217 protein-coding genes, 4 tRNA genes, 1 other RNA gene and 2 pseudogenes (2 of these 224 cut by a window edge) are annotated in these 226663 nt (G+C 70.2%); 113 read left to right on the forward strand and 111 right to left on the reverse strand.

The window, feature by feature from the left end:
• Window positions 1–691, forward strand: the end of a protein-coding gene (locus C8E87_RS10260; RefSeq protein ID WP_133872870.1) for a hybrid sensor histidine kinase/response regulator. The gene continues 1148 nt to the left of window position 1, outside the view; only the last 691 of its 1839 coding nucleotides appear in the window; its start codon lies beyond the left edge, outside the window; the stop codon is at window positions 689–691.
• Window positions 692–775: 84 nt separating this feature from the next.
• Here C8E87_RS10260 and C8E87_RS43595 read toward each other — a convergent pair.
• A tRNA-OTHER gene (locus C8E87_RS43595) sits at window positions 776–850 on the reverse strand.
• A 621-nt stretch (window positions 851–1471) separates the two neighbouring features.
• Between C8E87_RS43595 and C8E87_RS10265 the strand changes: the two genes are divergently transcribed.
• Together C8E87_RS10265 and C8E87_RS10270 are read left to right on the forward strand one after the other, a co-directional pair.
• Window positions 1472–2449, forward strand: a complete 978-nt coding sequence (locus tag C8E87_RS10265; protein ID WP_133872871.1) for a hypothetical protein — start codon at window positions 1472–1474, stop codon at window positions 2447–2449.
• Between the two features lie 90 nt (window positions 2450–2539).
• Window positions 2540–3052, forward strand: a complete 513-nt coding sequence (locus C8E87_RS10270) for a hypothetical protein (protein WP_133872872.1) — start codon at window positions 2540–2542, stop codon at window positions 3050–3052.
• Between the two features lie 473 nt (window positions 3053–3525).
• Here C8E87_RS10270 and C8E87_RS10275 read toward each other — a convergent pair whose 3' ends face one another.
• Window positions 3526–4344: a protein phosphatase 2C domain-containing protein gene (locus tag C8E87_RS10275; RefSeq protein ID WP_133872873.1), complete on the reverse strand. Its 819-nt coding sequence runs from the start codon at window positions 4342–4344 to the stop codon at window positions 3526–3528.
• Between the two features lie 6 nt (window positions 4345–4350).
• Complete coding sequence (locus C8E87_RS10280; RefSeq protein WP_133872874.1) at window positions 4351–5187, reverse strand: sigma factor-like helix-turn-helix DNA-binding protein; 837 nt, start codon at window positions 5185–5187, stop codon at window positions 4351–4353.
• A 399-nt stretch (window positions 5188–5586) separates the two neighbouring features.
• On the opposite strand from C8E87_RS10280, the gene C8E87_RS10285 reads away from it, so the two are divergent.
• The 18 genes from C8E87_RS10285 (at window position 5587) to C8E87_RS10340 (ending at window position 15010) form a co-directional block, all read left to right on the forward strand.
• Window positions 5587–5841, forward strand: coding sequence for a DUF6284 family protein (locus C8E87_RS10285; RefSeq protein WP_133872875.1), 255 nt, complete (start codon window positions 5587–5589; stop codon window positions 5839–5841).
• 134 nt (window positions 5842–5975) lie between these two features.
• A complete protein-coding gene (locus C8E87_RS43600; RefSeq protein ID WP_166661137.1) occupies window positions 5976–6143 on the forward strand; it encodes a hypothetical protein in 168 nt (55 codons plus the stop codon).
• On the forward strand, window positions 6140–6889 hold the full coding sequence (locus C8E87_RS10295) for an ABC transporter permease (protein ID WP_133872877.1): 750 nt from the start codon (window positions 6140–6142) through the stop codon (window positions 6887–6889). The genes C8E87_RS43600 and C8E87_RS10295 overlap by 4 nt, the downstream gene beginning before the upstream one ends.
• Before the next feature lie 90 nt (window positions 6890–6979).
• Window positions 6980–7105 (forward strand): hypothetical protein, encoded by a 126-nt coding sequence (locus C8E87_RS46310; protein WP_275408982.1) that lies wholly within the window; start codon window positions 6980–6982, stop codon window positions 7103–7105.
• A complete protein-coding gene (locus tag C8E87_RS43605) occupies window positions 7105–7254 on the forward strand; it encodes a hypothetical protein (RefSeq protein ID WP_166661138.1) in 150 nt (49 codons plus the stop codon). The genes C8E87_RS46310 and C8E87_RS43605 overlap by 1 nt, the downstream gene beginning before the upstream one ends.
• A gap of 187 nt (window positions 7255–7441) precedes the next feature.
• Window positions 7442–7588, forward strand: a complete 147-nt coding sequence (locus C8E87_RS43610) for a hypothetical protein (protein ID WP_166661139.1) — start codon at window positions 7442–7444, stop codon at window positions 7586–7588.
• Window positions 7588–7755: a hypothetical protein gene (locus tag C8E87_RS43615; protein WP_166661140.1), complete on the forward strand. Its 168-nt coding sequence runs from the start codon at window positions 7588–7590 to the stop codon at window positions 7753–7755. Before C8E87_RS43610 ends, C8E87_RS43615 begins: the two co-directional genes overlap by 1 nt.
• 147 nt (window positions 7756–7902) lie before the next feature.
• On the forward strand, window positions 7903–8067 hold the full coding sequence (locus C8E87_RS43620) for a hypothetical protein (RefSeq protein WP_166661141.1): 165 nt from the start codon (window positions 7903–7905) through the stop codon (window positions 8065–8067).
• Entirely contained in the window at window positions 8064–8507 is a 444-nt protein-coding gene (locus C8E87_RS10300) for a DUF3307 domain-containing protein (protein WP_133872878.1), read from the forward strand. Before C8E87_RS43620 ends, C8E87_RS10300 begins: the two co-directional genes overlap by 4 nt.
• 83 nt (window positions 8508–8590) lie before the next feature.
• The gene (locus C8E87_RS10305) at window positions 8591–8773 is read left to right on the forward strand and encodes a hypothetical protein (RefSeq protein WP_133872879.1); all 183 of its coding nucleotides are present in this window, start codon (window positions 8591–8593) and stop codon (window positions 8771–8773) included.
• Entirely contained in the window at window positions 8770–8925 is a 156-nt protein-coding gene (locus C8E87_RS43625; protein WP_166660994.1) for a hypothetical protein, read from the forward strand. Before C8E87_RS10305 ends, C8E87_RS43625 begins: the two co-directional genes overlap by 4 nt.
• Before the next feature lie 90 nt (window positions 8926–9015).
• Window positions 9016–9699 (forward strand): NUDIX domain-containing protein, encoded by a 684-nt coding sequence (locus tag C8E87_RS10310; RefSeq protein WP_133872880.1) that lies wholly within the window; start codon window positions 9016–9018, stop codon window positions 9697–9699.
• A 2-nt stretch (window positions 9700–9701) separates the two neighbouring features.
• Window positions 9702–10124, forward strand: coding sequence for a hypothetical protein (locus C8E87_RS10315; RefSeq protein WP_133872881.1), 423 nt, complete (start codon window positions 9702–9704; stop codon window positions 10122–10124).
• Window positions 10121–12319 carry a P-loop NTPase family protein gene (locus C8E87_RS10320; protein WP_133872882.1) on the forward strand — a complete coding sequence of 733 codons (2199 nt, stop codon included), beginning with the start codon at window positions 10121–10123 and terminating at the stop codon, window positions 12317–12319. Before C8E87_RS10315 ends, C8E87_RS10320 begins: the two co-directional genes overlap by 4 nt.
• Window positions 12320–12460: 141 nt before the next feature.
• The gene (locus C8E87_RS10325; protein WP_133872883.1) at window positions 12461–12709 is read left to right on the forward strand and encodes a hypothetical protein; all 249 of its coding nucleotides are present in this window, start codon (window positions 12461–12463) and stop codon (window positions 12707–12709) included.
• Window positions 12706–13050, forward strand: coding sequence for a hypothetical protein (locus tag C8E87_RS10330; RefSeq protein ID WP_239079968.1), 345 nt, complete (start codon window positions 12706–12708; stop codon window positions 13048–13050). Before C8E87_RS10325 ends, C8E87_RS10330 begins: the two co-directional genes overlap by 4 nt.
• Complete coding sequence (locus C8E87_RS10335; RefSeq protein WP_133872884.1) at window positions 13047–13421, forward strand: hypothetical protein; 375 nt, start codon at window positions 13047–13049, stop codon at window positions 13419–13421. The genes C8E87_RS10330 and C8E87_RS10335 overlap by 4 nt, the downstream gene beginning before the upstream one ends.
• The gene (locus tag C8E87_RS10340; RefSeq protein WP_133872885.1) at window positions 13415–15010 is read left to right on the forward strand and encodes a DNA cytosine methyltransferase; all 1596 of its coding nucleotides are present in this window, start codon (window positions 13415–13417) and stop codon (window positions 15008–15010) included. Before C8E87_RS10335 ends, C8E87_RS10340 begins: the two co-directional genes overlap by 7 nt.
• Window positions 15011–15164: 154 nt before the next feature.
• Here the strand turns inward: C8E87_RS10340 and C8E87_RS10345 are convergent, their stop codons facing one another.
• Window positions 15165–15458 (reverse strand): hypothetical protein, encoded by a 294-nt coding sequence (locus C8E87_RS10345; protein ID WP_133872886.1) that lies wholly within the window; start codon window positions 15456–15458, stop codon window positions 15165–15167.
• 78 nt (window positions 15459–15536) lie between these two features.
• Between C8E87_RS10345 and C8E87_RS10350 the strand changes: the two genes are divergently transcribed.
• The 4 genes from C8E87_RS10350 (at window position 15537) to C8E87_RS10365 (ending at window position 20390) form a co-directional block, all read left to right on the forward strand.
• Window positions 15537–16493 carry a bifunctional DNA primase/polymerase gene (locus C8E87_RS10350; protein WP_133872887.1) on the forward strand — a complete coding sequence of 319 codons (957 nt, stop codon included), beginning with the start codon at window positions 15537–15539 and terminating at the stop codon, window positions 16491–16493.
• Entirely contained in the window at window positions 16490–18070 is a 1581-nt protein-coding gene (locus C8E87_RS10355) for a hypothetical protein (protein WP_133872888.1), read from the forward strand. Before C8E87_RS10350 ends, C8E87_RS10355 begins: the two co-directional genes overlap by 4 nt.
• A 479-nt stretch (window positions 18071–18549) precedes the next feature.
• On the forward strand, window positions 18550–18897 hold the full coding sequence (locus C8E87_RS10360) for a helix-turn-helix domain-containing protein (RefSeq protein WP_133872889.1): 348 nt from the start codon (window positions 18550–18552) through the stop codon (window positions 18895–18897).
• Window positions 18898–18926: 29 nt separating this feature from the next.
• The gene (locus C8E87_RS10365) at window positions 18927–20390 is read left to right on the forward strand and encodes a tyrosine-type recombinase/integrase (RefSeq protein ID WP_133872890.1); all 1464 of its coding nucleotides are present in this window, start codon (window positions 18927–18929) and stop codon (window positions 20388–20390) included.
• 54 nt (window positions 20391–20444) lie between these two features.
• Here the strand turns inward: C8E87_RS10365 and C8E87_RS10370 are convergent.
• From C8E87_RS10370 to C8E87_RS10385, 4 genes are all read right to left on the reverse strand, one after another.
• A tRNA-His gene (locus C8E87_RS10370) sits at window positions 20445–20520 on the reverse strand.
• 99 nt (window positions 20521–20619) lie between these two features.
• Entirely contained in the window at window positions 20620–21237 is a 618-nt protein-coding gene (orn, locus tag C8E87_RS10375; RefSeq protein ID WP_133876749.1) for an oligoribonuclease, read from the reverse strand.
• 288 nt (window positions 21238–21525) lie between these two features.
• Window positions 21526–26568, reverse strand: coding sequence for a hypothetical protein (locus C8E87_RS10380; RefSeq protein ID WP_133872891.1), 5043 nt, complete (start codon window positions 26566–26568; stop codon window positions 21526–21528).
• A gap of 150 nt (window positions 26569–26718) precedes the next feature.
• A complete protein-coding gene (locus tag C8E87_RS10385; protein ID WP_133872892.1) occupies window positions 26719–28389 on the reverse strand; it encodes a copper resistance CopC/CopD family protein in 1671 nt (556 codons plus the stop codon).
• Window positions 28390–28482: 93 nt separating this feature from the next.
• On the opposite strand from C8E87_RS10385, the gene C8E87_RS10390 reads away from it, so the two are divergent.
• The 7 genes from C8E87_RS10390 to C8E87_RS10420 all read left to right on the forward strand — a co-directional run bounded on the left by C8E87_RS10390 (window position 28483) and on the right by C8E87_RS10420 (window position 32605).
• On the forward strand, window positions 28483–29019 hold the full coding sequence (locus C8E87_RS10390) for a sigma-70 family RNA polymerase sigma factor (RefSeq protein WP_133872893.1): 537 nt from the start codon (window positions 28483–28485) through the stop codon (window positions 29017–29019).
• A 77-nt stretch (window positions 29020–29096) separates the two neighbouring features.
• Window positions 29097–29591, forward strand: a complete 495-nt coding sequence (locus tag C8E87_RS10395; RefSeq protein ID WP_133876750.1) for a MauE/DoxX family redox-associated membrane protein — start codon at window positions 29097–29099, stop codon at window positions 29589–29591.
• A complete protein-coding gene (locus tag C8E87_RS10400; RefSeq protein WP_133872894.1) occupies window positions 29588–30340 on the forward strand; it encodes a DsbA family protein in 753 nt (250 codons plus the stop codon). Before C8E87_RS10395 ends, C8E87_RS10400 begins: the two co-directional genes overlap by 4 nt.
• On the forward strand, window positions 30337–31326 hold the full coding sequence (locus C8E87_RS10405) for a hypothetical protein (protein ID WP_133872895.1): 990 nt from the start codon (window positions 30337–30339) through the stop codon (window positions 31324–31326). The genes C8E87_RS10400 and C8E87_RS10405 overlap by 4 nt, the downstream gene beginning before the upstream one ends.
• Window positions 31323–31802, forward strand: a complete 480-nt coding sequence (bcp, locus tag C8E87_RS10410; protein WP_133872896.1) for a thioredoxin-dependent thiol peroxidase — start codon at window positions 31323–31325, stop codon at window positions 31800–31802. Before C8E87_RS10405 ends, bcp begins: the two co-directional genes overlap by 4 nt.
• Window positions 31803–31982: 180 nt before the next feature.
• A tRNA-Leu gene (locus C8E87_RS10415) sits at window positions 31983–32066 on the forward strand.
• A gap of 20 nt (window positions 32067–32086) precedes the next feature.
• Window positions 32087–32605, forward strand: coding sequence for a GNAT family N-acetyltransferase (locus tag C8E87_RS10420; RefSeq protein WP_133872897.1), 519 nt, complete (start codon window positions 32087–32089; stop codon window positions 32603–32605).
• A 64-nt stretch (window positions 32606–32669) separates the two neighbouring features.
• Here C8E87_RS10420 and C8E87_RS10425 read toward each other — a convergent pair whose 3' ends face one another.
• Together C8E87_RS10425 and C8E87_RS10430 are read right to left on the reverse strand one after the other, a co-directional pair.
• A complete protein-coding gene (locus C8E87_RS10425) occupies window positions 32670–33614 on the reverse strand; it encodes an expansin EXLX1 family cellulose-binding protein (RefSeq protein WP_133872898.1) in 945 nt (314 codons plus the stop codon).
• A gap of 103 nt (window positions 33615–33717) precedes the next feature.
• Window positions 33718–34515, reverse strand: coding sequence for an MOSC domain-containing protein (locus C8E87_RS10430; RefSeq protein ID WP_133872899.1), 798 nt, complete (start codon window positions 34513–34515; stop codon window positions 33718–33720).
• A gap of 320 nt (window positions 34516–34835) precedes the next feature.
• Between C8E87_RS10430 and C8E87_RS10435 the strand changes: the two genes are divergently transcribed.
• Genes C8E87_RS10435 through C8E87_RS10445 form a run of 3 tightly spaced genes read left to right on the forward strand, consistent with a single transcriptional unit; the run spans window position 34836 to window position 38133 of the window.
• Window positions 34836–35657, forward strand: a complete 822-nt coding sequence (locus tag C8E87_RS10435) for a MerR family transcriptional regulator (RefSeq protein WP_133872900.1) — start codon at window positions 34836–34838, stop codon at window positions 35655–35657.
• Complete coding sequence (locus C8E87_RS10440) at window positions 35654–36556, forward strand: ABC transporter ATP-binding protein (protein ID WP_239079967.1); 903 nt, start codon at window positions 35654–35656, stop codon at window positions 36554–36556. The genes C8E87_RS10435 and C8E87_RS10440 overlap by 4 nt, the downstream gene beginning before the upstream one ends.
• Window positions 36553–38133, forward strand: a complete 1581-nt coding sequence (locus tag C8E87_RS10445; RefSeq protein WP_133872901.1) for an efflux permease Rv1217c-related protein — start codon at window positions 36553–36555, stop codon at window positions 38131–38133. The genes C8E87_RS10440 and C8E87_RS10445 overlap by 4 nt, the downstream gene beginning before the upstream one ends.
• 79 nt (window positions 38134–38212) lie before the next feature.
• Here the strand turns inward: C8E87_RS10445 and C8E87_RS10450 are convergent, their stop codons facing one another.
• From C8E87_RS10450 to C8E87_RS10460, 3 genes are all read right to left on the reverse strand, one after another.
• A complete protein-coding gene (locus C8E87_RS10450) occupies window positions 38213–38683 on the reverse strand; it encodes an aromatic ring-opening dioxygenase LigA (protein ID WP_133872902.1) in 471 nt (156 codons plus the stop codon).
• A gap of 225 nt (window positions 38684–38908) precedes the next feature.
• The gene (locus C8E87_RS10455; protein WP_133872903.1) at window positions 38909–39877 is read right to left on the reverse strand and encodes an Acg family FMN-binding oxidoreductase; all 969 of its coding nucleotides are present in this window, start codon (window positions 39875–39877) and stop codon (window positions 38909–38911) included.
• 111 nt (window positions 39878–39988) lie between these two features.
• Window positions 39989–41425: an MFS transporter gene (locus tag C8E87_RS10460; RefSeq protein WP_133872904.1), complete on the reverse strand. Its 1437-nt coding sequence runs from the start codon at window positions 41423–41425 to the stop codon at window positions 39989–39991.
• A 50-nt stretch (window positions 41426–41475) separates the two neighbouring features.
• On the opposite strand from C8E87_RS10460, the gene C8E87_RS10465 reads away from it, so the two are divergent.
• The 9 genes from C8E87_RS10465 to C8E87_RS10510 all read left to right on the forward strand — a co-directional run bounded on the left by C8E87_RS10465 (window position 41476) and on the right by C8E87_RS10510 (window position 53586).
• Entirely contained in the window at window positions 41476–42051 is a 576-nt protein-coding gene (locus tag C8E87_RS10465) for a TetR/AcrR family transcriptional regulator (protein WP_166661142.1), read from the forward strand.
• Window positions 42052–42532: 481 nt separating this feature from the next.
• A complete protein-coding gene (locus C8E87_RS10475) occupies window positions 42533–43381 on the forward strand; it encodes a MurR/RpiR family transcriptional regulator (protein WP_133872906.1) in 849 nt (282 codons plus the stop codon).
• Between the two features lie 12 nt (window positions 43382–43393).
• Complete coding sequence (hutU, locus tag C8E87_RS10480) at window positions 43394–45034, forward strand: urocanate hydratase (RefSeq protein ID WP_133872907.1); 1641 nt, start codon at window positions 43394–43396, stop codon at window positions 45032–45034.
• Complete coding sequence (locus C8E87_RS10485; RefSeq protein ID WP_133872908.1) at window positions 45031–46206, forward strand: allantoate amidohydrolase; 1176 nt, start codon at window positions 45031–45033, stop codon at window positions 46204–46206. The genes hutU and C8E87_RS10485 overlap by 4 nt, the downstream gene beginning before the upstream one ends.
• Window positions 46203–47696, forward strand: coding sequence for a formimidoylglutamate deiminase (locus C8E87_RS10490; RefSeq protein WP_133872909.1), 1494 nt, complete (start codon window positions 46203–46205; stop codon window positions 47694–47696). Before C8E87_RS10485 ends, C8E87_RS10490 begins: the two co-directional genes overlap by 4 nt.
• Complete coding sequence (gene hutI / locus C8E87_RS10495; protein WP_133872910.1) at window positions 47693–48844, forward strand: imidazolonepropionase; 1152 nt, start codon at window positions 47693–47695, stop codon at window positions 48842–48844. The genes C8E87_RS10490 and hutI overlap by 4 nt, the downstream gene beginning before the upstream one ends.
• On the forward strand, window positions 48841–50376 hold the full coding sequence (gene hutH, locus C8E87_RS10500) for a histidine ammonia-lyase (RefSeq protein WP_133872911.1): 1536 nt from the start codon (window positions 48841–48843) through the stop codon (window positions 50374–50376). Before hutI ends, hutH begins: the two co-directional genes overlap by 4 nt.
• Window positions 50377–50389: 13 nt before the next feature.
• The gene (locus tag C8E87_RS10505; RefSeq protein WP_239079966.1) at window positions 50390–51715 is read left to right on the forward strand and encodes an FAD-dependent oxidoreductase; all 1326 of its coding nucleotides are present in this window, start codon (window positions 50390–50392) and stop codon (window positions 51713–51715) included.
• Between the two features lie 11 nt (window positions 51716–51726).
• Complete coding sequence (locus C8E87_RS10510; RefSeq protein WP_133872912.1) at window positions 51727–53586, forward strand: leucine--tRNA ligase; 1860 nt, start codon at window positions 51727–51729, stop codon at window positions 53584–53586.
• A gap of 114 nt (window positions 53587–53700) precedes the next feature.
• Here the strand turns inward: C8E87_RS10510 and C8E87_RS10515 are convergent, their stop codons facing one another.
• The gene (locus C8E87_RS10515; RefSeq protein ID WP_133872913.1) at window positions 53701–53880 is read right to left on the reverse strand and encodes a hypothetical protein; all 180 of its coding nucleotides are present in this window, start codon (window positions 53878–53880) and stop codon (window positions 53701–53703) included.
• A 144-nt stretch (window positions 53881–54024) separates the two neighbouring features.
• On the opposite strand from C8E87_RS10515, the gene C8E87_RS10520 reads away from it, so the two are divergent.
• Entirely contained in the window at window positions 54025–54873 is an 849-nt protein-coding gene (locus tag C8E87_RS10520) for an SDR family oxidoreductase (RefSeq protein ID WP_133872914.1), read from the forward strand.
• 10 nt (window positions 54874–54883) lie between these two features.
• Window positions 54884–55528, forward strand: a complete 645-nt coding sequence (locus C8E87_RS10525; protein ID WP_239079965.1) for a helix-turn-helix domain-containing protein — start codon at window positions 54884–54886, stop codon at window positions 55526–55528.
• On the opposite strand, the gene C8E87_RS10530 is transcribed toward C8E87_RS10525, so the two are convergent.
• The 5 genes from C8E87_RS10530 to C8E87_RS10550 all read right to left on the reverse strand — a co-directional run bounded on the left by C8E87_RS10530 (window position 55525) and on the right by C8E87_RS10550 (window position 60588).
• The gene (locus tag C8E87_RS10530; RefSeq protein ID WP_133872915.1) at window positions 55525–56970 is read right to left on the reverse strand and encodes an RNA-guided endonuclease InsQ/TnpB family protein; all 1446 of its coding nucleotides are present in this window, start codon (window positions 56968–56970) and stop codon (window positions 55525–55527) included. The genes C8E87_RS10525 and C8E87_RS10530 overlap by 4 nt on opposite strands.
• Before the next feature lie 138 nt (window positions 56971–57108).
• The gene (gene rdgB, locus C8E87_RS10535; RefSeq protein ID WP_133872916.1) at window positions 57109–57723 is read right to left on the reverse strand and encodes an RdgB/HAM1 family non-canonical purine NTP pyrophosphatase; all 615 of its coding nucleotides are present in this window, start codon (window positions 57721–57723) and stop codon (window positions 57109–57111) included.
• Window positions 57720–58448: a ribonuclease PH gene (gene rph / locus C8E87_RS10540; protein ID WP_133872917.1), complete on the reverse strand. Its 729-nt coding sequence runs from the start codon at window positions 58446–58448 to the stop codon at window positions 57720–57722. The genes rdgB and rph overlap by 4 nt, the downstream gene beginning before the upstream one ends.
• Before the next feature lie 138 nt (window positions 58449–58586).
• A complete protein-coding gene (locus C8E87_RS10545) occupies window positions 58587–59771 on the reverse strand; it encodes a glycosyltransferase (RefSeq protein WP_133872918.1) in 1185 nt (394 codons plus the stop codon).
• Between the two features lie 70 nt (window positions 59772–59841).
• Entirely contained in the window at window positions 59842–60588 is a 747-nt protein-coding gene (locus C8E87_RS10550) for an MBL fold metallo-hydrolase (protein ID WP_133872919.1), read from the reverse strand.
• A gap of 261 nt (window positions 60589–60849) precedes the next feature.
• Here C8E87_RS10550 and C8E87_RS10555 point away from each other — a divergent pair, with 261 nt between their 5' ends.
• Complete coding sequence (locus tag C8E87_RS10555) at window positions 60850–61260, forward strand: hypothetical protein (protein WP_133872920.1); 411 nt, start codon at window positions 60850–60852, stop codon at window positions 61258–61260.
• An 8-nt stretch (window positions 61261–61268) separates the two neighbouring features.
• Here C8E87_RS10555 and C8E87_RS10560 read toward each other — a convergent pair whose 3' ends face one another.
• The 5 genes and pseudogenes from C8E87_RS10560 to clpS all read right to left on the reverse strand — a co-directional run bounded on the left by C8E87_RS10560 (window position 61269) and on the right by clpS (window position 64008).
• Window positions 61269–62234: a PLP-dependent cysteine synthase family protein gene (locus C8E87_RS10560; RefSeq protein WP_133872921.1), complete on the reverse strand. Its 966-nt coding sequence runs from the start codon at window positions 62232–62234 to the stop codon at window positions 61269–61271.
• A gap of 4 nt (window positions 62235–62238) precedes the next feature.
• Window positions 62239–62595 carry a MoaD/ThiS family protein gene (locus tag C8E87_RS10565; protein ID WP_133872922.1) on the reverse strand — a complete coding sequence of 119 codons (357 nt, stop codon included), beginning with the start codon at window positions 62593–62595 and terminating at the stop codon, window positions 62239–62241.
• A gap of 65 nt (window positions 62596–62660) precedes the next feature.
• Window positions 62661–63151 (reverse strand): annotated as a pseudogene (locus tag C8E87_RS10570) (M67 family metallopeptidase).
• Between the two features lie 47 nt (window positions 63152–63198).
• Window positions 63199–63699: a DUF2017 domain-containing protein gene (locus tag C8E87_RS10575; protein WP_133872923.1), complete on the reverse strand. Its 501-nt coding sequence runs from the start codon at window positions 63697–63699 to the stop codon at window positions 63199–63201.
• A gap of 18 nt (window positions 63700–63717) precedes the next feature.
• A complete protein-coding gene (gene clpS / locus C8E87_RS10580) occupies window positions 63718–64008 on the reverse strand; it encodes an ATP-dependent Clp protease adapter ClpS (RefSeq protein ID WP_133872924.1) in 291 nt (96 codons plus the stop codon).
• Between the two features lie 105 nt (window positions 64009–64113).
• On the opposite strand from clpS, the gene C8E87_RS10585 reads away from it, so the two are divergent.
• The 5 genes from C8E87_RS10585 (at window position 64114) to C8E87_RS10605 (ending at window position 69641) form a co-directional block, all read left to right on the forward strand.
• Window positions 64114–65400, forward strand: a complete 1287-nt coding sequence (locus C8E87_RS10585) for a nicotinate phosphoribosyltransferase (RefSeq protein ID WP_133872925.1) — start codon at window positions 64114–64116, stop codon at window positions 65398–65400.
• A gap of 10 nt (window positions 65401–65410) precedes the next feature.
• On the forward strand, window positions 65411–65989 hold the full coding sequence (locus C8E87_RS10590; RefSeq protein WP_133872926.1) for an isochorismatase family protein: 579 nt from the start codon (window positions 65411–65413) through the stop codon (window positions 65987–65989).
• A 50-nt stretch (window positions 65990–66039) separates the two neighbouring features.
• Entirely contained in the window at window positions 66040–67425 is a 1386-nt protein-coding gene (locus tag C8E87_RS10595; protein ID WP_239079964.1) for an MFS transporter, read from the forward strand.
• Between the two features lie 951 nt (window positions 67426–68376).
• Window positions 68377–68697 (forward strand): DMT family transporter, encoded by a 321-nt coding sequence (locus C8E87_RS10600; RefSeq protein WP_133872928.1) that lies wholly within the window; start codon window positions 68377–68379, stop codon window positions 68695–68697.
• A gap of 464 nt (window positions 68698–69161) precedes the next feature.
• Window positions 69162–69641 carry a TetR/AcrR family transcriptional regulator gene (locus C8E87_RS10605; RefSeq protein ID WP_239079961.1) on the forward strand — a complete coding sequence of 160 codons (480 nt, stop codon included), beginning with the start codon at window positions 69162–69164 and terminating at the stop codon, window positions 69639–69641.
• A 100-nt stretch (window positions 69642–69741) separates the two neighbouring features.
• On the opposite strand, the gene ctaD is transcribed toward C8E87_RS10605, so the two are convergent.
• Both ctaD and C8E87_RS10615 read right to left on the reverse strand, forming a co-directional pair.
• On the reverse strand, window positions 69742–71496 hold the full coding sequence (gene ctaD, locus C8E87_RS10610; RefSeq protein ID WP_133872929.1) for an aa3-type cytochrome oxidase subunit I: 1755 nt from the start codon (window positions 71494–71496) through the stop codon (window positions 69742–69744).
• Between the two features lie 137 nt (window positions 71497–71633).
• Window positions 71634–72740 carry an FAD-dependent monooxygenase gene (locus C8E87_RS10615; RefSeq protein ID WP_133872930.1) on the reverse strand — a complete coding sequence of 369 codons (1107 nt, stop codon included), beginning with the start codon at window positions 72738–72740 and terminating at the stop codon, window positions 71634–71636.
• Window positions 72741–72931: 191 nt separating this feature from the next.
• Here C8E87_RS10615 and C8E87_RS10620 point away from each other — a divergent pair, with 191 nt between their 5' ends.
• A complete protein-coding gene (locus C8E87_RS10620) occupies window positions 72932–74071 on the forward strand; it encodes a DNA polymerase ligase N-terminal domain-containing protein (RefSeq protein WP_133872931.1) in 1140 nt (379 codons plus the stop codon).
• A gap of 61 nt (window positions 74072–74132) precedes the next feature.
• Here C8E87_RS10620 and C8E87_RS10625 read toward each other — a convergent pair whose 3' ends face one another.
• Window positions 74133–75674 (reverse strand): hypothetical protein, encoded by a 1542-nt coding sequence (locus tag C8E87_RS10625; protein ID WP_133872932.1) that lies wholly within the window; start codon window positions 75672–75674, stop codon window positions 74133–74135.
• A 281-nt stretch (window positions 75675–75955) separates the two neighbouring features.
• On the opposite strand from C8E87_RS10625, the gene C8E87_RS10630 reads away from it, so the two are divergent.
• Entirely contained in the window at window positions 75956–77308 is a 1353-nt protein-coding gene (locus tag C8E87_RS10630; protein ID WP_133872933.1) for an MGH1-like glycoside hydrolase domain-containing protein, read from the forward strand.
• 3 nt (window positions 77309–77311) lie between these two features.
• Here C8E87_RS10630 and C8E87_RS10635 read toward each other — a convergent pair whose 3' ends face one another.
• The 4 genes from C8E87_RS10635 to C8E87_RS10650 all read right to left on the reverse strand — a co-directional run bounded on the left by C8E87_RS10635 (window position 77312) and on the right by C8E87_RS10650 (window position 81245).
• Window positions 77312–78397, reverse strand: a complete 1086-nt coding sequence (locus tag C8E87_RS10635) for an S-(hydroxymethyl)mycothiol dehydrogenase (RefSeq protein ID WP_133872934.1) — start codon at window positions 78395–78397, stop codon at window positions 77312–77314.
• A 19-nt stretch (window positions 78398–78416) separates the two neighbouring features.
• Window positions 78417–78923, reverse strand: a complete 507-nt coding sequence (locus C8E87_RS10640) for a MarR family winged helix-turn-helix transcriptional regulator (protein ID WP_133872935.1) — start codon at window positions 78921–78923, stop codon at window positions 78417–78419.
• A 210-nt stretch (window positions 78924–79133) separates the two neighbouring features.
• On the reverse strand, window positions 79134–79523 hold the full coding sequence (locus tag C8E87_RS10645) for a cupin domain-containing protein (protein WP_133872936.1): 390 nt from the start codon (window positions 79521–79523) through the stop codon (window positions 79134–79136).
• An 18-nt stretch (window positions 79524–79541) separates the two neighbouring features.
• Window positions 79542–81245, reverse strand: coding sequence for an EAL domain-containing protein (locus tag C8E87_RS10650; RefSeq protein ID WP_133872937.1), 1704 nt, complete (start codon window positions 81243–81245; stop codon window positions 79542–79544).
• A gap of 381 nt (window positions 81246–81626) precedes the next feature.
• On the opposite strand from C8E87_RS10650, the gene C8E87_RS10655 reads away from it, so the two are divergent.
• Window positions 81627–83222, forward strand: coding sequence for a restriction endonuclease (locus C8E87_RS10655; RefSeq protein ID WP_133872938.1), 1596 nt, complete (start codon window positions 81627–81629; stop codon window positions 83220–83222).
• A gap of 126 nt (window positions 83223–83348) precedes the next feature.
• Here the strand turns inward: C8E87_RS10655 and C8E87_RS10660 are convergent, their stop codons facing one another.
• Window positions 83349–87536: a PDDEXK-like endonuclease domain-containing protein gene (locus C8E87_RS10660; RefSeq protein ID WP_133872939.1), complete on the reverse strand. Its 4188-nt coding sequence runs from the start codon at window positions 87534–87536 to the stop codon at window positions 83349–83351.
• Between the two features lie 96 nt (window positions 87537–87632).
• Here C8E87_RS10660 and C8E87_RS10665 point away from each other — a divergent pair, with 96 nt between their 5' ends.
• Window positions 87633–88742, forward strand: a complete 1110-nt coding sequence (locus C8E87_RS10665) for a hypothetical protein (RefSeq protein WP_133872940.1) — start codon at window positions 87633–87635, stop codon at window positions 88740–88742.
• Here the strand turns inward: C8E87_RS10665 and C8E87_RS10670 are convergent.
• The 3 genes from C8E87_RS10670 to C8E87_RS10680 all read right to left on the reverse strand — a co-directional run bounded on the left by C8E87_RS10670 (window position 88739) and on the right by C8E87_RS10680 (window position 91000).
• Window positions 88739–89650, reverse strand: a complete 912-nt coding sequence (locus C8E87_RS10670; RefSeq protein WP_307870565.1) for an SDR family NAD(P)-dependent oxidoreductase — start codon at window positions 89648–89650, stop codon at window positions 88739–88741. The genes C8E87_RS10665 and C8E87_RS10670 overlap by 4 nt on opposite strands.
• Window positions 89651–89704: 54 nt before the next feature.
• On the reverse strand, window positions 89705–90061 hold the full coding sequence (locus C8E87_RS10675; RefSeq protein WP_133872941.1) for a DUF2795 domain-containing protein: 357 nt from the start codon (window positions 90059–90061) through the stop codon (window positions 89705–89707).
• Window positions 90062–90331: 270 nt separating this feature from the next.
• On the reverse strand, window positions 90332–91000 hold the full coding sequence (locus C8E87_RS10680; protein ID WP_133872942.1) for a hypothetical protein: 669 nt from the start codon (window positions 90998–91000) through the stop codon (window positions 90332–90334).
• A gap of 996 nt (window positions 91001–91996) precedes the next feature.
• Between C8E87_RS10680 and C8E87_RS10685 the strand changes: the two genes are divergently transcribed.
• The 5 genes from C8E87_RS10685 to C8E87_RS10705 all read left to right on the forward strand — a co-directional run bounded on the left by C8E87_RS10685 (window position 91997) and on the right by C8E87_RS10705 (window position 97998).
• Complete coding sequence (locus C8E87_RS10685; protein ID WP_133872943.1) at window positions 91997–93331, forward strand: AAA family ATPase; 1335 nt, start codon at window positions 91997–91999, stop codon at window positions 93329–93331.
• A 4-nt stretch (window positions 93332–93335) separates the two neighbouring features.
• Window positions 93336–94373, forward strand: coding sequence for a beta family protein (locus C8E87_RS10690; RefSeq protein ID WP_133872944.1), 1038 nt, complete (start codon window positions 93336–93338; stop codon window positions 94371–94373).
• A 21-nt stretch (window positions 94374–94394) separates the two neighbouring features.
• Window positions 94395–95252 (forward strand): bifunctional DNA primase/polymerase, encoded by an 858-nt coding sequence (locus tag C8E87_RS10695; protein ID WP_133872945.1) that lies wholly within the window; start codon window positions 94395–94397, stop codon window positions 95250–95252.
• 77 nt (window positions 95253–95329) lie between these two features.
• On the forward strand, window positions 95330–96004 hold the full coding sequence (locus C8E87_RS10700) for an SRPBCC family protein (RefSeq protein ID WP_133872946.1): 675 nt from the start codon (window positions 95330–95332) through the stop codon (window positions 96002–96004).
• 227 nt (window positions 96005–96231) lie between these two features.
• Window positions 96232–97998 (forward strand): SpoIIE family protein phosphatase, encoded by a 1767-nt coding sequence (locus C8E87_RS10705; protein ID WP_239079959.1) that lies wholly within the window; start codon window positions 96232–96234, stop codon window positions 97996–97998.
• A gap of 14 nt (window positions 97999–98012) precedes the next feature.
• On the opposite strand, the gene C8E87_RS10710 is transcribed toward C8E87_RS10705, so the two are convergent.
• The 3 genes from C8E87_RS10710 to C8E87_RS10720 form a co-directional block, all read right to left on the reverse strand.
• On the reverse strand, window positions 98013–99455 hold the full coding sequence (locus tag C8E87_RS10710) for a hypothetical protein (protein WP_133872947.1): 1443 nt from the start codon (window positions 99453–99455) through the stop codon (window positions 98013–98015).
• Complete coding sequence (locus tag C8E87_RS10715; RefSeq protein ID WP_133872948.1) at window positions 99452–100495, reverse strand: hypothetical protein; 1044 nt, start codon at window positions 100493–100495, stop codon at window positions 99452–99454. The genes C8E87_RS10710 and C8E87_RS10715 overlap by 4 nt, the downstream gene beginning before the upstream one ends.
• Before the next feature lie 142 nt (window positions 100496–100637).
• The gene (locus C8E87_RS10720; RefSeq protein ID WP_133872949.1) at window positions 100638–101204 is read right to left on the reverse strand and encodes a hypothetical protein; all 567 of its coding nucleotides are present in this window, start codon (window positions 101202–101204) and stop codon (window positions 100638–100640) included.
• Between the two features lie 154 nt (window positions 101205–101358).
• On the opposite strand from C8E87_RS10720, the gene C8E87_RS10725 reads away from it, so the two are divergent.
• A complete protein-coding gene (locus tag C8E87_RS10725) occupies window positions 101359–101643 on the forward strand; it encodes a DUF427 domain-containing protein (protein WP_133872950.1) in 285 nt (94 codons plus the stop codon).
• A gap of 15 nt (window positions 101644–101658) precedes the next feature.
• Here C8E87_RS10725 and C8E87_RS10730 read toward each other — a convergent pair whose 3' ends face one another.
• Window positions 101659–102057 carry a hypothetical protein gene (locus tag C8E87_RS10730; protein ID WP_239079958.1) on the reverse strand — a complete coding sequence of 133 codons (399 nt, stop codon included), beginning with the start codon at window positions 102055–102057 and terminating at the stop codon, window positions 101659–101661.
• On the reverse strand, window positions 102038–102385 hold the full coding sequence (locus C8E87_RS10735; RefSeq protein ID WP_133872951.1) for a YbaB/EbfC family nucleoid-associated protein: 348 nt from the start codon (window positions 102383–102385) through the stop codon (window positions 102038–102040). The genes C8E87_RS10730 and C8E87_RS10735 overlap by 20 nt, the downstream gene beginning before the upstream one ends.
• A gap of 200 nt (window positions 102386–102585) precedes the next feature.
• Here C8E87_RS10735 and C8E87_RS10740 point away from each other — a divergent pair, with 200 nt between their 5' ends.
• The gene (locus tag C8E87_RS10740) at window positions 102586–104256 is read left to right on the forward strand and encodes a putative bifunctional diguanylate cyclase/phosphodiesterase (RefSeq protein ID WP_133872952.1); all 1671 of its coding nucleotides are present in this window, start codon (window positions 102586–102588) and stop codon (window positions 104254–104256) included.
• Here the strand turns inward: C8E87_RS10740 and fxsT are convergent.
• Window positions 104242–106662, reverse strand: a complete 2421-nt coding sequence (gene fxsT / locus C8E87_RS10745) for an FxSxx-COOH system tetratricopeptide repeat protein (protein ID WP_133872953.1) — start codon at window positions 106660–106662, stop codon at window positions 104242–104244. The genes C8E87_RS10740 and fxsT overlap by 15 nt on opposite strands.
• Before the next feature lie 74 nt (window positions 106663–106736).
• Between fxsT and C8E87_RS10750 the strand changes: the two genes are divergently transcribed.
• On the forward strand, window positions 106737–107051 hold the full coding sequence (locus tag C8E87_RS10750) for an STAS domain-containing protein (RefSeq protein WP_133872954.1): 315 nt from the start codon (window positions 106737–106739) through the stop codon (window positions 107049–107051).
• 13 nt (window positions 107052–107064) lie between these two features.
• On the opposite strand, the gene C8E87_RS10755 is transcribed toward C8E87_RS10750, so the two are convergent.
• Window positions 107065–108354 carry an MFS transporter gene (locus tag C8E87_RS10755; protein WP_133872955.1) on the reverse strand — a complete coding sequence of 430 codons (1290 nt, stop codon included), beginning with the start codon at window positions 108352–108354 and terminating at the stop codon, window positions 107065–107067.
• Window positions 108355–108407: 53 nt separating this feature from the next.
• Between C8E87_RS10755 and C8E87_RS10760 the strand changes: the two genes are divergently transcribed.
• The 11 genes from C8E87_RS10760 to C8E87_RS10810 all read left to right on the forward strand — a co-directional run bounded on the left by C8E87_RS10760 (window position 108408) and on the right by C8E87_RS10810 (window position 118906).
• Window positions 108408–109403: a GlxA family transcriptional regulator gene (locus C8E87_RS10760; protein ID WP_133872956.1), complete on the forward strand. Its 996-nt coding sequence runs from the start codon at window positions 108408–108410 to the stop codon at window positions 109401–109403.
• Between the two features lie 75 nt (window positions 109404–109478).
• Window positions 109479–111143 (forward strand): GspE/PulE family protein, encoded by a 1665-nt coding sequence (locus C8E87_RS10765; RefSeq protein ID WP_133872957.1) that lies wholly within the window; start codon window positions 109479–109481, stop codon window positions 111141–111143.
• A 118-nt stretch (window positions 111144–111261) separates the two neighbouring features.
• Window positions 111262–112398 carry a type IV pilus twitching motility protein PilT gene (locus C8E87_RS10770; protein ID WP_239079963.1) on the forward strand — a complete coding sequence of 379 codons (1137 nt, stop codon included), beginning with the start codon at window positions 111262–111264 and terminating at the stop codon, window positions 112396–112398.
• 4 nt (window positions 112399–112402) lie between these two features.
• Window positions 112403–113635: a type II secretion system F family protein gene (locus tag C8E87_RS10775; RefSeq protein ID WP_133872958.1), complete on the forward strand. Its 1233-nt coding sequence runs from the start codon at window positions 112403–112405 to the stop codon at window positions 113633–113635.
• An 80-nt stretch (window positions 113636–113715) separates the two neighbouring features.
• A complete protein-coding gene (locus C8E87_RS10780) occupies window positions 113716–114246 on the forward strand; it encodes a type II secretion system protein (protein ID WP_275408976.1) in 531 nt (176 codons plus the stop codon).
• Window positions 114247–114292: 46 nt separating this feature from the next.
• Window positions 114293–115081: a prepilin peptidase gene (locus C8E87_RS10785; protein ID WP_133872959.1), complete on the forward strand. Its 789-nt coding sequence runs from the start codon at window positions 114293–114295 to the stop codon at window positions 115079–115081.
• A 20-nt stretch (window positions 115082–115101) separates the two neighbouring features.
• Window positions 115102–116127, forward strand: coding sequence for a type IV pilus assembly protein PilM (gene pilM, locus C8E87_RS10790; RefSeq protein ID WP_133872960.1), 1026 nt, complete (start codon window positions 115102–115104; stop codon window positions 116125–116127).
• Window positions 116128–116132: 5 nt separating this feature from the next.
• Complete coding sequence (locus C8E87_RS10795; protein ID WP_133872961.1) at window positions 116133–116900, forward strand: PilN family protein; 768 nt, start codon at window positions 116133–116135, stop codon at window positions 116898–116900.
• Window positions 116900–117505, forward strand: coding sequence for a type 4a pilus biogenesis protein PilO (locus tag C8E87_RS10800; RefSeq protein WP_133872962.1), 606 nt, complete (start codon window positions 116900–116902; stop codon window positions 117503–117505). The genes C8E87_RS10795 and C8E87_RS10800 overlap by 1 nt, the downstream gene beginning before the upstream one ends.
• A gap of 77 nt (window positions 117506–117582) precedes the next feature.
• Entirely contained in the window at window positions 117583–118236 is a 654-nt protein-coding gene (locus tag C8E87_RS10805) for a GntR family transcriptional regulator (protein ID WP_133872963.1), read from the forward strand.
• 235 nt (window positions 118237–118471) lie between these two features.
• Window positions 118472–118906, forward strand: coding sequence for a response regulator (locus tag C8E87_RS10810; protein ID WP_133872964.1), 435 nt, complete (start codon window positions 118472–118474; stop codon window positions 118904–118906).
• 150 nt (window positions 118907–119056) lie between these two features.
• Here C8E87_RS10810 and C8E87_RS10815 read toward each other — a convergent pair whose 3' ends face one another.
• The 3 genes from C8E87_RS10815 to C8E87_RS10825 all read right to left on the reverse strand — a co-directional run bounded on the left by C8E87_RS10815 (window position 119057) and on the right by C8E87_RS10825 (window position 121475).
• Window positions 119057–119503 (reverse strand): SRPBCC family protein, encoded by a 447-nt coding sequence (locus tag C8E87_RS10815; protein WP_133872965.1) that lies wholly within the window; start codon window positions 119501–119503, stop codon window positions 119057–119059.
• Between the two features lie 344 nt (window positions 119504–119847).
• On the reverse strand, window positions 119848–120084 hold the full coding sequence (locus tag C8E87_RS10820; RefSeq protein ID WP_133872966.1) for a hypothetical protein: 237 nt from the start codon (window positions 120082–120084) through the stop codon (window positions 119848–119850).
• A 740-nt stretch (window positions 120085–120824) separates the two neighbouring features.
• Window positions 120825–121475 (reverse strand): aggregation-promoting factor C-terminal-like domain-containing protein, encoded by a 651-nt coding sequence (locus tag C8E87_RS10825; RefSeq protein ID WP_438866039.1) that lies wholly within the window; start codon window positions 121473–121475, stop codon window positions 120825–120827.
• A gap of 148 nt (window positions 121476–121623) precedes the next feature.
• On the opposite strand from C8E87_RS10825, the gene C8E87_RS10830 reads away from it, so the two are divergent.
• Window positions 121624–122103: a VOC family protein gene (locus tag C8E87_RS10830; protein WP_133872968.1), complete on the forward strand. Its 480-nt coding sequence runs from the start codon at window positions 121624–121626 to the stop codon at window positions 122101–122103.
• On the opposite strand, the gene C8E87_RS10835 is transcribed toward C8E87_RS10830, so the two are convergent.
• Complete coding sequence (locus C8E87_RS10835) at window positions 122058–122603, reverse strand: hypothetical protein (RefSeq protein WP_133872969.1); 546 nt, start codon at window positions 122601–122603, stop codon at window positions 122058–122060. The genes C8E87_RS10830 and C8E87_RS10835 overlap by 46 nt on opposite strands.
• Before the next feature lie 77 nt (window positions 122604–122680).
• Between C8E87_RS10835 and C8E87_RS10840 the strand changes: the two genes are divergently transcribed.
• Window positions 122681–123247, forward strand: coding sequence for a TetR/AcrR family transcriptional regulator (locus C8E87_RS10840; protein WP_133872970.1), 567 nt, complete (start codon window positions 122681–122683; stop codon window positions 123245–123247).
• Here the strand turns inward: C8E87_RS10840 and C8E87_RS10845 are convergent.
• On the reverse strand, window positions 123237–123968 hold the full coding sequence (locus tag C8E87_RS10845; RefSeq protein ID WP_133872971.1) for a class I SAM-dependent DNA methyltransferase: 732 nt from the start codon (window positions 123966–123968) through the stop codon (window positions 123237–123239). The two genes, C8E87_RS10840 and C8E87_RS10845, sit on opposite strands and share 11 nt — an antisense overlap.
• A 13-nt stretch (window positions 123969–123981) precedes the next feature.
• Complete coding sequence (locus tag C8E87_RS10850) at window positions 123982–124779, reverse strand: S-methyl-5'-thioadenosine phosphorylase (protein ID WP_133872972.1); 798 nt, start codon at window positions 124777–124779, stop codon at window positions 123982–123984.
• Window positions 124780–124846: 67 nt separating this feature from the next.
• Here C8E87_RS10850 and C8E87_RS10855 point away from each other — a divergent pair, with 67 nt between their 5' ends.
• Together C8E87_RS10855 and C8E87_RS10860 are read left to right on the forward strand one after the other, a co-directional pair.
• The gene (locus tag C8E87_RS10855) at window positions 124847–125440 is read left to right on the forward strand and encodes a YqgE/AlgH family protein (RefSeq protein WP_166661144.1); all 594 of its coding nucleotides are present in this window, start codon (window positions 124847–124849) and stop codon (window positions 125438–125440) included.
• 70 nt (window positions 125441–125510) lie between these two features.
• Window positions 125511–125583, forward strand: a tRNA-Ala gene (locus tag C8E87_RS10860).
• A 108-nt stretch (window positions 125584–125691) separates the two neighbouring features.
• On the opposite strand, the gene C8E87_RS10865 is transcribed toward C8E87_RS10860, so the two are convergent.
• The 3 genes from C8E87_RS10865 to C8E87_RS10870 form a co-directional block, all read right to left on the reverse strand.
• Complete coding sequence (locus C8E87_RS10865; RefSeq protein ID WP_133872974.1) at window positions 125692–125895, reverse strand: STAS domain-containing protein; 204 nt, start codon at window positions 125893–125895, stop codon at window positions 125692–125694.
• Window positions 125896–125916: 21 nt separating this feature from the next.
• Complete coding sequence (locus tag C8E87_RS46315; RefSeq protein ID WP_275408974.1) at window positions 125917–126048, reverse strand: hypothetical protein; 132 nt, start codon at window positions 126046–126048, stop codon at window positions 125917–125919.
• A 169-nt stretch (window positions 126049–126217) separates the two neighbouring features.
• Window positions 126218–126625 carry a winged helix-turn-helix transcriptional regulator gene (locus C8E87_RS10870; protein ID WP_133872975.1) on the reverse strand — a complete coding sequence of 136 codons (408 nt, stop codon included), beginning with the start codon at window positions 126623–126625 and terminating at the stop codon, window positions 126218–126220.
• A gap of 105 nt (window positions 126626–126730) precedes the next feature.
• Between C8E87_RS10870 and C8E87_RS10875 the strand changes: the two genes are divergently transcribed.
• The 6 genes from C8E87_RS10875 (at window position 126731) to C8E87_RS10895 (ending at window position 130254) form a co-directional block, all read left to right on the forward strand.
• A complete protein-coding gene (locus C8E87_RS10875) occupies window positions 126731–127438 on the forward strand; it encodes a DsbA family oxidoreductase (RefSeq protein ID WP_133872976.1) in 708 nt (235 codons plus the stop codon).
• A gap of 36 nt (window positions 127439–127474) precedes the next feature.
• Window positions 127475–128140, forward strand: coding sequence for an NAD(P)-dependent oxidoreductase (locus C8E87_RS10880; protein WP_133872977.1), 666 nt, complete (start codon window positions 127475–127477; stop codon window positions 128138–128140).
• 133 nt (window positions 128141–128273) lie between these two features.
• A complete protein-coding gene (locus tag C8E87_RS10885) occupies window positions 128274–128606 on the forward strand; it encodes an SDR family NAD(P)-dependent oxidoreductase (protein WP_203720494.1) in 333 nt (110 codons plus the stop codon).
• An 11-nt stretch (window positions 128607–128617) separates the two neighbouring features.
• Window positions 128618–128773 carry a hypothetical protein gene (locus C8E87_RS44570; protein ID WP_203720493.1) on the forward strand — a complete coding sequence of 52 codons (156 nt, stop codon included), beginning with the start codon at window positions 128618–128620 and terminating at the stop codon, window positions 128771–128773.
• Between the two features lie 124 nt (window positions 128774–128897).
• Complete coding sequence (locus tag C8E87_RS10890) at window positions 128898–129839, forward strand: oxidoreductase (RefSeq protein ID WP_133872978.1); 942 nt, start codon at window positions 128898–128900, stop codon at window positions 129837–129839.
• A gap of 145 nt (window positions 129840–129984) precedes the next feature.
• Window positions 129985–130254, forward strand: a complete 270-nt coding sequence (locus C8E87_RS10895; protein WP_133872979.1) for a type II toxin-antitoxin system Phd/YefM family antitoxin — start codon at window positions 129985–129987, stop codon at window positions 130252–130254.
• A 99-nt stretch (window positions 130255–130353) separates the two neighbouring features.
• Here the strand turns inward: C8E87_RS10895 and C8E87_RS10900 are convergent, their stop codons facing one another.
• Both C8E87_RS10900 and C8E87_RS10905 read right to left on the reverse strand, forming a co-directional pair.
• A complete protein-coding gene (locus C8E87_RS10900) occupies window positions 130354–132876 on the reverse strand; it encodes a hypothetical protein (RefSeq protein ID WP_133872980.1) in 2523 nt (840 codons plus the stop codon).
• Between the two features lie 94 nt (window positions 132877–132970).
• Entirely contained in the window at window positions 132971–134137 is a 1167-nt protein-coding gene (locus tag C8E87_RS10905) for an FAD-dependent monooxygenase (RefSeq protein ID WP_133872981.1), read from the reverse strand.
• 75 nt (window positions 134138–134212) lie between these two features.
• On the opposite strand from C8E87_RS10905, the gene C8E87_RS10910 reads away from it, so the two are divergent.
• Window positions 134213–134701 (forward strand): MarR family winged helix-turn-helix transcriptional regulator, encoded by a 489-nt coding sequence (locus tag C8E87_RS10910; RefSeq protein ID WP_239079957.1) that lies wholly within the window; start codon window positions 134213–134215, stop codon window positions 134699–134701.
• A gap of 8 nt (window positions 134702–134709) precedes the next feature.
• On the opposite strand, the gene C8E87_RS43630 is transcribed toward C8E87_RS10910, so the two are convergent.
• Together C8E87_RS43630 and C8E87_RS10915 are read right to left on the reverse strand one after the other, a co-directional pair.
• Window positions 134710–134883: a hypothetical protein gene (locus C8E87_RS43630; RefSeq protein WP_166661145.1), complete on the reverse strand. Its 174-nt coding sequence runs from the start codon at window positions 134881–134883 to the stop codon at window positions 134710–134712.
• 99 nt (window positions 134884–134982) lie between these two features.
• A complete protein-coding gene (locus tag C8E87_RS10915; RefSeq protein WP_133872982.1) occupies window positions 134983–135948 on the reverse strand; it encodes a zinc-binding dehydrogenase in 966 nt (321 codons plus the stop codon).
• A 109-nt stretch (window positions 135949–136057) separates the two neighbouring features.
• Here C8E87_RS10915 and C8E87_RS10920 point away from each other — a divergent pair, with 109 nt between their 5' ends.
• From C8E87_RS10920 to C8E87_RS10930, 3 genes are all read left to right on the forward strand, one after another.
• Window positions 136058–136483 (forward strand): MarR family winged helix-turn-helix transcriptional regulator, encoded by a 426-nt coding sequence (locus C8E87_RS10920; RefSeq protein WP_133872983.1) that lies wholly within the window; start codon window positions 136058–136060, stop codon window positions 136481–136483.
• A 334-nt stretch (window positions 136484–136817) separates the two neighbouring features.
• Window positions 136818–137069 (forward strand): type II toxin-antitoxin system Phd/YefM family antitoxin, encoded by a 252-nt coding sequence (locus tag C8E87_RS10925; RefSeq protein ID WP_133872984.1) that lies wholly within the window; start codon window positions 136818–136820, stop codon window positions 137067–137069.
• Window positions 137069–137440 carry a type II toxin-antitoxin system VapC family toxin gene (locus C8E87_RS10930; protein ID WP_133872985.1) on the forward strand — a complete coding sequence of 124 codons (372 nt, stop codon included), beginning with the start codon at window positions 137069–137071 and terminating at the stop codon, window positions 137438–137440. Before C8E87_RS10925 ends, C8E87_RS10930 begins: the two co-directional genes overlap by 1 nt.
• A 277-nt stretch (window positions 137441–137717) precedes the next feature.
• Here C8E87_RS10930 and C8E87_RS43635 read toward each other — a convergent pair whose 3' ends face one another.
• Together C8E87_RS43635 and C8E87_RS43640 are read right to left on the reverse strand one after the other, a co-directional pair.
• Window positions 137718–137870 carry a hypothetical protein gene (locus tag C8E87_RS43635; RefSeq protein WP_166661146.1) on the reverse strand — a complete coding sequence of 51 codons (153 nt, stop codon included), beginning with the start codon at window positions 137868–137870 and terminating at the stop codon, window positions 137718–137720.
• 27 nt (window positions 137871–137897) lie between these two features.
• On the reverse strand, window positions 137898–138044 hold the full coding sequence (locus C8E87_RS43640) for a hypothetical protein (RefSeq protein ID WP_166661147.1): 147 nt from the start codon (window positions 138042–138044) through the stop codon (window positions 137898–137900).
• Window positions 138045–138401: 357 nt separating this feature from the next.
• Here C8E87_RS43640 and C8E87_RS10935 point away from each other — a divergent pair, with 357 nt between their 5' ends.
• Together C8E87_RS10935 and C8E87_RS10940 are read left to right on the forward strand one after the other, a co-directional pair.
• Window positions 138402–138695 (forward strand): type II toxin-antitoxin system Phd/YefM family antitoxin, encoded by a 294-nt coding sequence (locus C8E87_RS10935; protein ID WP_133872986.1) that lies wholly within the window; start codon window positions 138402–138404, stop codon window positions 138693–138695.
• Window positions 138692–138964, forward strand: coding sequence for a Txe/YoeB family addiction module toxin (locus C8E87_RS10940; protein WP_133872987.1), 273 nt, complete (start codon window positions 138692–138694; stop codon window positions 138962–138964). Before C8E87_RS10935 ends, C8E87_RS10940 begins: the two co-directional genes overlap by 4 nt.
• 135 nt (window positions 138965–139099) lie before the next feature.
• Here the strand turns inward: C8E87_RS10940 and ssrA are convergent.
• The 8 genes from ssrA to C8E87_RS10980 form a co-directional block, all read right to left on the reverse strand.
• Window positions 139100–139475: a transfer-messenger RNA gene (gene ssrA / locus C8E87_RS10945) on the reverse strand.
• A 24-nt stretch (window positions 139476–139499) separates the two neighbouring features.
• Entirely contained in the window at window positions 139500–140150 is a 651-nt protein-coding gene (locus C8E87_RS10950; protein WP_166661148.1) for a cellulose binding domain-containing protein, read from the reverse strand.
• Between the two features lie 65 nt (window positions 140151–140215).
• Window positions 140216–140692: an SsrA-binding protein SmpB gene (gene smpB / locus C8E87_RS10955; RefSeq protein ID WP_133872989.1), complete on the reverse strand. Its 477-nt coding sequence runs from the start codon at window positions 140690–140692 to the stop codon at window positions 140216–140218.
• A gap of 53 nt (window positions 140693–140745) precedes the next feature.
• The gene (locus C8E87_RS10960; RefSeq protein WP_239079956.1) at window positions 140746–141948 is read right to left on the reverse strand and encodes a peptidoglycan DD-metalloendopeptidase family protein; all 1203 of its coding nucleotides are present in this window, start codon (window positions 141946–141948) and stop codon (window positions 140746–140748) included.
• 144 nt (window positions 141949–142092) lie between these two features.
• Entirely contained in the window at window positions 142093–142968 is an 876-nt protein-coding gene (ftsX, locus tag C8E87_RS10965) for a permease-like cell division protein FtsX (RefSeq protein ID WP_133872990.1), read from the reverse strand.
• Between the two features lie 59 nt (window positions 142969–143027).
• Window positions 143028–143708, reverse strand: coding sequence for a cell division ATP-binding protein FtsE (gene ftsE / locus C8E87_RS10970; protein WP_133872991.1), 681 nt, complete (start codon window positions 143706–143708; stop codon window positions 143028–143030).
• A 148-nt stretch (window positions 143709–143856) separates the two neighbouring features.
• Window positions 143857–144975, reverse strand: coding sequence for a peptide chain release factor 2 (gene prfB, locus C8E87_RS10975; RefSeq protein ID WP_133872992.1), 1119 nt, complete (start codon window positions 144973–144975; stop codon window positions 143857–143859).
• 61 nt (window positions 144976–145036) lie between these two features.
• Window positions 145037–145552 carry a PadR family transcriptional regulator gene (locus tag C8E87_RS10980; RefSeq protein WP_133872993.1) on the reverse strand — a complete coding sequence of 172 codons (516 nt, stop codon included), beginning with the start codon at window positions 145550–145552 and terminating at the stop codon, window positions 145037–145039.
• Window positions 145553–145884: 332 nt separating this feature from the next.
• Here C8E87_RS10980 and C8E87_RS10985 point away from each other — a divergent pair, with 332 nt between their 5' ends.
• Window positions 145885–146826: a hypothetical protein gene (locus tag C8E87_RS10985; protein WP_133872994.1), complete on the forward strand. Its 942-nt coding sequence runs from the start codon at window positions 145885–145887 to the stop codon at window positions 146824–146826.
• Here C8E87_RS10985 and C8E87_RS10990 read toward each other — a convergent pair.
• Both C8E87_RS10990 and C8E87_RS10995 read right to left on the reverse strand, forming a co-directional pair.
• On the reverse strand, window positions 146823–147284 hold the full coding sequence (locus tag C8E87_RS10990; RefSeq protein WP_133876762.1) for a DUF6912 family protein: 462 nt from the start codon (window positions 147282–147284) through the stop codon (window positions 146823–146825). The two genes, C8E87_RS10985 and C8E87_RS10990, sit on opposite strands and share 4 nt — an antisense overlap.
• 146 nt (window positions 147285–147430) lie before the next feature.
• Window positions 147431–147883 carry a rhodanese-like domain-containing protein gene (locus C8E87_RS10995; RefSeq protein WP_133872995.1) on the reverse strand — a complete coding sequence of 151 codons (453 nt, stop codon included), beginning with the start codon at window positions 147881–147883 and terminating at the stop codon, window positions 147431–147433.
• A gap of 94 nt (window positions 147884–147977) precedes the next feature.
• On the opposite strand from C8E87_RS10995, the gene C8E87_RS11000 reads away from it, so the two are divergent.
• From C8E87_RS11000 to C8E87_RS11010, 3 genes are all read left to right on the forward strand, one after another.
• Window positions 147978–148433 (forward strand): Lrp/AsnC family transcriptional regulator, encoded by a 456-nt coding sequence (locus tag C8E87_RS11000; RefSeq protein ID WP_133872996.1) that lies wholly within the window; start codon window positions 147978–147980, stop codon window positions 148431–148433.
• 46 nt (window positions 148434–148479) lie between these two features.
• Complete coding sequence (locus C8E87_RS11005; protein WP_133872997.1) at window positions 148480–148710, forward strand: helix-turn-helix transcriptional regulator; 231 nt, start codon at window positions 148480–148482, stop codon at window positions 148708–148710.
• A gap of 167 nt (window positions 148711–148877) precedes the next feature.
• Complete coding sequence (locus C8E87_RS11010; protein WP_133872998.1) at window positions 148878–149435, forward strand: Rv3235 family protein; 558 nt, start codon at window positions 148878–148880, stop codon at window positions 149433–149435.
• A 68-nt stretch (window positions 149436–149503) separates the two neighbouring features.
• Here the strand turns inward: C8E87_RS11010 and C8E87_RS47085 are convergent, their stop codons facing one another.
• Window positions 149504–149845 (reverse strand): SEC-C metal-binding domain-containing protein, encoded by a 342-nt coding sequence (locus C8E87_RS47085; protein ID WP_498368239.1) that lies wholly within the window; start codon window positions 149843–149845, stop codon window positions 149504–149506.
• Between the two features lie 56 nt (window positions 149846–149901).
• Window positions 149902–152416, reverse strand: a pseudogene (gene secA / locus C8E87_RS11015) (preprotein translocase subunit SecA); the annotation flags it as partial.
• A gap of 162 nt (window positions 152417–152578) precedes the next feature.
• Between secA and C8E87_RS11020 the strand changes: the two are divergent.
• Window positions 152579–153712 (forward strand): GNAT family N-acetyltransferase, encoded by a 1134-nt coding sequence (locus C8E87_RS11020; RefSeq protein WP_133873000.1) that lies wholly within the window; start codon window positions 152579–152581, stop codon window positions 153710–153712.
• Here the strand turns inward: C8E87_RS11020 and hpf are convergent, their stop codons facing one another.
• The 12 genes from hpf to C8E87_RS11080 form a co-directional block, all read right to left on the reverse strand.
• Window positions 153713–154336, reverse strand: a complete 624-nt coding sequence (hpf, locus tag C8E87_RS11025) for a ribosome hibernation-promoting factor, HPF/YfiA family (RefSeq protein WP_133873001.1) — start codon at window positions 154334–154336, stop codon at window positions 153713–153715.
• 246 nt (window positions 154337–154582) lie between these two features.
• Window positions 154583–155206 (reverse strand): ComF family protein, encoded by a 624-nt coding sequence (locus tag C8E87_RS45450; RefSeq protein ID WP_341771755.1) that lies wholly within the window; start codon window positions 155204–155206, stop codon window positions 154583–154585.
• 176 nt (window positions 155207–155382) lie between these two features.
• Window positions 155383–157185 (reverse strand): LpqB family beta-propeller domain-containing protein, encoded by a 1803-nt coding sequence (locus C8E87_RS11035; RefSeq protein WP_133873003.1) that lies wholly within the window; start codon window positions 157183–157185, stop codon window positions 155383–155385.
• Window positions 157185–158885, reverse strand: a complete 1701-nt coding sequence (gene mtrB / locus C8E87_RS11040) for an MtrAB system histidine kinase MtrB (RefSeq protein ID WP_133873004.1) — start codon at window positions 158883–158885, stop codon at window positions 157185–157187. Before mtrB ends, C8E87_RS11035 begins: the two co-directional genes overlap by 1 nt.
• A 28-nt stretch (window positions 158886–158913) precedes the next feature.
• Window positions 158914–159603, reverse strand: a complete 690-nt coding sequence (mtrA, locus tag C8E87_RS11045; protein ID WP_089293161.1) for an MtrAB system response regulator MtrA — start codon at window positions 159601–159603, stop codon at window positions 158914–158916.
• A 134-nt stretch (window positions 159604–159737) separates the two neighbouring features.
• Window positions 159738–159941, reverse strand: coding sequence for a DUF397 domain-containing protein (locus C8E87_RS11050; protein WP_133873005.1), 204 nt, complete (start codon window positions 159939–159941; stop codon window positions 159738–159740).
• Window positions 159942–159983: 42 nt separating this feature from the next.
• Window positions 159984–160844 carry a helix-turn-helix domain-containing protein gene (locus C8E87_RS11055; protein WP_133873006.1) on the reverse strand — a complete coding sequence of 287 codons (861 nt, stop codon included), beginning with the start codon at window positions 160842–160844 and terminating at the stop codon, window positions 159984–159986.
• A 677-nt stretch (window positions 160845–161521) separates the two neighbouring features.
• On the reverse strand, window positions 161522–162676 hold the full coding sequence (gene manA / locus C8E87_RS11060) for a mannose-6-phosphate isomerase, class I (RefSeq protein WP_133873007.1): 1155 nt from the start codon (window positions 162674–162676) through the stop codon (window positions 161522–161524).
• A 33-nt stretch (window positions 162677–162709) separates the two neighbouring features.
• The gene (locus C8E87_RS11065) at window positions 162710–163783 is read right to left on the reverse strand and encodes a cation diffusion facilitator family transporter (protein WP_133873008.1); all 1074 of its coding nucleotides are present in this window, start codon (window positions 163781–163783) and stop codon (window positions 162710–162712) included.
• Between the two features lie 34 nt (window positions 163784–163817).
• Window positions 163818–165047, reverse strand: coding sequence for an SIS domain-containing protein (locus tag C8E87_RS11070; RefSeq protein ID WP_133873009.1), 1230 nt, complete (start codon window positions 165045–165047; stop codon window positions 163818–163820).
• Complete coding sequence (locus C8E87_RS11075; protein WP_133873010.1) at window positions 165047–165235, reverse strand: Trm112 family protein; 189 nt, start codon at window positions 165233–165235, stop codon at window positions 165047–165049. The genes C8E87_RS11070 and C8E87_RS11075 overlap by 1 nt, the downstream gene beginning before the upstream one ends.
• A 62-nt stretch (window positions 165236–165297) precedes the next feature.
• The gene (locus C8E87_RS11080; protein WP_133873011.1) at window positions 165298–166677 is read right to left on the reverse strand and encodes a phosphomannomutase/phosphoglucomutase; all 1380 of its coding nucleotides are present in this window, start codon (window positions 166675–166677) and stop codon (window positions 165298–165300) included.
• Between the two features lie 181 nt (window positions 166678–166858).
• Here C8E87_RS11080 and C8E87_RS11085 point away from each other — a divergent pair, with 181 nt between their 5' ends.
• The 4 genes from C8E87_RS11085 (at window position 166859) to C8E87_RS11100 (ending at window position 171372) form a co-directional block, all read left to right on the forward strand.
• Window positions 166859–168157: a GAF domain-containing protein gene (locus tag C8E87_RS11085; protein WP_133873012.1), complete on the forward strand. Its 1299-nt coding sequence runs from the start codon at window positions 166859–166861 to the stop codon at window positions 168155–168157.
• A gap of 145 nt (window positions 168158–168302) precedes the next feature.
• A complete protein-coding gene (gene adh / locus C8E87_RS11090) occupies window positions 168303–169826 on the forward strand; it encodes an aldehyde dehydrogenase (protein ID WP_133873013.1) in 1524 nt (507 codons plus the stop codon).
• A gap of 3 nt (window positions 169827–169829) precedes the next feature.
• Window positions 169830–170201 carry a DUF779 domain-containing protein gene (locus C8E87_RS11095; RefSeq protein WP_133873014.1) on the forward strand — a complete coding sequence of 124 codons (372 nt, stop codon included), beginning with the start codon at window positions 169830–169832 and terminating at the stop codon, window positions 170199–170201.
• A 343-nt stretch (window positions 170202–170544) separates the two neighbouring features.
• Window positions 170545–171372 (forward strand): polysaccharide deacetylase family protein, encoded by an 828-nt coding sequence (locus C8E87_RS11100; protein WP_133873015.1) that lies wholly within the window; start codon window positions 170545–170547, stop codon window positions 171370–171372.
• On the opposite strand, the gene C8E87_RS11105 is transcribed toward C8E87_RS11100, so the two are convergent.
• Window positions 171373–171741, reverse strand: a complete 369-nt coding sequence (locus C8E87_RS11105) for a DUF3499 domain-containing protein (RefSeq protein ID WP_133873016.1) — start codon at window positions 171739–171741, stop codon at window positions 171373–171375.
• A 305-nt stretch (window positions 171742–172046) separates the two neighbouring features.
• On the opposite strand from C8E87_RS11105, the gene C8E87_RS11110 reads away from it, so the two are divergent.
• Complete coding sequence (locus C8E87_RS11110; RefSeq protein ID WP_203720497.1) at window positions 172047–172427, forward strand: metallopeptidase family protein; 381 nt, start codon at window positions 172047–172049, stop codon at window positions 172425–172427.
• Here the strand turns inward: C8E87_RS11110 and C8E87_RS11115 are convergent.
• From C8E87_RS11115 to C8E87_RS11125, 3 genes are all read right to left on the reverse strand, one after another.
• Window positions 172424–172681 (reverse strand): WhiB family transcriptional regulator, encoded by a 258-nt coding sequence (locus C8E87_RS11115; protein ID WP_014688021.1) that lies wholly within the window; start codon window positions 172679–172681, stop codon window positions 172424–172426. The genes C8E87_RS11110 and C8E87_RS11115 overlap by 4 nt on opposite strands.
• A 285-nt stretch (window positions 172682–172966) precedes the next feature.
• Entirely contained in the window at window positions 172967–175477 is a 2511-nt protein-coding gene (locus C8E87_RS11120; RefSeq protein ID WP_133873018.1) for a bifunctional FO biosynthesis protein CofGH, read from the reverse strand.
• A 90-nt stretch (window positions 175478–175567) separates the two neighbouring features.
• Window positions 175568–176566, reverse strand: a complete 999-nt coding sequence (locus tag C8E87_RS11125) for a hypothetical protein (RefSeq protein WP_133873019.1) — start codon at window positions 176564–176566, stop codon at window positions 175568–175570.
• Between the two features lie 111 nt (window positions 176567–176677).
• Here C8E87_RS11125 and cofD point away from each other — a divergent pair, with 111 nt between their 5' ends.
• The 3 genes from cofD (at window position 176678) to C8E87_RS11140 (ending at window position 179577) form a co-directional block, all read left to right on the forward strand.
• A complete protein-coding gene (gene cofD / locus C8E87_RS11130; protein WP_133873020.1) occupies window positions 176678–177634 on the forward strand; it encodes a 2-phospho-L-lactate transferase in 957 nt (318 codons plus the stop codon).
• A 332-nt stretch (window positions 177635–177966) separates the two neighbouring features.
• Window positions 177967–179016: a coenzyme F420-0:L-glutamate ligase gene (locus tag C8E87_RS11135; protein ID WP_239079955.1), complete on the forward strand. Its 1050-nt coding sequence runs from the start codon at window positions 177967–177969 to the stop codon at window positions 179014–179016.
• Between the two features lie 6 nt (window positions 179017–179022).
• The gene (locus C8E87_RS11140; protein ID WP_133873022.1) at window positions 179023–179577 is read left to right on the forward strand and encodes an NUDIX domain-containing protein; all 555 of its coding nucleotides are present in this window, start codon (window positions 179023–179025) and stop codon (window positions 179575–179577) included.
• A gap of 146 nt (window positions 179578–179723) precedes the next feature.
• On the opposite strand, the gene C8E87_RS11145 is transcribed toward C8E87_RS11140, so the two are convergent.
• The gene (locus C8E87_RS11145; RefSeq protein ID WP_133873023.1) at window positions 179724–180839 is read right to left on the reverse strand and encodes a mannose-1-phosphate guanylyltransferase; all 1116 of its coding nucleotides are present in this window, start codon (window positions 180837–180839) and stop codon (window positions 179724–179726) included.
• Between the two features lie 18 nt (window positions 180840–180857).
• On the reverse strand, window positions 180858–182009 hold the full coding sequence (locus tag C8E87_RS11150) for a glycosyltransferase family 4 protein (RefSeq protein ID WP_133873024.1): 1152 nt from the start codon (window positions 182007–182009) through the stop codon (window positions 180858–180860).
• A gap of 161 nt (window positions 182010–182170) precedes the next feature.
• Here C8E87_RS11150 and C8E87_RS11155 point away from each other — a divergent pair, with 161 nt between their 5' ends.
• Window positions 182171–182875: a TIGR03089 family protein gene (locus C8E87_RS11155; protein ID WP_133873025.1), complete on the forward strand. Its 705-nt coding sequence runs from the start codon at window positions 182171–182173 to the stop codon at window positions 182873–182875.
• Window positions 182876–183017: 142 nt separating this feature from the next.
• Here C8E87_RS11155 and C8E87_RS11160 read toward each other — a convergent pair whose 3' ends face one another.
• Entirely contained in the window at window positions 183018–184961 is a 1944-nt protein-coding gene (locus tag C8E87_RS11160; RefSeq protein ID WP_133873026.1) for an acetoacetate--CoA ligase, read from the reverse strand.
• 63 nt (window positions 184962–185024) lie between these two features.
• Window positions 185025–185522 (reverse strand): acyl-CoA thioesterase, encoded by a 498-nt coding sequence (locus C8E87_RS11165; protein WP_133873027.1) that lies wholly within the window; start codon window positions 185520–185522, stop codon window positions 185025–185027.
• A gap of 84 nt (window positions 185523–185606) precedes the next feature.
• Here C8E87_RS11165 and C8E87_RS11170 point away from each other — a divergent pair, with 84 nt between their 5' ends.
• Complete coding sequence (locus C8E87_RS11170) at window positions 185607–189413, forward strand: hypothetical protein (protein ID WP_133873028.1); 3807 nt, start codon at window positions 185607–185609, stop codon at window positions 189411–189413.
• An 81-nt stretch (window positions 189414–189494) separates the two neighbouring features.
• Complete coding sequence (gene lexA / locus C8E87_RS11175) at window positions 189495–190103, forward strand: transcriptional repressor LexA (RefSeq protein ID WP_133873029.1); 609 nt, start codon at window positions 189495–189497, stop codon at window positions 190101–190103.
• A gap of 361 nt (window positions 190104–190464) precedes the next feature.
• Here the strand turns inward: lexA and C8E87_RS11180 are convergent, their stop codons facing one another.
• The 7 genes from C8E87_RS11180 to C8E87_RS11210 all read right to left on the reverse strand — a co-directional run bounded on the left by C8E87_RS11180 (window position 190465) and on the right by C8E87_RS11210 (window position 197401).
• A complete protein-coding gene (locus tag C8E87_RS11180) occupies window positions 190465–190839 on the reverse strand; it encodes a hypothetical protein (RefSeq protein ID WP_133873030.1) in 375 nt (124 codons plus the stop codon).
• A 281-nt stretch (window positions 190840–191120) separates the two neighbouring features.
• Window positions 191121–192017 (reverse strand): arginase family protein, encoded by an 897-nt coding sequence (locus tag C8E87_RS11185; protein WP_239079954.1) that lies wholly within the window; start codon window positions 192015–192017, stop codon window positions 191121–191123.
• A 171-nt stretch (window positions 192018–192188) separates the two neighbouring features.
• A complete protein-coding gene (locus C8E87_RS11190) occupies window positions 192189–192863 on the reverse strand; it encodes a hypothetical protein (protein ID WP_133873032.1) in 675 nt (224 codons plus the stop codon).
• Window positions 192860–193675, reverse strand: coding sequence for an ATP-binding cassette domain-containing protein (locus C8E87_RS11195; RefSeq protein WP_133873033.1), 816 nt, complete (start codon window positions 193673–193675; stop codon window positions 192860–192862). Before C8E87_RS11195 ends, C8E87_RS11190 begins: the two co-directional genes overlap by 4 nt.
• On the reverse strand, window positions 193668–193997 hold the full coding sequence (locus C8E87_RS11200; RefSeq protein WP_133873034.1) for a PadR family transcriptional regulator: 330 nt from the start codon (window positions 193995–193997) through the stop codon (window positions 193668–193670). The genes C8E87_RS11195 and C8E87_RS11200 overlap by 8 nt, the downstream gene beginning before the upstream one ends.
• A 48-nt stretch (window positions 193998–194045) precedes the next feature.
• Entirely contained in the window at window positions 194046–195764 is a 1719-nt protein-coding gene (locus C8E87_RS11205) for an ABC transporter ATP-binding protein (protein ID WP_133873035.1), read from the reverse strand.
• Complete coding sequence (locus C8E87_RS11210) at window positions 195761–197401, reverse strand: ABC transporter ATP-binding protein (RefSeq protein ID WP_133873036.1); 1641 nt, start codon at window positions 197399–197401, stop codon at window positions 195761–195763. Before C8E87_RS11210 ends, C8E87_RS11205 begins: the two co-directional genes overlap by 4 nt.
• 121 nt (window positions 197402–197522) lie before the next feature.
• Between C8E87_RS11210 and C8E87_RS11215 the strand changes: the two genes are divergently transcribed.
• Complete coding sequence (locus tag C8E87_RS11215) at window positions 197523–198947, forward strand: ATP-binding protein (RefSeq protein ID WP_133873037.1); 1425 nt, start codon at window positions 197523–197525, stop codon at window positions 198945–198947.
• A gap of 43 nt (window positions 198948–198990) precedes the next feature.
• Here the strand turns inward: C8E87_RS11215 and C8E87_RS11220 are convergent, their stop codons facing one another.
• Genes C8E87_RS11220 through C8E87_RS11235 form a run of 4 tightly spaced genes read right to left on the reverse strand, consistent with a single transcriptional unit; the run spans window position 198991 to window position 207142 of the window.
• Window positions 198991–202194 (reverse strand): type I restriction endonuclease subunit R, encoded by a 3204-nt coding sequence (locus C8E87_RS11220; protein WP_133873038.1) that lies wholly within the window; start codon window positions 202192–202194, stop codon window positions 198991–198993.
• 22 nt (window positions 202195–202216) lie between these two features.
• Window positions 202217–203338: a restriction endonuclease subunit S gene (locus tag C8E87_RS11225; protein WP_133873039.1), complete on the reverse strand. Its 1122-nt coding sequence runs from the start codon at window positions 203336–203338 to the stop codon at window positions 202217–202219.
• Window positions 203331–204947, reverse strand: a complete 1617-nt coding sequence (locus tag C8E87_RS11230) for a type I restriction-modification system subunit M (RefSeq protein WP_133873040.1) — start codon at window positions 204945–204947, stop codon at window positions 203331–203333. Before C8E87_RS11230 ends, C8E87_RS11225 begins: the two co-directional genes overlap by 8 nt.
• A 23-nt stretch (window positions 204948–204970) precedes the next feature.
• Window positions 204971–207142 (reverse strand): N-6 DNA methylase, encoded by a 2172-nt coding sequence (locus C8E87_RS11235; protein WP_239079953.1) that lies wholly within the window; start codon window positions 207140–207142, stop codon window positions 204971–204973.
• Between the two features lies 1 nt (window position 207143).
• Between C8E87_RS11235 and C8E87_RS11240 the strand changes: the two genes are divergently transcribed.
• The 3 genes from C8E87_RS11240 (at window position 207144) to C8E87_RS11250 (ending at window position 210831) form a co-directional block, all read left to right on the forward strand.
• A complete protein-coding gene (locus C8E87_RS11240; RefSeq protein WP_133873041.1) occupies window positions 207144–207950 on the forward strand; it encodes a hypothetical protein in 807 nt (268 codons plus the stop codon).
• A gap of 80 nt (window positions 207951–208030) precedes the next feature.
• Window positions 208031–210448, forward strand: coding sequence for an AAA family ATPase (locus tag C8E87_RS11245; RefSeq protein ID WP_133873042.1), 2418 nt, complete (start codon window positions 208031–208033; stop codon window positions 210446–210448).
• Entirely contained in the window at window positions 210445–210831 is a 387-nt protein-coding gene (locus C8E87_RS11250) for a hypothetical protein (protein WP_133873043.1), read from the forward strand. The genes C8E87_RS11245 and C8E87_RS11250 overlap by 4 nt, the downstream gene beginning before the upstream one ends.
• Here C8E87_RS11250 and C8E87_RS11255 read toward each other — a convergent pair.
• Window positions 210821–211975, reverse strand: a complete 1155-nt coding sequence (locus C8E87_RS11255; RefSeq protein WP_133873044.1) for an acyl-CoA dehydrogenase family protein — start codon at window positions 211973–211975, stop codon at window positions 210821–210823. The genes C8E87_RS11250 and C8E87_RS11255 overlap by 11 nt on opposite strands.
• A gap of 91 nt (window positions 211976–212066) precedes the next feature.
• On the opposite strand from C8E87_RS11255, the gene C8E87_RS11260 reads away from it, so the two are divergent.
• The gene (locus C8E87_RS11260) at window positions 212067–213425 is read left to right on the forward strand and encodes a UDP-glucose dehydrogenase family protein (RefSeq protein WP_239079952.1); all 1359 of its coding nucleotides are present in this window, start codon (window positions 212067–212069) and stop codon (window positions 213423–213425) included.
• Between the two features lie 123 nt (window positions 213426–213548).
• Complete coding sequence (locus tag C8E87_RS11265) at window positions 213549–218657, forward strand: SCO7613 C-terminal domain-containing membrane protein (protein ID WP_133873046.1); 5109 nt, start codon at window positions 213549–213551, stop codon at window positions 218655–218657.
• Between the two features lie 184 nt (window positions 218658–218841).
• Here the strand turns inward: C8E87_RS11265 and C8E87_RS11270 are convergent, their stop codons facing one another.
• The 10 genes from C8E87_RS11270 to C8E87_RS11310 form a co-directional block, all read right to left on the reverse strand.
• Window positions 218842–219153 carry an NIPSNAP family protein gene (locus tag C8E87_RS11270; protein WP_133873047.1) on the reverse strand — a complete coding sequence of 104 codons (312 nt, stop codon included), beginning with the start codon at window positions 219151–219153 and terminating at the stop codon, window positions 218842–218844.
• A gap of 170 nt (window positions 219154–219323) precedes the next feature.
• Window positions 219324–219803: a GNAT family N-acetyltransferase gene (locus C8E87_RS11275; RefSeq protein WP_133873048.1), complete on the reverse strand. Its 480-nt coding sequence runs from the start codon at window positions 219801–219803 to the stop codon at window positions 219324–219326.
• 16 nt (window positions 219804–219819) lie between these two features.
• On the reverse strand, window positions 219820–220566 hold the full coding sequence (locus C8E87_RS11280; RefSeq protein WP_133873049.1) for an SAM-dependent methyltransferase: 747 nt from the start codon (window positions 220564–220566) through the stop codon (window positions 219820–219822).
• 132 nt (window positions 220567–220698) lie between these two features.
• Entirely contained in the window at window positions 220699–220866 is a 168-nt protein-coding gene (locus tag C8E87_RS43645) for a SitI3 family protein (protein ID WP_166661149.1), read from the reverse strand.
• Window positions 220867–220871: 5 nt separating this feature from the next.
• Window positions 220872–221330 carry a CdiA C-terminal domain-containing protein gene (locus tag C8E87_RS11285; RefSeq protein ID WP_239079951.1) on the reverse strand — a complete coding sequence of 153 codons (459 nt, stop codon included), beginning with the start codon at window positions 221328–221330 and terminating at the stop codon, window positions 220872–220874.
• A gap of 236 nt (window positions 221331–221566) precedes the next feature.
• Window positions 221567–221989 carry a glutaredoxin domain-containing protein gene (locus C8E87_RS11290; RefSeq protein ID WP_133873050.1) on the reverse strand — a complete coding sequence of 141 codons (423 nt, stop codon included), beginning with the start codon at window positions 221987–221989 and terminating at the stop codon, window positions 221567–221569.
• Between the two features lie 10 nt (window positions 221990–221999).
• Complete coding sequence (gene purE / locus C8E87_RS11295) at window positions 222000–222497, reverse strand: 5-(carboxyamino)imidazole ribonucleotide mutase (protein ID WP_133873051.1); 498 nt, start codon at window positions 222495–222497, stop codon at window positions 222000–222002.
• On the reverse strand, window positions 222498–223640 hold the full coding sequence (locus C8E87_RS11300; RefSeq protein ID WP_133873052.1) for a 5-(carboxyamino)imidazole ribonucleotide synthase: 1143 nt from the start codon (window positions 223638–223640) through the stop codon (window positions 222498–222500).
• 85 nt (window positions 223641–223725) lie between these two features.
• On the reverse strand, window positions 223726–225711 hold the full coding sequence (locus tag C8E87_RS11305) for a thioredoxin domain-containing protein (protein ID WP_133873053.1): 1986 nt from the start codon (window positions 225709–225711) through the stop codon (window positions 223726–223728).
• A gap of 55 nt (window positions 225712–225766) precedes the next feature.
• Window positions 225767–226663, reverse strand: the end of a protein-coding gene (locus C8E87_RS11310) for a putative bifunctional diguanylate cyclase/phosphodiesterase (RefSeq protein ID WP_133873054.1). Its footprint extends 1647 nt past the window's final position; 897 of the gene's 2544 nt are visible here — the last part of the coding sequence; its start codon lies off the right edge, out of view; the stop codon is at window positions 225767–225769.

Genomic DNA, 226663 nt, shown 5'->3' on the forward strand with positions numbered 1-226663 from the left:
CGCCCGGGCCGCGATGCCGTCGGGCGGCCGCCTGACCCTGAGCACCTCGGTCGACCGGGGCTCCGGGCAGGTGTGCCTGTCCATCGCGGACACCGGCTGCGGCATGGAGCCGGAGGTCGCTGCGCGCGCGTTCGAGCCGTTCTTCACCACGAAGGGCCGGGGCAAAGGGACCGGGCTGGGGCTGGCCACCGCGTACGGGGTGGTCACCGACGCCGGGGGGACGATCTCGCTGGACTCGGCCCCCGGTGAGGGCACCACCCTGACGCTCTGCCTGCCCCCGGCCGAACGGGCGGCCGGTCCGTCCACTCTGGTCCGCCGACCCGCTTCCGGCGGCACCGTGCTGGTGGTCGAGGACGAGGACGGCGTACGCGACATCGTGTGCCGCATCCTGCGCCGCGCCGGCTACGAAGTGCGAGCGGCCCCCGACCCGGCGACGGCGCTGGAGATGTGCCGGGACGGCGGCCTGGAGATGGATGCCCTGGTCACCGACATCATCATGCCGGGCATGTCGGGCACCCAACTGGCCGCCGAGCTGCGCCGGACCCGCCCCGACCTGCCGGTGCTGTTCATGTCGGGCTACACCAGCGGCCCGGCCCCCGGCGGTCAGGAGTTGCCCGCCGACGCGCCGCTGCTGCACAAGCCGTTCCAGACCGACCACCTGCTCAGCGCCCTGCAGCGCGTGCTGCACTGACGGCCCGGCCGGCCGGGGCTCCCAGCCCCGGCGAACAACAAAGGCCCGGTCACGAGGACCGAGCCCTTGGGCAACTCGATGGGGTGATCGACGGGACTTGAACCCGCGACCCCCTGGACCACAACCAGGGTCAGGCCCCGCTCCGCCTCTTCTGTTACGCCTCTTGCGCAGGTCAGCGAGGCCGCCTGACGGCGCCTGCCCGACCACAACCACGCCTGACCAACGCCTTTTCGCTCCCAGTTCGCTCCCCGGCTTTGAAGGCCCGGCCGGCAGGCCTATATCTACCTGCGGAGATTTGCTCCGGCTGGGACCATGGCCGCGCATTCGCCGTGGTACGGGGCCAACCGGCCAATTCTCGTGCGCGGGCTGTGTCCGCCCGCCGGCTCGCGCACTCAATCCGGCGTACAGGCCCACTCGTCCGTCGCCTCCAAGGTCGCCAGCGATGAGGGTGCCCTGGCCTGCCCTTATACGTCGTTGTCGATAGTCATTGATGGTCAATATTGGTCGTCGTCTGACGCCCTGGAGACGCCCTGACGCCCTGGAGACGCCCTGGGGGCTGCTCACCGTCCCCATCTGCCGGTATCGTCTGCGCGCCTTCTGTGGCGCTTCGCCGGTGCCCTTGGCGGCGCGTCTTTGAGGTTCGAAGTTCCCCTCGGCTTATCTTTCGCAACGGATCTTGTCTAAATCGCAGGTCAGGCGGTTTCAAGATCGGCAATTTTACGCGACATAGACGAGCATGTAATCTAACCTTCCTGCGTAATCTGCCGAGGGGGTCGGTCGATGGGTAGCTTCGGTTACCGCCTGTTTGTGGTTCATCTGCGTGCGGGCCTGGGGCGTAGGAATCTCGACTTCGGGCACGTGGAACACGGTCATTTCATCGATCTGCTTGAAGAGGACCTGGCCAAAGGCCTGAACTCAGTCGTGAAGTTTGAGGATGCTGCTCGACTTGAAGAGGACGGGACCACTGCTCCCGAAACCGGCACCGTCGTTCGGTTGATGGAAGTTTCTCGGGCAGGCTTCGACCTTCGCTTGGAATTCGACCATGGCCCGTACGGGGAAGACGGCAAGCTTATCGATCCCGAAGGTGTCGAGTCTGACCAGGACATCGAAAGCTTCGCACTCGGCCGGAACTTTAGGGCTTTGATCACGTTCCCGTCCGAGGGCGGAGCAGCGATCCTCGCAGTGGAGACGCACGGCCGTGCATGTCCGTATCGTCGACTTGAAGCTGCATTTAAGCGGTTCTACTCGACCGACCTTCGTTTGTTCTTAGCCGCAGGCGTGGCCGACCGGGCCGCTGTCGCTCATTTCATCCGCAACGGGGTGGTTAGGGAACTCGAGGTCACACGTCACGAGACTGCCCGTGACGGCGAACCTCTGACGAGTCAGGTGCGGCTCAGCGTCAAGATTCCCGGAGCGTCCAAGCTGCAAGACTCGATGCGTGAACATGCTCTTCGCTGGGTCAACGAAAGTTGGGAAAAACTTTCGAATCACGACGCGCGAGTGTCGCTCGCAAACGACCTCGCTCGGACGGCTACGGGCGTGACTATCCCTCTCGATTTCGAGGACAGCTTGCTGCGGGTTGATGGGCCGAACGACCGGAAGAGATCCCTGAAGCCCTCTGCTGACATTGGGGAGTGGATCTACGACACGGGTGACTACCGCTACAGCAACGAAAAGTGGTATTCGACCGTTTCAGATTCAGTACGGGAGCTGTTCCCGACGATAGCCGCCACGGAGGGTGTCGTACCCCCCAACTAGGATGACAGGTAACCGGGGAGGTGCATGATGCGCAGTGGTCTATTTGATCGTTTCGACGTCCGACCCCTCTTCCTAGATCATCTTCGTTCGATGCGTCGAGTTCAACTCGACGTAGACGAAGAGAGGCTTCCTCCCGACCTGGCCTCTCGCCTGGTCTTGTACGGCATCCCTGCGGCGGTCGGTGTTGTGGCGGTGTGGCAGCAGTGGCGTCTGACCGACCCTGGTGCGATCGGCGCAGGATGCGCTCTCATGGCCGGCATCCTCTTCACCGCTTTCACCCAATTGGCGTCTTTACGCGACAGGCTGGAAGACCGACATGAGTCGATTGGCGAGTCGTCTCGTCGCCTTTTTCGCGAAACTGCGGCCCATCTGTTAGTGGGTGCTCTGGCTTCCGCTACTGAATCGATTGTTCTCATAGTTGCGTCAGGCGTCCGCGCTCACCCCGACGACAAGATGAACGTTGCGTCGACAGCTATCGTTTTGCCGATAGCGGTATACGTGTTTCTGCTGTTCATTATGGCCATTAGGAAAATGTACGCGGCGTATCTGCGGGTTTTCGAGGGCGGTCGTTATCTTCGCGCAACCAGGAAGACTGGGCGCTGAGCGGGACCCTGGCACGTCGACTCCGCAGTCACGCCTAAGCGTCATGCCATCCCAGAGGTCAGAGTCCCCGCCGGAGGCATTATGCCCTCCACGAATCTGAAAGCCCCGGAACTGCCGGGCTACTTCGGAGGCCCGGGGCTTCTTCGTGTGTCGCGCCTGCTGCCGGGCTGGAACCGCCGGGGTGCGCCCAGCGAAGCGGCCGGGCGGCAGGGTCCCCGAGCGGCGGGCCTCCGGCCCGGCCCTGCTGGCGGCGCGAGCGGCCTGCGAAGCGGGCCGCCGTTGAACCCGGATAGTAACTTCTCACAGATCCCCGCCGCACCCCGCCGTGCCTCTTGTCCGGTCTCGTACTAGATACTCCGCTGTAGGCACGTGGTCGTGGATTTTAGGGCTGCGGCTTGCGACGTCGTGAGTGAAATGTTCATGGCTAGGCCCACGCTGGCTGCAGCCCCAACTACATAGGGAGCACCGACTCGCTAGTCTCCGACGCCCACGCCGAGAAGCATCGTGGCGTCATCACTGGCCTTGTTCCGCGGCCACCTGCTGCCCAGAGGGTCGCTGGCTTCCGCCTCGCGTACCTGGCGAAGAACCTGCTCTGGACTGACGGCCTCGGCGAGATCGAGTAGTTCAGGCCAGGACAACAATCCGAAGGGTTTCACGATTCTTGCAGCCCCGTCAGTTAGCACGGCCAAGCGGCGAACCTCGCCTACTTTTAAATGGCCAGCCAGTGATTGCTGAGCTGCCGTGGGGTCCGCTGCAGCGATCCAATATCCGTTCTCACGATTACGTTGAGCCAACTCTGCGTGTTTCATGCGCACCATTGCCGCATCTTTCTCAGCGGTCCCAATGGAATATGAATCGGCTGCGCGACGTTCATTCATTGCGGTTTGGCTGACCCGTTCATCGGACAACGCGAGGATCCGGCCGCCCATGTCGAGGACCACCGTAACGTCGCCGAGGACCAAATAGTCTAGACGTGCACCGGCAATTCTTACGATAGCCACGGCAGCAGACGGGGTGCCCGGATGCGAGAGGTTGCAGGACGACCTGTGCAAATTTGAGACTCGCTGGATCCCGGCCGCTAGCACATCCCTCAGCGGAATGGAGGGGTCGTGCGCAATTTCGGAAAGAGCCGCTCCAAGATGCGCTGAGTACCAAGAGATCCCATGGATACATCCTGTGCCCGTTCGCGCGGTTGCGCCATCGAGCACTACGAGCAGGTGGGCCGATGCAGAGAACCAGTCTTCATTCTCGTTGCCTGATTCTGCCGCGAGTGACGCGACCGACGTACGCATGGGATCCTATCCCTCGTGCCGGAAAAGAGGCGTTACGCGCTCGGTCGAGAGAATGTTCCGCCGATCCTTCTTGTCGTATCGACAAAGGATAACGGTGGAGAACCTGCGCGTTTTGAGCTCTCTGTGAAGCTCCGCTAGGTTGTCAGCGACGTAGCGCGCGGTCCCTAGTGTCCCTTGCGCATGCGTTCCAGCGATGTACAAGAAGGTGCCTTTCCCGTCCGGGCGAGGCAATCGGCCGAGATAGCCGTAGTCTGCGTATTCGCCGTCGTCTCGGGGAGACCTGTATTCCTTCCCCGTGTCAGGCTCCTTGATGAACCAGCCCTTCTCGTCTTCGACGTAACGAAGGTGAGGATCAGCCTCCATGACCTGGCTGAGGAACGGCAAGAGGCGAGGATTGGTCAGGACGATCAGGTTCGCACGATTTAGGTGCACGTGGCCCGGCGGAGGTACGACCTCATAGCCGGCGTCAAGGCCGACTGACCGAGCTAGCTCGGCCAGGATCTCGTACGCCGAGAAGGCTTCCGCTGACAGGACGGCACCGGGGTCGCTTCGGCCGACCTCGAACTTGCCACCGATAGCCAGCGTCAGTCGGCCCGCACCCAGGAAAGCTCGCTCCGGCCGCGTCCCGGCTGACAGTAGCTGGGACACGCGCGAGCGGGACACATCGAGCATCTCGGCTAGCTGAGCTTGAGTCATCTTCTCGGCTAGCAGTTCCTCCATCGCAGCGCGACGGACGCGTGAGAGATCACCGATAAGCGCCTGCAACTCTTCAATCGTCCCGTGGGCCGTAAGCGCTCGCTCGCGCGCGTCAGTGAGCCCTTCGATCGTCTCCAGATCTTTCACCGCATGCCTCTCGCGTGGCTGTGAAGGGGGCTAATCCTACCTCCTACCAGTTCAGGGGGTATATCGCCGCCTTGGCAGATGAAGGGCCACCAACTTGTCGGTTAAGGGGGCTTGACAGTCGCCCGGCACCCATGGTCTTCTCTGTTTACCCCGCTCGACCAGTAGGTCAAGGGGGGTTAACGACGAGCCATATGCGGCCCTGGTTCGCCTGCTTCTCGGGCAGGAAGGCCAGAGCGTGCCTCGTTCGATGAAAACTCCATCAGGGCTCGCAGTCTCCCTCCGAGTAAGGCTGCCGCGCGCCGCTTAGGTCGGCGCAATCTTCTCTTTTCGCTGGTCGGTGCGGCGTCTGCCGCAGTGCCGTGCTGATGCCGCACCGACTCGATTTCCGGAGGACATCCCGTGAGGGATCACTACGACGAAACTTCGGAGCCGTCCGCTGCGGACCTTGCTGCGATTGAGCTCGAACGACCTTTGATCACTGCCGAGATGGCCTGGTTGGACGCCGAGATCACCATGCTGAGCGCCGACGATCGGGGCGGGCCGAACTCGCTCGACTGGCGTCGGCTGCGCCGTGCCGAAGCCCGTGTCATTCGGGAGACCTTCGCCCACGTCGCTCGCCACGTGCACCGTCCCGGCCCGCGCCGCGCGGCCTGATGGCCCGGACCTGGCCACACTCGCGAAGTCGATGCGCGCCCGGCGGACCTGGTCTACCTGCCGCGTTGTGCGGCCCTTTGTCATCCCGCGCTCGCTCCGTGAGCGCCTTTCCATGCGCCCTTGGAGGCTGCCACATGACGTACCAGAAGAAGCTGGCTGACCCGCACGTCAGCGCGATCCGGGCCGCGCTCGCGGCCGGGCCGAGCACAACGCTTAACCGGCCTTGCTACGACGCCCGCAAGTGGCGTCTCGCCGCTGTCGCCGCCAGCCCTCGGACCGGCCGCAAGGAGGCCGCGCGATGACCGCCCCGGCCACCACCCGCAGTGCCTACCCCCGCAACGTCGAAGATCTCATCCCGCACGCCCGTGACCTGGCCGAGCAACTCGGCACTGTCCCGAGCCGCAACAAGCTGATGAAGACGTTCCGCGTCGGCGCCGATAAGGCGAACGCGCTGATCGATGCGCTGACTGCCGCCCCGGTCTCCGCCGTGCCGGTGTCGCCGGCCGTCCCGCCGATTCAGCCCGCCCCGCTGCCACTGCCGGAGCCGATCGAGGCAGCCGAGCCGCCGGAAGCGAACGAGGCGTCGGAGCCGACCGCCGAGGCCGTCACACAGGCCGTTGCCCCGGCTCGTAAGCCGATCGTTTGGCCGGTGCTCATCCTGTGTCTGCCCGCGTTCATCGCGATTTGGGGCGGCTGGGTGGAGATGGGCCGCCTGACCGGGTTCGGCATGGTCAAGCTGCTGCCCGGCATCGTCGACAACTTCGAGATCAACACTGCGATCACCTTGCCGATCGGTGTCGAGACCTACGCCGCGTACGCGTTGTACGCCTGGCTGTCGGGCCGTGCGACCGGTGAGGCACGGACCTTCGCGAAGTGGTCGGCGCTGGCCTCGCTCGCTCTCGGAGCGTTCGGTCAGGTCGCCTATCACCTGATGTCCGCTGCGGGCTGGACCACGGCTCCATGGCCGATCACCGCTGCTGTGGCGTGCATTCCGGTCGCCGTGCTCGGCATGGGCGCCGCGCTCGCGCACCTGATGCACCGCAACTAGATCCGCCCGACGGCCCGGCCCCTACCGCCAAGCAGATGCCGGGCCGTCGGTCACCCCATCCAGTCACCAGACCTGTGGGAGGTCACCAGTATGTCCGACAAATGGCTCAGGGTGCAGGCTGACGAGGTCCGGGAGCGCAACCGGCGTCGGCGCGAAGAGCAGATGGCCGAGGCTCAGCGCCTGGCCGACGAGCGGCGCCGGAAGGCCGGCCGCTGATGCGCCGCCGGCCCGTTGACGAGACGGCCCGTCGCATCGCCGACACCGTGGCCAGCGAGTCGCGTCCCTACACCGACCGGGCTGCGAAGTACCCGCGTGCCCGTGACTACCAGCGCACCCGTGATGAGGGCATCGCCCGCCGTCGCTGACCGCTTCCGCCGCGGAACCTGTTGTGCCGCAACAGGTTCCGTGTGCGGTGGCCGCCAGAGCGGCGACCGGGAAGGGGACTGAATCAGTGACCAGCAAGGACACCGAGGGCCTGGCCCTCATCCCTATCGGTGGGCGGTGCAACGCCTGCGGCAACCGGCCGTGCACCTGCAAGCCGAAGAAGTGCTGATGGCCACGGATGCCGAGCGCACGAACAAGGTCATCACGGATGTTCTGGCCACGGTGCTGAGCCGGCCGATGGACGTCCGGAAGCTGGCCGCGCAACCGCTGCGGCCGTCGATGGATCGCAACGAGCAGAAGGGTCGGCAGCGCTGATGGCGAAAACCCAGGTCGGTTTCGAGATCGACGACAACGGCCGGATGCATCAGTTCTCCGGCAAGGTGACCCGCGGCCAGCGCAAGAGCGGCCGGGCCGGCGAGTTCGCCTGGACCCGGGGGCCGGACACCCGCGGCCGCAAGATTGCCCGAGCTTTGTGGGGCTGAGCCATTCGCCCCGGAGCGCGCCTGACGGTTCGCAGCCCTGGATCGCGCTCGTTTCGCCCGGCGGCACGGCCCTTGGCCTGAGAACCGTGCCGTGCCGCCGGTCCCCCTACCAGCCCTTGAGACCTGCGGGAGGTCACCAGTATGGCCATGAGAAAGACGATCAAAGGTGCGGGTCATCCTGCCGCCGCGTTCAACGTGGCGTTCAAGCGCGAGACCACCACCGTCAAGCACCGCCCGATCGGCTACCTGGCCAAGGGCGGCGGCTACGACGGCGAGCAGGTCTATCCGGCCGAGAAGGGCCGCCGCCGGTGACGGCCGGGGTGTTCGCGGCCGTGTTCGCCGCGCTGTTCGTCGCTCATCAGGTCGCCGATCACTGGGTGCAGACCCAGCATCAGGCAGACGGCAAAGGCCTGCCCGGCTGGCCGGGCCGGATCGCCTGTGCCGGGCACGTCGCGAGCTACACCGCGACCGCGATGCTCGCCCTTGCCGCGCTGCATCTCGGCATCGGCGTGCCGCTGAACCCGTGGCAGGTACTCGCCGGTATGACGGTCTCGGCGGTCACGCACTACGTCGCCGACCGCCGGACCCCGCTCAAGCGGCTTGCCGAGCTGGCCGGCTCGGCCCACTTCTACGCCCTGGGTTCGTGCCGTACCGGCCGTGACGACAACCCGAGTCTCGGCACCGGCGCGTACGCGCTGGATCAGTCCTTCCACTACGCGTGGCTGTTCGTCGCCGCGCTGATCATCGCCTGACCGCTTCCGTCACGGAACCTGTTGCAGCGCAACGGGTTCCGTGTGCGGTGGCCGCCAGAGCGGCGCGCCTGGGAAGGAGAACCATGTCCGGCAAGCGCTGGTTCGTCGACAAGCACAACTACGACGGGCCGCAGAGGGAGACGACGCAGGTCGGTGGCGGTAGCAAGACGCCTGACAAGGCCGCCGCGCTGAAGGCCCGGATGCGGCGTATCGACGCCGACCGGTACGGCTCGCACTCCTACTCGATCCGCGAGGGCCGCAAGTGAGCGCCCAGCGGGTCCCGAACACGATCACCGACCGGCAGATGGCCGAGCTCCGCCGTCGTGCCGAGAAGGTCGCGCCGCCGCTGTTCAGCACCGAGGCCACCCGGCGACGCCTGGCCGCCTCAGCGCAGCAGCGCAAGGCCGACCTGTCCTGAACCCGCCCGGCGGCACGGCCCTATGGCCTCAGAAACCGTGCCGTGCCGCCGGTCCTCACCCCGCATCACACGACACGAGAGAGGACTCCCATGGTCCCGCAGCAACAACACCGCACCTTCACCCACCCCGACGTGCTCGCCGCCATCGCGGCCGGCGCGTCGTGGGCCGACCCCGAGACCGACCCCGCCCGCATCGACTGGACGCTTCGTCAGCGGGCCGCCGCGATCCCGTTCCAGACGATTGCCGGGCGGCCGGTCAACCCGTGCGAGAGCACGGGCATCCGCTACGGCCGCAACGAGCTGGGGCACTGGGGTGAACAGTTGTGCGCCGACGCGCTGGTCACCCTGACCGACCGGTCCGGCCGTCGATGGGCGCTCATGGTCGAGCGCTCGGACGGGCACGGGTGGGCACTGCCCGGCGGCTACGTCGAGCCGGGCGAGGACCCGAGCGACGCCGCGATACGAGAGCTGTCCGAGGAAACCGGGATCCTGCTGCCCGACGACGTCGCCGAGTACGACGCGGATGAGCCCCGGTACGTGCCGGACCCGCGGGCCAGCGACGAGGCGTGGATGGTCACCGTCCTGACCCGCATCGACCTCGGCACCCTGCCCTACTTCCCGCGGGTGACCGGCGCGGACGACGCCAAGCGCGCCACATGGGTCTACGCCGACGACATCGAGACCCTGACCGCCTACCTGCGGGCACGACTCGACGGCGACATCTTCCCCGCCCACCGTGCGCTGCTCACTGACGCGCTCGGCCCGAAGAAGTGACCATGGCCAGCGACCGGTCCGCCCTCGCCGCCAGCGTCATCAAGCCTCGTACCGCGCCGGTCGACGTGACCGACCCGGCCCGGATCGCCCGTCTCGCCCTGAACGCGCTCGGCCGGTCCGTTCAGCAGGTGGCCGACGCGCTCACCGCTGCCGGGCACACCGGCCAGGTGGAGTCGTCGGGTTCGTGTCCGATCGCCCGGTACCTGCTCGCCGCCGACCCGGCCCTGACCGCTGTCCGCGTGGACGGCAGAGCGGCTCGCCTCGACCGGGCCGACGAAACCGCGTGGGTGCGTCTGCCCTGGCCGGTCGAGCTGTTCGTGACCCGATTCGACACCGGCGGCTACCCGCACTTGATCGACACGTCTTGCCTGCCCACACCCCTCGCAGACCCAGGCACGACCGACGGAACGGAGGACCGTTCATGAGCATCGCCGCCCAGCCCGACCCGGACGACTTCGACCTGACCCCCGGCGAGACCGAGACGCCGGCCGGACCCGACGCTGAGGTGGTCGACCTGACCGAGGTCCGGTCCCGCCGGGTCACTCCGCCGGTCGAGCCGGACACCGACCCGGACAAGGTCGAGGACGCCGAGAGCATCGATGACACCCCGCCTGAGGATGGCGGCCCGGTCGACATGGCCGATGACATCCCCGCCGAGATCCTGGACCGCCGCAAGGACCGGCGGCCAATCCTGGCCGACTGGGCACGCTCGTGGCGTGGCGTGAAGGCGATGGCCAAGCATCAGACCAAGGACGCCGGGTACGTGCTGGCCTATCACGCGGTCCGGTCGCCGAAGTACGCCGGGAAGGTCGCCCTCTGGGCTCCGGTCGGCGCTGTCCGGGGCATCGGTCGGGCGCTGCACTGGGCGATGGCCGAAGAGGGCAACTGGGCCTTGCGTCAGGCCGCCGCTCAGCGCGGCGAGGCTGACGTGTGGCTCAAGCTCGACGCCCGCCGGCAGCGTCAGAGCGTGTGGCGCTGGTGGGTGCTCGCGTTCGCCGCCCTGGCCGCCGTCGTGGGCACGGTCGTGCTCGCGTTTGGTCCGGCGTGGTGGTCATACCTGGCCGCCGTGATTGTGGTGCCGCTGCTGGCCACGGTCGGGCGCCCGGCGGACCGGCCGATCACCGACCGGGTGTCGGAGGGCAACCGCTACCGCAAGCTCACCGCCGAGCTGGTGCGCCGCGCGCTGACCTCGTTGCAGCTCGCCGCCATCAACTCCGCGGTTGCCAAGGACCCGAAGGCCATCGCGTTCCCGCACGACATCCACCGCGACGGACCCGGGCACATCGCGATCGTGGACCTGCCGTACGGGGTGGAGGCGTCCGAGGTGATCGCCCGGCGGGGCAAGCTCGCCTCCGCGCTGCGGTTGCCGCTGGATCAGGTGTGGCCCGAACCCGCGCCGGGGCACACCGGCCGCCTCGCTTTGTGGGTCGGCTACGAGCCGGCGTCGCAGATGAAGCAGCCGGCGTGGCCGCTGCTGTCCGACTCGGCCAAGGTCGACGTGTTCCAGGCGTTCGCGTTCGCCACCACGCCCCGGCTCGACACCGTGTCGGTGGACCTGATGTTCCGCAACTTCCTGTTCGGCGGTCAGCCCGGTAGCGGCAAGACGTTCGCGCTGCGGGACCTGATCCTGGCCGCCGCCCTCGACCCACGAACCGAGATCCGCGGTTACGAGCTGAAGGGCGTCGGGGACTTCGCCGTGCTGGAGCCGGTCATGGCCGAGTACGGCAACGGCTTCGACGACGAAACCCTGGCCCGCTGCTTCGCGTTCATCGAGTGGCTGTATGAGGAGGCCCGCCGCCGGTCCAAGCGCATCGAGCACTACGCCCGGATGGGCAAGGCCCCGGAGAACAAGGTCACCCCGGAGCTGGCGAGGCTCAAGGGTTCCGGGCTGCACCCGCTGGTGGCGTGGTTCGACGAGTTGCAGGAGCTGATGACCAGCAAGTACGGCAAGGACGCCGGGGAGCTGCTGGAGAAGGTCATCAAGCTCGGCCGGGCGCTCGGGATCATCATCCTGATCGGCACCCAGATCCCGGACAAGGACAGCCTGCCCACCGGCATCACCCGCAACGTCAACAGCCGGTTCTGCCTCTCCGTCGCTGACCAGACGGCCAACGACATGATCCTCGGGACCTCGGCGTACAAGCTGGGCTACCGGGCAACGGTGTTCCAGCCGGTCACCGAGGCCGGGTGGGGCATCCTGCGCGGCTTCGGCAAGGTTCAGTCGGTCCGGTCGTACTACGTGGACACCACCGCCGCCGCCCGGATCGTTGCCCGCGCCGTCGCGTTGCGCACCGCCGCCGGCAACGTCCCCGTCTTCCCCGCCGAGCGGGAGGTAGGCCCCGTGCATGACCTGCTCGCCGACCTGGCGCAGGTGTGGCCCGGCGACGAGAAGTCGGCATGGAACGAGACGCTGTGCGCCGCCCTGGCCGAACTCCGGCCAGACGTGTACGGCGGTTGGGAAGCGGCTCAGCTCACCGCCGCACTCAAGCCGCACCCGGCGATCAAGGTCGGCGACGTCGGCCGCCGCATAGAGGGACGGGCGGTCACCCGGCGCGGCATCAAGCACGCCGATCTCCTCTCCGCCATTGCGGAGCGTAACCGCAAGCGGGCGGCCGACTGACCGCCGCGAGGCTGCTAGCGCTAGCGGCACGACCTGCTAGCGCTAGCACCCCCGCTAGCACCTGATCTAGATCATGAGCTGCCGGTTAGCGGATAGCAGCTCACACCCCATCATGCCCGGAAAACGGCCCGGGAGGCTGTTGTGAACCCCCAGCTCATCACCGCTATCGGCCCACCGGCCGCCCTGATCATCATCACTGTCTGCTACGCCGCCGCGTGCTGGATCTGGCCGTTCAAGGCCTGCCGCAAGTGCGACGGCAGCGGCAAACGACGCTCACCGTCCGGCCGCGCGTTCCGGCTCTGCCGCCGCTGCACCGGCACCGGCCGACGGCTCCGCGCCGGCCGCTGGATCTACAACCATCTGTCCAACCGCCGCCGGGACGCACGATGAGAGCCCGCACCATGGCCCGCACCCGCCGGGAGCCAACGCCGCACACCAAGTGGTGCGCCCGCGACCACCGCTGCGGCCTGGCCGAGCACCGCGGGCCGGGCGTCATCGCCGACCACCTCGGCGCCCGCGCCGTCATCGTCCGCGTCCGCGCCGGAGACATCGAGTACGCCGAGGTGACCGCCCGCATCCCGCTGTCGAGCGTTGACGCCATCGCCCAGCGCCGCCTCGGCATCACCCTGCACCTGATCCGCCGTCTGCTGGCCGCGGTCGCCGCGGTCCGCCCCGAAACCCTGCCCGCCCGCACCGACCGCCCCGCCCTCGATCGGAGGCCCGCAGCATGACCACCACCCCTAACGACCGCCGCCAAGCTTTGGCCGACGGGCTGCGCGCCCTGGCCGACTTCCTGCAGGAACACCCCGACCTGCCCGCCAGCACCGGGCAGGAGATCCATCACTGCGTCGGCGGTCGCGACGACGCCGAGGGCATCACCAACCTCACCACGATCGCCGAACTGCTCGGCGGTTCGGTGACCGCGACCGGCGGTGGCCCGCTGACCGAAGCCACCACCCACTTCCAGGTCAGTCGCTCGTTCGGGCCGGTCCACTACCGAGCCACCTACATCCGCCGGGCCGAGATGGACGCCTGGAACGCGCTGATGTCCTACAGCGGCCGAGTCACCGCCGCCCCGGCCACGGAGGTGACGCCGTGCTGACCGTGGCGGACTACTTCTGCGGCGCCGGTGGCTCATCCTCGGGCATGGAGCAGGTGCCCGGGGTGCGGGTGCGGATGGCCGCCAACCACTGGGATCTGGCCATCGCCACCCACAACGCGAACCTGCCGCACGCCGATCACGATGTCGCCGACGTCGCAGCGATCGACCCGCGCAGGCACCCGACCACGGACATCGGCTGGTTCTCCCCGGAGTGCACCAACTGGTCAATCGCCCGGGGCAAGAAGGTCGACTACGACGGCAAGCCGGTGCAGCTCGACCTGCTCGACCAGGCTGACGACCCGCCGTTGCCGGACGAGGCAGCCCAGCGCTCCCGGATGCTGATGCAGGACGTGCCCCGGTTCACCGAGGTACATCGGTACCGGGCGGTGATCGTGGAGAACGTCACCGACGTGCTGATGTGGGAGCACCTCGATGTATGGCTGTCCCGGATGGCCGCGCTCGACTACGCCCATCGGATCGTGGTGCTCAACAGCGCGTTCGCCTCGGCGTTCGGGCCGGGAGCGCCGCAACTGCGCGACCGGGTGTACTTCGTGTTCTGGCGGCGGGAGTACCGGGCGCCGGACTTCGCGAAGTGGACCCGCCCGCGGGCCTGGTGCGGGCGCTGCGGGGACGTGCGGGCGGTCATGGTGACCAAGCCGGGCAAGCGGCGCGCGATGCGCTACGGCCAGCAGTACCACTACCGCTGCCCACACGTGGCTTGCCGGGGTGCCCGGGTGTCGCCGTACGTGCTACCCGCAGCCTCGGCGATCGATTGGACAATCACCGGGCAGCGGATCGGCGACCGGGCGCGGCCGTTGCAGCCCAAGACCCTCGCCCGAGTCGAAGCAGGGCTCAAGCGCTACGCCGAACCGATCGGCTGCCCGCCATTCCTCGCGCCGCTGCGCTCCGGCCGGCCCCGCACCAGCAGCACCGGCGAACCCCTGGCCACGATCGTGGCCGACGGCGGGAACCACGCCCTGGTCGAGCCGCTGCTAGTGCCGGTCGAAGGCCGCGACGGCAAACAGGCCCGCCCCGCCTCGGCGCCGCTGCGCGCCCAGACCGCCCGCGCCGAGAACGCCCTGGTGGTGCCGCTGCGCAACAACGGGGTGGCCACCCCCGCCGCGCAGCATCCGCTGCGCACCTTCGCCGCCGGGGGCACCCACCTCGGGGTGGTGATGCGCAACAACACCGCTCGCGGTGACGGCGGGCAGATGTCCACCCCGCTCGACGAGCCGTTGCGGGCGCTGACCACCGCGGGACATCAGTCGCTGATCCGCTGGGATCACGTGCTGATGCCCTACGACGGCCGCGGCCTGCGCCCGCTCGATGTACCGCTACCGTCCCAGACCACCATCGCCGGGGACGCTGTCGTCAGCACGAGAATCACCGTTGAGGACTGCACGTTCCGGATGCTGGAGGTCGACGAGATCCGCGCCGGGATGGCGTTCACTCCCGGCTACGTGCTGCTGGGCAGCAAACGCGAACGGGTGCGGATGCTCGGCAATGCCGTCACCCCGCCCGCCGCCCGTGACCTCGTCGCTGCCGTCGTCGAGGCCATCACCGGCGACGACTTCGACCTGGCCGCATGACCGGCAGATGGCTGGACTGGCGCGATCACGACGTCGGCCCGGCCCTGCCGTATCTGCGGTCGTCCGGCCATCTGCCGGGACGAGCATGGACACCCCTGCCACAAGGTGTGCGCCGAACAGGAACCCGCAGCAGCCACGTCCGGACCCCGCCCGCTCAACGGGCGGGCAGCATGACCACCGCCGGGCCGGCCACGCTGCTGTGCGCGGCTGGGTGCGGCATCGGCTTGCACCCGGCCGCCGCCGCAGGCGGGCACACCACCCACCCCGGATGCGACCCCGCCGCCCGATCGGCCGGCCGGCGGCGGGTGATCCGGTGGGCGTGCATGAACTGCGGCGCCAACGGCCCGGCCGATACGACGTCATGGGCCGCGCACCTGGCATGGGTGCACGACGTGTTCGCCTGCCCCGCCGCCACGGCCATCAGCGCCGACGAACGCGCCTTGCGCATCGCCCGCCGCCGGGACCTGACCGCCCGCTACCCCGACCAGGCACCGCCCTGGCCGCCCGCTGACCGAGGAGGCTCCTCATGCTCGACCCCGGCCCACTGCGGGCCGCCGCCCTCGCACATGCCGCCCGCGGCTGGCACGTCTTCCCGCTGCGCCCCGACAACCGGCCACACGATCCCGACCAGGCCAAGCGGCCCGCCTTCCCGGACCACGCCGAGGACCGATGCCCCGGCACCGACCCGCGCTGCCGCGACGGGCACACCGGCTGGGAACCCCGCGCGACGTGCGACCCGCAGCGCATCGCCCGCGCGTGGCAACGTGTCCCGTACAACGTCGGCATCGCCTGCGGCCCCTCCGGCCTTGTGGTGATCGACCTCGACGCGCGCAAACCCGATGCGACCCCGCCGGCCGGGTGCGAGCACTACCGGCACGGCCTGGAGGTATTCACCGACCTGTGCCGCCAGCACGGGCAACCCGTACCGGACGACACGTACACAGTCGAGACCGGCAACGGCGGACGGCACCTGTTCTTCACCCACCCGGCCGGGCCGCCGCTGCGCAACACCCAAGGCAGGCGGGGCGGCCTCGGCTATCTGATCGACACCCGGGCGCACGGCGGCTACGTCGTCGCGGCCGGCTCAACCGCCGCCGGGCGGGCGTACCGGGTGCTGCTCGACCGGCCGCTACTCGTGCTGCCTAGCTGGCTCGCCGATCTGCTCCGGCCCGCCGTCCCAGCCCGGCCCCGCACGGTGCTAGGCGATTTCTCCGCATTCCGGCGAGGTGCGTACGTGAGGGCCGCGGTCCGCCGCACCCTCGACCACCTCGCCGACGCGCCCGTCGGGGAGCGCAACGCGGCGCTGCTCGGCGGTGCGGTCTCCCTCGGCCAACTCGCAGCCGGGGGCGCCTTGACCGAGACGGAGGTGATCGAGGCGCTGACCCCGACCGCGCTGGCCATCGGCCTGACCGAGCAAGAAACCTCCCGCACCATCCGCTCCGGACTGCGCTACGGCGCCAACAAGCCGAGGAGGGTCGCATGAGCGACGACGCCACCCCCGCAGTGCGGCGGGTGAAGGTCGGCACCGGTCCGGAGACCATCCGCACCCTCAAACGGGAGCTGACCGAAGGGCTGCTGCCCGACACGTACGTCTCCGACGGCGCTTTGGTGCACATGGAGACCGTGTCCGGCGGGCTGGCCGGCGCCGCCGACGAGGACTCGCCGCTGCCGGTCACCGCGAGCATGGTCAACCCTGCCGGGCTGGCCGGACTGCTGGCCGAACACGCCCACGTCTACCGCACCCGCGTGCGCAAGGACAGCAACGGCGACCCCGAGAAGTACGACGAGGAATGCACCCCGCCCCGCGAAGTCCTCTCCGCCGTGCTAGCCGGTAAAACATGGCCCGGGGTGCCCGCGCTGCGCGGCATCATCGGCGCGCCCGTGCTCCGCCGCGACGGCACCCTGCTCCAAGAGCCCGGCTACGACCCGGCCACCGGCCTCTACCTGGCCTCCAAAGTCGACCTTCCCCGTGTGCCCGAGCAGCCGAGCCCGGAACAGGTGGCCGAGGCGTGCGGGTTCCTGCTCGGCAGGTTCCTGCGCGACTTCCCCTGGTCGTCGAGCGCGGACCGGGCCAACTACGTTGCGCTGCTGGCCACGCCGATCCTGCGGCACTTCACCCGCTCGCTGACCCCGTTCGGGCTGATCGACGCGACCATGCCCGCCAGCGGCAAAAGCATCCTGACCGGCGGGCCGGGCATGCTCTACGGCCAGAAGATCCTGACCTGGCCCGAAGAGGACGGCGAGCTGCGCAAGTCGATCACGGCCGTGTTCACCGAGCAGGTCGGCGCGGTGATCTGGGACAACCTCACCGAGGGCACCGTCATCGACTCCGCCGTCCTGGCCCAACTGATAACCCAGCGGGAATGGTCCGACCGGCAATTGGGCGCCTCGCGCAACATCGCGTCGGTCAACGACCGGCTGTGGATGGCCACCGGCAACAACCTCCAGGTCGGCGGGGACATGGCCTCCCGCACCGTCCGGGTGCACCTCGACCCGAACATGCCGCACCCCGAATCGCGTGATCAGTCCGGGTTCGGCATCCCGCACCTCGACCAATGGATCACCAGCCCAGCCCATCAAATGACCGTGCTCTGGCACCTGCTGATCATGGTGCTCGACTGGACCCGCAACGGGGCACCCCGCGATGCCGGGCTGTCGATGCGGCAGTTCACCCCATGGGCGCAAGCCCTCGGCGGGTTCCTGGCCCATCACGGCATCGACGGGTTCCTAACCAACATCACCGACGTGCGCGCGGTCGACGAGGAAGCCACCCGCTGGCGCGGGTTCCTGTCGGCCTGGCACGAACGGCACGGCAGCACACCGGTCACTGCCGCGAAACTGCGCGCCAGCGCCGACCCAGTCCAACTCGGCGGGGAACTACACGACCCGTGGGACGGGCTGTTCATCACCACCAAGAACGGCCGGCTGCCCAACGCGATCGTCCTCGGCCGGATACTCAATGGCCAAAACGGCAGGTGGCGCGGCGAATACGTGCTCCGCGCCGAACCCTCCGAACGCGGTGACCGGTCCGTCTTCCACGTCGAGCACCACGGCGACTGACCCGAAACCGCTGAAACATCTCCGCATCTCCGCAACCCGCCAAAGAAAGGTCCCTCTACCAGGGAAAACAGGCTGCGGAGATGAGCCGGTCGCCATCTCCGCACATCTCCGCATCTCCGCAACCCAAACGCCTCTCAAGATCGTGCGGAGATGCGGAGATGTGCGGAGATGCTCCAACGGCATCTCCGCAACACAAAACCACAGCTCAGAGACGGTGCTGCGGAGACGCGGAGATGTTTCAGCCATCCCCGGCCGTACAAACCGCGCACCGGAGATCACCCGCCCAGAGCAACACAGCGACATTCCTGCATCCCTTCATACCGACCGTCGCGAGATCTTGGCTCTACGGCCCTCTCAGCGGGCCGCTGAGAGCCCTCAGGTGACGGCACCCGCCCGACAGTCCCGACAACACCCTCACGCGCGGAACGGGCGCTGTCGGGCCGTTCCGCGGCTCACGTCCCCGCTCCAAGGAGTCCCGCATGACGACGCCACCGCAGGATTTCCCCGAATCAACTCCACAGATATTTACGATCCCCGAAGCTGCCCAGATCCTCCGCGTGAAGCCGAGTTGGCTCGAAAAGAAAGCCGCGGCCCGGCGCATACCGTTCACCATGCTCGGTGGCGCCTACCGTTTCTCTCCGGAGCACCTGCAGCAGATCATCCTGGCCTTCGAGCATCGGCCCCAGCCGACCGCCGAGCGGGAGTCACGCCCTCTCTCAGTCGCCCGCCGCCACAGGCGCGCACTTCCCGAAATTCCCGATCCGGGTGTTATCCCGCTCCGCCCGCGTGTACCGCGCGGCCGACCGCACAGCACTCGCGCGGCCTGATCCGCTTCGAGAAAGGAAGAACGCGATCCATGGGCTATGCCGAGAAACGAGGAAATCTCTACCGTGCGCGGTGGCGCGGCCCGGACGGAACGCTGGAATCCCAGCCGGGTTTCGCCACCAAGAAAGCAGCAGAGAAGTACGCCCAGGACCAGGAGGCGGCGATCCGGGCACATCGCTACGTCGATCCCCGGGGAGCCCGGATGACGTTGACCGATTGGGTAAACGTCTGGTTCTCCGGTCTCGACCTCGAACCGAGCACGATGGACAACTACCGCTATCTCCTCGAAGTGTTCGTGCTTCCGGCGTTCGGTCAGAATTCCTTATTGTCGCTCACCAGCGAGGGAATCGCTAAATGGGAGCGTGGTTTGGTAGCCAACGGCTACTCGAAGAAGACAGCTTCCAACGCTCGCGGCACTCTCTCGTCGGCGCTCTCGGACGCGGTTCCCCGCTACATCCCGCTGAATCCTGCCGCCAAGAAGAAGGGAAAGGGCCGCAAGGGCGGTAGCCGGGTAGACCGTATTGAGACGGCCGCGAAAGTGTGGGCGTCTCCGTTACAGGCTCTGCTTATCGCGGAACGGGCGGCGGTCATCTCGGGCGGCGACGCCACCTTCATCGCGTGCGTCACCATCGCGTACACCGGCTGCCGCTGGAGCGAACTTGTAGGCTTGTCGCCTGCGCTGATTCACGATGATGCGATTGATCTGCATTGGAAGCTGTACGAGCTCAACGGGCGCTTCTACCGCGGCCGGCCGAAGGACGGTTCCATGCGCACCGTCGCCATACCGCCGTTCTTGAACGGCCTTTTGGCGCGACACCTGACGTCGGGCGCGCCGCTCAAGTGCGCCTGTACGTCGCGGCCCGATGCCGACGGCGTCTCGTGGTGCACGGGAGACTCGTACGCGTTTCTGACATCACAGGGCAGCCACTATCGCCGATCGAATTTCAGCGAGCGGCTGTTCCGGCCCGCCGCCGACGGCTGGTATCCGCCGCGGGCTCCGGCCCGAGCACGAATGCCGGTGCTGGTCGACCACCAGCATCCGTGGCCCGGTAGCCCGTTGCCGCCCTGGCCGGCTGTGCAGTCTGGACAGCCGTTCACGCCGCCGCAAGGGCGCGGCCGGCCCCGCCTCACGGACGACTCGCGTGTGGCCAGTTGGCTACCGGTGCTGCCGGGGCTGACACCACACGGGCAGAGGCACGGCTATCAGACGTGGCTCGATGAGGACGGCATCCCGTACGTCGCGCAGTCGCAGCAGATGGGCCATGAGGTGCCCGGCATGCGCGGGATCTACAGCCACGTGACCGATCGCATGCTCGGCGAGATCCGCGACGCGCTGCAGCAGCGATGGGTGACGGCTCTGCGAGCTCGCGCGGCCCTGTCGCCCACGTCTGCTGTCCCGGCTCTGAACGCGGCCCTGTTGGCGCTGCGCGGAGCCCCTGGAACGCCCGCCGCGGGAGCCCTCGCTCCCAAACCGCTCCCAGAATCGGACACCTGACGGCAAGAGGCCTGACCGCAATGTGCGATCAGGCCTCTTGACCTGCAATTCCGATGGGGTGATCGACGGGACTTGAACCCGCGACCCCCTGGACCACAACCAGGTGCTCTACCAACTGAGCTACGACCACCATCGCGCACGAGGATGCATCCCCGTGGTGCTGGACAATCATAGCCGCATGACGCAGGCGGCTGTCGAGCGGGTTCCCGGCTCGGACGGGTGACCCTTCCTACACGCTGCCGCCCGGCTCCAGCAGGTCGGCGGCGATCGCCTTGGCCGCCTCGACGTCGGGACCGGGCAGCGGCACGAAGATCGCGCGGCGGTAGTACTCGAGCTCGCGGATGCTCTCGAGGATGTCGGCGAGCGCACGGTGGGCCAGGCCCTTGGCCGGCTGACCGAAATACACCCGCGGATACCAGCGGCGGCACAGCTCCTTGATCGAGGAGACGTCGATCATGCGGTAGTGCAGGAACGAGTCGAGGGCCGGCATGTCGCGGGCCAGGAAACCGCGATCGGTCGCGATCGAGTTGCCGCAGAGCGGGGCGGTGCGCGGGTTCGGAACGAACTGCTGCACGTACGCCAGCACGGCCTGCTCGGCCTCGGCCATCGTGATCGTGGAGGCGCGCACCTCGTCGGTCAGCCCCGATTTGGCGTGCATGTCACGCACCACGGGCGGCATCGCGTCGAGCGCGGCGTCGTCGGCGTGAATGACCAGGTCGACGCCCTCGCCGAGCACATTGAGGTCGGCATCGGTGACCAGCGCGGCGACCTCGATGAGCTTGTCCTTGCCCAGGTCGAGGCCCGTCATCTCACAGTCGATCCACACCAAATGATCAGCCACCCGCACAGCGTACGCCGCGACGGGATGGACCGGTGTCACCTCCTGCCCTGCCACCCTCCCGGGACGAGCGGCGCGACCTGGCAGTTTGCCCGCTTTGGGGGAAGGATCCCGCCGTTCGGCCCGCAACGGGTCTAAACTGGTCTTAACGGACGAAGCCCCCTTCGGTTACTCCGTTCCCCCCGGTGAAGGGCCCTCCACGTCGGCAGCGTGGAGGGCCCTTCCGGCCGTACGGGAAGAGGCCGCCCGGGTGTGGGGCGGCCTCTCGGATCCGGTGGATTCGTGCTGTCCCCGGCCTCAGTCGTTGCCGTCCGGCTGATCGGCCGGCGACGTCGAGCGGCGGCGGCGCCTCGGCGGGGTGCCGGACAGCAGATCGGCTGCCTCCTGCTGATACGCCGCGAGCCAAGCGGCCGGCGTCCCGCTTCCCGCCGGGATGGCCCCGGTGCTGGTCCGCAACGGGACATCCACGACCGGGCGGGCCGGCCTGGGGGTGGCCGACCTGGTCGCGGCCGCCGACGTGCCGGTCGCGGCCGCCTTTGCCGCTTTGGCGGGTGCGGCCTTCGCTGCTGCTTTGGCGGGGGCAGCCTTGGCCGGGGTCTTGCTCGCCGCCGACTTGCTCGCCTTGGCCGTGGTGGCCTTCGCCGCGGTGGCCTTCGCCGCGGTGGCCCTGGTCGCCGTCGACTTGGCCGCCGTCGACTTGGCGGCCTTTGCGGCGGCGGTCCGCGCTCTGGCCGGCTTGTCGGCCTCCGGGTCGGTGGTCTTGGAGCTACGCGTACGGGTGGTCCGCGTCTTGGGCTTGGCCGGCGTTGCCTCGGTGGCCGCAACACCGGTCCCACCGTCGTCGATCATGTCGGCGGCCGGCTCGGACCCGACAGCCGACTCGGACGCAGCCCTCGCGGCCACCGTCTGGGCCGCCTTACGCCAGGCCGCGGGCGCGGGCCGGTTCGTCCCGTTGCCCGGAAGCCGGCCCACCGCCGACGGGATCGTGGCGCTCCCATCGATACGGCTCTGGGCCTGCGCCAAGAGGTCCCGGTTCGCGCCCCGAGAACCCGCCTTCGCGTCGTCGCCCTCCTTCGACCCGCTCGCGACGGCCTCCCCGGCGCCCGCCGGGGTCGCAGCCACAGCGAACCCGTCGACATCAGCGGCCTCCCCACTGGCACCGGCCGGCGACTGGACCTCTCCCCGGGCACCGACCGGCGTCTCAGCCCCTCCCCCGGCACCGACCAGCGTCTCAGCCCCTCCCCCGGCACCGACCAGCGTCTCGGCCTCGACGGGCGCACGGAGCCCGGCCAGGTCGGTGGCGGGCGTGCCCTGGTCACGCACAGCGTCAGCACTCCCGCCCCGGGCCATGGCCTCCAACGGGATTTCGACAGACCGGGCATCCGTTGACGGCCCGGTTCTTCCCGGCGTGGCGTCGACGGAGTTGGTGTCGGGTGCCGAGGCTCCGCTCACCGACGCGACATCCCCGGCGGGGGCTGAACGGCCGTTGACGTGACCGCTCCCGCCCGCTGAAGCCGGTCGGTCGTTGGTGCGACCAGTCTGGCCTGTTGAAGCGGGTCGGCCGCTGGAGTAGCCGGCCTCGCCCGCGGAAGCCGGATGCCCGTCGGCGTGGCCAGCCGTGCCCGCGGAAGCCGGATGCCCGTCGGCCTGCCCAGCCGTGCCCGCGGAAACCGGATGCCCGTCGGCCTGCCCAGCCGTGCCCGCGGAAGCCGGATGCCCGTCGGCGTGGCCAGCCGTGCCCGCGGAAACCGGATGCCCGTCGGCCTGCCCAGCCGTGCCCGCGGAAACCGGATGCCCGTCGGCCTGCCCAGCCGTGCCCGCGGAAACCGGATGCCCGTCGGCGTGCCCAGCCGTGCCCGCAGAAGCCGGACGACCGCTGGCGTGGTTGGCCGCATCGGACTCGGGCCGCTGGGCCGGGGACCCGGTCGGGGATGTGCCACGGACCAGGCCGTGGGTCACTGACGATGCCTCGGCTGAAGCCGCGGCCGCCGGAAGGCCCTGGGCCGCATCGCCGGCGGAAGGCGCGCCGGAGACCCGCGCCGAGGCGTTCGGTGACGGCTGACGGCTCGCGGATGCCGACGCCGGGACCGGGCCGGTCCGCTCACGCGGATCCGGGCCGGGCTGGGCCGGACGCGAAACCGGTCCGGGCTCGGCCGGAGACGAGCTGCCGTTGCTGGGCCGGGACGGCGACGGGACAACCGGCCGGGGCGGAGCTGGTGGCCGCGGAACGGCCGGCCGCGGCGGAGCGGGGGCGGTGGTTGCGGAAGCAACGCCGATCTCGTCTCCGCCGTCGCGACGCTCGGTCGTGGCGCTCGGTCGGTTCTCCAGCGTGCCGGGATCCCGGCGGGCCTGGTCGGGACTGGCCTTGCGGAGGGGCCGCGCCTCGCCGGGGACCTCGGTGTCCGCGTCGGTCTGGGGCTGACGGCGGGCGGAGGCCGGCTCGGGAGCCGACACCGGGCGGCTGTCGTCGGCGCCGGGGCCGGTGTCGGCTCCCCTTGCCGGGCGGACCCCACTGGCGGATGGGGTGGCCGGCTCGGTGCTGGTCCTGGCACCCGCCGGTGAGTCCTCGGCGGGAGCGGTGAGCTTGGCGCCGACCGGGCGGGGAGCGGGGTCGGCGGGCGCGTTCGGGAGGCTACCCGCGACCGGTGGGGTCGAACCGCCGCGCCCGGCCGCGTCTGTGTCGTTGCCCCGACCGGTGGCCGGTGAGGAAGCCCCGGAGGCGGCCGGTGAGGAAGCTCCGGAGGCGGCCGGAACGGTAAGGCCACCCGCCACGGGAGCGTTCGGCCCGGACGACGACGGCCTGGGGCCGTCAGCACCAGACAGCCCGGCATCCGGCACGCCAGCATCGAACACCCCGACGCCAGACACCCCAGCACCAGACACCCCAGCGCCCGACCCACCAGCACCGGATACCCGGACGCCAGAGCCGCCAGCGCCAGACACCCCGACACCCCCGTCAGCATCGGACACCGCAGCACCCGACACTCCAGCGCCGGACACCTCAGCACCCACCGCAGCACCCGACACTCCAGCGCCGGATACCCCAGCGCCCGACGCGCCAGCACCAGACACCCCAGCACCGGACACGTCGGTGTCAGACCCGCCATTGCCGGGCACGCCAGTGCTGGGGACCCCTGCTCGGCGGACGCCGCCCTGAGCGTTCACGGAAGGGCGGCTGGACGGCGACGGGCGGGCCGCGGTCTTCGGGCCGGAGGCACTGTCGGCCGGAGACGTACGACCGGCTGGGTCGGGGTGGGACTCTCGTGAGGTCTTGCGGCCCATACGGGGCGTGCCCGTCGCGTTCCAGTCGGTTGCCCTCGGGCCGGTGATCACCGAGACCTTCTGGTTGGCCATGCGCGGGTCGCGGGCGTCGTCATCGATCTCGCCGCGCACAGCTCTGGCATCGGCCGCACCGGCCGCGTAAGCGGCGGCCACCGCGTCGATCGTGTCAGCCTCCGCTGGGTCGGGCGACTGCGTCGAGTCGGCACCAGCGGAGCCGGCATTGGCAGCAGGAACGCCAACCGGCGCTGGAACAGCGGAACCGGTAGCCGTGGACGAGCCGGTAGCGGCAGCAGAGGCGGGCATGGACGCAGCGGGGGCGGACGCAGGGCCAGCGTCAGCCGCGGCCGGAGCAGAAGCGGACGCAGCCGGAGCCGGAGTGGCCGGAGCAAGGGCGGACGCGGCGGGAGCAGACGCGGCCGCGGAAAGAGCGGGAGCAGCGTTCACAGGCCCATCCCCACCCGCAGCCGACGAGGCAGCGCCGTTGGCCGCCCGAGCCGCGGCCGACGAGGCAGCACCGTTCGCCGCCCGAGCCGCGGCCGACGAGGCAGCACCGTTCGCCGCCCGAGCCGCGGCCGACGAGGCAGCACCGTTCGCCGCCCGAGCCGCGGCCGACGAGGCAGCACCGTTCGCCGCCCGAGCCGCGGCCGACGAGGCAGCACCGTTCGCCGGCCTATCCTTGGCCGACGAGGCAGCACCATTTGCCGCCCGAGCCGCCGCGGGTGAGACCCCGGCAACGCCATGGGACGCGTCCGCGGCGGGTGAAGTCCCCGGAACCTCGGCCGCTTTCGCAGAAGACGAGGTCGAGGACGAAGCCGCAGCGGCAGGCGCGGCTTCGGCCGGACGAAGAGGCCCGTTGGCCGCGGAAGCGGCAGCGCGGCGCCGCGCGGCCTCGGCCAGCCGGGCGGCGGCCTGCGCCTCGGTCTCCCGGGCCCGCACCGGCGCCGTCTCGGCCACCCAGGCGTCCACGGCCGAGGCCTGGAACATCGGGATGTCCTCCGAAGACGAAGACGAAGACGAAATCGAAGACGACGATGCCGGCCCCTTGCGCTTGCCCGGCTTCTCCACACGCCGCGAGGCACTGCCGTCCTCAGTGAGCGGCGCCACCGATCCCCCGATGAACTGCAACGGCTCGCCCGGAGCGGGAGCCGGAGCCGGGCGCGCCGGGATGGCCGTGGCCGCCGCGTACTCGTCCGGGTCCGGCGGCACTCCGGGCGCCGCCGCGGTCAGGGCCGGGGTCGGCGGCCACGCCATGACGGCGGTGGCCGGGCCGGGCCGGATCTCGGCAAGGGTGCGGGGCCGGTGGGCGCCCACGGGCCGGCCGGTCGAGGGCAGGATCGGCATGGGCGCGCCGATGGCCCGCATGAGCTCGGGGACCTGGCTGGGTTCGACCACGTAGACGATTTCGCGGCGGCGTCCGGGCCAGGCCAGCACGACCATGCCGGCCATCACCAGCAGGGCGCCCAGGCTGAGCAGGCCCCAGGCGCTCGAGCTGAGCCAGCCGGGGCGCAGGGCCGCGCGGGCTTGCAGTTGCAGGCCGGGCTGGGCGGCCGGGTTCATCACGACGAGGCTGTACGGACCGCCCCGTACGTCGGACGGGGTCCACGAGATCTGCCCGGCGGTGGCCGTACGGGTCCAGAAGATCCCCCGCTCGGGCAGCGCGCTCGGGGCCTTGGCGCCGGGGACGATCGTGGTCGCGACGGGCAACGCGCCGGTGCCGATGTCGACCGTGCGGACGGTGCTGTGCTGCACCCCGGTCAGGTAGTTGCGCACGGCGTTGACGGGCGCGATGCCGACGAAGGCGGGCCCGCCGGCGGTGTGGGCGGTGAGCTGCAGCTGGGTGTCGCCGATGCGGGTGAACGGCGCGTCGGAGCGCAGCAGGCGGTCCACGTCCTCGACCACGATGGCGTAACCGGGTGTGGACAGCTGCTGAAGCTCGGCACTGAACTCGCCACCCTGGTCGCGGTGCTGCATGGCGGCCCAGAGGCCGGCGCCGGCCAGCAGTGACGGCAGGCCGATGGTCAGCGCCAGCATCCCGAGGATGGTTCGGAACACCCGCATCAGCTTTCTCCCCCTTGAAGCTTTGGGCAGTACTGCGCTGACCATACAGATGCAAATAACCCCAAAGTGGTCAAACAGACGCTAAATCGCTGATAGATATGTCAACGGCCCGGTTTCCCCTACGCGGGAGACCGGGCCGTCGAAACAGCGTTACCGGATCGTTGCCGTCGTGGAGAGTGTCGACTGGTCGATCTCGGAGATCCGGACCGTGATCTTGAAGGTCCACTCCCCGGCCTGGGGCAGCGCGATGTCGCCCACGGCGTGGAAGTCGGTGATCCGCAGCAGCGGGATCTCGATGGGCTCGATCCCCTTGGCGGGCAGTGCCGCCGTCGCGCTCCACTCGATCACCGTCAGCGGCTTGTTGTCGGGCGTGTACGCGTACAGGTGAATGGAGTTGTTGCCGACCGAGGCCGGGAAGACGTCGATCTGCACGGCCATCCGCTGGTCGGTCAGCGTCTTGGTGACCGTGGTCGAGGCGCCCGCCGCCTGCGAGGCCTCGGCGGACCGGGGCGGCGCGATCTGCACCAGCGCGGACGTCACGCCGATGACCACGGCCGTGATCGCCAGTTCGGCCGCCACGATGCGCCGCAGGCCGCGCGGAGACTCCTCGGCCGCCTTGGACTGCACGAGCCGCCGCGACAACCAGGCGAAGCCCAGCACGACGGCGACCAGCCCCACCTTGGCCAGAATCAGACGCCCGTACGTGGAATTGATGAGCCCGTCCAGCGAGGCGACCTCGATCAGCGCCTGGATGACGCCGGCCACGATCAGCGCCGCGACCGCGGTCGCCGCCCAGCGCGACCAGATGGGCAGGATCGCCCCGAGTTCGCGCTGGTCGGCCTTGCGCAGCAGGAAACCGACCAGCATGACCAGGCCGCCCAGCCACACCGCCATGGCTGCCAGGTGGATCGCGTCGACCACCACCGACACGCCCGCCACCGGGGAGGCAGTCGGGTGCCCGGTCAGCGGCCAGGTCGCGATGGCCGCGACGCCGAGCACGCCGAGCAGGGCCAGGTCGGTTTTCGAGTCGTCGCCGGAGCCGCGCAGCATGGGCCGCAGCAGCAGGGCCGCGGCACAGATCACACCCAGGCGCACCAGCATGATCGCCCCGAAGGTGCTGCCCAGCACGTCCCTGAGGTCGCCGACCCGCACGTCGAACAGGCCCGAGCCGGTCGAGTAGGGCGCCTGCAGCCAGATGGCGAGCAGCGTGCTGAAGATGATCAGGCCGATGCCTGTCCAGACCAGACGGCCGGGACCCGTACGGCTGAGCCGGTGCGGCCAGAGCAGCGCGAGCACCAGCGTGGGCCCGATCAGGAGCACCAGTCCGGCGTACCCGAGGTATTTGCCGACCGGGATCAGCGCCCGCACCACCGGGTCGACCTCGGTGTCGTCGACGGTCGCGGTCGGCGGGGCCGAGGCAGCGCCCACCGAGAAGGTGAGGCTGCCCCCGACGGGGTGGCTGTCGGCCGACATCACGCGATAACTCACCAGGTACGTCCCCCGGCCGCCGCCCGAGCGCAGCGGGATCGTCACACTGGTGCCCGCGGCGGCGGGGTCGCCCTGGTCGGCCCGCGAGCCGTCCGGCGCCAGCACCTGGATCTTGCCGGACAGCAGCTGCACCGACTCGCTGAAGTTCAGCGTGATCTTGTTCGGCGCGTCGGGGACGATCGTGCCGTTGCCGGGGTCGCTGTTGACGAGAACGGCGTGCGCGCTGGCCGGGGCGGCGGGGCCGAGAAGCACCGCGAAGAACCCGATCAGCAGCCCGGCGAGTGCCACCATAGGGCGACAAATCCGGCGGCGCTCAACAATCATGCCCGTCATGCTGCCCGATCCGGTCGACCCCTGCCCACCGCGGGTTGCCCGCGGCACCCGGTTCACGGGCTCGCGCAAGGAGAGGGCGTACGATGCTGGCCCATGGACGGCCTGGACGAAACGACCTCGCTCGCCCTCGCCGCCCGCGCGGGGGACGCGGTCGCGACGGCGGCGTTCGTGCGCGCGACCCAGGCCGAGGTGTGGCGGTTCACCGCCGCCCTGGTCGACCCGGGCGCGGCCGACGACCTCACGCAAGAGACCTACCTGCGCGCCTTCAAGGCCCTGCCCGCGTTCGAGGCCCGCTCGACGGCCCGCACGTGGCTGCTCGGCATCGCCCGCCGCGCCTGCGCCGACCACCTGCGTACGGTGGTGCGCCGCCGCCGCCTCGACGCGCGCCTGGCCGCCGAGGCCTGGACGGCGTCGCCCTCGCCCGACCCGGCCCAACGGCTCACCACGGCCGATCTGCTGGGCCGGCTCGGCGAGGAAAGGCGTACGGCTTTCGTCCTGACACAGGTCCTTGGACTCTCCTATGCCGAGGCCGCCGAGGTGGAGGATGTCCCCGTCGGGACAATCCGGTCCCGGGTCGCGCGTGCCCGTGACGAGCTGGTGGCAGCGGTCTCCCAGGCGCGCGCGGTCTGATCAGCCGCTTCCCAGGCAACCCTCAGCACAACCGAGGGAACCCAGGGCACAGTGGCATCGACTAATCGGGCGTGACCATGGACTTGATGCAGCGGCCTTCCCGGCTCGCGGCGGCCTGGCCCTGGATCTCCACCCTCGCGCGTCTCGGCCTGGCGGCGGTCTTCCTGATCGCCGGCGGGCTCAAGGTGACCGACCTGGCCGCCTCGGCGCGCGCGGTGAACGCGTACGACCTGATGTCCTACGACACCGCCAAGGTGATCGGGGCCATCCAGCCGTTCCTGGAGATCGCACTGGGCCTGCTCCTGCTGATCGGCATAGCGACACGGCTCAGCGCGGCCATCGCCGCGGTGCTGATGGTGATCTTCATCGCCGGCATCGTCTCGGCCTGGGCGCGCGGGCTGCAGATCGACTGCGGCTGTTTCAGCAAGGGCGGGGAGCTGACCGGCGGGCGCACCACGCAGTACGGCCTTGACATCCTGCGCGACGTGGGCTTCCTCGCGCTGGCCGGCCTGCTGATGTGGAAACCGCGGTCGAAGTTCTCGGTCGACGGGCTTCTGATGGGGGATCGATGAGCAAGGGCAACCGGGGACGGGACCGCGCGGCGGCGCAGCGGATCGTCGAACAGCAGAAGGCGGCCGAGCGCCGGCGGCAGGTGACGATCTGGACCTCGGTCGGCGTGGTCGCCGTGCTGCTGATCGCCGGCCTGATCGGCTGGGGCGTACTCGCCAACCAGGAGAAGAAGACCGAGGCTTCGCGGGTCAGCACGCCGAGCGTGGCGGTCGACGACGGCACGGCCTTCGCGGTCGGCAGCGGCCCGGTCACGGTCGACATCTACGAGGACTTCATGTGCCCGGTCTGCAACCAGTTCGAGCAGCAGACCGGCCCGGCGATCGCACAGATGGTGACCGACAAGAAAGTGACCGTGCGGTACCACCCGGTGTCCATCCTGGACCGCGTGTCCAACGGCACCCAGTATTCGACCAGGGCGGCCGGGGCGGTGGCGGCCGCGGCCGTGGACGGCAAGTTCCTCGAGTACCACAACGTGCTGTTCGAGAACCAGCCCGCGGAGGGCACCGAGGGCCTCAGCAACGACAAGCTGATCGAGCTGGGCCGCGGTGTCGGCCTGGGCGACTCGTTCGCCACGGCGGTCAGCGACGGCACGTACAAGCCGTGGGCCACCAAGGTCACCGAGACCTTCGCGTCGCGCGGCCACAACGGCACCCCGACCATCGTGGTCAACGGCAAGGTGGTCGAGGGTCCGGGCAACACGCTGCCCACCACCGAGGTCTTCACGCAGGCGGTCACGGCGGCCGCCGGGTGAGACGTCTCGCCCTGATCGTGGCGGTGGCCGGCTCGGTACTCGGGCCGGCCACACCCGCGTCGGCCCACGGCGGGGACGTCGGGGGCGGCACGGCGTACCGGACCGAGGTCGCCTCGATCACGCTCGACGGCGTCGACGCCCGTACGGTGGAGGCGGGTGCCCGGCTCGAGCTGAGCAACAACACCGGGCACTCCGTCGAGATCCTCGGCTACTCCGGCGAGCCGTACCTCGACGTGCGGCCCGGCGGCACCTGGCAGAACGTGAACTCGCCGGCCGCGTACCTCAACGAGACCCTGGCCTTCGAAGCGGCAGTGCCCCCGAACGCCGACCCGACAGCGCCGCCGTCCTGGCGCAAGATCTCGGACTCGACCACGGTGCGCTGGCACGATCGGCGGACCCAGTGGGTGAGCGAGGAGCAGCCGCCGCAGGCCGTCGCCGACCCGTCCCGCGCACACCGCCTGCGCGACTGGAGCGTTCCGCTGCGGGCACAGACCACCACGTACGAGATCCGCGGCACCCTCGACTGGGAACCGCCGCCCGTGGCCTGGAAGTGGTGGGCCGGGGCGGTGCTGGCCGGCCTGGCCGCCGCGGCGCTGGCCTACCGGTCGCCGCGATCGGTGCGAGGGATCGCGCTCGTCGCGGGGTCGGCGCCCCTCACGTACGGGGTCCTGCGCGTTCTGGACGGTGAGACCCCGGCGCCGGTGCTGATCCTGGCCGGGCTGCTGGGGCTGGCCGCGGCGTACCGGCACCCGCCGTTCTATCTGGCCCTTTCCGGGGCCGTGGTCGCGGTGTTCGGCGGCTTCAACGAGACACAGGTCCTCGCCGCCGCCGTGACCCCGACCGCCGGGCCGGGCTGGTTGGCCCGGCTCGCCGTGGTGCTGGCGCTGGGCCTGGGGGCGGGAATGGCGCTGACCGGAGTGCTGCGGATGCGGGCCGCGGAACCGGCTCCGGCTTCCCGAGAGCCGGGTCTATCGTCATCGGCATGACTGAGACCGTCCGACTCTCCGCCGGCGACCCGGCGCCCGACTTCAGCCTGCCGACCGACAACGGCGACCGGCTCACCCTCAAGGACCTGCGCGGACGCAAGGTCGTGCTGTACGCCTACCCGGCCGCCATGACCCCCGGCTGCACCACCCAGGCGTGTGACTTCCGCGACTCGCTGGGCTCGCTGCAGGCCGCCGGTTACGAGGTCGTCGGCATCTCCCCCGACGCCCCGGCCAAGCTGGCCAAGTTCCGCGAGCGCGACGCCATCACGTTCCCGCTGGTCAGCGACGAGGACAGGAGCGTGCTGACCGCGTACGGGGCGTTCGGCGAAAAGAAGAACTACGGCAAGACGGTGATGGGCGTCATCCGGTCGACCTTCGTGATCGACGAGAACGGCGTCATCGAGCGGGCCCTCTACAACGTCAAGGCGACCGGCCACGTCGCCAAGCTGCGCCGCGATCTGGGCGTCGACTCCTAAAGTCTGACCTTCCGCGGGCGATGACAATGACAGGACCCGTTCCGGGGCGCCGGTAGACCCACGGCGGCTGTCACGCGGCTTGATCCGCGAGGCGGCCGCCGTGCTGTGTGGCCGCCAGTCCGCTTTCGGCCGGTGAGCGTCTAGACTGCGTGCAACGTGTTCGCCCTCGGGGCGGATCCGGCGGGAGTGGCGTAATAGGCAGCCGCGCGGGTTTTAGGTGCCCGTGCCCGAGAGGGCGTGGGGGTTCAAGTCCCCCCTTCCGCACCGATCGCGATGATGGCCGCATGCCTGTTGAGTTCGTTCTGGATCCTCCGCTCACCGACGAGCTCCGCGCGAGCATCGTCACGCTCTGGGTCGACGTCACCAACGCCGGCGGGGCTGTCGGGTTCGTCGCGCCCGTCCGGCGTGACGACGTCGAGCCCGTGGCCGAGGCCGCCTTCGCCGGGGTGCGGGCCGGCGTGGACCACCTGCTGCTCGGTCTCGACGACGGCGAGCCGGTCGCGCTGCTGTTCGTGGTGAGCAACCGGTTCGCGCTCAAGGAGCACTGGCGGGTGCTCAAACGGGTCATGGTGACGCCCGGACGGCAGGGCCACGGCTACGGCGCCGCGCTGATGCGCGAGGCCGAGCGGGTCGCCCGGCAGATGGGGCTGGCCGGCATCCAGGTGACAGTGCGCGGCGGCGCTGGGACGGAAAAGTTCTACGAGCGCCTCGGCTACCGCGAGGTGGGCCGGATCCCGGGCGCGCTGCGGGTGGGGCCGGGTGACGACCGGGACGAGATCCAGATGTGGATGCCGCTGGGCTGACGTCGGTGCACCCGGCCGGACACGATGGGGGGAACGCGTCCGGCCGGGCGTGGTGGGGAAATACTCAGGAACAGCGTGGGGCGTCGGCCGTCAGATTCGCGTCGAGCTGGGCGGGCTGCTGCGTGGTGGGCTCGACCGTGGCCTCCTCGAGCAGCGGGGCTGCCGAGGCCGTCGTGGTGCTGGGCTTGGTGGTGGGCTTCACCGTCGGCTTCTTGGTGGCGGGCGTTGTCTTCTTCTCGGTCTTCTTGTCCGGCGTGGAGACCTCGGGCCGGCGGACGACACTGCCGCCGAGCTTGGCCGTGGTCTTCTGGGTCTTGCCGATCGCGAGCTTGATGTCGGGAACGGTGACCGAGTTCCCGTACACATCGGTGATCTTGACCTTGAAGGGGCCGTTGCCGGCGCCGCTCGGGATCGTCCAGTAGTTGAAGTCCTCGCGCGACGCGGACTTGAAGCTGCCGCCCTTGCCCGCGACCTTGACCGAGGCGAGCTGGTTGCTGTGGTTGTCGATCAGCACGCTCAGCCAGTACTGCGAGGAGCCTTCCTTCACCCGTACGGAGATGGGACCTGGGACTGACGCGCCGGGAACCGCCTTGTAGGTGATCGGGATGATCCCGTCGGACTTCACGCCGATCTTCTTGAACGCCGTGAGGCTCAGGTCCAGGTGACCCGCCGGGCACTCCGGGCAGGAGTCGATGACCTTGACGCGGGTCTTGCCCTTCGGCCCGGTCACGTCGATGTACGTGCCGCAGGCCGCGCCGCTGGAGTACTCGTTGTGCTGGCCCAGTGCCACGTACAGGTCGTCGGCGGGCGGGCTCGGGAACGAGCAGTTGCCGAGCGTGCCCTCGAGGAAGAAGTACGTCGCCTTGCCCTTCTTGGCCGTGGTCGACGGCGGGGCGGCGCAGGCGGCGCCGCTGTTCTGGAGCACGAGCGTGACCCCCAGAATTGCGGCGAGGAAGACAGCGCCCCCGGCGGCGAGCCATCGGGGCGAGAACAGACGAGATCCGGTCACGCAGAGGAACCCTGCCGCCGTACGGGCGCAGCGGCAACTTTCCTAAGACACTCCTAAGCTTCCGGCGGCCGGCTTCACCCGCTCGCGTGGAGGCCTCAGCCGTTCACCCGACCTCGACCGGGTCATCGACATACACCATTCCCGACATATCCGGTATCAGGTTGATCGCGAAGAGCAACCCGTCGCCGAAACGTCGATGCGTGCCGAGAATCCGCAACGGCTGCCGGCCCACCTCACCGGTGTCCTGATCGACGGTGGTCACCACACAGCGGGCACACGACTTGGCCGCCCGGAACCTGACCTCCCCGATCCGCACCGTTCGCCCGAGCCAGTCGTCCTCAGCCCACGGCGGCGCTCCCTCGACCACCAGATTGGGCCGGAACCGGGTCATCGGCACCGGCTCCTCCCCCGCCTCGACCAGCCAGTCGTTCAGCGCCGACAACGAACCCTCGTTGGCGAGCAACACCGGGAACCCGTCGGCCAGGCTCACCCTGTCGTCCACCCGGGCGTGCGACTCGATCGGGCGGCTGGTCGGGTCGGCCTGCCACACGAGCCGGGCGTCCCGCTCGAGGAACCGGCTGCTCCACTCCTTCTCGGCCAGCCGCACCGGCACCGGAGGCTTGCTGCTGAACACGCGCACGAAATCCTCGGGCCCGTCGACCGGCTCGTCCACCTCCAGCGGCGCCATCCCCGGCGCGTGGAGGACCAGCCCACTCGTTCTTGGCGTGACGGTCAGCCGGGTGAGGCGGGGGTCGTCGCGCTGGGTGATACCCACCCCGTCGGCGTCGACCATGAGCCAGCGGCGGTCGCCGGCCAACCCCCACGGCTCCACCACAGCGCTGCGATGCGCGACGCGATGACAGCCCTTGACCGGGTACGAGTACAGGGCCGTGATCCGCATGCCCCAGCCTGACACGCCACCCGAATCCCCGCCTCGCCGTTTGAGCGCGGACGAACTGCCCACTCGTACGCCGGAACGTCGGACAGAGCGGGCACGATCAGCACGGTGACCGGGTGCTCGTTCGCTCCGGGGGCCGCGTGCCCGTCGGCGGCCGCATCGTCGAGGGCTCGGCCGAGATGGGCGAGTTGGGCGCCGTCCTGATGAGCGCGTAGACCATTGTGGTCGCCCTCAACGCCGAGTTGCTGCGGCGGGTACGCCTGACACCGTAGCCGCCGGGCAACGGTTGACTGTGACGTCGCGTCACAGTCGACACTGATCGGGTGCGCATCGCAGAGCTGGCGGATCTGGCCGGGACCACGGTCCGGACGATCCGCTACTACCACCAGATCGGGCTGTTGCCGGTTCCCGAGCACCGTGACGGTGTCCGGGACTACGGCATGTCGCACCTGGCCCGGCTGGTGCGCATCCGCTGGCTGACCCGAGCCGGGGTGGGGCTGACACAGATCGCGGCGATGATCGGCGACCCGGCGCCACCCCCGGCCGGCGCCGCACCACCGGATCCGGCGCCGGTCCTGGCCGACCTGCGGGCGACGGTCACCGCCGTCGAGGAGCAGCTGCAACGGCTGCGGGATCAGCGCGACCGGCTCCGAAGCCTGATCGGCGCGGTGGAACGCGACGGTTCGCTGTCGCCGATGCCCGCGGCGATCGTCCGCTTCTACGACCACATGCACGCCCAGGCCGCCGATCCACAGACCCGCCGGGTGATCCGCCGCGAGCGGGACTTCATGGAGCTCGCCTTCTATCGCGGTGACATGCCGCCGGAGTCGGCACGGGCGTACGAGGGGTTCACGGAGGCGGGCCTGGCCGAGAGCTCGGCGTTGTTCGGCCGGATCGCGGACCGGGTGCGCCGCGGTGGCGATCTCGACGACCGGGAGATCGACGAGATCGCCACCGCGGTGATCGACCGGGTCAGCCGTCACCTCGGCGCCGACCTGCCGCGGGTGACCCGGTCGATCGATCCGGAGATGGCCCGGCGGGCGGTGGAGCTGTACGTGCGGCTCACCGAACCGGGCGAACAGCGCGTCGCCCGGGTCATCGGCGACGCGGTCCTGACCATGATCGAGAAAGGGAGAGCGCAGTGACCGAGCTCATCATCGACGTCCACGGACTGGTCAAACGGTTCGGCGCGTTCATCGCCGTCGACGGTCTCGATCTGCGGGCCGGTCGGGGCGAGGTGCACGGTTTCCTGGGCCCGAACGGGGCCGGCAAGTCCACCACTATCAGGGTGCTGCTCGGCCTGTACCGCGCTTCTGCGGGCCGGGTCCGGGTCCTCGGCCGGGATCCGGGCCGGCACGCCGCCGAGGTCACCGCCCGGGTCTCGTACGTTCCGGGCGAGGTGACGCTCTGGCCGAACCTGACCGGGCAGGAGGTCCTCGACGCGTTCGGCGGTCTGCGCGGCAGCCGCGACGCCACTGCCGAGCGCCGCCTGGCCGACGCCTTCGCGCTCGACACCCGCCGGCTGGTGCGCACCTATTCGAAGGGCAACCGGCAGAAGGTGGTCCTCGTGGCCGCGTTCGCCGCCCGTACGGATCTGCTGGTGCTCGACGAGCCCACCTCCGGGCTGGATCCGCTGATGGAGGAAGTGTTCCAGCGTTGTGTCCGCGACGCGGTCGAGGCCGGTCGCACCGTCCTGCTGTCCAGTCACATCCTGGCCGAGGTGGAGGACGTGTGCGACACGGTGACCATCATCAAGGACGGCAGGCTGGTGGAGTCGGGCCGGCTGGCCGACATGCGCCACCTCGCCGCTTCCACGGTCACCGCCCGGCTGCCCGCCAGGCTTGCCGACTCGATCGTCGCGCGGCTGCGCCAGGCCGGCGTGGCGGTGGAACCCGATGCCGGCACGATCCGGCTCGCCGTACCACGTGACCGGGTGCCCGCGGTGCTGGGCGTGCTCGCGGACGCCGACGCGGACGACATCACGTGCACCCCGGCGAAGCTGGAGGACCTGTTCCTGCGGCACTACGAGGTGGCGGCTCGATGACGCTGACCCGCCTGCTCGTCCGCAGGCACAGGCTGCTGCTCGCCTGCTGGCCGGCGCTGCTGATCGCGCTGTGCGCCACCGCGCAGGCCTACCAGGACACGTACGCCACCGAGGCGCAGCGGCACACCGCGGTCGAGCTGGCCCAGCAGAGCCCGGCGTCCACCTTGCTGTACGGGCGGCTGCCCGATCCCGGCACCCCGGCGCAGCTGTACGTGTGGGAGATCGGCGCGTTCGTCACCATTCTCGCCGCGATCATGGCTGTTCTGGCCGCCGTCGCGGTGACCCGTGCCGTCGAGGACGACGGTTCCCTCGAACTGCTGCGCAGTTGCGGGCTCACCCCGCTGCGGCCCCTGCGCAGCGCCCTGACCGTGCTGATCTCGGTAGCGGCTGTGCTGACGGCCGGTTGCGCCGGCGCGATCATGGCCACGGCAGGTCAGGTGGACGGGGTGACCGCATCGGGCGCGGCAGCGTTCGCCGTCGTGGTCGGGCTGACGTTCCTGCTGGTCGCCTCGGTAACGGTGGTGCTGGCGCAGGTCGCGCCGGCGGCTGGTCAGGCCCGGCTGCTCGGCTTGCTGGTGGTCGGCGCCGCGTTCGCCGTTCGGGCGATCGCCGACTCCGGGCAGCTCGATGTCCTCAACACGGTCAGCCCGCTCGGACTGCGCGCGACGGTCGAACCCTTCACCGCCGACCGGTGGGCCGCCCTGCTCCCCGGGTTGCTGGCGTCGATGGTCCTGGTCGCCACCGCTGTGCTTCTGCAGGCGCGCCGCGAGTTCGGGGCAGGACTGATCCGGCGGCACGACACTCGCACCAGCAGGCTGCGGGTGCGAACCACCGCCGGGTTGACAGCCCGGCTCACCCGGTCATCGCTGCTGGCTTGGACCGTCGCGGTCGCCGCGATCGGCGCCCTGTTCGCCGCGATGGGTTCCGGCGCCATCGAGCAGCAACGCAACGGCGAGGTGGGCGGGTTCCTCGGCAGCCAGCTCGGCGGCGGTGATCCTGCCGCCGGTTATTTGTCCTACTGCGGCACGCTGGTCGGGATCGTCGTGTCCGCCTTCGCCGTCCTGTCGATGCTGGCCGCCGGGCGGGCCGAGGAATCGGGCATGACCGGCCTCGTGCTGACCGCCGGTGTGCGCCGGTGGGTGCCGGTGGCGGCGCAGGCCGCTGTCGCCGCTGCCGGCTGCGCGGTCGTTCTCACCGTCACCGGGCTGCTCACCGCGGCGATCGCGCCGGCCGTGATCGACGGCGAGGACATCGCCGTGCGTAGCCTCGCCTACGTCGTTGGGCAGTGGCCGGCCGTGGCGGGCATGATCGGCTGCGCGACGCTCCTGGTCGGCGCCGCCCCACGGCTTTCCGCGCTGGCGTGGCTGCCCCTGCTGGCCAGCGGTGTGCTGGCCCTGCTCGGTGACCTGCTGGGCGTTCCGGGGCGGGTTCAGCAGTGGGGGTTCTTCCAGCATGTGCCGGACGTGGCCGCCGCGGCGCCGGACGGGGTCGCGCTGCTGCTGCTCACCGGCACCGGTGTGGCCCTGGTCGTGGCCGGCGCCGCGGGTGTCACCCGTCGTGATCTGCGGGCCGGGTGAGCCGGGCGGCAACGACAAACGGCGCCCGGCCACTGCCGGACGCCGTTCGAGAACTCGCTTTCTGGGGAGCAGTTGGTCGTCACACCGCCGGCTCCGGCGCGGCGGCCAGACGCCGTGCCACGAGGAACAGGGCATAACCGATCAGAGCGATGACGACCCCGAGCCCCATCGCCATGGCGGCGATGCCGAACGAGACCACCGACGTGAACAGTGAGGCCCGCAGGAAGGAGCCGTTCATGACCGTTGCCCGTACCGGGTCCTCGCGGTCGAGTTCGGCGTACGTCTTGCCTTTGCTCGCCTCGAGTGCGTGCTTCTCGATGACCTGTGCTTCGGAGTACGCGGTCAGCGGGCCGTCGATCTTGTCGCCGGCGAACCAGTCGGCGTCCTCGGAGACCGTGATCCGCTCGTCGGCGAGCTGCGACTGCACGGTGAACCACGTGACGGCTCCGGCGGCGACCATGACCAGTCCGGCCAGCATCAGCAGTAGGGCGATCAAGCGAACAGGCTTGGCAACACCAGTGGGGTTGGCCTTGGCGGTCGTGGCGCTCATCAGAACTCCTCTATGGCGAAGATTCGAGCTGCCACCCGTTACCGGATCCACCGGAACAACCTCGTCAGCTCGGCATTGATCTTTTCTGCCAATGAATTTGCCAGCCACCGGGCCCTCTGAACAGGGCCGAAGGACCCCGGCCACAGGTCCCGACTCCGCGGGTCCGAAGCGGGCCGGACGGCCCTGCCACACCCCACCCGGGTCGGGTCAGGATCACGGCGTGGGTCAGTCGCGCAACTCGATCACCTGGTCGGACGGAAGGCGTGGGGTCCGGGCAGGACCGCCGTTCGCCGGGTCGGGAACACCCAGTCGCATGACGAAATGCGGTATGCCGATCGCACCGATCGTCCGCTCCAGTTGGCGCCGGGTGAACGGCACCTCGACCGGGCTGCTGATCGGCACCAGCGTGACACCGTGCTCCGTGGCCAGCAGCCACATCGCACTGAGCGCCACGCCGGCACGCAGCCAGTCGACCGCTTCGTCACCTGTCCCGTAAAGAACGGCGTAACTGGCGGCATTGTCGTGTCCGGGTCCAGGGACGAGGGTCCCGGTCGTGCCGAAGTCCCGCTCGGCGACGGTCGTCAGGGGCGCCTGAGCGGGAATGCTCGCGTCGGGGATGCCTGCGCCGTCGGCCCGGTCGCCGCCGACCCACGCCGCGGTCTCGGCGCGCAGCTGTTCGTCGGCGCTCTCGGTCTTCTGCGCGCGTTCGACCAGAACGGCGAGTTCGATCACCTGGTCGCGGGTCAGCAGATGAAGCCGCGCGCCGGCCTGTTCGGCTGCTGCCGTCAGCGCGTCGAGGACCGCGGCGGGCACCGGTTCGTCGCTGACCGTGCGCCGGTCGGTGTGCCGCGCCGGCAGTTGCTCGAAGGACCGGATCGCCGCCGGGTCGGCAACGCCGCGTTCCCGGAGGCGAAGCACGGCCAGCGGGTCGGCAGCGACGAGGTCGACGTCGTACCGCCAGCCGTCAGCGTCCAGCGCGACCCGCGCGTGATGCAGCGCGGCGCCGCAGCTGAGCAGCAACATCTTGCCCTCTGGGTCCTGGACCTGCAGTTGCCGGCCGGCCATCGGACGAAGTTCCATCCGATCGCTGTGCACGGTCCACCGCCACGGCTGGGTGTTGTGGATCGACGGCGCGAACCGGGCGGCCTCGGCGGCCAGTATCAGCGCTGGACGGGTGTCCGTGTCATCAACCATGAGTTTCCTCCCGCCGCGGGGGACACAGCACGCCCACCGAACAGCGTCGACCGGATGCACACATTGTCACCTAAGCAGGTTCCCGGCCCGCGGGAGCGCAAAAGGTGTGAATCACCTGGTCACGACCGTGTGCGTCGCCTCGATGACCGGTCCGGCGGCGCGCCGGGAACGAGTGATGCCCCAGGCGACGAACGCGGCGGCGACCAGGGTGAGCGTCAGCCCGGCGACCGTCGCCGCCTGCTCGAACTCCGCGGTCTGCTCGTGGCTCCACTGCGACGTGGTGAGGCTCCCCGTGAACAGCGCGGCCAGGACAGTGCCGGTCACGGCGAGTCCGGCCCCGGAAGTGACCTGGGTGGCGGTGTCGGTCAGGGCCGCGCCGATCGTCGTACGGTTCTCGGGCAGGCCCCGCAGCACGTTGATTCCCGCCACCACGCCGACGACCCGCATCCCGGCCGCCACGAGCACCAGGGCCGAAGCAATCCAGACGTAGCCGAGCCGGCCCAGCAGCCCGTACACGGCAAGCCCGGACACGACGGCCGAAGCGCTGAGCCAGGCGGCCCGCTCGAGACCGGCCCACCGCACGAACGGGCCGACCAGGGCGCCGCCCGCGATCAGCACCACGACCTGCGGCAGCATGCCGACGGCGGCGAGCGCGGGCGACCAGCCCCAGTCGAGCTGCAGTTGCAGCGTGACGAGGTAGCCGAGACCGGCGGTGGCCAGCCCCGCCGCGGCTTTGTAGGCGAGGCCGCTGGAGACGAGCGGAAGCGCGACAAGTTTCAGGTCGAGCATCGGGTTCGGGGTGGCGCGCTCGCGAATGATGAACAGAACCGCCGTCATGAGGGCCGCGCCGGTCACGGCCCAGGCGCCAGGACTCCCGTCGACGAACAGCGTCGGCGCGATCAGGGCGAACACGATGGTGGCCGTGCCCAACAGCGCGCCGGGCAGGTCGGCCGGGTCGCGGTGCAGGTCAGCGGGGTCGTCGGCGGCGATGCCGAGGCGTACGCCGATCAGCGCGAGCCCGGCGATCGGCACGTTGACCAGCAGCAGCACCTGCCAAGGGGCGACCACGAGCACGAGCCCTCCCACAGTCGGGCCGACGGCCAGCCCGACCAGCCCGACAGTCGAGATGAGCGTGGTGGCGCGCACTCGAAGTTCGTCGGAGGCGAAGAGGCGAAAAGCCAGCGCGAGCGACCCGGGCGTGGTCATCGCGGCCGCTACCCCCATCAGAGCCCGTACGGCAATGAGCTGCTCAGCGGTGCTGACGAGAGCGGTCGCCGAACTCGCCACGCCCAGCAGCACCAGGCCCGCGAGCATGACCCGGCGCCGGCCGATCCGGTCGGCCAGGGCGCCGAACGCCAGCATGAGCCCGCCGAGGACGACCGCGTAGGCGCCGGTCACCCACTGGAGTTCGACGGCCGTGGCGTGCAGGTCGCGCCCGATCGTGGGCAGCGCGACGGTGAGGATCGAGTTGTCGAGCATCTCGACCAGGAAGACCGCGGACAGCCCGGCCAATGCCGTCCAGGCCGTACGAAGAGAGGTAGGGGTCATGACCTAACTTATACTCGGTAAAAGTTTCGACCAGGTATATGATTAGCGTCATGGGTCTTCGTGAGCGCAAGAAGGGGCAGGTACGCCTGCAGATCTCCCACGCCGCCACTGAGCTGATCATCGAGCGGGGCTTCGACGCGGTGAGCGTGTCCGAGATCGCCGAGCGGGCCGGCGTCTCGCGGATGACGGTCTTCAACTACTTCCCGCGCAAGGAAGACATGTTCTTCGACCGCGTCCCGCTGATCCGCGACCGCATCGCCGCCGCGGTCCGCGAACGCCCGGCCGGGCAGACCCCCCAGGCCGCCCTGCGTGACGAGGTTCTGCGACTGGCGGCCGAGAGCATCGAGCCGCCCGGCCACCGCGAACGGATGGCCGAGTTCTGGCGGGTCGCGAACGACTCGCCGGCCCTGCGCGCCCGCGCCCGCGAGATCGCCGAGGAACTGGAGGACCTGGCGGCCACGCTCTTCGCCGAGCGGCCCGGAGTCGCCGACCCCGCGATGTCGGCCGCGCTGCTCACGGCGGCGTTCCGAGTCTGCCTGCGAGACCTGGCCACCGGCGAAGCCTCACTCGACGCCGTGCGAGCCCGGATCCACCAGGTCTTCGACGCCATCCGCCAGACCCTCTGAGACCCGGACCCGGTCGGCGATCTCCGGCCTCGCTACGAACCCGGCCGCCTTGTACGTGGCGACGCCGCCGACGTTGGCACTCGGCGTGCACACGCGCACGCTCGTCGAGCCCATCTCGTGCAGCGCGGCCGCCCCGGCGATGGTGATGGCCCGGCCGTAACCGCGACCGTCCGCGAATCCTGCATCCCGACGGCGAGGATCCGCCCGTCCCGGCTCCAGGTCCGCACCGCCGCAGCCGTCAGGGCCGCGCCGAACCGGTAGTTCCAGCCGATGTCCCCGGGATGCAGTTGCATCGGCGCGTCGTCGTGCTGCCACTCCCGCAGCGCCGCAACAGCCTCGCGCACCCCGTCGACCGCCGGGGTCCCCAGCACAACCGCCATGGCTGGGATCAGACTCCCCACCCCGGCGCCGCGCAAGCCATTAACTGGTCAAGCACTGCGACCCCTAGCGCTTTGAAAGTTTTTATGCATAGAGTGCTGGGGTGAATGGCGGGGTGATCAAGGCGGGCGAGCGGGTCCTCGATCTGTTTGCCGGGGCGAGGCTCACACCGACGCAGCGGCGGATTGCGCACTGTCTGGTGGAGCATGCGAGCAAGGCCGCTTACCTGTCCGCCGCTGAGGTGGCCGATCTGGCCGGGGTCAGTCAGCCGTCGGTGACCCGGTTCGCCATCGCGCTGGGGTATGAGGGGTATCCGGCTCTGCGGCGGGTGTTGCGTGAGCTCACCGCGGGCGCCGACGCCGACCCCGGCGGGGAGCACAACGCGATGCAGGGGGCGGTCGCCGCGGAGGCGGAGCATCTTGGGCGCCTGGTGGATCAGCTCGAGCGGCTTGACGACGTACGGCGGGCTGCTGAGCTTTTGATCGTCAGCCGGCCCCTGCCGGTGCTCGGGCTGCGGGCGGCGGCGCCCCTCGCCGGGTACTTCGGGTATTTCGCCAGCAAGGTGCACCCGGATGTGCGGGTGCTCGACGCCGGCGGCACGTCGCTGCTCGACCGGCTCGATCAGGCCCGCGCGGCCGGGGCCGGTGCGATGCTGGCGCTGGTGCTGCCGCGTTATCCGCGGGAGTCGCTGGAAGCCGTCCGGGAGGCCAAGGCGATGGGGTACGCCGTGGTCGCGATCACCGATTCGGCGGTCAGCCCGGTCGCCGAGCACTGCGACGTCGTGCTGCCCGCGGCGGTCGGCACCCGGCTGGTGTTCGACCTGCACACCGGGCCGATGGCGATGGCCATGGTGCTGCTGCAGGCGATGTGCGACGCGGACCCGGAGCCGGTGCAGTCCCGGCTCGAAGCGTTCGAGGCGACAGCCGCACGCCGCAACATTTTCCAAGCGTAGGGAAGGGCAACCATGTCGGAGATCCGGGCGCCACGCGGCGCGGCGTACACGGCGAAGGGCTGGCCGCAGGAGGCCGCCAAGCGGATGCTGATGAACAACCTCGACCCGGACGTGGCCGAGCGCCCCGAGGATCTGGTCGTCTACGGCGGCACCGGCCGGGCCGCGCGGGACTGGCCGTCCTACCACGCGATCGTGCGGGAGCTCGACGAGCTGAAGGGCGACGAGACGCTGCTCGTGCAGTCGGGCCGGCCGGTCGGCGTGTTCCGGACCCACGAGTGGGCGCCGCGGGTGCTGATCGCCAACTCGAACCTGGTCGGCGACTGGGCGACCTGGCCCGAGTTCCGCCGCCTGGAAAACCTGGGCCTGACCATGTACGGGCAGATGACCGCCGGGTCGTGGATCTACATCGGCACCCAGGGCATCCTGCAGGGCACGTACGAGACGTTCGCCGCGGTCGCCGAGAAGAGGTTCAACGGCACGCTGGCCGGCACGCTGACCCTGACCGGCGGCTGCGGCGGCATGGGCGGCGCCCAGCCCCTCGCGGTGACCATGAACGGTGGCGTCTGCCTGATCGTCGACGTCGACGAGACCCGTCTGCGCCGCCGGGTCGAGACCCGCTACCTGGACGAGATCGCCGACGACCTGGACGACGCCCTGGCCCGCGCCGGCGCCGCAAAAGCTGCAAAAAGGGCGTTGAGCATCGGCGTCGTCGGCAACGCGGCCCTGGTCTTCGGCGAGATCCTGACCCGTGGCGTCGAGGTCGACATCGTGACCGACCAGACCAGCGCCCACGACCCGCTGTCCTACCTGCCGGTCGGCGTCGAGCTGGCCGACATGGCCGAGTACGCCCGGACCAAGCCCGAAGAGTTCACCGACCGGTCCCGGGCCAGCATGGCCAAGCAGGTCGCGGCCATGGTCGGGTTCATGGACGCGGGCGCCGAGGTGTTCGACTACGGCAACTCGATCCGCGGCGAGGCCAAACTGGCCGGTTTCGAGCGCGCATTCGAGTTCCCCGGCTTCGTCCCGGCGTACATCCGGCCGCTCTTCGCCGAGGGAAAGGGTCCGTTCCGCTGGGCCGCGCTCTCGGGCGACCCGGCCGACATCGCCGCCACCGACAAGGCGGTGCTCGACCTGTTTCCCGAGAACGAGTCGCTGGCCCGGTGGATCAAGATGGCCGGGGAGCGGGTGGCGTTCCAGGGGCTGCCCGCGCGCATCTGCTGGCTCGGCTACGGCGAGCGGGACAAAGCGGGCGTACGGTTCAACGACATGGTGGCGCGGGGCGAGCTCAAGGCGCCGCTGGTGATCGGGCGGGACCACCTCGACTCGGGTTCGGTCGCCTCCCCGTACAGGGAAACCGAAAGCATGCTCGACGGCTCGGACGCGATCGCCGACTGGCCGCTGCTGAACGCGCTGCTCAATACGGCCAGCGGGGCGAGCTGGGTGTCGATCCACCACGGCGGCGGCGTCGGCATCGGCCGCTCGATCCACGCGGGGCAGGTCTGCGTGGCCGACGGCACCGACCTGGCCGGGCAGAAGATCGCGCGGGTGCTCACCAACGACCCCGGCACGGGCGTGATCCGGCACGTCGACGCGGGCTACGAGTCGCAGGCCGCGGCCGGCGTGCACATCCCCATGCGAAGGGACGCTCAGTGACGGCCACTTTTGCCGAGCTCTGGAACGGGATCGCGCCGATCGGCCGGGCCCGCAACGGCGGTTACCTGCGGTACGCGCTGGAGGAACCCGAGCTGGTGCTGCGCGACTGGTTCCGCAACCAGGCCGCGCGCCGCGACATGCCGGTCACCGACGACGGCAACGGCAACCTGTTCGCCTGGTGGGGCGACCAGTGGGGGCAGGACGCGGTGCTGACCGGCTCGCACTTCGACTCGGTGCCGCACGGCGGGGGCTTCGACGGGCCGCTCGGCATCGTCAGCGGGTTCCTCGCCGTCGACGAGCTGCGGCGGCTCGGGCACACGCCGCGCCGGCCGATCGCCGTGGTCGCCTTCGTCGAGGAGGAGGGTGGCCGGTTCGGCGTGCCGTGCCTGGGGTCCCGGCTGCTGACCGGCGCGATCGAGCCCGCACAGGCGGCCGCGCTCACCGACCGCGAGGGCATCACGTTCGGCGAGGCTCTGGGTGACACGCCCGCGGGGCGGCTCCCCGGGCTGACCAGCCGGATCGGGGCGCTGATCGAGCTGCACATCGAGCAGGGCCGGGCACTTGAGGTGCCGGTCGGGGTGGCCAGCGCGATCTGGCCGCACGGGCGCTGGCGGTTCGACTTCACCGGGCACGGCGACCACGCGGGCACGACACGCATGGCCGACCGGCGTGACCCGATGCTGACGTTCGCGTACACGGTGCTGGCGGCCAACAAGGAGGCCCGGCTGAACGGCGCGCACGCGACGATGGCCCGGGTCGAGGTCGAGCCCAACGCCACCAATGCCATTCCTTCCCTCGTACGGGGGTGGCTCGATGCCCGGGCGGCCGAGACGGGAACGCTCGACGCGGTGGTCGAGGCCGTGATCAAGCGGGCCACCGAGCGGGCGGGCCGCGACGGCACCGAGCTGACGGTGACGAATGAGTCGTTCAGCACCGAGGTGACGTTCGAGAAGCCGCTGGCCGCCCGGATCGCCGCGCTGCTGGGCGAGGCCCCGGTGCTGCCGACGGGGGCCGGGCACGACGCGGGGGTGCTGTCCGCGCACGTCCCGACGGCGATGCTCTTCGTCCGTAACCCGACGGGCGTGTCGCACTCGCCCGCCGAACACGCCGACGAGGCGGACTGCGTGGAAGGCATCAACGCGCTCGCGAGGGTGCTGGGCGACCTGACATGACGGCCTATTTCGCCCCGTACGCGTGGACAGGCGGAGCGGTCGCCCGAAATGTCCGCATCGAGGTGGCCGGCGGTTTCATCACGGCCGTCGACCATCTCGGCCCGCCAACGCCCGCCACGCCGGCTCTCAGCGCGCGGACACCCCCAGCATCCGCTCTCAGCCCGCTGACACCCGCCACGTCCATCACCGGCCCGCCAACGTCCGCCCCCACCACCCCATCCTCCCGCTCGCCCTTTTCCGCCAAATCAGAAGTGTCGGCAATTGAGCTACCGGGGCTGGTGTTGCCAGGGTTCGCCAATGCGCACTCTCACGCCTTCCACCGGGCGCTGCGGGGCCGCACCCACGAGGGCGGCGGCAGCTTCTGGACGTGGCGCGACTTGATGTATCAGGTCGCGGGCCGCCTCGACCCCGACAGCTACTACGCCCTTGCCCGAGCCGTTTACGCCGAGATGGCGCTGGCCGGGATCACCGCCGTGGGCGAGTTCCACTATCTGCACCACGGACCGGACGGCACCCCCTACGCCGACCCGAACGCCATGGGCAACGCCCTGATCGCCGCCGCGGCCGACGCCGGGATCCGGATCACGCTGCTGGACACGCTCTATCTGACCGCCGGGGTGGACGGGAAGCCGCTCGAAGGGGTGCAGCGCCGCTTCGGCGACGGCGACCTCGACGGCTGGTCGGCCCGAGTGGACGAGCTGCGTGCCACCGGCAACTCGAAGATCGGCGCGGCGCTGCACTCGGTGCGGGCGGTCCCCACCGACTACCTGTCGACCTTCGCGTACCGCACCGACGGGCAGCCCGTCCACGTGCACCTGTCCGAGCAGCGCGCCGAGAACGAGCAGTGTCAGGCCGTGCACGGGTGCACCCCGGCCGAGCTGCTCGAAGCGCACGGCGTGTGGCAGCCGATGACCGTCGCGGTCCACGCCACGCACCTCACCGACCGCGACATCGACATCCTTGGTGGTCACCAGGTGTGTTTCTGCCCGACGACCGAACGGGATCTCGCCGACGGCATCGGACCGGCCCGTCGGCTTTCCGACGCGGGCGCCCGGATCAGCCTGGGTAGCGACAGTCACGCCGTGATCGACCAGTTCGAGGAGTTGCGCGGGCTCGAGATGAACGACCGGCTGGCGACCGAGCGGCGGGGAAGGTTCACGCCGGCCGAGCTGATCGCGGCGGCGGCCAACCACGCGTCGATCGGCTGGTTCGACGCCGGGGAGATCGCGGTAGGCAAACGGGCCGACTTCCTGTGCGTCCGGCTCGACAGCCCCCGTACGGCCGGAACCGACCCCGCGCAGGCAGCGCTCGCGGCGACCGCGGCCGACATCAGCCACGTGATCGTGGACGGGCGCCTGATCGTCGAGGACGGCCGCCACACCGGCATCGAGGTGCCGTCCGAACTGGCCCGCACGATCGCCGGGCTCATCGGCACGGACGAACCGGGCAACAGAACTCGGGCCACGAGCTACGGGGCGGTCCGAGCGTGAGCATCCTGATCGACAACATCGGTGAGCTCGTCACCAACGACGAGGGCGACGGTCTGCTCGGCATCCGGCGGGACGCCGCGCTGGTCGTCGAGGGTGACCGGATCGCGTGGATCGGGCCGGACACGCAAAAGCCGGCGGCAGATCGACGCATCGACGCGCAGCAGCGGGCGGTTCTGCCCGGGTTCGTCGACAGCCACGCCCACCTGGTGTTCGCCGGGGACCGGGCGGCCGAGTTCGGCGCGCGCATGGCCGGCGAGCCGTACACCGGGGGCGGCATCCGCACCACGGTGGCGGCGACCCGGGCGGCGAGCGACGACGAGCTGCTGGCCAACGCGAGCCGGCTGGTCGGTGAGGCGCGGCGGCAGGGCACCACCACGATCGAGATCAAGAGCGGGTACGGGCTGAACGTCGATGACGAGGCCCGTTCGCTGCGCCTGGCGAGCGAGCTGACGACCGAGACGACGTTCCTCGGCGCGCATGTCGTTCCGGCGGGGCACGACCCCGACGCGTACGTCGATCTCGTCCGGGGTGACATGCTCGACGCCTGCGCCCCGTACGCGAAATGGGCCGATGTCTTCTGCGACCGCGGCGCGTTCGACGGTGACCAGGCGCGCGCGATCCTGCAGGCCGCCGCCCGCAAGGGCCTGCAGCTGCGGGTGCACGCGAATCAGCTGGTCGCCGGTCCGGGCGTACGGCTGGCGGTCGAGCTGGACGCCGCCAGCGCCGACCACTGCACGCATCTGAGCGAGGCCGACGTCACCGCCCTGTCCGGCTCGAGCACCGTTGCCACGCTGCTGCCGGGCGCCGAGTTCTCGACCCGCTCGCCCTATCCCGACGCGCGCCGGCTGATCGACGCCGGGGTCACGGTCGCGCTGGCCACCGACTGCAACCCGGGCTCGTCGTACACGTCCTCGATGCCGTTCTGCATCGCGCTGGCGGTGCGGGAGATGCGGATGACCCCGGCCGAGGCCGTGCACGCGGCGACCGCCGGGGGCGCGCGAGCCCTGCGACGCGACGACATCGGACGGCTGCGCCCCGGAGCGCGCGCCGACCTGACGGTGCTCGACGCGCCGTCCCACCTGCACCTGGCCTACCGGCCCGGCGTACCCCTGATCAGCACTGTTCTGCACAACGGAGTGCCCCAATGACCGTCACAGTCCAGCCCACCGGCGTCACCCCCGCCGACGTGCTCGCGGTCGCCCGCGGCGACGCCCGCGTCGAGATCGCCCCCGAGACCGTCGACGCCATGGCGACCAGCCGAGCGATCGTCGAGAGCATCGAGGCCTCGGGCAAGCCTGTCTACGGCGTGTCGACCGGTTTCGGCGCGCTGGCCAACACCTCGATCGCCCCCGAGCGCCGGGCCGAGCTGCAGCACGCGCTCATCCGCTCGCACGCGGCCGGGATCGGCGACCCCATGCCGCGCGAGGTCGTCCGCGCGATGATGCTGCTGCGGCTGCGCTCGCTCGCGCTGGGCCGCTCGGGGGTGCGCCCGGCGCTGGCCCAGGGCCTGGCCGACCTGCTCAACCACGACATCACGCCGTGGGTGCCCGAACACGGCTCGCTGGGCGCGTCGGGCGACCTGGCCCCGCTGGCGCACTGCGCGATCGTGCTGCTGGGCGAGGGCTGGGTGCTGGGCAAGGACGGCACCCGGACCACCGCCGCCGAGGCGCTGCACACGGCCGGGCTGCGGCCGCTCGAACTGGCCGCCAAGGAGGGGCTGGCGCTGATCAACGGCACCGACGGCATGCTCGGCATGCTGCTGCTGGCCATCGACGACGCGGCGCACCTGTTCGCGATGGCCGACGTGACCGCGGCGCTGGCGATCGAGGCGATGCTCGGCTCGGAGCGCCCGTTCCTGCCCGAGCTGCACGAGATCCGGCCGCACCCCGGTCAGACCGCCTCGGCCGCCAACATCCGCAAGCTGCTGCAGGACTCGTCGATCATGGACTCGCATCGGGACGACCTGGCCCACGCGGTGCAGGACGCGTACTCGATGCGCTGCGCCCCGCAGGTGGCCGGCGCGGCCCGGGACACCCTCGATTTCGTCCGTACGGTCGCCGCACGCGAACTCGTGTCGGTGGTGGACAACCCGGTCGTGCTGCCGGACGGCCGGGTCGAGTCGACGGGCAACTTCCACGGCGCGCCGCTCGGTTTCGCCGCCGATTTCCTGGCCATCGCGGCCGCCGAGGTGGGCGCGATCGCCGAACGCCGCGTGGACCGGCTGCTCGACGTGACCCGCAACCGCGACCTGCCCCCGTTCCTGTCCCCCGACGCCGGCGTGAACTCGGGCCTGATGATCGCCCAGTACACGGCGGCCGGGATCGTGGCCGAGAACCGCCGCCTCGCCGCCCCGGCCAGTGTGGACTCGCTGCCCACCAGCGGCATGCAGGAGGACCACGTGTCGATGGGCTGGGCCGCGGCCAAGAAGCTGCGCACGGTGCTCGACAACCTGACCAGTTTGCTGGCCGTCGAGCTGATTTCCGCCGTACGGGGTCTGCAGCTGCGCTCGCCCCTGACGCCCTCGCCGGCCGGCCGCGCCGCGATCGCAGCCCTCGAAGGCGCCGCCGGTCCCCCCGGTCCCGACCTGTTCCTGGCCCCGGCGCTCGAGACGGCCCGGGGCGTCGTCGCCGGCCGGGGTCTGCGGGCCGAGATCGAGTCCGCGACGGGTGCGCTGCTGTAGTTAACTGACCACCGTGGACCGACGGGTGGTGGTGATCGGGGCCGGGATGGCCGGTTTGGCCGCGGCCAGGGTGCTGAGTGAGCGGTTCGAGCAGGTCGTCGTGCTCGACCGGGACGAACTGCCGGACGAGCCGGCGCCCCGGCGCGGCGTACCGCAGGGCAGCCAGCCGCACATCCTGCTGGCCGGCGGCATGCGGACGTTCAACGAGCTGTTTCCCGGCTTCGAGGACGAGCTGATCGCCGCGGGCGGCACGAGGTTCGACACCGGCCTCGGCCTGTGCAGCTATCGGATGGGCCGCCGGTGGCCGTCCGCGCCGACCGGGGTCTCGCTGGTCGCGGCGACCCGCCCCCTGATCGAGTCGATCGTGCGCGCGCGGGTGGCGGCGCTGCCCGGCGTGAAGATCCGCGACCGGGTGGCCGTCTCCGCGCTGACCGGCTCGGCCGCCGGGGTGACCGGGGTGACGCTCGACGACGGCGAGACGATGGAGGCCGACCTGGTGGTCGACTGCACCGGCCGGGGCGCGCGCTCCGACCGGTGGCTGACCGCGCTCGGGCTGGCCACGCCGGCCCAGGTCGAGGTCAAGGTCGGGGTGGCGTACACGTCCCGGCTCTATCGCCGCGGACCCGGTGACCTGCCGGACTGGTCGGCGCTCTTCGTCCTGCCCACGCCGCCCGGCGAGTCGCTGAGCGGCCTGGCCATCCCGGTCGAGGGCGACCGCTGGCTGACCGCGATCGGCGGCTGGCACGTGACCGAGCCGCCGGCCGACGCCGAGGCGTTCGAGAGACATGCCCGCGGGCTGCCCGACCCGATCATGGGCGAGCTGCTCGACCGGGTCGAGCCGATCAGCGACGACCTGGTCACCACCCGGTTCCCGGCCAGCCGGCGACGCCTGTTCGAGGACCTGACCGACCCGCCGTCCGGCTATGTGGCGCTGGGCGACGCGATCTGCAGCTTCAACCCGATCTACGGCCAGGGCATGACCTGCGCGGCGCAGTCGGCGATCGCGCTCGGCCGGGCCCTCGACCAGCACGGGAAGCGAGCCGCACGCCCCTATTACACGGCGGTGGCGGCCGTCGTGGACGTGCCGTGGTCGTTCGCGGTGGGCGGCGACTTCTCGTTCCCGGGCACCACCGGGCCGCGGCCCCGCGGGTTCGCGCTACGCCGGTGGTTCTCGCGGCGGATCGCCCTGGCGTCGCAGATCGACTCGGGCGTCAACGCCGCGTTCGCGCGGGTGCAGCACCTGATCGATCCGCCGGCGGTCCTCACGCGACCGGCGTTCGTGCTGCGCGTGTTGCGGATGGCGAGAAAACGCAAGCGTGGGTCGGGTCCGGTGCGTTAACTTCCGGCGGCATGAGCGACTACGACTTCGAGGCGTTGCAGCGGCGGTGGCGACCGGTCTGGGAATCGCTCGGCCTTTTCGCCGCCGGCGCCTCGGACGGTCCGCGTCGCTCGGTGGTCGACATGTTCGCCTATCCGTCGGGCGACCTGCACATGGGGCACGCCGAGGCGTACGCGCTGGGTGACGCCGTGGCCCGGTACTGGGTCCAGCAGGGTTACGACGTGCTGCACCCCGTCGGGTGGGACTCGTTCGGGCTGCCCGCCGAGAACGCGGCGATCCGGCGCGGCATCCATCCGGCCGACTGGACGTACGCGAACATCGAGACGCAGGCGGAGTCGTTCCGGCGCTACGCGATCTCGGTCGACTGGCGGACCCGGCTGCACACCAGCGACCCGTCGTACTACCGCTGGACGCAGTGGCTGTTCCTGCGCTTCCTCGGACGCGGCCTGGCCGTACGGCGTCTCGCGGCGGTCAACTGGTGCCCGGCCGATCGCACGGTGCTCGCCAACGAGCAGGTCATCGCCGGGCGTTGCGAGCGCTGCGGCTCGGTGGTGAGCCGGCGTGAGCTGACCCAGTGGTTTCTGACCATCACCACGTACGCGCAACAGCTGCTCGACGACATGGGCGAGCTGGAGGGGCACTGGCCGGCGTCGGTGCTGACCATGCAGCGCAACTGGATCGGCGGGCTGCGCGATTGGCTGGTGTCGCGGCAACGGTTCTGGGGCTGCCCGATCCCGGTCGTGCACTGCCCGGCGTGCGGGGTGGTGCCGGTGCCGGACGACCAGCTGCCGGTGGAACTGCCCGACCTGCGCGGTGACCAGCTGGCGCCGGGGGACGTGTCACCGTTGGCCGCGGCGCGGGACTGGGTGGAGGTCGACTGCCCGCGATGTGGCGGGGCGGCCGAGCGGGACACGGACACGATGGACACGTTCGTCGATTCGTCCTGGTATTTCCTGCGGTACTGCTCACCGGCGTACGGGGAAGGGCCTTTCGATCCGGAGGCCGTGCGGCGGTGGATGCCGGTCGACCTGTACGTGGGCGGGTCCGAGCACGCCGTGCTGCACCTGCTGTACGTCCGGTTCTTCACGAAGGTGCTGCGCGACCTGGGGCTGATCGGCTTCGGGGAGCCGTTCCGGCGGCTGATGACGCAGGGGCAGGTCATCCTCGACGGCGCCGCGATGAGCAAGTCCAAGGGCAACATGGTCGACCTGGGCGAGCAGCTCGACACGTACGGTGTCGACGCGGTCCGGCTCACCATGGTGTTCGCCGGCCCGCCGGAGGAGGACATCGACTGGGCCGACGTGTCGCCCGCCGGTTCCGTCCGTTTCCTGGGCCGGGCGCTGCGCCTGGCCTCGGATGTGGCTGCGACCCCGGCGGCCGGGCCGGGCGACGTCGGTCTGCGCAGAACCACTCATCGGTTGCTGCGCGCGATCACCGGCCTCATGGAGGAACGCCGGCTCAACGTGGCCGTCGCCCGCGCGATGGAGCTGGCCGGGGCAGCCCGCCGGGCGATCGACTCGGGGCTGGCCGACGACCCCGCCACCCGCGCGGCCGTCGAGGCGCTGGCCGTGGTGTTGTCGCTGTTCACGCCGTACACGGCCGAGGAGATGTGGGCCCGGCTGGGTCACCCGCCAGGCGTGGCCCGGGCCGGCTGGCCGGAGATCGACCCCGAACTGGCGGCCGAACGCACGGTCATCTGTGCGCTGCAGGTGAACGGCAAACTGCGCGACCGCCTGGAGGTGCCGGCCGGCATCAGCGCCGACGACCTGACCGCGCTGGCCCTGGCCTCGCCCGCGGCCGCCGGGCTCGCTGTCACCCGCGTGGTCGTGCGCCCGCCGCGCCTGGTGAACCTGGTGGTCAGCAACCCCTGACGACCGGCCGCGAAGGCCACGACTGCGCGCCGGGTCATCCCGCGCGTCGTGGCCTCGGTTACGCGGCCTCGGCTACGCGGCCTCGGCTACGCGGCCTCGGCTACGCGGCCTCGGCTACGCGGCCGAGGACGATTCCCACGGGCAGTCGGCGGATCGAGGCTCGACCACCACATACGTCGCCGCCTCGGCCGCCGCCGGGGTGGAGGTGGCGCCGCCGACCGGCTTGACCGCGAACACCGCGGACAGGGCGACGAGCACCGTGGCCGCGAAAAGCGCGGCGAACCTCAGCTGCATGACTTCCCCCTGAATGCTCGCGGCCGGGTGCCAATACTCCCACTTTCAACAAACCTCCGCCCGTTGACAAACGGGGCGGCCCTCCGGTTAAGCTCGCACAACAAAACGGGGTGGCACCCCATTTCTTTCGTGAGGAGCACTGGGATGAGCGAGCTTGTGGTGCTGGTGACCGGGGCCAGCAGCGGTTTCGGACGCCTGACGGCGGAGGCGCTGGCCCGGCGCGGCCACACCGTCTTCGCCGGCCTGCGAGACGTGGCGGGGCGGAACGCGCAGGCGGCAGCGGAACTGAACGGCTCGCTGCGAGTGGTCGAGCTCGACGTCACCGACCAGGACTCGGCCGACCGGGCGGTGAGCGAGATCATCGCCACGGCGGGCCGGATCGACGTCGTGGTCAACAACGCAGGCGGGATCTTCCCCGGCCCGCTCGAGGCGTTCACGGCCGAGGAGGCGCAGCGGCAGTTCGACGTGAACGTTCTGGGCGCCCTCCGGGTGAACCGGGCCGTCCTGCCGCATCTGCGCGACCGGCGCCGCGGCCTGCTGATCCAGATCGGCTCGCTGGCGGGCCTCGTGACGACCCCGTTCACCGGTCTGTACGCGGCCAGCAAGGCGGCACTCGAGAGCCTGACCGTGGCGTGGCGTCATGAGCTTGCGCCGTTCGGCATCGAGTCGGTGATCGTCGACGCCGCGTCGTACCCGACCAACATCGGCCTCAACGCCGCGCTGCCCGCCGACACCGAGCGGCTGGGCGTCTACGCCGAGGCGTTCGGCGCGTTCACCAACGCGATCGTCGAGCGCGCGGCCGAGAGCGGCGGCGACCCGGGCGAGGTGGCCGACGCGGTGGTCAAGCTGATCGAAAGCGACGACCGTCCGCCGCGTACTGTGGTCGCCCCGGCCGGTCAGTACGAGCCCGCGCAGGCCCTCAGCCGCGCCTCGGCCGAGGCCGCCGAGCGGGTGGGCGCCGCCATGGGGGTGGCCGCTTTCATGACCCACTAGGCTCCGGAACGTGGCAGCCTCCACCCGACCGATGCGGGCCGACGCCCGGCGCAACTACGAGCAGATCCTCGCCGCGGCCGAGGCCGAGGTGGCCCGCGCCGGCGCCGAGGCCTCGCTGGAGGAGATCGCTCGTCAGGCCGGTGTCGGCTCCGCCACCCTGCACCGTCACTTCCCGTCGCGGCAGGCCCTGCTCGAGGCCGTCTTCCACGATCGCGTGGTGACCCTGTGCAACCAGGCCCACGAGCTGGCCGCACAGCCCGGCACGGCCGCGCAGCACGACGGGACCGGCGGGGACACCCAGCGCGGCGTCGCCCGCCGGGACACGCCACCCACCGGGGATGCGGGGCAGGCGCTCACCGCGTGGCTGCGTTCGCTGGCCTCGTTCGGCGCGGTCAACCGTGGGCTCGCCAAGTCACTGCTCGGCGGCGCCCGGAGCAGCACGGCCGGCAGCTGCGAGACCATGCTGATCGAGGCCGGCAACGAACTGCTCGGCCCGGCCCAGGCCGCCGGCGCCGTCCGCCCCGAGGTCACCATCATCGACCTGCTCACGCTGGTCAACGCAGTCTCGCTGGCCACCGAGGGCAGCCCGGACGCCGCAGCCGAGGCGGCACGCCTGGCCACCCTGGCGCTCGACGGGGTCCGCCCCCGCCGCTAGTGCGGTGTCCACGACCGTTGGCCGGTTTGGGTCCGGTGTGGTTGTGGATCCTCGGTCACGATGGTGAACGAGCGACTCCCCATCACCGGGGGTGGTGGGGCGGGCCTCCGCCGGCCGAGGGACCCTGACGCCGCCAGTGGTCGGCGGCGTGGGTCACGCCGTGCCGGTCGGGCACCGGGGAGGTGTCGTCCGGCTCGACGGTGCGTGACCACCCCAGTGCACGCGGGAGGGTGTGGGGTGGTGGCGCCGCCCGGGGTGCGGGTGGCGATGGTGAACGCCGCAGCGATATCACGATGCCCGGTGAACGCGCAGTGCGGGCAGACCATCCGCCTGCCCCGCGGCTTGCTGATCTTCTGGTGGCAGGCGGGGCAGGTCGACGAGGTGCCACGTTCGTCGACCAGGTGCACCCGGATCCCGGCCAGGGCGGCTTTGTCCTGCAGCATGGCCAGGGTGCGGCCGATCTGCCATTGCCGTAGCCGCAGGTTGTGCCGCCGCCCTGCTGATATGTCGAGGACCCCGCGCGGGTCGCCGACGGTCAACGTGCCGATCCGCTTGCTGACAGCCCAGCCGATCAACATCTTCGTGGCCTCGTGCAGGGCTTGACGGGTCCGGCGGCGGTGCCGGCCCTCGACCAGACGAGCGCGGCGGCGGATCTTGCGCCATCGTCGTGACCCGCGCCGGCCTTTGGCCGGGGTGTGGGTGGCGGTGGCGCGGCGGCGGTGTCGGGTGTCGGTCAGGTGCAGGCGGTGTTCGGCCCGGATCGCCCGCCCGGAGACCAGCAGCGCGCTGCCGTCGGCGGGGTGGGCGGCGCCGTAGGGGTGGATGATCCCGAGGTCGACCCCGGCCACCCGGGCCGGGTCCGGCCCAGTGCCGGGTGGGTAGGTGGTGATGGGCAGTTCGGCGGTGACGTCGATCCAGAGCCGGCCGGCGTCGACCAGCAATGTCACCGATCGCACCGTCTCGGGCGGGTAGGGAACCAGCCGGTCCAGGCGCACCCACAGCGGATCACCTCCGCGGGCGACGGGCAGGCGCAGGCGGCGGCCGGTGAGGGTGAAGGTGCCGTGATACCAGCGGATCGGCATCAACCCGCGCCGCCGACGCGGGTAACGCACCTCGGCATGCCCTGCTTTGCGGCGGGCGGCAGCAGAAAACCAGGCATCGGAATAGCGTCGCAGCACCGACCGTGCCCCGGTGGTGTCGAGCTCCCCGAAGATGCCCGGCCCCGACGCCGCCAGCAACCGGCACAACTCCTGATAGCCGGCGACGGGTTTGTCACCGCGCCGCCGATGCCAGGCATTGACCTCCAGCACACACGCCCACACGTCACCGGCCGAGCGCAGCAACCCGAAACAGCGGTGCTGCTGGTGGCGGGTCAGGCGCAGGCCGACCCGGGCGGTGCGGTGCACGACCGGGCCGGTGCCGACGTCACGACGTCTAGGCATACGACCATCATGTCACACGACCACTGAACACGCGACCAGCAGATGCCCGGCAGTGTGCGGGTACGGCACTTGCCACCGACTGAACCTCAACGTTGCTGCGACGCGACACCAAACCGGTGACCGTCCGGGGCCACCGCACTAGCTCGTCACCTCGCGGGCGATGACCTTCGACAGCTCGCGGAAAGCCTTGCCCCGGTGGCTGATCGCGTCCTTCTCGGCCGGTGACAGCTCGGCGTTCGTCCTGTCCTGGCCGTCGCCCAGGAAGATCGGGTCGTAACCGAACCCGCCCTCACCCCGCCGCGCGCGCAGGATCCGGCCCGTCTGCCGGCCCTCGACCAGGTGCTCGCGGCCGTTGGGCAGCACCAGGGCCGCCGCGCACACGAACGCGCCGCCGCGCTGCTCGTCGGACACGTCGGAGATCTGGGCCAGCACCAGGTCAAGGTTCGCGTCGTCGTCGCCGTGGCCGCCGGACCAGCGGGCGCTGAAGACGCCGGGCATGCCGTTGAGCGCGTCGACGGCGAGACCCGAATCGTCGGCCACCGTGGGCAGGCCGGTGCGCCGGGCCCCCTCACGCGCCTTGATCAGCGCGTTTTCCCCGAACGTCAGCCCCGTCTCGGGCACGTCGGGATAATCCGGGAAATCGGCCAGCCCGACCAGCGCGATGCGGTTGGCCCCGAGCGACGTGTCGAGGATGCGCTGCAGCTCGACCAGCTTCTTCCGGTTGGCCGTGGCCAGCAGCAGCCGGGCGCTCACGCGGCCAGCGTCTTCTGCTGGGCGGCGGACAGCTCGGCACAGCCGGCCAGCGCGAGGTCGAGCAGCGCGTCCATCTGGTCGCGGCGGAAGACGCCGTTCTCGCCGGTGCCCTGCACCTCGACGAAGTCACCGTCGCCGGTGGCCACCACGTTCATGTCGACCTCGGCCGCGACGTCCTCGAGATACATCAGGTCGAGGCGGGGCTCGCCCTCGATGATGCCGACGCTGACCGCCTGGATCGACCGGTGCATGACCTTGTCGACCTTGCCGGCCAGCGACTTGCGCTCGGCCAGCCAGCCGACCGCGTCGTGCAGCGCCACGTAGGCCCCGGTGATGGCGGCCGTGCGGGTGCCGCCGTCGGCCTGCAGCACGTCGCAGTCGAGAACGACCGAGTTCTCGCCCAGCGCCTTCAGGTCGATGCAGGCACGCAGGCTGCGGCCGATCAGCCGGGAGATCTCGTGGGTGCGCCCGCCGACCTTGCCCTTGATGCTCTCGCGGTCGCCGCGGGTGTTGGTGGCGCGGGGCAGCATCGAATACTCAGCGGTGACCCAGCCGAGGCCGGAGCCCTTGCGCCAGCGGGGCACGCCCTCGGTGACGCTCGCCGTGCAGAGCACTCGCGTGTTGCCGAACTCGACGAGCACCGACCCCTCGGGGTGGATGCTCCAGTGCCGAGTCAGCGTCACCGGTCGCAGTTGGTCGGCCGATCGGCCGTCGGGGCGTGCCATGGGAGAAACCTTATTAGGCCAGGGGCGGGACCGCTGCGCCCGCCCCACCGCCTGTGGATAACTCGCCTGGCCTGTGGACAACCAAGGCCTGTTTCACGACTGAGACGGGCTGCGGAGCGGTTGAGTCATGAAACAGGCTCAGCCGAGGGTCGGACCGGCCGGCCGGGGCACCGCCGGCCGCAGCACCGCGGTGGGCCGCTGCCGCCCGGCCAGGGCCACCTCGGGCAGCGCGCCGTGGGCCCGCAGGAAACCGTCGACCGCCTGCGGCCACCCGAAGTTCTCGGCGCGGGCCCGCGCGGCCGCCCGGCGCTCGGCCTCGGGGCGCTCCATCAGCCGGCGTACTCCCGCGGCGAAGCCCTCGGGGGTGCCGGGCACGGCGACCCCGCCGTCGCCGACGACCTCGGGCAACGCGCTCGTCTCGTTGACCACGACGGGGGTGCCGCAGGCCAGCGCCTCGAGGGCGGTCATGCCGAACGTCTCGACCGGGCCGGGCGCGAGCACCACGTCGGCGCTGGCGAGCAGGGCGGCCACGGCGCCGCGCTCGGCGATGTGCCCGGTGAACCGGACCGGCAGGCGCGCGGCCCGATAGGCCAGCGCGGCCCGCCGTACGCCGTCTCCGGCCACAGCGAGCACGGCGGGCACCTTGTCGTTGCGCAGCGCGGCGATCGTGTCCACGGCGAGCTCAGGGCGTTTCTGGCCGGAGAGCCGGCTGGCGAACGCGATCAGCAGCTCACCGGGGCGGGCGTAGCGCTCGCGGACGCTCTCGTCGAACCGGCCTGGGTGGAACCCGTCGAGGTCGACGCCGAGCGGCACCTCGGTCAGGTTGGGCACGCCCAGGCGGCGGAACTCGGCCGCGGCGAACGAGGTGGTGCAGATGATCTGGTCGAAGAACTCGGCCGTGCGCAGGTTGAACTTGTCGGCAAGGGCGTCGCGCTTGGGCACGCCCCAGACGCCGAGCAGCCCGGCCAGGCTTTCGTGCGACACCATCACCGAGGCGACGCCGCGGTTGCGGGCCCAGCCGCCCGTCCACCGCAGGCTGGTGCGGTCGGAGACCTCGATGCGGTCGGGTTCCAGCTCGTCGAGCAGTCGGGTGAGTTCCCGCCGCCCGGTCATGACCCGATATCCCCCCGTACGCGGGAGGGGGGCGCTGGGCAGCGTGATGACGCGGCCCTGCGAGGTCATCCGGTCGGAGCGCTCGCGACCGGGAACAATCAGCACCGCCTCGTGGCCGGCCCTCTGGTAGCCCTCGCCGAGGTTACGGAGAGCTGTCCGCAGGCCACCCGAATGGGTTGTCACGAAGTTGGCCAGGCGAACGATGCGCATCCAACAACTCCAAGATCACGATCCGCTGGTGCTCTCGTGCTCCGACCGTGCCCCCGCCCCGGTCAAGGGCCTAGAGATCGTAGCGGGCACCTGGGCGCACGACCTCAACCGGTCCCGCAAACGCGGCCACGGCGGCATCCACAATAGATGCCTCACTGACCCAGGCGGGGACGAGATGGGTCAGAAGCAGCTTACCCACGTCCGCCTTGGTGGCCGCCTCGCCCGCCTCACCCCCCGTGAGGTGCAGGCCAGGGGGGTTGTCGGCGCCGTCGAGGTAACTGGCCTCACACAGAAACAAATCCGCGCCGGCGGCGAGTCGCAGCAGCGGTTCGCACGGCGCGGTGTCCGAGGAGTAGGCCAGGACCGACCCGCCGTGCTCGATGCGTACGCCATAGGTCTCGATGGGATGGTTGACCCGGTCGACCGTGATCGAGAAGGGACCGATCGGGAACGTGCCGGGCTGCAGGCCGTAGAACGTGTACACATCGTCGACCGGCTCGTTGTCCTGGCTGTACGCGGCGGAGATGCGCTCGGCCGCCCCCAGCGGGGCGTACATGGGAACCGGCGGCAGCGGGCCGGACGGGTCGTAGCGACGGACCACGATGTACGTACACGCGTCGAGCATGTGGTCGCAGTGCAGATGCGTGAGGATGATCGCGTCGATCTTGTTCATGTCGGAGTAGCGCTGCAGCGCGGACAACGAACCCGAGCCGAAATCAATCAGCAGCCGGAAGCCCTCAGCCTCGACGAGATAGGCGGAACAAGCCGACTCGGGGCCGGGAAAACTGCCGGCACAGCCGAGAACGGTCAGTCGCATGCGGGTCCCTTTGGCTCACGCTGGGTCGAACACGCCCCGCCCGACCGGTCCGTGCTGACTTCCTCAGACCAGTCAATCACGGAGCGAAGCGTACGCCGGGACCTGCGCGCCATGTAAACGTCAGATCGATTTGTCGCTAAATCGACAACGTACATCACACCGTCCGTGACCTCGGCCATTAACGCAATTCCCGTTACGTCCGGTGAGTCGTTTGCGTTGCACAAAGTGAGGACTTTCGAGGACGGAACAGGCGGAGGCAGCGTGACCACGGCCGAGAAGGACCGCACCACGCGCACCGAAGCGGCAGCGATCATGCCGTTCGGTGGCTGGGAGAGTACACCGAACGGGACCGGATCTCCGGACGATCGAACGCTTTTCCGCTTTCCCGCCCCGGACGATCCGGCGCCGAGCACCGTACGGGTCCTGACGATGGCGCTGTGGGCGGCCGTGCTGGGCCTCACCGCGACCGGAGTCGGCGTTATCGCATTGGTCACCGTTCTCGGCGGCGCGGCATTCTGGTACGTGCCCACGCTCGCCCTGTTCGGCTTGCTGAGTGTGGCAATGGCGGTGGCCTCATTCCTGTCGATTCACCGCCCCGTCCTGCCGTGGTTGCTGCTCGCCTGCGCGACCGGGCCGCTCGCCGTGGACGTGCTGATCGCAGCACTCCATTAGGGCCGTTCTCAGGCCCAGAGCTGGCCCTCGAGGGCTTCCTCGGCATCGTTGAGCGTGCCGCCGTAAGCGCCCGTGGAAAGGTATTTCCAGCCGCCGTCGGCGATCACGAAGGCGACGTCGGCGCGGCGGCCGGCCTTGACCGCCTCGTGCGCGACGGCCAGCGCGGCGTGCAGGATCGCGCCGCTGGAGAAGCCGGCGAAGATGCCCTCGACCTCGACGAGCTGGCGGGTGCGCAGCACGGCGTCCCGGGTGCCGACCGAGAAACGGCGGTCGAGCACGCCGGCGTCGTACAGCTCGGGCACGTAGCCTTCGTCGATGTTGCGCAACCCGTACACCAGTTCGCCGTAACGCGGCTCGGCCGCGACGATCTGGATGCCGTCGACCTTTTCCTTGAGGAAACGGCCGGTGCCCATCAGCGTGCCGGTGGTGCCCAGGCCGGCCACGAAATGCGTGATGGTGGGCAGGTCGTGCAGCAGCTCGGGACCGGTGGTCTCGTAGTGCGCGCGGGCGTTGGCCGGGTTGCCGTACTGGAACAGCATCTTCCAGTCGGGGTGCTCGGCGGCGATCTGCTTGGCGGTGGCCACGGCCTGGTTGGAACCGCCCGCGGCCGGCGAAAAGATGATCTCGGCGCCGTACATGCGCAGCAGCTGGATCCGCTCGGCCGACACGTTCTCGGGCATCACGCAGACCAGCCGGTAACCGCGCAGCTTGGCCACCATGGCCAGGGCGATGCCGGTGTTGCCGCTGGTCGGCTCGAGGATGGTGTCGCCGGGACGCAGGTGACCCGACTCCTCGGCCGCCCGCACCATGAAGAGCGCGGCGCGGTCCTTGATGCTGCCGGTCGGGTTGCGGTCCTCCAGCTTGGCCCACAACCGCACCGGCGGTGCCCCTTCGGGCACCACCGGCGAGAGGCGGGGCAGGCCGACGAGCGGCGTGCCCCCGCACGCGTCCAGCAGGCTCTCGTAACGAGCCATGGACTCAGCCTTCAGTCGGGTCAGGGGCAGCGGCGGGGTGGTTGGAGGGGCGCCCGAGCAGGGCGGCCGCGGCCGCGAAGCCCAGAGCGCCACCGGCCACGGCCGGGAGGATGGTGATCGAGTCACCGTCGCTGAGCTTGGCGTCGAGCGCGCCGAGGAAACGGACGTCCTCGTCGTTGACGTAGACGTTGACGAACTTGTGCAGCCCGCCCTCGGGGGTGATGAGACGCCCCTTGAGGCCGTTGTGCTTGGCGTCCAGGTCGTCGATGAGCGCGGTCAGCGACTCGCCGGAGCCTTCGACGACCTTGGCGCCGCCGGTGTAGCTGCGCAGGATGGTGGGGATGCGAACTTCGATAGCCATGGCTGTGAATGCTCCAAAAGGAAAGGTCGAACTGAGGGCAGGGTCGTCTACGGGCTTCGGTGTCGTCAGCGACACTCGTAGAAGACCGACACGGGGCTCTGCCCGAACATGTACGACTGCACAGCGCTCGCAATCACGCGTCCACCGTCGCATCCACGATGTTGATCTCTTCCTCGGTCACCACGCCGTCCACTATGCGGAACGAGCGAATCTCTTCCGAGTCGCTCTCGCGGGTCGACACGAGAAGATAATGCGCGCCCGGCTCACCGGCGAACGAGATGTCGGTGCGCGACGGATACGCCTCGGTGGCCGTGTGCGAGTGGTAGATGACCACGGGTTCCTCGTCGTTGTCGTCCATCTCGCGCCACACGCGCAGCTGCTCCATGGAGTCGAACTCGTAGAACGTCATCGACCGGGCCGCGTTGTCCATCGGGATGAGCCGCGTCGGCAGGTCTTTGCCGATCGGGCCGGCGACCACGCCGCAGGCCTCGTCGGGGTGGTCCCGGCGGGCGTGGGCGACGATCGCGTCGACGATCGCGCTGTCGATGGTCAGCACACCGTTCACATTACCGTGAGATTTCCCGGAACCCGACGTGGCAGCGCTCACTCGATTTCGGGCAGCGCGTTCAGCAGCGACTCCTGCAGATAGCCGAGGTAGGCGTACACGCTCAGCTGGAAGACCCGGCTCGAGCCGGGATCGTGCAGCACCGCGGCGTCCAGCTCGTCGCTCAGGTCGGTGTCGGCCTGGATGTCGAGGCGGGTGCCCATGGCCAGCCGCGCGTCGTTGATCGCGCGCAGCCAGGCCTCGGCCGCCTCACCGTCCAGCCGCACCTCGCCCTCGCCCTCGTCGGGCAGCGCCGCGAGGATGGCCCCGGCCTGGTCGATCTTGCTGGTCTTGAGATCGCCCTCGGTGTAGAGGCGGAACTCGGCCGAGTCGTCCGGCTTGTCGGGATAGATGTCGGGGAAGAGCCGGCTGACGACTGGATCGGTGTGATCCATGCCGTCGGTCAGCAGGCCGACAACCTCACCGGCGACCTTGCGCAGGACGCGCACCTCGTCGACTGCGAAGGTGGCCACGCACTGGCTGCCGTTGCGTCGGAACATCTTCTCTCTCCCGCGGTGTCATTCCCGGTCCACCGTCGCCCAGAGACCGTATCCGTGCAGCTGGTTGGCGTCCATCTCCATGCGCTCGCGCGCCCCGGAGCTGACCACCGCCCGGCCCTTGTTGTGCACATCGAGCATCAGAGCCTCGGCCTTCTCCTTCGAGTAGCCGAAAATCTTCTGGAAAACCCAGGTCACGTACGACATGAGGTTCACCGGATCGTCCCAGACGATCGTCACCCACGGCCGGTCGTCAGCGGGTGCCTCCTCGATCTCGGGACTCTCGACGGGAGCGACCTGGGGAAGCGCCATGCTCACCATGGTGCCACCGGTTTCGCCGCATCGGTGAACCGGAACGCCGATCCGCAGGTCAGTACGCGGTTCGTAAGGGGCGGCGGCGCGCAATAGGGTGGACTCGTGAACACCTTCGCCCCCGCACTGATGACCGATCAGTACGAGCTGACCATGGTCAGCGCAGCGCTCAAGGACGGCACCGCCGACCGGCAGTGCGTCTTCGAGGTCTTCGCCCGCCGCCTGCCCGGCGGCCGGCGTTACGGCGTGGTGGCCGGTCCGGGCCGCCTGATCGAGTTGGTCAGGGAATTCCGGTTCGGCGCGGCCGAGGTCGACTTCCTGCGCGGAGCGGGCATCGTCGACGAGGCGACCGCCAAGTGGCTGGCGGACTATCGCTTCTCCGGCGACATCGACGGGTACGCCGAGGGTGAGCTGTTCTTCCCCGGTTCGCCGATCATGACGGTCAGCGGCACCTTCGCCGAGTGCGTGATGCTCGAGACGCTCATTTTGTCGGTGCTCAACCACGACAGCGCGGTGGCGGCGGGAGCGGCCCGCATGGTCACCGCGGCGCGGGGCCGGCCGATCATCGAGATGGGCTCCCGGCGTACGCACGAGGATTCTGCCGTCGCCGCCGCGCGGGCCGCCTATCTGGCCGGGTTCGCCTCGACCTCCAACCTGGCCGCGGGAGCGCTCTACGGCATCCCCACCACCGGCACCTCGGCCCACGCCTTCACGCTGCTGCACGACGACGAGCCGGCCGCGTTCGCCTCCCAGGTGGCCGCGCTCGGCAAGAACACGACGCTGCTGGTCGACACGTACGACATCGGCCAGGGCATCCGCAACGCGATCGCGGTGGCCGGGCCCGACCTGCGCGCCGTCCGCATCGACTCGGGCGACCTGTCGGTGCTGGCGCAGCACTCGCGCGAGCTGCTGGACTCGCTCGGCGCGACCGAGACCCAGATCGTCGTCTCCGGCGACATGGACGAGTACGCGATCGCCGCGCTGGCCGCCGAGCCCGTCGACATGTACGGCGCCGGCACCGCGGTGGTCACCGGCTCCGGCGCGCCCACCGCCGGCCTGGTCTACAAGCTCGTCGAGGTCGAGGGGCGCCCGGTGGTCAAGCGCTCGGAGAACAAGGCGACGGTCGGCGGGCGCAAGACGGCCGTACGCCGGCACAAGCCCACCGGCACGGCAACCGAAGAGATCGTGGTGTCGCAGGGGGTGCCCGACCACGCCGCCAACGACCGGCTCCTGCAACGCTCGTACGTGATCGCGGGCGAGGTGGCCGAGGCGCCCAGCCTCGCCGAGTCGCGCGAACACCTGCGCCAGTGCCTGATCTCGATCCCGTGGGAGGGCCTCAAGCTCTCGGCCGGCGACCCGGCCCTCCCCGTGACCATCGTCCCGACTGCTTAGGGGTTGTCCCGTGACACGAGCGCTGATCATCGTCGACGTTCAGAACGACTTCTGCGAGGGCGGCTCGCTCGCCGTTTCCGGCGGGGGCGCCGTGGCCGCTGGCATCTCGCTGGTGCTCGACAAGGCCGGTGAGCGGTGGGACCACGTGGTCGCCACCAAGGACTGGCACATCGACCCCGGCAGCCACTTCAGCGACCACCCGGACTATCTCGACAGCTGGCCGCGGCACTGCGTGGTCGGCACGTCCGGCGCCGATTTTCACCCGGAGCTCCGCACCGACCGGGTCGAGGCGGTCTTCCACAAGGGCGAGTACAAGGCGGCGTACTCAGGGTTCGAGGGCAGGACCGAGGGCGGCGAGACCCTGGCCGCTTGGCTGCGCGAGCGGGATGTGACGGAAGTCGAAGTGGTGGGCATCGCCACCGACCATTGCGTACGGGCCACCGCGCTCGACGCCCGTGCCGAGGGATTCGCGACGACCGTGTTGCTGGAGCTCACGGCCGGTGTCGCCGCCGGCACGACGGCCGCCGCGCTCGAGGAGTTCCGTACGGCGTCGATCGAGACGACCGGTGAGCCGGTGGTCTCGTCCTGATTCCTGCCTGATCAAATAGTTGGTTTTTTGTCGTACCCCCGGGGCAGGATGTGGCCTCGGAGGTCAGGAACAACATGCGTCTCAAGCCTTACCGTGACACGCTCGCTCTACCCGGCATCAAGTCGCTGCTCTCGGTGGCGACGCTGGCGCGCATCCCCATCGCGGCCGGCGCCGTCGTGCTCACCCTGCACGTGGTCACCGACCTCGGGCGGGGTTACGGCGCGGCCGGCCTGATCGGCGCGGCGTTCACGATCGGCGGCTCGGTGGGCGCGCCCCTGATGGGCCGGCTGATCGACCGGCGCGGCCTACGGGTCGTGCTCGTGCTGACCACGGTGGCCGAGGTGCTGTTCTGGTCGCTGGCCCAGGCCGTGCCCTATTGGGCTCTGCTGGTCATGGCCCTGGTCGGCGGGTTCCTGTCGCTGCCGGCGTTCTCGGTGGCCCGCCAGTCGATCAGCGCGCTCACGCCCGAGGCGCAGCGGCTGCCCGCGTTCGCGCTCGACTCGATCTCGACCGAGCTGTCGTTCATGGCCGGGCCGGCGCTCGGCGTGCTGGTCGCCACGACCGCCGGGCCGCGCTGGGCGATGCTCATGCTCGCGGCCGGCATCCTGCTCTCCGGGCTTGGGCTCTGGCTGCTCAACCCGCCGGTTCGCGCCGCGCACGAGGCCCCGATCACGGCGGGCGAGCGGGTGCCACGGCGCAGCTGGCTCGGGCCGCGGTTCGTCGCCGTCCTGCTCGTGACGATGGCCGCCACCCTGGTGCTCTCGGGCACCGACGTGGCGCTCGTGGCCGTCCTGCGCGACAACGGCGAGCTGGGCTGGAGCGGCCTGGTGATGTCGCTGTGGGCGTTCTACTCGCTGCTGGGCGGCTTCGCCTACGGCACAATGCAGCGGGCCTTCCCGCCCGTGGTCATCCTGGCCCCGTTGGCCGTCACCACCATGCTGGTCAGCCTGGGCGAGGCCCACTGGTGGCTGATCGCCCTGCTCCTCATCCCGGCCGGCGCCCTCTGCGCCCCCTTGATCACCTCAACGGCCGACGCCATCAGCCGCATGATCCCCGCCGCCGCCCGGGGCGAGGCCATGGGCCTGCACAACTCGGCCCTCACCGTCGGCGTGGCCCTGGGCGGCCCCCTGGCCGGCTTCGCCGCCGACACCCTCTCCCCCCGCTGGGGTTTCGCCACAGTCGGCGGCGTGGGCGTCCTGATCGCCCTGCTGGTCCTCCCCACCGAGCTCCGCCGCCGAAGCGCCGCGCCCTTGGCGGCCGCTCCCACCACCGGCTCATCGAGCGCGGCGGAACCGGCCATCGCCGGCGCCACGCTCGCCGTCACCACCGCCGGCGGCACGTGCGCCGACCGCCCGAATGCCCCGCGACAGGCCACGGCGTACGACCACTCCGACACGTCCGGCCACGGCGACGCTCTGCCCACCGGCCGCCCCTGAACCACGTCGCTGCCCGCCCTGACCGCTCCCCGTGCGACCGGCAACACAGTTCCGGCCACCGCCGGCGCACGCCGACCGCCCCACCGCAGTACCACGACTTCCCGGCCGACCCGGCGGACCCGGATGTGCCCGGCGGACCCGGATGTGCCCGGCGGACCCGGATGTGCCCGGCGGACCCGGATGTGCCCGGCGGACCCGGATGTGCCCGGCGGACCCGGATGTGCCCGGTCCGGCGCCCAGTGGCGCCGGCACGCCCGGCCACAGCGACGCCTTCTGCTGCCCTACCTGGCCCCCGTCGTCGGCCTGGCCTCGGCTCACAAGGTCGGCTCGTTCCACAGGCGAACCCTCTCGCCGTCCCTGATCCTGTCTATCGCTGCGGCGGCCCGTCACCGCACCACCGATCAGTTCCCGGCCGCGCTCGCCACCACAGGCACAGTTCCCCGGCTGTATGCCCCGCGCCGCTGTTTGACTGCCTTCCCGGTCAGGGTCACGCCCCCGCAGGTACAATTCCCCGGCTGCATGCCCCGCGCGCCGCTGTTTCACTGCATCTTCCCCGTCAGGGTCACACCCCCGCAGGCACAATTCCCCGCCTGTATGCGCCTCGCGCCGCTGTTTGACTGCATTCCCGGTCAGGGTCTCGCCCCCGCCTGTATTGCCCCTCGCACCCATAGCATCCTAGGACCCTAGCCTGACTGTCCGTCGTCTTCGCCTTGAGCCGAGCAGCGCTGACCCCCAAGCGGCAGGGCGACCGCATCGGCACTACCCGCCCACCTCCCGGGCGCGCGCCAGGCGGACGCCGCCGGGGCGCCCGGGGCCTTCGACCGTCGCGTTTCGCCTGAGTGGCAGGTGTGGACCACTCCTGAGCTGCAGTGATGCAGCTCACACGGCACTCTCCCATTCATCTTGTACGGTCGTACTTGTACGTTCGTACAAGTTGAGAGAAGGAACGCCGTGCCGTACGTGTTTTTGCTGGTCGCCATCAGTGCCGAAGTTCTGGCGACGAGCATGCTGAAGTCGACGGAAGGCTTCTCTCGGCTCTGGCCGACGATCGGGTGCCTGGCTGGTTACGTGGTCTCGTTCGCCGCTTTGTCGCTTGTCGTTCGGGACCTGCCGGTCGGGGTGGTCTACGCGGTTTGGTCCGCCCTCGGGACCGCCGCCATCGTCGCCATCGGCGCGGTCTTCCTCGGCGAACCGCTCACGACGGTTAAGGTCGTCGGCGTCAGCCTGATCATCGCCGGCGTAGTGACCGTGAACCTGGGCGGTGCCCATTGAGCAATCCCGAGCCATCCCGGCGTCCCGCCTCCCCCGATGACCTGGCCACGCCAGGGATCGCAGGCCCGGAAGGAGCAGACGTGCGCAGCGGGAACAGCGCCGACAACGGCCGCGGTGGGGCTTCGATCGGGGAGGCTCCAGGTGCCCCCGTTTCAACTACCGGAGCTCCGAGCGATGGGGCTGTGGGTGACGGGGCTTCCCACGGTGGCAGTGGCAGTAGCGACGCTCTGGGTGGCGAGTCGCAGGGCGGGTCCGGCGCGGGCCCGGGACGGCGTCGCGCGGACCGGGCGAGTGACGCGCCGGCGAAGCCGAGGCGACGGCGCAGCGATCGGGATCCCCTGCACGACGACAGTCCGGCGCCTGGCCGGCCCGCGCGGCGGCGCAGCGACGGGGAGCCGCGGCGGCCTCAGCGAGCTCGGGACCCGGAGGCGCGGCGGCGGGCTCTGGCCGCGGCGGCGCTCGAGGTGATCTCGGAGTCGGGGCTGGCAAGGACATCACATCGGGCCGTCGCCGCCAAGGCCGATCTTCCACTGGGCGCGACCACGTACTACTTCCCCACGCTCGACGACCTGATCGCGGCGGGATTGCAGCTGGCGGCGGCCGACCTGCAGGCCGACTTCGAACGGTGGGCCGAACGGCTCGGGAACGCCACCGACATCCCGTACGCGGTCGCGGAGCTGATCGCCGAATACCTCACCGACCGTCAGCGCGCCCAACTCGAATGCGAGCTGTACGTGGCGGCAGCTCGGGACGCCGCCCTACGCCCCCTGGCCATGGCCTGGCTCAGCGGCATGCGCAACCTGCTCGAACCGCACCTGGGGGTGGCCGCCACCCGTGACGTGATAGCCCTCTTCGACGGCGTCACGCTCCAGGCCCTGATCACCGGTCGTGACGTCGACGGGGAGGCTCTGGCCGCCACCATCCGCCGCCTGACAACGCCGTAGGGCCGGCACGGTCCCGCTCGGAGTGCGGACCGGGAAGATCGCGCGGGTGGAGGTCAGCGAAACGGCCCGCCCTCAAGGAGGACGGGCCGGTTCAGGATGTTCAGTTGTGGTTGGCGCCGGTGTCTTCGGGGTAGGTGGCGCCGCCGTCGGATTCCCTGGTCAAGGGGCGGGCGCCGCCCTCCGGCGGGCCGGCGAGGGACTGCTCGCCCGCGGCCAGTTCGGGGAACTTGGCGTCGAAGGCCGGGCGCTCGGAGCGGATGCGCGGCATGCGGTCGAAGTTGCGCAGCGGCGGCGGGGACGACGTGGCCCACTCGAGCGAGTTGCCGTGGCCCCACGGGTCGTCGACGGTCACGACCTGGCCGACCTTGTACGACTTCCAGCAGTTGTAGATGAACGGCAGTGTCGACAGGCCGAGCACGAACGAGCCGATCGTCGAGAACGTGTTCAGGAACGTGAACCCGTCGGTCTCGAGGTAGTCCGCGTACCGCCGGGGCATGCCCTCGGTGCCGAGCCAGTGCTGCACCAGGAACGTCGCGTGGAAGCCGATGAACGTCAGCCAGAAGTGAATCTTGCCGAGGCGCTCGTCGAGCATCCGCCCGAACATCTTCGGGAACCAGAAGTAGATGCCCGAGAAGACCGCGAACACGATCGTGCCGAACAGCACGTAGTGGAAGTGCGCGATCACGAAGTACGAGTCGGAGACGTGGAAGTCGATCGGCGGGGAGGCCAGCAGCACGCCGGACAGACCGCCGAACAGGAACGTCACCAGGAAGCCGATCGCGAACAGCATCGGCGTCTCGAAGCTGATCTGGCCCCGCCACATCGTGCCGATCCACACGAAGAACTTCATGCCGGTCGGAACCGCGATGAGGAAGCTCAGGAAGCTGAAGAACGGCAGCAGCACCTGGCCGGTGACGAACATGTGGTGCGCCCACACCGACATCGACAGCGCGGCGATCAGCAGGGTGGCGGCGACCAGGCCCTTGTACCCGAAGACCGGCTTGCGGCTGAAGACCGGGATGACCTCGGTGATGATGCCGAAGAACGGCAGCGCCACGATGTACACCTCGGGGTGGCCGAAGAACCAGAAGAGGTGCTGCCACAGCATCGGGCCGCCGGTGTCCACGTCGAAGACGTGCGCACCGAGCACGCGGTCGGCGGCGAGGGCGAACAGCGCGGCCGCCAGGAACGGGAAGACCATGATCACCAGGAGGCTGGTGACGAGGATGTTCCACGTCATGATCGGCATGCGGAACATCGTCATGCCGGGTGCCCGCAGCGTCAGGATCGTGGTGATCAGGTTGACGCCGCCGAGGATCGTGCCCAGACCCGAGAGGGCCAGGCCGACCACCCACATGTTGCCGCCGATGCCCGGCGAGTGCAGCGAGTCGCTCAGCGGCGTGTAGGCGAACCACCCGAAGTCGGCCGCGCCACCTGGGGTGAAGAAGCCGCTGATGGTGATCGTGCCGCCGAACAGGTAGAGCCAGTACGCGAACGAGTTCAGCCGCGGGAACGCCACGTCGGGCGCGCCGATCTGGATCGGCACCACGAAGTTGGCGAACGCGAAAACGATCGGCGTCGCGAAGAACAGCAGCATGATCGTGCCGTGCATCGTGAACAGCTGGTTGTACTGCTCAGGGGAGAGCACCTGCATGCCCGGGCGCGCCAGCTCGGTGCGCATCAGCAGCGCCATGAGGCCGCCGAGCATGTAGAACACGAAGGCCGTGATCATGTACATGATCCCGATCTGCTTCGCGTCCGTCGTGCGCAGGATTCGGGCTAGCGCCGAACCCTTGACCTGCCGCCTGACCGGGTAAGGCCGGGTCACGATCGGCTTAGGCGCAACGGTCGTCACGAATAGCCTCCGTTGTCTCGTTCGTCCCACTCAGTACGCCAGAGAGGAAAGGCGTACCTCGCAGGCAGAATAGTCCCCCGCTCACCCCCCGCGGGCGGGGGGTGACCAAAGAGGTCAACAACGGTGCGTGCTCGCGCTCAGGCGGGCTGGACCAGGGGACGGTAGTGGTCCGAGAAGATCCGCAGGCCACGCCTGCGGAGCATCGGGTCCCGCATGGCGGGTGGCATGTCACGGGTGCGGTCGCGCTCACGGGTGCGTTCACGCATGCCCGAGCAGCGGGGGCGACGGCGATTCTCGTACGCGGCGAGGGCCGCCGGCACGTCGTCGCCGGCTTTACGCAGCTCTTCGCCGAGGACGACCGCGTCTTCGAAGGACATCGCGGCGCCCTGGGCGAGGGTCGGAGCGGTGGCGTGGGCAGCATCACCGACCAGCACCACCGGACCACGCGACCAGGCGTCGAGCACGACCTCGTCGGTGCGGGCGACCTGGACCTTCTCGATCGCGTTGAGGATCGCCGGCACCGGGCCGCCGAAACCGTCGAACAGCTCGCGCACCCGGGCCGGCGGGTCGTCCGGATTGGGCGCGTCGGGAGCCGTCTCGTCGGCGTGGAGGTAGAGCTTGCGGCTGCCCATCGGCATCACGACGAACGACGACCGGCGCCCGAGCAGGGCCGTCCAGTCGCTGAGCGGCGGCCCGCCGGAGACCACGGAGCGATAGACGATCTGGCCGGTCGGCGTGGCCGCGCCACCCAGCCCGGCCTTGGCCCGGATCGTCGAACGGCGACCGTCGGCCCCGACGACCAGGTCGTACTCGGCGACGCTGCCGTCGGCGAACTCGACCTTGGCGGTGCGGTCGAAGACCTCAAGATCCCGTACGGCGGTGTCGTAACGAACCTCACCACCCACCCCGGTGAGCAGGACCTGCTGCAGGTCGGCCCGGGAGAGGGCCCGTGACTCGCCGACACCGGCCCAGAGCGCCGCCACATCCATCTCGAAGAGCTCGCGGCCACGGGAGTCGAGGAAGATCTGCCGGAAGATGAGGTCACCGAGGGGACGCAGGGGCGCGTCGAGCCCGAGCTGACGCAGGGCCCGCGACGCGTTGCCGGGAAGGTAGATGCCGGCGCCGGGGAGCATGGTGGCCGGCAGTTCCTCGACCACGTCGGGGCGGAAGCCCGCGAGGCGCAGGGCCCGCGCGACGGCGAGCCCGGCGATTCCGGCGCCCACCACCAGGATGCGCAACGTCATCGCAGCCTTGCCTCCCACCCGTCGGACACGCGTTGGAGCCAAGACACTACCCCGAGCCACCGCCGGGCAAAACCCGCGATCATCGAGGAGTCCGAATTGTTCGGAAGGCTCGCATTGCAGTCACTCTCGCACGAGGGTACGACGAATTACGCCGGTGTATTTTCCCCCGCCCCGGGAGAACACTGGAAGACATGACCGACCGTCTCGCCGACTATCGCCGCAAAAGAGACGCCTCCCGCACGCCCGAGCCCGTTCCCGGAACGGATAACTCCGGCGAGTCGGACACGCAGGAGAAACGGTCGGCGAGCGGGCGGAAGAAGGCGCGTGGCCGGGAGGCGGCGGCTGGTGGGCGGTTCGTCATCCAGCAGCATCATGCGCGGAGCCTGCACTGGGATGTGCGGCTGGAGCACGACGGTGTGCTGGTGTCGTTCGCGGTGCCGCGGGGATTGCCTCGCGACCAGCACCGCAACAACCTGGCCAAGCACACCGAGGACCATCCGCTCGAATATCTGAGCTTCTCGGGGGAGATCCCGGCCGGCGAGTACGGCGGCGGCCGGATGACGATTTTCGACAGCGGCACGTACGAGGTGGACAAGTGGCGCGACGACGAGATCGGCGTCACCTTCCACGGGGAGCGGGCCACCGGGCGCTACGTCTTCTTCCAGACCGGCGGCAACGACTGGATGGTCCGCCGGATGGATCCACCCGAACCGGGCTGGGAGACGATGCCCGAGGTGGTGCCGCCGATGCTGCCGACCCGCGCCGCCCACCTGCCGGGCGAGGACGCCGAGTGGGGCTACGAGATGGCCTGGGGCGGCCGGCGCGTCGTCGCGTACGTCTCGGGCGGCCGGGTGCGCCTGCTGGACGCCGACGGCAATGAGGTGACGTCGTGGTATCCGGAGATCCGGCCGCTGGGGCCGCAGCTGGCGCCGATCGAGGCCGTGATCGACGGCGAGGTCGTCGCCTTCGCGGAGGCGCGGCCCGATCCGGCCCTGTTGGAGCGGCGCAAGCAACCGAAGGACTCGGCCGCGGCCCGGCGCGCCGCCGAGCGCACCCCGGTGCATTTCCTCGCGTACGACCTGCTCTGGCTGGAGGGCCACAGCACGGTCGAGGCGGTGCGGTACGCCGAGCGCCGGGAACTGCTGGAGGGGCTGGCGGTCAACGGCGACAACTGGCAGACCCCGCCCTTCTTCCCGGGCGGCGGCGAGTTCGCCCTGGAGGCGGCCGCGGCCCAGGGCCTGGCCGGCGTCGTGGCCAAGCGCCTCGACTCCCCTTACCTGCCCGGCCGCCGCAGCCGGCTCTGGCTGACCATCAGCGCCGGCGCCGGGTAAGAAAGCCGGGTGAGAAGGCGCAGACGCGGGAAGACACGTGCGGCGAGCAGCCGTCCCGAGATCAGCTCCGACGCCGGGTGAGCAGGAACGCTCCCGCCCCGCCCAGCACGAGCAGCAACCCGACCGCGACCAGCCCCGCCGCCGCCGGCCCGGTGATGGGCAGCCCACCACCGCCGCCGGAGCCGCCCGATCCGCCGGGCGCCGCAACGGGCGGGTTGATCACGACCGCCGCCGTGTTGTTGGCCTTGTTCAGCTCCTCGGCCGGCGCGCCGACCGCCACCGCGCCGCGGGCGCCCGTGACGACCTTGTCCATCCGCAGGCCGAAATCGAAGCTGAGGGTGCCGCCGACCTTGAGCAGGTTGTAGAAGTCGCAGCTGTAACGCAACTCGCCGGGTTCGCCGCGCCGGGTCTCGTCGACCTTGCCGCTGCTGGCCATCGGCGCGCAGAGCTCCGGCACCTTCACCGCGGTGGCGCCGTTGGGCACGTAGAAGCGCACGGTCGGCCAGCCGGGGTTGACCCGGCTGCGGTCGAGAGCGGCGGGCCCGTTGTTGCGCAGCCCGACCGGAACGGTGACGACCGCCCCTTTCTTGCCGCGTGCCGTGACGCCGACGGCGGCCAGGTCGGTCGACTGCTCACCGGTGACGGTCAGCTTCATGCCGTGCGACGTGTACCCGGTCACGGCCTGCGGCGGCCCCGCCTTGGCCGTGGTGACCTCGGTCAGCCGCAGCACCCCGCCTTTGCCGGCCGCGCCCAGCCGGCCGAACCCGCCCTTGAGCACGTACTGCCGGAAGTCGGCGAACTCCTCGTCGGTCATCCACTGCCACCCGGCGTACTGCTCGCTGGGGGCCGCGGTGTCCTGGCGCACCCGCATCGGCAGGGTGACCCGGTAGGTGACTCCGGGGGCGAGCGTCTGCGGGAAGACGCACGAGGTCAGCACGCCCTCGAGGTAGGAGCAGTTGCTGAACTGCGTACGGGACTGGAAGGCGTACTGGGCGGAAGCCACGATCGCCGTGCCCTGGGCCGGCACGGTGGACGAGTTGGTGATCGTCAGCGGGGTGTCGATGGTCGCGCCGGGAGCGGCCGAGCGTTCCTTCTCGGGGTCGACGGCGGTCAGCGTGACACCCTCGCCCACGACGATCTTGGCGGTGCGCCTGACCGGGGCGTAGCCCTTCACGGTCATGGTCGCGCTGAGCGTGGCCGTCTGCCCGGCCGTGGCGCCCTCGGCCACCTGGACGTAGCCGACCACACCGGAGTCGACACCCTCGGGGGTGAGCCTGTCGACCATCGGGCCGCAGGTCAGCTCGAGCAGGTCGGCGATGTCGACGCTGCAGTTGTTGGGGTGCCCCGCCTCCTGCAGGGTGAAGGCGGCAGGCTGGTTGATCAGCTCGTACTTGAGGCTGACCGCGTTGCTCGCCACGGGCAGCGGGCGGTCGGCGAAGAGCAGCGTGTAGATGAGGGCCGAGGAGCCCGGCGCCAGCGTGTAGCTCTTGACGAAGAAGTCGACCTTGGCCTTGGCCGCGGCCTGGGCCGGCGCCGCCCAGGCGAAGAGCAGGGCCAGCGCGGCAAGACCGGCCAGCAGACGCCGAAGAACAGGTGGACGCATCGGACTCCTCCGTAGGCCCGGCAACATCGCAAGCGCCCGCAGCATAGAGAGGCGCGAGCCCGCCCGTTGCCCCGAGACCAAATCGTTATCTCAGCGGCGCGCGAAGTCAGGTTGAATCCGTCCGCCCGGCGCACCGGCAGTCCGTGCCCCCAGCGCGGCTTCCGGGTTCCCTTTCATCAGCCCCCCGGCTCCCGATGAAGGGTTTACCGGTGACCGCAGCGGAAAGGTCTTCTGTTTAGATGCACGCCGACAGCCCCCCACTCCCCGGACCGATGACCGAGATGTCTGCTGAACTCTGGAACTCCGCCGCCCGCGTCCTCGAGATCAACTGGCAGGACGACCACATGGTCCCGTCCCGTCGGCTCTATCCGCACCAGTGGAGCTGGGACGCCGCCTTCATCGCGGTCGGACTGGCCTACGTCAACCCGGCTCGGGCCTGGCGTGACCTGCGCAGCCTGTTCGAGGCGCAGTGGCCGGACGGGCGGGTTCCGCACATCGTCTTCGACCCCGCGACCGCCGAGGCCGACTACTTCCCGGGCCCCGCGTTCTGGTCCGTTCCCCCGTACGCGAACCGTCCCGCCCACGGAAGCACCGGGATCGTTCAGCCTCCCCTGCACGCGGTGGCGGCCTGGGAGGTTTATCGGCGGGCCTCCGCGCACGGGGCGGCCCACGTCCAGCAGGCGTACGGGGAATTGGAATGGCTTTATCCCCGTCTGGTGGCCCAGCAGGACTATCTGACGACGCGCCGCGATCTGGGTGGCGGTGGACTGGCCGCGCTCGTGCACCCGTGGGAGTCCGGGCTCGACAACAGCCCGTCCTGGGACGCCGCGATGGCCAACGTGCCCGCCGACATGTCGCTGCTGACCACGTTCCGCCGGCGTGACCTCGACGTGGCCGACGCCGCGCACCGCCCGACCGATCGCGACTACGCCCGGTACGTCGGCCTGGTTCTGAGTTATCGCGCCGAGCAGTACTCGGACACCGACCTGCTGAGCCGGCACGCGTTCGCCGTCGAGTGCCCGTCGTTCAACGCGATCCTGGGCGCGGCCGAGCTGGCGCTGGCCCAGATCGCGGCGGTGCTCGGGCTGGCCGCCGAGTCGGAGGCGCACCGGGAGCGGGCCCAGCGGATCACCAACGCCCTCATCAAGCGCCTGTGGAACCCGGACACGCGGACGTTCCACGCGCGTGACGTGCGCACCGGCACGCTCAGCGCGGCGCACAGCGTGAGCGGCCTGATGCCGTTGATGCTGCCCGACCTGCAGCCCGAGCAGGTCGCGGGCGTGCTGGCCGAGGCCCGGTCGGAAAGGTTCGGGCTGCCCGACGAGACCGGTTTGCCGGTGCCCAGCTACGACCGGACGGCGCCCGACTTCGACACCCAGCGTTACTGGCGCGGGCCGGTCTGGATCAACGTGAACTGGCTGCTGCGCCGCGGCCTGCTGACCCACGGCCTGCGCGACGAGGCCGAGGACCTGCGGGCGGCGATGGTACGGCTGGTGCACCGCAACGGCCACTTCGAGTATTTCCACCCGAAGAACGGCGAGGGCCTGGGCGCGCCCACGTTCAGCTGGACCGCCGCCCTGGCCCTCGACCTGCTCGCCGACCGTTCCGTGCCGGCGTACGCAAAAGCAGGGTGACCCTCAGAAGACGACCACGGAGCGCAGCACGCCGCCCGTGTGCATCTTTTTGAAGGCGTCCTCGACCTGGCCGAGCGGGATCTCCTCGGTCACGAACGCGTCCAGGTCGAGGCGTCCCTGCAGGTAGAGCTCGGTCAGCATGGGGAAGTCACGGGTGGGCAGGCAGTCGCCGTACCAGCTGGACTTGAGCGCGCCGCCTCGCCCGAAGACCTCGAGCAGCGGCAGCTCGATCTTCATGTCGGGGGTGGGCACGCCGACCAGCACCACCGTGCCGGCCAGATCACGGGCGTAAAAGGCCTGCTCGTACGTCTCGGGGCGGCCCACAGCCTCAACCACGACATCGGCGCCGAAGCCGCCGGTCAGCTCCTTGACCTTTTCGACCACGTCGACGCCACGGGCATTCACAACATGCGTCGCGCCGAACTTCCGGGCCCACTCCAGCTTCTGGTCGTCGGTGTCGATCGCGATGATCGTGGTGGCCCCGGCCAGCGCCGCCCCGGCCACCGCGCCGTCGCCGACCCCGCCGCAGCCGATCACCGCGACCGAGTCGCCACGGGTCACGCCGCCGGTGTTGATCGCCGCGCCGATGCCGGCCATGACGCCGCAGCCCAGCAGGCCGACGGCGGCGGCGCGGGCCCGCGGGTCGACCTTTGTGCACTGTCCCGCGTGCACCAGCGTCTTTTCGACGAACGCGCCGATGCCCAGCGCCGGGGACAGCTCGGTCCCGTCCTCGAGGGTCATCTTCTGGGTGGCGTTGTGGGTGGCGAAGCAGTACCACGGCTTGCCCTTGTTGCAGGCGCGGCAGTTGCCGCAGACCGCCCGCCAGTTCAGCACCACGAAATCACCCGGGGCGACGTCGGTGACCCCGGCGCCGACCGACTCGACCACGCCGGCCGCCTCGTGCCCGAGCAGGAACGGGAAGTCGTCGTTGATGCCGCCCTCGCGATAGTGCAGGTCGGTGTGGCACACCCCGCACGCCTGGATCGCGACGACGGCCTCGCCGGGCCCGGGATCGGGAATCACGATCGTGGTGAGCTCGACGGGGGCACCCTTGCTGCGGGCGATGACGCCCTGCACTCGCTGACTCATGGGCCCAGCGTAGATGCGATCACGCGCATGGGTCAGAGGTCGCGGGGATGCGGATGTCGAGCGGCTGGTCGAGCAGCGCGTCGGCCAGCTTGGCCAGCTGGCGCACCTGGGCCGGGGACAGCCGGTCGAAGACGAGCTGCTGCACGGCCTCGACGTGCCCGGGCGCCGAATCCCTGATCTTGTCGAAGCCGTCGCCGGTGAGCACGGCGATCTGCACCCGGCCGTCGTCGGGGTCGCGCTCGCGGCGCACCCAGCCGTGGCCTTCGAGGCGGGCGACGACGTGCGACAGGCGGGACAGCGACGCGGTGACGGACTTGGCCAGCTTGCTCATGGCCAGCCGGCGGTCGGGTTGCTCGCTGAGCCGGACCAGGACGATGTAGCCCATGTGGGTCAGCCCGGCGTCGCGCTGCAACTGAGCCTCGAGCGCCGCGGGCACCTTGATCAGCACTTCGACGAAGCGGCGCCACGTCTGTTGCTGCTCGTCGGTCAACCACCGCGGCTCGGCCGCGCCAGAAGGCTCTGTCATGCAGGAAGGTTAGTGGCGGGCCGGGCTCAGGTCACGATCCGGGTCAAGGTTGCCCCGGACGTGTGCCAGATTGATCGACGTGCGGCGTTGTCCCTAGTACGCTCCGGCTTTGACCTACCCGGGGGCCGGCCGAAGCGGCACGGCGCCGGCACCGGTTCGGCTGGGGGGCCACGACCGGTGCCGGCGCCGTGCTCATATCCGCGGCGCCGCTCAGCCCTGCGGCGGCTCGTCCTTGCCGGCTTCCTCCAGCGCGTCGGCCTCTTCCTTCGTCTTGTGCACGGCGCCCTCGGCGTGCTCCGGCGGGCCGTAGACGGTGTAGAGCACCAGCGGGTTGGGGCCGGTGTTGAGGAAGTTGTGCTTGCGCCCGGCCGGCACCACGACGAGGTCACCCTGGGTGACCTTACGCTCCTGGCCGGACACGATGGCCTTGCCGGTGCCGCTGACGAAGGTGAGGATCTGATCCACCTCGTGGACCTCCTCGCCGATCTCGCCGTCCGGCGGAATCGTCATGATGACCAACTGGGTGTGCTTGCCGGTCCAGAGCACGCGGCGGAAATCCGGGCTCTCCTCGGCGACGGTGGCGATTGTGAAGTGCTCCATGGCCTTGGTGTACCCAGCTCAGGACGTATGCAATCGGCCCTCGGCGACCGGGGCCGGACGGCCGATCAGATAGCCCTGCACGTAGTCGACGCCCAGCTCGCGCAGCAGCCGCAAGGTGGGTTCGTCCTGCACGAACTCGGCCACGGTGTGGATCCCGTACGCCTGGCAGACCTGCACCAGCGCCCGCACGAGCACCTGGTCCTGCGGGCTGTCGACCAGGTCGACCACGTACTCCCCGTCGATCTTGACGAGGTCGATCGGGAAGATCCGCAGATAGCGGAAGGACGCGTAACCCGAGCCGAAGTCGTCCAGCGCCAGCTCGCAGCCGAGATCGCGGATCCGGTCGGCGAACCGCCGGGCCTCGCTCAGGTTGCCGATCAGGGCCGTCTCGGTGATCTCGAACGTCAGCTGCTCGGGCTTGACCCCGTACCGGTCGATCAGCCTCTCGACCTCGTCGGTCAGCCGCGGATCGCCGACCGAGCGGCCCGACAGGTTGATCTGCAGGCAGCGGCCGGGCTGCTCGGCGGCGAGCTGCATGGCCCGCTCGACAACCCACAGGTCGATGTCGAAGACCGCGTCCAGACGCTCGGCGATGTCGAGCACCTGGATCGGCGACTGCGGGCCGCCGGCCTCGTCGAGCACCCGCAGCAGCAGCTCGTGCCGGGTGATCTCGTTGCTCTGCAGTTCGAGGATCGGCTGGGCGTAGAGCGTGAAGCGGTCGGTGTCGAGCGCGTCGGCGACCCGGCTGCGATAGGAACCCTGCCGGTCGCGGGCCGGCACCGGGTGGGCGATCAGGGTCAGCGGCACGGCGGCCTCGCGGGACTGACGCCACGCGTGCTCGGCGTCGATCAGCAGCTCGTGGCTGCCGGCGTCACCGTCGGGGGTGAACCGTACGAGCCCGCCCCACGCCTGCGCGCGCAGCCAGGTGTCGGGCAGCACGAAGGTCTGCGACCGCAGCGCCTCGACCAGCAGGTCGGACTCGCGCCGCGCCATCGGCCAGGAGGTGCCCGGCAGCAGCACGGCGATCTCGTTGGGCCCGACCCGGCCGAGCAGGGCGCCCTGCTGCATCACGCCCTCGAGCACCCGGGCGGCCCGCTGCAGCAGGTTGGCGTTGCGTTCCGGGCGCAGGTGCTCGCCGTCCAGGTCGGACGGTTCCGGCTGTACCCGGATGACCAGCACCGCTCCCCCGCCGCGGCGCAGGGCACGGTCGATCTCGTCGGCGAACCGGGCCCGGGTGAGCAGGCCGGTCTCGGGGTCGATCTCGACAACGGAGGCCTGCACTGTCTCGCCGCGGCGGGCCAGCCTGTCGATCTCGCGGCGGGCTCGTTCGCGGTCCGAGACGTCGGTCACCGTGCCCCGGATGCCGCGGACAGTGCCGTCGGGACTCTTGACCGGGTCGAGCCGGCAGTCCACGTCGAACCACCCGCCGTCGGTCCGCAACAGCCGGATCGTCGTACGGACGGGACCGCTCGTCGTCCACGCCTTGGTGATCGCGGCCAGCGCCTCGGCGTGGTCGTCGCGATGCACGTAACGGATCAGGGCCTTGCGGCTCACCTCGTCGTACGCGGGTGGGTCGCCGAGCATCGCGCGCAGCGCCGCCGACCACACGATCCGGTCGCCGGTTGCCGTGTAGGAGAACCAGGCGGGGCGGTCGTCGACGGGGTTGCGCTGCGCGGGAAGCCGCGGCGCCGGCGCATGCTGATGCTCATCGGGTGCGGCCATGCGCCCGCCACCTCCCCCCACAACGTCCCCAGACCCCGGAACTATTACGACCCGTCACGCGGCCGATATAACAGTGGACAGCCGCGGCAAAGTTTCGGCGGTCGTCCCCCCACACCGTCGAGCAGCAGGTTCTCGCCCGATCAGAGTAGGGAAATACCTGATCGGTTGACCACTGCGCTGTGTGGTTGGCACCGGGATTTAACGTCCCATCCATGACAGACAGTCACTGCTCGTGGCGGTTGTGGAACCTTGAGCGACTGCTACCCGCCTGACGCCTCCACCATGCACGCCATGTCACACCAACGAAGCGCCGCGTAAGGAGATCCCTTACGGCTGGATATGGTGGCATTGACCGACGCGGACAGCGAATGAGGGCGAGGAATGGGCATCATTCGGGACATGCAGCGGGTGCACGCCACCCAGGCGTTCGCCGATCAGCGGGCCAACACGGCGGCCGCGCAGCAGCGCGACCTGATCCGGCGCAACGCCGACCTGGCGATCGCCGCCGCGCAGCAGGCCGCGGCCGACGCCGACCGCAAACGCGAGCACCAACGGCTCTACCACGAGGCCAAGACGGCCGACGCGGCCGTGGCCAACGCCGAGATCCGGGCCCGGCTCAGCGACCTCGACGCGCTGCTGCTCTCCACCCTGGACGTCGATGACCACATCGACCTGCAGGTGTTCAAGAAACCGGTGGTGGCGCCGCCGTTCGACCCGGGTCCGCTGGCCCGCCCGCTGCCCGAGCCGCGCTGGGACAGTTACGTGCCGCCGCAGCCGCGCGGCGTCGGCAAGATCATCGGTGGGGACCGTCTGCGTCAGCAGCAGAACGCCAGCGCGTTGCGGGCCTTCGAGGACGCTCGGGCCCGGTGGTCCGAGGCCGAGGAGCGGCGCAAGGCCCAGCTCGAGGCGCGCCGGAGGGCGTACGAGGAAAGTCTGCGCAAGCACGAGGCAAAGGTCGCGGCCTACAACGCCGAGGTCGATCGGTTCGCGAAAGCGGTCGCCGACGCCGACCCGGCCTCCGTCGTGGAGTACTTCGCGATGGTGCTCGGCAACTCCGTCTACCCCGACGACTTCCCGCAGCATTTCCGGCTGGCCTACCTGCCCAAACAGCGCCACCTGCTGATCGAGTACCACCTGCCGCCGGTCGAAGTGGTGCCGCACGTCAAGGACTACCGCTACGACCGGTTCCGTGACGACCTGACCGCCGTGCCGCGCGACGAGACCGAGATCCGCCGGCGATACGTCGAGGTGATCGCCCGGGTCACGCTGCGCACGATCCACGAGGTGATCGAGGCGGACCGCGGCGGCCTGGTCCGGCAGGTCTCGTTCAACGGCATCGTCGACACGATCGACCGCCGCACCGGCCGGTTCGTGCGGCCCTGCCTGGTGTCGATCCAGACCGAGCGGGACACCTTCGCCGCCATCAAGCTGCGCCGGGTCGACCCGGTGGCCTGCGTGAAGCATCTCGAGGGCGCGCTCTCGGCCCAGCCCGACGAGCTGACCGCCGTACCCGAGAAGATCGACTTCGACCGGGACGCCGACCGGGACTTCACCGAGGAGTTCAACGTGCTGGCCGAGATCGACGAGCGGCCCAACCTGGTAGCCCTGACCGACACCCAGTGGGAGCAGCAGCTGGCCGACCTGTTCGGGATCATGGGGCTGCAGATGGGCGCACCGGCCCGCGGCGAGCTCGGCACACGGTGGCTCGCGACCGACCCGCGACCGATCTTCGGCGGGCCCGTGGTGATCTTCGCGAACCGCGGCGCGGCGTCCGGGGCGGCCGCCGTGCACGCCCTGGCCGGCGCGGTCACGGCGGCCGGGGCGACCAAGGGGATCCTGGTGTCGCTGGGCGGCATCGAGCCCGCGGCGTACGAGGCCGTGGCGGGCCGCCCGCTCGAGCTGATCGACGGCCCGGCCCTGGTCACGCTGCTCTCCAACTACTGCCGCGTCAAAGCCCGGATCGAACTGACGGCGTGAACCACCTCCGATCGGGTGGTCGGATGCTGTGAGCGGATTCCGGAGCCGGCAAACGCGGGCCGGCCGGCTCCGGATCCACGACCGCCGGGGGTCGGCGGCAGCGATAGCCGCCCACCTGGTTGAGATCTAGCCGATCGTGGTGGCGAGGCGGGCCTGTGGGGTGATGCCGAGCTCGGCGACGCGCTGCCACACCGGGGCCATCGCGACCTCGGGCTCGCGGGCGTAGATGCTGCCCCGGATCCGCACGAACACGCAGTTGCCGACCCGCTCCAGCACCGCCTGGCGGCGCATGTCGCTCTCCCACTGCTCCGGGCCGTGGTACGCGTCGCCGTCGCACTCGATCGCGAGCCGCCGCCCGTCCGGGGCGTGCAGCACGAAGTCGATGCGGTAGGCGCCGATCCGGAACTGCGGTATCGGCCGGAACCCGCGGGCCACCAGCCGGCCCAGCACATCCCGTTCGAAGTCGCTCTCGCAGCGGACGGCCAGGTCGGCGAGCTCCTCGGCGGGGGCCAGATTCAGCGCGTACGTGAGAAGCAGCCCCCGCGCGTCGTCGGCCGGCAACGACCCGGGCCGTACGGAGTGATAGATCCACAACTGGTCTCGCGCTCGCGAGGCGGCGACGTTGACCCGGCGGTGGTACTCGCGCCGGGTGAACGCGGCCACCTTGGGGTCGTTGTCCGAGACCACCATGGACACCAGCACGATGTCGCGTTCGTCACCCTGGAACGTGTACGCGTCGCCGACCCGCAACCGCCTTGCCTGGATCTCGTCCTCGCCGATCGTTTCGCGCAGCTGGTGCAGCAGGTAACCGGCCTGGCCGCTGGTCGAGAGCATCGAGATCACGCCGAGCGTCCGGCCGTCGTACGCCGGGTCTTTCACGATCGCCGCCACCTGCTCGACCAGCGCGTCGGCCTCGGCCACGTTGACGTCGCCGAACCCGCTGAGCGACTGGCGCACCCCGGACGGCAGGAAGACCGTACGGATCGGGGCGAACGCCGGCCGGTCCGCGCGCAACGGCATGATCTTGCCGTCGTAGTAGTGCCGCGACGAGAACTCGATGATCTGCGGCACGCAGCGGAAGTGCTCGGTCAGCAGGATGCGCTCGGGCGAACGGCGTACGGCGTGGTCGTAGAGCGACGACTCGGGGTCGAAGTGCTCGGCCGAGGGCACGTCGTCCAGGTGGGTGTGGATCAGGCCGGCCACCGGGCCGACGAAGCCCAGCTGGGGGCCGATCTGCTGGTCGTCGCCGACCACGACGGCCCGTTCGGCCAGCGAGAGCACCGGCAGCGCGAACAGGTCGGCCTGCGACGCCTCGTCGACGATCACCACGTCGAAACGCGCGCCGCCGGCGAACTGCTCGATCGCGCGGTCGACCGACATGACCCAGACCGGCACCGCCTCGACGGCCGACTCCATGGCGCGCTGCGCGTGCGCCTGCCAGGCCGCGGCGTTGCGTCCGGTGCCCTTGCCGATCTTGCGAAGCGCGGTGGTCCAGTCGGCCAGCGCGGCTCGCCGCCGGTCGTCGAGGCTGCGTGACACCTCGAGCCAGGCCGACGCCACCACCAGCTCGGCGGTGCGGCGGCGGATCTTGTCGCGGGCGTTCTCGACCCGTTTGGCCAGCACGGCGGGGTCGACGCTGCCGATCACCTCGTCGAACCAGGTCTGCGTGCGCCGCCACTGCCACGCGTCCAGACAGGCCTGGCCCGACACCGCCGGGACCTGGCCGGCCTCGATCCGGGCGGCCCACTCGGGAGCCTCCACGGCCAGTTTGTCCAGTTTGTCGCGGAAGCCTTCCGCGGCTGGGCGCAATTGCGACAAACGCCTCACTTCGGCCAGCTCGTCGTCCCAGCCTTCCAAGGTCTCCCAGGCCTTGGCGACGTGGGGCCAGGGCTTGAGGCGTTCCCCGATTCGCTTTTGTCGAATATGTTCGGCATCCAGGTCGTAAACCGCGGGGGCCGCGTCGAGCAGCTCGGCCACGGCGGCCAGGCGCCCGGGCTCAAGGTCAAGTTCGTGTTGCGGTACGAGGTGTGACAGCCGCTCGGCCAGCGCGGGCCAGTGCCGGACGTCCCAGTCGAGGGACTGTCCCGCCTCGGCGAGCAGCGCGCCGGCCCAGACCTCGGGATCACCCCAGCCGCCGGGCGGATCGGCGATGGCCAGACGCTGCCGCCACTCCGACCAGTGGCCGCCCAGCCGCTGCCGGGCCTGCGCGCGCCGCACCCACGCCGCCACCACGTCGACGTCCTCGATCGTGCGCAGCGGCTCGCCGTCCACGCGTACCTCGTCGGCCAGGCGGAACAACCCGGATTGGAGCAGCCGGCTCAGACCGCGGCCGGTCGCGAACCGCTGCCGGACCTCGGCCAGCTGGGCCAGCAGACGTTTCGGCTCGGCGGCGTACGGGCCGGGAACCTGGAGGTGATGACCGGCGAGCGACCTGGTCAGGGTGGCGAGTTCGGCCAGCAGCGCCTCGGTGGCGGCCACGTGGTCGGTCCAGATCGTGCGCCAGTGCGGGTCGGTGAGCAGGCGGCCGAGGCGATCCGTCCAGGTGCCCTCGCGGCGGCGCAGCCAGGTCAGGGCGTCGTGCAGGTCGTCCCGTACGGCGGCGACGTTGTTGTCCCGTACGGCGGGAATGTCCAGACCTTGCCCGGCGAGCGCGTCCACCACCCGCTGCAATTCGGCCGTTTCGTCGCGAGCCCGCCGCTCGTCCTCGGCCGTCGGAAGATCGTCGACGGCCGGGAGCGGTTTGAGCGCCTCCGACTTGTCGGCACTGGACAGGCTGTTTGCCAGCTCCAGCAGGGTGGCGAACTCGCGGGCGTCCAGCGGCGGCGGGCCGGACACCGGGTCAGGGATGCCGCCCTGGGCCGCTGCCCGCTCCCGCAACCAGGCCCCGACCTCGACCGGCGTGAGCGGGGCGCCGTCGATCACGTACGTGACCGCCTCGTTCTCGGCGATCGCACGCAGGCCGCCGAGCGCCGTCGCCAGCTCGCGCTCCGCCTCCTCCAGCAAAGAGGTGAGACGCTCGACCCGGCGCGCCTCGGCCGCCTTGTCCAGCGTGGCCGCCCGGTCGGACAGCTCCCGGGCCGCAAGCTGCAGCTGCACGAGCTGGTCGGTGGTGCGGCCCAGCACGGCCAAGCAGAGCGAGCGGACCTCCTCGGGCAAGCCGTCGCGGAGCACCCGCAACGGGTCCTCCTTCTGCGCGACGACCAGCACCCGCATGCCGTTCGCCATCAGGTGGCAGATGAGGTTGCGGATCGTGTGGGTCTTGCCGGTGCCGGGCGGGCCCTGCACGGCGACGTTGCGATGCTGGGCCAGGCGGCGCGCGATGGACTCCTGGGCCTCGTTGGTGGGCAACGGCATGAGCAGGCGCTCGCCGACCCGCTGCCACCGCTCGGGCTCGTCACCGGGCATCCGCAGCTTGCTGGGCTCGTGCGCGACGACGGCGGCGAGCGAGCCGACAGCCTCGGTGTCGCCGGACAGCAGGCGATCACGCAGGTTCTCGAGGAAACCGCGCAGGAGCCGCTGCTTGGGGCGGGCGAAGAGCACGCCGACGTCCTTGATGTGCGGCCGATGATCCTCGTCCGTGATCAACCGGTCGTACCCGAGGCGGCCGAGGGCCCGCTCGAACAGCTCCCGCCGGTCGAGGTCGTTCCACAGGTCGACCTCCAGCGTGCCGGCCGGACCGGCCAGGGCCACGAGCTGGCTCAGATAGCGGTCGTCGACGCCGTTGAGGGCATCGGTCTGCAGGCGCGACGGACCCGCCGGCGACACCGTGATCATCGAGCGGTCCGGCTCGTACTCGATCAGCACCGGCGTCGCGACCAGCGGATAGAGGACACGCTCGCCGTTGATCACGGTTTCCAGCAGGCCGTGGCCCCAGACCAGCTCGGTGGTGGCCGCGGTCATGTCGAGCTGGTGCATGAGGTCGAACAGCCGGCGGTGCAGCGCCCGGGTCTTCTCGGCCTCGCCGGTCGTGTACGCCCAGGGCCGCCAGACCTCGTCGCGCCAGGTGGTGAACTCCTCGTCGTCGCCGTCGTACGTCGGCTCCTGCTCCACCGCGGTGCTCACATCACGGCGGAGCGCGGCCGGCACCGCGACCGGAGGGGGCAGATCGGGCAGCCCCACCCGCAGCCAGGACGGGCCGTCGGCGGGCAGGCCGAGCTCACACGACGGATGGTCGGGCAGCGCGTCCAGCCGGAGGGCATCGGCGGGCACAGTCCGTGCGGGGCGTTCCATCTGAGCCCGTACGGAAAGCAGATAGTCGGCGACCGCAACGGCCCTGTCCCGAATCGTGGTGGGCGACTCCTGTTGCTCGGCCATCCTCCGAAGTTTAGAACGCCCGGTCTCGCTCCCTTTTCGCGGCGACGGCCAGGGCGGCTATGGTGACCGCTGGTCACCGACGGGAGCGGGGAGAACGTGAGCGACAACGCATCGGGCAGGCCGGACCCCTCCGACCCCAGCCCCGATCCTCCGCCGGGGCAGGATCCGTGGAAGGACTACGTCGACCCGAACCCGACCCCTCCGCCGGCCGGCCCGCTCCCGGGTCATGGCGCCCCGCCGCCCGGTTACGACCAGGGCGCGCCAGGTTATGGCGCACCGCCGCCCGGTTACGGCCCTCCGCCGTACGGCGCTCCGGGTCCTGGCGTTCCCTACTACGGCGCCCCCGGTTACGGCCCGCAGCCGGGCTACAACCCGTACGGCGCCCAGCCCGCCTACGGTCTGCCCTCCGGCTACTACGCCGGCCCCGAGGACCCGCTGGTCAGCCCCGATTACGCGGGCTGGTTCCGGCGCAGCTTCACCCTGCTGGCCGCCGTCTGGCAGCCCATGACCCTGGTGCAGCTGATGTGGGCCGTGCCCCTGCTGGCGGTCGGCATCGCGTCCGCCTTGGTGCAACCCGGCACCACAGTTGTCACCGACCCCCAGACCGTCACGTTCGACGACTTCCTCGAGCCTCTCCTGGTGATCCTGCCGTTCAGCCTGGCCGCCGTCGTGATCGCCATGGTCGGCCAGCTGGCCACGCTCGACATCCTGGTGCAGCGCGCCACCGGCCGGACGCCCTCGGTGCCCGAAGCCCTCAAGAACGGGCTGCGCCGCTTCTTCCCGCTGCTCGGCTGGCAGATCCTGGCCGGGCTGACGATCCTGCTGGGCCTGGTGTTCTGCATCCTGCCCGGCATCTACTTCGCGGTCGTCCTCATGGTCCTGACGCCGATCGTCCTGCTCGAACGCGGTCAGGGCATCGGCCGGGCCTTCCAGCTGTTCCACGCCGACTTCGGCGCCGCGCTGGCCCGGGTCGTGACGGTGTTCGGCTTCTACATCGCGTTCGCCGTGGTCGAGGGCATCTTCACCGCCGCCGTCGACCCGACCGCCCGCGCGAACACGGGGGTCTCCGTGTTCCTGGCTTTCGTGTCGACCGGCTTCTCGGTGGCCGCCGGCGTGGTGATCAGCCCGATGGTCCTGACCGCGTACGCCGACATGCGCGCCCGCCGCGAGCCGTTCTCCACCGCCTACCTGGCGCCCCGGCCCTAGCTCACGCCTGAGCTCTCCCCTGGGTCGCCGTGGGCGCTGTCGGCCTCCTCGGGGTCGCGGCCCACGGCGGAGCGGCCCCCGTCGACCGGGATGATCGCCCCGTTGACGAACGACGAACGCTCCGACAGCAGAAACGCCACGGCCTCGGCCACCTCGCCGGTGCGCCCCATCCGTCCGAGCGGCTGCAGCAGCCGGATCTCGCGGTCGAACCCGTCCCGCGCGTCCGGTTCGAGGGCGGCCAGATACGCATCGGACCGCTCGGTGGCGATCGAACCAAGGGCCACAGCGTTCACCCGTACGCGATGAGGCCCGTAATCAACCGCAAGCGCACGCGTCAGCCCCTCCACCGCGGCCTTGGCCGTCGCGTAGGCAAAGGCCCCGCGGACCGCCCGCTGCGCCTGATGTGACGACACGTTCACAATCGACCCGGGCTTCCCCGAAGCGAGAAAGGCCCGAACCGCCGCCGCGCACCCCGCGAGCACAGGGTCCAGATTCCGCGAGATCAGCGCGGATGCCTCCGACGCCGGCATCCCGTGCAACCACCCGCCCGGGAAAACCGCCGCGTTGTTGACCCACCCGCGCAGCTCACCCGCCGCCTCGGCCGCCCGCGCAACGACACCGTCGTCCGAGGCATCGCCGACCACGGGCACGACCCGCCCGGCGCTCACATGCTCGGCCGCCCAGTCGAGACCCCGCTCGTCGAACTCGACAACCACCACACGGCCGCCCTCTTCGACCAGCCGCTCCACGATCGCCCGCCCGACCCCGCGGCCGCCCCCGGTAACCACATAAGAAGAAGTCACCGTACGGTCATACACCGACACCCCGGCCGGCGCCGCCCGGCCGAGCCCCGCCGCCCAACTCAGCCCCGGCCGCTGCCGCGCCTTGGACCCGCGACGGCCGGACACCAGTCCATCCCGGCCCAGCGACGCGCACCTCAGCGCGGCGACGGCCACCCGGGCTCAGCGACGGCCGAGCGCTGACCAGATCTCGGCGACGGTGTGGAACTCCTGCCCGGCCGGCAGACTGTCGATGTCGGCAAGCACGTCGTCCGGCGCGAGCAGAGTCTCGGCGCTCAAACGCAGCTTCTCCCGATCGCCCGGAAGCGCCGCCCGCCCGATGTACCGCCCGAACCGGCTGATGTCGTTGGCCTCGTCGCCGCCGAGCACGCTGCTGACCTCAGGCTCCCCCTCGGCGGAAGGCTCCGGCACCCGGTTCGCCTCGGCGCGCGCCCCACCGACGCCCTGCACGAAGCCGCGCACCTCCTGCGCCAGCTCGTCATCAACCCGGGCGCTGTGCTTGTTGCTTCCCCTGTCCATGGCCGCGACGTTCCCCCACCCCGCCGCCATAAACCGCCCGCAAGCCTCATCAACCGGCCAGGCGTACGCGGTCACACCCCACCACCCCGCGGTGACCAGGGCTCCCCGCCCGGCGCGCGAAGCCGGATTGAGATCATCCCCATCACCCAGCCGCCGGTGGCCGCGCTGCCGGAGCGACCGCCGGCGCCGACGAGCCGAACCCGACCAAGGCCGGACATGATGACGCGCACCTCCGGGAACCGGCAGGTGCGCGTCCAGGCCTGACAGAGGTCAGGGGAACTGCATGCGACGCGGGCGAGGGATCACGGGCGGGGGCAACGGGAGGTCGTCGATGTGGCTCCAGTTGAGCGAGCCGTTGTCGGTGGACTTGATCTCGCCGAGGCAGGCACGGAGCAGGCCCAGGTTGGGCGCCCCGGCGAAACCGGCGATGACCACCTCGGGCTTCGGGTCGATCTGAGCGATCGCTGCGCAGATCTTGGCCACCTCGCGCTCGTCGACGGCGTCGAGCGGCAGCGGGGACTCAGCCTGCGACCGCCGCCACGGCGGACCGAACCGGCGCAGCAGTTCCCGGGTGAGCCGCCCGAACGAGCGGCCGACCGGCGCGTCGAGCATCGAGTCGCGTGCGGACTGCCCGTAGCACCACGGCACCACCACGTGGCCGTTGATCACGACCAGTTGGTAGACCGACTTCGGAACAGTGATGATCTCGGCTCCGGGGAGCGTGCCCAGAAAGAGCACCAACTCCTCGTAGGGAAGCGGCCATCGCGGATTCGCGATCACGCGTTCCATGGTCTGGGTCATCGCAGGGTGGGCGTGAATCTCACGCTCAATCGCGGTGCTCAGGGCTTCCGGCACCCGGGTCCACAGCTCGCCGGCGACTTTGTCACCGAACTGCTCGACCACCCACTCGCTCGGACCGACCAGAACGTCTGGGCGCATTCGTTACCACCACCGTCCGTGTCGCTGGCGTTACTGCTGGCTAGAAGAGTTTCACTTCCGGTGATCGACTGGAAGAGTCCACTTTCCAAGATCGGCAAAAACGCCCGTGAATGAAATCCAGCGAAACGATCAAAAGCTAGCCACGACGATGGAGCAGCAGGTCGAGACCATGCGAAACATGCAACTTGCACGGCGAACCGCTCGTGCAAGTTGCATGCCGGTCTCGCTTTCACCCGTGCCAACAGTAAAACGGTCAGATATTTCAGGGTGGTGACCAGCAAGCAAACATCCACTCACAGTAACGATCCACAGTGCCCCGACCTGCGGCTTCCCCATCCTCAACCCCACGCAGCCGTACGTGATCCCGCCCACTCGGAGGATCAGGAGCCCCCGGAAGCCGTCTCACGACCACGTGGTCAACACCAACGCACCGATAACGCTAGTGCGCCCCCGACCAGACCGTTGTCGGATTTCCGTCAGTGCCACTCTTCCCAATGGGGATACGCACCATAGACCCGTTTCGCCGGGTCGCTGCCGCCCGTAACACCACCCGGACATCCGCCGTCCCCATCGGACACTGAGGCGACCCGAGCCGCAGGCCCCGGCGTGGTAACCCACCGAAACCAACGCGCCCGCCCCTCAACCGCCTCCACGCGTAAACTTGAAGTAATCAAATGGACACTCTGAGCACTCGCTCGGCGCCCATTCTCGATCGCTTCCGGGCCCCCGAATCCGGCCCGGAGCCGCCCCGCCGAACTCGCTTGCCACTGAGCAAATTCATTCACCCCGTCGGACCCGGCAACATCGCCCTCCCGCCGAGCGATCAAGCGCAAGCGGCCGCATAATCCGCCCGTCCCCCGACGGCTCGTGAAATGGCGAACATCCCTACCGAATATGGAAGCGCTCCCACGGATGTGAATGCCGCGGGTCACAAGGAAAAGCGCACACGGCCGATGATCAGCGAGAACTGTCGGGGGATCGCGCTACGGTGCCCCGGTGAATGCGGAACAGGTGCTGCCCCCGGCCGCCGAGGCGGGGCTCGTCGTCGAGGCCGTCCTGCGCGATCTGCGCGAGGGTGATCATCGTGGCGTCGTGGTCGACTCCCCGCCCGGCGCGGGCAAGTCGACGCTGGTCGTACGGGCCGCCGGCGAGCTGGCCGCGGCGGGCGAGCCGTTGATGATCGTGGCGCAGACCAACGAGCAGGTCGACGACCTGATCGCCCGGCTCGGGGTCCGGTCGCCCGAGATTCCCGTCGGCCGGCTCTCCGCTGTCGACTACGAGGCGAGCGAGCGGGTCCGCAACCATCCGAACTGCCGCGTCGGGGCCAAGGTGGCCGAGCTCGGCACGCCCGCGGTCACCATCGGCACGGCCGCGAAGTGGGCGACCGTGTCCGAGGGCTCGTGGCCGTGGGCGATCGTCGACGAGGCGTACCAGATGCGCTCCGACGCCCTGCTGCGTGTCGCGCCGCGATTTGTCCGCGCGTTGTTCGTGGGCGATCCTGGCCAGCTCGACCCGTTCTCGACGGTCGACGTCGAACGCTGGACGGGCCTGTCGTGGGATCCGATGCAGAGCGCCGTCGCCGTCCTGCTGCGGCACAATCCCGACCTGCCGGTTCACCGCCTGCCCGTCTCGTGGCGCCTGCCGCACACCGCCGCTCCCGTCGTCGCCGAGGCCTTCTATCCCTTCACCGGCTTCCGCTCGGGCACCGGCCCCGGCGATCGCAGCCTGGTCTTCGGGCGTCCGTCCGCCGGCAAGCTCGACGACGTGCTCGACGCCGCCGCCGCGACCGGGTGGGGCCTGCATGAGCTGCCCGCCCGCTTCACTGTCCGCACCGACGCCGAGGCGGCGGCGGCCTGTGCCGAGCTCGCCTTCCGCGCCCTGGCTCGCGAGGGCGTCACCACGTCGGAAACGGGTGGCGGTCCGTTGACCGGCGACCGTATCGCCATCGGCGCCGCCCACCGCGACCAGGCCGCGACCATTCGCTCGATGCTCCCGCCCGAGGCCAAGGGCGTCACTGTCGACACCGCCAACAGGTTGCAGGGCCGGGAGTACGACCTGACGATCGTCCTGCATCCGCTCTCCGGCCGGCAGGACGCGACAGCCTTCCACCTGGAATCCGGCCGCCTCTGCGTGCTGACCTCACGCCACCGGCACGCCTGTGTGGTGGTGGCCCGCGACGGCATCGCCGAGCTGCTCGACGCCCACCCGTCGACCGAGCCGGTCCACCTCAACGTCCCCGTGAAGTTCCCCGACGGCTGGGAGGCAAATCAGGCTATCCTCGCCTATTTACACAAGGGAGTGTCACTTACACGACACCAGCCGCTACTTTGAGTGAATGGCGGTCTTCACCACGGCGGCATCCAAGCAGGACAGTGTCTATCGCCCCATCCTGCGTCCACGCCGCGGCGAGCTGGCGGCACTCACCCATCTGACGGCGAGCGAGGCCGTACGGGTCCTGCCGATCTTCGAGCTCGACCACTCCTCGGGGATCCTTCCGCTGATTCGTGAGCTGCCACCGCGTACGGGTGTTCTGGCGGTTGACTTCGGCGAGGTCCCCGATCCCGCCGACCCCCTCGAGGCGCCCTCGCTCGACCTGGCCGAGGAACTCGCCGACCTGGGCGTGGCCATGCTGCCCGTGCTTCGCGCGCACGAGAGCCGCCGCCGCCTGGCCGCCCACGGCCTCGCCGCACGCATGCACCTGCGCCGCGCCCTCCTACGGCTCCAGCCGCACGTCGACGCCGCCAATCCCGGGCAGGCCAACGCGCTCGCCGAACGGCTGCTGAGGGCCTCCGGGCTCGAGACGGAAGAGGTCGACCTGCTGATCGACCTGGCCGAGACGCCCTGCGTGACCCACGCGGCCCGCTTCCAGGAACAGCTTCACCGCATTCTGCGCTGGGCCCGGAGCCGGCCCTGGCGCTCGATCAGCGTGGCCTCCGGCGCCATGCCACCCAACCTCGACGAGCTCCCGACCGACGTTCCGGTCACCATCGACCGGCACGACGCGCGCGTCTGGGCGCGGATCGGCGAGCCGGGCATCGGCTATGCGGATTACGGAGTCACTTCCCCCGTACGCCGTCGCGGCGTCCAGCGGCACCGCCAGCTCCCGACCCTGCGCTACACCGACGAGCACAACTGGTGGATCTATCGCTGGTCGCGCCGGGGCGGCCGCAGCGACGACCGCTGTCACGACCTGTGCCGCACGCTGGTCTCCTCGTCGCACTGGCCGGCCGCCGGCGCTCGCTTCTCGTGGGGGGACGCCGAACTCGCCCGCCGGGCCCGCATCGCCCACGGCGGCGGCAGCCCGGCCGGCTGGATGTCGTGGAGCACCTCCCACCACATCGCGCATGTGCTGCACACCCTCAAGATCGAGTAAAACTGTCGTACTCTTGTTCTAATGTCGCTGACAGCCGCATTGGCCTACGCCCGGCACGGCATCCCCGTCCTGCCGGTGCATGCGCCTGACCCCCGCGGCGGCTGCACCTGCGACAGAGGAGTCTCGTGCGAGCGTCCCGGCAAGCATCCCCACCTGCGGCACGGCCTGCACGAGGCCAGCACCGACCCGCGCCTGATCGACCTGTGGTGGTCACGCTGGCCCGACGCCAACGTGGGCCTGCGCACCGGCGTGACGATGGACGTCGCCGATGTCGACTCGGCCGAGGGCTGGCACGGCCTCTGTCATCTGCTCGGCGGCGACCTGCCGGCCGGCCCCCGCGTACGCACCGGTGGCGGCGGCTGGCATTTCTGGTTCAGCCCGATGGGCTACGGCAATCGTGTCCGCCTGCTGCCGGGCCTCGACTGGCGTGGCGTCGGGGGCTATGTGGTGGCTCCGCCGTCGCGCCACGCCTCCGGCGGCGAGTACCGCTGGGTGCACCGCCCGAGCGAGCCGTTGCCCGACGGGCCGGCGGCTCTGCGCGCCCTGATCGAGGGGCCGCCGCCGCTTGCGGGCCACCGCCCGATCGCGCATCCGGCGCGGTATGCGCGGGCAGCCCTGGCCGCCGAGGCCGACCGGGTTGCCCGCGCTCCGGTGGGCAGCCGCAACGACACGTTGAACCGCGCGGCGTACGCGATGGGCCGTTTCATCGGCGCCGGGCTGCTCGACCTGACCGAGACGGTGCGCGAACTCGAGGAGGCCGCCCGCTTCGCCGGGCTGGGCCGGGCCGAGATCCGGGGCACGCTGCGCTCGGGCCTGACAGCCGGTCGCCGCGCGCCGTTCGACGGCGGGGCAAGAGGCGCGACCCGACACGTGGCGTAAAAGCACTCTTGCCCCAAAGATGGGTTCATGACCGAGTGGACCGACAAAAGTGTTACGCGCGCGGCCGGGGTCGGGGCATGACCCAGGCGCGGCATCTGAAGCCCTACGACGTCGAGATCTCCGTGGCGGCGGGACGGGACGAGGTCTGGGAGTCCGTCACGCAGCCGGCCGTGCTGCGCCAGTGGTTCGGCTGGGACTACGACGGGCTCGACGCCGAGATCAAACAGATCTTTCTGGACGAGGCGACCCTGTGGGCGCCGGAGAGGATGGGCTGGGCCGACGGCTCCTATCTGGAGGTCACCGGCGACGACGACTCGGCTCGGGTGCGGGTGACCCGCGAGGGCACCATGCCGGGCAGGCCCGAGGTGTACGACGCGATCGAGGAGGGCTGGCGGGCGTTCCTGATCCAGTTGCGCTACTTGCTCGACGAGCGGCCGACCGGCCGGCGGCGCACGCTCTACCTGACCGGCGAGACAACCGGCCGCCAGGTGCTGACGCTCGCACCCGGCGAGTGGGAACGTTTCGGCCCGCGGGTGGCCTGGACGGTCGACGCCGACGGCCACCTGATCGTCGCCGCCGCCCGCAATCACCTGGACGCCCCCGAGGCGACCCACGTCGAAGTGACGATCTCGCTGTTCGGCGCCGACGACTCCACCTTCGAGGCCGCCCGCGAAGCCTGGTCCAAACGCTGGTTCCCCTTGGCCGCCGGCGCCCTCGTCACCACAGCCACCGACCCCGCCCCCGGCCCCTGACCTACCGGCGGCAACGGCCGGCGGCACGACACGGTCCACGAGGCAGGCAGCTACGGCGGCGGCAGACACGGTCCACGAGGCAGGCGGCTACGGCGACGGCAAGCGCTGGGGCGGGGTGTCTTGGCAGGGGGTGCGTTTGCGGTCGTTCGGGGGTCGTGGCGGCAACGAGCGAACCGGTAGCCTGACCCCCTCTGACCTGCCGGGGAGCGACTTTGCCACGGGGTGACTTGGCTTCAGAAGCGCGCAAGGGCGCTCTCGGCGATCCCGCGCGCCTGCGTTCGGTGGCTCGGCTCAAGGTGGGGTCGCGGCCCGACCCGGCGTTCGACCGCATCGCCGTGATTGTTGAGCGGCTGGTCGAGGTGCGGGCCGCGCTGGTCACCGTGGTCGGCGAGGATCGGCAGCATCTGCCGGGGCAGGTCGGGCTGCCCGAGCCGCTCGCGTCGCAGCGGGAGATGCCGCTCACCCACTCGCTCAGCCGGCACGTGGTCGAGTCCGGCAGCATGATCGTCGTGCCGGACGTGCGGGAGGATCCGCGCATGCGCGACAACCCGGCCGTCGCCGAGCTGGGGGCGGTCGCGTTCGCGGGGGTGCCGCTGGCCGACTCCGACGGACACGTTCTCGGCACGCTCGCCGTCATGGACTCCGAACCCCGCGTCTGGACCAGGAGCGAGATCGAGCTGCTCATCGAGCTCGGCGAGGTCTGCGGCTCCGAGCTGCGGCTGCGCATCGCCCGCGAGATAGCCGACGAGGCCCGCCGCGCCGCCGAGTCCGCCCACGGTCAGCTCACCCTGCTCAGCGAGCTGACCGACACGCTCGCCACCACGATGGACCTCGACGTGGCCCTCAACCGGCTCGGCGGCCTGGTGGCGGGCCGTCTCGCCGACTGGTGCCTGATCGTGCTGGCCGGCCAGGGCGGCACGGTCCGCCACCTGTCGGCCGCCCACCGCGACCCGGCACAAGCAGCGACCCTGCGACATCTGGTCGCCCGGTTCGACGCCAAGCCGCTGCTCCGGGGGACACAGCAGGCCGGTCGCCCGGTCCGCTGGGACGAGGCGGCCGTCGCCCAGTTGCGCGACGGTCTGACGGCCGAGGCCGCCGAGCGGCTGGGCTGTTCCTCGTGCCTCGTCGTTCCGATCACGTCACCGGTCCCGCCTCGCGTGCAGGGCGCGGTGCTGCTGGTCAACGGGCCCGCCCGGCCCTCCTTCACCGACGCCGAGGAGGCGACCGCGGCCGAGGTGGGTCACCGCGCCGGCCTGGCCGTCGACAACACCCGCGTGTACGACCGCCATCGCCACGTCGCCGAGGTGCTGCAGCACAGCATGCTTCCCGAACTGCCCCAGGTGGACGGTGTCCAGCTGTTCGGCCGTTACCTCCCGGCCCAGGACGGCGCGTCGGTCGGCGGCGACTGGTATGACGCCTTCGCGCAGCCCGACGGGAGCCTCATGCTGGCCGTCGGGGACGTCGCCGGCCACGACATCGAGGCCGCCGCGACGATGGGTCAGGTCCGCAACCTCGTACGGGGTAACGCCTACGGCCGTGACGACAGCCCGGGCCCACTGCTGGCCCAGCTCGACCGCGCGCTGCACGGCCTGCACGTGCCGGCCGCCGCCACCGCCGTCCTGGCCCGTCTGCGCCGCGACGGCGACGACTACCTGATCTCGTTCGCGAACGCCGGCCACCCGCCACCGGTCCTGCTGCGCCCCGACGGCGAGGTCGACGTGTGGTGGGAGTCGCCGGAGCCGCTGCTCGGGCTGCTCCCCCGCGAGCAGCGCACCACCTGTCACCGCCGCGTCCGCTGCGGCAGCACGCTGCTGCTCTACACCGACGGCCTGGTCGAACACCCGGCCCGGCTGATCGACGACGGAATAGCCCGCATCCGCTCCGTCCTGCGCGGCCACCCCGGCCTCTCCCCCGGCGAGCTGTGCGACCGCCTGATCGCCTCGGCCCCTCGCCGAGCCGACGACATAGCTCTCCTGATCGTCGCCCTGCGCTGAGCAAACCCGGTGCGTCAACCGGGCAGGGCAGGGGAAGCAGGACCAGACGGATCAGGGGGGCCAGCAGGCGGCCCGCCGTGGGTCCACGGGGTGTCGGCGGGGTCGGGGAAAGCCGCGCCCGGGCGGTACGCCTCGCTCAACGTGGTCAGCAGCAGCTGTTCGCCAACCACGGGCACACTTCCCGGCTCGGCCACCAGCTTGCGGCCCATCCCGCCCGAGAGCTCCAGCAGCACGTCGAAACCAGTGGAGGTCGGCGTGACCGAGATGACCTTCGCCTTTTGCGTCGGACGGGCCGGTGACGTGAGCGTGGTGCCGGGCTCCACCCGTACGGGCTCGGTCGTTGCCACCATGATGCGGGGGCGCAGCACCGGCCGTTTGCCCGTGTCGTCGATCCGGTCGGCCTTGGCCAGGGTCACCACCCCGCCGAACGCCGCCCCGGCCAGCCGGTGCTCGGCCAGGACCAACGGGTCGTCGAAGGCCCGCTGCACCGCATAGCGCGCCGCCGCGTTCTCGAGCCGCTGAAGCCGGGCCGCCGCGGCCACCGCGCCGTCCCTGCGGGGCTGGGGTGTGCCGTCCTCCTCCAGGTGGGTGACGAAGGCCGAGTACACGTCCCGATCGCTGTCCCATCGCGACCGCACCCGCGCGCCCTCGGGCAGCGAGCGCAGCAGGGCGATCGACTGCCACATCCGCTCCCAGGTCGGCGTCAGCAGGTCACGCAGCGCTCCGGTCAGCTCCGGGGAGGACTCGGCGATCAGCGGCGCAAGCACCTTGTTGTCGAACTCGGGGTCGGTGGCCGGCCCGGCGACCGGTCCCTGCTCGGCTTCCCGGGCGGCCTCGGCCCCCTCGGTGATCCAGGCGAACAGCGATCCGAAGTGCGCGTCCTCGGCCGAGCTCTGCCCCGTCGCCCAGTGCAACCCCAGGGCCTGTACGGCGTTGGGCAGCATCGCCGAGCCGGGCACCTCGGCCGACGACGCCAGGAACGTGAGCCACTGCCCGAGCAGCGGAACGGCCGGGGGCACCGGGTGGTCGCCATCCGTACGCCGGAAGCGGGTGGAACGGCCGAGCAGCCGCAGGAAGTCGACGCCGGCGGGGTTGGGCACCCACACCTGCGGCGCGTCGAGGTACCTGTGCCGCACGTCGCGTCCCCGGTCGACCGGCACGGCCTCGGTCCCGCCTTCGCCGAACGACGCCAGGTAGGGCACGACCGCATCGGCCAGTTCGGCGGCGAAGGCGAACCGTTCGTCCCGGTTGCGGGGCTGGCTCACCACGAGCAGCCGGGGTTCGGCGACGTCGGCGCCGAGCATCGCGGCCAGCGGCGCGTTGGCCTCACCCGCCGTCGCGAGGGGGATGAGCACCAGCGGGCGGTCGTGGACGTGCAGGTGACGTACGGTGGCGATGGGCTGGGCCAGGCCGGTGGTGAACGCCTCGGCCCGGGCTAGCGCGACAAGGGTGCTCACGGGCCCCCCGGACGAGACAGAGCCTCGTCCCGCAGTCGCCGGGCGGCGCGCAGCAGGGCCGCGGCCTCTTCCTGTCCGGGTGTGGGCGACGCTGCCCCAGAGGCCAGCGCGAGCACTTCGCCGATCGTCTCGATGCCGCCCAGGGCGTCGCGGACGGGCCGTCCCAGCACGGCCGTGCGGCCCGTCGACTCGTGACGGCAGTAGACCGACAGCTCGCAGGCGGAAAGGCATTCCGGGGCGTATCGCGCCTCGACCGCGGTGAGGGCGTCGATCAGCTCCGAGGCGGGCAGGGCGAGGTCGAAGGAGACCGTGGCGGGCAACGATTCCACCAGGTCGGCGACGGAGGCCAGGCGGGACAGCTGCCGCCGCAGCGTCGACAGCTGTTTGCGGACGTCGAGCACGACCGCGACGGGCTGCAGCGAGAAGTTCTCGGGGCACACCAGCACCACCTCGTGGCTGACCGCGTCGTCGCCGAGGAGCCGGCGCAGCGCCAGCACGTACACGGCAGCCTGCACCGCCGCGGCCGACACTGCCGTCCCGTCGGCCTGCCCGTCGACGATCGCGAACGACTTGATCTCGACCACCTGCAGTTGCGAGCCGGTGCGGTGGGCGATCAGGTCGGGTTCGAGGAACACGGTCTGCCCGGCGACCTCGAGGGTCAGCAGCGGGTGGTCGATCAGCCCTTCCGAGCCGTCCCTCAGCAGCGCGCGGGTGCGGGTGTGCCGGGCCGGGAGCGTGTCGTCCTCGTCGGCTCCAAGATCTTCATAGCTTCCCACGTACGCCCCGAGGGTCGCCCTCAGCAGCGCACAGTCGTCGGCCTTGAGCATCGCCTCGAACGCGTTGCCGCGGGCCAGCGCGAACCGGGACTGCCCGAAACGCCCCGGGAACCCGATCCGCTCGGCCAGCCGCACCTTGTCGACACCGGCCGCGTCCAGCACGGCCCGCCGGCTGCAGCCCGGGTTGCCGGTGAGGGCAGCGACCGTCCGCGCGTTGTGCCGCTTGCCCGGCACGGAGCCGCGCAGCCGCTCGATCCGGTTCACGCCACACCCCCGCACGCGGAGCCGCGCAGCCGATCGATCCGGTTCACGCCACACCCCCGCACGCGGAACCGCGCAAGCCGCTCGATCCGGTTCACGCGAACGCCTCCGGACCCAGAGCCGAGCGCAGCGAAGCGCGACCGATTCACGCCGGACCCCGCTGGTGGGGCACGTGCGGCAGACCGAAGAGCTGCTGCGACCGCGGCAGCGTGGCCGCCCGGGCAAGTGCCGCGGCCCGCGCCGGCTCTTCGGCCGCGACCGCGGAGACCAGTTCCGGCGAGGTCAGGGCCGCCCGCGCCGCCTCCGCGAGGTCAGAAGCCTCGACCCCGTGCGGCACGTCCTCGGCCAGTGCCCGCAGCAACCGGTGCGCCGCGAGGCCCGCGCCGGGCCGCATCGCCACGAACCCGGCCACCCGGATCACCATGGCGAGCGCATCGGCGCGGCGGCCGGCCGGCGTGACGATCCGGCGCTCGAGCGGCCAGTCGGCGAGCGCGACGAGACCCCGTACGGGGAAAAGGTCTTGATCAAGGGCCGGGCAGAGCCCGCTCGACCGGTCACGCAGCAGGGCGGCCAGGCCCGGCACCGAGAGGTCGCCGTCGAACAGGGCCGCGTGCACGTCGGCCACGAGCCGGGGCGCGGCGGGCGCACCGAGCAGCAGCAACGCGTGTCGTGCCTGCTCAGCGGTGGTGGGTAGCGTGCTCAGACCGGTCACCGGCCGCTCTCCCTGGGGGTTCGGAAGGTCGCAGTTGACTCTAGATCTTCTTACATTACGTCGGCAATGTTGGGACGAGTCGCAACTTTCACTCCCGATAGCGATTAACACTCGCATATCGGACGACCGACGTCCCGCGCGCTACGTTCGGACTATGCCGAAGGCCATCTGGAACGACGAAGTGATCGCCGAGAGCGACGACACCGTGGTTGTCGAGGGAAGAATCTACTTCCCGCGCGAGTCGCTGCGCGAGGACGTGCTGGCCCCCTCCGACACCCACACGGTCTGCCCGTGGAAGGGCAAGGCCTCGTATTACACCCTGACCTCGAACGGGCACACCACCCCCGACGCCGTCTGGTTCTATCCCGAGCCGAAACCGGACGCCGGAGTGGTGCGCGATCGCGTCGCGTTCTGGAAGGACGTGCAGCTGGAGGACTGATCGTCAGGGGGCCTGTCACGCGATCCGCGGGTGGGCCTCCTCGATCGAGGACACCTCGAGATAGTCCAGCATGTCCTGCTGCTCGGCGACGTCGAGCGCCCCGAACGCCTCGTAGGCGGCCGCCCGCGAGTGCTCCGTCTCGGCCGCGAGCAGGGCGATGATCCCCGACCAGGCGAGCGAGACCCGGTCGAACAGGCGGGCCCGCCGCAGCGAGGTCAGCCGGGTCAACATGGCCACCTTGGTCGCCGCGTCGTTGTCGAGGGCGATCCGGTCCGACAGTTCGAAAAGCGCCTTTCCCCGGTACGGGTGCTCGGCCTCGACCATGCGGGCCAGCTCGGCGTTGGACATCCGGTCGACCGCCGGGGCGGGACCGCGGCGCGGCAGCGCGGGGAAGTCAGCGGGCACGGCTGTCACGCCCGCTCTCGAACCCGTTGCCGGGCACCTGGTGCGGCAGGGTCGGCGTGTTCTGGAACGAGGGGAACGGCGGCGCGGCCGGCATGACCGGCGACGGCGGCTCCTCCTGCGCCTCGGCGACCTGCTCGGCCAGGGCCGCCTGGGCCCGGCGCATGATCCGCAGGATCTCGGCCGACAGGGCCTCCCCGCTGAGCAGCTGCACGCGGTCGTCGAGTCGCAGATCGGTCACCACACCGCCGCCGCCGACGGTCACGGTGACCACGCCGTCGTCGTCGGTCGCGGACGCACTCAGCGACGCAAGTCGATCCTCGAGATTTCCACTCGGCACTACTTCGTCCTCCGTTGCCGGCCTTTGTGCTCTGGCGTCCTATGAGATCACGGTCGGGCCGGGGCCTGCCGGACACCCCGTCGCTGCGCCCACGGGTCACCCGACCTGACGACCACCGTAACGGCCGCGCAACACATGACCGCCGAGGAAAAGTCTCAAGACCACCGAACCCCGGCCGATCGAACGCGACGGAGGTGCTCATGGCGCACATCGGCAGGGCCACGGACCGCGTACGGCGCGGCGTCGACGTCGACGTCGCCATGGTCTGCGCGTCGCTGATCGTGCTGATCGAACCGCTGGTGAGCCGGGACGACGGCCTGCCCGTCGGGGTGCTCGCACTCGGCATCGTCGCGGTGGCGACCGCTGTCGTGCTCAAGGCGGCCGGCCGCCGGCCGCTCGTGCGGTACGTCCCCGTCACGGCGGCCCTGATCCTGGCGGCGGTGCGCGGACCCGACCCGGCCTGGCTGACCGTGCTCCTGGCCGGCACCATCCTGCTCCGGCAGTTCCTCGGCTCGCACACCCATCAGGGGCTGATGCGCGACCTGAACCGGCAGCGCGCGATCCTGGCCAGGCAGGCGTTCCGCGACCCGCTCACCGGCCTCGGCAACCGGACGATGTTCATGAATCACGCCAAGGACGCGCTCGACGACGCCGACGACACCATGACCGCCGTCATCCTGTTCGACCTCGACGGCTTCAAGGACATCAACGAAACGTACGGGCACGCGGCCGGCGACGAACTCCTCAAGATCACGGCCGAGCGGCTGAACGCGAACGTGCGCTCCAACGACACGGTGTCCCGGCTCGGCGGCGACGAGTTCGTCGTGCTGCTCCCCCGGCTCTCCGACGACCAGATCGCCGACACGGTGGCGTCGCGGATCCTGCACGACCTGCGGGAGCCGTTCGCCGTCGACGACCTGCTGCTCTCGGCCCGCGCCAGCGCCGGCATCTCGATCGCCCGCGGCGCCGAGCAGGACGTGGACTCGCTGCTGCGCGAGGCCGCCGAGGCGCTCCACCACGCCAAGGACGACGGCAAGGGGGTCGTGCGCCGGTTCGACCCGCTCCGCTTCGCCGAGGCCGCACAGCGCCGCCGCGACGAGCACGACCTGCGCCGCGCGCTCGCCGAGTGCCAGTTCGAGGTGCACTACCAGCCGATCGTCGACCTCAACGGCCAGCACACGGTGGGCGTGGAGGCCCTGGTGCGCTGGCGTCACCCCGTACGGGGTCTGCTCGCCCCCGGCGATTTCATCGACCTGACGGAATCGCTCGGCCTCATGGACAACCTCGGCCTCTGGGTGCTGCGCGAGGCATGCGTGCAGGCCGTGCAGTGGCAGCGCGCGCATCCCGGGTTCAAGCTCAACGTCAACCTGTCGGCCACCCAGCTGGCCAGTCCCGAGCTGACCGACGAGATCCGTACGGTCCTCGCCGACACCGGCATGCCCGCCGACCTGCTGGTGCTCGAGCTGACCGAGTCGGCCGCGCTGACCGACCTGACCGAGTCGGCCCGGGTGCTCGACTCGCTCAAGACACTCGGCGTCCGCATCGCGCTCGACGACTTCGGCACCGGTTTCTCGTCGCTGAGCCACCTGGGCGCGCTGCCGGTCGACGTGGTGAAGATCGACAAGTCGTTCGTGCAGGCCATGCAGGAGTCGACGGCGAACGGCTCGGTGGCCGAGGCGGTGCTGCACATCGCCCGCACGTTCAACCTGTCGCCGGTCGCCGAGGGCGTCGAGGACGAGGTGCAGGCGGCCATGCTGCGCGACCTCGCCTGCACCCAGGCCCAGGGCTACCACTTCGCCAAGCCGATGCCGGCCGCCGAGCTGACCGGGCTGCTCGACCGGCAGACCACGATCGTGCTAGAGCGGCGGTAGGTCGAGGTCGGTCTCGAGCCGATCGCCCAGGGCCACTCGCGCCGGCACGGGGTGTTCCTCCCCGTACGCCTTCAGCAACGCCGCCAGCACCTGATGGCGGGCCTCGTCGTCACCGCCCGCCAGCACCGCGTTCCAGGCGCAGGCCAGCGTGTCGGGGTGCTCGGGGCCACGGATCAGGCGGGAGCGTTGCCACGTGTCGACGGCCAGCTGCTGCCCCTGCTGCCGCTCACCCAGCCCGAACAGGTCGCTCGCGTACCCGTTGGCGCAGCTCATCGTGAACGGGTGGTCGGGGCCGACGCTGCGCCGCAAACCGCTGAGCGCCTCCTCGTCGATGCGGCGCGCCTCGGCGTACCGGCCGGTCGCCCGGATCACCCCGGCCAGCGCGGCCGCGGCGGCGAGCGTGAACGGGTGGTCGTCGCCGAGCACCGAGTGGTACCTGACCACCGCGCGTTCGAGCAGCTGGTGGGCCCGGTCGAAGTCCTCGGCCTCCCGTACGGCGTTGGCCAGCGAGACGACCGCGGCCAGCGACTCGACGTGCACCTCGCCGAAGCGCCGCCGGCTCAGCTCGACCACCGACTCGGCCAGCGGCACGGCCGACGGCAGCCCGCGCCGGCGCGCCGCCATCGCCGCGAACCGGGCCGCCCACAACGCGAAGGGATGATCCTGCTCGACCGTGCCGGGCCGCACCACGGCGATCTCGGCCGCGGCCGCGTAGTCACCGAGTCCGAACAGGTCGAACGCGAGCTCGGCCCGCGACGACAGGATCTCGGGATGCCCGTCGGCAAAGATCGCCTGGCGGTGGCGCAGGGTCTGCTCGTCGAGCGTGCGGGCGCCCCGGAAGTCGCCGAGCAGCCGCAGGTCGGCCGCGAGGTTGTTGGCGCAGCGCAGCGCGGTCGGGAAGCTCTCGCCGAACAGGCGGCGATACCGCACCAGGTTGTCGGCGTCGAGCTGGCGGGCCTGGCCGAAGTGGCCCCGGATGCGCAGGTCGGCGCCGACGCTGTTGGCCGTGGCCAGGGTCGTCTCGTCGTCGCCGCCCAGGACCTCGCGCTGGGCCCGCAGAGTCTGCGCGTTGAGCGTGCGGGCCTCGGCCGTGCGGCCCACCGCCCGCAACGCGTTGCCGAGGTGGAAGGCGGCCAGCAGGGTCTGCGTGTCGGTCTCGCCCAGCAGCTCGCGCCAGCGCGTCACGGCGGCCGAGGCGAGGTCGCGGCTGGAGTCGTAGTCGCCGCGGGCGAAGTGGTAGCGCACGCAGTTGACGACCAGCTGGCGGACCTCCTCGGCGTCCGCGCCCAGCACGTCGGAGTGGATCAGATGCGGGGTCAGCTCGGCGTAGCGCGAGCGGGTGGCCGGGTCGTCCGGGTCGCCGGGGTCGGACGCGGCCAGCATGGCCCGTACGGTGGCGAGCAGGGTCGCGTGCCGTTCCGAGCTGAGCTCCTGGCCCAGCATGCCGCGCACCAGCGGGTGCACGAGCAGGTGCTCGCCGGGCGGGTCGAGCTCGGCCAGCCCGTACCGTCCGATCAGGCGCAACGCCGCCTTGAGCCGCCGCTCGACGCGTACGGCCGGGGCCAGCTCGGGCGAGAGCGGCAGCGTGCGCGCACCCCAGAGCAGGCGCCACGAGATCGGCGCGCTGCTCAGGAAGGAACACAGTTCCAGCAGCTCGTACGCGGCCGGCGAAACAGCCCTCAGCTCGTCGGCGGCCAGGCCCCAAGCCACCCGTACGGGGGTGGGAAAGGCCAGCTCGGCCGCGCGGGTGTCGTAGCGGGCGAGGTAGTCGTCGACCGAGCGCCCGGTGGCAGCCCGTACGGCGGCGGCCAGCTCGAGGGCCATCGGCACGTCACCCAGCCGCTCCGCCAGGCGCCCGGCCGCGTCGACGCCCAGCTCAGGGGCGCGGCGGCGGAGCAGGTCGACGCTGTCGGCCCGGTCGAACACGCCGACCTGCACGGCCTGGGCCACCTCGTCCGACCAACGCGGGTTGCGGCTGGTGACCAGCACATGACCAGCCCCGCTGGGCAGGTAGGGGTTGATGTCCTCGGGGCGGTTGGCGTCCTCGAAGACGATCAGCCAGTTGCGGTACGGCTCGCCCCGGCTCAGCGCGTCCCGCACCGCGGCCAGCGTACGGTTGATGTCGCCGGATTCGGGCAGCCCGAGCCGGTGGGCCAGCCCGATCAGCGCGCCGCGGGTGCCGGCGGCCTGTTCGGACGGGATCCACCAGACGAGGTCGTAGGTCTCGGCGTAGCGGTGCGCGTATTCCGTGGCCAGCTGGGTACGCCCGGTGCCACCGAGGGGGTTGTCCTCGCTGGGCAGCAGCACCACCGGGCCGGTGCCCAGACGGGTCCGGAGCCTGCTCAGCAGGTCTTCGCGACCGACGAAACGGGGATTGCGCGGCGGCAGACCGCCCACGACCGGCACGCCACGCTCCTCACGTGTTTGATGATGCCGATTACCGTACGTGGAATCACCGCCACAGTGGAAGAAGGACCGCCTTGCCCGACGAGTTCGTGACGAGCCTGGACAGCGACGGCCGGACAGCCACCGTGGCGCTGCACGGCGAGGTCGACGTGCTCACCGTCGACCAGGTCCGCACCGCGCTGACCGACGCGCTCGCCACCCACCCTCACCAGATCGTGGTCGACCTGTCCGGCCTCGTGTTCATCGACTCCACCGGCCTGGGCGCGCTGATCTTCGGTTTTCAGCGCGCCCGTGACGCCGGTGTCCGCTTCCGGCTGACCAACCCGTCCGCCCCGATCAAACAGATCCTGGTCCTCAGTGGCCTGCTCGAGGTCGTCGAGCTGAGCTGAGCCGGGCTCGCGGTCAGGCTTTCGCCACCGCCACCGCCAGCCCGATGCCCGGGGCGATCGGGCGCAGCCGCCTGCCCGCGAACAGCATCAGGCTGAGCACACTGGCCAGGATGGCGAGGGCTCCGGCGCCGTACCAGGCCCACGTGTACGCCCCCAGCTGATCGCGGACCAGCCCGGCCGAGGTGGCGGCGGCCGCGGCGCCGATCTGGTGCGCGGCGAAGACCCAGCCGAAGACGACCGCGCCGCTCTCGCCGAAGTACTCCCGGCACAGTGTGACGGTCGGCGGCACGGTCGCCACCCAGTCGAGGCCGTAGAACAGGATGAACACCAGCATGCTGGGGTGCGCGGCGGCCGCGAACAGCGACGGCAGCACCAGCAGCGACAGGCCGCGCAGGAAGTAGTACGCCCCGAGCAGGATCCGGCTGTCGACGCGGTCGGTCAGCCAGCCCGAGAACACCGTTCCCACGATGTCGAACACGCCGACCAGGGCCAGCAGCCCGGCGGCGGTGGTCTCGGCCATGCCGTGGTCGTGCGCGGCCGGGATGAAGTGGGTGCCGACCAGCCCGTTGGTGGTCGCCCCGCAGATCGCGAACCCGCCCGCGAGCAGCCAGAACGGCCGGGTCCGGGCGGCCTGGCCGAGCGCGCGCAACGCCGTACGGGCGGCCCCCGCCGCAGCGATCGGCTTGGGTTCGGCGTACTCGCCGCCGAGCGCGCCCATGCCCAGCTCGGCCGGGTGGTCGCGCAGCCGCCACCAGACCAGCGGCACGACGAGCAGGGCGGCCACGGTGACGGTCAGCGCGGCGACGCGCCAGCCGGAGTTCTCGGTGAGCGTGGCCAGCACCGGGAGGAAGACCAGGTTGCCGGCCGCGCCCCCGGCGGTGAGCACGCCGGTCACCAGGCCGCGGTGCTTGACGAACCAGCGGCCGGCGATGGTGGCGACGAAGCCGAGGGCCATCGATCCGGTGCCGAGGCCGACGAGCACACCCCAGAGCAGGATGAGCTGCCAGCTCGACCGCATGAACACCGTCAACCCCGAGCCGGCCGCCACCAGCAGCAGGGCGGCCATCACGACCCGGCGGATGCCGAACCGTTCCATCAGGGCGGCGGCGAACGGCGCGGTCAGGCCGTAGAGCATCAGGTTGACCGAGACGGCGGCCGAGATGGTGCCGAGCGACCAGCCGAACTCCTCGTGCAGCGGCCGGATCATGACGGACGGCGTGGCCCGGAACCCGGCCGCGCCGACCAGCGCGACGAACGCCACGGCGGCCACCAGCCAGGCGGGATGGATGCGGTACTTGGTCACGAGAGAGATTCTGCGTTCTTCCGTACGAGCGGACGAGTGGCCGGGAGGCCATCATGCGCAAGAATCAGGCCATGTCCTCTCGACACACGATTGCCGTCCTGCCGCTCGACGGCGTGGTGGCGTTCGACCTCGGCACGGCCACACAGGTGTTCAACGCGGCCCGCCGCGCCGACAAGACGAAGCTGTACGACATCCTGGTCTGTGGCACCGGCCCGGTCCGCAGCACGGCCGGGTTCACGATCGTCCCCGATCACGACCTGAGCGTCCTCGAGGTCGCCGACACGGTTGTGGTGCCGGGCGTCGACGCCGGGAGCACCGTGACCGACGGGACTCTGCGGGACGACGTACGGGAAGCTCTGCGGAACGCCGCCGCCCGGGGCGCCCGCATCGTCTCGATCTGCACCGGCGCTTCCGTGCTGGCCGCGGCGGGGCTGCTCGACGGCCGCCCGGCCGCCACCCACTGGCTGTGGGGCGAACGCATCGGCCGGCTCTATCCCCGGGTGCGGTGGAACCTCGACGTGCTCTTCGTCGACGACGGCGACGTGCTCACCTCGGCCGGGGTGGGCGCCGGCGCCGACCTCTGCCTGCACATCGTGCGCAGCGACCACGGCGCCGAGGTGGCCAACCGCGCGGCCCGCCGCTGCGTGCTGCCGCCCTGGCGCGACGGCGGCCAGGCCCAGTTCATCGAGCGCCCGGTGCCGCACTCCGACGGCACGGGCACCGCGCCGACCCGGGCCTGGGCTCTCGACCGGCTGGCCGAGCCGGTGGGACTGGAGGAGATGGCGGAGCACGCCCGGATGAGCGTGCGTACCTTCACCCGGCGGTTCCGCGAGGAGACCGGCACGAGCCCGCGGCAGTGGATCCTGCGGCAGCGCATCGCCCACGCTCAGGTTCTGCTGGAGTCGACCGATCTGGGAGTGGAGGTGGTGGCCCGGCGCTCGGGCCTGGGCAGCGCCACCGCGCTGCGGCAGCACCTGCAGGCGGCCATCGGCGTGGCGCCCACGGCATACCGGCGAACATTCCGCCAGCCGGTGCGAATTACATCATAATATTCCGGATCTCAGCTTTGGTCCGTGACACCCGATAGGCATAAGCACGCACGTTTTGCCTAGAACAAGGATGTCATGGATCAAACCTTCCGCCCGCTGCTGGACGCGCTCAAGCAGATCGGGATCGATCCGCAGGCCGTGGACGCAGCCGCGGCGGAAGCGCAGCGCAGCGGCCGGTCCGTGCGCGCGGTCCTCATCAACGACCAGGTGGTCACCGAGGAGCAGCTGACCCAGGCGGCCGCCCTCGCGTTCGGCATCAACACTGTCGACCTGGTCAGCGTCACCCCCGACCCGGCCGCGCTCAAGCGGATCCCGCTGCCCGTCGTGCTGCGCCACCGCGTGCTCGGCATCTCGATGTCCGGCGACGAACTGGTCGTCGGCGTCACCGACCCGGGCGACGTGGTCGCGCTCGACGACGTGCGTGCCGCCACCGGCATGACCGTACGCCCCGTGGTGGTCGCCCGCAGCGAGGTCCGCCGGATCATCGAGAAACTCCAGCGCGAGTCGAGCGACCTCGGCGACATCGTCGAGGCGGACGAGTCGCAGAACGCCATGTCCGCGCAGGCGACCAGTGCCGACGACGCCCCGATCGTGCGCTACGTCAACAACCTGATCGAGCAGGCGGTCATGAACCGCGCCTCCGACCTGCACCTCGAGCCCACCGAGGACGACATGCGGGTGCGCTACCGCATCGACGGCGTGCTGCACGAGGTCGACCTGGTGCCGCGCGGCGTCATGGCCGCCCTCACGTCCCGCATCAAGATCATGTCGGGCGTCGACATCACCGAGAAGCGGGTGCCGCAGAACGGCCGCATCACCGCGCTCATCCGCGACCGCACGGTCGACCTGCGTACCGCCACGCTGCCCACGGTGTGGGGCGAGAAGCTGGTGCTGCGGGTGCTCGACACCGGCGGCATCGACCTCGACATGAACAAGCTCGGGTTCACCCAGCACAACCTGGACCGGTTCGCGGCGTCGTTCACCAAGCCGCACGGCATGCTGCTGGTGACCGGCCCTACCGGTTCCGGCAAGTCGACCACCCTGTACGCCACCCTGGGCCGGATCAGCAAGCCCGAGGTCAACGTGATCACCGTCGAGGACCCGGTCGAGTACCGGCTCCGCGGCGTCAACCAGGTGCAGGTCAACACCAAGGCCGGGCTGACGTTCGCGGCCGTGCTGCCGGCCATCCTGCGCTCCGACCCGGACGTCGTGCTGATCGGCGAGATCCGGGACGGCAACACCGCCCAGATCGCCGTCGAGGCCTCGCTCACCGGTCACCTCGTGCTCTCCACGCTGCACACCAACGACGCCCCCGGCGCTGTCACGCGTCTCACCGAGATGGGCATCGAGCCGTTCCTGGTCGGCTCGTCGCTCGACTGCGTGCTGGCCCAGCGGCTCTCCCGGCGCCTCTGCGACTGGTGCAAGGAGGCCTACAAGCCGACCGAGGAGGAGCTGATGGGCGCGCGCTGGCCGTTCGAGGACCTGGCCGTGCCGGAGGCGCTGTACCGGCCGGTGGGCTGCCGCAACTGCGCCAACACGGGGTACCGGGGCCGGATCGCGCTGCACGAGGTCATGCCGATCTCGCCGGAGATCGAGGCGCTGACCATCCGGCGGGCGTCGGCCGGCGAGATCCGCGAGGTGGCGCTTTACCAGGGCATGTACGACCTGCGAGCGGACGGGCTGGCCAAGGCGGCCGGGGGTCTGACCTCCGTACGCGAGGTCTCCCGGGTGGCGATCTGAGGACGCTACCCCGTACGGGAAAAGACCGCTCGAAAACGCGGGAAGACGCCCTAAACAGCTGCGCCCCGATGCCGAATACAAGAGCGTCCCAGGACCGACGAGCAGATAGCCGGTGACGATGTATCAGACCGACCAGATGGTCCCCCAGCAGGCGACGGCGCCCCAGCCGGTCGCCCCCGCCCCGGGCGACCTGGCCGTGCTCAACCAGATGCTCGTCACCCTGGTCGAGTCGAAGGGCTCCGACCTGCACCTGACCGTCGGCACGCCGCCCATGATCCGGGTCAACGGCGGTCTGCGGCCCCTGCCCGGCTACGGCAACCTGAACTCGGCCGACACCGCGCTGCTGGCCCGGGCCGCCGTCTCGGACGAGCAGTGGGAGACGTTCCAGACCAACCAGGAGCTCGACTTCGCGCACAGCATCGTCGGCGTCTCCCGGTTCCGCGGCAACCTCTACGTCCAGCGCAACTCGTGCGGCGCGGTCTTCCGGGCCATCCCGCATGAGATCAAGCCGCTGGACGAGCTGGGCATGCCCGACTCGGTGGCCCGCTTCGCGCATCTGCCCCGGGGGCTCGTGCTGGTGACCGGCCCGACCGGTTCCGGCAAGACCACGACGCTGGCCTCGATCCTCGACCTGGCCAACCGCACCCGCGCCGACCACATCATCACCATCGAGGACCCCATCGAGTTCCTCCACCCGCACAAGCGCAGCGTGGTCAACCAACGCGAGGTCGGCAGCGACACCGAGGACTTCGCCCGGGCGCTCAAGAGCGCGCTGCGGCAGGACCCCGACATCATCCTGGTCGGCGAGCTGCGTGACCTGGAGACCACCGCGACCGCGCTGACCGCCGCCGAGACCGGTCACCTGGTGCTGGCCACGCTGCACACGCAGAGCGCCACCCAGACCATCGACCGCGTCATCGACATCTTCCCGCCGCACCAGCAACTGCAGATCCGCGCCCAGCTGGCCGCCTCGCTGCAGGGTGTGATCACCCAGGCGCTGGCGCCGCGCGCGGACAACAAGGGCCGGACCGTGATCTGCGAGATCCTCACCGCCACCCCGGCCATCCGCAGCCTGATCCGCGAGGGCAAGTCGCACCAGATCCCCTCGTTCATGCAGGCCGGCGCGGGTGAGGGCATGCTCGCGTTCGACCAGCACCTGGCCGAGAAGGTCCGGGAGCAGGTCGTGACGCTGCAGGCCGCCCTCGAGATCTGCCACTCCAAGGAAGAGCTCAAGCGACTCGTGGGACGGATGTGACCTGATGCCGGCCACCAAGGTCTTTCGTTACAGCAGCATCGACGGCGCCGGCCATCGGGCCAAGGGCACCGTCGAGGCGCCCAACGAGACCGCGGCCACGCATCTGCTGAAGCAGCGCGGCGAGACCCCGCTGGAACTCGTCGAGACCGGCAAGGGCCTCGACATGGAGATCAAGATCCCGGGCCTGGGCAACCGGGTCAAGCTCAAGGATCTCGCCGTCTTCGCCCGCCAGTTCGCCACCATGACCGCGTCCGGCATGTCGCTGCTGCGCTCGCTGGCGATCCTCGAGGAGCAGAGCACCTCTCCGGCGCTCAAGAAGGCGCTGGGCGAGATGCGTACGGACGTGGCCGGCGGCGGCTCGCTGTCGTCGTCGATGGCCAAGCACGACCGCATCTTCCCGCGCCTCATGATCGCCATGGTCCGGGCCGGCGAGACCGGCGGCATGATCGACCGCGCTCTCGAGCAGATCGCGGACAGCCTGGAGAAGGACACCGCGCTCCGCGGCAAGATCAAGAGTGCGATGACCTACCCGGCGATCGTGCTGTCGTTCACCTTCGTGCTCATCGCCGCGGTCCTGATCTTCATCGTGCCCGTCTTCGAGGGCATGTTCAAAAACCTCGGCGGCGAGCTGCCCGCGATCACCCAGTTCCTGGTCGACGCGAGCCACAACATGTGGTGGATCGGGCCGCTGGTCCTCGGCGTCGGCATCGGCTCGTCCGTCTTCTACAAGCAGCAGATGCGCACCAACGCCGCGTTCCGGCTGCGGGCCGACCGGATCAAGCTGAAACTGCCGGTGTTCGGGCCGCTCTTCCGCAAGCTCGCGATGAGCCGGTTCTCGCGCAACCTGGGTCTGCTGCTCAACGTCGGCGTGCCGGTCATGCAGGCGCTGACCGTGGTCGGCGAGACGACCGGCAACGAGGTCATCACCGTGGCCATGAAGGACGTGCAGGCGGCCGTGCGGGATGGCCAGCCCATGTCCTCGGCCATGCGGCACCACCCGATCTTCCCGACCATGGTCACCCAGATGGTCGAGGTCGGTGAAGAAAGCGGCCAAATCAGTCAGATGCTGGACAAGGTTGCCGATTTCTATGACAGGGAAGTCGACAGCGCCGCCGAATCCCTGACCGCGTCGATCGAACCGATCATGGTGCTCGTCATGGGCGCCACGGTCGGCGGAATGGTGATCTGTCTGTACCTGCCGATGTTCACCATCTACCAGAACATCCAGAGCAACTGACGCCCTGGACCAGGCCGGTCTCCCGCCGGCCGAACGGGCCCCCGCCCGGCACCACCCCGCCCCGCCCCACCCTGACGCCCATGGAGGCACCCCCAATGCAAGAAGCGATCAACCGGCTGCGCAACAAGAAGGACGACGAGGGCTTCACCCTCATCGAGCTCCTCGTGGTCGTGGTCATCATCGGCGTGCTGGTCGCCATCGCCGTGCCGGTCTACCTCAACTACCGCAAGGGGGCCGCTGACAAGTCGGCGCAGTCCGACGTGCGCGGCGCGGTGAGCACGATCGAGCAGTTCTACACCGACAACGGCAACACGTACCCGAAGACGACCCGGGCAGGAATCGAGTCGAGCTTCGACGTCAGCACCGGCTCGACCGACACGCCGGCTGCGGGCGCCGCCGCACCCGCCGGCTGGATCACCCTGTCGGACAAGACCAAGATGACCTACGTCGCCGGCCCCGCGACCGGCACGGCCCCGAACACCACCGTCGCGACATACAAGGTCTGCGCCGTGAACGCCAACGGCAGCGAGAAGCTCTATGTCTACGACAGTGCGCTGGGCGGCTCGGTGAAGACGTACGACAAGGGCAAGATCGCCGACTGTACCCCGTGACGATCTGACGAACAGCCCACCGCCAGCGTCTAGGAGGTGAACCCGAATGCCGCAGCCCGCGCTGCTCGTCGTGGTGGCCCTGCTCGGCCTGGCGGTGGGCTCGTTCCTCAACGTGGTGATCTATCGGGTGCCGCGCGACGAGTCGCTCTCGCACCCCCGGTCGCACTGCCCGGCCTGCGGGCAGCCGGTCCGCAACCGGCACAACATCCCGGTGCTGAGCTGGCTGCTGCTGCGCGGGCGGTGCGCCGACTGCCAGACCCCGATCAGCGCCCGCTACCCCCTGGTCGAGGCGGGCACCGCGGTCCTGTTCGTCGCGGTGGCGGCCCGGTTCGGCCTCTCCTGGGAGCTGCCGGCCTACCTCTACCTGGCGGCGATCTCGGTGGCGCTGGCCGCGATCGACCTCGACGTGATGCGCCTCCCCGACAAGATCGTCCTTCCCTCGTACGCGGTGGCCCTGGCCCTCATGGCCCCCGCGGTGATCGCCGAGCACACCTGGTCGGCGGCCGGGCGGGCCCTGCTCGCGGCGGCCGTGCTCTACGCCGGGTACTCGCTGCTGTCGGCGATGCCCCGCGGGATGGGCGGCGGCGACCTCAAGCTCAGCCCGCTGATCGGCTTCTACCTCGGCTGGCTGGGCTGGAGCTCGGTCCTCATCGGCGCGTTCTCGGCGTTCCTGTTCGGCGGGATCGTCGGCGCGGCGCTGATGCTGACCCGCCGGGCCACCCGCAAGACCCGCATTCCCTTCGGTCCCTACATGCTCGCCGGCGCCTTCCTCGCGGTCTTCGCCGGCGCACCCATCGCGCAGTGGTACTCGTCGCTGCTCGTACCCACCGTCTGAAAGGTCTGAGAGGAGAACCGATGGCTGGCGTCACCCCGATCGGGCTGGACATCGGCACGTCCTCGATTCGTGCCGTCGAGGTCCGCCGCGGCAAGGACGACTACACGCTGTCCAACTTCGGCCAGGTGCCGCTGCCGCCCGGGGCGGTGCACGGCGGCGTGGTGCAGGACCCGGTGATGGTCACCTCGGCCCTCAAGCAGCTCTGGGCGGCCTGCAAGTTCGGCACCAAGAACGTCAGCATCGGCGTGACCAACCCGCAGCTGGTGGTGCGCGAGATGTCGGTGTCCAACCTGCCCGCCAAGGAGATGCGCCAGGCCCTGCCGTTCCAGGTCAAGGACGCGCTGCCGCTGGCCGTCGAGCGCTCGCTGCTCGACTTCTATCCGCTCGAGGATCCGGGCGACAACCCGACCGTACGGGGTCTGCTCATCGCTATGCCGAAAGAGGCGGTGATGAGCGCCGTGGACGCCGTCGAGAAGGCCGGGTTGCACGTCAAGGCGGTCGACCTGGCGTCGTTCGCGCTGCTGCGGGCAGCCTCCCGGCTGGACGCGCAGGTCGAGGCGATCGTCGACATCGGCCTCGACGTGACCAGCGTGGTCGTGCACGCCGACGGCGAGCCGCTGATCGTGCGGACCGTCCCCCGCGGCGGGCAGGAGATCACCGACAGCATCGCCTCCCGGCTCGGCATCGGAGTGCCCGAGGCCGAGGAGCTCAAGTGCCGTTTCGGCCTGCACGGCGACGGTCGGGAGGACGGCGCCCAGGCCGCCGAGGAGGCCGTCCGGCCGCTGGTCAGCGAGCTGCGCAGCTCCTTCACCTATCTCGCCTCGGGTGAGCGGCAGAAACAGGTGACCCGGCTCGCGCTCTGCGGCGGCAGCGCGCTCATGCCCGGCCTGGCCGAGCACCTGCAGAACGAACTGCGGATCACCGTCATGTACGCCGACGGCGCGAGCCGGCTGCGGGACACACGCAAGGGCCGCGAACGCGGCTTCGACAGCTTCGTGCCCTCGGCCGCGGTGTCGATCGGCCTGACCCTGGGAGCGGCAGCCTGATGACCATGACGCAAACGTCCCTGCTGCCGGTCGACCCGGCCGTCTCACCCGCCCAGGCGAACCGCATCCTGACCATCCGGGCCAACCTGCTGCCGGAGGAGATCACCGCGGGCCGCAGCGCCCGGCGGACCCGGGGCGGCCTGATCGTCGCCGTGGTGCTCGTCCTGGCGGTGCTCGGCGGCTGGTACTACTACGCCGTCCAGCAGCTCGACACGGCGAACGACAACCTGGATACGGCGTCCGGTCAGGTCTTGCGGGCTCAGCAAGCCAAGAGGGGCTTCGCGGGTGTCACCGGGATCATCAACGACCGCGACGCCCTGACGGCCGACCTCAAGGCGCTGATGGCCAACGACCTGCCGTGGGCCACGACCACCGACAAACTGCGCGCCAACGCCGCGGCCGCCGGGGTCACCATCGAGGAGATCTCCGGCACCGTCCTGATGGACCAGGCCGCCACGACCACCACCCCGGCCGACTCCGCATCCGGGACGGCCGCTTCCGGTGCGGCTTCCGCGGGCGCGGCTTCAGCGGGCACAGCCTCGGCCGCCGCGCGTCCGGTCGGCAACGTGACCCTGGCCGGCACCGCGCCGGACAAGCCGCAGATTGCCCTCTTCATCGACAAGCTCGCCGATCTCGACGGCTTCGCCGACCCGTACCTGACCAACCTGTCGCTCAACGACGGCAAGTACGACTACGCCATCTCGGTCAAGGTGACCTCGGCCGCGCTGTGCGGCCGTTTCACCAAGCCCTGCCCCGCGACCGGAGGTAACTGATGGACGCCCGCCGCACCGACCGGCTCTGGCTCATCGGTGGGATCGTCGCCATCGTGATCATCGTCGCGGCCGCCTGGCTGCTCGCCATCTCGCCCAAGTTCGCCGAGGCCGACACCGTGCAGGCCGAGGCCGACGACACCACCATCCAGCTCACCAAGCTGAAGAAGGAGGTGGCCGACCTCAAGGAGAAGGACGCGAAGAAGCCGACCTACCAGGCTGAGCTCGACGCGCTCGTCAAGAACCTGCCCGAGACGTACGGCCAGGCCACCTTCGTCCGCTCGCTCAAGGACGCCGGCGCCCGCACCAACGTCGCCGTGACGGTGCTGTCGGCCGGCTCCACCGTCCAGTCGGGGACCGTGACCACCGCGGCCGAGATGCCGCTGTCGGTGACCGCCTCCGGCTCCATCGCGAACGTCAGCCGGTTCCTGGTGCAACTGCAACAGATCCAGCCCCGGGCCACTCTGGTCAACGCGGTCAACCTCAGCTCCGGCGACGAGACCGACCTGATCAGCGCGAACCTGACGCTGACCGCCTTCTGCACGACCTCGGACGTGGCCGACAGCGGCAAGGCCAAACGCACCGACCGCTGCAGGACCGGCTCGTGAGCTGGGCGTTTCCGGCACGCGGGTGAACCACGGCGGGTGGGACGACGCTCCACTGTCACCCTGAGTACGCTGCCGGTATGTCATACGCGGTCCCACCGACCCGTACCGCAGCGGTCGTCCGCCAGCTGCGCAACGAGATCGTCACCGGCGAGCTGCCCCCCGGCACGCTCATCAAGGACGCCGAGCTCGCCGCGCGCCTGGGAGTCAGCATCACGCCCATTCGCGAAGCTATCGCCCAGCTGAGCGTCGAGGGCCTGATCGACATCGCGCCCAACCGCACCCGGCACGTCACCAAGGTCACCCAGAAGAACGCGCTCGAGCTGATCGACGTGATGAGCGTGCTGGCCTGCGCGGGCTTCGAGTGGGGGGTCGACAACCTCACCGAGACGCACATCGGCCTGCTGCGCCAGCGGCAGAAGGAATTCATCGACGCGCTGGCGGCGGGCAACGTGCTCGCGGCCGGGGCGGCCGGCGCCGACTTCAGCACCATCATCATCCTGGCCAGCGGCAACCGTGAGCTGCAGTCCATGGTGGACCTGGTGGTCGCGCGCACGATGCGGATACTCGCCATGACCGCCGAGAGCGACCTCTGGAACAGCTGGATCCAGGGGCACGAGGCGATCCTGCGGCTGCTCGAGGAAGGCGACCGCCAGGGTGCGCTCGCCCGCTACCGGCAGATCTACGTCGACTACCGCGCCCAGGTCGAGCGCGAGCTGTTCGTCGGCCAGTGACCCCGGAGCAGCTCGCGTAACCAGCTTCCCGTACGGGCCGCCCGAGCCCCTTCCCGGAGGGCGGCCTCGGGCTTTGGGCTTTACCCGAGGTTTTCGTGCCCGGCGAATTCGCAACCGCGCCGCAACCGTGATCTTCCTCGCGTCGCCACCGGCCGTGCCGATGGGCGAATCGTTACCGTGCGTTGCTGAACCGCGGGAACCCACGAGCCGTGTTCCGTACCAGGAGGTAAGAAAAATGACCGCGCTTCTCGCACCGCCTGTGGACACCGACGCCTTCACCCGCGCGCTCTCCTCCGGGCCGATCGGGGCGCCCCTGTCGCCCAGCGTCCTCATCGCCGACGACGATGACGACGTCCGCGACGTGATCGAGTACCGGCTGCAGGTCGCCGGCTACCGCACGATGACCGCGGACAACGGCCGGTCGGCGCTCAACCTGGCCATCCAGCGCCGCCCTCGCATGATCATCCTGGACGTCACGATGCCGCAGATCGACGGCCTGACCGTCTGCAACCGCCTGCACGAGAGCCCCGCCACGGCCGGCATCCCGGTCCTGATGATCAGCGACGACGGCCACCCCGCCACGGGCGCCGACGACTACCTGCCGAAGCCGTTCAGCCCGCACGAGATGCTGCGCCGGGTCAAGGGGCTGCTCCTGTCGGCAGGCAGGTGACATCGGACTCCGGGCGCCGGGCTGCCCGACCCGCCAAACAGCACCTGGTTTTGTTCGCGAGTTTCGGCGCCAGATGTCGGCAGTGGGTGGAAACCATCTGGCGCACCGATTCGGCACCCGCGAGGCTCGTCGCCAAGGACCAGGTGCGGATCAGTGGCGATCCTCCTGGGCGTATCGGTCCAGGGTGGTGGCATACATTCGTGACATCAGCCAGCCCATGGGGCCGAGATGCAGCAGGAACAGCAGGGGCCTCTGCAGTACGCGCGCGTGGGTGTTGGTCCACTCGACGTGGAGCCGGCTGCCTCCGTCGGCCCCCGGCGTGATCCGTACGAGTCCGTCGCCGCCGCCCCCGTAGCTGCTCTCCACGACCGTCCAGCGGATGACCGCGGGGTCCGACCAGTCGTAGCGGGCGACCACCCAGAACGGTGAGCCGGGAGAGCTCTCCCGCGCGACCGCCCAGGTGTCGCTCTGCTCGCGCAGCTCGTACTTCTTCGGATCGAGGGTGCGGCTCCAGATCTGTGCTCGGCGCTCGCTGAAGTCCGTGAAGGCCCGGCGCACCTGCTCGGGTGAGGCTCTCGTGTCGACGTCGAACCGCATCCCACCATCGGAGCACATGCCGCCAGCGGGGTCCAGCGACTCTACGAGCGAGCCAGCCCCCGCGTGTCCCCGGATGTGCCTGATCCAGCAGGCCGGACTGCGTCGAGCGTCGAGCCTCAGAACGATCCTTTCGCCAGCCATGATCGGACGCGCGCTCTCCGGCTACCAGAAGCGCGCATCGCCCATCGTTCGTCGTCGCAGCGGAGGGCTACCGAAAGTGACTGAACGACCGTGCGCCGACCCTCGTCATCGCCTCAGCCATGGTCAACAAGTGGCGCTCGTTCTCACGAACATTCCACCTGCGCCCGAAACCTTCACCCTGCCCGTCGCCGCCTGGGCCCAGCTCAGCCCGCCTCTTTCTCCGGCTCTCTCAGAGGCAGGAACACTCCCTGGTCGGCGCACGCCGACTCCAGCCCGAGCACGTGGGTGGTCAGCGGCTGCGCATACAGAAGCTTGGCGTCGTCCCCGCTCTGCGACATCCGCCAGACAATGTCCATGACCTTCGTGCCGTGATCGCGGATGTCCTCGTGCCGCGACCCGGCGAACACCTGCCGCGCCCGCCGATACTCGGCCTCGGTCATCGCCCCACCGTCCGCCGGATCAACCCGGAACGTCGTGGACCCCCCGCGCATTGCCTCGCAGGCGCCCACACCCGAATCGGCCAAGATCATCCCTCGGTCGTACGCCGTCCAGACGCCCCCGCCAAGCACAAGCAAAGCACCGGCCAACAGCGCATACGGCCACCGTGGCGCCCGTTCAGCAGGCGGCTGCCCACCATCGTCCATCGTTGCTCCCAACGCGAAAGCGCCGGATTTCGGCCGCACCAAGACCCAACGACACTCCCCGGCGCCGCGCAGTCGCCCATCCAGACATTCACGCCCACCGATCAGCCACCCGAGCCCCCCAACTCTGAGGACCGGATCCAACCGACCCTGTCTTGCAGTCCGCAAAACACCGACCGACTGAACGCGCTCACCGCCCACCACCACCGGCGGGGATCCCAGGCGCCCTCTCCCTCGATCACGTCAGCAAAACGTTCGTCCCGGGGACTGGGGCAGACTTCCTCAGGAATGAACCACTCCGGGTTCATCTCCACGCGGTCAGCCCTCAGCGGCCGCCCGACGAATGCGCCCAGGCACCACCACATCTCCCCGGACTCGAAGCCGCCCACGTAGATCGGCGCCTTCGTCGCCCGCATCCGGCGTAGGTCGGGATGCACTGCCTCCCAGCCGGTTGCCACCATGGCACGGCCGATGATTGCTCCGTGATGTCGACGTCGGCGAGTGCGCACATGCGGGTGAGCCGACCATCGACATGGCGCCTAGTAGTGGCCCCTGTCCTGGAAGAAGCCCCAAGCGCCGCACGGGGTGTCGTAGCGGCCCTTCACGTAACCCAGGCCCCACTTGATCTGGGTGGCGGGATTGGTTCTCCAGTCGGCGCCGGCCGAGGCCATCTTTTTGCCGGGCAGAGCCTGCGGGATCCCGTACGCGCCTGAGCTTTTGTTCTCGGCCTTGTAGTTCCAGCCGCTCTCGTGCTTCCACAGCTTGTCGAGACAGGGGAACTCGGCGATCGGGAAGCCCTTTTCCAGCATCAGCGCGCAGCCGATTTTGCGGCTTCCGGAGTATTCGTTGCACGAGGAGGGGATGGGGCCGTTGTACGGGACGGGCCCGCCTTGCTCCTCTTTCTTGCGGTCGGCGGCGGCCTTCTTGTCGGCGGCCACCTTCGTCTCGAGTTTGTGGGCCCGGCCGGCGGCGGTGCGGGCGGCCGCGGCGGCTTTGGCGGCGGCGGCGCCCTCGGCTTGACGCTGCCAGGCCCGGGCGGCGGCGTTGCGGCTCTGGTGCTGTTTGAGCAACTGCATGTCGAGGTCGGCCTGCGCGGCGTTCGCGATCGATGTCTCGGCCGGGCGGGACTGCCAGTCCTGACCCAGGTAGACGCCGCCGATCAGGCCCGCCACCAGTAGTCCGACCGACACGGCGCGTACCGAAACGCGGCTCCACAGCCGATTCACGAGCGTCCCTTTCGCCAACTACCGCCAGAGTTGCTCGGAACACATTGGCGTACCGCGACCGGGAAGGCAACAGTGGTCGGAAAATGACCGCTATGGCGGCGATGATCGGCCTATGAACATTCCACACGGTAAGCATTCGGTCACTCCCTACGTGGCGGCGAAGGGGGCCGAGCGATTCCTGGCCTTCGTCGAGGCGGCCTTCGCCACCGAGCCCGCCCGGAAATTCCTCAATCCGGACGGAACCATCGGTCACGGTGAGGTCACCATCGGCAACTCCGCGCTGATGACATTTGACGCGGCGCCGCATTGGCCGGACATTCCGGCATTGCTGTCAGTCTATGTGGATGACGTCGACGAGACGTTCGCGCGGGCGGTCGAGGCCGGCGCGACAGTGGTGACCGAGCTGTTCACGTCGCGCGTCGTCGGCGACCGGGGCGGGCGGCTGCGTGACCCGGTCGGCAACATCTGGTGGGTGCAGACGCACCTGTCCGAGCCCGACCCCAGCGCTTTGGGGGACCCGGACGAGGCGCGGATCATGGACGCCGCTCAGCGGTCCTTCGCCGACGAGATGGGCCGCCGCGCGAACGTGTAGCTGAACGAGATGATCCCGTCGATGACCAGCACGAGTGTCCAGACCCGCAGCACGCCCCACAGGCCCTCGGTGCGGTCCGCGTCGCCGACGAGCAGGGCGAAAAGACCCAGAATCACCACCGCGATCCCGTACGCGAGGAGGTGCCGGAGCCACATCCGGCGCTCGTACGCCGCGTGTTCCCGGCCGCCCTTCGGTGGCTTGACCGGCGGTGGTCCGCCCGCGAACCGGTGGGCGAACCGCTGGTCGGTCCAGGTCAGCATGCGATGACCGAAGGCGACCGACACGCCCAGGTAGACGGCGGCGAGCGCGTGGGCCAGCTCCGCCTCGCCGCCGCGCCGCAGGTCGACCACCGAGAACGCGAGCAGCGCCACGTCGACCAGCGGCACCGCCAGCAACAGGGCCGCACCCAGCCGCCGCGCCTTGAGCAGGTAGCGCGCGGCCAGCCCTGCGACGAGCAGGACCCAGAACCCGATCTCGCACGCGACGATCGCGACGATCATGACAACCCCCGTACGTCCATCTGGAAATAACACGGTCGTGCTAGAACCTTTGTAACACGGTCGTGCGACCATCAGTCGTGCCCAAAGTCGTCGACCATGCCGTACGCCGTAAGGAACTGGCCGCCGCGGTCGGGCGGGTGATCGCGCGCGACGGCGTCGGCGAGGTCTCGATCCGCACTGTCGCCGCCGAGTCGGGTTGGTCCTCCGGCGCGCTCCGGCACTACTTCAAGACCCGCGGCGAGCTCCTGGCCTTCGCCTGCGAGCAGGTCATCGACGAGGTCACCCAGCGCATCGAGCAGAAAAGACCGGCCGGCGGCGTACGGGAAGCGGTCATGGAGATCTTGCTGGAGACCATGCCCGTAGACGGTCGGCGAAAGACCGAGTCGACGATCGCCTTCTCGTTCGTCGCGCTCGGCCTCGGCGATCCGGCGCTGGCTCGGGTGCAGAAAAGGCACTTCACCCAGATGTACGAGTTGTGTCTGCGGCTCGCACCACACCTGAACCCGGACGGGGACGTCGAGGGCGTCGCGCGGCGCCTGCACGCCATGGTCGACGGGCTGACCGTGCACGTGCTCGCCGGCCATCTCACCCCCGCCGAGATGCAGCGGCAGCTGGGCGGCTACCTCGACGAGCTCATGGCTTGACCCACGTGGCGATGATCTTGCTGCTGTCGTCGGTGAACGGCGTACGCGCCCACGAGTCCCAGCGGTGCTCGGGCCGCAACCCCGCTATCCGCGCCATCAGATCCATCTCGGCGGGCCATAGGTAGCGGAACGGCACCGACCAGAACTCGCCGCGGCCGTCCTCGTGGAGTGTCACATAATTCGAGGCCATGGCCTGCGTGGCCACCTCGTAGCTGTCGAAACCCCACCGGCCGGGCGTGACCGTGAACGGCACCACCGTCTGACCGGCCGGCAGTTTCCGCAGCTCGGGAACCATGACCTCGACCAGGAACCGGCCACCCGGCCGCAGCTGCGCGGCGGCGTTGACGAAACACTCGACCTGCGCGTCCTGCGTCGTCACGTTCATGATCGTGTTGAAGACGAGGTAGACCAGGTCGAAGCCGCTCCCGACCCGGGTCGTCGTGAAGTCGCCGATCGCGGCCTCGATGCCGGGGTTCTTGTCGTGCAGGCGGGCGACCATGGCGCGGGACATGTCGACGCCGCTCACCGCGACGCCGCGTTCGGCCAGCGGCACGGCGACACGCCCGGTGCCGATGGCGAACTCGAGCGCCCGCCCGCCCCCAGCAAGATCAACCAGGACGTCGGCGGTCTGCGCGATGACGACCGGGTCGAACTCGGCGCCGGTCGCGTCGTCATACGTACGGGCGACAGGCTCGCCGAAGTAACCGTCCGGGTCGTCCACGGGGCAGAGCCCCCTACGGCAGCTCGATGGGCAGCTTCAGGCCGTCGAGGGCCGACGCGCACGGGCACGTCCGCTCCTGCGGCAACCGGGTCACAGCATCCAGCAGGACATCCCGCAGCCGCGACGTATTTTCCGCGAACACCCGGAACACCTCCTCCTGGGTGACGCCGTGATCGCCGTCGACCCCCGCGTCGAGGTCGGTGACCAGGGCGATCGAGGTGTAGCAGAGGCCCAGCTCACGGGCCAGCACCGCCTCGGGATGGCCGGTCATGTTGACGACCGCGCCGCCGATCGAGGTGAACCAGCGCGACTCGGCCCGGGTCGAGAACCGGGGGCCCTCGACCACGACCATCGTGCCGCCGTCGACCGGGGCCACCGGCTCGGCCGCGGCCAGCACGGCGCGCCGGCCGTCCGGGCAGTACGGGTCGGCGAAGTTCACGTGCACGGCGCCGGAGTCGTAGTACGTCTGCGCGCGTCCGCTCGTACGGTCGATCAGCTGGTCGGGCACCACGAACGTGCCCGGGCCCAGCTCGGGACGCAGGCCACCGACGGCGCAGGGTGCGACGACCTGGCGTACGCCCAAAGCGCGAAGCGCCCAAAGATTGGCCTGATAGGGAATCTTGTGCGGCGGGTAGCGATGATCGCGCCCGTGCCGCGGCAGGAACGCCACGCGGCGGTCACCCACCCGGGCGACGGTGATCGGATCGGAGGGGTCACCGTAGGGCGTGGACACCTGGTGCTCGGAGGCGTCGTCCAGTAGGGCGTACAGCCCCGATCCGCCGATGACGCCGATCTCGGCCGCTGGGTTCATGGGCAGACCTTATCGGGGGCCGGAATCTCGGGCTAATGTGCGTTCATGGCGTTGCTGGGGACGGCGAATGTATAGCGAGGGCCAGCGGATCGGAGGCCGGTCGATGGAGTCGATGACCGGCCGGCTCCTGGTGGCGACACCCACCCTCAAAGATCCGAACTTCGACCGTACGGTCGTGCTGCTCGTCGCCCACGAGACGGGCGGCGCCCTCGGCGTGGTGCTGAACCGCGCGACCGAGGTCCCGGTGGCCGACGTGCTCGGCGGCTGGGGCGAACTGGCCGGCGACCCCGCCGTGCTCTTCGAGGGCGGCCCGGTGCAGCCCGAGTCGGCGATCTGCCTGGCCCGCACCCGCCCCGAGGTCAAGAAACGGATCTCCGGCTTCCACCAGGTCTCCGGCGCCGTGGGCACGGTCGACCTGTCCGCCGACCCGGAAAGGCTGCGCGAAAGCGTCTCCGGCATCCGGGTCTTCGCGGGCTACTCCGGGTGGTCCGCGGGCCAGCTCGAAGACGAAATCTCCTCCGGCTCCTGGTTCCTGCTGGACGCCCTGCCCGGCGACCCGTTCATGACCCGCCCCGACGACCTGTGGGCCATGGTCCTGCGCCGCCAGGGCGACATCCTGGCCGCCGTGGCCCACTTCCCGCCGGATCCGGCCCTGAACTGAGGGGGTCCCTTCGGGGGCGGTTCGAAGGTGTGTAGTATTTCCTCCGTGCCCGGGCGACCGGGGATGGCAAGGGGCTGTGGCGCAGCTGGTAGCGCACCACACTGGCAGTGTGGGGGTCAGGGGTTCGAGTCCCCTCAGCTCCACGATATGGCATTCACGAAGAATGACCATTTCGTGATGCTCGCGATACGTCGCTTGAGCTGCGGAAACGCGTCGAAGGGCAGGTTGCGCCCTGCCTCCGAATGCCGATTTCACTCGCCCAGCAGGTATGACACGTCGGCCTTTGGATTGCGCGAGGATTCGCTGAGACCGGTGACGATGACGTGCTGCGCCGTGGGGCTTGAGTCGACCACGAAGAAGGCCGGCTCTGTTCGTTGGCGTGGTTGAGCCCCGCCGAACAGCACGCCCAAAGCGCTGGAGTCCAGAAAGCGCAGGTCGGCCTGGTCGACCCGCACCCCGCGGTGACGTTGAACGGCCTAAGGGTCCGTGACCGGTGACGGTTCGTCGAGATGCGGATCGGTGGTGGTGCGGGGCAGCCCGACGAGGGCTCGATACGCGCCGGTCAGCGCTCGTACCCGCAGTTCGGGGCCTTCGAGGCCGATGACCATCAGCGGCCTCGTCGGATACCCGGTAGACGAGCTCCACGTCGCCGGCCGCCCGCTGGGTGTCGCCGGACCCATCGCTGGCACAGTCCCGTAAAGCGGATTGCTGGCAAGCGGGCGGTGTAGTCCTGGATGGTGACCTTGTCCTGCCGGTTCGCGACCGCTTGCGTGGCGGTCAGGATCCGGTCGTTGCGGCGCGCTCGCGGTTGGCGCGGATCTCGTCGTGGTGGTCGGCGGCCCAGCCGATCAGCGAGGTGACGATCTCGTGCAGGCCGCGGCCCAGCGGGGCGAGGGTGTACTCGACGCGCGGCGGGACCTCCGCGTAGGCGGCACGGGTGATCAGCCCGTCCTCTGCGAGTTGGCGCAGGGTGAGGCTGAGCATGCGCTGTGAGATGCCGGGGACCTGCCGTTGCAGGTCGGTGTAGCGCAGCGGTCCGGGCTCCAGGACCGCGATGATCAGCAGGCTCCACTTGTCGCCGACACGGTCGAGGGTCTCGCGGATGAACCCCATGTGCTCGGCCGGGATGGCCGCGCACGGCCCGATCGCTGCCGCCGTCACCTCTGCTTCGTCGACCATCTTCATGACGCACATTCCTCTCCGCCACGCACACGAATGTGCCTTTTGTAGCGCCTCCCATACTGGCCTATCGTTGCGTTACGAACAAGTCGTTGGAAATGGAGCTGTGTGATGAAGGTGGACATTTGGGCCGAGGTGACCTGCCCCTGGTGCGGCCTGGGCAACCACCGGCTGGCCACAGCTATCGAGCGGTTCGAGCACGCCGACGAGGTGGAACTGATCCACCACTCCTTCCCGCTCAGCAGCAGCTTCCCCGAGGGGGACACCTTCACCGTCCGCGAGGCCCTGCTGCGCCAGCACGGTATCGGCGGCAGTCAGGCCGAGACGTCCACCCGGCGCATCGAGGAGCTCGCCGCGAGCGAAGGGCTGACCCCGTACCGGGTGCTGGACAACAAGGTCGGCAACACCGATCTGGCGCACGAGTTCCTCGCCCACGCCAGCGCCCAGGGCAAGAACCACGAGGCCTGGGACACCATCTTCACCACCTACTTCGGCAAGGCCGAGCCGGTCTTCTCCGCCGACGACCTGTTGAGGCTCGCCGACGAACTCGGCCTGGACCGCGAGCAGACCCGCCAGGCCCTCACCGGCCGCCGCTACCGCCGTCAGGTCCGCGACGACGCGGCCCGCGCCCAGCGACTGGGGGCGACCGGCGCGCCGTTCATCGTCGTCGACGACCGCTACGGCGTGCCCGGCGCCCAGGACAGCGACAGCCTCCTCGAACTGCTGCGCAAGGCCTGGGACGACAGCCACCCCGTCACCTTCGCCGGTGATGCCCCGAACTGCGGACCGGACGGCTGCGCCCTCCCCGAGCGCGACTGACCCACCCCTGAACCGCCCGAAAGGCGAACGATCACGATGAGTAACCTTCTGGTCCTCGGCGGCAGTGGCCGCACCGGCGCTCATGTACTGGCGTACGCGGCACAGCGCGGCCACCGCGTCCGCGCCCTCGTCCGTAACCCCGGCAAGCTGTCGGCGCCGGCCGGCGTCGAACTGATCCAGGGCACCCCTGAGAACATCGACGACATCCGCAAGGCCGCCGACGGCACCGAGGCGGTGATCAGCGTGCTGAACAACGCCCGCGCCTCCGACAACCCGTGGGCCACGCCGATCAGCCCGCCGATGTTCATGACCACCGCCGCCCGGCACACCCTCACCGTCATGGGCGAGCAGGGCATCCGCCGCATCGTGCTGGCTTCCTCGCAGGGTGCGGGCGACGACTGGGCGCGGCTCAGCCCGCTGGTCAAGGCGTTCATCAAAATGTCGAACATCAAGGCGGGCTTCAACGACCACACCGGCGTCGACCAGGTCGTGCGCGCGTCGTCCGGCATCGACTGGACCCTGGCCCGCGCCGTAGCCCTGACCGACAAGCCCGCCGCCGGCCCCCTACGCGCTGCCGAGGCCGGCATCGAAAAGCCCGGCGCGTGGATCAACCGCACCGACCTCGCTCAGTTCCTCGTCCAGACGATCGAGGACGGCGCGTGGATTCGCACTGCGCCGCTGGTCTGGAACACCCGCGGCTGACCCGCCCCGCCACACCACGGGCGGCCCCTTCAGCAGCAGGAACTCCTGGGTCACTACTGAAGAGCGCCCGTGAACGCAGCTCGTACGGCTCTCGCACCGTCGCGCTCCACCGAATCCGTCGAAAGGACTTTCCATGCCCACTATCGCCATCGTCGGTGCCGGCCCAAGGCTGGGCCTGTCCATCGCCAAGGTGTTCGGCCGCAACGGCTTCTCCGTGGCACTCGTGGCACGGACCCAGGACAAGCTCGACCGTCTCGCCGTCGAACTCGGTGAATCGGGCATCGACGCCGCCGGGTTCGCCGCCGACATCATGGACCGGCCGCCCTTGATCGCCGCGTTCACCGGCATCAAGGAGCGGTTCGGCACGATCGACGTGCTGGAGTTCTCGCCCGCCCCGCACAACCCCGTGCCCGGCATCACCATGACCGGCCCGCCGCCACCGCCGCCCTCCGCGCCTGGGTGCTGAAGCTGCATCAGGTGACCGCCGGCAGCGGCGTGTACGCGGCACACGTGCCGATCTTCGCCTGGACCGGTGCGGGTGGCCCGGACACCCAGGCCGACACCATCGCCCAGCACTACTGGGACATCCATACCAAGCGGGACGGCGCCGAGCACCCGTACGCAGCGCCGTAAACCGCCGAGCCTGGCACGGTGCGGGCGGCTCACGCCGACATGTACCTCACCACGCCGCCGTCCATCATCGAGCCGCACCGCCGTCGTCGGCCGCGCTGAATCCCCGAGGGAGTGTGACAACGCCATGCCCACCCGCACGCCGTTGAAGTGGACCGCGGACCAGATACCCGACCTGACCGGACGCCACGTCCTGATCACCGGCGCCAACAGCGGCATCGGGCTCGAGACGGCCCGCGAACTGGCCCGCCACGGCGCCGAGGTGCTGATCGCGGTGCGCGACGAGCGCAAGGGCCGGCAGGCCGCCGCCGAGATCGCCGACACCGTGCCCCCAGCGCAGGTTCAGGTCGGCGTGCTCGACCTGGCCGACCTGGATTCCGTGCGGCGATTCGCCGATACCATCCTCGGCCAGCAGCACTCGCTGGACGTGCTGATCAACAATGCCGGGATCTCGGCCACCCCACGCCGGCTCAGCCCGCAGGGCCACGAACTGCAGTTCGCCACCAACCATCTGGGCCACTTCGCGCTCACCAACCTGCTCCTTCCCGTCCTTGCCGCAGGACACGACGCGCGCGTGGTCACCGTCAGCTCCGGCCAGCACAAAGGCGGCCGGATCCCCTTCGATGACCTCACCGGCGAGCACGGCTACGCCCCGTTGAAGTACTACCGCCAGTCCAAGCTGGCCAACGTCATGTTCGCCCTGGAACTCGACCGGCGGCTGCGCGGCGATCACAGTCCTATCCGCAGCCTTCTCGCCCACCCCGGCTACGCCGCCACCAACCTGCAGACCAACGGCCCCACCGGCCTCTACCGGCTGGTCGGCATCCTCAGCTCGAAACTCATCGCGCAAAGCGCCGCCCAGGCGGCGCTGCCGTCCCTGTACGCCGCGACCATGCCCGACGCCGACGGCGGACAGTTCTACGGCCCCGACCGACTCGGCGAACTCCGCGGGCACCCCACCCTCGTCACACCCGACCCCGCCGCCCAAGACCGGCAACTCGCTGATCGGCTCTGGACAGCCTCAGAAGAACTGACCGGAGTCGCCTACCCGTTCGCCATCGCCCCTTGAACCCGCCCGCGAGTTCGCGAGGGGTCACGGTGATCGGCACGGCCGGCGAAAGTAGCCACGAGTTTCTGCGCAACCACGAACAGAAAGTAGTCGACGGATCGGTGCTCCCGGACCAATTCCGAGCCCCCTGAAACCCCACGGTGCGGTGGTTACCGTTGGTGAATCCGACGCGCTCGTGGTCGAACACCCAGCGTTCGCCCTAGCTGCCTTTCGCGGCTCGGCGGAAGAATTGGCCGGCGCGTTCCGGATCGGTGTGACCAATCCGATAGGAGCGATCATGCCTGAGCAGAGGCATACGCTGGAACGTACCCTGCATGCCCTCGGTTCGGCCGCGAACGCCCGCCGCCTGCTCGAAAGCATCACCCAGGCGGACGCGGGCCTGGTGAAGGAGCGCCCGCTCGCCGCGAGGAAGTAATGTGCGGGCAGTCCCCGGTCCGGCCGCTTCGGCACGAGCAAGGGGCCCGGCAACGGATCGACGGCGCCACCGCGTGACGCCGTCGATCTTGCCCGTCGTTCAGGGTTTGCGGGTCAGTTCGAATGTCGCGGGCGCCTCGGTGGCGTTGAGGATCACCGTGAGGGGGCCGGCCGGCAGGGTGCACGTCGCTGTGCGTTCCGGGAAGGTTCCGGTCGGGCCGCAGAGGCGACGGCCGGACGCGTCGAAGATCGACAGGTAGGCGCCGCCGTCGCCGGTGGTGCGTTTCCAGGTGAAGGTTTCCCGGGCGGCGTGGGCGTCGGCGGGGATGATGCGGCAGGCCGTGAAGTCCTCGCCGCCGGTCGTCAGCGTCAACTGCGCGCTTTCGAACGCCGGGCAGGACGGCGGGCCGTCGACCCGCAGGAAGCGGGCCGCGAGCGGACCGGGCGCCTCACCCTCCTTCTGCGAGACGACCGCGAAGTACGGGGCGGTTCCGTCGAGTTCACAGCTGGTCTGCCACAACTCGTACGAGGAATCGCAGATGTACTCGCCCGCCGAGTCGTAGACCTGCGTGGGCGGGTACCCCTTGTCCGCGGTGATCAGTTCGACGATGGTCTGCCCCGTCGTCTGCGGGAGTTGCCGGCAGAGGAACTGACCCGGGGCGACGAACGTGTCGCGGTACAGTTCCTGCGACAGTGCCGGGCAGCCGGTGGGACGTTCCGGCAGCACGCTCAGGGCGTACCGGAAATCGTTGTCGAGGACCGTGTCGGTGGAGCGGGCCGAGAGCACCACGGTGTAGTCACCGGCCGCCGGGAACTCGCACCGGCCGGAGTCGTCGCAGATCCGGTGGCCGGTGGCGTCGAACACGGAGGCGTACGTCTGGTAGTTCTCACCGTCGTACGCCCGGATCCGGTGAACGCCCGCGCCGGGGACCCGCAGGACGCGGCAGCGGATCGGCCCGTACGCCCCGGCCGGCGGGTCGTTGAACGCGCCCGGCGTCACGACGGGGCACCCCTCCGGCGCGGTGAGGCTGCGGGCCTGCACCTTGTAGGTCAGGTCGACGCTGTCCGAGTTCCATTGCGACAGGTACGAGACCACGCGGTACGTGCCGTTGGCCGGCAGCTCGCACCCGGTCTCTTCGCTGTACCCCAGGCAGAGCGCCTGCCCCGTGCCGTCCACCAGCAACGTGTCCGCGAAGTTGTACCGGGTCGGCGCCGCGTAGACGACCACACGCTGCCCGGCCTCGCCCTGGAACTGCTGACAGTTCGTCTGCACCGGGGACGTCTGGTGCAGCAGTTCCGCGTCCTGGTCCCAGCGCAGCGACGTGCCCGTGGTGCATCCCGCGGCCCGATAAAGGGCAGCCACAGCGATGTCGTACGTGATCGGCTCCCAGTGCTGGTTGCCCACGACGATCGTGTAGTCACCCGACGCCGGCAGCGAGCAGGCGCGCCGGTTCTCGTACTTGTCGCAGAGTCTCTGGCCGGCGTCGTCGTAGAGGTTCCACCAGAGTAATTGGTCGTTGTGGATCCGGACCGAGACCCCACCGGCCGAAGGCGCACGCAGCTTGTGACAGGCGACGCCGTTCTCCTCGTCGATCGTCGCGGTGCCCGCGGCCGCACCGGGGTCGCCGAACGTGGCGGGCCGCAGCACCGGGCAGCCCGTCGAGTGGGAGATCCGTGACATGCGCAGCGTGTACGTGACCTCGTGGCCGTACAACTCGTACATCATCAGCCGGTACGGGCCGGGCGTGTCCAACGTGCAGACGTACGCGTCCTGGATCGGGCAGACGGGACGGTACTCGCCGTCGAGGATCTGACCCCGTACGTCGCCGCTGTTCGACGCCCTCGGCGGGTACATCTGCAGCACGCTGCCGGCCGGCTGGTCGAAGGTGAAACACTCCCCGGCCGACCCCAGGGCGAGCCCAGCCGTACGCCCTGAGGAGGCGAACGAGAAGAATCCGTTGCCCAGCGTCCGGCAGCTCGACGGCGTCCGCTGCGACTGCAGGGACAGCGTGTACGCCATGTCGCCTGCGCCGTAGGAGAGCGCCACCACGACGGTGTACGTTCCGGCGGCGCCGAGCTCACAACCGGCCGGGTAACTCCCGTAGTAGCAGATGTAGTTGCCTTCGGCGTCGTACAGCATCGCGCTGACGTTGTCGGTGACGTCGTTGTTGGCGGTCTCGGTGACGGTGCCGTACAGGACGTCGCCCGCCACGCTGGTGGTCACGGTGAAGATGTCCTGCCTGTCCCCCGACAACGAGGAACAGCTGTAGATCTTCCCGAACTGGGCCACGCCGCCACACTTAACCTTGTTCTGCTTCCGAGGCGCGACCGGCGGCCGAGCGCCCTTGTCCACATTGGCCCGGCGCGGACTCAGGTCCTTGTCCGCAGTCGCCGCCGACCCGGCCTCGCTCTCCGCCGCGACATCACCGCCGGGCGCGGCCCGCGCGGGCCCGGCCTCGCTTTCCACCGCGGCATCACTGCCCGGCGCGGCCCGCGCGGGCCCGGCCTCGCTTTCCACCGCGGCATCACTGCCGGGCGCCGCCTGCGCAGGCCCGGCGCTCAGCATTCCGCCCAGCAGCAGAACACCGACCAACCCCGCGTACGCGGATCTCTTCATCCCCATGCAATCTCCCCCGCTGAGACCCCGCACAGACGCGGAGCGCGAGGATCATGACACGCACATCAACGGCAAACAATATTGATGCCCGTCGGCATGGTCAGAAGCTCGGCAGTATGAGGGCGGAGTGCTCGGGCCGCCCGTCGGCCGGGATGACGTCGAGGCCACGCAGCATCTCGTTGCGCTTGGCCATGGCTTCCTCGGTGCGCGGGAAGAGGACGGAGCTGCCGTCCCCGGCGAGGTTCTGGTTCGCCTCGACGAACGGCCGGGTGCTGTTCTCGTAGGCGGCGAAGGCGGTTTCGTGACCTTCGCTCGTGGCCAGCGCGCCGGCGAGCATGTACGCGCCGACCAGGCCCAGGCTGGTTCCCTGGCCGGTCAGGAACGACGGGGCGTGGGCGGCGTCACCGACCAGCGCGACCCGCCCGGTGGACCACCGGGGCATCCGGATCTGGCTGACCACGTCGAAGAAGAGGTCGCCGGCCGCACGCATGGCGGCGACCATGCGCGGCACCTCCCACCCGTCACCGGCGAAGATCGAGGCGACCAGCTCGCGCTGCGCGTCAGGGTCGCGGAAGGCGTCGTACGGCGGTTCCGCCTCGGCGAAGGTGAGAAAACCGTGCACGTACGGGCCGTCGCCCGCCGCGTAGACGGCTGCGCCCCGGCCCGGGCGGCTCCAGAGAACGGCCTCGTGCGAGAGGCCCTGATCGTTCGGCATCGTGAAACCCGCGAAGCAGTGGCCCAGGTACCGATGGAACTGTGTTTCCGGCCCGAAGGCAAGGCGCCGGGTGTTCGAGTGGAGCCCGTCCGCGCCGACGACGAGATCAAAGGTGCCGTGCGCCCCGCTGCGGAAGGTCACATCCACCCCGTACGGGCTCTGGTCGAGCGTCGCGATGCTGTCGTCGAACCGGAACTCGACGTCGTCGCGGACCGTGGCGTACAGGATCTCGGTGAGGTCACCCCGGCGCACCTCGACGTCCTCGTTCCCGATTCCGCCGATGACGACGTCGGGCTTGACCGAGGTGATCACGCCGCCGTCCGGATTGAGGAAGGTGATCCGCTGCGTGTCGATGTGAGCCTTCCGCAGCTCCGGCAAAACCCCCATTCGCCGTACGACCTCAAGCGCGGTCCCCCGGACGTCGATGGGATAGCCGCCGCCGCGAATCGTGCCCGCCTTCTCGACGACGGTGACGTCGAAGCCGTATCGCCGCAGCCAGTACGCCAGCGTGGGACCAGCGATACTCGCGCCGGAGATGAGTACCCTGCTCATGACCTACCTCCAAGATAGCTACCTGAAGTACCTAACTGAGGCAACTATATACCTAACTTAGGTATCGAAACGAGCATGATGACCGACACCACCGACGGCGGAGAGTTCGACCTGCTGACCGTGCTGCCCCGCCTGAGCCGGCTCGGCACGGTGATGAACCGAAGCCGGCTCATCGAACGCGCCACCGCGAACGCCGGCACCGACCTCGACCGCCCCGCGCTGTCGGTGCTGATCACGTTGCACACGGGCGACGGCCCGCTCCGGGTCGGCGAGATCGCCAAACGCATGCAGGTAGTGGGCCCGCACATCACCCGCCAGGTACACGAACTCGAACGGCTCGGCCTCGCCCGGCGGATCCCCGACCCCGTCGACCAGCGGGCCCGGCTGGTCGAACTCACCCCCGAGGGGGCTGCAGCGGTGGCCCGCTACATGCAAACAGTCCTCGACCTACTCGGCGACGTCCTCCACGACTGGTCCCCCGAAGACCGCCAGACCTTCGGCCGCCTCCTCGAACGCTTCGCCACCGACCTCACAGCCCGCCTCCAAACCCTCGACGAGGAATAACCCGGGGCTCAGGCCCTACTGCTGGCGTCGCGCCGTGTCCACATGGTCGTGCCGATGACGACGTAGGCGTCGTCCCATTGCCACCACCTCTCGGTCCCCTCGTCCTTCGGCTTGCTGAACGACAGGACCGTGCACGGCGGCAGCCGGGGCAGGTCGTACACGAGCTCCGGGCGGTCCGGCAAGTTGTGTTCTTCTCGCTCGAGGTACAGCTTCTCAACCCGCTCCGGTGACTTGTTCTGGATACGGACGACTCGTTCGGCGCCGGGCAACAGATCCCGCGCTCAGGGAACGAGCACGATCTTTCCCGTGACCTGACGGCTCTCAAGCAGGCGGTGCGCCTCCGCCGCCTGCTCGAGTGGCAACGTGGTGACCTCGGGGGAGATCGCACCACTGGAAAGCTGTCCGACGAGGGCGGCCACATCCGTGCGGAACCGGGCGGGGTCCTTCTTGACCGCCCCTTCCACGGTGTGCAGGACAAGCTTGGGACCGGGGGTGATCTTGGCGCGAGCGATGGCCGCGATCATTCGTCCCAGAGCTCGCGTTCGCGATCGCCCGGAGCCGGCGGCAAAGCTGAATCCGTAAGAAACCACCACACCGTCGCGGGCCGTGGCGCGGCGCGACCGTGCCAGCGACGGACCGCCGACCGAATCGAAGGTTGCCGCCACCGGCGCCGGCAGCGATGCCGCATCGGCAACCCACGTCGCCCCGAGTTCCTCCACGCGACCGCGGCGCGGCTGACTGGAAGTTCCGTACACCTTGACGTCGGCCGATCGTGCGATCTGAGTGAGCGCTGACCCTACGCCTCCCGCCGCACCGAGCACGAGAACCGCACTGCCGGGACGTGGCAGGGCCACGTGGTGAAACATCTGATGGGCGGTGAGGTAGTTGAGCAGAAGAGCGTCCAGAATCGCCGCATCAACACCTTGTGGCAGAGGCGCAACATGGGTCGCCGTCGCAAGCACGTGAGTGGCATAACCTCCCGTGCCGACCAGCGCGCCAACACGCTGCCCGACGGCGAACTCCGTGACCCCCGGCCCGGTGGCGAGCACCAGACCGACGACGTCGAAGCCCAAGACGTCCGGCACCTTCCCTGGGTTGAGCCCCAACCTGGTGGTGACGTCGTTGAAGGCGACCCCGACCGCCTCGGCGCGAATGAGGACCTGGCCGGCGCCGGGCGCCGGCACCACGCCGCTCTCGACCACCAGCTCCTCAGGGCCACCGGCGTGGCGCAGCCGGACCCTGGTCATGCTCTACTCACTCATACATGAGAAACTAGATGATAAAATCAAGTATTATGATCGAGGTGATGAGCCTCACTGATCCCGCAATGACTTGTGAGAGGCTAAGGTGCCGGTGATGCCGGAGCCCGAGGAGTTGGCGACCCAACTGCTTCATCAACTGATGACGCTGTCGGGAGAAGTCGCGGGCCGCATGCACGACGGGCTCGATCGGCTCGATCTGAACGAGCGCACCGCCAACCTGATCTGGCTCCTGAGCCCGGATGCAGAGCCACAACCGTTGCGCAAACTCGCCGCCCAGCTTCGCTGCGATCCGTCCAACCTCACTCTCATCAGCGCGAAACTGGAAGAACGCGGACTGGCCGAGCGACGCCCCCACCCCGAGGATCGACGTGGCCGGACATTGGTGCTGACCGCATCCGGTCGAGATGTCCGCGAGCAACTGATCGGCATGGTTGCTCAGCGCTCACCCCTGGGCGGCCTGAACACGGAAGAGCAACAGCGCCTGCAGGCGCTGCTCGCCAAAGCGCTCACCACGATGTAGGTGCCGGACCGCGGGTCAACGCTCGGCCGGCACAGGCCCGAAGCGCATTAGAGGCGGTCACCGCCCACTTGGACCCGACCGACGACCGCAACTATCACACCGGAGCAAACAGGACGGAGGCCCCGGTCCGCGCTTTCCGCGAGCTGGGGGCCGCCAATCCGTGGAGCTGGTGTCGGCTTGCTTGAACTCCGCCGACCAGCTGACACGGCTCCGCGACGGCGACGGCGACGGCGACGGCGACGGCGACGGCGACGGCGACGGCGACGGCGACGGCGACGCATTTTCCTAGCCGCCCGCTCACCGCTGGACTAACCTCTTAGCTAAGGAGGTCGCGATGTCTGACGCAGCTGCACAGTTCAACATCCATGACGCAAAGACAAATCTTTCGCGGATCATCGACCGCGTCGAACATGGCGAGGAGATCATCATCAGCCGGGCCGGCACACCGGTCGCCAAGGTCATCCCCCTGAACCGCACGGTCGACCGGGTCGGCCGAGGCAGCCTCGCCGGCCAACTCACCATGGCGGAGGACTGGGACTCCGCCGACGTGAACGAGGCCATCGCCCGAGACTTCGGACTGGCTTGATGAGCCTGCTCCTTGACACCCACATCGTGCTGTGGTGGCTGACGGACGACCCGACCCTCGCCGCCGACCTCAAGGACCGGCTGGACCATGAGCCAGACGTCTACGTCAGCGCCGCAACCATCTGGGAAGTAGCGATCAAGCAAGCCCTCGGCAAGCTCAAACCCGACGATCTCGCTGAACGTATACGCGACAGCGGCTTCCGTCACTTGGATATCACCGCCGCTCACAGCATCGCAGCGGGTCGCCTCCCCCTGCTCCACCGCGACCCGTTCGACCGAATGCTCATCGCCCAAGCAAAGTCAGAAGGCCTGACGCTGGTCACTCGTGACCCCGAAATCGCGAAGTACGACCTGGACATCCTCACGGCCTAGCCACCGAGCCAAGTAGGCGCCGTGACCCCTACCCGGCGCAACAGCCCGCACCTGGGTTCCACGGAGTTCGACCCCCTTGAGCAGGAATATCGAAACGCCGGAGACTCAGACGAGTGGGGGCCCGAGGGCCGTGGACCCCGCCGAGATTCGGCGGCGCTCCTGCGCTCGGCGACGACCGCCCCGACACCCGCCTGTCCGCCGAGAACGTCGCGGCCGTCGCCCTCCGGGAAGGCGAGTGAATGCGCGCACATCCCGACTACCGCGGTTCGGAGTGCGCTCAAAATTTGGCGTTCGTGTACTCGAGCACCTCGTCGGCCGTGCTGCTGAACGCGGGCACGCCGACCAGCTCGAAATCGACGACGCTGGGGTCGTCCGGCCGGAAGACCTCCAGCGTGAACAGCCGGCCGTCGGAGACGAAGTTCGCGTACACCGAGAGCGAGGAGTCCAGGCCCTCGGTTTAGAGCGTGAGCAATCCGCCCGGCGCAGAGCCGTCCTTGACCTCACCGAACATGGCCGGCGCGGCCCGTGCCTGCGCCGCACTCATGCCGAAACGCAGATCGCCGAGCCCCGTTCCGAGCATGATCGGCACTGTCAGGTCTGCCACACCTATCCCTCAGAAGTCGACGGCGCAGCACAAGGCGAAGATCGAGCGGGCAGCCAGAGCGACCACCCACAAAAGCGCATGCCACCCAGAAAACGCAAGTGACCGCACCGTCGGGCTTCAGGGGCTCGGCCCCCTGAGCAGACATACCGAGACGGCCCCCGGCTCGCGCTTTCCGCGAGCAGCGGGCCGCCAGCCGTGGAGGTGCTGTCGGCTTATTCGAACCCCGGCGGACGGGAGTACTCAACCCTCCGCGCGGCCCTCAGCGAGTCACACCCCGGCTGCCATGGGTGTTTGCCCTGACGTACGTCCAGGCGTACGCTCAAACGTACGTCGCACACCGGAGCCCGAGGAGTCACCATGAAGGTCCTGACAATCAGCGACGTCCGCAAGAACTTCGCAGCCGTCGTGGACATGGTGATCGACGACGCCGAAGAGTGCGTCATCCCTCGCGGTGGCGGCAAAGCGGTCGTGATCGTCTCGCTCGACGAGTGGAACGCAATGAAAGAGACGCTGCACGTGCTCGGCTCGACATCAAATGCTCGCCGCCTCTTGGAAAGCATCGCTCAGGCCGACGCCGGCCTACTTGAGGAACACCCTCTCCTCGACCCCGACGCACCCCCTGTCCCGGACGCCGGCAAGGAAGCAGCGTGAGCTTACGCGTCGTTTTCACGCCCAATGCATGGCAGGATTTCGACGGCTGGCTCAGCCGCGACATGAAGATGGCTCGGCGCATCAGCAAGCTGATCATCGACGTCCAGCGAAACCCACAGGGAACCGGCATCGGCAAGCCGGAGATGCTGAAAGGCCCACTGTCCGGCTGGTCTTCCCGCCGCATCAACGATGAGCACAGGCTGATCTACCGAGTCCGCGGCAATGACTTGGAAATCGCCGCCTGCCACGGCCACTACCTCGACAAGTAACAAGCGCCAAGACACGCAACGGCGCCGCAACCACCGCCGCGAGCACAATCACGGCGACGCGGGGCGTCCGGCCCCGGAGCAGGCATACCGAAACGGCCCCCTGCTCGCGCTTTCCGCGAGCAGGGGGCCGCCAATCCGTGGAGGTGCCGGGAATCGAACCCGGGTCCTTCGTCGCTTCGTCAGGGCTTCTCCGAGCGCAGCTCACTTTGTCTCTACTCGGCCCCGGGAATCATGTGAGCAAGTTCCTGTGACGGGCCCAGTCGCTGATTAGTCTCGCCGTGAGGTCCCCGCGACCGGGACCTGTTGGCCAACCTCCTAGCTGATGCCGGAAATCCGGGACGGAGGTACTCCCGGTCCGACAGACTCGCTACTCGCCTCAGGCGGCGAGAGCGAAGTCAGCGCGATTGGAATCGGCGCTTATTGGTTTCCGACGATCGATTCTCGAGACGACGTCGGCTTCCTCGGCTCGCTTCCCCTGTCTCCACATTCGAAGTCGAAACCAGTCACCCCCTGGTCAAAACGTAACTGTGCCATCCTACCTGACGCTGCAGGAACCGCCCAGCGCATTGCAGCCCGCCGGGCGGGCCTTGCCACGGCCGGTCTTCGATACCTGGTAGCCGAAGGACGCCTGCTGCCCCGGGGCCAGTGTGCCGCCGGTGAAGACGAGGCCGCTGCCCTGTTGATCGCCGCGCGCGTTCCAGGTGCCGCGCAGTTGCAGGTCGCGCTGGCCGGAGTGGCTGACGGTCACTTTCCACTGCACGGGGGTCCGGCCCTCGTTGACGACGCGTACGGCGGCCACGTAGCCCTCGTCCCAGCTCGCGCCGACCGACAGGGTGGCCTTGACGTCGGTTCGGGGCGGGGGCGGCGTGGTCTTCACCACGGGCGGGCGGGTCCTTTCCGGTGACCGGGAGTGCGTCGGCGCGGACGTGGAGGGAGCGGTGGACTTGCGGGGCGCACGTGAGGGCGTACGGGATGGGGTGGGGGAAACGGACGGCGGGGATGAAACCACCGGCGGGGCCGCGGCCGACGTGACCGGGGGCAGCACGAGCGTGGGGGCCTTGGACGCCTCGGCCGGGCCGACCGCGCGTACGGCGATCCAGACGACCAGGAGCACCAGGACGGCGACGGCGAAGCTCAGGACGAACCGGGCCGTGCCGAACACGCGCACGGAGTGCTTGGCAGCCAACTTTGCGACCCTCCCCAGGACCTGCGCCGGCTGAGCACGAAAGAGCCGGCGGGGAAGAGTACCTGTCAGCCCATGCCTTTGGCACGCCGGCCGAGGGCCCGGTTGATTTCCTTCTGCGCGTCGCGGCTGGCCAGGTCTTGCCGCTTGTCGTAGCTCTTTTTGCCCTTGGCCACGCCGATCTCGACCTTGGCGTAGCCGTTGTGGAAGTACACCTGCAGCGGCACCAGCGTCACGCCGTCGTCGCGCAGCTTGTTGCGCATCTTGGCGATCTCGTCGCGGTGCAGCAGGAGCTTGCGGACGCGCCGGGGCTCGTGGTTCGTCCAGGTGCCCTGGGTGTATTCGGGGATGTGCATCCCGTGGAGGAAGATCTCGCCGTCGTGCTCGTGGCCGAACGCGTCGACCAGCGAGGCCCGCCCGGCCCGCAACGACTTGACCTCTGTGCCGGTCAGCACGAGGCCCGCCTCGAACGTGTCGGAGATGGCGTAGTCGTGGTGGGCCTTGCGGTTGGAGGCGACGACCTTGCGACCCTGTTCGCGTGGCATGCCGCCGGACCTCCTATGAATGAGTGACTGAACCTCGCCATGCTACTAGGGGTTCAACACAGACAGGGCGGCAGATAATTCACCGGGTTGCGGGGCTCGCCGTTGAAGCGGGTCTCGAAGTGCAGGTGGTTGCCGGTGGAGGCGCCGGTCGTGCCGACGAGCCCGATCACCTCACCCCGGCGTACGTAGTCGCCGACGTCGGCCAGGAACGCCGATTGATGCCCGTAGCAGGTCTGGAAGCCGACGCCGCTGATTCGCCCGTGGCTGATGCAGGTGTACCGGCCGTACCCGCCGGCCCAGGAGGCGCGGATCACCCGGCCCGCGGCGGCGGCGCGGATGGGGGTGCCGCCGCCCGCCGCGATGTCCATGCCGGCGTGCAGTTGCCACACCCGGTAGTACGGGTCGAAGCGCCATCCGTAGTTGCTGGACTTCCAGCCGGCGACCGGCATTAGCAACCGGCCGCCCTCGTAACGGCCGTCGCCGGACCTGAGGGAGTAGCCGCGCAGGGCGGCCTGGATCCGGGCCTCCTCGGCCTTGGCCGCGCGGTAGCGGGCGAGCACTGCGGCGCGCTGGGAGTTGGCCACCCGGAGCGCGGCGGCTCGCGTCTCGGCCAGCTGGGCCAGGGCCGCGCGCGCCTGTTCGGCGGCTTTCTGGGCGTCGCGCGCGGCGGTGAGCCGGTCGCGCGCGGCCTCCTCGGCCTCCTCGGCGGCGCGCTTGGCGAGCCCGGCGCGGTCCTGTTCCGTACGGGCCTGGCGCCGGGCGTCGACCAGGACGGCGACTTCCCGCTGCTGCACGCGCATGATCTGGTCGACGATGCTGAGCCGGTCCATCATGTCGGCCGGGCCGCTGGCGTCGACCAGCACGTTGAGGCGCGCGATGTCGCTGCCCATGTAGCTCGCGGTGGCGATCTCGTCGACCCGGTCACGGGCGTCGGCGACCTGGTCGCGGGCCTTCTGGAAGCGGTCGGCGACCTCCTCGTACGCCTCCCGTGCCGCCTTGGCCCTGCGGTCGGCGCTCTTGTGGCCGGCCAGCGCCGCGGCGACCGCCCCGCGGGACATCGCGACTTTTTTCTGCGCCGAGGGCATGGCGGCGGTGGCCGTCTCGAGGCGCCGGGCGGCCGCGCGGGCGACGTCGGTGGCGTGCTCCAGGACGGCTTCGGCGCGCTGCACGGCCTGTCCGGCACGCTTGGCGTCGTCGTCCTTGGGGTCGGCCCGTACGGGGTGCGGCGCGATCAGCAGGGCTACGCAAAACAGCACAAGCGCACTTTTCCGGCTATGTCGGCTTTTTGACCACACGATAAGCACCGTAACCCGACCGTAGCGGCCGTATCCCCCAAAACGCCCAACGGCCGCATCCTCACAGGAAGGATGCGGCCGTGGCGTGAATTCAGCGGGAGGGCGTCAGACCTTGAGGTAGAAGCGCAGGGTGACCCACGCCGTGACGGCGCTGACCAGGGCGCCCACGCCGGCCAGCAGCGGCAGCATGAGCCACACGTTGCCGTTCTCGATCGGCGTGAGGATGGTCGTGAGCGCCTGCAGCTTGTTGTCGAACAGCACGATCTTGCTCACGAACAGGGCGACGAAGCCGAGGAGGGCGCCGATCAGACCGGCCACCACCGCCTCGAGCACGAACGGCGCCTGGATGAACCAGTTCGACGCGCCGACCAGCTTCATGACGGCGACCTCGCGGCGCTTGCTGTACGCGGCGACCTGGATCGTGTTTCCCACCAGGAGCAGCGCGGCCAACGCCATCACCCCCGCGACCACCAGCGCACCCACCTGGATGGCATTGAAGATGCTGAACACCTTGTCGAGCAGCGCACGCTGGTCGATGATGTCCTGAATGCCCTGCATGCCCTTCATCTGGTCGGTGAAGGTCTTGTAGGTCTCGGGGTTCTTCAGCTTCACCCGGAAGGATTCGGGCAGGCTGTTCGGGCCGACCGAGTTGACGAACTCGGGCGAGTCCTTCCACAGCTGCTTGAACCGCTCGAGCGCCTGCTCGCGAGTCTCGTACGTGCTGTTGGCGACCAGAGGGTTGGACGAGATCGCGCTGTCGATCTGCTGGCGCTGGCCGTCGGTGACGTCAGTGCGCAGGAAGATCGAGACCTCGATCTCGCCGTAGTAGTAGTTCTTCATCTGGTCGACCTGCATGTACAGCAGCACGCTCGCGCCCAGCATGGTCAGCGAGACCGACATGGTGATGATCATGGCGACCGTCATCGTGACGTTTCGCCACAGGCCCACCAGGACCTCGTTGAGGACGTACTTCAAGCGCATCGGGGGGTTCCTTCCGGGACTCCGCGCAGTTCTTCTTCAGTCGGGGGTAAAGGCGGAGCTCAGCCGTAGACGCCGCGAGCCTGGTCGCGAACGATGCGGCCACTTTCGATCTCGATGACGCGCCGGCGCATCTGGTTGACGATGTTGGAGTCGTGGGTGACCATCACGACCGTCGTGCCGGTCCGGTTGATCCGGTCCAGCAGCCGCATGATCTCGATCGACGTGTCGGGGTCGAGGTTTCCGGTGGGCTCGTCGGCCAGCAGGATCAGCGGGCGGTTGACGAACGCGCGAGCGACCGCGACACGCTGCTGCTCACCACCGGAGAGCTCGTGCGGGTAGCGGTGCTCCTTGCCGCCCAGGCCGACCAGCTCGAGAACCTCGGGCACGACCCGCCGGGACACGGCCTTGGTCTTGCCGATGACCTCCAGGGCGAAGGCCACGTTCTCGTACGCGGTGCGGTTGGGCAGCAGGCGGAAGTCCTGGAACACACAGCCGATCGAACGGCGGAAGTGGGGGATCTTCCAGGAGCGGATCGAGGTGACGTCCTTGGAGTTCACCATCACCCGGCCGCGCGTGGGCGCGACCTCGTGCAGCAGAAGCTTGATGATCGTGGACTTGCCGGAACCGGAGGGGCCGATGAAGAAGACGAACTCACCCTTCTCGATCCCGACGCTGACCTCGTCCAGCGACGGGCGAGACGCCTTGGGGTACGTCTTCGTCACGTTCTCGAGCTGAATCACGGGAACGGAGTCTACGCGGTGTAACGAAAACGCCAACCCCGCCGGGTCCGCCATTCTGCGCATGTGGTGAAGAAACCCGGCCGACGGGCGACGCCGGCCCACCGTTCGTCCGCGGGCCGTCGCCGTCCGTAGACGATCTTGCCGGGCGTTACGCCGAGGCGCTCTTCTCGGACTGCTTACGCCAGCGGATGCCGGCCTCGATGAACTCGTCGAGATCACCGTCGAAGACGTTCGAAGGGTTGCCCGTCTCCTGCTCAGTGCGCAGATCCTTGACCATCTGGTACGGGTGCAGGACGTACGAGCGCATCTGGTCGCCCCAGGATCCGGTGGTGTCCTGCTTGAGGCCGGCCATCTTCGCCTCCTCCTCCTGACGCTTCCGTTCGAGGAGCCGCGCCTGGAGCACGCGCATGGCCGAGGCCTTGTTCTGAAGCTGAGATTTCTCGTTCTGGCACGTGACGACGATCCCGGTCGGAATGTGCGTCAGGCGCACAGCGGAGTCCGTGGTGTTAACGCTCTGTCCACCAGGACCCGACGAACGGTAGACGTCGACGCGCAGCTCGTTCTCGGGAATGTCGATGTGGTCGGTCTGCTCCACCACGGGCATCACCTCGACCCCGGCGAAGCTGGTCTGACGGCGGCCCTGGTTGTCGAACGGGCTGATCCGCACCAGGCGGTGTGTGCCCGATTCCACACTCAAGGTCCCATAGGCGTACGGGACCTTCACCGCGAAGGTGGCCGACTTGAGCCCCGCTTCCTCGGCGTAGGACGTCTCGTAGACCTCGGTCGGGTAGCCGTGGCGCTCGGCCCAGCGCAGATACATCCGCATGAGCATCTCGGCGAAGTCGGCGGCGTCGACACCACCGGCGCCCGCCCGGATGGCCACCACGGCCTCGCGGGAGTCGTACTCCCCCGAGAGCAGGGTGCGGACTTCCATCTCCTCGATGGCCTTGGTGAGCGCGACGATCTCGTCACCCACCTCGTGCACCGAGTCCTCGTCGCCCTCGGCCTCGGCCATCTCCAGCAGCAGGCCGGCGTCGTCAAGCCGGGAACGGAGGCGCTCGATGCGGTTGATCTCACCGGAGACGTACGAGAGCCGGCTGTTGACCTCTTGGGCGCGGGCCTGGTCGTCCCAAAGGTCCGGCGCGGAGGCTTGTTCCTCGAGCTCCGCCTTGTCCCGCCGCAACTTGTCGACGTCCAGGACGTTCTCGATGTTGCGCAGGGTGGCGTCGAGGGTCTTGAGTTGCTCGGGATAGTCGGCAGCGGTCACGACAGTCAAGACTACGCCGCCCCGACCAGTTTGCTGGTCGGGGCGGGCACTGTGTCAGTCGTCAGCCGGTCGGAGCCGCCTTGAGCCAGCTGAGCGCGGCCTTGTGATAGGCGACGGCGAACTCGAGAGCCGCCGCGCCGTACGCGTCGCCTGCCTTCTTCGCCTCCTTGGCCTGTTCCTTGGCCATCGCCATGGCCTCGGAGTGGTATTCGCTGGCGCCGGTGTAAAGGGTCTGCAACTGGTTGCCGCTGTGTTGCTCCCCGAAGGCGACCCGCAGGGCGACCGGGTTGCGCAGCGCGTCCCGGCCCGCGGGTTCGGCCAGCCACCGGCTGAAGGCTCGTTTGCCGGCGGCGGTGATGGCGTAGGGCTGGCTGGATCTCGGGCCGGGCTTGCCGAGACGGACATAGCCCATTTCGGCGAGAACCGGCAATTCGCGGTAGACCTGGCTCCGCGTCATCGACCAGTATGGCCCGAGGCGGCGTTCGGCAGCCGCCATAAGCTGACCGCCGGTCATCGGCCCCTCGTGAAGCAGGCCGAGCAGAGCGGCAGCCGTGGGATTGATTTGAGAGTCGGGCATGCCTTCTAAGCTGCCACTTTGTCGCGCCGACGTCCAGGATTTCGCCCGATCCGTCCAGTTTGCGTCTCCACATACGACTGTCCCGCACGGACAGTCCGACCACGAGGGTCGAGACGGCGCGTTCTGCCAAGAATTTGGGTCTTGACCAGCTAAAATGGCCCTAGCCAAACGGTCAGACGGCGATGCCGGGCAGCAACAGGTCGAAAACCGGACAGACCACCCCTGCGGAACGCGTACGTTCCCAACAAATACGGCAATCGACTCCGTTTTACCCCGCCCGTGCCACTCAGGTCCCGTCAGCGACGTCAGAACCCGCGCGTACCCTGAGGCTCATGTCTTCCCAGGAGGTCGCACCCGAGCCGAGACCGGCCGCTGCCGTCTCGTCAAACGGGCTCCTGCTGGCTGCCCTCTCGCTGATCTGGATGGGCGCCATGCTCTGGTCGGCGCGCGCCACGATCACCGGCCGCGCCGACGCCGAGATGGAAGTGACCTCCACGGCGTACGCGTTGCCCGGCGCCATCTCGGCCTCGCTCGTCACCGGGTCCACCGTGGCCCTGGCGGCGCTGGCCCTGCTGAGCCGGCGGGTCGAGCCCGGCCCCGGCGCCCGGTTCGCCGTCGCCACCGGCAGCGGCCTGCTCATCGGCGTGCTCGGCGCGCTGACCATCGTCACGATCAACACCGAGGGCTGGCTGTACGCGGTGGTCGGCGGAACGGTGGCCGCGGCCGCGACGATCGGCGGGGCCCTGGCCGGGTTCCGCATCCCCCGGGTGGTGCACGCGGCCGGCTGGGCCTCGGTGGCCGTCTTCGTCGTCGGTTTCGTGGTAACCCTGTTCCAGGGTCCGCTGCTCGACGCGCTCAGCTCCGGCTCACCCGGCTCCCGCGCCAATGCCAACCAGTGGATCTCGTACGGGCAGGCCACGCTCAGCGGCCTCGTGGCGGGCGTGGTGTCCTATCGGGTACTGCGCCGCGAACGCCGCAACTCCGACGGGCTCGATGTGCCCTGGCCGCTGTACGGGCTCGCCGGCGCCGGAGCGGGCCTGCTGCTGGTGATCGGCGAGATCCTCACCCGTACGGCCGGGAACCGCGTGCTCGACCTGGCCGGCCGGGTCAGCGAGCTCGAGCTCGTGGTGCAGCAGATGCTCAGCGGCGCCCGGCTCAACAGCGGCCTCGTCATCCTGTTCGCCGGGGCGATCAGCGCGACGATCGCCGTGGGCCGCACGATCAGCCCAGCGCCGGAGGAAGAGGACGAACAGGCCCCCTCGGCCGCGTCCTAAAGCAGCTCGTCCAGCTCCGACACCGCGTACCACTCGAGCTCGTGGTCCTCGGCGCTGTCGACCGTGAACTGGGCGTCGGGATCGCCCGCGGCCGCCTCGTCGACCACCTCGGACGCCGCCGACACCGCCTCGGCCGCGTCCACGCCGTCCAGGTGGATCGAGGCAACTTCCTTGATCGACACCGGCTGCGGGAGCCGCACGGTGCTGGAGCCCAGCTCGACTTCGGAGCGGATCAGCGCCGTCGACGGCACGTCGGCCGAGACCACCACGCGCCGGCGCGGGGCCTCGGGGTCGAGACGCAGCAGGTGCAGAGCGTCCTGAGCGGCCCGGGTGAAGGCGACGTACTCCAGTTCCTCCTCGTCGCCCTCGGCATACCACTCCCGCAGCGCGGGGGTCACGGCGTGCGCCTCCAGCGGCCCGGAGCCCAGCTGCCCCTCGGCGCGCAGGGCCGTGAGCATCGGCACGGTGGCCGGCACGTAGACCCGGACCAGCTCGGTGATCGGCACGTCTCCTCCTGCGGTTGGACCGTCCCCGTAGTACACCGCCGAGGCGGCGCCGGGTAGGCCCATTCCACCAGTCGTGTCCGGATCGTGGCTCGCCGGGTTCAGCAGCCGCAGGCCGCCGGGGCCGCGAGGCCGGAGGCAACCGGGACGGCGCCGATCGCGACGGGCGCGACACGCGGGTCGGGCTCTTGTGCCACGTCACCGTCGGGAGTGCGTACGGGGAAACCCTCCCGGATCCAGTACTCGATGCCGCCGATCATCTCCTTGACCTGATAGCCCGCTCGCGACACGGCCAGCGCCGACCGGGTCGCGCCGTTGCAGCCCGGACCCCAGCAGTACGTCACCACGGGCACCGCCGGGTCGAGGAGTCCGGCCGCACGGGCGGGGACGTCGGCCGTCGGCAGGTGCACGGCCCCGGGAATGTGGGCCTGTTCCCACGCCGCCCGGGACCGGGAGTCGATCAGCACGAAGCCCGGCGCCCCGGAGGTCATGGCCGCGCGGACGTCCGCGACGTCGGTCTGGAAGGCGAGCAGCGCCTCGAAGAAGGAAGTCATGGCACATCACGCTAGGTGCGTGAACACGGTCGTTACATGGTCGTTCCCCGGCACATCTGGTGTACGACCGGGGAAAGGCGCTTCAATGGCCGCCATGACGACGGATTTCGCGCTCGACCGGACGGACTGGCAGTTGCTTACCGAACTGCAGAAGGACGGCCGCTCCTCGTTCGCCGAGCTGGCCCGCGCCGTCGCCATGTCCCCCAGCGCCGTCGCCGAGCGCATCCGGCGGCTCGAGGAAGCGGGCGTGATCGCGGGTTACCGGGCCGCGCTCGACCCGGAACGGCTCGGTCTGCGGGTGATGGCTTTCGTCCGCCTGCGCTACCCCACGGGCAACTATCGGCCGTTCCACGCGCTGCTCGAGTCGACGCCCGAGATCGTCGAGGCGCACCACGTCACCGGCGAGGACTGCTTCGTGCTCAAGGTGCTGACCCGCTCGATGCGCCACCTCGAGGAGGTGACGGGCCGCATCTCCGGCCTCGGCGCGGTCACCACCAGCGTGGTCTATTCGAGCCCGCTCACCGGGCGAGGCATCTCACCACCGCAGTGAAACGGTGGCAAACTCAGGCAGTCGAAGCGATACAGGAGGTACGACCATGGCCGAGCCACGTTTCCTCCCGCTGCCCGACGTCGCCACCGAACTGAACGTCTCGGAGTCGCAGGTTTATCACATGGTGCGCAGCGGCGAGCTGCCCGCGATCAAGATCGGCGGCCGTGGCCAGTGGCGCGTCGAGCGCGCCCGCCTCGAGCAGTACATCGAGGAGAAGTACGCCGAGACGGCCGCGTGGGTGGCGCAGAATCCGCTCAACGCGTCGGAGCCCGAGTAGCGCCCGCCCGCGCCACCCCCTCCTCCGCCGTCCGATTCATCCGTCTTCCCGCCTGGTTCAGATCGATCTCCGCCCGCGTTGACCCCTTAGCCGCGTGTTGCTCAGAATCCCTGTCACAGGCAAACGAAAGCAAACGCAAGGTCAACTCGAAGTGAGGCGGTGCGGCGATGTTAGGAACGCTCGAGGGCCCCCGGACTGTGATCACCCTCCGTCCCACCCCACGCTGCGAGCCACCCTTCGACGACGAGCTGGAGCCCACCGTCTGGGCCACCGCTCAGCAGCTCGCCCTCGACTGGCCGTCGACCCGCAAGCCGGGCGAGAAACGTGAGGAACAGCCGGCCCTGCCGCAGCGCTCCCCCATCGCGGGCGCCTCGGCCGACGCCAAGCTCGCCGTCCGCCGGTTCGTCCGGGCCTGCGTCGAGGTCTTCAACGGTCACCGTCCGGCCGCGCACCTGCGTCGCCTGGCGCGCCCGATGGAGGCCTCCGCGGTCGTGGCTCAGGGGATGGCGGCCGCCCACAGGGTGGCGGATGTGCGGCGGGGCCACCGCCGGAAACCGAGCCGGGTCGCGCCGGTCGCGGTCATTCACGTACGCCTGTGCGAGCCGCGCCCGGGCGCTGTCGAAGCCGCTGTGGCCCTGCTGACCGGGGAGCGCACATGGGCCCTGGCGCTGCGGCTGGAACTGCACGAGGACGCCTGGCGCGCGACGCTCCTGCGTCTGATCTGAACCACGGGCCGGACAGCAAACGGCCCGCCGGTGAGAACATCGCCGGCGGGCCGTTGAGAGCCCTGCTGTCAGGCCGCCCCGGGGGCGCCGTGGCAGCGCTTGTACTTCTTGCCCGAACCGCAGTAGCAGGGCGCGTTACGCGACGGCCCGTTGCTCTCGTGGCCGGTGGCCTGCGCCGACCGCCGGTTCGAGGTGTGGGCCGGACCGGCCGGCACCGGGGAACCGCCGGGGCCGATGCCCAGCGCCGGCGCCTGCTGCTGCTCGCGCTGGATCACCGGGGAACCCTCGCCGGCCTCGCCGTCGATGGCCGGAGCGGTGTACTGCAGGTTTTGCGGACGACGCTCGCCGCCGAGCCCCTTGGCCCGCACCGCGACACGGTCGGACTCGGTCTCGTTGCCGGCGTCGGTCATCACGCCGCCGGCGGGCAGGGGCACCGCCTTGCTCGGGTCGACGGTCACCGTGGGCTGCTCCTGAACCTGGACCTCCAGATTGAACAGGAACCCGACCGCCTCCTCCTTGATGCCCTCCATCATCTGGTTGAACATGTCGAAGCCCTCGCGCTGGTATTCCACCACCGGGTCGCGCTGGGCGTACGCCCGCAGGTTGATGCCTTCCTGCAGGTAGTCCATCTCGTAGAGGTGCTCGCGCCACTTGCGGTCGATGACGCTGAGCAGCACCTGACGCTCGAGCTCGCGCAGCGCCTCGGTGCCCAGTTCCTCCTCGCGGGCGGCGTACGCGTCTTGGGCGTCCTTCTTCAGCTGGGCGGTCAGGAATTCCTGGTCGAGGGCCTGCCGGTCGCCCCCGGACTCCTCGATGAGGTCGTCGATGGTGACCGTGACCGGGAAGAGCCGCTTGAGGTTGGTCCAGAGCTGGTCGAGGTCCCAGTCCTCGGCGTAGCCCTCGCTCGTCGCCGCCAGCACGTAATCGGCGACCACGTCGTCGATCATGGCTTGCACCTGGTCGTGCATGTCCTCGCCGTCGAGGACCCGCTTGCGCTCGGCGTAGATCACCTGGCGCTGCTTGTTCATGACCTCGTCGTACTTGAGGACGTTCTTGCGGATCTCGGCGTTCTGACCCTCGATCTGGGTCTGGGCGCTGCGGATCTGCCGCGTCACCATCTTGGACTCGATCGGCACGTCGTCGGGGATGTTGAACCGCTCCATGACGGCCTCGACGGCGCCGGCGCGGAACCGCTTCATCAGGTCGTCCTGCAGCGACAGGTAGAACCGGGACTCGCCCGGGTCGCCCTGCCGGCCGGAACGACCGCGCAGCTGGTTGTCGATGCGCCGGGAGTCGTGCCGCTCGGTGCCCAGGACGTAGAGGCCACCGGCCGCCTGCACCTCGGCCGCCTCAGCCTCGCAAGCCTCCTTCCACACCGGGAGGACCTCTTCGAGCGCCTTGGCGTACTCCTCGGGGTTCTCCACCGGGTCGAGGCCGCGCTGGGCGAGCTCGTTGGCCGCGAGGAAGTCGGGGTTGCCGCCGAGCAGGATGTCGGTGCCACGACCGGCCATGTTGGTGGCGACCGTGACGCCGCCCTTGCGGCCGGCCTGCGCGATGATCGTGGCTTCCTGCGCGTGGAACTTCGCGTTCAGCACGCTGTGCGGGATGCCGCGCCGGCGCAGCAGCGTCGAGAGGATCTCGGAGTTCTCGACCGAGACCGTGCCGACGAGGACGGGCTGGCCGGTGGCGTGCCGCTCGGCGATGTCCTCGATGACCGCGTCGAACTTGGCCTTCTCGGTCTTGTAGATGACGTCGGGGTGGTCGATGCGGATCATCGGCCGGTGGGTCGGGATGCTCACGACGCCGACCTTGTAGACCTTGTTGAACTCGCCGGCCTCGGTCTGCGCCGTACCGGTCATGCCGCCGAGCTTGTCGTAGAGCCGGAAGTAGTTCTGCAGCGTGATCGTGGCCAGCGTCTGGTTCTCCTGCTTGACCTCGACGCCTTCCTTAGCCTCGATGGCCTGGTGCATGCCCTCGTTGTAGCGGCGGCCGTGCAGGATGCGACCGGTGAACTCGTCGACGATGAGGACCTCGCCGTTCTCGTCGACGATGTAGTCCTTGTCGCGCTTGTAGAGCTCCTTGGCCTTGATGGCGTTGTTCAGGTAGCCCACCAGCGGCGTGTTCACCGACTCGTAGAGGTTGTCGATGCCGAGGCGGTCCTCGACCCGGGCGACACCGCGCTCGGTGATCGAGACGGTGCGCTTGGCCTCGTCGACCTCGTAGTCGCCCTCGCCGTCCTTGCCGCGCTGGAGCCGGCCCACGATGGAGGCGAACTCGCCGTACCACCGCTGCGAGTGCTCCGCCGGACCCGAGATGATCAGCGGGGTGCGCGCCTCGTCGATGAGGATCGAGTCGACCTCGTCGACGATCGCGAAGTTGTGCCCGCGCTGCACCAGCTCGTCCTTCGACCACGCCATGTTGTCGCGCAGGTAGTCGAAGCCGAACTCGTTGTTGGTGCCGTACGTGATGTCGCAGAGGTAGGCCTCGCGGTGCTCGGCGGCGGGCCGGTTCGGCAGGATCACGCCGACCGTGAGGCCGAGGAACACGTGCACCCGGCCGACCCACTCGGCGTCGCGCTGGGCGAGGTAGTCGTTGACCGTGATGATGTGCACGCCCTTGCCGCTCAACGCGTTGAGGTAGGCCGGGAACACACCGGTCAGGGTCTTGCCCTCACCGGTCTTCATCTCGGGAATGTTGCCGAAGTGCAGCGCCGCGCCGCCCATGAGCTGCACGTCGTAGGCTCGCTGGCCGAGCACCCGCTTGGCGCCCTCACGCGCCACGGCGAACGCCTCGGGCAGCAGCGAGTCGAGCGACTCGCCGTCCGCCACACGTTCCTTGAACTGCTGGGTGCACTCACGCAGCTCGTCATCGGTGAGGTCGACGTAGTCGTCCTCGATCGAATTGACCGCGTCCGCGATCGCTTTGAGCCGGCGCACCATACGGCCTTCGCCGGCACGTAGGACCTTTTCCAATATCGACACGGGTCAGCGCTCCCCTAGACAGTCTGCCGAACCATCGTAGGCACCCTTCGGCCGAAGCTGTGACCCGAGCCCTGGGTTAACCGCACAAATGGTGTGAAACTTCGCATCAAGTTCGCTCAGAGCGGAGGACTTCGGGCAGGATAAGCCGCGAGGAGAGAGGGCGTGACCATCGCACAGATCAACGGCACAGGGGTACGCCTCCGGGCGTTTCGCGCCGACGACGCCGACGCGCTCGCGGCCGGGTTCGACGATCCGATCTCGCAACGGTTCCTCCCCCAGATGCCACGACCCTTCACCACCGGACACGCCGAGCGCTACATCGCCGAGCGTGTCGCGGCCACCTTCGCCGAGGGCGGCGCGCTCTACGCGATCGCCGATCCGGACACCGACGAGCTGCTCGGCGGCATCGGGTTCGACAAGGTCGTCCCGTCCCGCCGGCAGGCCGAGGTGGGTTACTGGGTCGGCCCGTGGGCACGGCGGCGCGGGGTCGCCTCCGCCGCGTTGCGGGCCCTGAGCGCACACGCCCTGAGTCACGGGCTCGAACGCCTCGAACTGCTCACCCACTGGGACAACCCGGTCAGCCAACGAGTCGCGCTGGCGGCCGGTTACACCCGGGAGGGCGTACGCCGGGGCGCCGAGCCCGGCCGCGACGACAGCCGTGAGGACATGGTGGTCTTCACCCGCCTCGCCACCGACTCCGGCGAACCCGTGCCCCGGCTGCTGCCCGACCTGCCCGGCGCGGAGCTCACCGACGGGGTCGTACGGCTGCGCCCGCTCGGTCCGGGCGACACGGATTTCCTGGCCGAGCTGCTCGGCCAGCCGGACGTGGTGGCCACGAGCGTGCCGCCGGTCGCGCCGACACCGCAGCGCATCCGCCGGCGTTGCTTCCGGGCCGAGGCGCACTGGCTGGCCGGCACCCGCGCCGACCTGGTGATCGAGGACGCGGCGACCGGGGAGCCGGCCGGCGACATCGGCGTCTACTACGACGACCCGCACACGCAGCAGGCCATGATCGGCTACAGCATGCTGCCCGCGTACCGTGGGCGCGGTTTTCCCACCCGGGCCGCCCAGCTGGTGTCCCTGTGGGTCTTCGCCGAGACGGACGTGGTCCGGCTCATCGCGGGCGCCGTTCCGGGCAACGTGGGCTCGCAGCGGGTGCTGGAGAAGGCGGGCTTCCACAGAGAGGCTCTGCTGCGCTCGCGGCTGCCCGGCCCCGACGGGACGCGCAACGACGACGTGCAGTTCGTCCTCCTCGCCGAGGACCTCCTGACCGAAGGCCCTCGGCTTGATGGGTGACTAGCCCGTGGTCTCCAGCGACAGGATTCCGTAGTCGTAGCCGCGGCGACGGTAGACGACGCTCGGGCGGCCGCTGTCCTTGTCGAGGAAGAGATAGAAGTCGTGGCCGACGAGCTCCATCTGGAAGAGGGCGTCGTCGACGGTCATCGGGTCAGCGGGGTGCTCTTTTTCCCGCACGATCCGCCACGGCTGGTCCTCGTCGTGTTCCGCGAGGGCGGTGGCTACCGATGACGTTTCCTCGGCCGCCTGCGCGGCGAGGCTGAGGTCGGTGGGCAGGCCGGCGGTGGCCGCCGCCACCGAACGGGGCGTGTGCCGCCCCCGGTGCACCCGGCGCCGGTCGGCGGAACGCCGCAGCCGGCCGTCGAGCTTGGTGATGGCGCAGTCCAGGGCTGCGTAGAAGTCCTTGGCGCAGGCCTCGGCACGAATGACCGGGCCTCTCGTCATGACGGTGATCTCGACTCGCTGGCACTTGTCGGACTGGCGCGGATTGCGCTCATGGAACAGCTCGACGTCGGCCCGGATCAGTTTCTGGTCGTAACGCTCGACCTTGCTCAGCTTGTCGGCGACGTGTTCCCGGTAATGGTCGGGAACCTCTACGTTGCGGCCCTTGACGACAATGTCCACTCGTGACCTCCCCCAACGTTTCTGTTCTGCAGACGCCCCTGCGAGAGGGTGCTGGCGGGGGCGCCGAACTGCGACGCGTGAAGTACTGGCTTGCGGTGACGCCGGCTCACCGGGCGTTACCGATCGCGACTGAGACGACTCCTTTCCGGTGCGGCGGTTCGCGGAACGCTGCGCCTCCGGCTCAGGCGGGATGAGACGGCACTCATACCCTCGTCACCAAGACGCTAACGTGCCGATGCTCTCGCGTCACCCCTCGTTCGGGATACCAGATCCCCGACGTTCCACCTTTTCAGTACCCCCAGGTGGTAATACGTCGAAACCGACCGCGGATGATCTACGCAAAGGGGTGGCAGCAAGAACAGCAGCGCCTGCGACCTGCATCTTCGCCTCCTCGAGCCGACCCGTCGCCGCGGCCAGAGTAGCGCCGGTGGTGACGATGTCGTCGACTATCACCAGGGTGCCTCGTCGCGACTCGGCGCGCCACCGAACGCCGATTCGGGCCCGCCGAATTCGCAGGGAATCCTCAGCTGCGGCACGCCGACCGGCCACGCTCAGTGACGTAGAGTCAGGGCGGGGTAACGCTTCGAGCTGATGGCTGACGCCAGCGTCCCAACCGGCAGCGCGCAGGCGACGCACGGCTTGTGCGGCCAGTCGCCGCATATGGTCGCCGTGCCGTTCCCGCGCGGCTGCGGCGGTCGACGGCACGGGGACCAAGGCGACCGGTGTCCCGCGCGGGGCGAGCGCGGCCACCGCCGTGGCGAGCAGCGTGCCGAGTGGTCCGGCCAGCCGGTGACGCCCCTTTTCCTTGTAACCCAGCAGCACACCCCGCAGAGCGGTCTCGTACGTCCCCACGGCCACGCACCGGGGCATGCCGGGCGGCGGGGGCTCGGGGGCCGTACGGAAGGGTTTGAGGGCTTCCAGACCGGCGGCACAGCTCGCGCACACGCCGAACCTCAGCGGCACCCGTTCGGCCTCGCAACCGGCGCACGGGGCCGGGAGCACGAGGTCGGCGAGGTCACCGAGGAGTCCGGTCAAGCTGAGCCCGCTCAGTCCATGAAGAAGGGGGCCGTGGCGTCGACGCCGGGCTGCGGGGTCACGTCGGCCAGATGTTCCGGTCGCAACAGGACCGGCTCGCTGAGCACATCCCAGGCGTCGCCGCCGGCCACGTACCACTCCGAGGCCAGCCGCTCCGGATTGGTGGGAGTCGACGGGTACGCCGTCAAGTAGGTGACCGGTTCGGCGCCGATGTCGCCGAGGCGGGTCGTGGCGAGCGTTCCGTCCACCGTGACGTCGAGAACCGCGTACCGGTTGTTGGTCCGCATGCCCGCCACGGCCAGAGAGGACTCGCTGTTCCAGGCGGCCGCGGCCACCGTCTTGAGGTCGGGCGGGTGCACCCGCTCCGGATCGCTCAGGGTGATCTCGTCGCCGCTGGTGTTGAGCACCGCGCGGTAGAGCCTGTCCCCGCTGACCAGCACGACACGGTGACCGTCGGGGGCCACCGACAGGCTGGTGACCGGGCCTGGAGGGTTCGGCCAGTCGATCCGCCGGGCGGCGCCGCCGGTCGCGTCGAAGGTGTAGACCTGACCGCCCATGGTGATCAGGCCAACGGCCGCCGACGGCTCGTCCCCGTCGGGGGTCTGCGCCCACACCGGGGTGCCCAGGTCGCCGGTGAGCTTGCCCACCGGCTGCAGGTCGGCCATCTCACCCAGGGGCGCCTGGGCCACCCGCAGCTTGCGCGCGTCATCCGCGCCGGTCACCACGGCCAGGTAGGCCCGCGTCGAGGACGAGCTCAGAGCGGCCGAGGTGATGTTCTTGTTGGCGGCCGGCTTGATCACCGGCACCGGGTCGGAGGCGTGCGGCGAGTCCTTGAGCCGGCGGATCGACGAGCCGTAGAGCGCGAACCTCTCGGGCACATCGGCCAGCCGGTACGCCGCGTTGCTGTCCAAATAGGCGCCGTTCTCCGTGCTGACCGCGTCGTCGTGACCGATCTTGATCTCGATGACGCTCGTGGTCAGCGGCCGCATGGACCACTGCAGCTGCCGCCGCAGGCGGTCGAGGGCGCCGGGGTCGCTGCCCTGCGGCACGGCCTGCGCGTTGAGGCTGATCCGCAAGGTGTCGCCGCTGATGGTGACGTTGTCGGAGGCCTGCGTGCCCTGGGGCAGCGAGTTGACCGTGTCGTCGAGCCAGGCCGCCGGCGGACCGGTGAGCCAGTTCAGCACCGTCGTCGGCTGCTGCACGCTGGGCACGCTGAGCGGCATGTATCGCACGTCGGGCACCAGGCCGGTGTTCGCCGTGTTCCACCAGTAGATCGTGCGCGGCGAGTAGTACTCCTGCAGCGCCACGTCGGTCATCATCAGCATCTGCGGCGCCTCGAGAATGAACTGCCCGTCGCGGCCGGACACCGGGCCCACCCGCAGTGTGTACGACACCGAATCGCTCGGGGCGGCCGGTTCGAGCACGCCGTTGGCCTTGAGCGTGCCGACCACCTGGATCGTGATCGAGACCTCGGACTCGCCAGGGCTGTGCAGCGACGCCTCCGTCTCGCGGACCACCTTGATGTCGCTGCCCGACGGGAAACGGGCCGCCTTGTCGGGGGCGAGGAACGCCTTCATCCGGGCTGCTGCCGTCTCGGGGTCGCCCGCGGCGGCCTGCAAGTAGTTGCTGACCAGGGTCTTCGGCTCGCCGTTGTCCTCGCGGCGGGGCTGCACCGGCGGTTCGTCGGCGCCGCCGTTGGGCAGCACGCCGGAAGGGCCGTTGTCGACGATCGTCACGTCGCTCTCGTCGGGGATGCCACAGCCGCCGGCCATCAGAGTGGCCACCACGACAGCCGCGCAGAGCAGGCGCCTCATCACACCACCTCGGCCTGGGGCTCGGCGGACTCCGCGGGCATGCCGGCCGGCTCGTCGGGCCGGCCCGGCGCCCGGTCGCGCGGGATCAGCGGGAGCGGCGCCGCGAGCAGGCGATCGCCCGACCGTACGGGCAGGGTGAGCCGGAACTGGGCCCCCTCGCCCGGCGCGCCCCAGGCCTCGAGCCAGCCGCCGTGCAGCCGGGCGTCCTCAGCGCTGATCGACAGGCCCAGGCCGGTGCCGCCGGTCTGCCGGGCCCGTGACGGGTCGGCCCGCCAGAACCGGTTGAAGACCAGCCTTTCCTCGCCCGGCTTGAGCCCGATGCCGTGGTCGCGCACGGTGATCGCCACCGCGGCGTCGTCGCTGGCCAGCGTGACCCGCACCGGCTTGGCCTCGCCGTGCTCGACCGCGTTGCCGACCAGGTTGCGCAGCACCCGCTCGACCCGGCGCGGGTCGACCTCGGCGATCACGGGCTGGTCGGGAACGCGCAGCTCGATCTCGACACCCACGCGCTCGGCCAGGCCGGACAGCCGGTCGGCGACCCGCTCGACGATCGGCACCAGGTCGGTGTGCTCGGCGTCGAGCGCGGCGAACCCGGCGTCGAACCGGCTGATCTCGAGCAGGTCGGTGAGCAGGCTCTCGAACCTGTCCAGCTCGGCCTGCAACAGCTCGGCGCTGCGCGCGACGGCCGGATCGAACTCGTCGCGCTCGGCGAAGATCAGGTCGGCTGCCATGCGTACGGTGGTCAAAGGGGTCCGCAGCTCGTGGGAGACGTCGGACGTGAACCGGCGCTGCAGGCGGGACAGTTCCTCGAGGCGCACGATCTGGCGCTGCAGGTTGGCCGCCATCTGGTTGAACGAGGCGGCGAGCAGGGCCAGGTCGTCCTCGCCGTCGACCTTCATCCGCTGGTCGAGCAGGCCGGCCGACAGGCGCTGGGCGGTGCGCGCGGCCACGCGTACGGGGGTCACGACCAGCCGGGTGACCAGCCCCGCGATGACGCCGAGCATGAGGACCAGCGCGATGCCGGTGGCCAGCACCGTCGTCCGGATCTGGTTGGCCGCGCTGTCCTCGGTGGTGAGCGGCACCATGTAGTAGAGCTCGACGTGGCCGAAACTGGTCGGCACCGGTGAGCCCGTGATCAGGTATTTCGTCGTACGGTCGTTGACCCTCGCGGTGACGATCTGGCGCGCGACCTTGCCCTCGGCGGCCACGTCACGGATCAGTTCACGCGAGATCAGCTCGTCGGTGGGGATGTTGGGCGAGGTGACCGCGGCCAGCTCGGGATACTCCTCGGCGCGGATCGACACCACCGAGCCGCCGGACTCGGCCGGGTCGCCGTCGCCCAGCTGGTTGACGATCAGCGTGAACGTCTTGGGCAGCTGCGGGTCGCGAGCCTGCGGGTGGATGGTGAGCTGCTGTTCCGCGTACGCCACCCGGTTGCGCATCGAAACCTGCACCTCGTCCTGCGCTCGGCTCAGCAGGATCTTGGCGCTGCGATCGGCGATGAACCAGCCGAACGCGCCCACCAGCAGGCTGGACGCGACCAGGGTGAGCGCGACCACGCGCAGCTGCAGCGATCGCCGCCAGGCCCGGCGAGCCGGCGACGACCACACCTCGACCCGGCGCACGAGGACACGCCAGTATCGCCGCACGACCCGCAGGAAGCGGCGCAACGGGAGCGGAAGCCAAGCCGGAGCACGCATTACGCGGCAAGGTTAGCCCCTCGAACTCCTAACCGGTGCCCGCCTTGTAGCCGACCCCCCGGACGGTCAGGATGATCTCAGGGCGTTCCGGATCAGGCTCGATCTTGGCCCGCAGCCGCTGGACGTGCACGTTGACCAACCGCGTGTCGGCCGCGTGCCGGTAACCCCACACCTGCTCGAGCAGCACCTCGCGGGTGAAGACCTGACGCGGCTTGCGGGCCAGGGCCACCAGCAGGTCGAACTCGAGCGGCGTGAGCTTGACCTCTTCGCCGTCGCGCGACACGGTGTGCGCCGGGACGTCGATGGTGATCTGGTTGCCGGGCGGCCCGATGGTGAGCATCTCGGGGGCGGCGTCCTCACCGCGACGCAACCGGGCGCGCATCCGCGCCACCAGCTCCTTGGGCTTGAACGGCTTGACCACGTAATCGTCGGCGCCGGACTCGAGCCCCAGCACCACGTCGACGGTGTCGCTCTTGGCGGTCAGCATCACGATCGGAATGCCGGACTCGGCGCGGATCGCCCGGGCCACATCGATCCCGCTCATGCCCGGCAACATCAGATCGAGCAGGACGATGTCGGGCCGGCTCTCCCGGAAGGCGGCCAGTGCGCGCTCACCGTCGGCGACGAACGAAGGCAGGAAACCCTCACTCCGCAGGACGATGCCGAGCATCTCGGCCAGCGCTGGATCGTCATCGACGACGAGTACCCGGGCTCTCATGCGGTCCAATATTGCACTGTCCTCCCCAACACCATGTACCCCGGGGGCGATCTTGTGTAAATCACGACCAGCATAGGCGCAGAAAAACGGGCGGCCCCGTGCGGGACCGCCCGTTTTTGATCGGTCGTACGGGATCAGGCGCCGGGCCGGTCGAACTCCCCGGCCCGCACGCCGGCGATGAAGCCGGCCCAGTCCGCGTCGCCGAAAGCGAGCATCGGACCGGCGGCGTCCTTCGAGTCGCGCACCAGCACGGTTGACGGGACGTTGGCAACCTCGACGCAGTGGCCGGCGGCTCCGCTTCGAGTGCTCTTGCGCCAGGTGAGAGTGGCGTCCTGCATCGTGTGTCCCCTTCCAAGGATGAAATGCAGCTCCATTTCAGCTCACGAAGCGGTCAGGAGGCGCAGCGCTTCCTCCCTTTCAGCGATAACCGTTCGGCTGTCTTCTGCCGACAAGCAGCGTTCCCGCAGGTCAGACAGGGCGTCGCGATACACGTCGACCTCGGCCGCTTTCACCCGGAAGTGGCCCCCGGTCAGCCCCTCGCTGTGCACGACCGGAGCCCGGGTGCCCACCTCGAACTCCAGCACCATGAACGGCTCGGTCATGCCGGCGTGCGCACCGGCCGTGAAAGGAAGCACCAGAAGCTCGACGCTGGGCCGCTCGGACGCCTCGACCAGGCGCGCCAGCTGACGCCGCAGCACCTCGGGCCCGCCGACCTGACGGAAGAGCACCGCCTCGTCGATCACCAGCCGGAGCGTGGGCGGCGGTTCCCGGGTGAGCACGGCCTGCCGGGCCATCCGCAGGGCGAGCCGCCGCTGAATCGTCTCGGCCGCGCCGACATCGGCCCCGACCTCGATCACCGCCCGCGCGTACTCGTCGGTCTGCAGCAGCCCCGGAACGACCTGGGTCTCCCACTCGCTGATCAGCACGGCCTCGGCCTCGAGAGCCACATACTCGTCGTACGGGTCGGGCACTGACGACCGGTACGGCGTCCACCACGCCCTCGCCCGCGCCCGTCGCGCGAGGTCCCGCAGTCGTTGACGGTCCTCAACCCGTACGCCGTAGGCAGTGAGAAGACGATCGAGGTCGGGCTCGCTGATGCCGGTGTGCGCTGTCTCGATCCGGCTCAGCTTGCTCTCCGACCAGCCCAGGGCGGTGGCCACATCGGCCGCCCGGCGTTCCCCACGCAGGCGCCTGAGCTCGTTGCCGAGTTCACGTCTTGCCGTCGAGGTCGCCCTGGCCACGCGAACACCATAACGGCACAACGGTCGCAGGCTGCGGCCGGCGACGCACGGTATGTACTTACCCGCAGGTCAGAGGCCATGAAGTAATGGAACGGGACGACGGGTGCGGGGTGGCGGCAAACACCATCGGGCTGCTCGTGCGCAGCACCCCATCCCCCGGGGCGGTCACGCGCTCGGCCGGACCCGCTCGCGCGCCCGGCTCGGCCAATGCAGTCCCCTACGGACGGGTCGGCCGGGGCGGATCCAGGGATGCGGCACGGTCGTACGAGGTCAGGACGCATAGCGAACGGGACGACGAGCCTGAGCCCGCCGCCCCGTTCATCCCCCCGGTTTGGTACCGCGCGCGTCCGTGGGACCCCCCGATCACCAATGACGCTGCGTGTTTATAGATTCACACTCCGCACAGGCCGTGTCAAGCAAATCCGGAAATTTCCTATTTTGTGCGCTCGCCAGTGAGGGTGATGAGAGGCCCGGCGCGGAGGTGACCGAAGACAGGCCAAGCACACCCGGGCCCGAGTCCGCCTGTGACAGACCTGGCTGCCAGGCGGGGACTGCGGTGGCGGCCAGGCGGGCCCGTGCTGGTTGCCGGGCGGGGACTGCGGTGATGGTCAGCCGGGACCCGTGCTGGTTGCCGGGCGGGGACTGCAATGGTGGCCAGGCGGGACCCGTGCCGGCGGTCAGGCGGGGACGGCGGCTACGAAGAGCCGGCCCTGGCCCGCCACCTTGAGGCGACCGGCGTCTGCGGGGGCGTAGGCGGCCGTTCCGGGGGTCAGTTCGATCGGGGTGCCGTCGACGGCCTCGCCGACGAAGGTGTCGCCGGTCAGGCCGACGATGATGCGGGGGCCGGTGGCGGGGATCTCGGTGGGGGCGCCGGCGCCGTCCAGCTCGATTTTGAACAGCTGGAAGTCGGGGACCGGCACCTCCCACGTAGTGACGCCGGGGGCGATCTGCTCGCCGGGCAGGATCGGGTCGTTCAGGACCTCGAAGCGCAGCACGTTGAGGAGTTCGCCGACGTCGACGCGCTTGGGGGTGAGGCCGCCGCGGAGGACGTTGTCGCTGGCCGCCATCAGTTCGACGCCGAAGCCGTTCAGGTAGGCGTGCATGTTTCCGGCCGGCATCCAGATTGCTTCGCCGGGGGCCAGGCGGACGTGGTTGAGCAGCAGCGCCACCAGCACGCCGGGGTCGCCGGGGTAGTGGCCGGCCAGCTGGGACGCGAGCGGCGAGCGGTCCGAGGCGACGACGGCGTCGATCAAAGCCGTCCGGTCTTCCGACGGCCAGGTCAGCAGGGCCTGTACGGCCGTACGGAGGTCGCCGCCGCGCAGGGCCGTGACGACCGGGGCCAACGCGGGGACGCCGAGCGACTCGATCTCGTCGGCCGCGGCGGCGGGTGAGCGGAAACCGCACAGCGCCTCGAACGGTGTGATCGCAACCAGCATTTCGGGCTTGTGGTAGGCGTCGGTGTAGTTGCGCGGCAGGCTCGGGTCGGCTTCCTGACGGGCGAAGGCCAATTTCGCGTACGCGGGGTCGGGGTGTGCCTGCAGCGACAGCGGGGTCTCGGCGGCGAGCAGTTTGAGCAGGTACGGCAGGCGGGGGCCGAAAGACTCGAGGACAGGGCCGCCGAGCTGGCCCTTCGGGTCGTCGGCGATGAGCGCGTCCAGGCTGACCGGGCCGTCGGGGCCGTTCACCTGGGCCGGGTCGCCGGGGTGGGCGCCCAGCCACAGTTCGGCCTCGGGCTGCTCGGTGGGCGCGGGACGACCCTGCAGTTCGGCGAGGGCCGTACGGGAACCCCAGGCGTACGGGCGGACGGTCCCGGTCAGCGAATAGACGGTCATTTCAGCCTTTATCCGATTTGGGAAGGGAATGCTTCAGTGGGGCGAGGCAGGGGCGCCCGGCGCGGTAGTGGCATCGGACGGTGTGGAGGCGCCCGGAGCGGAGGCACCCGAGGCAGCAGCGCCTGAGGCAGCAGCGCCTGAGGTAGCCACGCCGGAGGAAGAGCCGCCCGAGGTGGAAGCGGCTGAGGCGGCTTCGGGACGGTAGATGTCGGGCTCGATGTAGATCACCCGGGCGATCGGCACGGCCTGGCGGATGCGCTTCTCGGTCTCGTCGATGTGGCGCGCCACCTCGTCGGCCCGTTCCGAACGCGGCACCGCGATCTTCGCCGCGACCAGCAGTTCCTCCGGCCCCAGGTGCAGCGTCTTCATATGGATTATCCGCTCCACGCCTTCGCCGGCCACGACGGCGCTCTCGATCTCGCGAACCACGTCGGGGCTCGCGCCCTCGCCGATCAGCAGGCTCTTGGTCTCGACGGCCAGCACGGCCGCGATCGCCACGAGCAGCAGGCCGATCGCCGCGGTGCCGATGCCGTCCCAGACGCCGTTGCCGGTGATCAGGGTGAGCGTGACGCCGAAGAGGGCGAAGACCAGGCCGAGCAGGGCGCCCGAGTCCTCCAGCAGCACCACCGGAAGCTCGGGGGCCTTGGCCCGCCGCACGAAGTCGACCCAGGAGGTCTTGCCGCGGGTGCGGTTCGACTCGCGGATGGCGGTGATGAACGAGTACGTCTCGAGGCCGATCGCGACCACCAGCACGAGCACGGGCACCCACTGCCAGCTCTCGATCGGGTGCGGATCCTGGATCTTGTGCCACGCCTCGTACAGCGCGAACAGGCCACCCAGGCTGAACAGCACGATCGAGACGATGAACGCGTACAGGTAACGCTCGCGGCCGAAGCCGAAGGGGTGCTCGGGGGTGGCGTGCCGCTTGGCCCGCTTGCCGCCGATCAGAAGCAGCAGCTGGTTGCCGGAGTCGGCCACCGAGTGGATCGACTCCGCCAGCATCGACGACGAGCTGGTCAGCAGCCAGGCGATGAACTTGGTGACCGCGATGCCGAGGTTGGCGCTCAACGCCGCCAGAATCGCCTTGGTGCCGCCTTCAGCGCTCATTTCCCCACTCCACAGTGACGTCCGGTGCGACGGGTCACTGCATTCCCTCGGGGAGCGGGTTCGAAAGCTCTTTCATCTCACTGATCGCGGGCACCGCCATGGGGTCGAGCCCGTGCGCCAGCGCGAGGTAGAGCGAGGCGAAGTCGGGCACCGCGGTGAGCGAGGCCAGGCGTTCGAGCGCGGAGCCACCCTCGGCGGTCAGCACGTCGCAGCGCACGCCCCGGCGCTCGGCCAGCGTCTGCACGGCATCGGCGCGACGCTCCTCCACGGCGACCGGCTCGTCCGCGTCGTCCTCGGGGTTGAGCCCGCCGTCGCGGAACAGCACCAGCCGCAGCCGGGTCGTGCCGGTCTCTTCGGCGTCGGGGTCGGCGAAGATGTCGCGTGACGACTCGGCCAGCCCGCCGAAGACGCCGTCGAGCAGGCCCACGCGGCCGCGGCCGGCCTCGCCCAGCGCGCCCGCCATCACCGGGTAGCGCGCGTTGGCGGCGAGGGTGTCGGCGAAGCGGCGGGCGGCCACCGTGGCCAGCGGCGACGAGCCCCAGACGATGGGGATCGAGCCGGCCAGGCCGAGCGCGAGCGTCTTGGCCGGGTTGACGAACGAGTCGGCGCCGGGGCGGCAGCGCTCGGCGTCGGCGTCGAGCCGGGTCGCGGTCTCGGCCAGGTCGGCCTCGTTGACCTTGACCAGGCCGATCGCGCGCGCGGCGAGCAGCACCGGCACGGCGAGACCCCATAGGCTGGCCCGGGCGGGCGCGCGGCGGGGCACCGGGAAGAACGGGGCCCGGGCACGAGCGGCCATGGCCTCGAGCTCGGAGCCGGCGTTGCCCACGGCGACCAGCCGGGCGCCGCGGCGGGCGGCTGCCTCGGCCGCGGCCAGCGCCTCGGGGCTGCGGCCGGAGGCCGAGACGGCGATGACCACATCGGCCGCGCCGACCCAGCCGGGCAGGCCGGGGCTGCGGTGACCGATGATCGGCACCGGGCAGCGCGGGCCGGCCACGGTCGACAGGATGCTGCCGGTCAGGCCGGCCGTGCCGATGCCGGCGACGACGACCGCGCGGGGGCGGCCCTCGTCGGCCAGCATGCTGAGATCGGTCTCGGCGGCCAGCGCGGCCGCCTCACGCACCTGGGCGCCCGCCGACGCCGTGGCGCGCAGCATGCCGCCCGGGTCGTTGGCCACCATCGACTTCTCGTCGTCGAGCAGGGACTCGTCGGCGTGCCGGTGCCCGGCCACGCCGGCGGCGCCCTCGAGCGGGCCTGCCCCGGCCATCAGGCCGCACCCCCGTCGGCGGACGGACGCGCCTCGTCGAGCAGCAGCACCGGGATGTCGTCGCGGACCTCGAAGACCCGCCCGCACTCGGTGCAGGTGAGGGTCTGCGCGTCGGCGTCGTGGGTGAGCGGCGCGTGATGCGTGTCCGGGCAGGCCAGGATGTCCAACAGTTGCGGATCGAGGGCCACCGAACGCTCCTTCGTCGATGAGACGGGCATTCGAGAACCGCCCGTCGCTTGGGAGGCTCAGCCTAACTGCGGACGATGGCCAGGACCTCGTCGCGCAGCGACGCCATGCGGTCCGGCTTCGCGGCCTCGACGTTCAGGCGCAGCAGGGGCTCGGTGTTGGAGGCGCGCAGGTTGAACCAGGCGCCGTCGGCCAGGGTGACGGTGAGCCCGTCGAGCTCGTCGAAGGTCGCGTCCGGGTACGCGGCCCGGACCTCGGCCACCCTGGTGGGGGCGTCGGCGACGGTCGAGTTGATCTCGCCGGACGCGCTGTAGCGCTCGTACTCCGCGGCGAACTCCGACAGCGGCCTCTCCTGACCGCCCAGCGCGGCCAGCACGTGCATCGCGGCCAGCATGCCGGTGTCGGCGAACCAGAAGTCGCGGAAGTAGTAGTGGGCCGAGTGCTCGCCGCCGAAGACCGCGTTCGTCCGGGCCATCTCGGCCTTGATGAACGAGTGGCCGACCCGGCTGCGTACGGGCGTGCCGCCGGCCTCCTTGATGATCTCGGGCACGGCGGCCGACGTGATCAGGTTGTGGATGACCGTGCTGCCCGGGAACTTGGCCAGCTCGCGCCGGGCGACCAGGGCGGTGACGGCCGAGGGCGAGACCGGGTCGCCGTTCTCGTCGATGAAGAAGCAGCGGTCGGCGTCGCCGTCGAACGCGATGCCGATGTCGGCGCCCTGCTCACGGATGGCGTTCTGCAGGTCGACCAGGTTGGCCGGGTCGAGCGGGTTGGCCTCGTGGTTGGGGAAGGAGCCGTCGAGCTCGAAGTAGAGCGGGACGATCTCGAGCGGCAGGGCGGGCAGCACCTGGTCACCCAGCACGGCGGGAACGGTGTAGCCACCCATGCCGTTGCCCGCGTCGACGATGACCTTGAGCGGCCGGATGCCCGACAGGTCGACCAGGGACCGCAGATGTTCCGCGTACGCCCCCAGCAGATCGCGCGTCTCGACCCGGACCGGGCCGTCGGCCTCGGCGTTCAGGTCGTCGAGCAGGGCCTGGGCCCGCTGCCGCACGATCGCGAGGCCGCTGTCCTGGCCGACCGGCTTGGCCCCGGCGCGGCACAGTTTGATGCCGTTGTACTGGGCGGGGTTGTGGCTGGCGGTGAACATGGCGCCGGGCAGGCCGAGCGAGCCGGACGCGTAGTAGAGCTCGTCGGTCGAGGCCAGACCGATGTTGATCACGGCGGCGCCGGCCGAGTTGGCGCCCCGGGCGAACGCGGCGGCCAGGCCGGGACCGGACTCGCGCATGTCGTGCGCGATGACGATCTCGTCGGCGTTGTCGCCGGACTCGCGCAGCATCTCGACGAACGCCGTGCCCAGAGCCCGGGCGACCGCCTCGTCGAACTGATCCGGCACGATGCCCCGGACGTCGTACGCCTTGACGATCTTGGACAGGTCAGACACTGCTCCCCCTAGGCCCTACTCACGCTGTTCGGGCCGAGAGTAGCGGAGCCGTGTCGTCGGCAAGGTGGCAACGACAAGGCGTCACTGTTACGTGATGCGATCGCGATGAACACTCCTGGCCGAACAGCGCTTGTCGGAAGGCGTGACGCGGGTCACGATGGGTGGGTCTGGAGGTGTCTCCTTGGCCAACCCGTGGCTCGCCCTCGACGCCGGCGCCGATCCCGTCGAGCGCATTCGGCAGGTCGGGCGCGCCCACGAGCGGTTCGTGACCGGTGAGACCAGTGCCGGTCCCCCCATCCGCTCGGTGGTGGCCGACTCGTGGAGACGCTCGGCGGTCGCCCTGCCGGGTCCCGACGCCACCGCCCCGATCGAGCTCAGCGACGCCGACCTGGAGTCCTACCGGGCGGCCCACCCGCTCGCCCGGGTCCTGCCGATCTTCCGCGACCTGCTCGGCGGGCTGGCCGAGGACGGGGAGCACCTGATGGCGGTCTGCGACGCGTACGGGCGTCTGCTCTGGGTGGAGGGCACGGCCAAGGTGCTGCGCGGGGCCGAGCAGATGAACTTCGTGCCCGGCGCCCGCTGGGACGAGGCGCACGCGGGCACCAACGCCCCCGGCACCTCCCTGGCCATCGACCACCCGCTGCAGATCTTCGCGACCGAGCATTTCAGCCGCTCGGTGCAGCGCTGGACGTGCGCGGCCGCCCCGATCCACGACCCGGCGACCGGCCGGCTGCTGGGCGCGATCGACGTGACCGGCGGCGATCATCTGGCCAACCCTCACAGCCTGGCCCTGGTACGGGCCACCGCGCTCGCCGCCGAGGCCTACCTGAGGGGCAGCCTGACCCCGGCCCCCACGGCGGGCTCGGTCGCCGCGCTGGGCCGCAACGAGGCCGTGCTGACCTTCGAGGGCCGCCGCTGGCGTCTCGGGCGCCGCCACTCCGAGCTGCTGGTGCTGCTGCTGGCCCACCCCGAGGGCAGCACGGGCGACGAGCTCGGCGTGGGCCTGTACGGGGACGACGCGAGCCCGGTGACGGTCCGCGCCGAGTTGTCGCGCCTGCGCCGCACGCTGGGGCCGGAGCTGATCGAGGCCCGGCCGTACAGGTTGCGGGCCGAGGTCGAGCCCGATTTCCGTACGGTCGTGCGGCTGCTCGAGCACGGCCGGGTGGCAGCGGCCCTGGAGGCGTACGGGGGACCGCTTCTGCCCTTCTCGGATGCCCCGGGCGTGGTCAGGCTCCGCCGGCTGGTGGACGACCGCCTGCGGGCCGCGTTGCTCAACACGCGCGATCGGGGCCCGCTGCAGACCTGGCTGCACTCGCCGTGGGGCGCGGACGACCTGCAGGTCTGGGAGGCCTACGCCCGCCTGCTCGCCCCCGCCGACCCGGCCCGGCCCCTGGCGCACGCCCGCATTCACGAGCTGCGGGCCGAATACGGGCTGCGCCCGTCGGCCTCGGAGGCGCCGAGAATGGCCAGGCGAAGCTGAGGCCATTTTCGGTGTCCCCGACACCGACCCCAAGGGGCGCAGACCTCGCGAGCCGGAGGGCGACGCCGGTGGGCACAGGGTTGCAACGTCTGTGCAACGTCCGCGTAACTAAGGTCGCCCGTACCCCAGAGGTACGGAGGCAGGCATGACCGTATATTCCGCGCCCGGAACCGACGGCGCCATCGTCAACTATGAGTCCCGTTACGACCACTTCATCGGCGGCGAGTACGTGCCGCCGGCGAAGGGCCAGTACTTCGCCAACCCCAGCCCCGTCACCGGCCAGGACTTCTGCGAGGTCGCGCGGGGCACCGCCGAGGACGTCGAGAAGGCGCTGGACGCCGCGCACGGCGCCGCCGACGCGTGGGGCCGCACCTCGACCACCGAGCGCGCGAACATCCTCAACAAGATCGCCGACCGGATGGAGGCGAACCTCGAGAAGCTGGCCGTCGCCGAGTGCTGGGAGAACGGCAAGCCGGTGCGCGAGACGCTGGCCGCCGACATCCCGCTGGCGATCGACCACTTCCGCTACTTCGCGGGCGCGATCCGCGCGCAGGAGGGCACGGCGGGCGAGCTCGACGACGACACCGTGGCCTATCACTTCCACGAGCCGCTCGGCGTGGTCGCGCAGATCATCCCGTGGAACTTCCCGATCCTGATGGCGGTCTGGAAGCTGGCCCCGGCGCTGGCCGCGGGCAACGCGGTCGTGCTCAAGCCGGCCGAGCAGACCCCGGCGTCGATCCACTACCTGATGTCGCTGATCGCGGACCTGATCCCGCCGGGCGTCCTCAACATCGTCAACGGGTTCGGCGTCGAGGCCGGCAAGCCGCTCGCCTCGTCCAACCGGGTCGCCAAGGTCGCCTTCACCGGCGAGACCACCACGGGCCGCCTGATCATGCAGTACGCGTCGGAGAACCTGATCCCGGTCACCCTCGAGCTGGGCGGCAAAAGCCCCAACATCTTCTTCGAGGACGTGAGCCGGCTCGACGACGACTTCTACGACAAGTCGCTCGAGGGCTTCTCGATGTTCGCGCTCAACCAGGGCGAGGTCTGCACCTGCCCGTCGCGCGCGCTCATCCAGCAGAGCATCTATCCCGACTTCCTGGCCGCGGGCGTCAAGCGGGTCGAGAACCTCAAGCAGGGCAACCCGCTCGACACCGACACCCAGGTCGGCGCGCAGGCCTCCAACGACCAGCTCGAGAAGATCCTGTCGTACCTGGACATCGGCCGGCAGGAGGGCGCCAAGGTGCTCACCGGCGGCGCGCGGGCCGACCTCGGGGGCAACCTGTCGGGCGGCTACTACGTGCAGCCGACGATCTTCGAGGGCAACAACGCGATGCGGGTCTTCCAGGAGGAGATCTTCGGGCCGGTCGTGTCGGTGACCTCGTTCGCGGACTACGCCGACGCCATCAAGATCGCCAACGACACCCTGTACGGCCTCGGGGCGGGCGTGTGGACCCGGGACATCAACACCGCGTACCGGGCGGGCCGCGCGATCAAGGCGGGCCGCGTGTGGACGAACTCGTACCATCTCTACCCCGCGCACGCCGCGTTCGGTGGTTACAAGCAGTCCGGCATCGGCCGCGAGAACCACAAGATGATGCTCGACCACTACCAGCAGACCAAGAACCTGCTCGTCTCGTACAGCCCCAAGGCGATGGGCTTCTTCTAGGCCATGGCCACTCGGGTAGACGTGACCCCCGCGGCGGCCGACCTGATGCGGCAGCTGCGGGGGCAGCACGGTCCGCTGATGTTCCACCAGTCCGGCGGGTGCTGCGACGGCAGCTCGCCGATGTGCTACCTGGAGGGCGAGTTCCGCACCGGCCAGTCCGACGTGCTGCTGGAATCCCTGCGGATCGACGGGGTGCCCGAGCCGATCACGTTCTGGATGTCGGCCTCGCAGTTCGAGCTCTGGAAGCACACGCACCTGACGGTGGACGTGGTCCGCGGGCGCGGTTCCGGCTTCTCGCTGGAGGCGCCCGAGGGCGTACGGTTCCTGATCCGCTCGCGCCTGCTCACCGAGCAGGAGCTCGCCGAATTGTCCTGATCGGAACCCATGAGGAGTCATTTGAAACGGGCCACAATCTGATCCCAACGCCGCCGTCATCCCGTATCAATGGGAGACGGCGGCGTTCGCGTCGCCCGTACGCGTCCCGTAGCCGACCCCCGAGGAAAGAGTGCTTCCCCCCTCCGCTCACCGACTCCTGACCGCCCTGCACGCCGCGGACCGCCGCGCAATGGCATTCGCTCGCCGGGCGCTCGCATCCGTCCGTTCCAGTGACCGGGAACCGGGTGACGTCTCCCCCGACCGTGCCGAATCCCGCCGGGAGGTGGCGATCCGCCGCTTCCGGGCGGCACTGTCGGCAGCCGGAAGGCACAGGGAGGCTTGGATGCGGTTGTCGCACGCCCGGAAGGCGGTTCTGCTCGGAGTGGTGCTGCTCGCCGTGGGCCTGACCGGACAGGCGTCGGCCGAGACGAAACTGCCCGAGGCCGGCAGCACGCCCCCGGCGCCGGTGGTCTCCGCCCCGGCCGCCCCATCCCCTTCTTCCTCCGCCAAGCCGAAACCCAAACCCAAGCCGACTTCGCGCAAGGCCGTCAATCCGCGCTTCGCCGGGCCCGCGGGCAGCCACGTCCTCACCGGCAGCAAGGGCGTCGCGCTCACCTTCGACGACGGGCCCGACCCGGCCGAGACGCCGAAACTGCTCATGCTGCTGGCCAAGCACCAGGTGAAGGCCACGTTCTGCCTGGTCGGCAGCAACGTGCAGCGGCACCCCGAACTGGTCCGGCAGATCGTCGCGGGTGGTCACACGCTCTGCAACCACACCTGGAACCACAGCCTGAAGCTGGGCAAGGACCCGGCGGCCAAGATCCGGGCCGACCTGGGGCGCACCAACGCGGCGATCCTCAAGGCGGCGCCCACGGCCAAGATCAAGTATTTCCGCGCCCCCGGCGGCAACTTCACGCCCCGGCTGGTGTGGGTGGCCGGGCAGATGAGGATGACCTCGATCTACTGGAAGGTCGACCCGCGCGACTGGAGCCACCGCAAGGGCGAGAGCAGCGCGGCGCACCAGGCCAAGGTGATCAAGAGCGTCACCCACCACTGCCGGCCCGGGGCGATCGTGCTGTCACACGACTACGCGCAGCCGGACACCATCGCGGCGTACCGCAAGCTCATCCCCTGGCTCAAGAAGCGTTACACGCTGGTGGCCCTGCCGTAGTCAGTGCGACGGCGGAATGACCCGCAGGTGGCCCCGGCGGCCGGTCTGGTGGCCGGGGATGCGTTCCTCGTCGTCCGTACGCGGGGGCGGCGCGGCCGGGCGGGCGGCCTCGCGCACGGCGTCGGCCAGGGCGACCAGGTCGTCGGTGGTGGGCGGCGGCGGGGCAAAATCGCCGTCGTGCCGGACCAGCTCCCAGCCTCGGGGGGCGGTGAGGCTGCGGGCGTGCGGCTCACAGAGGTCGTACGTGTGGGGTTCGGCGAAGGCCGCCAGGGGGCCGACGACCGCCGTGGAGTCGCTGTAGACGTAGGTCAGCGTGGCGACCGCCTGTCGGGGACAGCCGTTCCGGGAGCAACGCCGTGGTGACCTCACGGCGGCACGTTATCGCCCCGGACGCCCGCGTGGGCGCGGAAGCCTCGCGACACGCCGACCCACGATGCATCACGATTCGGTCATGCCGGCCCGACACGCCGCCCCCGATGGGGCGAATTAATGGCGTACGCCCCCGTTGGGGCGAATCAACAGCGCGGTAACAGGTCTGACGTCGTGTCACACCGTCGGAGGACTAGAGTTGCCGGGTGACCACCAGTTCCGAACGCCGCCGCACCGACCCTTCCCGGGCGGCGCGCAAGGCCGGGCCGGGGCATCCCGCACGCCGCGACCGGCACGGCCGGGGTCTGCGAGGCAGGCTGGTTCCGGCCACCGTTCCCCTGGCTCGCACCAAGGCCGAGGTCTTCGACGACCTGGTGCTGGACACCGTCGAGCAGCTCGAACGGCGCTATGCCAAGGAGCTGGCCGGTGTCGAGTTCGCCGTCGAGGACGTGCCGCCCGAGCTCAACGTCTACGACTCCGACGTGCTCGAGGACGGCGAGGTGCCGCTGGCCCGCCTGCTGCCCGGTCGCCCCGGCCGGCAGGAGCTCCCCCCACGCATCGTGCTTTACCGCCGGCCGCTGGAATTCCGGGCGATGGACCGTGAGGACCTCGCCGACCTCGTCCACGATGTGATCATCGAACAGGTCGCCAACCTGCTCGGAGTGGATCCCGACGAGCTGTCCTAGGCCACGCGACGCTTCAGCTTGCGACGCTCGCGCTCGGACAGTCCACCCCAGATGCCGAAGCGCTCGTCGTGCCCCAGCGCGTATTCCAGGCACTCGGCCTTGACCTCGCAGCGGCCGCAGATGCGCTTCGCCTCGCGCGTGGACCCACCCTTTTCCGGGAAGAAAGCTTCCGGATCAGTCTGCGAACACAGCGCCCGTTCCTGCCACTCGGGCGCGTCCCCGAGCAGGTCGACCCCTTCAACCTGCGCTTCCATCGGCGTGCCTCCCAATTTCCGCGCCGGCAGCAGTGCCGGCGCTGACCCCCCACGCACGCAGCGTGTTATTTGTGAGCAGAATTCGCATTCACGACTTCCTCACTCACAACCCCACCGAAATTACACGCGTGTAAGACGTGCGTCGTCAAGCCGAACCTGATAAATAGGCCCGTTTCCCCGGCGCGCCTTCGGCGCGTCGTGGTCCCGTTCCAGCCATATCTCTCCGGGGCACCGGAAAGTAACGCAGCCCGGCCCGGTTGCGTCCAATTTAACCCGATTTGTGATCTAGCGTCGACCGTAGGTTGTCGTCCGCTCCACGGCCGGGCGACCTGCGGCCGCGGCCAGCTCCTTCAGCTCGGCCACCGTACGAGCCGAACCGTGCTCGGAACCCGCCATGCGCGAGATCGTTTCCTCCATCAGGGTGCCGCCCAGATCGTTGCAGCCGCCGTTGAGCATGACCTGAGTGCCCTCGTCGCCCAGTTTCACCCAGGAGCACTGAATGTTGTCGATACGCCCGTGCAGCAGGACCCGGGCCATGGCGTGCACGACCCGGTTCTCGCGCCAGCTGGCGCCGTTGCGGGCGATGCCGGCCAAATAGATCGGGGCGTTGGTGTGGATGAACGGCAGCGCCACGAACTCGGTGAAACCACCCGTACGGTCCTGGATGCCGGCCAGCACCCGGAAGTGGCCGAGCCACTGACGCGGGTGGTCGACGTGTCCGTACATCATGGTCGAGCTCGACCGGATGCCCAGCTCGTGCGCCGTGCTGACCACGTCGACCCAGGCACTGGCCGGGAGCTTGCCCTTGGTCAGGACCCAGCGCACCTCGTCGTCGAGGATCTCGGCCGCGGTGCCGGGGATGGTGCCGAGCCCGGCCTCCTTCAGTTCGGCGAGCCAGTCGCGTACGGGGACGCCGGCCTTGGCCGCGGCGGTGACGATCTCCATCGGCGAGTACGCGTGGACGTGCATGCCGGGGACGCGCTGCTTGACGGCGCGCACCAGATCGGCGTACGCGGTCACGGGCATCTTGGGGTCGATGCCGCCCTGCATGCAGACCTCGGAAGCGCCGTCCTGCCAGGCCTGCTCGGCGCGATCGGCCACCTGCTCGACGGAGAGACGGTAGGCGTCGGCATCGTTCTCACGCTGGGCGAACGCGCAGAACCGGCAGCCGACGTAGCAGACGTTGGTGAAGTTGATGTTCCGGTTCACCACGTACGTGATGTCGTCGCCGTTGACCTCTTTACGCAGGTCGTCGGCGATGCGGGCGAGCTCGTCGAGGGTCTCGCCGTCGGCGTTGAAGAGCGCCATCGCGGCGTCCTCGTTCTGCTTCTCCAGCAGCGCGGCCGGGTTCTCCGAGGCGAGCTTGAGGCCCTTTATCGCGTCCGCCTCGATCCTGCGGGGCGCCTCGGTCGTGATGTGCGCAGCCACCTCGTCCCAGTCGCCGTAGACGTGGTCGAAATCGGACCGCCGGTCGCCCGTACGGCCCTCGGTGTCGATCGTCGCGAAAAGATCGGTGCGGCCCGACCCGTACGCCTCGTCGGGCTCCTGCCACGGCCGGCCCACCACCTCGGCGTCCTCGCGGGCCAGCCCGTCAGGACGGGCCAGCGCGGCCACATGGGCCGCCAGACGCGGGTCGAGCCAGCCCTCGGCGCCACGGCGCACGTACTCCGGATAGATCGTCAGGCGTTCCCGCAGCTCGAAGCCCGCCTCGGCGGACCGCTCGCGGAGCAGGTCGATCTGGGGCCACGGGCGTTCCGGATTGACGTGGTCAGGGGTGACCGGCGAGACGCCGCCCCAGTCGTCGATGCCCGCGCGCAGCAGCAGCGCGAACTCGGCGTCGATAAGGTTGGGCGGGGCCTGCAGCCGGGCCCGCGGACCCATGATGATGCGGCCCACGGCCACCGTCGCGGCCAGTTCCCGCAGCTCGGCGTCGGGCATGCCGCGCATCGCCGTGTCCGGCTTGGCGCGGAAGTTCTGGATGATGACCTCTTGGACGTGGCCGAACTCGCGGGCGGTGCGGCGCATCGCGAACAGCGCGTCGACCCGCTCGGCCGGGGTCTCGCCGATGCCGATGAGGATGCCCGTGGTGAACGGCACACCCACCCGGCCCGCGTCGTCGAGCACCCGCAGGCGGACGGCGGGCTCCTTGTCGGGCGAGCCGTAATGCGGGCCACCCGGCTCCGACCAGAGCCGGGTCGCCGTGGTCTCGAGCATCATGCCCATGCTGGGGGCGACCGGCTTGAGGCGCTGCAGCTCGGCCCAGCTCATCACGCCCGGGTTGAGATGGGGCAGCAGGCCGGTTTCCTCGAGCACGGCGATCGCGCAGGCGCGCACGTAGTCGAGGGTGGAGTCGTAACCGCGCTCGTCGAGCCACTGCCGGGCCGCGGGCCAGCGTTCCTCGGGGCGGTCGCCCAGCGTGAACAGCGCTTCCTTGCAGCCCTGGGCGGCGCCCTGGCGGGCGATCTCGAGCACCTCGTCGCGCTCGAGGAACGCGGCGGGCAGCCGATGCGGCACCGTCGCGAACGTGCAGTAGTGACACCTGTCCTGACAGAGCCGGGTCAGGGGGATGAAAACCTTGCGCGAGTACGTGACCACGCCCGGCCGCCCGGCCTCACGCAGACCCGCGTCGCGGACCCGGCCGGCGATCGTCAGCAACTCGTCGAACTGGTCGCCGGTAGCGGCCAGCAGAGCCGTCGCCTCCCCGGCGTCGACCGCCTTGCCGTCGGCGGCGCGGCGCAGGGCGCGCCGGATGCTCGCTTCTGTGGGCCCGTTTCCGACCGTGTTGACCTCTGCCACCCCAGCAGCCTAGGCCGGAAACCGCGCGGTTGCCCCGGGCGTACCGGGGCAACCGCAGTGGCATAGGACACGGACCGGCGGCGCGGCGGATCAGCGGCGCGGCGGATCCTCGTCGGCCGGGCCGAAGCCGGGGCGGTCGTCCGAGATCTTCTCGGTGCGGTCGTCGCCGGACGGGGCCGTGCCGGGCGGGGGCGTGCCGAACGAGTTCCCGCCAGGCACAGCCTGGGTCGGCTCCGCGAAGTTCGGGAAGGCAGTCGTGGGAGCCGGGTGCGGCGTGTACGGGCCGGGCGCGCCGGAGACGGGCGGCGCGGGCGGGGCCGACGCGGGCATCGGCACAGCCGGTTGGTTCCAGGCCGGCGGCTGACCGGGCTGACCCTGCGGCGCCTGGCCGGGCTGGGGCTGACCCTGCGGCGGCTGGCCGGGCTGGGGCTGACCCTGCGGCGGCTGGCCGTACTGCGGGGGCTGCCCAAATCCCTGCGGCGGCGGGTAGGCGCCCGGGGCGAAACCGGGCTGCTGCGGCGGCTGGCCGTAACCCGGCTGACCGGGGTAGGTGCCCGGCTGACCGTAGGCGGGCTGGCCGTAGACACCCGGCTGTTGCTGGGGCTTGGGCACCTGGAACAGGCCCTGCCAGAGGCGGAACACCGCGTACGCCGTCACGCCGAACACGGCCAGCCAGGCCGCGCGCACCAGAAGCTCCTCGAACGCGACCCGGGCGCCGTTGTTGCTCGCGTGGTTGATCAGGCCGATCAGCAACCCGAAGAGCAGGCCGAAGAGCGCCATCACCGCGTACTCGACGACGGCGATCAGCGTGATCAGCGCGGCCTTGGGGTGGCGCGGCTGCACCAGCACGGCCAGCAGCACGGCGGCGAGCGGCATGAACACGGTCGCCGTGTTGATGAAGCCGTAGAAGCTGTCCTGCGTGCGGTAACCGAACTGGTTCTCCCCGTCGGGGATCAGCCGGATGACGGCCACGAAGAGCAGCAGGGCGGGCGCGCCGACAAGCGCGTACGCCGCGAGATCGCGCAGCGGGCGGAGGAACTGCCCCGCCGGTTTACCCTCGCCCGGCACGGGCTGCGGTTGGCTGGTCACGGACATTCTCCCTGGCGACGGTGGGTAATTCCGGCCAAGGGTAGTCGGCTGACGCACGGGTTCGGACACCCGGCGGCGTGTTGTGTCATACGGGTGCGGGAGGATGACCGCATGCGGATCGTGGTCCTCTCCGGTGGCATCGGCGGCGCGAAGTTCCTGGCCGGCGTGCGCGCGCACGCCCGCGGCCTGGGCGCCGAGGTCACCGCCGTGGTCAATGTCGGTGACGACGTGCGCATGCACGGCCTGCAGATCTGCCCCGACCTCGACAGCGTCATGTACACACTGGGCGGCGCGCACGACCCCGAGCGCGGGTGGGGCAGGGTCGGCGAAAGCTGGGTGGTGAAGGAGGAACTGGCCGCCTACGGCGCCGAGCCGTCGTGGTTCGGCCTGGGCGACAAAGACACCGCCACCCATCTCGTACGCACCCGGATGCTCGCCGCCGGCTATCCGTTGTCGCAGGTCACGGCGGCTCTGTGCGCCCGCTGGCAGCCAGGTGTGACGCTGCTGCCGGCCACCGACGACCGGCTCGAGACCCACGTGGTGGTCGACGTCGACGGCGAACGCAAGGCGATCCACTTCCAGGAGTGGTGGGTCCGTTATCGCGGCGACCTGCCGACCCATCGGTTCGTCTTCGTCGGCGCGGACGCGGCCGAACCGGCGCCGGGGGTGCTCGAGGCGATCGCGGGGGCCGACGTGGTGCTGGTCGCGCCGAGCAACCCGGTGGTCAGCATCGCCCCGATCCTGGCCGTCAGCGCCATCCGGGACGCGATAGCCACCGGCCCCGCCCCCGTGGTGGGCGTCTCCCCCATCATCGGCGACTCGCCCATCCGCGGCATGGCCGACAAGTGCCTGGCCACGCTGGGGGTCGAGGTCACCGCGGCCGGGGTCGGCGGGCTCTACGCGGCCCGGGGGAACGGCGGCGTTCTCGACGGCTGGCTGGTCGACACGTCCGACGCCGGTGTCACCGTTCCCGGCGTCGAGACCCGCGCGGTCCCGCTGTGGATGAGCTCCGAGGAGGCGACGGCCCAGATGGTGAAGGACGCCGTGGCCCTGGCCGGTCTCGCCTGAGCTGTGTCCGGCACGGCTGTGGGGTTGTGTCCGGCCTGGCTTTCGGGTTGTGCCAGACGCGGCTCTCGGGCTGTTCGGCCTGGCTTTCGGGTTGTGCCAGACGCGGCTCTCGGGCTGTTCGGCGTGGCTTTCGGGTTGTGCCAGGCATGGCTCTCGGGCTTTGACCAGCGCGGCTTTCAGGTTTCAGCCGGCGCGGCATGGGGGCTGTGATCCGGGCGACCCTCGCCGGGGGCGGCCCGGCGGGGCAGAGTGGTCGTCGTTGCCGGTGGTGGTGGCGTAGGCGTCGGGCAGTGGTCCGGCGCCGCGAGGTGGGGCTGCAGAGGGGACGACAAGTGGAGGACGGGCTGGAGATCCTGCCGGTGCGCGGGATCGGGCACATCGTGGCCGGGGACGACCTGGCCGAGCTGATCACCGCGGCCGCGCCGTGGCTCGCCGACGGCGACGTGCTCGTGGTCACCAGCAAGATCGTGTCGAAGGCCGAGGGGCGGCTGGTCGAGGTCCCCGCCGACGGGCCCGAGCGTGAGCAGGCGCGCCGCGAGGTGCTGGCCGGCGAGACCGCGCGGGTGGTCGCGCGGCGCGGGCCGACCACCATCGTGCAGACCCACCACGGGTTCGTCATGGCGGCGGCCGGCATCGACGCCTCCAACGTCGACAAGACCCACCTCGTGCTGCTGCCCTCCGACCCCGACGCGTCGGCCCGGCAGTTGCGCGCCGACTTCCGCGCCCGCGGGCTGGACGTGGGCGTCATCATCTCCGACACGATGGGCCGGGCCTGGCGCAACGGGCTGACCGACGTCGCCCTGGGCGCGGCCGGCATCGAGCCGATCCGTGATCACCGGGGCGAGACCGACCCGTACGGGAATGAATTGGAGATCACCCAGATGGCGGTGATCGACGAGCTGGCCGCGGCGGGTGAGCTGGTCAAGGGCAAGTGCGACCAGGTGCCGGTGGCCGTGGTACGGGGCTACCCGCGCGCGGGCGTCCGCGACTCGGACGGCGCGTCGGTGCTGCTGCGCGACGCCGGGTCCGACATGTTCAGCCTGGGCACGGCCGAGGCCCGCGCGCTCGGCCTGCGCGAGGCGGCACAGTTGCCCGACGGGGCCCTTCCCGGCCGACCGGTCGATCCGGCCGCCGTCGACAGGGCCGCTGCCACCGTCGCCGGCCTGCTCTCCCCCGCCCTCACCGTCACCGCGGCCGAGGTCGTGGACGGCAGCGGCGCCACCGCGGCCCTGCACCTGACCACCCGGGACACCACTCCACCCGGGCTGATGCGGCTCGGCGCCGACGCGCACCGGTTGCGGGCCGCGCTGGCCGCCGAGTCGATCGTCACGCTGTCGCTGCCCCACGAGGACGGCCTCCGCCTTGAGCTCTCCGGAAACTGAGGTCCCGTGAAAGAACTGCACGCCGACGCCGTACGGGTGCTGACCGGCTGGACGCCGACGTCGGAGGACGCCGGCCAGGCCCGTGAGCAGACCCTGGCCCTGCTGGCCGCCGGGCCGGTCGCCATGACCCGCGCCCACCGGGCCGGGCATGTCACGGCCAGCTCGCTGATCGTGGACGGCGACGGGCGAATTCTGCTCTGCCTGCACGGGCGGCTGCGGAAGTGGATGCAGCTCGGCGGTCACTGCGAGGCGGGGGACGCGACCCTGGCGGCCGCTGCGCTGCGGGAGGCCACCGAGGAGTCCGGCATCCCGGGGCTCGTCCTCGACGAGGCGCCGATCGACATCGACATCCACGACGTAAGGTGCGGCGCGGCCGACGGCGTCCCGGCGACGCCGTCGGTCCACTATGACGTGCGGTTCCTGCTGCGCTGCCCGCCGGGCGCGCGTGAACGGATCAGCGCGGAGTCGGCCGAGCTGGGCTGGTTCTCCCCCGACGCCCTGCCCAGCCCGCTGGCATCGGGCACGATCAAGCAGATCGCCCCGGCGCTGGCCCGCCTCTGACCGCGCCGGCGCCTCGCTCCGCGGACCCAGCGGCACCCGAGGGCAGGCGGCTTGCTCCACCGCCCATGCCGCTCTGCTCGTTTCTGCCGCTCTGCTCGCGCCGGCGCCGGCGCGGCTCGATCGCTTCGGCGCCGGCGCGCTCCCGGCTATACGTAACCGTGCTGGCCCAGCTCTTTGAGCTCGTCGACCAGGCTCTTGACCTCTTGCGCGCGCTCGCGCGGGATCACCAGGACGGCGTCCGGCGTGTCGACGATGACCAGGTCGCGCACGCCCATGGCGGCGACGAGACGGCCCTCGGTCGGCACGACGACCAGGCCCTCGGTGTCGCGCAGCAGAACGCCCGCCTTCTGCTCGACGTCGCGGCCCACCACCACGTTCCCGGAGGGGTCGGCCGTCAGCACCTCGCCCAGCGTGTGGAAGTCGCCGACGTCGTTCCAGCCGAAGTCGCCGCGGACCGTGCCGACCCGCCCGGCCGCGGCCGCGCCCTCCATGACGGCGTAGTCGACCGAGATGCGCGGCAGGGTCGGCCAGACCTCGCCGAGCACTTCCTCGCGGGCGGACGTTTCCCAGGCCTGGGCGATGCGCGAGACACCCGCCGCGAGCTGGGGCTGCTGACGCGCCAGCTCGGCCAGGAACGCATCGGCCCGCCAGACGAACATGCCGGCGTTCCACAGGTAGTTGCCCGATTTCACGTAGCCCTCGGCCACGTCGTACGTGGGCTTCTCCTTGAACTCCTCGACGGCGAGGACCGGGCTGTCGCCGATCGCGCCGCCGCACTGGAGGTATCCGTAACCCGTCTCCGGGCGGGTCGGGGTGATGCCGAGGGTCATCAGCAGACCCTGGCGGGCGCCCTCCATCGCCGTACGGATGACCTTGGTGAAGTTTTCCTTCTCGGCGATCAGGTGGTCGGACGCGAACGAGCCCATGATCGCCTCGGGGTCACGCCGGGCGATCACGGCGGCGGCCAGGGCAATCGCCGCGCAAGAGTCCCGCGGCGACGGCTCGACCAGCACGTTCGCGTCGGGAATTGCCTCGAGCTGCCGCGAGACGGCGGCCGCGTGGGCCACACCGGTGACCACGAAGATGCGGTCGGCCGGGGCCAGCAGGTCGAGCCGGTCCACCGTGGCCTGCAGCAGCGATGCCTCGGTGCCGGTCAGCGAATGCAGGAACTTCGGGTGACCGGCCCGGGACAGCGGCCACAGCCGCGTGCCTGTCCCACCAGCCAGCACCACGCCGTAAAGACCGCCGAGTTGATCGCTCATGCGCACAGAGTGTAAAGGTCAGGGTGTCGCGACCCGTTTCCAGGTTGTGACGTGTACTTCCGCGCTGGACGCCCAGGTGAATTCCTTGGCCCGGTCGAAGCCCGCCTTGGCCAGCGTGAGGCGCCGCGGCTCGTCGTGCAGCAGGTCGGCCAGGTCGGTGGCGATCCGGTCGGCATCCTCGGTCGTGTACGCCACGGCGTCGCCGCCGACCTCGGGCAGCGAGAGCCGCGGGGTGGTGAGGACCGGGGTGGCGCAGGCCATCGCCTCGAGGATCGGCAGGCCGAAGCCCTCGCCGAACGACGGGTAGCAGGCGACCAGCGCGCCGCCGAGGAAGCCGGGCAGGTCGGCGTAGCGTAAATAGCCCGGACGCAGCAGGCGCAGGTGCGACGGCACCTCGGCCACGGCGCGGTCGATCTCGTCGTCGTGGCCCTGGCCCCCGGCGAGCACGAGCGCGGGCGGGTGCGGCCAGTCGGCGACGGCGCGGGCCCAGCCCCGGATCAGGTTCGGCACGTTCTTGCGCGGTTCCTTGGCGCCCAGGAAAGCGACGTAACCGGCGTCGGTGAGGCCGAGCCGGGCGCGGACGCGAGCCTTTTCCTCCTCGGTCGGCGCGTGGAACGCCGCCTGGTCGACGCCGTGGTAGGCCACGTCGATGCGGGTCGGGTCGGCGTCGAGGAGCCGGATCAGCTCGTCACGGGTCGCCTTGCTGGGCACGATGACCCGGGCCGCGCGGCGCAGCGAGGTCTTGATCGCGCTGCGGAAGAAGGTTCGCTTGGTGTTGTCGTAATGCTCCGGTTCGGTGAAGAACGTCGCATCGTGCACGGTCACCGTGACGGGACATCCAGCGCGCAGCGGACAGGTGTAGAAGGGCGAGTGCAGCACCTGGGCGCCGACCTGCTGGGCGAGCAGGGGCAGGCCAGTCTGTTCCCAAGCCAGCCGGGCCGGGCGATGCGCCACCGCAGCCGGGCCGGCGATCACCTCGGCCTTGTGGTCGAGCATGCGGCTGTAACGCTCCGCATCCGACCGCTGAGCCACAACGGCCAGATCGACCCGGTCAGGATCCATCCGCCCGAGGGCGCCGAGCAGGCCGTCGACGTATCTGCCGACGCCTCCTCGATCTGCGGGAACGCTGGTGGCGTCGACGAGCACTCGCGGGGGGCGACCGGCGGTCACGAGGCAACTCCCAAAGAGGTGGTAATTCCGACCACTGGCAAGGGTACGCCCGGAATGCATCCCGCATGTGACCGCGACACCGCCTTGTTCCCGGCGTTTCGCCAGTTCTCATCGCGCGTTCAGGAGCGATCACCCTGCGTGATCCCTCTATCGTTGGGCCGGTGGAGACGACGATCCCGCAGGTGCTGGCGTCCGCGGTGCGCCGCGATCCGGCAAGCCCGCTGCTGACGTTCTACGACGACACGAGCGGGGATCGGACCGAATTGTCCGGCGCAACGTTGGACAATTGGGTGTCAAAGACGGCAAATATGCTGGTCGACGGCCTGGGGCTGGGCGCCGGGGACACTGCCGCGGTGGCGCTCCCGCCGCACTGGCAGACGGCCGCGATCCTGCTCGGGGTCTGGTCCGCGGGCGTGGCGGCCGAGATCAGCGATCCCGAGTCGGCCGACGTTCTCTTCACGGCGCCCGATCAGGCAGCAACGACAAAAGCCTCGGACCGGTACGCGACGGGTCTGCTGCCCTTCGCGATGCCACTGCGCGAGCTGCCGGCCGGTTTCGCCGACTACGTCCTCGAAGTACGCCAGTTCGGCGACCACTTCCCGGGGCAGCCGGTGGCGGCGGGCGATCCCGCCCTCAACGACCGCACCCACGCCGAGGTGCTGGCGGCCGCCGCGGCCCGGGCCACCGAGCTGGGCATCACTGCGGGCGGCCGGGTCCTTGTCGACGCCGCGACCCACGCCGACCCGGTCGACTGGCTGCTGGCGCCGCTGGTGACCGGTGCGTCGATCGTGCTCTGCGCCAACATCGACCCGGCCAGGGTGACCAGCCGGGCCGAGTCGGAAAAAGTCACGCTCGTCGTCGCCTGACCTGCCTCTCGGCCATGCTCGTCTTTGCCTGGCCCGCTCGTCGCTGCTCAGCTCGGTCGCCGTTGCCCAGCTCGGTCGCCGTTGCCCAGCTCGGTCGCCGTTGCCCAGCTCGGTCGTCGCTGCCTAGCTCGGTTGGCGCTGCCTAGCTCGGTTGTCGTTGCCGGGCCAGTTCCTCGAAGGCCAGCAGGGACTCCGGGTTGGCCAGGGCGCCCTTCGCGGCTGCCGACTCGACCGGGGTGCCGGTCAGGATGCGCTTGACCGGCACCTCGAGCTTCTTGGCGGACAGGGTGCGGGGCACCGCCCGTACGGAATGGATCTCGTCGGGGATGTGGCGAGGGGAAAGCGCGGCGCGCAGCTCGCCGGCGATCTTTTTGCGGAGCGGTTCGTCGAGCTCGAACCCCTCGGCCGGCACGACGAACAGCAGCAGCTCGCCGTTCGGGTCGTCAGCCTTCGCCAGGTGCACGACGACCGAATCGGCCACCTCGGGGAGGCTCTCGACCACGGAGTAGAACTCGGACGTGCCCAGCCGCACCCCGCCGCGGTTGAGTGTCGCGTCGGAACGGCCGGTGATCACGCAGGAGCCGTCGGCGCCGATCGTGATCCAGTCACCGTGCCGCCACACGCCCGGGAAGTAGTCGAAATAGGCCTCGCGGTAGCGCTTCCCGTCGTCGTCGTTCCAGAAACCGACCGGCATGCTCGGCATCGGGGCGGTGATCACCAGCTCGCCCAGCTCGTTGATCACCGGGCGGCCGCCCGCGTCGTACGCCTCGACCCTGGCCCCCAGGGCACGGCAGGCGATCTTGCCCTCGACCACCGGGAGCAGCGGGACGGCACCGACAAAACCCGTGCACACGTCGGTGCCGCCGGACAGCGACTGCAGCTGAAGCCGGGTGCCGACCGCCTCGTAGACCCAGTCGAAACCCTCGGGCGGCAGCGGGGCGCCGGTCGAACCGACACCCCGGAGCCTGTCCTTACGCGGGGTCAGCCCGGCCTTGCGGCAGGCCATGAGGAACGGGGCCGAGGTGCCGAAGTACGTGATGCCGGCCTCGTCGACCAGATCCCACAGGACCGACATGTCGGGAAAGCCGGGGTTGCCGTCGAACAGCACGATCGCCGCGCCCACGGCCGGGGCGCTGACCAGGAAGTTCCACATCATCCAGCCGGTCGTGGTGAACCAGAAGAAGCGGTCGCCGGGGCCGAGGTCGTGGTGCAGGGCGAGCATTTTGAGGTGCTCGAGGAGTATGCCGCCATGGCCGTGGACGATCGGTTTCGGCAGCCCCGTGGTGCCTGAGCTGTAGAGCACGTAGAGGGGATGGTCGAAGGCGAGTTCCTCGTACGCCATGGGCTCGTCGGTTTCGGCCATCAGGTCACCGAACGTGTCCTTGGCGGGGTCGAGGTAGCCGATGGTGACGACGTGTTCGAGGGATGGAAGGGCTTCTCGGATGGCCGCGACCTCGGCGGTGCGGTCGATCGGCTTGTCGCCGTAGCGGTAGCCGTCCACTGCGACCAGGATTTTGGGTTCGATCTGTTGCCAGCGGTCGATCACACTGCGTACGCCGAATTCGGGCGCGCACGACGAGAAGACGGCGCCGAGGCTGGCGGCGGCGAGCATCAGGACGTACGTCTCTGCGATGTTCGGGGCGTACGCGGCTACTCGGTCGCCTTTTCGCACGCCCTTGGCCTTGAGACCCGCTCGGACGATCCGGACCTTTTCGCGTAAGTCGCGTTTTGTCAGTGTCATCGGGGCACGGGTCTGGGAGTGGGCCAGGACGACCGGGTCGTCGTCGGCGAGGCCAGGCATGCGGAGCACGTGCTCGGCGTAGTTGAGGGTCGCACCGGGGAACCACTTCGCTCCCGGCATCTCCGCGCTCGCCAGCACACCCGAGGGCGGGTTGTGCGAAATCACCTCGAAGTAATCCCACATCGACTGCCAGAACGCGGGCAGGTCGTCGACGGACCACTGCCACAACGCCGCATAGTCGGCGAAGTTCAGGCCACGCTCGCGCTCCAGCCAGGACAGATAGCGCCCGATCCGGGATGTCTCGCGAACATCGGCCGGCGGCTCCCACAACACTGCGCCCGTCATGCGATCACCTTAACGTTCATTCAGCCCACTGTTGCTTCCTGCCCAGCCCTCTTGCGTACCGGGTCAGGCCTCTCTGGCCTTCTGGATGGCGGCGCGGCGGGCCAGGCGGTGCTCGCGCCGGATCAGGGCCTCGCGCCAGCGGCGCTCGTCGTCCGCGTTCTCCGGAACCACCGGAGGAACGTGCCTGGGATGTCCGGCTTTGTCCACCGCCACGAACACCAGGTACGCCGTGGCCACGGTCAACGGCTCGGCGGCGACCACGTCCCAGCGCTCGCCGGACAGCTTGACGCCGACCTCCATCGAACTGGTGCCGGTCCAGTTCACTTGCGCGTACGCGTGCACCAGATCGCCGACCCGGACCGGCTCCAGGAAAACGATCTCGTCGATCGCGGCCGTCACCGCCGTGCCGCCGCTGTGCCGGGCCGCCGCCGCGCCCGCCACGTCGTCGACGAACTTCATCAGCACGCCGCCGTGCACAGTGCCGTACAGGTTGACGTCGACCGCGGTCATGATCCGGCTCAGCGTGACCCTGGAATGGCTGGTGGGACGGCCTTCATTCATGCGGCGTACGTTACGGCGTCCTTCCGTGCGGTTGCCCCTCGACGGTACGGTTCGACGGGCAGCCAGTGTTCGGGGAGTGAAAGCGTGCGCCACTTCAGGTCGATCTTGTATGCCCTCGTACTGGCACCGGCGGTGTGGGTCCTCGCCGGGGTCGGATTCACCCACGACCTGACCACCCGGGGCCGCGACGACTTCGCTGTCGAATCGGCGACGGGTCTGCTGCTCCTGCTGCTGGCCGGGTCGGCGTACGCGATCCTGCTCCTCGCCCCGATCTCACCGGCCGGGCCGGTCTTCGGTGGGCTCGCCTACCTGGGCGTCTCAGTGTGGGCGCTGATCTCGCCGGACGGGTACGCCGGGGTATGGCCACGCGAACTGGCGCAGGAGGGCTTCGACGTCAGCCGGCCGGGATACGGGCTGGCCGCGATGCTGGCCCTGCCGCTGCTGTGCACGGCGTTGAGCGTGCGCCGATGGGAACGGTACGAGCCGCCGGTGCTGCCGCTGATCGGCCCGGTGGGGCGGGCACGCGGGAAGGCCGCCGTGGTGGGGACGCCACCGGCCGCCACGCTTCCCACGGCTGTCATTCCGCCGGGGCCTGCGTACGCTCCCGCACCGACCGACCCCGATCCGACGTCGGTCCTGCGTGTTCCCGCTCCGGGAGACCCTGATCCGACGTCGGTCCTGCGTGTTCCCGCTCCGAGAGACCCTGATCCGACGTCGGTGCTGCGTGTTCCCGTTACCGCCGAGGCCAACACGACCACTGCGGTGATTGGGCCTGCCTCTGTTGCCGCTCCGGATTCTGGTTCGTCCGGAGGCGCCGCGGGTGGTCCGGCATCTCGGGCATTCGGCACCCCGCCGGACGGTGGTGACGACACACCCACGGTCGAGGCTTTCCCGTACGCTCCCGCCGACCCCGACGCGACTTCGGTGCTGCCCCCGGTTTCGCCCTCGGACGAGGTCACCGCGGCCGGCACTTCTGCGCCCGCGGCTGACCCCTCCCCAGTCGCTTCGCCTGCGGCTTCGCCCGAAGTTGCTTCGTCCGCAGTTGCTTCGTCCGCAGTTGATTCGTCCGCGTCCGCCGCTTCGTCCTCAACCGCTTCGTCCTCAACCGCTTCGCCTTCAGCCGCTTCGCCTTCAGCCGCTTCGTCCGAAGTTGTGTCGTCTGAAGTTATGTCGTCCGAGGTGGCTTCGTCTGCAGCTGCTTTGTCCGCGGGGGATGCGATCGACGCAGCTGTTCCCGCGGCAAGTTCCGCGACCAACGCGGCTGCCCCCGCCACGAGTTCCGCGACCAACGCGGCTGCCCCGGCCGCGAGTTCGGCGACCAACGCAGCTGCCCCCGCCGCGAGTTCGGCGACCAACGCAGCTGCCCCCGCCGCGAATTCCGTGACGACTACCGCTGTTCCGGCGGTGGCCGACACAACGGCGCCGGCGCCGGCCGGGCCCCTGCGCGAGGTTGCCGCCGTCGCGCCGGAGGACGAAGCCACCATCGCATGGACAACCGTCCGCGACGAGCGCCGGACAACGGTGATCGTGTCCGCCGACGAGGCCGCCACAGTGGTCGCCCTCTGCAACGGCCAGGCCTCGACCAGGCGGCCCACCGTTACGCCGCCCCCCGCCGAACCCGAGGTCAAACACCTCGACCCGGCACCTGGAGCCCCGGCCGGCAGCTCCCTCACGTCCGCTCCCACTGACGGCGACGCGGCCACAACAGTTCTGGCTGCCGCCACCACAGCGACGAACGACGAGCAGGCACCCACCGACTCCGGCGAGGCGGCTGCTGAGGTTTCCGCCGACGACGAGACAACGGACATCATCGCCGCCGCGGAAGTCGCCGAGCACAAGCAAGAGACGACGCCCGACGTCGCCACCGCCGGGGCTCAGGAAGGCGACACCGAAGAAGCCACCGCCGATCTGACGAGCGGCGAATCCACGACCAGCGGCGAGCAGGCAACGCCCGCGACCAGCGACGCCACCAGCCACGAAATCCGGGACAACGACACAACGAGCGTTCTTGCCGTTGCCGACGGGGGCGACGAACGAACCGCTGACTTCTCCACCAGCGGGGCTCAGGATGGTGACGAAGCCACGACCGATCTGGTGAGCGGGGGAGCTGGGAAGGACGGCGAGCGGGCGGCCGCCGACGTTTCTGGCGTCGACGCTCGGAACGGTGAGGCTGAAGAGACGACGAACGTGCTCGCTGTCACCGGTATTGCGGACGGCCCGGAGGAAGCGCGCGACGCCGCGGTTCGGGGTAGCGACACCGAGCAGGAGACAAGCGGCCTGGCCGCCGCGAATGGTGGGCAGCCGGGCGGGTTGACTGCCGGGGACGCTGAGTCCGATGTGGTGGGTGAGGCGGGGGCTCGACTCGCGGGTGACGGCGTTGCGGCAGGCGAGGGCGTTTCGCCCGTACGGGAAATTGGCTCGGCGGATGGTGGCGCGGGCGGAGAACCGGCCGTTGAGGATGCTCCGTTGTTCGTCACGGCGAAGGCCAAGCCGGCGCCTCACTCGCGGGCCGTCCATCCAGACTTCGAGGAGACTCGGTCGTTCGAGGCGCCCGATCCGGAGCGGACCCGGGCCATCAAGATCGGGGAGCTGACCACCAAGCTTCCGGTGACGCCGGCTGCGGGGCAGGACCTGCCGGAGGGCGTGAACGAGCCGGCCAAGGCACGTGCTTCGGTGGCGGCGCCCGACGTGGACGGGCCCGATCTGAGCGGGGCCGAAGTCACCCGGTCGTTCTCGGCACCGGATCCGGAGCAGACGCAAACGATCGGAGTAGTCGCCGCTCACGATTCCGGGTTGACCTACACCATCCCGGCGGTTGCCGAGCCGATTGCTGGGGCCGACGGTGCGGTTGCCGGACAGGGCGACGCGTCGGATTCGGAGACGACTCGCACCATCACGGTGATCACTTCGGAGGACGCGCACGCCGCCTCGGGGCTTGACGATGCGGAGGTCACGCGGTCGCTCAGCGCGCCGGATCCGGACCGTACGCAGACGATCGAGGCGCTGGCCGAGATCACCCGGTCGCTGGACGCGTCCGACCCGGACCATACGCAGCCGATCAGGATTGCCGCGCCGATTGAGGAACTGCGGCTGATGCCGCCGGTGGCGCCCCCGGGGATCGATCGGCACCCGGGGCTCCTGGAGGGCGATCGCGGAGCCCTCCCGAGTGCGGAGGAAACCCAGGTCGTTGTGCTCGACCCGGATCGTACGCAGATCATCCGGCCGGGGTCGGTCGAGCCGCCCGGGGAGCGTACCGAGATCATCCGGCTGCCTGTGGGGGGAGCGGAACCGCCTACGGAGGAAGCGGCGGAACCCGGAACGGCGCACGAGAACCCGCATGTCGATGCAGGTGCGGACGAAGCCGGGCGCACGGAGCAAACCGAACGTGCGGCGCAGGCCGAACCCACAGAGCGGGCCGAACGTACAGAGCAGGCCGAACCCACAGAGCAGATCGAGCGCACAGAGCAGGCCGAACCCACAGAGCAGATCGAGCGCACAGAGCAGATCGAGCGCACAAAGCAGGCCGAACCCACGGAGCAGATCGAGCGCACAGAGCAGATCGAGCGCACAGAGCAGGCCCAGCGCACCGCGCAAACCGAACGTGCAGCGGAAACCGAGCGCGCGGCACAAAGCGGACGTGCCGAGCAGACTGAGCGTCCGGAGCAAGCCGGGAGTGCGGAGCAAGCCGGGAGTGCTGGGTCGTCCGAGCGTGTGGGGATCGGTTCGATTGCGGAGGTGGAGCGGCCGGACTTCGCTGAGGATCCGACCAGCCGGATCGTGACGGGTGGCGGGAACGAGCCCGATGGGGAGAAGCGCGGCATGACCGTGATGAGCATGGAACGGCCGCCCGAGGACGGGCCCGCCGTGCCGGAACAACGCCGACCGAGCTGAGCAGGGGCTACCGCGTAAAGGTTACGGGCTGTCACTCGATCGCGTCGTACAAATGATCGAAGAATGTAGTATCATCACCGCATGTCCACGGACGACGTGCCCCTGAGCAAGCGGCAACGGCAGATCCTTTCGATGATCCGTGAGTGGATCGACCAGCACGGTTACCCTCCGACGATCCGCGAGATCGGCGCCGCCGTCGGGCTCGAATCGCCGTCGTCGGTGACCCATCAGCTCAAAGTCCTCGAGGATCGCGGGTTCATCCGGCGTGGCGCCCGGGGCTCGCGGGCGATCGACGTGCGCACCCCGGGTGAGCAGGCCAATGTGCCGGTCCCGGTGATCGGCACGATCGCGGCGGGCGCGCCGATCCTGGCCGACGAAAACGTGGACGAGGAGCTCAACCTGCCGTTGAGCCTGGTCGGCCACGGCACGCTGTTCGCGCTCAAGGTCAAGGGTGACTCGATGATCGAGGCCGCGATCTGCGACGGCGACACGGTGGTGGTGCGCCAGCAGCAGGTGGCCGACAACGGCGACATCGTGGCCGCCATGATCGACGGCGAGGCCACGGTCAAGGTTTTGCGGCGCAACGGGCGGCACATCGAGCTGGTTCCGCGAAACCCGGCCTACGACGTCATCCCCGGCGACGACGCCACGATTCTCGGCCGGGTGGTGACAGTTCTGCGCCGCGTCTGACGCTGCGGCCGACGGCCGCACCACGGCCTCGGCCGCCGACGGGGTCGCGGGCGGCAGCCGCCGACCGGGTCGCGGGCGGCAGCCGCCGAAGCCGGGGTTCCGTCGCGTTGCTGGCGCGAGGGCTCCGTCGCGTTGCTGGCGCGAGGGCTCCGTCGCGTTGCTGGCGCGAGGGCTCCGTCGTCGAGTCATGTTTGCTCGGCCCTTTGCGGGGGCGACGACGCGTACGTCTGGAAAACGCACTCGGGCCGCATCGGTGGAGATGCGGCCCGAGCACGGGGGTGGTTCGAAGCGGGGAGCGAGAGCATGGACGGAACCCTCGCGCCCGCGACTTCAACGGGGCCGGACTACACGGCCCGGGTGATCAGCGGTGGCCGCGCGGACCGTGACCGCCGTGACCGTGACCGCCGTGACCGTGACCGCCGTGGCCGCGGAAGTCACGCTCGACCTCGAGGGCCCACAGGCCGCGCTTGAAGCCGAAGCGGACCCGGTCGCAGTCGTAGTCGTCCCAGCGGTGGGTGATCTCGCCGATGCGGCCGGCCCGCTCGCAGGCACGCAGGGTGCGGAAGTAGCCGACGACGCGGTCGCGGCCCCAGCCCTTCTCGGCCTTGGTCGTGGTGGCGGGCTTGGCGGCCGGGGCCTTGGTGCTGTCGGCGGCCATCGCGGGGCCGGCGGCCATGGTGGCGCCGGCGACCAGGCCCATCGCCATCATGGTGAACGTGCGTGCTGCCTTGTTCATGTCTACCTCCCAAGTTGGTGCTGCCTTCTGCTACAGATCGTGGCATATCGGACACGCCAGTCCTGATCAGGCAAATACGTACTTTCGGACGATCTTGCTTGGCCGTTTGTGTGGCCGGTCACAGTAGGCGCGAAACGGGAGCGCTGAGCGACTCGCATCCGAGCATCCGGACAGCGCGGATCGTCCGTACACTGCGGACCGTCCGGGCGCGGTGGGTTTCAGAAGCGTCCGGCGGCGGCCCGCACGGGGGCCGGAGGCGGGGCGCGTCGGTCAGCGTGGCGTCAGGCGCTCAGGGCGGCGGCGACCGCTGAGGAGAAGTCGCTCAGCACGGCGCGATCGGGGGCGTGGTCCGGATTGACCTCGGTGATGACCAGCGCGGCCAGCCGCGAGCCGCTTCGGGCGAAGACGGACAGGCAGGTCATGGCCTCGTGCAGCGTCAGCCCGACGGGGTCGCCCCCGGAGTTGGGGACGTCGGCGATCGGCATGTCGTTGAAGACGAGCACGTCGACGTCGAAGTGCAGCACGAACGACTCGCCCGCGGCGGCCAGCGCCTTCTCGGCCGCGGACCGGGCGTCGCGATGCACGTCGGCGGCGGTGATCCGGGCTATGGACAGCTCTTCGAGCAGGGTTCGTTCGTGGTCGGGACCGTCGGCGGGCAGGGCGTCCCCGAAGGACACGACACGTCCGGGCGTCAGCGGCTCGCCGACCGCCGCGACCTCGGGTAGGTGGCCGGGCAGCCGCAGCAGGTGGGCCAGGCCCATGGCGTCGAGGTTGCCGACCGGGCGGGTCTCGGGGGTGTAGAGGTCGGGGCCACCGTCCATGTAGAGCAGTGCCGGTTCGCGGGCGGCGCGGTCGAAACCGGCCAGGACGCCGATGGTGATGCTGCAGTCACCGCCGAGCACCAGGGGAACGTGGCCGTCGGCGAGGATGGCCGCCACCGAACCTGCTACGTCGTCGGCCACCGCGGCGACGGTTGCGGCGTTCTGCCCGGCGGAGCGCGCCGGGTCGGGCCGCCATCGGAAGCCGCGGACGTCGCCGCGGTCCTCGACGTCGAGGCCGCCCGCGCGCAAGTTGTTGACCAGGCCGGATTCCCGCAGGGCAGCCGGGCCCCGCTCGATACCGGGCGTGTGCGCGCCCGCGCTCGACGGCACACCCAGCACTGCCCATCGACGGCTCACGACCCCATCGTGCACCAAACGGACGGCAGGCGCCGACCCGCACGAGCCGTCGCCGGACAGGGGCCGCCGCAGTCCAGCCGTCGGCGTCGCCGCGCCACTGTCGGCCGGGACCAGGCACACCTCAGGCGAACCAGGCGCAGACGCAGCACGGGCGGCCGGACGCCGGTACGGCTACGGCTCGGGGTAGCGGACCAGGCGCAGCCGCCAGTGGAAGACGGCCAGGGTGCCCAGCACGCAGATCAGCCACGTCACCCCGGCATGGGCGAGGCCTCGCCACACCAGGTCGATGCTCCCGCCGTCGACCGCGTAGTTGCCCACCTCGCGCGCCGACCAGAACGGCATCAACTTGGCGATCAGGCCGGCCGGGTCGGCCAGCATCTGCACCGAGCTGATGCTGAGCAGGGCGAGCGCCCCGTCCAGCTCGCGGGGCAGGATCGCGCCGATGAGACTGCCGACCGGTGCCGCGACCAGCGCGGACACCAGCATCATGACGCCGGCCGCCCACAGGTGAGGCAGGTCCTGGTCGACGGCAACCATCGTCCAGTAGCCCAGGGCCAGCGCCATGCCGGCGCCGGTCATCGCGAGCAGACGGCCGGCGATGATGCCGGTCACCGAGGCGCCGGTGAGCCGCAGCCGGGGGTCGACCCCACGGGAGGCGTTGACCACGAACAGCGTCAGGGTCGAGATCGCCCAGCCGATGCCCAGCGTCAGCGCCCGCGTGGACTGGCCGGAGAGGTCGCGCCGCACCAGGTAGAACCAGAACGGCAGGGTGATCACGAGCAGCAGCGCGGCCCGGCGGCGGCTCACTTCGAGGGCGGAGAGCCGGGCGACGACGAGGGTGGTCATGCGGCGACTCCCAGGTCGAGCACGTGGTCGACGTTCTGCAGGTCGTGCAGCAGGTGCGTGACGACCACGACCGCCCGCCCGGCGTCGCGCCAGGCGAAGACCTGCTGCCAGAAGTCCACATAGGCGCCCTGGTCGAAACCCTGGTACGGCTCGTCGAGCAGCAGCAGGTCGGGGGCGTGCAGTTCGCCGAGCACCAGGTTGAGTTTCTGCCGGGTGCCGCCGGACATCTGCTGGGCCCGCTGTTGCCGGCTCGGTCGCCAGGCCAGGCGGGCGGCGAGGTGCACGCCGGTCGACCGGGCCCGGCCGGGCACCATCCCGGCGGCCGCCCCGAACAGCGTGAAGTGTTCCTCGGCGGTCAGCCACCCGGCGGTTCCACCGTCCTGCGGCACGAACCCCACCCGCCGCGTGCGCCGCACCGTTCCCCCACTGGGCCGGGTCAGACCGGCACAGATGCGCAGCAGGGTCGACTTGCCACAGCCGTTGGCGCCGACGATCGCGGCGACCTCTCCCCCGCGTACGGTCAAATCGACGCCCTCGAAGACCGTGTGGCGGCGGTAGCGCTTGGTCACCCCGGCCAGGCTCAACAGGACGGGTCCGGCGCGATATCTCGTACGGGACGGGGCCGCGGCCGGCGTGTTGAGCTCGGCCACCAGGTGGCGGGCGTACAGGTGGGCCGGTCCGAACACGTCGGCGGGAGTGGCCGCGTTCTCGGCCGCCTGCTGGGTGGTCTCGTCGGCGAGGCGGCGGGCGCGGGCCGGTTGCAGGCCGAGACGCAGGAGTTCCGCCTCGAAGTTCGCGGGCCAGTCACTCATGCGGCACCCCGGTGAGCAGGCTGTCGACGCCGTCGCGGAACCGCCGCCAGTCGTCCGCGTGGGCGGCCAGCAGCTCCAGGCCGGCCTCGGTGATCGCGTAGTTCTTGCGGCGCGGCCCGCTTTCCGACGGCCCCCAGCTGGGGACGGCGAGCCCCTGCTCCTCGAGCCGGAGCAGGGCGGGATAGAGGGTGCCGCCGGGCACGTCGGCCACTCCGGCCGCGGCGAGGCGCTGGGACAGGCCGTAGCCGTAGTCGGCGCGTTCCCGCAGCATCGCGAGCAGGCACAGGTCGAGGAAGCCGTGCAGCCACGGCCGAGGCGTCATGGCTAGTCAGGCTAGCTGGTTAGTAGGCAGCCTGACTAGAGAGCCCGGCTAAAGATCCCGCTGACCAGACCAGGCCTGCCACAACGTCGCGTACGGGCCGGGCTCCTCGATCAGGGACGAATGCGGACCGGATTGCACCACTCGCCCCTGCTCGAGCACCACCACGCGATCGGCGGTCACAGCCTGCGTCAGCCGGTGCGCGACGATCACCGCCGTACGGCCCTCGAGCGCGGCGGCGGCGACGCGTTCCAGCAGCCGGGCGCCCGCGCTGCCCGCCTCGGCGGTCGCCTCGTCGAGGATCGCCACCGGAGGGTCGGCCAGGATCAGCCGGGCGAACGCCAGCTGCTGTGCCTGCGCCGCCGTCAGCACGTGACCACCCGCGCCGACCTCGGTGTTCGGCCCGTCCGGCAGCTGGGCGACCCAGTCGGCGGCGTCCACGGCGGCCAGCGCGGCCCACACCTCGTCGTCGGTGGCGGTGGGACGGGCCAGCCGCAGGTCGTCGACGAGCGGACCGGCGAAGACGTGCACCTCCTGGGTGATCAGGGCCACCTCGCCGGCGGGCACCTCGACGGCGCCGGACACCGGGTCGTGCACCCCGGCGATGACCTTGGCCAGGCTGGTCTTGCCGGCGCCGGTGGAGCCGACGACGGCGACCCGTTCGCCCCGGCGGATCCGCAGGTCGACGTCGCGCAGGACGGGCCGGTCAGGGTGGTAGCCGAAGGTGAGCCCGCTGACCTCGACGGCCGTCGGGGCCTCCGAGCGGGGTGTCACCGTACGCGGGGCGACGGCCAGGTCGGCCACCCCGATCAGGCGATCAAGTCCCGAGGCGGCCGCCTGCGCGTCGTCCACCAGGGCCAGGGCGGTGTTGATGGGGTTGAACAGGCCGTGGAAGTACAGGGCCGCGGCGGTGGCCGTGCCGAGGGTGACGGCGTCGGACCGTACGAGGAAGAAGCCTGTCGCCAGGACGGCGGCCAGCCCGGCGAACTCGGCGACGTGCAGCCTCGCGTAGAAGCGGGTCATCAGCGCGATCCCCTGCAGCAGCAGGTCGACGGCGTGCTGGGAGCGGACGGCGACGCGACCACTGTGCTCGCCGGCGATGCGGAACGTTCGGATGGTCGGCGCGCCGTCGATCGTCGCGAGCAGGTGGTGCTGCTGAGCGGCCACGGCGACCCGCTGACGGGCGTACAGCGGCACGGCGCGGCGGGCGTACCACCGTACGGTGTGAACCTGCACCGGCACAGCGATCAGCGCCGCGACGAGGAAGCGCCAGTCCAGCACGGCCATGCCGCCGAGGGTCAGCACGATGGTGAGGAACGCGCGGGTGAACTCGGGCAGCGCCGACCGCGCGGCCTCGCCGACCACCGTCACGTCGTTGGTTACCCGCGAGGTCAGGTCGCCCGCGCCGGCCCGTTCGACCTGTTCCAGGGGCAGCCGCAACGCCGACTCGACGAACCGTTCCCGGATCCGGGCCAAAGTGGACTCACCGGCCCGCGCCAGCAGGGCTGTGCCGAACCCGGCCAGCACGGCGTCGACCAGGGCGACCGCCACCAATGCGGCCCCGGTGACGACGAAATCGCTGGTGGCGGCACTGCGGGTGGCCAGATCGACGATACGGCCGAGCAGCGGTGGGGCCAGCAGGCCGGCGATCGTGCCCGCGATCAGCAGCGCGAGCGCCCCGGCCAGCCGGCCACGTTCAGGCCGCAGAAACGTCAGAAGAACGGCCCGCGTACGGGTTCCGGCCGCGATCGGAAGCGGAGTGGTCGTCATGCCAGCACCGTCTCCCGGTAGCTCTCGTCGTCCGCCGCCAGCTCGGCGTGCGTGGCGTCGGCCCGCACCGCCCCGCCGTGCACGAACAGCACGCGGTCGGTGATCGCCAGCAGGGCCGGGCTGGTCGTGATGAGGATCGTGGTGCGGCCCGCACGCACCTCGCGCAGCCGCGCGGCTATCCGGGCCTCGGTGACGGCGTCGACTGCCGTGGTCGGGTCGTGCAGGGCCAGAACCGGAGCGTCGGCGGCCAGGGCACGGGCCAGGGCGAGACGTTGCCGTTGACCACCGGAAAGCGTACGGGCGCCGTCGCCGAGCACGGCGTCGAGCCCTTCGGGAAGGTTGCGGGCGACCTCGTCGGCGTCGGCGGCCACCATCGCGGCCTCGACGGTGGCCGGGTCGGCGCGGTCCAGCGAGACGGCCGAGCGGACGCTGCCGTCGAACAGGTCGGTGTGGTGCTCCACGGCCAGCACGGCGGCCCGCAACTCGTCGGGCCGCAAGGAGGTCAGCGTGACCCCGTCGAGCGAGACGGCGCCGTCGGCCGGGTCGGCCGACCGGTTGAGCAGGCGGATCAGCTCGGCGGCCTCGGCCGGGTCGGTGGCCACCACACCGACGAGCTCGCCCGGCGCGACCTTCAGGGCCAGATCCCGTACGCGCAGGTCGATCTCCCCCCGTACGGGTGTGACCGGCGCCTGCTCGCCCCCGCGCACCGCCTCGGGCGCGGACAGCACCGCCGCGACCCGCTTGGCCGACGCGCGCCCCTGAGCCAGGTCGGCGCCGACCCAGCCGAACGTGGACAGCGGCCCGACCAGGAACTGCGCCAGGCCGATGGAAGAGATCAGCTGCCCCACGGTGATGTTGCCCCGCACCGCGAGAATGCCCCCGGCCACCGCGATCACGGCCAGGAACAGCCCGCTGATGGTCAGAACCAGTCCCTGGTACGCCGCCTGCATGCGCGCCGCCCGCACGGTCGCCGTCAACGCGACGCGGCTGCGCTGCCGGTAACGCGCGACCGCTGCCTCCTCGGCCCGCAGCCCCTTGACCACCCGCAGCCCCGAGACCAGGTCGGCCGCGATGCCCGAGGCGTGCGCGCCGTGCTCCTGCTCGGTCTCGCTGCGTTCCTCCAGCGGCTTGCCGATCAGGCGGGTCAACCACATCAGCGGCGGGAGCCCGAGCAGCACCAGCAGGCCGAGCGGGATCGAGATCGACAACAGCAGCACGGCCGTGAAGCCCACGGCGACAACCGCCGCGCTCCCGTACGTGATGGCGACCGCTATCCCGCCGACACGCGCGGTGTCGCTAGTGGCGACCGCGACCAGCGCCCCCGGCAACCGGCCCGACTCGGCGCCGCCCCGGTCGTGCAGCACCCCCCGGGTCACCCGCAGGCGCAGATCGTGGGCGGCTTGCTCGGCCGCACGCTCGGCGGCCCGGGCGCCGTACCGGAAGCTGTAACTGAGCCCGACGTAGATCGCGCCCAGCACACCGAGCCAGAACGCCAGGTCACCGATGCCACCGTCGACAGCCCGATCGATGATCACGCCGATGAGGAACGGGACGGCCGCCTCGCCCGCCTGGTGCCCACAGGCGAGCACCGAGCCGAAAACAATGAGGCGGCGCTGCTTCTTGAGGGCGTCCCTCATCAACGTACGCTCCACGGGTCGCTTGTTTAGGGCACCCTAACCTAACGACTCCGCCCCGGGCGAGCCGCCCGATGGTATCGCTCGCGATAGTATCTCTGGCGAGACTATTACGGGAGGCTCCATGGTCGCGTTCGTCGGGCGGGAAGACCAGCTGGCCGTTCTCGACTCCCTCCTGACAAAGGTGGCCGGCGCAATCCCGGACGATCCGCGTCCCGGCCAATGCCTGCTCATCCGGGGTCGCCGCCGCATCGGCAAGTCCAGCCTCGTCGAGGCGTTCGTCGACCGTACGCCGGCGCCGGCGGTCTTCTTCACCGCCGCCGGCGCCGCCGAGCAGGTCGAGCTGGAAGCCTTCGTCGAGGCGGTGAGCTCGTCGGACCTGCCGGATCGGGCGGTCTTCGACGACGCCACGCCGGGGAACTGGAGTGCCGCGCTCCGGCAGCTCGCCGGTGTGCTGCCCGACGATCGGCCCAGCGTCGTCGTGATCGACGAGGTTCCGTACCTGGTCGAGCGTGTGGACGCCTTCGAGGGGATCCTGCAACGGGCGTGGGACCGCGAGTTCAGCCGCAAACCGGTCCTGCTCATCCTGATCGGCTCCGACCTGTCGATGATGGAAGCCCTGAGCTCCTACGGCCGGCCCTTTCACCAGCGTGGCAAAGAAATGGTGCTCGGCCCGCTGAACCCGGCCGAGGTCGGCGACATGCTTCAGCTGCCACCGGCCGAAGCCTTCGACGCAGCCCTGGTCACCGGTGGCCTACCGCTGATCTGCGCCGGGTGGCCGCCGGGCGCCGGCCTGCGGCAGTTCCTCGCCGCCGAGCTGGCCAACCCGGTCTCGCCGCTGCTGGTGTCGGCCGAACGTTCCCTGGCCGCCGAGTTCCCCGAATCCGCCATGGCCCGTTCGATCCTGTCGGCGATCGGCAGCGGGGAACGCACCTTCACGAACATCGCCCGGGCAGCCGGAGGCATCTCCCACTCGACGCTGACCCGCGCCGCCGACGTGCTCATCGGCAAACGCATGGTCGCCGCGGAGTTGCCTGTCGCCCTCACCCCGTCGAAGGAACGGCGCTACCGCGTCACCGACCCCTACCTGCGGTTCTGGCTCACCTTCATCGCCCCGCACCTGCCCGAGATCGAACGCCTGCGGGGCGACCTCACCCTGCGAAGAATCGAGGCCGGTTGGACAAGCTGGCGCGGCCGTGCCGTCGAGCCGCTGCTCAGGGAGTCGCTGGCTCGCCTGCTGCCGGACTCCTCGCTGCCCGCAGCCCCGGCGATCGGCTCCTACTGGACCCGCTCCAACAGCATCGAAATCGACATCGTCGGCGCCGACCGAGCCCCCGTCGCCCAGCAGTTACTTTTCCTCGGCTCGATCAAGTGGCTGGAACACGCGCCGTTCGACGACCATGACCTGCTGGCCCTGCAACGCCACCGCGCAGCCCTCACCGACGACCCCGTCCCCTTGCTCACGATCAGCCGCAGCGGCGTACGGGTTTCGGAGTTGGCCGCTTCCTACGGCCCGGACGACCTGCTCGAAGCGTGGCGTCGGGATTAGGCCGCAGCATTAATCGGACCGTTACGTCCGGCCGGTGGCCCGTCTACGGTGTTTTCACGGCCCACTCGGTGGCGAAGGTTTCGAGTTGGCGGAGGACCAGGTCGACGGCGGCGCGTTCGTGGTCGGGTGGGTAGTCGTAGCGGGCGAGCAGCCGGCGGATGTGGCTGCGCAGTTTGGCGCGTACCGGCTCGCGGGAGAACCAGTCGACGGTGATGGTCGACTGGACTGACTTCACCAGCTCGCGGGCGATCTCGGCCAGGGTGCCGATGCCCAGGAGCTCGGTGGCGGCGCCGTTCTGGGCGACGGCGTCGTAGAAGGCCAGCTCGGCGTGGTTGAGCGGTGGGTCGAACTGCTGGCCGCGGCGGGCGTCGGCGGAGACCTCCTTGGCCAGTTCGACCAGTTCGACGATCAGCTGGGCGCTGGTCAGCTGCTGGCGCATGTAGCGGTTCATCAGGTCTTCGAGCTGGGCCGAGAAGCGTTCCTGGCGGACCACGTTGTGCTTGGTGACCTCGCGCATCTTGCGCTGGATCAGGCGGCGCAGCGCGGCGGCGGCGAGGTCGGGGGTTTCCGACTCCTGCAGGCGCTGGATCGCGACGCCGTTGAGTTCGGTGATGTCGAGCCGGCCGAGACCCGCCTCGGCGTAGATGTCGGTGATGTCGGCGGCGTCGACCACCTCTGCGGCGAGCTGGGAAAGGTAGCGTTCCACCTCGGCGGTGTTGGGCAGGCCCTTCGCCTCGCGGTCGGCGGCCTCTTCCTTGACGATCCAGACGCGTACGTCGCGGAAGTAGTGGATGTCCCGGCGCAGCCGCTGGATGTCGCCGGCACGTTCGACGAAGTCGCGGCTGGTGGCGCAGAGGGCGTAGAAGCGTTCCAGGCGGCCGGCCGAGTCACGGAAGCGCTGGTGCAGCGGCTTCGTGCCGGGCTCGACGGTGTTGCCGGGGGTGCGCGGGTTGCGCAAGTAGTTGGCCGCCAGGCGCACCGCCCGCACCCAGCTCTTTTTGTCCGCCTGGTTGTCGAGGACGTCGCGCCACTTCACCGGGGCCAGCATCGCCTCGATGACGGAGATTTCGTTGTACACCTCGCTGATCGCCCGATCGATCTCCCGGCCCAGGGTCTGGTCCTCCTGGTCGGAGGGGGTGTACTCGGTGAGCGCCTTGCGCAGGTTCTCGGTCAGCGGGGCGTACCCGACGAGCAGGCCGTCCTGCTTGCCGGCGAACCGGCGGTTGACCCGGGCGAGAGCCTGCATCAGGTTGGCGCCCCGCATCGGCCGGTCCATGTAGATGGTGTGGATCGGTGGCGCGTCGAAGCCCGTGAGCAGCATCGAATGCACGATGAGAAGTTCGAGCTCGTCGTCCGGGTTCTTGGCCCGGTTCTGGACGGCCTTGCGCTGCGACGGCCGCAGCATGTGCGGGCGGAACACCTTGTCGTCGGTGGGCAGACTGCTGAAGACGATCTTCATGACGCCCTTGTCGACGGCCGGGTCCGCCCATTCCGGACAGAGCTTCGCGAGGGCGTCGTACACCTTCACGCAGATCTCCCTGGTGGCGCAGACCAGCATCGCCTTGCCCGGGCCGCCGAGCTGCGGCCGCATCAGGTCGCGCCGCTTCCCCCAGTGCTCGACCAGGTCCTTCGCCAAGGTCTCGACGCGGTCGGGGGCGCCGTAGACCGTGTTCATGGTGGCCGCGTACGCCACCGCTTTGCGCCGCTCCGCGTCGTCCAGGCTGGCGGTGAGCGTTTCCACCTGCTCGTCGATGCTCTCCGGGTCGATGTCCGGCGGCAACGACACGGGGATGATCCGCGGCTCGTGATAGACCCGTACGGTCGCCTCGTCGTCGACGGCGCGCTTCAGGTCGTACACATCGATGTACTCGCCGAAAACCGCACGGGTGTTCACCTCGGCGGTGGCGATCGGGGTGCCGGTGAAGGCGATGAACGTGGCGTGCGGCAACGCGTCGCGCAGGTGCCGGGCATACCCGTCCAGGCTGTCGTAATGACTGCGGTGCGCCTCGTCGACGATCACCAGGACGTTGCGGCGGTCGGAGAGGAGTGGATGCGACCGTCCGGCCTCCCTCTCTTCCTTCGTACGCCCGAACTTCTGCAACGTGGTGAAGATGATGCCCCCGGCGTTCCGGTTGGACAGTTTGTCCCGCAGTTCGGCGCGGGAGTCGGCCTGCTCCGGTTCCTGACCCAGCAGCGGCCGGCTTTCGTGGAACGTGTCGAAAAGCTGATCGTCGAGGTCGTTGCGGTCGGTGAGCACCACGATGGTCGGGTTCTTCAGCGCCGGATGGTGGGCGGTCAGCGCCGCCGTGCACACCATCTCCTCCGACTTGCCGGAGCCCTGGGTGTGCCAGACGACGCCGGCCTTGCCGTCACTCTGCGACGCGAGCACGATGCGTTCGACGGCCCGCGTGACCGCGTAGAACTGGTGCGGCTTCGCGATCCGCTTCGTGGCCGAGGTGAAGTTGACGAACCCCGCGGTCAGCTCCGCGAACCGTTGGGGGAAGAACAGGCCGTCCAGGGCGACGATGAGCGCCTCGGGGCCGTCGTACTCCGGTGAGCTGGTGTCGACACGCTCGCCGTAGGAGTCGATATTCCAAGGCGCAAAATGCTCGTACGGGGTGAAAGGGGTGCCGTATTTCGCGGTGACCCCGTCGGAGATCACGCAGAGCACGGCGTGGCGGAAGGCGAGCGGAAACTCCTCGAGGTACGTCTGCAGCTGGGCATGCGCGCCGGTGAGAGTCGCCTGCTCGTCGGTCGCGTTCTTCAGCTCCACGAACGCAACCGGCAGGCCGTTGAGGTAGAGCACGACGTCGAACCGGCGCTGGTGATCACCGTCGACCACCAGCACCTGGTTGATCGCCCGATAAACGTTCCGGTCCGGGTGGTGCAGATCGGCCACCCGTACGGTGGGGTTGTGCTCGGCGCCGAACGCATCGGTGTACGTGATCGAGCGGATGCCGTGGACCAGGCGCTCGTGGGCGGCCCTGTTCTCGGCGAACGCCTCACGGGAAGCCACGTCGGTGGCCGCCCGGACAGCCTCGGCGACCGCCGGCGGGGGCAGGTCGGGGTTGAGCCGCTCGATCCCCGCCCGCAGATCCTCGACCAGCACGAGATCGGCCCAGGTCTGCCGCTGCCCGGTGCCGGGGCCGAAATCTTTGCCGGAGCCGGTTTCCCAGCCGAGCTCGAACAGCTCCTCCAGCGCCATGTTCTCCCAGCCGGCCTCGTCCAGCCTTCCGTCGAATCCCATCCCCGCCCCTCCCCGTCCTTACCTAAACCGCGTCTTCAACAACCTTCTCGGCGTCCTTGACCCGCAACCGTCCCGACATCAACTCCGGCAACAAGGTGTCCCGCAGCGCGATGAGCGTTGAGTTCTCCGCCGAAGCAGCCGAGGCGCGCTTGTGGAGTGGAGCGACCTTCTCAGCAAAAGCCTTGACGACCTCCGGCGCAGGCAGGCGGACGTTCATGGCCTTGAAGTTCTTCCTGCTGAGCTCCAAGAACGTCGAGCCGTTGGCCAGGCCGACCATCTCGTCGACACGGTCCCTCATCTCGTGGAACAGCCACATCGTGAGGTTTTCGTCCGGCGCGGTCACGACGACGAAGCCCTGATTCACCGCGGTGGGGATCTGAGGAATGGCAAAAGCCCCGATGGTTGCTCGTGACGTCATCAAGATCGAGCCGGCCGGATACAGCGCCGAAGCACACTCGTCGAGGCCAGCGTCAGTGATCTTGCGACTGGTGTCGAACAGATACGGCACTCGCAGTGCTGTCACGTCGGATGGCGTCGACCAGGCGATGGCGCCACCCCAGAACGCGGGATTCTTGGTGCTTGGCGTTCCGCCTCCGCCTACCTGGGCGATGGAGTCGAAGGTTTCCGGACCGGCCGGAATGCCGTCGACGGCCAGCTCGAAATACGCGTCCGCAAGCTGGAGCGCGCAGGCGGCGATACGGTCGTTGACCCCGATTTTCTCATCGAGCGCGGCCAGCGTGGCCGATATCTTTCGCTGTTCGGCCGGCTCCGGAACCGTGACCTCAACTCCTTTGATGAAGTTGCGGTTCAGCATGGGTTGCACCGATCCGGAGTTGTAGCCGCTGAGATCCAGCGTCTGGAAAAGGTGGTAGACGAATCGGACGTCGTTCCCGTGGAAGTCCGTCACGTACAGCGTGGTGTTCAGCGGCCAGAAATCGTCCTGGATCAGTGCAGGCACGCCGAGATTTGCCGCTCGCCCCAGAGTCACGCCCGGCCCGGAGGCCTTTGCTGCGTTGTGCCAGCCGGCGACCCCTCCACTGCCCATGACCGGCACGTCTCCGGGGATCCGCTGACTGGAGGGGAGATCGTGCCCCCGTTGCAGTGTCACCAGGTCACCGAGGGTGGTTTTCCGCCATTCAGACATCGACCCTCCCCAGCACTCCCCGGACGACTTTCTCGAGATGACTCGACTCGTCGAAGTTGGCGTACAGCTCTTTCCTGAGGTGTTCGATTCGCTCGGTGAGCGGCACAGCGTCCGGATCCACTTCCGCCGCGCTCGCGCCGACGTAACGGCCGGGGGTCAGCACGTGGTCGTGGGTTGCTACTTCGTCGAGGGTTGCTGAGTGGCAGAAGCCGGGGATGTTTTCGTACGTCTGGTTCTTGGCTTTGGCGGATTTGGTGCCACGCCAGGCGTGATACGTGTCCGCAATCCTGGCGATGTCGTCGTCCGTAAGAATGCGTTCGGTGCGGTCGACCATGGTGCCGAGGGCACGGGCGTCGATGAACAGGATTTCGCCACGCCGGTCCGTCAGCCCCTTCGCGCCCTGCGGGCCCTTGTCCTTGGTGAGGAACCACAGGCAGGCCGGGATGGCGGTGGTGCGGAACAGGTTCGGCGGGAGCGCGACCATGCAGGCGACCAGGTCCGCCTCGACCATGGTGCGGCGGATCTCGCCCTCGCCGGACTGCTTGGAGGACATCGAGCCGTTGGCCAGGACAACGCCGGCGCTGCCGCGGTCGCCGAGCTTGGACACGATGTGCTGAAGCCAGGCGTAGTTGGCGTTGCTCTGCGGCGGAACCCCGTACCGCCAGCGGGGGTCGGATTCGCGGCGCGCCCAGTCGCTCATGTTGAACGGCGGGTTGGCCATGATGAAGTCGGCCCGCATGTCCGGGTGTTTGTCGTCGGAGAAGGTGTCGGCCCAGCGGTCGGCGATGCCCACCGGGTCCATGTGGTGGATGGCGAGGTTCATCTTCGCCAGGCGCCAGGTGCGTTCGTTCTGCTCCTGGCCGTACACGGCGATGTCGTGGGTGTGATCGCGGCCGGCGCGGGCCTCGATGAACTTCTGCGACTGGACGAACATGCCGCCGGAACCGCAGCACGGGTCGTAGACACGTCCCGAGTAGGGCTCCAGCACCTCGACGAGAACCCGCACCACGCTCGACGGGGTGTAGAACTCGCCGGCCCGCTTGCCCTCGGCTCGGGCGAACTTCTCCAGAAAGTACTCGTACGTCTCACCGAGCACATCCTGGGCGGGGCGGTCGCCGTGGCCGGTGAAGCGGGCGTCGCTGATCAGGTCGACGAGTTCCTTGAGGCGGTTCTTGTCGACGTTGTCGCGGTTGAAGATCTTCGGCAGGACGCCGGTCAGGGCCGGGTTCTCCCGCATGATCGCGTCCATCGCCTCGTCGAGCAGTTCCCCGACGCCCTGGGGCGCGTTCTCCACCAGGTAGTCCCAGCGGGCGTTCTCCGGCACCCAGAAGACGTTGGCCAGCGTGTACTCGTCGCGATCGTCGAGGAAGTCGGCCCGCCGGCTCTCCGGCAGGTCGGTGAGGCTCTCGGCGATCTTGTCGCGGCGTTCGGCGAAGGCGTCCGAGACGTACTTGAGGAAGACCAGGCCGAGGACGAACTCCTTGTACTGCGCGGCGTCCATGGAACCGCGCAGCTTGTCGGCGGCCTTCCACAGGATGTCCTGGATCTGCTTCGTGCTGGAGACGGTGAACAGTTCGGTCTGTCCGCCGGCACGTTTGCGTGGGGGCACTGTGTCTTCCGTTCTGGTGGAGTTCAGGAGTCCGTACCGTACAAAGTTGTGAGGGTGCCGTCGGCGAAGCCGGTCACGGCGAGTCCACGTAGTTCCGTCAAAAGGTCGCTCTGTTGCCGTAACAGCCGCTCGCGTTCGTCGAGCCGGCGGAGAACATCGTCCAGACGGGCCACTTCATCGCCGCTCAGGTCGGGAATCGTCACGTCGTGCAGGCGCTGGGGACGTACCGCGCTGGGGCTGCGCGTGGTGTTGTCGGCGATGTCGAGCAGTGCCTTGAGGACTCGTGGGGTGAGGCCGCTGCCGGGTACGACACGAAGGCCACGGGCCGGGAACTCGATCACCGAGAGGCCGGACTCGTCGAGCAGAGCACCGAACCGGGGGGCCGAGGTCACCACGATGTCACCGGGTTCGGTGAGCAGGGCGTGGGGATACTCCGTGTTCAGAATCAGCCGATCGATCCAGCGCTTCGAGGACGGCGCGAGGACTTCGGCAGGGCCGAGGACCCGGTAGTGGCCGCGCGGCGTGACATGTGAGGGCGACAGGCGGTGCCCTGGGAGTTGGCGTACGCGGCGGGCGGCGCGCAGGGCGCCGAGGAAGATTGCCTTCGGACGAGCGCCGTCGCGTTGAGCGGCACGGGTGGTGAGGGGACCGTGCTTCACCCCGTACGAAATGGCCTCCTGCTCGGCCTCGGTGAGGCGGCGCTCGGCCTCCCCGATCAGCGCGGGGCGATCGGCGGCCTGCCGAGCGCGAACGATGGCCGAGCCGGAGGCCGACGGCCGTAACGCCGTGCCGCGACGCAGGTCGAGAGCCGTCAACGGAACCACCTGGCCGGTCCGGGACTCGTGACCGTCACCGGGCCGGAACCCCTCGGCCCGCCACAGCAGGATGTCCTCGGCCACCGTCCGCGCCCCGCGTTCATCGAGATCAGCGCTGCTGAGGTCGGCCAGGAAAACCCGTCCCTCGGTCGCGCGGATCGGGTCGCGGGTGAGCACCCACAGGGCGGCGGGGTGGCCGGGGCGAGCGGGGAACACCCCGCCGGGCAGTCGCACGACCGCTTCGACGAACCCTTGAGTCAGCAGTTCCGCTCGTTTGGCGATCGCGTCGGTGTCACGCAGGGTGTCGACCAGGCCGGCCGCTGGGCCGACCACGATGGCCGTACGGCCGGGGCCGAGCCGGTCGGCGATATCCCCGATCTTGCTGAGGTCTTCGACGGTGTCGCGCAGTTCGGCGGGCTGGTAGGGCAGCCGAGTGACGATCACGTCGGCCTCTGCGAACTCGTCGTTCAACTCGTCCGGGACCACGTCGACCGCGAACTCGGGAACGCCGGACAGCAGCAGGCGGCGACGGATCAGCCGGGCCAACGTGAGGTCCGGCTGGGCGGCGGTGAACCTGAGCGTCTCCGGTTCCTGGCCGGGCAGCAGCGCGGCGAGCAGATCACCGGGGCCGGCCCACGGATCCCCGATGGTGAGGTGGCCGGCCGGGTGAAGGCGGCCCGGGAGGTCGGCGATCATCCGGATCAGTGTGATCAGGGAAGCGGTGAGGGCGTGGGCGTTCAGCTCCGGCCAGCCGAGGCGTGCCGCGTTACCGAGCAGGAACTGATGCGCCCGGCTCGGGTCATAGGCGCCTTCGATCAGTTGCTCGACCAGCTGCGGCAACACGGCCGGCACGGCCGCCTCGCGCAGATCGCTCAGCAGGAATTCGTCGTCCGGGTCGAGGCGATGGGCAAAAGACAGCAGGTCGGCGGGCAGGGCACGTCCGGCGAGATGACGCAGGGCGAGGGCGGCGCTCAAGGAGAGCAGCATGCGACGGCCGCCGTGCTTACGGGCGTACGCGGTCAGGGTGTTCATGTCGCGTTCGGCGCGCAGGGTTTCGGGCTCGGTGTTGCCGAGACCGGTTGCCAGGAGCCAGTTGAGGACCGAGTTGGCTGAGTAGAGGAGCTGCCCGCCGCCGTTCGGCACCGGAACAGGAAAGTCCTGGTGCCGGCGCCGCCAGGTCGTCACCACGGGGCGCGCCACCTGGGCGAGCCGGGCCACCTCGGCCGACGACATGTACTCCTCGTTCACGCCGCTCACTCTAAGCCCCTCGTACGCCGAAGTCGCAAGCATTCGTTGATAACCCGGGTTATCAAGCGGAGTGACTCGCGCGAACATGCGGTTGTGCTCTCCTGTGATGACCGTTCGAATCAGGAGTTGCATGATGACCGTTCCGCAGAACCCTTTCCCGCCGAGTCCCCTCCCCCAGCCGAAGCGCGGCAAGCGCGGCCTCGTGATCGCGGGCGCCGCCATGACCGCCCTCGTCCTGCTGTGCTGCGGCATCGGAGTCGCCGCGCTGAACGGTGACGACAAGGACTCCTCCCAGCTTGGGGCGGTGTCGGTGCCCTCGACGGAGCCGGTGACGACAGCCACCGCCCCAGCGACGGGGAGCACCACAACGCCGGCGGAGAGCACCACGACGGCGGAAGCGCCGCCGACGACCAAGGCGGCCGCCAAGCCCCGGGTCATCAAGGGGCGCGGCGACGACGTCGTGGACATCCCGCCGCTCACCGAACTCTCGGTGGTCGTCTTCGACTGCCGGTGCTCCAGCAACACCGTGCTCAAGAGCGACGGGCCGGAGTCCCTGCTGGTCAACGAGATCGGCAAGTACAAGGGCAAGCGCTGGATCAACCTGGAGGAGGGCGCCCAGACCACCCAGTTCGAGATCAACGCGTCCGGCCGCTGGACGCTGACGATCGGCTCCGTCGACCAGCTCGCCACCAAGGCAGCGTCCGGCAAGGTGTCCGGCAAGGGCGACGACGTGATCGTGCTCGGCGGCAGCGCCACCAAGGCGAAGATCACCCATTCCAAGGGGTCGTCGAACTTCGTCGTCAAGGCTTACTCGCTCGAGACCGGCGACGGCGGTCTGCTCGTCAACGAGATCGGCGGGTACTCCGGCACCCGGCCGCTGCCGGCGCCGGCGCTTGTCGAGGTGACCGCCGACGGCAGCTGGAGCATCTCCCCGTCCTGACCAGCTCCAAGCCCGTCCTGACCGCAACACCGCTCTGCCGCGAACAGAGCGCCGAACCGGCAGTAAACCAGGGGGTCCCCATGGACGACGCACTCACGCTCTATCACGAACTCACCGACCAGCTGCGGGCTCACGGAACCACCGGCCCGGCCACCGATCTGATCCTCGCCGCCTTCCGGGGCGAGGACGCGCTCGCGGCAGTGATGCGCGGCGAGCCATTGCCCGAAGCGCCCGCCGACGCGGCGGAGGCCGACGAGGCGCCGGAGGTCTACCTGGAGTCGGTGGAGGTCACCGGCTTCCGGGGCATCGGCACACCCGCCGCCGCGCTGCGGCTCAAGCCCCAACCCGGCCTGACCGTCATCGCGGGCCGGAACGGCTCCGCCAAGTCCAGCCTCGCCGAGTCGATCGAGTACGGCCTCACCGAGGACTCGCCGCGCTGGTCGCAGCGTCCGCCCGTGTTCCGCGAGGGCTGGCGCAACATGCACTACAACGGCGAGCGCGCGATCGCGGTGAAGCTGCGTTCGGCATCGAGCGGTCAGCCCGTCGTGATTCGCCGTACGTGGGCCGCCGGCGAGACGGACGTGGCGGCCGCGACGGTGCACGTGACCCGGAACGGCGTCACGCTTCCGTCGGACGCCCTGCCCGAATGGCTGCGCCCATCGGAACGGTTCCGCCCGTTCCTGTCCGCCCGCGACCTCGAGCGGGTGATCGGCTCCAAACCCACCGAGCTGTACGACTCGATCGCGCCGATTCTCGGGCTTACCCCGCTCTCCGAGGCCGGCGCACGGCTGCAGGTGTTGCGCAAGGAACGTGACGATCGGGCCGCGGCGCTCCGAGGTTCGTTCGGCGACCTGCGTACACGACTCGTTGGGCTGGACGATCCGCGAGCCGGTGAAGCCGTACATCTGCTCGGAAAACAGGCGGGAAAGGCGAACCTGGCGGCGCTCACCGAGCTGGCCGCAGGGGAAACCGGTGACGGTGACGCTCGTGCGGCGTCGGCCGCGCGGCGACTGGCCGAGCTGGGGTTGCCCGACATCGGGAACACCCTGCGCGAACTGACCCAGGCGGAGGAGTCGGTTCAGCAGCTCGCCCGCACCGAGGTCGCTGTAAGGCACCGGGTGGCGGACCTTCTGTCGGGTGCGCTCGAGATGCACCGGGACCTGGGAGATCAGTCGTGCCCGGTGTGCCAGGTCGGTGTTCTCGACGGAACGTGGCGCGAACAGGCCGAGCGGGAGGTCGGCCAGCTGCGCTCGGCCACCGAGACGATGCGTGCCGCTGCCCGGCGCCGCGAAGCGCTGCTTCGGCAGGCGCAGAGCGAAATGGGCACCGTACGCGGGCTGCTGGACCCGGTCGTGACGGCCCTCGCACCGTCACTGCCGGAGCAGGCCGCCGAACTCGATCGGGCATTGGACTCGCCGGCCCTCGACCGACCGTCCTGGGACGAGATCTCGGCAGCCCACCACAAGCTCGGTGTGGCCGCGGCCGAGTGGCTGGCCAACCGGCACGACTCGTGGCGGGAGCCCGGAGCCGCGATCCGCCGCTGGGTCGAGGACGCGAAGGTCGTTCGGGCCGAGGCCGATGAGCTGGCTCTGCTGACCAAGGCACGCAACGACCTCATCGCCGTCACCGACCGGATACGGGCCGACCGGTTCCAGGCGGCGGCGCAGCATTCCCAGCACATCTGGAACCTGCTGCGGCAGGAGAGCAACGTCGCGATCGGCGAGATCCGGCTCGGCGGCACGAGCACCCGGCGGCGGGTCGACATCTCCGTGGCCGTCGACGGGACGGACACCCCGGCGCTCGCCGTGATGAGCCAGGGCGAACTCCACGCCTTCGGGCTGGCGCTGTTCCTGCCCCGGGCGTGCGCCGACGCCAGCCCGTACCGGTTCGTGGTGATCGACGACCCGGTGCAGAGCATGGACCCGAGCAAGGTCGACGGGTTCGCCGAGGTGCTGCGCGAAGTGGCGCGTACCCGGCAGGTCGTGGTGTTCACCCACGACGACCGGCTGCCCGAGGCCATCCGGCGGCTCGGTGTGGAGGCCGACGTCCGCGAGGTGACCCGGCGCGAGGGCTCGATCGTCGAAGTGCGCAAGAACCTGTGGCCGGCCAAGCGCTACCTGGAGGACGCCCGGGCGGTCGCCCTCGCCGAGGACATCCCGGAACAGGCGAAGCGATTGATGGTCGCCGGATTCTGCCGGTCCGCGCTCGAGGCGACGGCCATGGACCGCTATCGCGCGGAGCAGTATGCGGCAGGCACGCCCCTGCGAGAGATCGACGCTGCCTTGGACGCGGCGCACAGCGTGCAGGCCAAGCTGACCCTCGGACTGTTCGGCGACCCGGGCCGCCGCGGGGACCTCTACGCCCAGCTGAACCGCAGCCGGGTGCCGCGCGCCGTCGACACGGTCAAGGCCGTGGCGAAGGCAGTTCACGGGCAGTGCGACATGGCGAGCCTTGACATGGTTGTCGCCTCCGAGGCGCTGGTGGCGAGGCTGTCATGAGCGATTGCCTGGAAACCGCCGACCGGATGCTGACCACCGTCGTCCGCGGGGCCCGGGGATGCTGGCCCCGAGCCTGCGCCTGGCTGCTGCGCCACGAACTCGAAGCCGCCATGGACCGCTACTGGCAGCGGGCGTGCCCGGAGATCGGGCAGGCCCGCGCCCAGCGGCCGAAACTGCTCCTCCTCGGCCACTACGCCGGTACGGAGATCGGGCAGCGGGCCAGTTACCTGTGGTGGGCCCTGACCCGAGCCGGCCACCACCACACGTACGAACTCGGCATCACCGCCACCGAACTGGCCCGCCTCCGCACCGAACTGGTCGCCCTCATCGCGCTTCTCGACGCGAGGGAGGTCTCGCAGCGCAGAGAAGTCGTCAGTCCTTGAGGAGCTGGCGGGCCATGACGACGCGCTGGACCTGGTTGGTGCCCTCGTAGATCTGGGTGATTTTGGCGTCGCGCATCATGCGCTCGACCGGGTAGTCGCGGGTGTAGCCGTACCCGCCGAGCAGCTGGACCGCGTCGGTCGTGATTTCCATGGCGGCGTCGGAGGCGAAGCACTTGGCGGCGGCGCCGAAGTAGGTCAGGTCGGCGTCGCCGCGTTCGCTCTTGCCGGCGGCGACGTAGGTCAGCTGGCGGGCCGCCTCGAGCTTCATGCCCATGTCGGCCAGCATGAACTGAACGCCCTGGAAGTCGGCTACGGGCTTGCCGAACTGCTTGCGCTCCTTGACGTAGTTCTTCGCGAAGTCGAGGGCGCCCTGCGCGATGCCCAGCGCCTGCGCGGCGATCGTGACGCGGGTGTGGTCGAGCGTCTTCATCGCCGTCGCGAAGCCGGTGCCCTCGTCGCCGATCATGCGGTCGGCGGGGATGCGTACGTTGTCGAAGTAGACCTCGCGGGTGGGCGAGCCCTTGATGCCGAGCTTCTTCTCGGGCGCGCCGAAGCTGACTCCCTCGTCGGACTTCTCCACCACGAAGGCCGAGATGCCCTTGGAGCGCTTGGCCGGGTCGGTGACCGCGAAGACCGTGTAGAACTCGGACACACCGGCGTTGGTGATCCAGCGCTTGACGCCGTTGAGCACCCAGAAGTCGCCGTCGCGGACCGCGCGGGTGGTCATCGAGGCGGCGTCCGAGCCGGCCTCGGGCTCCGACAGGCAGTACGAGAACATCGCCTCGCCCGACGCGACCTTGGGCAGGTAACGGCGTTTGAGGTCCTCGGAGGCCGACAGGATCAGGGGCATCGTGCCGAGCTTGTTGACCGCGGGGATGAGCGACGACGAGCCGCAGGCCCGCGCCACCTCCTCGATCACGATCGCGGTGGCCAGGGCGTCCGCGCCGGCACCGCCGTACTCGACCGGGATGTGCGGGGCGTGGAAGTCGCTCGAGCGCAGGGCGTCGTACGACGCCTTGGGGAACTCGCCGGTCTCGTCGGCCTCGGCCGCGTTCGGCGCCACCCGCGCGTCACACACCTCGCGCACGGCCGCGCGGATGGTTTCGTGATCCTCAGGCAACTGGTAGACGTCGAACTCGCTCATGCCCCTGGTCCCTTCCCTCAAGCAGTCCCGCCGCTATGTTACTGGCGCGTAGCGTACGCCTGCCAGAGGTCCGGTCGTTATGCCGGACGTGATGCGTTTGTCATTCCTGGGCACCGGTTACCTCGGCGCCACGTACGCGGCCTGTTTCGCCGAGCTCGGCTACGAGGTGCTCGGGTACGACGTCGACGACGCGAAGATAGCCAAGCTGGCCGCCGGGCGGGCCCCCTTCCACGAACCCGGGCTGGACGACCTGCTGCGCCGCAACCTGGCCGCGGGCCGGCTACGGTTCACCACGTCGTTGACCGAGGTCGCCGGGTTCGCTGACGTGCACTTCATCTGCGTGGGCACCCCGCAGCGCCCGGACGGGATGAGCGCCGACCTGACGTACGTCGAGAACGTCGTCACCGCCCTCGCGCCGCTGCTGACCCGCCGTGCGCTGATCGTGGGCAAGTCGACCGTGCCGGTGGGCACCGCGGCCTGGGTCGAGCAGCTGGTCGCCAAGCACGCCGACCCGGCCCTGGGCGTCGAGGTGGCGTGGTCGCCCGAGTTCCTGCAGGAGGGGTACGCCGTCGAGGACGTGCTGCGCCCCAACCGGATCGTGGCCGGGGTGCGTTCGGAATGGGCCCGCGTACGCCTGCACGCCGCTCACAAGGGCGTGTTCGACCTGGCCGCGACCGAGGACCGGGACGTGCCCGTGGTGGTCACCGACTTCGCCACGGCCGAGTTGGTCAAGGTGGCCGCGAACGCGTTCCTGGCCACGAAGATCAGCTTCATCAACGCGATGGCGGAGGTCTGCGAGGTGGCCGGCGGTGACGTGACGCTGCTGGCCCGGGCGATCGGCTACGACCCGCGGATCGGGCATCGGTTCCTGCAGGCCGGGCTGGGGTTCGGCGGTGGCTGCCTGCCCAAGGACATCCGCGCGTTCCAGGCGCGGGCGCAGGAGCTGGGCGCGGGTGAGGCGCTGCGCTTCCTGCACGAGGTCGACCTGATCAACGCACGGCGGCGGGGGCGGGCGCTCACGCTGGCTGCGGAGTTGCTGAACAGACCGGTAGGTCCAGCGGGTCCCGACCTGTCCGGCGCCCGGATCGCGGTTCTGGGCGCGACGTTCAAACCCCATTCGGACGACGTACGGGATGCGCCCTCCCTCGCCGTGGCGGCCGCGCTGGCCAATGCCGGGGCGCACGTGCATGTGTACGACCCGGAAGGCATGCCCAACGCCCGTGCCGCCCAGCCCGCTCTCGCGTACGAGGAAAGCCTTGTCGCCGCCGTGACGGACGTCTCTCTGGTGGTCGTGGCGACCGAGTGGGCCGAGTTCCGCAACGCCGACCCGGTGCTCCTGGGCGAGCTGGTCGCCGAACGCCGGGTCATCGACGGGCGGAACTGCCTGAACCCGGCCCAGTGGGCGCAGGCGGGATGGACCTACCGCGGGATGGGCCGGCCGCCCGTGTGACGACCGATGTCGCCGTCTGCGCGTTTTCCATGGATGTCGACCGCCGTGAGCCTGTTCTAATGAATGTCGTACCGGCATGCTCTAGTTAGACGGACGGGTGCCCGGGCAGGTCGAGGAGGTTCCGTGGCGCAGGCTGGACAGCCCGACGGCTACGACGATGAGCTGGCCCGCATCGAGGCCTCGATCGCGGATCTGAAGATCCGCGACATGGAGGCGGCCAAGGAACGCACGCAGATCGCCGCCAAGATCCAGGCGGCACAGTTCCAGCGTGACATCCTCGCCCACGCCAACCAGCAGAAAAAGGCCGCCAAGGCCAAGGCTCGCCGTCCCCGCCGCCGCGGGTCCGACGAGTTCCCGCCCCCGCCCCCGCCGACGGGCGCCCCGACCGGCGACAAGCCGCCCCCGCCTCCGCGCGCCGGCATTTCGCCCGGTCCGCGGCCCGACTGGGCGCCGCCGGGCTCGCCGCACACAGGTCCGCCCGGGGTGGCCACCGACGGTGTCACCATGCTGGTCGACGACCCGCCGCCGACCGAGCGGGTCGCTCCGCCGCCGCGTCGCTCCGCCGGGTTCACCGGCGCCGAGCACCACCCGCCCGAGGCCTCCTCCCAGTCGGTGCAGAACATCCTGCTCGCCCTGGGCGCGCTGCTCATCGGTGTGGCCGCCGTGGTCTTCGCCGGGGTGGCGGTCAGCAACCCGTTCGCCCGGGCGTTCATCCTCGCCCTGTGCACCGCGATCGCTCTCTCCGTCGCCCCCGGAATCGCCAAGCGCGGCCTGAGCTCGACCGGTGAGACGGTCGCCTGGGTCGGGCTCATCCTGCTGCCGCTGACCCTGTTCGCCCTGCACGGCAGCCCGGCGACGGGCGGCGAGTCCGTGCCCGTCCCGCTCTATCTGGGCGTCACGTTCGCCCTGACCGCGGTGGCCGCCTTCGTCTACGCCGGGTTCACCCGCCTTGCCGCGCCGCGCTACGCCACGGTGGTGGCCGTCCAGCCGGTGCCGCTGCTGCTGGCCGAACCGATGATCGAGAGCCCGGCCGGCTGGGGCATGGCCCTGACGGTGGTCGCCGTCCTCGACCTGCTGCTGCTCACCACCGTCATCCGCAAGGGTCGGCTGCTGCCGCGCTGGCCGTGGGGCCGCCCCGGCCCCGCCGACCGGCAGACGCAAGACCCCGCCCCGATCGCCGAGGACCCGCCCGAGCGCCCAGAGACCGCTCGCGAGGAACCCGACCTGATCATCCCGGGGTTGTCCGGTCCCCGCCGCGGAAACTGGCTGCGCTCACGCATCTTCCCCGGCCCGCGCCCGGGCGACGCGCCGCCCGCCGGCTCGGTGCCGCTGGCCCCGCCGGCCTCTCCGCCCTCGGCCGACTGGCTGCGCGAGCTGACGTTCGCCCTGCTCTGCGTGGCCAGCGCGGGCGCCCTGCTCTATTCGTCGGTGGCGCTGCTGCAGGCCCAGGCGCTGCCCGACGCGCTGCGGTCCGGCCTCGTGCTGGTGCTGGCCGCGCTCACCGGCGCCGCCGCGGCCTACCTGCTCGACAACCTGGCCGCCCGCAACATCGCCGGCGGTGTCCTCGCCCTTGCCGTGATCGGCGCGACCGCCCGCATCGCCGACGTCGTCTCGCCGCATTGGACGCTGGCCGTCGCCGCGGCCGCCGTCGCGGTCACCGGGGCCGTGGTCACGATGATCCCGGCCGAGGTGCGCCGCGGCCCGCAGATCGCCTCGGCGGTAGCGCTCGGCATCATCGGCCTGATCCTGGTGATCGACTGCCTGCGAGCCGCGGTTGCGCCGCTGCAGGCCGCCCGCCCGGTCTGGCACGCCGGCACGGCGGACTACGCGCAGCGCATGGCCGAGGCGGCCGGCGATCTGGGCTGGCTGCTCGCGTTCAGCGCGCTGCTGGTCACCATCGCCGCCGCCCTGGCCCTGCCGCCCGCCCTGCGGCACGAGGGCGCGGTCATCGGCATCGCGCTGACCGCCCTGGCCCTGCCCGCCTCGCTCGGGCTGAACTGGTCGGAGGCGCCCTGGCCGCTGGTCATCGCCTCGGTCGGCATCGGCGCGGCCGGCCTCGCGGCGACCACCCGGCGCATCGCGGTCGTCCACGTGGCCGCGGCCGGGGTGGTGGGCCTGTTCGGGGCCGGCGCCGCGCTGGGCGCGGCCTGGCTGACCGCCGCCGTGCTGACCGCGCTGGCCGGCGCGGGCGTGATGATCGCGGTGGCCGCCCGCCAGATCCCCATCCGCCTGTACGCGTGGCTGGTCGGCGACTGGGCCGCCGGCGCGGCCGCGCTGGCCCTGCCCGGCGCCGTGGTCAGCGCCGCGCTGGCCGTCGCCGACCGTGGTGACGGCCCGCCGCCCACCGAGGCGGTCACCGTTCCCGCCCTGGCCGTCGGCTTCCTGGCCGTGGCCGCCACGCTCAGCTACGCCGCCGTCTTCCAGGTGGCGCGGCGCGACATCAGCCTGCCGCTCACCGCCGGCACCGGCCTCGGCGCGATCGCCCTGGCCCTGGCCGCCCTGCTCTCGCCCGGCGCCACCGCCCCCGACATCTGGGTCGGCGCGCTGCTGCTGGTCGCGGCGGGCCTGCTGTTCTTCTCCAAGTCGATCGACAACGGGCGGCGCAGCGACCGGCTGCTCGACGGCCCCGACATCGCCGCCGCGGCCGCCACCGTCGCCATCTGCGGCGCGCTGGCCCGGGTCTTCGCACTGGCCTTCCCGCAGGCGCCGCTGGCCGTGGCCGGCGTGGTCGTGCTGATCGTTGCGCTCGGCGTGGCTGTCCTGCCTGAGGACTGGGCGCGCGGCCCCAACCGCGGGCTTGCCGTGGCCGGCGGGGTGGTCGGCGCGATCGCGGGTTATCTGGCGCTGGCCGGGGCCGTGCGCATGCTGTCCGTCCCGGCCGACCTCTGGGACGCCGACCTGACCCAGGTCCCCAGCCCCGGCGCGGGCGCCTGGCAGGCCCCGTTCGCCCTGCTCGCGATCTCGATCGCCGCCGCCCTGGCCGCGCCCCGCCCGTGGTCGCACCTGTTCTCCGCGATCGCCGGGGCGCTGGCCGCCATCGGCGCGCCGTTCGCGCTCGGCCTGCCCTGGTGGTCGCCGCTGCTGATCGGCGGGGCGGTCGGGCTGGCGTACGCGATGGCCGCCGTGTCCACGATCGACCCGATCGCCGCCCTGTGCCGCGCCGGAGCAGGCGCCGTCGTGCTGCTGCACGCCGTGCTCGCGTCACTGGCCCGGCCCTGGTCGACAGCCCTTTCGCTGCTCATCGTGGTGATGGTCGGCGCCCTCACCGCGGTCATGGCCCGCACCCAGGTCGCCGTGATCGAGGATCCGCCGCCCGGCACCCCGCTGCCCCCGCCCGGCCGGTTCTGGTCGCCGTCGACCATCACCGAGGCCGACCTGGCACGCGACGACACCGGCATGCCCCGGCACCGCGCCCAGATCGGAGGCGCCGCCACCGGGGCGATCATGCTGGCGCTGCCCGGCGTGCTGGCGTCGGTCGCCGCCGACCAGGGCCATGGCGCGCTCATCCTGCTCACCGCCGCGCTCGCCGGATCCAGCCTCAGCCTGGCGATGCTCGCGCTGGCCGGCCGTTACATCCCACAGTTCCTGCCGTGGGCCACGGCCGGGCTGGTTCTCGGCGCCACGATCACCGCGTTCGCCTCGATCCCGACCCCGCACCCGACGGCCCTCTACGCGGCGGCTGCGGCCCTGCTCGGCGTCCTGGCCGAACTGCTACGCGGCTCGATCCCCGCGCCGGGTCTCACACTCGCCCGCGAGGGCGCGTTCTCCGGTGGCAGCTATCGCGCCCGCCGCTGGACAACGGCCCGCCCGCTCGGGCTCACCGGCCGCTGGCTGGTCGACCCGGCCACCAGCGCGGTCGTGCTCGCCCTGGTCCCCACCATCCTGGCCATCTTCTCGATCGCACCGGCGTTGCGGGCCGCCCTGATCGACCCGCTGGGCCAGCTCCAGCACATCTGGGACGGCCCGATCCCCGCCCTGGCGACACCGTCGTCGGGTTACGTCGACGAGACCAGCGTCCTGGCGATCGTGCTGCTCACCGGGGCTGCCGCGCTGGCCGCGATCGGCTTCGGCGGCCGCGCCTCCGAGGCCGTGCCGGTGATCATGCCCGGCCTGGCGATCACCATCCTGATCACCCCGATCGCCCTGCAGGCGGACTACCCGACCGCCACCACCGCGGCCCTGCTGGTCTTCACGCTCTCGATGCTCGGCCTGGCGCTCACCCCGCCCCCGGCCGGCCGGCGCTCCTCACTGCTCGGCACGATCCGCACCATCGTCTTCGTGATCGGCCTGCTCGCCGGCAACGCGGGCCTGGCCGGAAGCCTCGCCCAGCAGCGCCTCACCTTGCTGACCCTGGGCTGCGCCATCTTCGTCGGCCTGGCCGCCGCACTGGCCGGCCGCAGCCGCTTCGCCCGCGTGCTGGGCTGGGTCTTCGCCGCCGTCATGGGCCAGTTCTTCGTGCTCACGGCCGCGATCGCCGCCGGGGTGGAACGCCCCTGGGCCGCGTTCGGGGTGCTGGCCGTCGGAGCCGCGCTGCTGATCCTCGAGGCCACCGTTCCCCGGCTCGGCCTGCCGCAATACCGCATCGAAGCCACGACGATCGAGTGGAGCGGTTACGCGTCCGCGCTGATCGCCGGCGTCATGGCGTTCGACTCCCCCGCCCACCTGGCCGCCATGCTCGCCGCGTGGGGCGCTGTCCTCGGCCTGGCCGCCGCCCGCGTCGGACGCCCGCCCAACCAGCGCCGCGCCCTGTTCTGGACGGCGGTCGGCTTCGAAGTGGTCGGCTGGTGGCTGTTCATCGCGCTGGCCGACGTCGCGCTGCCCGAGGCGTACACACTTCCGTTCGCCGCCCTCGCCCTGCTCGTCGGCGTCGTCGAATCGCGTGACCGCCCCGACCTGAGCAGTTGGGTGGCGTACGGCCCGGCGTTGCTGGCGGCCTTCGTCCCCACCATCGGCATCGTGCTGGCCGGCAACGGCGGCGAACTCCGCGAAGTCCTGCTCCTGCTGGCCGCCGTGGCCACCCTGATCGTCGGTTCCCGCAACCGCCAGCAGGCGCCCGTCGTCGTCGGCGCCGTGGCCACCATCATCGCCGCGATCCACTTCGCCATGACCCTGGTCGGCCCGTGGCTCGTGCTGGTGCCGCTCGGCGTCATCCTTCTCTGGGTGGGCGCCACCAACGAAAACCGTCGCCGCACCCGCGAGGGGTTGCGGGGCGCCCTGGTCCGCATGCGTTAGGCCCATATTCCATTCGGGTTCCTGCACGCGTCCCGGCGGCTCTGCCGCCACACCCGCCCGCCGGATTACGCCGCAACATCGAGTGTCGTGGCCCCGCGGCGCGGTCAGTAATCAAGCGACTCTGCCGCCACGCCCCGCCCGCCGGGTTGCGGCATAACGTCGCTGCCGTGATCGCGCGGCGCTGTCAACGCTCTGGTAGCAGTGGTCGCATGAACGTGCGCTCGTAGCGGAGCACACATCCCGACTCGTCACGGATCCGGTCGGCCGCGATGAAATCCGGATGTTTCCCGAAGAGCGCCCGATACCGCTCGTACTCCGCGAGGCTCTCGAAGCTGAACAAAGCCTCGGCCTTGTCGCTGGCACCCTCCGCGGGCAGGAAATAGCCGTGGTGGACGCCGCCGTGCTCGGCCACGAGCCGCATCCACTCGCGGGCGAAGCGCTCGAACGCCTCGATCTGCCGGGGATCGATCGTGTAATGCACCACGCACGTGATCACGGCTCGACCCTACATTTGCGGGCATGGGCCCGCTTCACGTCGGCGGCTGGTCCGACTCCGACCGCGGGCTCGACCAGGCCACAAAGGTCGCCGAGGTGCTCGCCGCCTGAGAGGAGGCGGCTCGGGTTACGAGTGTGGGACGGGTTGGCTGCGTGCGTGAGGGCGGCCTGCTACGCGTACGGGAAACGCTTTTCCATGACTCGGGTGGGGCGACCCTTGCCGAGGTCGGGGCGCAGGTCGATCTGGTCGTAGCCGAGCGCCCGCCAGAACGCGAACGCCGGCTCGTTGTTGGCCAGCACGCCCAGACGCAGAGCAGTGGCGCCGCCGGAGCGGAACATCTCCTCGATCGCGCACGTGATGGCACGGCCGTGACCCCGGCGGGCCAGACGACCGTCCACAAGCAGCAGACCGATCCACGGGTGGCCGTCGACGGGGTGTTCCTGCAGCACCTGGGCGAAGCCCACCACACGGCCGCCGGCGTCACGCCCGACAACCGTGTCCTCGCCGAGCATCACCTCGACCTCGGTCCGTGACAGGGTGCCGAGGTCGAGGTCGCCGCTGATGCGCCAGTACTCGGGCTGCGAACAGCAGATCTCGTACAGGCTGTCCAGCTCCGGCCCGGCCAGGGTGGCCACGCTCAGTCTGATCATGCAGGCACTGTAGAGGTCAGCGCTTCCGAAGGGCGAACACTCCCCAGCCCAGATAGCGGCGCTGGTAGCGAACGTAGTTGAGCGGCGCGGTGTCGAGTTCGGCCCGGAAGTCGGGGGCCAGCTCGTCGTCCGGGTTCTCGTCGAGCCACGTACGGACGGTCAGCCATTGCGCCGCCACGTAACGGTCCCAGCTGTCCCGGTCGGCCAGCACCATCTCGACCAGGTCCCAACCGAGCTTCCCGTACGACTCGACCAGCCCCGGCAGGTCCGAATAGTCGTTTTTGTTGGCGATGCCGGAGCCGTGCACCGCCGCTTCGTCGGGTGGTTCCTCCCGCCAGTACGGCTCCCCGATCAGCATCAGGCCACCCGGGCGGAGGCTGCGTTCAAGCAGCTCGATCGTGCCGGGAAGCCCGTTGCCGATCCAGGTCGCGCCGATGCACGCGGTCACGTCGACGGGTTCGGCCGCCACAAAGCCGGCCGCGTCGTCGTGCACGAAGGTCACGCTGCCGGCCACGCCCAGCTCGACCGCGCGGGTGCGGGCCTGCTCGACGAAGACCGTGCTGATATCGACACCCGTACCGGAGATGCCGTGATCGCGGGCCCAGGTGCACAGCATCTCGCCGCTGCCGCAGGCCAGGTCGAGCATGGTCGTCCCCGGGCGCAGCTGCAGGGCCCGCCCCAGAACGGCGAGCTTGACCTCATCGATCGGATTGTGAATGCGATGGTGCCGTTCACGAACAACAAAACTACGTGGAAGGTCCACTTCGAGAATTCCTCACGCCGGACGAACGGATGGTCAGCTCAGAACCGGCCGGAACCCGCATACAAAGCACCTCCACAGATATCGTCGCCCGACCGTATGCCACGCCCCACCCGACGGCCACCGATTTCTTCGTCAACCCGGAAGCACTTGATCGGCGCCCTCGTAGTGCTCCCACCACTTCTCACGCCGGTGCTTCGTCAGCACGCCCCCGAACCGCGCCAACAGGAGGTTGTCACCGTTGAACACAAACGCGGCGTCCTCGTCACCGGAGTCGAGCACACGTCGGACGACGGTGAGCATGTTCCTCACCTGCCATCCCATGTCAGATCGTCTCCCCACCCCTGGAGGTTGATGACCACGCGCTGCGTCTGAAGCTTGATAATTTTCTCGTCGCGCACATAGCTCCAAATGCCGTACGGGGGCTTGTTGGGGTTGGTCGGCGAGTAACAGTCGAACACCCTGCCTTCGAGCAGGTAATCCGGTTTCTTGATCGGGTCTCCGCGGTCGCCGGTCGCCTGCCGCGCCTGCGCGATCTCCTCGTCCGAGGGGTTCTGCTTGATCCGCCATCCCTGGGCGGCGAGGACCGCGGCAGCCGAATTCTCCATCTCGATTGACCGCAGCGTCGACTCATCCTGCTTTCCCTTGGGCACGGTCTTGTTTCCGTCCGGAACACCACCCGGCGTGCCACTCCGATGGGTAAGCGCGCCGCCGGACTGTCGCATCGCGGCCGCTTTGACTCGACCGATCTGCGCCTTACCGTCCACCGCCCTCTGGGCTCTCCTTATGGACTCCGGATCATCACCGTCCGAATGCAGCCGGGGCGGCCCGTCGCCGCCGGGTCCGTCGGGCGGGTCGTCGTTTCCGCTGCGCGGTCGCTTCGACATGTCGCCCCTATCGGGCGTGCCGGCCCGACCCGGCGCTGTCGTCGCTCATATCGACCTCCCTCGTGCCGAATCCGCCTCCCGTCATTGAAATTGACGAGCGCAAATCCCGTACGGGGTCAGGGGAGGTTTCGGACGAGTTGTGGTGACGGGTTCACATAGGAGCTGTCGACAGTGATGACCGTTGGCACGGTTTCGTTGCCGTCGGCGACTGCCCGGACCGAAGCCGCCGCGGAGGGGTCTTTCCAGATGTCGACCCAGTGGTAACGCCCGGCCCGCCGCGCCAGCGAGGAGCGCAGACGCAAGCAGTACGGGCACCCGGGGCGCCAATAGATGATCGGGCGACCGTCGACGGCCTGAGCGGCGCGCGCCTCGGCGTCGGTCACCGAGCGCGGGAAAGCGGGCGGCGAGACGAGTACTCCGAACAGGACAAAAGCGGTCAGCACCGCCACACCGCCGGCCACCGAGCCGTCGGCGATCATCGGGATGCCGCCCAGAAGCCCGGCGGCGACGAGGATGACTGAAGAGGTCCAGCGCCTCATAGCTGCGACGTTACCCGAGCAGGCGTTCGCGCAGCGCCGCGTCTTTCTCGGCGACCAGTTTCTCGAGGCTCGCCTGGAAGTTCGCCATCTTCGTCCGCAGCACCGGGTCGGACGCCCCGAGGATGCGCACCGCGAGCAGCCCGGCGTTACGCGCCCCGCCGATCGACACGGTCGCCACGGGCACGCCGGCCGGCATCTGCACGATCGAGAGCAGCGAGTCCATGCCGTCGAGGTGTTTGAGCGGCACCGGCACCCCGATCACCGGCAGGGGGGTCAGCGCGGCGACCATGCCCGGCAGGTGGGCCGCTCCCCCGGCGCCCGCGATGATCGCCCGCAGTCCCCGCTCGGCGGCCGACGAGGCGTAGTCGACCATCTTGCCGACCGTACGGTGGGCCGAAACCACCCCGACCTCGAACGGCACCTCGAATTCGGCCAGCGCGACGGCGGCGGCCTCCATCGTGGGCCAATCGGAATCGCTGCCCATGATGATCCCGACGAGCGGCGCCATTTACCGGCCCTCCTGAAGCCACTGGGCGGCACGGGCCGCGCGGGCCCGCACCGAGGTCATGTCGTCCCCGAGCACGGTCACGTGCCCGATCTTGCGGCCGGGCCGCACGAGCTTGCCGTACAGGTGGACGCGGGCGCCCGGGTCCTCGGCGAACAGGTGGTGCAGCCGCTCGTCGATCGACATGCCGCCGGGCTCGCCGCCCAGCACGTTGGCCATGACGACCGCGGGCGCGGTGAGCGAGGTCTCGCCCATCGGGTAGTCGAGGACCGCCCGCAGGTGCTGCTCGAACTGCGACGTCCGGGCGCCTTCGATCGTCCAGTGGCCGGAGTTGTGCGGCCGCATCGCGAGCTCGTTGACAACGATGCCGTCCTCGGTCTCGAACAGCTCGACGGCGAGCAGGCCGACGACGCCGAGCGCGTTGGCCAGGTCGATCGCGAGCTGCTGAGCTTCGAGGGCGCGGCTCTCGGACAGGCCGGGGGCGGGCGCGAGCACCTCGACACAGATGCCGTCCTTCTGCACGGTCTCGACCACCGGGTACGCCGCGACCTGCCCGAACGGGGAGCGGGCCACCAGGGCCGCGAGCTCGCGCCGCAGCGGCACCTCCTCCTCGACGATCAGCGGCGTGCCGGTCGCCACCAGCTCGGCAGCCTCTTCGGGTGACGACAGCATCCACACGCCACGGCCGTCGTAGCCCCCGCGCGTCGCCTTGGCCACGACCGGCCACGTGCCACCGGAGAAATCAGAAATGTCCGAAGAAGACGACACTGCGGACCAGCGCGGAACCGGAGCCCCCAGAGCCGCCAACCGCGTACGCATCAGCCCCTTGTCCTGGGCGAACATCAACGCCGCCGACCCGGGGAAGATCTTGACCCCCTCGGCCTCCAACGCCTCGATGTGCGCGGTCGGAACATGCTCGTGGTCGAAGGTGACCGCCTCACAGCCCTTCGCGAACTCACGCAAAGCGGCCAGATCGGTGTGGGCGCCGATGCGCACATCGGCTGCGACCAGGGCGGCGCTGTCGTCGGGCGAGACGCTCAGCACACGCAGTGACTGGCCGAGAGAGATAGCAGCCTGGTGGGTCATCCGGGCCAGCTGCCCACCGCCCACCATGCCGACTACCGGCAGACCGGTTCGGGTATCCATCGCCCGCCCAGCCTAACCAAGCCCCAGCTCAAGCCCGCCGAGGGGAGGGCGAGAGCACAGAGCATGAAGGGGCGTGAGGCTGGGCTCAGGCCAGGCGGGTGGCCAGCTCCTCAGGACTGGTCACCGGGCGGTCGCAGACAAACCCACGGCACACGTACGCGGTGGGGACGCCCCCTTGCAACGGCCGGTCCGCCAGCAGCGGCACTCCGGGCCGGTCGGACTGCCCGGCGACGATCACCGTCCCCGGGGGCGCGTGCCGGTGAGCCGCGGCCAGCAGAGGACCCTCCTGTCCGGGCGGGGCCGCGATGGCGATCTCGTACGGGCCGGTCAGCGCCGCTTCGGCCACGGTCGCCGCGTACCCCGCGTACCGGGGATGGGTGCCGATCACCGGTCCGACAGTGGCCAGTGCCGCGTCGGCCGCCTCGCGATAGCTGGGCTCCCCGCTGAGCGCCGCGTACGAGACCAGAGCAGCGCACAACGAGGACAGCCCGGACGGAGTGGCGTTGTCGGTGGGGTCGGCGGGCCGGGTGACCAGGCGCTCGGCGTCGTCGGCGGTGTCGTAGAACCCGCCGTCACCGGTCGGGAAGTGTGCCAGCGCCGCGTCGAGCAGGTCGCGGGCCCGCTCCAGCCAGACAGCGTCGGCGGTGAGCTGGTGAACCGCGAGGAACGCCTCGGCGACACACCCGTAGTCCTCGAGCACGCCGGCCGGCTCCCCCACCACGCCGTCGCGCGACACCCGGCGCAGGCGACCGTCGACGACATGCCGGGTCGCGAGCACCTCCGCGATCCGTACGGCCGCCTCCCCCGACGACCCGGTCAGGATGCTGTATTCGGCCAGCGCGGTCACGGCCAGGCCGTTCCACGAGGCCACCACCTTGTCGTCGCGGGCGGGCTGGGGACGGCCGGCCCGCGCTTCGAGCAGGCGGGCGCGAACATCACGCCAGCGGGCGACCAGGCCCGGCTCGGCGGCGTCGATGTCCCGGGCCAGCACGAGGACGCTGCTGCCGTGCTCGAACGTGCCCTCGGCGGTGACCCGGAACAGGTCGGCCGCCCATTTCCCGTCGTCCTCGCCGAGCACTTCGATCAGCTGGGCGGGCGTCCAGGCGTACGTGAGGCCCTCGACTCCCGCGGCGTCGGCGTCGAGCGCGGACGCCAGCCCGCCGGCCGGGGTGCCCAGGTCGCGCAGCATGAAGCCGGCCGTCTCCTCGGCGATCCGGCGGGCGAACGGGTCGCCGGTGAGACGCCAGAGCTGCGTGTACGCCCGCAGCAGCACCGCGTTGTCGTACAGCATCTTTTCGAAGTGCGGCACGGTCCAGGTCGCGTCGACCGAGTAGCGCGCGAACCCGCCGGCCAGCTGGTCGTAGATGCCGCCACGGCCCATGCGCTCGGCCGCGAACCGTACGGCCTCAAGCGCCTCTTCGTTGCCGGTGCGCTGGTAATGCCGCAGCAGGAACAGCATCGCCATGTGCGGCGGGAACTTCGGCGCCCCGCCGAAACCGCCGTGGGTCGTGTCCTGATCCTTGAGCAGCCCGGTGGCGGCCGCGGCGAGCAGTTCCGACGAGATCGGGGCCTTGGGCCCGCCGACCAGCTGCGATCCGCCGATCGCCTGGACCACGTTGGCGCCCTGCTCGATCACCTGCTGCCGCTGGTCATGCCACGCCGTGGTGACCGAGTTCAGCAGGTTCGCGAAGTTCGCCTTCGGGAAGTAGGTGCCGCAGAAGAACGGGTCGCCGTCCGGGGTGGCGAAGACTGTCATGGGCCAGCCGCCCTGCCCGGTCATGGCCTGGGTAGCGGTCATGTAGACGGCGTCGACGTCCGGCCGTTCCTCCCGGTCGACCTTGATCGACACGAAGCCCGCGTTCATCAGCTCGGCGATCCGCTCGTCCTCGAAGGACTCGTGCGCCATCACGTGACACCAGTGGCAGGCCGCGTACCCCACCGAGATCAGCACCGGCACGTCGCGGCGTCTGGCCTCGGCGAACGCCTCGTCGGACCATTGCCACCAATCCACGGGATTGTCGGCGTGCTGCAGCAGGTAGGGCGAGGTCGCTCCGGCAAGACGGTTGGCCATGCCCACAGCCTCTCACTCCCGGCGGCCGGGGGCTCGGAGGCGAGGTTTTCGTGACCTAGACGGCGTCGTCGGCGCGCAGCGGGCGGATGTTGGCCGGCGCGGCCTCGGCGAGCTGGGTCAGCGCCTGCACGATCCGGTCGTCGGGCATCGGCTTGCAGAAGTGGTAGCCCTGAGCGGCGGGGCAGTTGAGCGCGATGAGGGCGGCACGCTGCTCGGTGGTCTCGACACCCTCGGCCACCACCCGTACGCCGAGGCGGGCGCCGAGCTCGACCGCCCCTCGCACCACGGCCTCGGCCGCCGTCGACTCGATCATGTCGTCGACGAACGAGCGGTCGATCTTGATCTCGTCGACCGGGGCGCGGGTGACGATCGCCAGGGACGAGTACCCGGTGCCGAAGTCGTCGAGCGAGAGCTTGACACCGTTGTCACGCAGCTCCGCCAGCACCTCGTCGACGATCCGCTCCTCGCTGACCGCCACCGACTCGGTGATTTCGAGGACCAGGCGGGAGGCCGGGGCACGGTGCCGGCGCAGCGCCTCGGCGACCTGGGCCGGGAAGCCGGGGTCGAGCAGGCTGCGGGCCGAGACGTTGACCGAGACCGGCACGTCGATTCCCGCCGCGTGCCAGCTGCCGGCCGCCTGCAGGGCCAGGTCGAGCACCCGGGTGGTGAACGCCGTGTGCAGTTCGGCCGAGTGCTCGACGACCGGGATGAACTCGGTCGGCGACAACTGCCCGCGGCGCGGATGCTTCCAGCGTACGAGGGCCTCGACACCGGTGGGCGCGGCGGTGACCAGGTCGACGGCGGGCTGCAGGTTGAGCATGATCTGGTCGTCGGCGGCCAGCGCGTCCTGCAGCTCGGCCAGCAGCGCCAGCCCGTCGGTGGTGACGGCGTCCTGAGCGGCGTCGAAGACCGATACCGACACCTGCTGGCGCTTGGCCTGCCGCAGGGCCAG

Source organism: Paractinoplanes brasiliensis (assembly GCF_004362215.1).
Classification (GTDB): Bacteria; Actinomycetota; Actinomycetes; order Mycobacteriales; family Micromonosporaceae; genus Actinoplanes; species Actinoplanes brasiliensis.

Bases quoted from the DNA above. Each gene is read 5' to 3' on its own strand.
- C8E87_RS11255 (WP_133873044.1), bottom strand. From the start codon at position 211,975: ATGAGCGAGTTCGACGTCTACCAGTTGCCTGAGGATCACGAAACCATC.
- C8E87_RS10315 (WP_133872881.1), top strand. From the start codon at position 9,702: ATGGCCAGCGACCGGTCCGCCCTCGCCGCCAGCGTCATCAAGCCTCGT.
- C8E87_RS10655 (WP_133872938.1), top strand. From the start codon at position 81,627: ATGGGCATCATTCGGGACATGCAGCGGGTGCACGCCACCCAGGCGTTC.
- C8E87_RS10760 (WP_133872956.1), top strand. From the start codon at position 108,408: ATGCGCAAGAATCAGGCCATGTCCTCTCGACACACGATTGCCGTCCTG.
- C8E87_RS11160 (WP_133873026.1), bottom strand. From the start codon at position 184,961: ATGACGGGCGCAGTGTTGTGGGAGCCGCCGGCCGATGTTCGCGAGACA.
- C8E87_RS43620 (WP_166661141.1), top strand. From the start codon at position 7,903: ATGAGAAAGACGATCAAAGGTGCGGGTCATCCTGCCGCCGCGTTCAAC.
- C8E87_RS10780 (WP_275408976.1), top strand. From the start codon at position 113,716: ATGGAGGCACCCCCAATGCAAGAAGCGATCAACCGGCTGCGCAACAAG.
- C8E87_RS10275 (WP_133872873.1), bottom strand. From the start codon at position 4,344: ATGCGTACGTCGGTCGCGTCACTCGCGGCAGAATCAGGCAACGAGAAT.
- pilM (WP_133872960.1), top strand. From the start codon at position 115,102: ATGGCTGGCGTCACCCCGATCGGGCTGGACATCGGCACGTCCTCGATT.
- C8E87_RS10460 (WP_133872904.1), bottom strand. From the start codon at position 41,425: ATGACCCCTACCTCTCTTCGTACGGCCTGGACGGCATTGGCCGGGCTG.
- C8E87_RS10870 (WP_133872975.1), bottom strand. From the start codon at position 126,625: ATGAAGATGGTCGACGAAGCAGAGGTGACGGCGGCAGCGATCGGGCCG.
- C8E87_RS10450 (WP_133872902.1), bottom strand. From the start codon at position 38,683: ATGAGCGCCACGACCGCCAAGGCCAACCCCACTGGTGTTGCCAAGCCT.
- C8E87_RS10515 (WP_133872913.1), bottom strand. From the start codon at position 53,880: ATGCAGCTGAGGTTCGCCGCGCTTTTCGCGGCCACGGTGCTCGTCGCC.
- C8E87_RS11165 (WP_133873027.1), bottom strand. From the start codon at position 185,522: ATGAATGAAGGCCGTCCCACCAGCCATTCCAGGGTCACGCTGAGCCGG.
- C8E87_RS11050 (WP_133873005.1), bottom strand. From the start codon at position 159,941: ATGCAGGACGCCACTCTCACCTGGCGCAAGAGCACTCGAAGCGGAGCC.
- C8E87_RS11210 (WP_133873036.1), bottom strand. From the start codon at position 197,401: ATGAGGGACGCCCTCAAGAAGCAGCGCCGCCTCATTGTTTTCGGCTCG.
- C8E87_RS10770 (WP_239079963.1), top strand. From the start codon at position 111,262: ATGTATCAGACCGACCAGATGGTCCCCCAGCAGGCGACGGCGCCCCAG.
- adh (WP_133873013.1), top strand. From the start codon at position 168,303: ATGACCGTATATTCCGCGCCCGGAACCGACGGCGCCATCGTCAACTAT.
- C8E87_RS11275 (WP_133873048.1), bottom strand. From the start codon at position 219,803: ATGATCAGACTGAGCGTGGCCACCCTGGCCGGGCCGGAGCTGGACAGC.
- C8E87_RS43615 (WP_166661140.1), top strand. From the start codon at position 7,588: ATGGCGAAAACCCAGGTCGGTTTCGAGATCGACGACAACGGCCGGATG.
- C8E87_RS10520 (WP_133872914.1), top strand. From the start codon at position 54,025: ATGAGCGAGCTTGTGGTGCTGGTGACCGGGGCCAGCAGCGGTTTCGGA.
- C8E87_RS10385 (WP_133872892.1), bottom strand. From the start codon at position 28,389: ATGACGGGCATGATTGTTGAGCGCCGCCGGATTTGTCGCCCTATGGTG.
- C8E87_RS10560 (WP_133872921.1), bottom strand. From the start codon at position 62,234: ATGGCTCGTTACGAGAGCCTGCTGGACGCGTGCGGGGGCACGCCGCTC.
- C8E87_RS10625 (WP_133872932.1), bottom strand. From the start codon at position 75,674: ATGCGTCCACCTGTTCTTCGGCGTCTGCTGGCCGGTCTTGCCGCGCTG.
- C8E87_RS10565 (WP_133872922.1), bottom strand. From the start codon at position 62,595: ATGGCTATCGAAGTTCGCATCCCCACCATCCTGCGCAGCTACACCGGC.
- C8E87_RS11305 (WP_133873053.1), bottom strand. From the start codon at position 225,711: ATGGCCAACCGTCTTGCCGGAGCGACCTCGCCCTACCTGCTGCAGCAC.
- C8E87_RS10905 (WP_133872981.1), bottom strand. From the start codon at position 134,137: ATGAGCAGGGTACTCATCTCCGGCGCGAGTATCGCTGGTCCCACGCTG.
- C8E87_RS10420 (WP_133872897.1), top strand. From the start codon at position 32,087: ATGCCTGTTGAGTTCGTTCTGGATCCTCCGCTCACCGACGAGCTCCGC.
- C8E87_RS10510 (WP_133872912.1), top strand. From the start codon at position 51,727: ATGAGCGACTACGACTTCGAGGCGTTGCAGCGGCGGTGGCGACCGGTC.
- C8E87_RS11225 (WP_133873039.1), bottom strand. From the start codon at position 203,338: ATGTCTGAATGGCGGAAAACCACCCTCGGTGACCTGGTGACACTGCAA.
- C8E87_RS10270 (WP_133872872.1), top strand. From the start codon at position 2,540: ATGCGTCGAGTTCAACTCGACGTAGACGAAGAGAGGCTTCCTCCCGAC.
- C8E87_RS10890 (WP_133872978.1), top strand. From the start codon at position 128,898: ATGCCCACCCGCACGCCGTTGAAGTGGACCGCGGACCAGATACCCGAC.
- C8E87_RS10910 (WP_239079957.1), top strand. From the start codon at position 134,213: ATGATGACCGACACCACCGACGGCGGAGAGTTCGACCTGCTGACCGTG.
- C8E87_RS10380 (WP_133872891.1), bottom strand. From the start codon at position 26,568: ATGCGGGTGTTCCGAACCATCCTCGGGATGCTGGCGCTGACCATCGGC.
- ftsX (WP_133872990.1), bottom strand. From the start codon at position 142,968: ATGCGCTTGAAGTACGTCCTCAACGAGGTCCTGGTGGGCCTGTGGCGA.
- C8E87_RS10355 (WP_133872888.1), top strand. From the start codon at position 16,490: ATGAGCGACGACGCCACCCCCGCAGTGCGGCGGGTGAAGGTCGGCACC.
- C8E87_RS10305 (WP_133872879.1), top strand. From the start codon at position 8,591: ATGTCCGGCAAGCGCTGGTTCGTCGACAAGCACAACTACGACGGGCCG.
- C8E87_RS10545 (WP_133872918.1), bottom strand. From the start codon at position 59,771: ATGCGCATCGTTCGCCTGGCCAACTTCGTGACAACCCATTCGGGTGGC.
- C8E87_RS10920 (WP_133872983.1), top strand. From the start codon at position 136,058: ATGCCGGAGCCCGAGGAGTTGGCGACCCAACTGCTTCATCAACTGATG.
- C8E87_RS46310 (WP_275408982.1), top strand. From the start codon at position 6,980: ATGTCCGACAAATGGCTCAGGGTGCAGGCTGACGAGGTCCGGGAGCGC.
- C8E87_RS10875 (WP_133872976.1), top strand. From the start codon at position 126,731: ATGAAGGTGGACATTTGGGCCGAGGTGACCTGCCCCTGGTGCGGCCTG.
- C8E87_RS10320 (WP_133872882.1), top strand. From the start codon at position 10,121: ATGAGCATCGCCGCCCAGCCCGACCCGGACGACTTCGACCTGACCCCC.
- hutH (WP_133872911.1), top strand. From the start codon at position 48,841: ATGACCGTCACAGTCCAGCCCACCGGCGTCACCCCCGCCGACGTGCTC.
- C8E87_RS10345 (WP_133872886.1), bottom strand. From the start codon at position 15,458: ATGCGCAAGGCGCGTTCGTCGGCGCTGATGGCCGTGGCGGCGGGGCAG.
- C8E87_RS11035 (WP_133873003.1), bottom strand. From the start codon at position 157,185: ATGAGGCGCCTGCTCTGCGCGGCTGTCGTGGTGGCCACTCTGATGGCC.
- C8E87_RS11245 (WP_133873042.1), top strand. From the start codon at position 208,031: ATGGACGACGCACTCACGCTCTATCACGAACTCACCGACCAGCTGCGG.
- C8E87_RS11100 (WP_133873015.1), top strand. From the start codon at position 170,545: ATGCGGTTGTCGCACGCCCGGAAGGCGGTTCTGCTCGGAGTGGTGCTG.
- C8E87_RS10995 (WP_133872995.1), bottom strand. From the start codon at position 147,883: ATGACTTCCTTCTTCGAGGCGCTGCTCGCCTTCCAGACCGACGTCGCG.
- C8E87_RS11300 (WP_133873052.1), bottom strand. From the start codon at position 223,640: ATGGATACCCGAACCGGTCTGCCGGTAGTCGGCATGGTGGGCGGTGGG.
- C8E87_RS11220 (WP_133873038.1), bottom strand. From the start codon at position 202,194: ATGGGATTCGACGGAAGGCTGGACGAGGCCGGCTGGGAGAACATGGCG.
- rph (WP_133872917.1), bottom strand. From the start codon at position 58,448: ATGGCACGCCCCGACGGCCGATCGGCCGACCAACTGCGACCGGTGACG.
- C8E87_RS11250 (WP_133873043.1), top strand. From the start codon at position 210,445: ATGAGCGATTGCCTGGAAACCGCCGACCGGATGCTGACCACCGTCGTC.
- C8E87_RS10930 (WP_133872985.1), top strand. From the start codon at position 137,069: ATGAGCCTGCTCCTTGACACCCACATCGTGCTGTGGTGGCTGACGGAC.
- C8E87_RS10365 (WP_133872890.1), top strand. From the start codon at position 18,927: ATGGGCTATGCCGAGAAACGAGGAAATCTCTACCGTGCGCGGTGGCGC.
- C8E87_RS45450 (WP_341771755.1), bottom strand. From the start codon at position 155,206: ATGCCCCGGTGCGTGGCCGTGGGGACGTACGAGACCGCTCTGCGGGGT.
- C8E87_RS10795 (WP_133872961.1), top strand. From the start codon at position 116,133: ATGACGCAAACGTCCCTGCTGCCGGTCGACCCGGCCGTCTCACCCGCC.
- purE (WP_133873051.1), bottom strand. From the start codon at position 222,497: ATGGCGCCGCTCGTCGGGATCATCATGGGCAGCGATTCCGATTGGCCC.
- C8E87_RS10900 (WP_133872980.1), bottom strand. From the start codon at position 132,876: ATGGGGATGAAGAGATCCGCGTACGCGGGGTTGGTCGGTGTTCTGCTG.
- C8E87_RS10615 (WP_133872930.1), bottom strand. From the start codon at position 72,740: ATGACGTTGCGCATCCTGGTGGTGGGCGCCGGAATCGCCGGGCTCGCC.
- C8E87_RS10550 (WP_133872919.1), bottom strand. From the start codon at position 60,588: ATGCGACTGACCGTTCTCGGCTGTGCCGGCAGTTTTCCCGGCCCCGAG.
- C8E87_RS11065 (WP_133873008.1), bottom strand. From the start codon at position 163,783: ATGAGCGCTGAAGGCGGCACCAAGGCGATTCTGGCGGCGTTGAGCGCC.
- C8E87_RS10645 (WP_133872936.1), bottom strand. From the start codon at position 79,523: ATGGAGCACTTCACAATCGCCACCGTCGCCGAGGAGAGCCCGGATTTC.
- C8E87_RS10360 (WP_133872889.1), top strand. From the start codon at position 18,550: ATGACGACGCCACCGCAGGATTTCCCCGAATCAACTCCACAGATATTT.
- C8E87_RS10530 (WP_133872915.1), bottom strand. From the start codon at position 56,970: ATGCCTAGACGTCGTGACGTCGGCACCGGCCCGGTCGTGCACCGCACC.
- C8E87_RS11215 (WP_133873037.1), top strand. From the start codon at position 197,523: ATGGTCGCGTTCGTCGGGCGGGAAGACCAGCTGGCCGTTCTCGACTCC.
- C8E87_RS11260 (WP_239079952.1), top strand. From the start codon at position 212,067: ATGCGTTTGTCATTCCTGGGCACCGGTTACCTCGGCGCCACGTACGCG.
- C8E87_RS10395 (WP_133876750.1), top strand. From the start codon at position 29,097: ATGGACTTGATGCAGCGGCCTTCCCGGCTCGCGGCGGCCTGGCCCTGG.
- mtrB (WP_133873004.1), bottom strand. From the start codon at position 158,885: ATGCGTGCTCCGGCTTGGCTTCCGCTCCCGTTGCGCCGCTTCCTGCGG.
- C8E87_RS11290 (WP_133873050.1), bottom strand. From the start codon at position 221,989: ATGAGGCGCTGGACCTCTTCAGTCATCCTCGTCGCCGCCGGGCTTCTG.
- C8E87_RS10835 (WP_133872969.1), bottom strand. From the start codon at position 122,603: ATGATCGTCGCGATCGTCGCGTGCGAGATCGGGTTCTGGGTCCTGCTC.
- C8E87_RS10810 (WP_133872964.1), top strand. From the start codon at position 118,472: ATGACCGCGCTTCTCGCACCGCCTGTGGACACCGACGCCTTCACCCGC.
- C8E87_RS10690 (WP_133872944.1), top strand. From the start codon at position 93,336: ATGGCGGTCTTCACCACGGCGGCATCCAAGCAGGACAGTGTCTATCGC.
- C8E87_RS43610 (WP_166661139.1), top strand. From the start codon at position 7,442: ATGGCCACGGATGCCGAGCGCACGAACAAGGTCATCACGGATGTTCTG.
- C8E87_RS10295 (WP_133872877.1), top strand. From the start codon at position 6,140: ATGACCGCCCCGGCCACCACCCGCAGTGCCTACCCCCGCAACGTCGAA.
- C8E87_RS43605 (WP_166661138.1), top strand. From the start codon at position 7,105: ATGCGCCGCCGGCCCGTTGACGAGACGGCCCGTCGCATCGCCGACACC.
- C8E87_RS43645 (WP_166661149.1), bottom strand. From the start codon at position 220,866: ATGCTCACCGTCGTCCGACGTGTGCTCGACTCCGGTGACGAGGACGCC.
- C8E87_RS10350 (WP_133872887.1), top strand. From the start codon at position 15,537: ATGCTCGACCCCGGCCCACTGCGGGCCGCCGCCCTCGCACATGCCGCC.
- C8E87_RS10265 (WP_133872871.1), top strand. From the start codon at position 1,472: ATGGGTAGCTTCGGTTACCGCCTGTTTGTGGTTCATCTGCGTGCGGGC.
- C8E87_RS10980 (WP_133872993.1), bottom strand. From the start codon at position 145,552: ATGCCCGACTCTCAAATCAATCCCACGGCTGCCGCTCTGCTCGGCCTG.
- C8E87_RS47085 (WP_498368239.1), bottom strand. From the start codon at position 149,845: ATGACCGACGCCGGCAACGAGACCGAGTCCGACCGTGTCGCGGTGCGG.
- C8E87_RS10465 (WP_166661142.1), top strand. From the start codon at position 41,476: ATGGGTCTTCGTGAGCGCAAGAAGGGGCAGGTACGCCTGCAGATCTCC.
- C8E87_RS10740 (WP_133872952.1), top strand. From the start codon at position 102,586: ATGGCGCACATCGGCAGGGCCACGGACCGCGTACGGCGCGGCGTCGAC.
- C8E87_RS10680 (WP_133872942.1), bottom strand. From the start codon at position 91,000: ATGCGCCCAGACGTTCTGGTCGGTCCGAGCGAGTGGGTGGTCGAGCAG.
- C8E87_RS10430 (WP_133872899.1), bottom strand. From the start codon at position 34,515: ATGCGGATCACGGCCCTGTACTCGTACCCGGTCAAGGGCTGTCATCGC.
- C8E87_RS11190 (WP_133873032.1), bottom strand. From the start codon at position 192,863: ATGACCACCCTCGTCGTCGCCCGGCTCTCCGCCCTCGAAGTGAGCCGC.
- clpS (WP_133872924.1), bottom strand. From the start codon at position 64,008: ATGGCGCTTCCCCAGGTCGCTCCCGTCGAGAGTCCCGAGATCGAGGAG.
- C8E87_RS10830 (WP_133872968.1), top strand. From the start codon at position 121,624: ATGAACATTCCACACGGTAAGCATTCGGTCACTCCCTACGTGGCGGCG.
- C8E87_RS46315 (WP_275408974.1), bottom strand. From the start codon at position 126,048: ATGGTCATCGGCCTCGAAGGCCCCGAACTGCGGGTACGAGCGCTGACC.
- C8E87_RS10815 (WP_133872965.1), bottom strand. From the start codon at position 119,503: ATGCGGTTCGACGTCGACACGAGAGCCTCACCCGAGCAGGTGCGCCGG.
- C8E87_RS10915 (WP_133872982.1), bottom strand. From the start codon at position 135,948: ATGACCAGGGTCCGGCTGCGCCACGCCGGTGGCCCTGAGGAGCTGGTG.
- C8E87_RS10725 (WP_133872950.1), top strand. From the start codon at position 101,359: ATGCCGAAGGCCATCTGGAACGACGAAGTGATCGCCGAGAGCGACGAC.
- lexA (WP_133873029.1), top strand. From the start codon at position 189,495: ATGTCCACGGACGACGTGCCCCTGAGCAAGCGGCAACGGCAGATCCTT.
- C8E87_RS11115 (WP_014688021.1), bottom strand. From the start codon at position 172,681: ATGGAAGCGCAGGTTGAAGGGGTCGACCTGCTCGGGGACGCGCCCGAG.
- C8E87_RS10925 (WP_133872984.1), top strand. From the start codon at position 136,818: ATGTCTGACGCAGCTGCACAGTTCAACATCCATGACGCAAAGACAAAT.
- mtrA (WP_089293161.1), bottom strand. From the start codon at position 159,603: ATGAGAGCCCGGGTACTCGTCGTCGATGACGATCCAGCGCTGGCCGAG.
- C8E87_RS10775 (WP_133872958.1), top strand. From the start codon at position 112,403: ATGCCGGCCACCAAGGTCTTTCGTTACAGCAGCATCGACGGCGCCGGC.
- C8E87_RS10855 (WP_166661144.1), top strand. From the start codon at position 124,847: ATGTATAGCGAGGGCCAGCGGATCGGAGGCCGGTCGATGGAGTCGATG.
- cofD (WP_133873020.1), top strand. From the start codon at position 176,678: ATGCGGATCGTGGTCCTCTCCGGTGGCATCGGCGGCGCGAAGTTCCTG.
- C8E87_RS10985 (WP_133872994.1), top strand. From the start codon at position 145,885: ATGTCTTCCCAGGAGGTCGCACCCGAGCCGAGACCGGCCGCTGCCGTC.
- C8E87_RS11000 (WP_133872996.1), top strand. From the start codon at position 147,978: ATGACGACGGATTTCGCGCTCGACCGGACGGACTGGCAGTTGCTTACC.
- C8E87_RS10785 (WP_133872959.1), top strand. From the start codon at position 114,293: ATGCCGCAGCCCGCGCTGCTCGTCGTGGTGGCCCTGCTCGGCCTGGCG.
- C8E87_RS10640 (WP_133872935.1), bottom strand. From the start codon at position 78,923: ATGACAGAGCCTTCTGGCGCGGCCGAGCCGCGGTGGTTGACCGACGAG.
- C8E87_RS10765 (WP_133872957.1), top strand. From the start codon at position 109,479: ATGGATCAAACCTTCCGCCCGCTGCTGGACGCGCTCAAGCAGATCGGG.
- C8E87_RS10490 (WP_133872909.1), top strand. From the start codon at position 46,203: ATGACGGCCTATTTCGCCCCGTACGCGTGGACAGGCGGAGCGGTCGCC.
- C8E87_RS11205 (WP_133873035.1), bottom strand. From the start codon at position 195,764: ATGACGACCACTCCGCTTCCGATCGCGGCCGGAACCCGTACGCGGGCC.
- C8E87_RS10635 (WP_133872934.1), bottom strand. From the start codon at position 78,397: ATGAGTCAGCGAGTGCAGGGCGTCATCGCCCGCAGCAAGGGTGCCCCC.
- manA (WP_133873007.1), bottom strand. From the start codon at position 162,676: ATGACCGTCTATTCGCTGACCGGGACCGTCCGCCCGTACGCCTGGGGT.
- C8E87_RS10850 (WP_133872972.1), bottom strand. From the start codon at position 124,779: ATGAACCCAGCGGCCGAGATCGGCGTCATCGGCGGATCGGGGCTGTAC.
- C8E87_RS10695 (WP_133872945.1), top strand. From the start codon at position 94,395: ATGTCGCTGACAGCCGCATTGGCCTACGCCCGGCACGGCATCCCCGTC.
- C8E87_RS11095 (WP_133873014.1), top strand. From the start codon at position 169,830: ATGGCCACTCGGGTAGACGTGACCCCCGCGGCGGCCGACCTGATGCGG.
- C8E87_RS11195 (WP_133873033.1), bottom strand. From the start codon at position 193,675: ATGAGTGACTGGCCCGCGAACTTCGAGGCGGAACTCCTGCGTCTCGGC.
- C8E87_RS10700 (WP_133872946.1), top strand. From the start codon at position 95,330: ATGACCCAGGCGCGGCATCTGAAGCCCTACGACGTCGAGATCTCCGTG.
- C8E87_RS10800 (WP_133872962.1), top strand. From the start codon at position 116,900: ATGGACGCCCGCCGCACCGACCGGCTCTGGCTCATCGGTGGGATCGTC.
- C8E87_RS10675 (WP_133872941.1), bottom strand. From the start codon at position 90,061: ATGGACAGGGGAAGCAACAAGCACAGCGCCCGGGTTGATGACGAGCTG.
- C8E87_RS11010 (WP_133872998.1), top strand. From the start codon at position 148,878: ATGTTAGGAACGCTCGAGGGCCCCCGGACTGTGATCACCCTCCGTCCC.
- C8E87_RS11235 (WP_239079953.1), bottom strand. From the start codon at position 207,142: ATGCAACTCCTGATTCGAACGGTCATCACAGGAGAGCACAACCGCATG.
- C8E87_RS10400 (WP_133872894.1), top strand. From the start codon at position 29,588: ATGAGCAAGGGCAACCGGGGACGGGACCGCGCGGCGGCGCAGCGGATC.
- C8E87_RS11240 (WP_133873041.1), top strand. From the start codon at position 207,144: ATGACCGTTCCGCAGAACCCTTTCCCGCCGAGTCCCCTCCCCCAGCCG.
- C8E87_RS11200 (WP_133873034.1), bottom strand. From the start codon at position 193,997: ATGACGCCTCGGCCGTGGCTGCACGGCTTCCTCGACCTGTGCCTGCTC.
- C8E87_RS10310 (WP_133872880.1), top strand. From the start codon at position 9,016: ATGGTCCCGCAGCAACAACACCGCACCTTCACCCACCCCGACGTGCTC.
- C8E87_RS11070 (WP_133873009.1), bottom strand. From the start codon at position 165,047: ATGGCCGGGGCAGGCCCGCTCGAGGGCGCCGCCGGCGTGGCCGGGCAC.
- C8E87_RS10575 (WP_133872923.1), bottom strand. From the start codon at position 63,699: ATGTTCCGACGCAACGGCAGCCAGTGCGTGGCCACCTTCGCAGTCGAC.
- C8E87_RS10660 (WP_133872939.1), bottom strand. From the start codon at position 87,536: ATGGCCGAGCAACAGGAGTCGCCCACCACGATTCGGGACAGGGCCGTT.
- C8E87_RS11180 (WP_133873030.1), bottom strand. From the start codon at position 190,839: ATGAACAAGGCAGCACGCACGTTCACCATGATGGCGATGGGCCTGGTC.
- C8E87_RS10620 (WP_133872931.1), top strand. From the start codon at position 72,932: ATGACCGACCGTCTCGCCGACTATCGCCGCAAAAGAGACGCCTCCCGC.
- C8E87_RS10880 (WP_133872977.1), top strand. From the start codon at position 127,475: ATGAGTAACCTTCTGGTCCTCGGCGGCAGTGGCCGCACCGGCGCTCAT.
- C8E87_RS10805 (WP_133872963.1), top strand. From the start codon at position 117,583: ATGTCATACGCGGTCCCACCGACCCGTACCGCAGCGGTCGTCCGCCAG.
- C8E87_RS10990 (WP_133876762.1), bottom strand. From the start codon at position 147,284: ATGCTCACGGCCCTGCGCGCCGAGGGGCAGCTGGGCTCCGGGCCGCTG.
- C8E87_RS43600 (WP_166661137.1), top strand. From the start codon at position 5,976: ATGACGTACCAGAAGAAGCTGGCTGACCCGCACGTCAGCGCGATCCGG.
- smpB (WP_133872989.1), bottom strand. From the start codon at position 140,692: ATGCCACGCGAACAGGGTCGCAAGGTCGTCGCCTCCAACCGCAAGGCC.
- C8E87_RS10935 (WP_133872986.1), top strand. From the start codon at position 138,402: ATGAAGGTCCTGACAATCAGCGACGTCCGCAAGAACTTCGCAGCCGTC.
- C8E87_RS10630 (WP_133872933.1), top strand. From the start codon at position 75,956: ATGTCTGCTGAACTCTGGAACTCCGCCGCCCGCGTCCTCGAGATCAAC.
- C8E87_RS10390 (WP_133872893.1), top strand. From the start codon at position 28,483: ATGGACGGCCTGGACGAAACGACCTCGCTCGCCCTCGCCGCCCGCGCG.
- C8E87_RS10335 (WP_133872884.1), top strand. From the start codon at position 13,047: ATGACCACCACCCCTAACGACCGCCGCCAAGCTTTGGCCGACGGGCTG.
- C8E87_RS11005 (WP_133872997.1), top strand. From the start codon at position 148,480: ATGGCCGAGCCACGTTTCCTCCCGCTGCCCGACGTCGCCACCGAACTG.
- bcp (WP_133872896.1), top strand. From the start codon at position 31,323: ATGACTGAGACCGTCCGACTCTCCGCCGGCGACCCGGCGCCCGACTTC.
- C8E87_RS10330 (WP_239079968.1), top strand. From the start codon at position 12,706: ATGAGAGCCCGCACCATGGCCCGCACCCGCCGGGAGCCAACGCCGCAC.
- C8E87_RS10650 (WP_133872937.1), bottom strand. From the start codon at position 81,245: ATGGCCGCACCCGATGAGCATCAGCATGCGCCGGCGCCGCGGCTTCCC.
- hutU (WP_133872907.1), top strand. From the start codon at position 43,394: ATGTCGGAGATCCGGGCGCCACGCGGCGCGGCGTACACGGCGAAGGGC.
- C8E87_RS11145 (WP_133873023.1), bottom strand. From the start codon at position 180,839: ATGAGCGATCAACTCGGCGGTCTTTACGGCGTGGTGCTGGCTGGTGGG.
- C8E87_RS10455 (WP_133872903.1), bottom strand. From the start codon at position 39,877: ATGGTTGATGACACGGACACCCGTCCAGCGCTGATACTGGCCGCCGAG.
- C8E87_RS10885 (WP_203720494.1), top strand. From the start codon at position 128,274: ATGCCCACTATCGCCATCGTCGGTGCCGGCCCAAGGCTGGGCCTGTCC.
- C8E87_RS10820 (WP_133872966.1), bottom strand. From the start codon at position 120,084: ATGACCGAGGCCGAGTATCGGCGGGCGCGGCAGGTGTTCGCCGGGTCG.
- C8E87_RS10445 (WP_133872901.1), top strand. From the start codon at position 36,553: ATGACGCTGACCCGCCTGCTCGTCCGCAGGCACAGGCTGCTGCTCGCC.